The organism is Streptomyces sp. SS1-1 (assembly GCF_008973465.1).
Taxonomy (GTDB): Bacteria; Actinomycetota; Actinomycetes; order Streptomycetales; family Streptomycetaceae; genus Streptomyces.
In genome coordinates this window covers 6,847,245-7,073,126 of the sequence record NZ_WBXN01000004.1, presented here as the reverse complement: position 1 = coordinate 7,073,126, position 225,882 = coordinate 6,847,245, and the positions used below count along the sequence as shown (strand labels likewise).

Genomic DNA, 225,882 nt, shown 5'->3' with positions numbered 1-225,882 from the left:
CGTGGCGACGTCGAGCGCGGGAGGCGGGGGCGCGGGCTCGGTGGACGCGGTGGCCGTGCCCGCCGGCGCCAGCGCCAGGGGCAGGGCGGCCGACGCGCAGAGCGCGGCCCAGCGGCCCTTCGGCCGGTTCGCACGGATCCGGTAAGGCGTCCGGTCGGCCATCGTCACTCCTCGTCTCCGGGCCGGCCCAGCGCCGACGCGAAGATCATCGGGGACCGTCGGGGCGCCGGGCGCCGGGGCCGCCCACGGCACCTCCGATGGAGCAGGCGCTTTTCATCCGGGCGGCCCAGCCGGTGCGGGGGCCGGGGTCAGGCCGCGGCCTTCTTGCGCCGGCGGCCGCCTCCGGCGAGGGCGTCGATCAGTTCCTGCCGGCTCATCCGGGACCGGCCGGGGATCTCCCGCTCGGTGGCCCGTTCGTACAGCTCGGCCTTGCTGAGGTCGCGCAGTTCGCTCTTCTTCGGGGCGTCGGAGGTCCTGCGCGCCGAACCCTTCGGCTTGGCCGCGGACTTGGGCGGGGACTTCCTGGCGCGCCGGGCGCCGCCGCGCGCGCCGTCCCGCTCCCCGCCCTTCTTCTCGCGGCCGGAGCGGGCGCGGTCGATGCTGCCCTGGAGGACCTCCATGAGGTCGACGACGTTGGTGGCGGCCGGCGGTTCCTCGGCCGGGGTGATCTCCTGTCCCTCCGCCTTGGCCCGGACGAGTTCGCGCACCTTCTCCTCGTACGTGTCGTGGTAGCGGGACGGCTCCCACGGGCCGCTCAGGGCGTCGACGAGCTGGAGCGCCATGTCGAGTTCCTTGCCGCTGCCGGCCCGCCGCTCCGGCAGCCGCGGCAGCTCGCGGGTGGGGTCGCGGACCTCGTCCGCCCAGTGCAGGGTCTGGAGCATCAGCACCTTCTCCTCGGCGCGCAGCGCGGTGAGGTACTGCTTGCCCCGCATCACGAAGGTGGCGACCCCGACCCGGTTGGCCTTCTCCAGGGCGGCGCGCAGGAGTTCGTACACCTTGAGGTTCTCCTCGCCGCGCGGGGCGAGGTAGTAGGGGCGGGCGAAGTACACCGGCTCGATCTCGTCCAGGTCGACGAAGTCGGAGATCTCGATGGCGCGGCTGCGGCCCGGCGCGATGGCGTCCAGTTCCTCCGGTTCGACGACGACGTACTCGCCGTCGGCGACCTCGAAGCCCTTGACGATGTCGTCGGGGGACACCTCCTCGCCGGTGCGTTCGTTCACCCGGCGGTTGCGGATGCGGTCGGAGGTGCCGCGCTGGAGCTGGTGGAAGTGGATCGTGTGGTCCTGGGTGGCGGTGTACAGACCGACCGGCACGCTGACCAGTCCGAACGTGATCACGCCTGTCCAGATCGCCCGTGCCATGACCGTTCCGCTCCGTCGTCGTCGGCTGCCGCCCTCCACGCTGGCATCCCGGCGGCGGACGCGCGCGGCGAGCCGCCCCGGCCGGGGGCCGACCGGAGGAACGCGGCGGTCCGCACGCGCCGGGAGGGGTGAACCTCGCGAGCCGGCCGGGCTGGTCGCCGCCCGCCGGGGGCTGTATGTGCGCTGGTCGCCGGGGCCCGGGACGGACATGGCGGCGATGTCGCGCCGGGACGACCTCACCGGTCCGGCGCTGCCCGGGCTGTCCGCGAACCGGCTGGACGTCGAGGAGTGGTGGGAGGGCCGGCCGGTCCGGGTCCGGGTCGCCCGGCGCCTGTACGACTACTCGCGCCTGCCCGGCCTCAGGGACTCCCGCACCCGGCCGTGGGTCCTGGCGGCCCGGGAGGCGGCCCGCGGCCCAGACAACGAGCCGCTCGCCACGGACGTACGGCCGCTGGGCTGGATCGGCGTGAGCGGATCGACCCCGTCGCAGGCCGAAGGCGACCGCGAGCAGGACGGCACGCAGGACACGGCCGAGGAGGTGGCCCGTACGACCCCGTCGCAGGCGGAGGGCGACCGTTCCGACGAGGACGACGACCCGTCGGACGATCCGCGGCGCCGGGCGGAGTGGGAGAGCGGCTGGTCGGGGCCCTGAGCCCCGCTTCCCGCCCGGTCGCCGTCAGCTGTTCCCGGCGCCCTGGCCCGGCCGGTTCTGGTGGAGGTGTTCCAGGGCGTCCAGGACGACGGTGCGGCGGTACCACGAGCGCCAGGCCGCGACGTCCGCCGCCAGGCGCGCGAGTTCCGCGCGCCGGGTGGCGCCCGGCCAGATGCCCGGTTCGTTCCTGTGCAGCGTCAGGGTTCCGGTGCAGTGCCCCTCGGGGGTGATCAGCGGCACGCTGTACACGGCCCTGCTGCCCGCGGCCAGCAGGGCCCGACCGGCCGGGTGGGCCGCGAGGGCGTCGTCGGCGGCGACGTCGGGCACGGCGACGGGCTCGCGGCGTTCCTGGGCGACGGCGCACACCACCGGCGCGCCGGTGACGAGGGCGACCTCGTCCCAGTAGTCGGCGCCGAGTCCGCGATGCCCTTCGAGGAACAGCGCGTGGTCCTGGGCCGCGTCGGTGAGGTGCGCCTCGCCCGCGTCGGCCTCGGACACGGCGATCGCCGTGTCCAGGGCGGCGGAGATGATCTGCCGCCGGTCGGTGACGTCACCGGTGTACGAGCGCAGGAACGCGGTGTCGGGGGGCGGGGGGTGGGTGCCGCGTCCGACGAACCAGCGGGTGTCGGTCTGCGGCGGGGGTGCGGTGACGACGGCGGACGCGAGGACCCGCAGGGGCACGTTGCACTGCTGGGAGCCCTCGCGCAGCAGCGCGAACGCGGCGTCGGGGCCGGGCAGGCCGTAGCGGGCGATGAGCATGCCCTGCGCGATGCCGATGAGGCCGCTGGTGCGGGCCTTGGCGCGGAGCCCGAAGATCTCGCGGCGCAGGTGGTCCGCCTCGGCGGCGGGCGGGTTTCCGCTCCGGGGCGGCCGTACGGGCCCGGCGGGGGCGGGGGGCAGGGAGGTGAGCGCCTCGACGAGCGTGCCGTGGGGGCGGAGGCCGGGGAGGTCGTCCTGCTCCAGTTCCTTGCGGACCTCCGGTGTCGCCACCACGAGGACGGGGGAGCCCGCGAGGTGCGCGGTCTGGTCCCGGAGGGCGCGGCGGGCGGTCTCGTCGACCGTGGGGACGGCTGTCATGTCGAGCACCAGCCGGTGTCCCCGGCGGGCGGCGCTGTCCAGGTGCCGCGTGAGTTCCGGGGCCAGCCGGGCGCAGCCGTCCGCGTCCAGTGTGCCGGTCAGGCACACCACCGTGACACGGTCGGTGGCCGGCACCACCGTGAGGGGGGAACGACTTGTCATCGTGCCTCGCTCTTCCGCTCCTGTCGGCCGGGTGCGTCGGACGGGAGGGGCGCCGGTGTGGCCGCCGCCCGACCGCACCTCCACCCTCACTCGGCTGCGCCATGAGGGCAAGGAGAGAACTCCGGCGGGGGGCCCGCGCCGGGGCCCGGCGCGTCGGAGCGGCCGGTCAGGGGCGGGTGCGGGTGCCGGTCGCCGGTTCCGCCGCGCGGGTCGGGGGCGGGGCGGGCAGCAGGGAGCGGGCCGCGACGACGACCTCGTCGACGGTGGTGCGCAGCAGGCAGGGGTCGGGGGTGTCACCGTGCGGGTCACCGGGCGGTCCCGGCGCGTACAGCGCGATGTGCCGGCGCAGCGGCGGTGGCCCCCACAGATGGGGCGGGACCGGTCCGAACAGGGTCACGGACGGGGTGCCGTGGGCCACCGCCAGGTGGGCGAGGCCGGTGTCGCCGCTGATCAGGAGCGTCGCGTGGGCGACGAGGGCCGAGAGCCGGGCGAAGGGCAGCCCGCCGGGCAGCAGGTCCCACGGCGGCAGCCCGGCGCGTTCGGCGACGTCCGTGACGAGGGCGTCCTCGCGGGGCCCGCCGGTCAGCACGACGCGATGGCCCGCCGCGCACAGATGCCGTACGACGGCGGCGTACCGTCCGGCCGGCCAGCGGCGGGCGGCGGACTCCGCACCGGGGTGGACGACGACGGCGCCGGGCGCCGGCGACGGGGCCGCGGGCGGCGGGAGCCGCAGGTCGTCCGGGTCGGCGGGGACGCCGTGGGCGGCGAGGAGACGGCACCAGCGCCGCCGCTCGTGCTCGTCGGCCCGCCAGTCGGGTGTGCCGTCCGCGTAGGCGAGGAGGGTGCGCGGGCGCAGCGCGGCCAGGGCGTCGCGGCTCGCGGGTCCGTTGCCGTGCAGGTCCACGGCGAGGTCGGGCGGGGGCCCCGTCCAGTGGGTCAGGTCGGGGACGCCGCGGCCGGGTGCCTCGGCGGGCAGGACGGCGTCGACGGCGCCGGTGGCGAGGGCGGCCTCCCGGAGGGCGGGGGGCAGCGCGAGGACGAGGTGGTCCCCGGGGAAGGCGCGCCGCAGCCCCCGCAGTGCCGGGACGCCGGCCAGGAGGTCGCCCAGGCCCAGCGCCCGCAGGACCAGCACGCGACGCCGGTGGCCGGTCATCGCCCGGCCCGGCCCGGGGTGAGGGCCGCCCGCTCGGCGATGCCGGTGGTGGAGCGGCCGTCCAGGTAGGGGAAGAGGACGACCTGGCCGCCCCAGCTCTCCACGAGGGCCGCTTCCGGCAGACGGGTCATGGCGTAGTCGCCGCCCTTGGCCCAGATGTGCGGGCGCAGTGCGGCGAGGAGGCGTTCCGGGGTGTCCTCGTCGAAGACGGCGACGGCGTCGACGCACTCCAGGGCGCGCAGGACGCGGATCCGGTCGGCCTCCGGGACGAGGGGCCGGCCCGAGCCCTTGCGGCGGCGTACCGAGGCGTCGGAGTTGACGCAGACGACGAGGCAGTCGCCGGTGCGCCGGGCGGCCTGCAGCAGGGCCACATGGCCGGCGTGGAGCAGGTCGAAGCAGCCGCCCGCGGCGACGACGGTGCCGCCCGCGGCCCGCACCCGGGCGGCCGTGCGCAGCGCGTCCCCGGTGGGCTCGTGGACGGCGGGCCGGGGTCCGGCGGGGGCGGTGCCGACGGCGTCGGAGCGCACCCCGCCCTCGGCGACGTAGCGGGTGGCGGCGTGCACGGCCTGCCGTACGGCCGTCTCGACGAGGTCGCCGTCGGCGAGGCAGCCGGCGGCGGTGGCCGCGAACCGGTCGCCGGCCCCGCAGGCGTCGCCGTCGGCGGTGACGGGCGAGGGCACCAGCAGCGGGGTGCCGCCGTGCGAGAGCAGGGCGCCGCGGCCGCCGAGCGTGACGGCGACGGACGCGGCACGCCAGGCGTGGACGAGCCGGTCGGCGTCCTGGGCGGCGCTGTGCAGGTCGTGGTCCGGTTCCTGTCCGGCGTCGGCGGGGGCGGCCCGGTGGGCGAGGGCGTGTGCCTCGGCGGCCGAGGGGGTGGCGAGGCGGACGCCGGGTACGGGTGAGCCGCCGCGCGGGTGGGGGTCCCAGGTGAGCGGGACCCTGGCCGCCGCGGCGGCGAGGTCGTCGCGCAGGACGGCGGCGGTGTCGCGGCCGTAGTCGGCGACGAGGACGGCGCCCGCCTCGGCGATCGCCCGCCGGGCCGCCTCGGTGGCCTGCCGCGCGCGGCCGTCGCCGTCGTCGAGGCGCAGCAGGGGCCGGCCGTCCACGAGGACGCGGGTCTTGCTGGACAGCTCGCCGGTGAGCGTGAGTTCGACCAGGCGGGCCCGGCCGTCGAGGAGGGCGCGGAGGGTGTCGCTGGCGGGGTCGTCGCCGAGTGCGGTGACGAGGGTGACCGGGCGGCCGTCGGCGGCGGCGAGGAAGGCGGCGAGCGCGGCGCCGCCCGGCCGGGAGGTGCGCCGGGGCCCGCTGACGACGGGGACGGGGGCGTCGGGCGCGAGACGGTCGACGCGGCCGTGGACGTCGTGGTCGAGGAGGGCGTCGCCGACGACGAGGAGCGGGGCGGGGGCCGTCATGCGCCCTCCTCGGTGAGCAGGGCCCAGCGCTGTTCGGCCTGGCGCCGCCGGGCCGCCGCCCGGCGCTCCACCGCCTCGTCGAACGCCTCGCAGAGCATGTGGACGGCGACGAGGTGCAGTTCCTGGACGGTGGCGGAGGTCGCCGCGTCGATGCACAGGGCGTCGTCGGCGGTGCTCGCGAGCGGGTTGGGCGCCGGGCCGGTGAGCGCCCAGACGGGCATGCCGGTCCGGTGCGCCTGGTCGGCGGCGACGAGCAGGTTGGCGCTGGCGCCGCTGGTGGACAGCAGCATCAGGACGTCTCCGGCCCGGCCGTGGGCGGCGACCTGCCGGGCGAAGATCTCCTGGACGCCGTAGTCGTTGGCGATGGCGGTCGTCGCGGAGGTGTCGGCGTGCAGGGCGACGGCGGAGAACGGGGGGCGGTCGTCCCGGTAGCGGCCGACGAGTTCGGCGCTGAGGTGCTGGGCCTGGGCGGCGCTGCCGCCGTTCCCGGCGACGAGGAGCCGGGCTCCGCCGTCGAGGGTGGTGGCCAGCGAGGTTCCCCAGCGCCTCAGCAGCGGGCCCGCGTAGCCGCGGAATCCGGTGAGCGCCCGCATCAGGTCGTCGCAGTGGGTGACGTCGGAGGCGAGTTTCATCGCAGGGCTCCCGAGAGCGAGGGGACGGAGGAGACCGCGCTGTAGGCGCGGGTGACGCCGTCGGCCACGCGGTCCCAGGTGTACCGGGACAGGACGCGGCGGCGGCCCTGGGCGCCGTACCGGGCGAGCCGGTCGGGGTCGGCGAGCAGGCGGCGGACGGCGGCGCTGATGTCGTAGTCGTCGTCGGCGGGGACGAGTTCACCGGTCATGCCGTCGACGACGGTGTCGAGTTGTCCGCCGACGGCGGTGGCGAGGACGGGGGCGCGGCAGGCCATGGCCTCGACGGGGACGATGCCGAACGGCTCGTAGCGGGGCAGGGAGAGCACGAGGTCGGCGCTGGACAGCAGGGCGGGCATGGCGTCGCGGCCGATCGCGCCGAGCAGGGTGACCCGGCCGGCGACGCCGTGCTCCTCGGCGAGGGCGCGCAGCCGTTCGGCCTCGGGTTCGGCGAGCAGGAGGGCCTGTTCGGGGCCTCCGGCGATGAGGAGTTCGGCACCGGGGACGTCCGCGAGGGCGCGGATCGCGCGGTCGAAGCCCTTGCGGGGCACGAGCCGTCCCACGGCGAGCAGCCGGCGGGGCGCGGAGGCCGGGCGGCGGGCGTCGGCGCGCGGGGTGAACCGGTCGGGGTCAACGCCGCACGGGACGACGGAGATCTTCCGCCGGGGCAGCCCCATGGCCTCCAGTTCGCACACCTCGTCCTCGCAGGTCGCGATGATGCGGGCGCACTCGCGGCCGATGACGGTCTCGATGGCGATCCGGTCGCGGGGGCTGGTGTCGGCGGCGCCCTGGTGGCGCCGCTTGACGGTGCCGAGGGCGTGGTAGGTCTGCACGACGGGCACGCCGAGCCCGTAGGCGCCGGACAGGGCCGCCCAGCCGGACATCCAGAAGTGGGCGTGCACCACGTCGGGCGGGGCCGTCGCCCACTCGCGGGCCAGGAAGGCACCGAACTCCGGTATGTAGGGCGGGAGTTCGTCCTTGGGGACGGGGGCCGCGGGTCCGGCGGGGACGTGGACGACCTGGTATCCGTCGGGTGTGGTGACGCGGTCCGGCGGCCGGGGGTCGTCCCGCCGCGTGTACACGGTGACGTCGTGCCCGCGCCGGACGAGGCGCGCGGCGAGCTGCGCCACGTACACGTTCTGTCCGCCCGCGTCGGGGCCGCCGAGCGCGGCCAGCGGGCTGGCGTGCTCGGAGACCATGGCGACACGGCCGGCCGAGGGGTGCCTCGTAGTCATCGGGTGACCTCCTTGATCAGGCGCTCCCAGTCGTCCAGGAACCGTCGTTCCGAGTAGCGGGCCCGTACCGCGGCCCGGGCCGCCTCCCCCGTCGCGCGGGCGTCGTCGGGGTCCGCGAGGAACCGCCGCAGCGCGTCGTGCAGGACGTCGAGCCGGTTGGAGACCACGCCGGCGCCCTCCGGTACGGCTTCGCGGACCTCGGTGGTGTCCAGGGCGACGACGGGCATGCCGAGGAACATCGCCTCCAGCAGGGACAGTCCGAGCGAGGTCCAGCGCACGGGGTGCAGATAGGCGCGGCACCGCGCCATCGCCGGGTGCAGTTCGCTCTGCGGCAGGTCGCGGCTGCGGAGCAGGGCGGGCGGCAGGCCGAGGTGGCCGGCGAGTCCTTCGGTGCGCATGCCGAACACGTCGAGCGGGGCGGCGTGCGCGAAGCCGGGCAGCAGGTCCGTGCCGGTGGTCCGGCCGCGCCGGACGGGCTCGTTGACGACGACGGCGGCGCGCGGCTCCTCGCCGGTCCACAGCGGGCCGGGGTCGATGATGCCGTGCTCGACGACGGTGGTGGGGGCGCGTCCGTTGTCCCACATCAGCCGGTTGAAGTGGGTGACGTGCACGACGGTGATGTCGGTCCGGTCGGCCAGGGGGTGCCGGGTGCCGACGGGCGTCTCGTGCGGGCTGTTGTGCTCGACGTACACGGCGGGCACGTCGGCGCCGGGGCGCCGGCCGGTCCAGTGTTCGGCGAGGTCGAGCTCGTGCGGCCGTTGCAGCACCATGAGGTCGATGTCGGCGTCGCGCAGCTCCTCGGGGGTGACCTCCCGCACCCGCCGCGGCCACTGCCAGGTCCTCGCGCGGCCGAGGCCGTCGGGTCCGCGGTCGGGGGTGACGGGCACCAGGCAGGTGGCGGGGCCCTGGACGAAGGTGGTCAGCCAGGAGCCGTGCACATGCCACACGAGTACGTTCATGTCGTCTCCGCGAGGAGTTTGTGCACCGCGGCCACCACGTCGTCGGCCGTGACCTCGTCGAGGCACGGGTGACCGGGTACGGGACAGGTCAGGGCCCGGGTGCCGGCGCAGGGCGCCCGCTGGTCGCCGAGGAGCACGCAGGGCACTCCGTACGGCGCCCAGCGGTCGGCCGGGACGACCGGCGCGAACAGCGACACCACGGGGGTGCCGACGGCCGCGGCCAGATGGGCGGGCCCGGTGTTGCCGCACACGACGGCGTCGGCGGTGCGCAGGACGCCGGAGAGGGTGCGCGGGTCGGTCCGGCCGCCGAGGTCGACGGCCGTGCCGCCGGCGACGGCCTGGGTCAGGCCGGTCTCGCCGGGGCCGCCGGTGACGACGACCCGGTGGCCGGCGTCGGCGAGCGCGGCGACGGCCTCGGCGCAGCGGCCGGCGCTCCAGGTGCGGGCGGGGGCGCTGGCGCCGGGGTGCACCACGACGTACGGGCCGTTGCCGGTCAGGGCGATGGTGTCGGGCGGCGGCAGCACGCGGAGCCGTCCGTCGTCCTCGGCGGGCAGGGGGAAGCCCAGGGCGGCGGCGGTGTCCAGGGCGGCCTCGGCCTCGTGCCGGCCGGGGCGCCGCCGGTGCCGGGCGTCGAGCAGCCGGCCGGGGTGGTCGACGCTGTCGGCGCCGATGCGGGGGACGCCGGCGAGGCGCAGCAGCAGGGCGGTGGGCAGGGGGCTCTGGTGGAAGGAGGTGAGGACGAGGGCCGTGTCGAAGGCGGCGTCCCGCAGGCGGCGCAGCAGGCCGTCGATGTCGGCGTCCGCGACGGACGGCGGGTCGAAGCCCTCCCAGGGGGCGTCCCACACGAGGACGTCGTCGACGTGCGGCAGCAGACGGGCGGCGGGTTCGCCGCGGGGGCCGCAGAGCAGGGTGACGTGGGAGGCGCCCGCCGCCACGGCCCGGATCGCGGGTCCGGCCAGTAGCACGTCGCCGAAGCTGTCGAGGCGTACGACCAGGGCTCTCATCGTCGCTCCTCCCCCGGTGCGAGGAGCCGGCGGACCGCGGTGAGCAGGTCGGGCGCGGTGGCGGGGGCCGACGCGATCTCGGCGGGCAGGGTGACGGCGGTGGGTACGAGCACCGCCCGTGCGCCGGCGGCGCGGGCCGCCTCGACGTCGGCGCCGATGTCGCCGATCACCACGCAGCGCTCGGGGGGCACGCCCAGGCGCCGGGCCGCCTCGACGACGAGGCCCGGGCGGGGCTTGCGGCAGGGGCAGCCGGCCTCGGGGGCGTGCGGGCAGTACACCCAGGTGTCCAGGCCGCCGAGGAGGGCGTCCACGCGGTCGTTGACCCGGTGGACGTCGTCCCTGGTGAGCAGTCCGCGGCCGACGCCGGACTGGTTGCTGACCACGCCGGTGGGGATGCCGCGGGCGCGCAGCAGGTCCAGGGCCGGGCGGGCGGCGGGCAGCGGGCGGACCCGGCCCGGGTCGCCGTTGTAGGGGACGTCCTCGATGAGGGTGCCGTCCCGGTCGAAGAGGACGGCGGCGACGGCGGCCGCGGTCATGGGGCGCTCCTCAGGGACAGGGCCCCGCGGTGCCGGACGACGCCGTCGAGCCAGTGCCGGATCGCGAGCGGGGGGATGACGACGCTGGTGACCGCCATGGTGGTGATCTCGCGCGGGGTGCGGGGGCCGGGCAGGATGCGGGCCAGGGCGAACTCGCCGGTGCCGAGCGCCCACAGCGCGGCGGCCGTGGCGGCGGCGCGGCGGCGGCCGGCGAGGGCGAGCACGGGGGCGGTGAGCGCCATCGACGTGACGAAGGCGTGGCGGGGCAGGCGGCCCCGGGGGGCCCGGGCGCGCCGCCACCAGTCGGGGCCGTGCAGCCGGGTCATCAGGGCGTCGTCGGCGTTGCCGCGCTGGGCGCGCACGGAGACCCAGCGGTCGGCGGGGCGGACGGGGTGCCGGGTGACGCGCTGGCCCCGGTGCAGGGACCAGCCGGCCTCCTCGACGCGCAGGGCCAGGTCCGCGTCCTCGCGGAACGCCCGGCCGAACCGCTCGTCGAAGCCCTGGACGTCCATCAGCGCGGCCGTGCGGTACGCCATGTCGGCGGTGGCCCAGGCGGCCCCCTCCAGGCCGGCCGTGCCGCGCTCCCAGTCGGTGGGCCTGCGGTCCTCGGGGAGGGGGACCCGCAGCCGGCCCTGGACGCCGCCGGTGGAGGGCCCGGCGACCGCGAGGTCGTCGGCGAGACGGCGGGACCAGTCGGGCAGCACCTGGACGTCGTCGTCGAGGAAGACGGTCCAGGGGGTGAGGACGGTGCGCCAGCCGGCGTTGCGGGCGGCGGCGGGGCCGCGCCCGCCGGTGCGCAGGGTGCGCAACCGCCCGCGCAGCGGGCCGGCCGCCGCCAGCGGCAGGGGGCCGCCGGCGTCCGGGCGGTCGTCGACCACGACGATCTCCTGGGGCGGGTGCCCGTCGGCGGCGGCCAGCGCCCGCAGGCAGTCGGCGAGGCAGGGCCGGCCGATCGTCGGGACGACGACGCTGTAGGCGGGTGCAGCCGTCATGCGAACACCTTTCCGCGCCGGACCGCGAACGGGCCGAGCGCGAGCAGGTCGACGGGGGCCGAACCGAAGCACTCCAGGGCGTCGCGCGGGTCGTCGACCATGGGCCGCCCGGCGGTGTTCAGGCTGGTGTTGACGACGACGGGCAGCCCGGTGCGGCGCTCGAACCCGTCGATCACGCGGGCCATGAGCGGCTCGTCGGCGCGGTCGACGGTCTGGATGCGGGCGGTGCCGTCCACGTGGACGACGGCCGGGATACGGCCGCGCCACTCCTCGGCGACGTCGTGCACGAACAGCATGTACGGGCTGGGCAGCGGTCCGTCGAAGAGTTCGGCGGCGCGTTCGGCGAGGACCATGGGGGCGACGGGGCGGAACTCCTCGCGGCCCTTCACGGCGTTGAGGCGTTCCAGGTTCTCGGCGCGGCCGGGGTGGGCGAGCAGGGAGCGGTGCCCGAGGGCGCGGGGCCCGTACTCGCTGCGGCCCTGGAACCAGGCGACGACGCCGTCTGCGGCGAGTTCGGCGGCCACGGTCTCGGCGATGTCGCCGGGCTCCTCGTAGGGGACGGCGGCGCGCTCCAGCCAGGCGCGCAGTTCGTCGTCGCTCCAGCCCCGGCCGAGCGCGGCCGTCGGCATGGCCTCGACGGCCTCCTTCTGGTGGGCGACGTGCAGGGCGGCGCCGAGCGCGGTGCCGGCGTCCCCGGCGGCGGGCTGCACCCAGACGTGCCGGAACGGCGTCTCGCGGTACAGCCGGGTGTTGGCGACGCAGTTCAGCGCGACGCCGCCGGCGAGGGTCAGCACGTCCTCGCCCGTACGGTCGTGCAGCCACCGGGCGAGGCCCAGCAGGACCTCCTCCAGGCAGGCCTGGGCGCTGGCGGCGAGGTCGGCGTGGTCCTGGGTCCAGCCGGCGCCGGCGGGGCGCGGCGGGACGAGGGCCGCCCAGGGGACGGGCCGGGCGCGGAAGCCGCCGTCGGCCTCGGCGTGCACGTACGGCCGGAGGCGGTCGAGGAAGCGGGGGGTGCCGTAGGAGGCGAGGGCCATCACCTTGAACTCGTCGCTGCTGCGCAGGAACCCGAGGTGCTGGGTGAGGTCCTCGTAGAACAGGCCCATCGAGTCGGGCAGCGCCTGCGAGCCGAACACGGTGAGTTCACGGTTCGCGTAACGGCCGGCGAGGTGGGAGCCGCACTCGCCGCGTCCGTCGAGGACGAGGACGGCGCTGTCGGGCCAGGGGCCGGCCTGGCCGGCGGAGGCCGCGTGGGCGACGTGGTGGGGAACGAAGCGGACCTTGCCGGGGTCCAGGCCGGGCAGGGCCTCGGCGAGGAAGCCGGGGGCCTGGCGGGCGTATTCCTGGCGCAGTTGGTCCCAGGGGTCGTGCAGTCCCAGTTGGTCGGCGGGGCGGGCCAGCTCGGGGTCGTAGGAGTAGGCGACCGCGTCGAGTTCGGCGGGGGTCAGTCCGGCCTCCTGCAGGCACCACCGGGCGGACAGCTCGGGGAGTTCCCAGGCGGAGAAGGGGACGGGCCGTTTGCCGTGCTTGCGCCGGCTGAAGCGTTCCTCCTCGGCCGCCGCCACGATCCTGCCGTCCATGACCAGGGCGGCGGCGGGGTCGTGGAAGAGGGCGTTGATTCCCAGAACGCGCATGCGTGCCTCCGTACGGCTGACGGGAAGGGCAGGGGGGCGCCTACGCGGCCGGTTCGGGCGCGGGCTGCGCCGCCGCGAAGTAGGCGATGGTCTGCTTGATGCCCTCCGCCCAGGGCACGCGGGGCGTCCAGCCGAGCAGCTCGCGGGCCAGACCGGTGTCGGGGCGGCGCCGCTGCGGGTCGTCGGTGGGACGGTCGACGTACACGATGCGGGAGGACGATCCGGTGAGCTCGACGATGCGCCGGGCGATCTCGCCGACGGTGACCTCGTCGCTGCCGCCGATGTTGACGGGCCGCACGGAGTGGCTTCCCGCGACCAGCAGCACCCCGTCGACGGTGTCGTCGACGTAGCACAGGGACCGGGTCTGCCGGCCGTCGCCGGCGACGGTGAGCGGTTCGCCGGCGAGGGCCTGGCTGACGAAGGTGGGGACGGCCCGGCCGTCGTGCGCGCGCATGCGCGGCCCGTAGGTGTTGAACATCCGGACGATGCCGGCGTCGGCGTCCCGGGTCCGCACATGGGCGGTGACCAGGGCCTCGGCGAACCGCTTGGACTCGTCGTAGACGCTGCGCGGGCCGACCGGGTTCACGTTGCCCCAGTAGTCCTCGCGCTGCGGGTGGGTCAGCGGGTCGCCGTACACCTCGGACGTGGAGGCGAGCAGGAGGCGCGCCCCGTCACGTTCGGCGACGGCCAGCATGTTGCGGGTGCCGAGGCTGCCGACGTCCAGGGTCTCCAGCGGCAGCCGCAGGTAGTCGGCCGGGGACGCCGGGCACGCGAAGTGCAGGACGAGGTCGTAGGGGCCGGGCAGCAGCGCGGGCGCGTCGGGGGAGCTGACGTCGCAGTCGACGAACCGGAAACCGGGGCGTCCGTCCAGGTGGGCGACGTTCTCGCGGGTCCCGGAGCACAGGTTGTCGGCGCAGTCGACTTCGACGCCCGAATCCAGCAGGCGGTCGCAGAGGTGGCTGCCGAGGAAGCCGGCGCCACCGGTCACCAGGGCGCGGTGCCAGGTGCGCGTCGAGACAGCAGGCATAGGGGTTCCCTTCGTCCACACGCGGGTGGGAGGGGACGGACCCGCCTCCGCACACGCGGGCGTGGCTCAAGAAAGGGTTCGGCGGGGTCGGCGGGCTGCCGGAGAGCCTTCGCCGGTCTCTCGTGGGGAGAGTGATCGGTCGTCGCGGGCCGTATGCGCACGGCACCGCCGTGGGGGGTGGGTCGCCTCGTTCCGGACGCCGCACTGGTCCTGGGTTCCCGAGAGGGTAGCTTTCACACCTTGATTCATACTTCTCCCGTTTTGCCCGCTTGAGGGTGGTTGTGAGCAACCCCACTGCCCCGTGAAGTTTCGTCCGGCCGCGCCCAGTTGCGGGGTTCCGCGGGGGCCGGGACGAGCCGGCGTCATCGACCGCGGCGCCCGGTCTGCCACGATGGTCCGCGCCGTGACGACTCGGTGGAACCCTCCGCGCAGCGCAGCCCGGTGACTCTCCGGTTCCCCGGTCCCCCCGTCTCTTGGTCTCCGGGTACGCCTGTGTCCTTCACCCCCGTTCCGGCCTCCTCCGCGCCGGACACTTCCGCCGCCCCGTCCCGCTCCCCGTGGCGGTCCCTGCGCCACCGCGGCATGCGCTGGTGGTCCGTGGCGAACTTCGCGTCGAACGCCGGCACCTGGATGCAGCTCACGGTGCAGAACCTGCTCGTCCTGCAGATCACGGGTTCCGCCGCCGCCACCGGGCTGTCGATGTCGGTGCAGGCCGCTCCGGCCCTCTTCATGAGCCTGCTGGGCGGCACCGCCGTGGACCGCTGGCCGCTGAAGCTGACCGCCGCCGTCAGCCAGGCGCTGCTGGGCGCGATCGCGTTCACCACGGCGACGCTGGTGGCGCTGGACCTGCTCGACATGACGTCCCTGATGGTGCTGGCCGCCGTCACCGGCATCGTCGCCACCGTCGACGGCCCCGCGTGCGCGCTGCTCGGCAACGACCTGGTGCCGGTGGAGGACGTGCCGTCCGCCATCGGCGTGGGCGCCCTGGTGCACAACGCGGGCCGGCTGGCCGGCACCGCCCTCGCCGGGGTGACCGTCGGCTTCCTCGGCACGGCGGCCGCGTACGCCGCCAACGGGCTGTCGTTCCTGTTCGTGACGGCGGTCATCCCGTTCCTGCGTCCGGCGCCCGGCGCGGTCCGGCACTCCGCCCACGCCGAAGCGGCGCGCACGCGCGAGCCGTCCGGCGCGGGTCCCGACCTGAGCGTGCGGGAGGGGCTGCGCTTCTTCGCGCGCCGCCCCCGTCTCGTGGCGCTCGCCGCGGTCACGGGCATCAGCGCGATCTTCGGCCGGAACTACGGCCTCACCCTCGCGGTGCTCGTCACCGGGCCCCTCGCGGGCGGCGCGGGCTCCTTCGGCACCGTCTCCACGGTGCTGGCGGTCGGCGGCATCGTGGGCGCCGTCCTCGGCGCGCGGCTGCGGCGGCCGTCCGTGCGGATCGTGGGCACGCTGGCGGCGGCGGGCGGCCTGCTGCAGGTGGCGGCCGGCCTGTCCCCGTCCCTGGCGGTGCTGCTGGTGCTGGTCCTGCCGATGGCGGTCGTGGAGTCCGTGTCCGACACGGCGGGCACGGCAGTGCTCCAGACGGATCCGCCCCCGCACCTGCGGGGCCGTGTGCTGGGCGTGTGGAGCAGCATCGGCACGGCCTGGGGCCTCGGCGGCCCTCCGGCCCTCGGCCTCCTGATGGAAACGGTCGGCGCCCGGGGCGCCCTCGTGATCGGCGGCCTCCTCATCACGACCACGATCGGCGCGGGCCTCCTGCTCCGCACCCGTCGCACCCCGGCGCCGGTGCCGGTCCCGGCCAAGGACCTGGACACGCCGGCCCACCCGGCCCTGGAGGCGGTGGCCTGACGGTGTGCGCCCGGCGCGACCGCGGGACGCCGGTGTCGGGATCAGGCGTCGGGGGACGGTGTGCCCGCCCTGGACAGCAGCTGGGGCGACAGGGTCTTGATCATCGTGTTCGTCCAGCGCATCTGCCGCAGCGTCTGCGGATGGCAGGCCGTGGCCAGGTCGAGCAGGGGCGTGTCCTTCTCGGCCTGCGCCGCCTGGGCGAGCATCTCCCAGTCCAGGGAGTTGCCGGTCGCGGCCAGGTGGAGTTCGCGCAGGTCGTTCAGGAGGGAGAGGCCGGGGCGCGGGTCGTCCAGGGCGCGGGCCGCGCGTTCGCCGCGGTCGTCCGTCGCGGGCGGGTCCTCGGCGGAGCGGGGCAGGCGCAGGCCGTACGGCTCGGCGGCCTCGGCGAGGCGTTCGGCGTGTTCGTGGGACCAGCGGGCCAGGTCGACCGCCACGTGGTGCACCTCGTGCTCGGCGGCGTCGCGCGCGGCCGTCTCCAGCAGTTTGCGTTCCATCGTGCGTTCGCCCTCGTACAGGGCCCGCAGGACGACCGGTACGGCGCTCACGACCGCTCACCTCCCGGCTCTCCGGTGCTCTGCCGGGCCAGCGCGGCCGGGCCGCCCGTCGTCGGCGGGGCGGCGGCCGGATCGACCGGCGCGGAGGCCGTCGTCGTCGGGGCGGGCGACACCGCGCCGTCGCCGCGTTCGATGAGGGTGAGGCGGGCGGCCGCCGTCTTGAAGAGGGGCTGCTTGGACACCGGGTCCCAGTCCGTGACGGTGGTCTCGTTGGCGGCCCGGCCGCCGTCCTCGCCGGGGCCGGCACCGCCCGGGGTGTCCCAGTAGCCGTAGTGGAACGGCAGGAACACCATGCCGTCACGGATCCCGGTGACGCGCAGCCGGCCGCGCACCGAGCCGCGGGGGCTGGTGACCTCGACCAGATCACCCTCGGCGACCTGGTGCCGCCGCGCCTCGGCGGCGGAGATCTCCACCCAGACGTCGGGAGCGGCGGCCCGCAACTGGGGGCTGCGGCCGGTCTTGGTGCGGGTGTGGAAGTGGTACAGGGTGCGGCCCGTGGTCAGCTGCAAGGGGTACTCGTCATTCGTCGCTTCGTGGAGGGGCAGGTACTCGGCGGCCTTCAGGACGGCCCTGCCGTGCGGGTTGAGCGCCCGGTACTCGGTCTCGGACACCGAGGCGCCGGTGACCAGGTCCCTGCCGTAGGTCTCGCAGGCGTCGGGGGCGGCCCAGCTGACGCCGTCCGTGTAGAGGCGATCCGTGCCCTCGGGCTTCTCGTCGGTGCAGGGCCACTGGATGCCTCCGGTGGCGCGCAGCCGGTCGTAGGTCAGCCCGGTGTAGTCGCAGGGCCGGCCCCGGCTGCACTCCTGCCACGCCTCGAACGCCGACTCCGGGTCGTGCCAGCCGACGAGCGGGCGGCCGTCCTTGTCGCGGAAGTCCATCCAGCGGGCGTACTCCAGCCAGATGTCCAGGTCGGGGCGGGCGTCGCCCGGCGGCTCGACGGCGCGTTCCGAGAGGTGGACGGTCCGGTCGGCGTTGGTGAACGTGCCGGTCTTCTCGGCCCAGGTCGCGGCGGGCAGGACGACGTCCGCGAACCGTGCGGTCTCGGTGAGGTAGAGGTCCTGGACGACGGTGAAGAGCCCGTCGCGGCGCAGGATGCCGCGCACGCGTTCCAGTTCGGGAAGGGAGACGGCCGGGTTGGTGCCGGAGATCCACAGCATCCGGATCGACCCCTGCTCGGCGTAGCGGAAGATCTGCATCGCCGGGGTGGGTGCCGTGTGGCTCGGGATGTCGGTGGGCTCCACGTTCCAGACCCGGGCGAGGTCCGCCACATGGGCGTCGTTCTCCCAGTTCCGGAAGCCGGGCAGGTCGCCGTCGGCGCCGCACTCGCGGGTGTTCTGCGCGCTGGGCTGGCCGTTCATCTGGAGCACCCCGCAGCCGGGGCGGCCCAGCATGCCGCGGATCAGCTGCAGGTTGTTGACCTGGACGGCGGCGGCGGTGGCCTGATGGGACTGGTAGACGCCCTGGAGCACGGTGGACAGCAGCCGCCGCGCGTCCCCGAGCACCTCGGCGGCCTCGGTGACGGCCGCGGCCGGGACGTCGCAGATGCCGGCCGCCCACCGCGGGGTGCAGTCGGCGACGCGTGCGGCGAGTTCGTCGAAGCCGACGGTGTGCGCGTCGACGAAGGCACGGTCGATCCGGTCCATCCGGATGATCTCGTGCAGCAGCGCGTTCAGCAGGGCCACGTTGGTGCCCGCGCGGGGCGCGAGGTGGACGGCGGCGTGCCGGGCGACCCGGGTGGGGCGCGGGTCGACGCAGACCAGGCGGGGCGGTTCGTCGCCGGCCAGCCGGTCGAGGACCCGCATCCACAGCACCGGCTGGGTCTCGGCCATGTTGTGCCCGAACAGCGCGATCACGTCGGCGTGGTCGACGTCCGCGTACGAGGCGGGCTGGCCGTCGCAGCCGAAGGTCTCCTTCAGCGCCTCGGCGGCCGTCGCCGTGCACAGCCGCGTGTTGCCGTCGATGTGGTTCGTGCCGATCCCGGCCCGCGCGATCACGGCGAGCGTGTAGTACTCCTCCAGGAACAGCTGGCCGCTGGTGTAGAAGCCGATCGAGCCGGGCCCGTACGTCTCCACCAGGTCCTTGCTCCGGTCGACGATCGTGCCCAGCGCGGTGTCCCAGTCGCAGGGCTCCAAGCGCCCGTCGCGGCGGACGAGCGGCGTGGTCAGCCGGTCCCGCGACCGGTTGGCCTGCCAGCCGAAGAGGTCCTTCGGCCCCAGCCTGCCGTGGTTCACCCGGTCCCGGGCGCTGCCGCGCACCCCGACGATCCGCCCGCCGGCGACGGCGACGTCCATCGCGTCCCCGTTGGAGTGCAGGACGGACGCCGTCGGCACCCACGCCTCCACGTCGCCGTCCGTGACGCCGGGCTCGAGATACGAGTCCACCCGGACCGGCCACGGTGTGCCGGGGCCGTACGGGGTGCGCTCGCCCCACGGCTCGGCGATCCGGTCCACCTCGGCGCGCATGACCTGTCACCACGCTTCCACGAATCGGGGCCGGTGTCCGCCCGCTCTCTCAGGACGGGGCGGCCGGCCGGCCCGCCGTCGTGCGGGCCGGCCGGGGCGTGCTCCCCCGCGCGTCCGTCAGAGGACGGTGCCCGGGTCCTCCGGCCGGATACGGCCGCGCCAGCCGCCGGTGCTGCCGCCCTTCTCGATGTACTCCTTGAACCGGTGCAGGTCGCCCTTGACCCGCCGGTCGATCATGCCGAGCGCGTCGGCGCCCTTCTCGGCCATGCCGGTCGGCTCGACGTCCATGGTGAGCTCCACGCGCGTGTGCGTGTCGTCCAGCTGCTCGAAGCGGACCGAGCCGCGCTGCTGTGTGTCGCCCCCCACGGACCGCCAGGTGATCCGGTCGTCGGCGAGCTGGTCGACGATCTCGGTGTCGAACTCGCGCTTGACGCCGCCGATGCTCGTGACCCAGTGGTTGTGCCGCTCGTCGAGCTGGCGGACCTCCTCGACGCCCTCCATGAAGCGCGGGAAGTCCTCGAACTGGGTCCACTGGTCGTAGGCCCGGCGCAGCGGCACCTCCACGTCGACCGTCTCCTTGACCGTGCTCATCGATCCTCCTGTGCGCTCGTCTCGCGGGCCGGTCCGCGCGTCACGGACCCGGCCCGCCGTGCGTGTTCGCGGGGCGGGTACCCGGGTCGCGGGAACTGAAAGATCGTGCGGGCGGACGAGTTCGGGGTGTGGTGCCGTCCAGCCGGGAACCCGGCGCCCATGAACGCTGAGAGAGTGCCGCACGAGTCGTACTGGCTGCAGACCGCGCCGCCCGGCGATCCCGCTCCCCCGCCGGACGGTGACCTCGAGGTGGACGTCGCCGTGGTCGGCGGCGGGATCGCGGGCCTCAGCACGGCCTGGGAGCTGGCCCGGCAGGGCCGTGAGGTGGCCGTCCTGGAGGCGGGGCGGCTCGCCGCCTCGGTCACCGGGCACACGACGGCCAAGCTCACCGCGCTGCACACCCTGGTCTACGACCGGCTGCGCCGCACGCGCGGCCCGGAGGCGGCCCGGCTGTACGCGCGTTCGCAGTCCGAGGCGATCCGGCGCGTCGAGGAGTGCGCGCGGGAGCTGGGCGTGGACTGCGAGTGGGAGGAGGCCGCGGCCCACACGTACGCCGAGGACCCGCGGCATGCCGGGGAGCTGCGCGCCGAGGCGGACGCGGCCCGGGAGGCGGGGCTGGACGCGGAGTTCGTCACGGAGACCGACCTGCCCTTCCCGGTGGCCGGAGCGGTCCGGGTGAACGGGCAGGCGCAGTTCCATCCGCGCAAGTACCTGCTGGCGCTCGCGGAGGACCTGCGGCGGCACGGCGGCGCGGTGTACGAGAACACGCGGGTGACCGGCCTGACCGAGGGCGAGCCCTGTGTGCTGACCACGGAGGCGGGCGTGCGGGTGCGCGCCTCGAAGGTCGTCGTCGCCACGCACTACCCGGTGTTCGACCGCGCCCTGCTCTTCTCCCGGCTGTCGTCGCGCAGGGAGCTGGTCGTGGCGGGCCCGATCCCCGAGGAGCGGGCGCCGCGCCACATGTACATCACGCCGGAGCGGTCCACGCGGTCGGTGCGCACGGCGCCCCTCGGCGAGGGACGCAGGCTGCTGATCGTCACGGGCGAGCACTTCACCCCCGGCACCACCGACGCGGAGGAACGCTTCGAGCGGCTGGCCGCCTGGACCGAACGGCACTTCCCGGACGTGACGCTCACGCACCGGTGGGCCACCCAGGACAACGACGCGACGGACACCGTGCCGCTCGTCGGGCCGTTCCACGCCGGCAGCCGGCACACGTACGTGGCGACGGGCTTCGGCGGCTGGGGCATGAGCGGCGGCGTCATGGCGGGCCGGCTGCTCGCGGACCTCATCGGCGGCCGCGAGGTGGCGTGGAGCGGGCTGTACGACCCGCGCCGGCTGGGGCCGGTCGTACGCGAGGGCGGCCGGTTCCTCACCCACCAGGCACAGGTCGCGCGGCACTTCGTCGGCGACCGGATCGCCCCGCTGGCCGGGTCCGGACCGTCGCCGGACGACATCGCGCCCGGTGACGGGGCGGTGGTACGGGTCGGCGCGGGGCTGTGCGCCGTCCACCGGGACGAGGAGGGCCGGTTGCACGCGCTGTCGGCCCGCTGCACCCACCTCGGCTGCATCGTCGCGTTCAACCGGGCCGAACAGGCGTGGGAGTGCCCCTGCCACGGCTCCCGGTTCGCCCCGGACGGCGCGGTCGTCCAGGGACCGGCGGTGCGGCCCCTCCCCCGGCGCGATCTCTGACCGGCGTTTCCCGGCCACGGGTCGGGGGCACCCGGTCGGCGCACTCAGAGGGGCCCGACCGGGTCCTTCCCGGACAAGGAAGAAGTTGAAGCGCCGTGACCGCGCGGACCGCGAAGAAGGAAACCCTGCACGTCCCCCGGACCGGCTGGCTGGAGTCCCGGCACCCGGAACAGAAAGCGATACGCACCTGTGTCGCCGCCGTGGAGGACAGGAGCACACCGTCCTCGGCCCGCACGGGGGCCGAGGGGAACATCGTCCGGGGCGAGGACTGACCCCCTCCCCGGCCGGTGGCCGACCCCGTCTTCGATCCCCGGAGCGAATGTGAAAGCACTTGTCGTCAACTGCACCCTGAAGAGGTCCCCCGAGCCCTCCAACACCGAGGCCCTGGCCTCCGTGGTCGCGAGCCGGCTCACCGAACAGGGCGTGGAGGTGTCCTTCGTACGGGCCGTCGACCTGACGATCGCCCCCGGTGTCGTGACCGACGCGGGCGACGGCGACGAGTGGCCCGGCGTGCACGAGCGGATCCTGGAGTCCGAGATCCTGGTGATGGCCTCGCCGACCTGGCTGGGCCGTCCGTCGTCGGTGGCGCAGCGGGTCCTGGAACGCATGGACGCGATGCTGTCGGAGACCGACGACCAGGGGAGTCCCGTGGCCTACAACCGGGTGGCCGGCGTCGTGGTCACCGGCAACGAGGACGGCGCGCACCACGTCATCAGCGAGATCTCCGGGGCGCTCGCCGACATCGGCTTCACCATCCCGGGCCAGGCCTGGACGTACTGGCATCTGGGCCCAGGGCCCGGACCCGACTATCTGGACGAGCGGAAGGGACGCGACTGGGCGCACAGCACCGGTCGCGCCATGGCCGACAACCTGCACGGTGTCGCCCGGGCCCTGTCGGAGCGGCCGCTGCAGGCCGCGGGCTGAGGAGCGCGTCCATGACCACTGAAGCTCTCGCACCGCACCCTCCCCTGCGCTGCTGGGTCCTGCCGGGCGTGTACCGACCCCAGTTCGACACCCGGCTGCTGACCCGCGCCCTGCACCGCGAAGGGGTCACGGCCGGCACCGCCGTGCTGGACCTCGGCACGGGCAGCGGCATGCTGGCCGTCGAGGCGGCCCGGCTCGGCGGACGCGTCACCGCCGTGGACATCTCCCGGCGGGCGCTGGCCGCCGCCTGGTGGAACGCCCGGCAGAACGGGCAGACCCTGCGGCTGCGCCGCGGCGACCTGATGACGGCGGTCCCGGGCCGGCGGTTCGACCTGGTCGTCTCCAACCCGCCGTACGTCCCCGCCCCCGGCGACGAGACCCCCAGGGGCGCGGCCCGCGCCTGGGACGCCGGGGCCGACGGCCGGCTGCTGATCGACCGGATCTGCGACCACGCGCCCGCGCTGTTGCGCCCCTCGGGACGGCTGCTGATGGTGCACTCGCACCTGTGCGGCGTCGACGCCACGCTGGACCGGCTGACCGCCGCCGGCCTGCGGGCCCAGGTCGTCGAGCGGGCCCAGCTGCCCTACGGCCGGGTGCTGCGCTCCCGGGTGGACTGGCTGCGCGAGCGCGGGATGGCGGACGAGGACCTGACGGAGGAACTGGTGGTGATCCGCGGTGAACGCGTCTGAGCGGCCCCGCCGCATCCGGGTCCAGCGGGACGGCCCGCTGATGGTCGAGGGGCCCGTCGAGGTGGTCGGCGAGGACGGCGAGGTGACCGTCTGCGACCGGTTCAGCGTGGCCGTCTGCACCTGCCGGCGCAGCAAGATCTTCCCCTGGTGCGACACCAGCCACCGCAAGCGCGCGAAGCGGACGACGAAGGACGAGGACGAGACCGCATGACCACGACGACTGCCCCGCCTCTCTCCCGGCGGACGGTGCCCGGGCTGCCCGCGCCGCGCGGCCCGCTGTCCGCCGCCGTCCTGGGCCTGCTGCGCGGCGAGCGGGACGTCGACGTGCCGTCCCCGGCCGGCGCCGAGCCGTACGGCGACGACCTCCAGCTCGCCCTGTACGTCCTGTACGAACTGCACTACCAGGGCTTCGACGGGGTGCCGGACGCCCGGGAGTGGGACAGCCGGCTGCTCGCCGTGCGCGGCGCGCTGGAGGACCGCTTCCTGGGCGCGCTGCGCGCGGACGTCCCGGTCGGCGACGGCGACAGCGCGTGGGCGGCCCTGGACGAGCTGCAGGTCGAGCCGGTGGACGGCACCGGCAGCGTCTCGCACTTCCTGCGGGACGACGGCACCCTCGACCACCTGCGTGAGTACGCGGCGCTGCGCTCGCTGTACCACCTGAAGGAGGCGGACCCGCACGCCTGGGTCATCCCCCGTCTGTACGGGCGGGCCAAGGCGGCGATGGTGGCCATCGAGTTCGACGAGTTCGGCGGGGGCCGCGCGGACGAGATCCACGCGCAGCTGTTCGCCGACCTGATGGCGGACCTGAAGCTGGAGACGGCGTACGGCCACTATCTCGACGCGGCTCCCGCCGAGATGCTGGCGACGGTCAACCTCATGTCCCTGTTCGGTCTGCACCGGGCGCTGCGGGCCGCCCTCGTGGGGCACTTCGCGTCGGTGGAGGTCACCTCGTCCCCGGGGTCGCGGCGGCTCGCCGAGGCACTGGAGCGGGTCGGGGCGGGCCCGGCCGCCGTACGGTTCTACGCCGAGCACGTCGAGGCGGACGCGGTGCACGAGCAGGTCGTACGGCACGACGTCATCGGCGGGCTGCTGGAGGAGGAACCGGCCCTGGAGGCCGACGTGGTGTTCGGCATCCGCGCCACCGGACATCTGGAGGACCGGCTGGCGGCCCGGCTGCTCGCGACGTGGCGGGACGGCGGCTCGGCGCTGCGGGCCCCCGGGCGGGCCGGGACGGCCGCCTGACGTCCGGCGCCGCATCGGGGACGGGACTCGGGGAACCCGGCGCGCATGACCATGAACCACGCTGAAGCCCCGGTCCTCGAGGCGCTCGCCGCCTACCGGAACGCCGACGAGCTGGCCTTCACGCCCCCGGGCCACAAGCGGGCCCGGGGCGCGGACCCCCGGGCCCGTGCCGTGCTCGGCGACGCCGTGTTCTTCGGGGACGTGCTCGCCAACGGCGGTCTCGACGACCGGCTGGCGCGCAACGAGATCCTCGTGCGGGCCGAGCGGCTGATGGCGGACGCGGTCCACGCGGACCACACGTTCTTCTCGACCTGCGGCAGCTCCCTGTCGGTGAAGGCCGCGATGCTGACGGTGGCCTGCCCCGGCCACAGGCTCCTCGTCGGACGCGACGCCCACAAGTCGGTCGTCGCCGGGCTGATCCTGTCCGGCGTGGAGCCGGTGTGGGTCGAGCCCCGCTGGGACGCCGAGCGGAGCATCGCGCACCCGCCGTCGACGGAGGCGTACGAGAAGGCGTTCGAGGAGCATCCGGACGCGGACGGCGCCCTGGTCACCAGCCCGACCCCGTACGGGGCCGCCGCCGACCTCGCCGGGATCGCGGAGGTCTGCCACCGCCGCGGCAAGCCGCTGGTCGTGGACGAGGCCTGGGGCGCGCACCTCCCCTTCCACACCGATCTGCCGGCCTGGGCGATGGACGCGGGCGCCGACATCTGCGTGACCAGCATCCACAAGATGGGCAGCGGCCTGGAGCAGGGCTCCGTCTTCCACCTCCAGGGCGACCTCATCGACCCGGCGGAGCTGGCCTCCCGCGCCGACCTCCTGGACACGACCAGCCCCAACGTGCTGATCTACGCCGGGATCGACGCCTGGCGGCGGCAGATGGTGCAGCACGGCCACGACCTGATCGGCGGGGCGCTGAAGCTGGCCGCGCGCACCCGTGAGGCCGTCGAGGCGATCGACGGCATGCACGTCCACGACGAGGCGGACTTCTGCGGCCCCGGTATGGCCTCCGGCTTCGACCCGCTGCCGGTGGTCATCGACATCAGCGCGCTCGGCACGACCGGCTACCGGGCGGCGGACTGGCTGCGCGAGCACCACCACATCGACGGGCACCTCTTCGACCACCGCAGGATCAGCGCGCAGCTCACCCACGCCGACGACGAGGAGACCACCGAGCGTCTGCTCACGGCGCTGCGCGACCTGGCTGACCACGCCTCGGACCTCCGGGACGCCCCGCGGGTCGCGGTCCCCTCCCCCGCCGAGCTGCGGATGGAGCAGGCGGACCTGCCCCGGGACGCCTACTTCGCCCGCCACGAGAAGGTCGCCCCGCAGGACGCCGTCGGCCGGGTCGCCGCCGAGATGATCACCCCGTACCCGCCCGGCATCCCCGCGGTGCTGCCCGGTGAGCGGCTGACCGAGCCGGTGCTGGAGTACCTGCTGACCGGGGTCGGGGCGGGCATGTTCCTGCCGGACGCGGCCGACCAGCGGCTCGGCACGGTCCGGGTCGTCGCCGAGGACTGACGACCGTCCCGCACGCCTCACCCGTAGGCCCCCGTTACGCCGGCACCGCCACCGGGTACCCGTCTGCGCGTTTCGCCCATAACGACCGTTTCCCCAGGGAGAGACGTGACTGAAGACTCCGGGAGCACCCCCCGCACCGACCCGACGGACACGAGGAAGGTCGCCCTCCTGGTGGTCGACATGATCAACACCTATGACCACGAGGACGCCGAGCTGCTCGTGCCGTCCGTCGAGCCGGTCGTGCCGGTCCTCGCGGAGCTGATCGGGCGGGCCCGCGCGGCGGACGTGCCGGTGATCTACGCGAACGACAACTTCGGGCGCTGGCGCTCCCACCACGGCGAGCTCGTGGAGAGCGCGCTGTCCAAGCCGCGCGCCGATCTGGTCGAGCCGATCCGCCCGGACGACGAGTCGCTGTTCGTGGTGAAGGCCCGGCACTCCGCGTTCTACGAGACGCCCCTGTCGTATCTGCTGTGGCGGCTGGGTGTGGGGCATGTGGTGGTGACCGGGCAGGTCACCGAGCAGTGTGTGCTGTACTCCGCGCTGGACGCGCACATCCGGCACCTGGACGTCACGGTGCCCAGCGACGCCGTCGCCTCGATCCATCCGCATCTGGCGTCCGCCGCGCTGGAGATGATGGAACTCAACATGGGGGCGCGGATCGTCGAGGCGGCGGACGTCGACTTCGACGGGTGAGTCAGCGCCGGGCCCCGGCCGCCGCCTTCGCGGTGTCGTCCGGGACCCGTTCGGCGGGCCGGTCACCGGAAGCGGCACCGCGGCGGACGACGAGCACGGCGGCCAGGGCGACGGCCAGGCCGAGGGCGGTCTGGGCGCCGAAGGGCTCGCCGAACATCAGCGCCCCCCAGACGGCCGTCACGGGTGCCATCAGGAACATCAGGGTGTTCACCTGCGTGACGCCCGAGCGGCTGAGGATGAGCCAGTACAGGCCGTACCCGCCGAAGGTGGCGAGGACGACGAGCCAGGCGGTCGCGATCCAGAAGGAGGGCTCGGCGGGCGGTACGGCCGCCCCGGCGCCGACGGCGAGCGCGGTGAAGACGACGGCGCTGGTCAGGCAGTGCGTGGTCAGCGCGGCCTCGGGCGCCACCTTCGTACGGGAGCGGCCCTCCAGGAAGGTGGCCGCGACCAGCGACAGCATGCCGAGGAACGGGACGGCGTAGGCCCACCAGGCGGCGTGCCCGCCGGAGGCCGCGTCGGCGCCGGTGACGACGGCGACGCCGGCCACGCCGAGTCCGAGCCCGAGCCACTGCCGGCGGGAGACGTACTGGTGGAGGAGCGGTCCGGCCAGCGCCCCGGCGACGAGGGGCTGCACGCCGTCGATGAGGGCCGTGGTGCCGCTGGAGACGCCGAGCTGGATGGCCCCGTACACGGTGAGCAGATAGCCGCTCTGCGAGAGGGCGCCGACGACGACCTGCCGGGCCACGTCCCGGGGGGTGAGCCCGCGCCAGGAGGACCGGGCCAGGGCGACGGCGAGCAGGACGAGGGCCAGCGGCAGGAACCGCCACATGAGGAGGGTGACGGCGGAGGCGCTTCCCGCGCCGAGCTTGGCCCCGATGAACCCGGAGCTCCAGCAGATCACGAAGGCGGCCGACAGCAGCACGTTCATGTCCGGGCCTCCAGTAAACAGATCGGTATAGTCGCTGCCCCATCCAATATACAGATCGGTATACACTGCGGCCATGGAGAGCGTACGGAATCCGCGACGGATCACGATGACGCCGGCCGCCCTGCGGGTGCGGGCGGCCGCGGACCGGCTGTTCTACGAGCGGGGCATCCACGCCGTGGGCGTCGACCTGATCGCCGCCGAGGCCGGGGCCACCAAGAAGACGATCTACGACCGCTTCGGATCGAAGGAGCAGCTGGTCGTGGAGTACCTCGCCGACCGGGACGAGCGCTGGCGGGCCTTCCTCGACGGCTCGCTGGACACCGCCGGGCCGGACGCCCGCGCCTGCGTCCGGGCCGTCTTCGACGCCTCGCGCGCCTGGGCCGGGGACCACAACTCCAAGGGCTGCAGCATGGTCAACGCGCATGCCGAGATCAGCGACCCGGCCCATCCGGCGTACCCGATCATCACCGGCCAGAAGGCGTGGATGCTGGCCCTCTTCACCGACCTGGCGCGGGAGGCCGCCCCCGGCGACGCCGAGCGGCTGGGCCGCTCCCTCATGCTGCTGCACGAGGGGGCGCTCGTCGCGTACGGCCTGGGCGTGTTCCCGGACCCCATCGGTCACGCCCGCGACCAGGCCGAGGCCCTGCTGGACGCGGCCCGCGCTCAGCGGCCCTGACGCCGGCCGCGCACCAGCAGGTACAGGAAGTACGGCGTGCCCACGGCCGCCGTCATCAGGCCCGCCCCGAGCTGGGCCGGCGCGATCACCGTCCGGCCCAGCAGATCCGCCGTGCAGACCAGCACGGCACCCAGCAGCACCGCGGCCGGGACCACCCGGACGTGCCGCCGGCCCACGAGCGCCCGGGCCGCGTGCGGGGCCACGAGTCCCACGAAGCCGATCGTGCCGGCGGCGGCGACCGCGGTGGCGCTGAGCAGGACGGCGAGCACGAGGAAGCCGAACCTCCCCCGTGCCAGGCCCAGTCCGAGCAGCCGCGGGGTGTCGTCGTCCAGCGAGACGAGGTCCAGCTCGGTGCGCCGGGACACGGCGACGGCCAGCCCGACGACGAGGACGGCGGCGAGCGGCACGAGGTCGGGCGGGGTCCGGCCGTAGGTGGAGCCGGACAGCCAGATGAGCGCCTTGGTCGCGTTGAACGGGTCGGTGAGCACGATGAGCAGGCCGATCAGGGCCGTGGACGCGGTGGCCACGCCGATGCCGACGAGGACGAGCCGGTTCTGCCCGAAGCCGCCGCGCGCGGCGAGCCCGAAGACGAGGGCGGAGCTGACGGCGGCGCCCGCGAGGGCCGCGCCGGCCATGCCCCACGATCCGGCCATGGGCACCGTCGTCACCAGCAGGACCGCGCCCAGCGCGGCGCCGCCCGAGACGCCGAGGACGCCGGGCTCCGCGAGGGGGTTCCGCGTCACGGCCTGGACGAGCGTGCCGGACAGGGCGAGCGCCGCGCCCGCGAGGAGGGCGGCGAGGACGCGGGGCGTGCGGGTGTCGAGGACGAAGGAGACGCCGCGGCCCGCCCGGCCCTGCGCCCAGTTGACGACGTCGCCCAGCAGCAGCTTGCTGTCGCCGAGCAGGACGGCCGCGACCGTGACGCCCACGAGCAGGACGGCCAGCACGGCCGTGGTGGTGAGGAACACGGCCCGGCCGCGGATGCGCAGCCGGTCGGGCGGGGCGGCCTCGGCGGTGTCCTTCAGCCGGGCCGCCATGACGACGAGGAACACGGCGCCGACGAGACTGGTGACGACGCCCGTCGGCACGGCGACCGCGACGTCGGAGGGCACGAGGGTCCGCAGCAGCACGTCCGAGCCGAGCACGAGGGCCGCGCCGGTGAGGCCCGCGGCGGGCAGGCGCCCGCGGGTGCGGGTGAGGCCGTGGGCCCTGCGGGCGAGGGCCCGGACCAGGGCCGGGGCGCACAGGCCGACGAAGCCGATGGGCCCGGCCAGGGTGACGGCCGTGGCCGACAGCAGGGAGGCGAGGACCACGGCGGTGACACGGGTGGCCCGTACCGGGACGCCCAGGCCGCGGGCGGCGTCGTCGCCGAGGGCCAGGGCGTCGAGGCGCCGGGCCACCAGCAGCAGCCCCGCGAGGCCGGCCATGGCCAGGGGTGCCATCTGGAGGACGCCGTCGAAGCCGCTCTGCCCGATGCCGCCCTGGTTCCACTGGTAGAGGCCCTGTGTCTCCTGCGGGAAGAGCAGCAGCAGTCCCTCGGTGACGGCGGTGAGGCCGAGGGCGAGGGCGGTGCCGGCGAGCACGAGCCGTACGGTGCCGGCGCCCAGGCCCGACAGGCCGAGGACGACGGCCGCCGCGACGAGGCCGCCGGCGAAGGCGATCCCGGAGGAGGCGATCAGCGGCAGCGAGACACCGGTGACGGCGGCCAGTCCCAGCGCCAGGTAGGAGCCGGCGTTGACGGCGAGGGTGTCGGGCGAGGCGAGCACGTTGCGGCTCACGGCCTGCAGGGCGGTGCCCGCCATGCCGAGGACGGCGCCGACGAGGAGACCGGCGGCCGCCCTCGGCAGCCGGGAGGCGACGACGACGGAGGTGTCGCCGGCGCCCGCCCGGCCGGTGAGCGCCTTCCAGACCTCGCCGGCTCCGACGTCGGCTGTGCCCTGGGTGATGTCGACGACCGCGAGGGCCGCGACCAGCAGGACCAGGCCGGCCGTCACCGCGGCCGTGCCCGTCGGGGAGGCGGCGGCCGTCGGGCGGGCGACGGACGGGGGTGCGGTGACGGCCATCTGCTACTTCGTCAGCTCGCCGACGAGGGCGTCGACGTACCGCTCCATGGAGACCGGCCCGCCGAACATCCAGATGCCGTCGGGCAGCCGGTGCACGTGGTCCTTCTTCACGAACGGCAGCGACGTCCACACCTTGTCCTTCGCGAGGGCGCCGGTGAAGGGGGTGCTGCTCTTGTCGCCGTCGTTGCCGATGTAGGCGAACCGCACGTCGGCGGGCAGCTCGGTGAGGCCCTCGACGTCGGTGGTGCCGAGGCCGTAGTCCTTGTCGCCGTCGACCGTCCAGGCGTTCCTCAGGCCGAGCCTCTCGTTGACGGCGCCGATGAGCGATCCGCTGGTGTAGGGCCGCAGCGAGACCTGGCGGGAGATGGCGTAGCCGTCGGCGAAGGCGAACGCGGCGCCGTCGAGACCGGCGTCGGCGAGCGCCTTCGCGCCCTCCTTCAGCGCGTTGTCGAAGTCCTTCTTGATCTCGCCGGCCCGCTCGGTGGTGCCGGTGGCCTCGGCGATGAGGTCGAGGTTCTTCGTCATCTGCCCGAGCGGGTCGGACGCGTTCGCGGAACGCACCTCGATCACCGGGGCGATCTCGCGCAGCTGCTTGACGGCGGCGGGCGGCAGGTCCGTGCTGGCCACGATGAGGTCCGGGGCGAGCGCGGCGACGGTGTCCATGCTGGGCTCGCCGCGGGTGCCGATGTCCTTGGGCTCGTTCTTCAGCGGGACCGCCTGGTCCCAGGTCTTGTAGCCCTTCACGTCGGCGACGCCGACCGGGTCGACGCCGAGCGACACCAGCAGCTCGACCTCGTGCCACTCGGTGCCGACGACCTTCTCGGCCGGCCCGTCCAGCTTCACCTCGGTGCCGGAGGCGTCGGTGAGAGTGATGGCCTTGTCCTGCTTCTTGGGCGCGGCGGCGTCGGCCGCGGGCTCGGTGGTGCCGCAGGAGGTCAGGGCGAGGGCCGCGGCGGTGGCGACCGCCGCGGTCGTGATCAGGCGTCTCATGAGGGAGTGCCGGGCCTTTCGGTTCGGGTGTGGTGACGGCCGAGGGCGCGGGTGCGCGGCCGGCCGGTGAGCGGGTCGGTGCCGACCTCGATGCGGATGCCGTAGACAGGGGTCAGCCGCTCGGCGGTCAGCACGTCGTCGGGGGTGCCGTCCGCGACGACACGTCCCTCGTGCAGCAGGACGACGCGGTCGGCGAGCGCCGCGGCCTGGTCGAGGTCGTGCAGGACGGCGCCGACGGCGATGCCGTGGTCGTCGGCCAGGTCGCGGACGAGGTCGAGGAGCTGGATCTGGTGGCGCAGGTCGAGGTAGGTGGTCGGCTCGTCGAGCAGGAGCACGCCGGTCTCCTGGGCGAGGCAGCTCGCGAGCCACACCCGCTGCGCCTGGCCTCCGGAGAGGTGCTCCACGCCGCGCGCGGCGAGGTCGCCGACGCCGGTCATGGCCATCGCGCGCTCGACGGCGGCGGTGCCGTCCGGGTCGGCGCCGCCCCAGCGGCCCCGGTGGGGGTACCGGCCGAACGCGACGACGTCCCGTACGGTCAGGCCGCTCGGGGTGGGGCGGCCCTGTGTCAGGAGGGCGACGCGGCGCGAGAACTCACGCGGGGTCAGCGCGAGCCCGTCGGCGCCGTCGACGACGAGGGCGGCGGTGCGCGGCCTCTGCAGGCGCGCCACGGTCCGCAGGAGGGTGGACTTGCCGCTGCCGTTCGGGCCCACCAGCACGGTCACGTCACCGGGCCGGAGCGACAGCGACGCGCCGTGGACGACGTCGACGCCGTCGTACGCCACGGTGACGTCCGTGGCCGACAGTTCATGCCCGCGGGGACGCGCCGCCGCCAGGACCTTTTCCTCTGCTTGCACGTTACGCAGGTTAGCCTAACCTAAGTAGCCATGATCAAGGGGTCCGCCATCCGGACACGGGACGCCGCCGCTTCCCCGACTCGCGGCCCCCGGCGCCTACTGTGGCGGTCCACGGAATCTCGCCGTGAGCGGAGGAGGGACGACCGTGGCCCAGGCGCGGCCGGGGGGTGAACGGCGGAGCTGGGCGCCGCTGCTGGCCGTGTGCGCCGGCTACTTCATGGTGATCCTGGACGTGACCGTCATCAACGTCGCCGTCCCCGTCGTCGGCCGCGACCTCTCCGCCTCGCTCACCGGCGTCCAGTGGGTCACCGACGGCTACACGCTCGTCCTCGCCGGGTTCCTGCTGAGCGGTGGCGCGCTGGGCGACCGGCTGGGCAACCGCCGGGTGTTCTGCGCCGGCGTGGCCGTGTTCACCGCCGCGTCCGCCGCGTGCGCCCTCGCGCCGGACGCCGCGTTCCTCGTCGCCGCCCGCCTCGTCGAGGGACTGGGCGCGGCCCTCATCGTCCCGGGCTCCCTCGCCCTGCTCCAGCAGTCCTATCCGGAACCGGCCGCCCGCTCGCGCGCCTTCGGGCTGTGGGGGTCGATGGCGGGCATCGCCGCCTCGGCCGGACCGCTGCTCGGCGGCGCGCTCGTGTCCACCGTCGGCTGGCGCTGGGTGTTCCTCGTCAACCTCCCGGTCGGCGCGGCCTGCCTGGCCCTGACGCTGCGCCATGTGGCGCCCTCGCCCCGCCGGTCCGACCGGGCCCTCGACTGGCCCGCGCAGTGCGCTGTCGTGGCGGCCGTCGCCCTGCTGACCGCCTCCCTCAACGAGGCCGGGCGGCGCGGCTGGACCGACCCGGCCGTCCTCGCGGGCCTGGGCCTGGCCGTCCTCGCCGCCGTGGCCTTCGCCGTCCGCGAGCGGCTGGCGCGCTCCCCCGCGCTGCCGCCGGCCCTGCTGCGGGCAGGGGCGACGAGCGGCGGCGCCGCGATCGGCCTGCTGTTCAACTTCGCCTTCTACGGCATGGTGTTCACCGCCAGCCTGGAGTTCCAGCGGGGGCGCGGCTACAGCGCCTTCGAGACGGGGCTCGCGCTGTTCCCGGCGGTGGCGACGACCATGTTCGCCTCCGTGCTGTCCGGCCGGCTGGCCCGGCGTACCGGCGACCGGCCCCTGGTGGTCACCGGCATGCTCGTGGCCGCGCTCGGCCTGGCCGGATGGGCGGCGGCGGGCCCCGACCCCGGCTACGCCCTCCTGGTCGCCCCGATGATGGCGGCCGGGTTCGGCACCTCGTTCGCCCTGACCGGCACGACCACCACCGTCATGGGCGCCGTACCCGCCGCGTACGCGGGCACCGCCTCCGCCCTGTTCAACACCGCCCGCCAGATCGGCAGCGCCACCGGGGTCGCCCTCGGCGGCAGCCTGCTCGCCTCCGCCGCCGACCCCTCGGCCGGACTGCGCGTCAGCATGGCCGCGGGTGCCGCCGCCTACGTCACGGCGGCGGCACTGGCCCGGCGGTGCGTGCCGAAGCGGTGACCGGCCGCCGGCCACGGACTCGTGCGCGCTACTGTCCCCGATCATGGACGACACATGGCGCGGAGACAGGATCGGCAGCGCGCTGCGGGGGCGGAACCCCACCGTGCTGCGCCGGCTGGAGGCCGGGTTCGCGGTGATCGGGGACACCCAGTTCCTCCCCGGCTACTGCGTCCTCCTGTCCGACGATCCGGCGGCCCGGCGGCTCTCCGACCTGCCGCGCGACAGACGCCTGGCCTTCCTGTCCGGCATGGACCGGCTCGGCGAGGCCGTCGAACGCGCCTGCGGGCGGCTGGACCCCGGGTTCCGCCGGGTCAACCTGGAGATCCTGGGCAACACCGACCCCTTCCTGCACGCCCACGTGTGGCCCCGCTACGACTGGGAGCCGGACGACCTCGTCGGCCTGCCCGTGTGGCTGTACCCGCGCGGCTCCTGGAGCGCACCGGAGCACGCCCTGGGCCCGCGGCACGACCCCCTGCGCGAGGCCATCGGCGCGGAGCTCGACCGGCTCGCGGGCCACGGATCGCCGCGCTGACCCGGGAGCGCCCGGCGGCGCGTGCCGCCCCGTGGAATGCTGGGAGGCCGGCACGGCCTGGACCCCGAGAGGTGGAGGACGCGATGGACTGGGCCTGGTTCGCGCAGCAGATGGCGTCGATGGCACGCGATCTCCTGGCGCAGGAATCGGTCGACGCGACCCTGGGACGGATCACGCGCTCCGCCACCGAACTGGTGGAGGGCTGCGACGCCGCGGGAATCCTGGTGCTGCACGGCGACAGAGTCCAGACGCTGGCCCCCACCGACGACCTCGTCGTGGCCAGCGACCGGATCCAAGGGGAGCTGCGGGAGGGGCCCTGCTTCGACGCCGCGCACTCCCGCACGGGCGAGCGGGTCTTCCGCATCCCCGACTTCACCTCGGACGCGGCGCGCTGGCCCCGCTATGCGCCCCGGGCCCAGGAACTCGGCGTCGGCAGCATGATGGGCTTCCTGCTCTACACCGAGGACGAGGATCTCGGCGCCCTCAACCTCTACTCCCGCGAGCCGGGCGCCTTCACCGGCGCGAGCGAGCTCGCCGGGTGGCTGCTCGCCTCCCACGCCGCGATCGCCTTCTCCAGCGCCCGCACCCACGCCCAGATGGAGGAGGCCGTCGCCACCCGTCATCTGATCGGCGAGGCCATGGGCATCCTCATGGGCCGTCACGGACTGGACGAGACACAGGCCTTCGACGTCCTGCGCCGCTACTCGCAGGAGAACAACGTCAAGCTCCGCGAGGTCGCCCGGCAGATCTGCGAGAAGGGCGCCCTGACCTGAGGGAAGGCACGCGGGTGCGCGGGCGGGCCGCACTCTAGCCCACCGCCCCCTCGCCACGCCCGGGGGGCCGTGTTCGACCTGGCAGAGCCGGGAGTGGAGAATCAGGGCCATGAGCGAGAACGTCTTTTTCCAGATCTCGGCCGGCGGCGAGAACCTCGGCCGCATCGTCTTCCGGCTCTTCGACGACGTCGTGCCGAAGACCGCGCGCAACTTCCGTGAGCTGGCGACCGGCCAGAACGGCTACGGCTACAAGGGCGCGCCCTTCCACCGGGTCATCCCCGAGTTCATGCTGCAGGGCGGCGACTTCACCAACGGCAACGGCACCGGCGGCAAGAGCATCTACGGCGAGAAGTTCGCCGACGAGAACTTCCAGCTGAAGCACGACCGTCCGTACCTGCTGAGCATGGCGAACGCCGGCCCGAACACCAACGGCTCCCAGTTCTTCATCACCACGGTCGTCACGCCGTGGCTGGACGGCAAGCACGTCGTCTTCGGCGAGGTCGTCGAGGGCGAGGACGTCGTCAAGGCGGTCGAGGCCCTGGGCAGCCGCTCCGGCACGACAGCCAAGAAGATCGTCATCGAGGACTCCGGCATCGTCGCCTGACGTACCGTCGGCACGGCACGGCCCGGCGTGGACTCCACGCCGGGCCGTCCGCGTCACCGGGGTCAGGCGTCGCCCGCGCCCTCCGGGGCGCCGCCCGCGGCCGGGCCCAGCCGCCGGTACGCGGCGCGCGCGTACCGCACCCTCGCCAGGACCGTACCCACGAGCGCGGCGGCGAGCAGGCACGCCAGCCAGCCCGTGTCACGGGACCCGGCCCAGGTCAGCGTGCCCTCGGGCGGCACACCGAAGGCGTTGAGGAAGAGCCAGCACAGGACGGCCGTCCCGGGGGCCGCGCTGAAACGGGCGCCCAGCCCCAGGACCGCGGCCAGCAGCGACAGCGCGGTCAGCGCCAGGGAGGGCCGGTCCGGGCCGACGACGGCGTGGACGAGTGCCACGAGGACCAGTGCCCCGCCGAACGCCCCGGCCCACACCAGACGGGTGGGCACGGGCTGGGGAACGGGCCTGGCGCCATTGCCGAGGGACACCCATTCGATCACTGCGGTGTTTCCTTCCGGTCCGCCCCCGTCGCCCGGCGGAGGGGATCGTCCCGGTCGCCACGGCGCATCACACTGAAGCCTGATTGTCTCACCGGTCCCCGGACGGCCTTCGCGGCCGGTTCCGGGCCCGCTCGTAGGGTGGCACCGGCGACGCACCGGGGAAACAGCCGTTCCGGCCAGTCGTCGCGCCCCCCGGCCGTCTCCCGGCCGGTCCCCGCGGTTCAGCGGGGCGGACGCCCGTCGTGCCGCCCGGTGCGGCCGCGGGTCCGCTGGGGGTCGCAGCGCTCCACGGCGATACCGGCGAGCACCAGGCCCGCCGCGATGACCAGCCCGTCGGCCACGGCGATGCCGGTGCCCAGGGTGGTGAGACCGACCCCGAGCAGCCACCAGGCGCGGGTGCGGCGGTACTCGTGGGGGCGGGCGGGGCGGCCCGCGCGGAACCGCCGGACGAAGCGGGGATCGTCCCGCAGGAGGCGGGTCTCCAGCGCGACCAGGCGGTCGTCGTCGGACGTGGGCATGGCTCCTCCTTCCCGGAGCGCGTCGCCGCGCCTGGAGCCGTTCCATCGAGGGAGGGGTCACCGACAGTCGAACCCGGGCGGCCCGGCCCTTGCCATCGGTCCCCGCACCCATGTTTCCCGGGGCGCGACACCCACAAGCGCGGGACGCGGGACCTGCACGAACCCCTCGCACACACGGCCCGGGCGGCGGGCCCGGCGGGGGTGTTCCCCACCGGAGCCGCCGCCCGGGCCGTTCAGCGGTCGCGCACCTCCCGCGCGCGACGCGGAGGGCTCAGCCCGATCCGGACGGACCGCTCTGGACCGCCTGAGCGGACTCCTCGGGGAGCCGTTCCGCCGACGGGGGCGGCGTGGAGCCGCCGCGCCGGCGGGCGAACCAGGCCGCGGCCGGCTCGGTGTAACGGGCGGTCAGCGGGCCCACCACGACCAGGATGAGGACGTAGGCCGTGGCCAGCGGGCCGAGCGACGGCTCGATGCCGGCGGTCACGGCGAGTCCGGCGATGACGATGGAGAACTCGCCGCGCGCGACGAGCGTGCCGCCCGCGCGCCAGCGGCCCTTGACGCCGACCTCGGCGCGCTTCGCCGCCCAGTAGCCGGTGGCGATCTTCGTCGCGGTCGTGACGACGGCCAGCGCGAGGGCCGGGAGCAGCACGGGCGGGATGCTCGCCGGGTCGGTGTGCAGCCCGAAGAAGACGAAGAACACCGCGGCGAACAGGTCCCGCAGGGGTGCGAGCAGGTTGTGCGCGCCCTCGGCGACCTCACCGGACAGGGCGATGCCGACGAGGAAGGCGCCGACGGCCGCGGAGACCTGGAGCTGCTGGGCGAGCCCGGCGACCAGCAGGGTCAGGCCGAGGACGACCAGGAGCAGCTTCTCCGGGTCGTCGCTGGAGACGAAACGCGAGATGTGCCGGCCGTAGCGCACGGCCACGACGAGGACGAGCCCGGCCACACCGAGCGCGATGGCCAGCGTGAGGCTGCCCGCGGCGATCCCGGCACCGGCCAGCAGGGCCGTGAGGATCGGCAGGTAGACGGCCATGGACAGGTCCTCGAGCACGAGGATGCTCAGGATGACCGGGGTCTCGCGGTTGCCGAGCCGGCCGAGGTCGCCGAGGACCTTGGCGATGACGCCCGACGACGAGATCCAGGTGACGCCGGCCAGGACGACGGCGGCGACCGGGCCCCAGCCCAGCAGCAGCGCCATGGCGGCGCCGGGCAGGGCGTTCAGGGTGGCGTCGACGAGACCCGCCGGGTACTGCGTCTTGAGGTTGGAGACGAGGTCGCTGGCCGTGTACTCGAGGCCGAGCATCAGCAGCAGCAGGATGACGCCGATCTCGGCGCCGATCGCCACGAACTCCTCACTGGTGCCGAGCGGCAGCAGCCCGCCCTCGCCGAAGGCGAGACCGGCCAGCAGGTACAGGGGGATCGGCGAGAACTGCAGGCGCCCGGCCAGCCGGCCGAGCAGGCCCAGGCCGAGGATGATCGCACCGAACTCGATGAGGAAGACTGCGGAGGAGTGCATCGAATCACTCCCGCCCGAGTATCGCGGCGGCCGCCTCCACGCCCTCGCGGGTGCCGATGACGATCAGGATGTCTCCCCCGGCCAGCCGGAAGTCCGGCGTCGGCGAGGGGATCGCCTGGGCGCGCCGCAGTACGGCGACGAGGGAGGCTCCGGTCTCGGTGCGCATCTTCGTGTCGCCGAGGACGCGCCCGTTCCAGTACGAGGTGCTGGACAGCTCGATGCGCTCGGCCACCAGGCCGAGGTCGGTCGTGGACAGCAGGTTCGGACTGTGGTGGGAGGGGGCCAGGGCGTCGATCAGCGAGGCGGTCTCCGGTTCGGTCAGGTGCAGCGACTGGGCGCACGCGTCGGGGTCGTCGGCCCGGTAGACGTTCACCGTCCGGGTGCCGTCCCGGTGGGCGATCACCGACAGATGGCGGTGCTCCCGTGTGGTGAGGTCGTACTGGACACCGATCCCCGGCAAGGGCGTGGTGCTCATCCGCGGAGCAGGCACAACCCCTCCCCTCCATGTTCGTTCGCGACTGTGGTGCTGGCACGGCTCGTCGGCCCGGTGGCCCACCGTGCGCTGTTCATGGTGCCAGGTGCTCGCGAGCTGGGGATATGGGTGTCAGCACGGATGGACGGGGGCCGGCGCCGGCGGTGAGAATGGTGCGGGGCAGTGGGCCTCTTCACAGGCCGGGCCCCGACGTCCGGCGGCCACGGGAGACGGTGGAGGTGAGCATCGGCGGGAAGGGCGGCGATCATGACGTTGTACTGGCGGATCTTCCTCCTCAACGCCGCGGTGCTGCTCGCCGCGGTCCTGCTGCTCCTGGGGCCGGTCACCGTGTCCACCCCGGTGATGTTCGGGGAGGCGCTGGTCCTGCTGACGGGACTCGCCGTGATGCTGGTCGCCAACGCCGTCCTGCTGCGCCTCGGGCTCGCCCCGCTGGCCCGGCTGACCCGCGCCATGGCCACCGCCGACCTGCTGCGCCCCGGCAGCCGTACGACCGTCACCTGGCCCGGTGAGATGGCCGATCTGACCAAGACGTTCAACGCGATGCTCGCCCGTCTGGAGGCGGAGCGGGCCACCAGCACCGGCCGGGTGCTGTCCGCGCAGGAGGCCGAGCGGCAGCGCCTCGCGCAGGAGCTCCACGACGAGGTCGGCCAGACCCTCACCGCGGTCCTGCTCCAGCTGAAGCACGCCGCCGACCGGGCGCCCGGGACGGTCCGCGCCGATCTGCGCCAAGCGCAGGAGACCACCCGCGCGGGCCTCGAGGAGATCCGCCGCATCGCCCGCCGGCTGCGGCCCGGCGTCCTGGAGGAGCTGGGGCTGCACAGCGCCCTGCGGGCCCTGTCGAACGAGTTCACCACCTCCCGGCTGAGCGCCACGACGCACATCGCGCCCGGGATGCCCGCCCTGGACCCGGCGACCGAGCTCGTCCTGTACCGGGTCGCGCAGGAAGGGCTCACCAACACCGCGCGGCACGCCGGGGCCACCCGGGTCGAGGTGTGCCTGCGGCCCGAGCCGGACGGCCGGGTGACCCTGCTGGTCCGCGACGACGGCCGCGGGATCGGGTCGGCGCCGGAGGGCACCGGCCTCAGCGGCATGCGGGAGCGCGCCCTGCTCGTCGGCGCCGAGCTGACCGTCGGCCCCGGGCCGCACGGCGGGACCGAGATCCGCCTGTGCGTCGACGGCAGTCCGTCCGTCCCCCGTCCCCAGGAGAACGCACGATGACCGCACCCGCCCGCATCCTGCTCGCCGACGACCACGCCCTGGTGCGTCGCGGAGTGCGGCTGATCCTCGACGCCGAGCCCGATCTGACGGTCGTGGCCGAGGCCGCCGACGGCGCGGAGGCCATCGAGCGGGCCCGTGAGCTGGGCGAGGACGTCGACCTGGCCATCCTCGACATCGCCATGCCCCGGCAGACCGGGCTCCAGGCGGCGCGCGAGCTGTCCCGCGTCCTGCCCGGCCTGCGCACGCTGATGCTGACGATGTACGACAACGAGCAGTACTTCTTCGAGGCGCTGAAGGCGGGCGCCTCCGGGTACGTCCCGAAGTCCGTGGCCGACCGGGACCTGGTGGAGGCGTGCCGCGCGGCGCTGCGGGACGAGCCGTTCATCTATCCGGGTGCCGAGTCGGCGCTGATCCGCACCTATCTGGACCGCATCCGCTCGGGTGACCGGCTGCCGGCGCGGCCGATCACGGAGCGGGAGGAGGAGATCCTCAAGCTCGTCGCCGAGGGGCACTCCTCCAAGGAGATCGCGCAGCTGCTGGTGATCAGCATCAAGACGGTGGAGCGGCACCGGGCCAACCTGCTGCAGAAGCTGGGCCTGCGGGACCGCCTGGAGCTGACGCGCTACGCCATCCGCGTCGGCCTCATCGAGCCCTAGCCGTCGTCCTGTGCGGGCCGGTACCTCGGTGATACGTGTTCGTACTGTGTACGGCCGTGTACTCTCCCGCGCTCCGGGTACGCCCCTTTGCACTGATGAAGTCCAGGCAGGATGACGGACCATGCCCCGCGAACAGGATTCCCCCCTCCCCTCCGGCACGGTCGGACGTGAGACCGTCGAGGCCGTGGAGGGGCTGGTGACGTTGTGGTTCTCGGCGGTCGCGGATGTGAATCCACGGCTGTCGCCGCGTCAGGTCCGGGCGTTGAGAGCCGTACGGGGGCGCCCGGAGCTCAATGTGACCGCGCTGGCGGGGCATCTGCGGATCGGCCTGCCCACGGCGAGCCGGCTGTGCGACCGGCTGGAGGCCGCGGGGCTGCTGCGGCGCTGTGTGCAGCCGGACAACCGGCGTGAGGTGCGGCTGGAGACCACCGCGCAGGGCGACCGGTTCCTGGCGGAGCTCACCCGGGTGCTCTCCGCGCGTCTGACGGCCGCCTTCGACGGCGTCGCGGCGGCTCAGCGCGTCGGGCTGGAAGGCGTGTTGCGCTCCCTGGCGCACGACGATTTCGACACCGTGTAGGCGGCCGCCGGTTCAGGCGGGGTGCTCGCCGCCGTGCACGTGGCACAGCAGCAGGCAGACGTCGTCGTCGTGCTCGGAGTCGTGCAGCAGCGGGTGCAGCAGCCGGTCGGCGGACCCTTCGAGGTCCTGGCCGAGTTCGTCGGCGCGGAACGTGGCCAGGGCCTCGGTGAGCCGTCGGATGCCGGGGTCGATGCCCTGGGCCCGGCGTTCCACGAGCCCGTCGGTGTAGAGGGCGAGCGTGGAGCCGGGGGGCAGCGGCGCCGTGTGGTCGGCGATGCGCTGCTGCAGGGGGATGCCGAGCATGGCGCCCGGTTTGGCGTCCAGGGTCACCACCTCGCCGTCGGGGCCGCGCAGCACCGGCGGCGGGTGCCCGGCGGCGGCCCAGGTGAGGGTGTCGTCGTCCGGGTGGAAGCGGGCGATGACGGCGGTGGCGTACAGGTCCATGCGCAGCCGGTGCAGGAACTCGTGCAGCCGGGTGAGGAGTTGGCCGGGGCTGCTGCCGTCGACGGCGTACGCGCGCAGGGCGGTGCGCAGCTGGCTCATCATCACGGCGGCGTGCAGTCCGTGCCCGGTGACGTCGCCGACGACGGTGATGAGGCTGCCGTCGGGCTGGCGGAACGCGTCGTACCAGTCGCCGCCGATGTTGAGGCCGCGGGTGGCGGGGAGGTAGCGGGCGGCCAGGGTCAGTCCGGGGGTGCTGGGCAGGTCGGTGAGCAGGGCGCGCTGGAGGGTCTCGGCGATGTCCCGGTTGTGTTCGAACCTGCGGGCGTTCTCCAGGGCGATGCTGGCGCGGCGGGTCAGTTCGATGAGCATGACGGCGTCGTCGGCGTCCCAGCGCTCGTCGGGGGCGGTGAGCGTGAGGACGCCCTGCGGGGCCCTGCGGGTCAGCAGGGGGATGCAGAGCAGCGGCCGGCCGGGGTCGAGGGCGGACGGCGGCTGGTCGTCCACGCCGGGCAGGCCGCCCGGGTGGTCGGCGGCGTACTGGGGGCGTTCACGGCGGGCGGCGACGACCGCGGCGGCGGGGTGGGAGGCGCCGCGGTCGGGGCTGCTGCTCTCCGTGCCGTCGAAGAGCCAGATGTCGACGGCGCGGGCGTAGCGCGGGACCAGCAGGGCGGGCAGCAGCCGCACGATGGCCTCGTGGTTGAGGGACGCGGTCAGGGCGGCGCTGGCGTCGGCGAGGAAGGTCAGCCGGCCGCGGGCCGCCTCGGCCTCCCGGCGTGCCTTCTGCTCGGCGTCGAAGAGGCGGCGCTGGGCCTGGTTGGCGGCGTCGAGTTCGGCGTGCAGGGCGAGGACGCCCTGGTTGGTCTGGTGCAGTTCCTCCCGGTGGAAGACGACGAGGGCCTCCTGCTCGTCGAGCCGTTCCAGCAGCAGGGCGGTGTCCTCGTCGGCGCCGAACAGGGCCTCGGCCAGGGCGGTCGGGTCCTCGCCGTCGTGGTCGCCGTCGGAGAGGTCCAGGCCCCCGGCGCAGGAGATCGCCGTGCGCCAGGGCCGGCGGCGGTCCTGCGGGCGGCGTCCCTCCGCCTCCACCTCGAGGACGAACTCGCCGCCGCCGGGCATCGGGGTGGCGGTGACGCCGACCCGCCAGACCCCGCCCTTGGTGAGGCACTGCCGCAGATGCGCGGTCAACGCCGTGACCAGACGGGTGCGTTCGACCGTGCCGACCCCGCACGCGGCCGCCAGCCGCGCCGCGGCGATACGGACCCGCGCGGCGTCGGTGACGGTGCGGACGGACCAGGTTCGGATCATGAGGAGGGGTCCGGGGGGCTGGGGCTCAGTACGGCGACGGCGGTGTCGTCGCGGACCGGCCGGGCGGAGCTGCTGGCGTCCCGCACGATGGAGGCGGCGACGACGGCGGGGTCGAGCAGGCGCGGCCCGCCGGTGGCGGGGCCGGGGCTCCAGCGGCTCGGCAGGCCGTCGGAGTGCAGGACGAGGAGGCTGTCGGGGGTCCAGGGCTCCTGGTGCTGGTGCAGATGTGTGGGGAGGTGGGCGCCGACGATGCCGGGACGCGACACCAGTCCGTGCCAGGTGTCCTGCCGACGCAGCCGGGCCCCCGCGTTTCCCACCCCGGCAAAATACAACTGACCGCTGGTGACGTCGAGTTGGGCCACGGCGACGGCGGCGCCCCGGGTGTCGCGCAGCGCAGTGTGCATCCGCCGCAGCAGCTCGGACGGCGGGAGGTGGGCCGCCTGGTGCAGGGTGTGCGTGGCCGCGGAGGAGGCGCGGGCGGCCAGGGGGCCGTGACCGAGCCCGTCGGCCAGCATCAGCGTGACGCGGTCGGCGGTGCGCACGCACGTCCAGGCGTCGCCGGAGAACTCGCCGCCGGCCAGCGGGACGTTGACGCCGCCGGCCCGCACCGGGACCCGCGGCGGGTACGGGCCGGTGCCGGGCGGGGCGGAGCCGATCCTGGCCAGGACGACCGTGCCCCGGCCGGGCACGCTGTGCAGGCCGAACCCGTCGGCGGTGCGCCGGCAGGTGCCGAGGCCCGCGCCGAGGGAGTCGGCGGTCGTGAAGCCGTCCCGCAGCGCCGTCTCGACGTCGGCGATGCCGGGGCCGTGGTCGACGGCGAGGATCTGCACGAGCCGGAGGTCGTCGTCGCCGTACGCCGGCGCGGGCGGGGGGACGAGGTCGAGCAGGACGCGTCCGCCGCCCGCGTGCTTGAGGAGGTTGGTCGCCAGTTCGGTGGCCACGAGTTCCGCGGCGGAGACCCGTTCCTCGGGCAGCCGGGCACGCCCGGCCGCGTCCCGGGCCGCGACGCGGACGTCGCGGACCCGGGTCGAGTCGTGCACCGGCACCTCCCAGACGCGGGGCATCAGGAGCCCTCGCGCGGCCGGGGCGGCCCGGCGACCCACGACGTCACCGTGACGGTGGTGCCGTGGCCGCGGGCGCTGTCGACGGAGAACTCGTGGACCAGGCGCCGGGCGCCCGGCAGCCCCATGCCCAGTCCCTCGCCCGAGGTGTAGCCGTCGGAGAGGGCCTGGTCGAGGTCCGCGATGCCGGGGCCGTCGTCGCTGAAGACGAGGCGCAGCCCCCGTACGCCGCCGTCGGTCACCTCCGCGCACTCCATCCGGCCGCCGCCGCCGTGGACGAGGGCGTTGCGTGCCAGCTCGCTGGCCGCGGTGACCAGCTTGGTCTGCTCGACCAGGCTGAACCCGAGCTCGGCCGTCATCTGCCGCACGTGCTGCCGCGCCCGGACCAGGTCGAGGTCCGAGGTCAGGGGCAGCCGGGCGGAGACACTTCCGGTGTGGGTCACGGGCGCTCCCGGCGGGCGCCGGCGGTCCGGGGCAGGTGCGCCACCTCGGCACCGAGCAGGTTCATGGCCTCCTCGGTGCTCAGGGCGGTACGCAGCCCCGGCAGGGTGAGCCCCAGTTCGACCAGGGTGATGGCGACGGCGGGGCGCATGCCTGCGACGACGGTCTGCGCGGCCAGCAGCCGGGTCATCGCCGCGATGTCGCTGAGCACGCGGCCCATGAAGGAGTCGACGATCTCGACGCCCGAGAGGTCGATGACGACACCGGTGACCGCGTCGTCGGAGACGGTCCGGCCGATGTCCTGCCGGAGTCTCTCGGCCGTGCTGTCGTACAGGTCGCCCTGGAGGGTGACCAGCAGGATGCCGCCGAGGCGCAGGACCGGGACGAAGCCGTCGGGTGGCGGGGCGGTCGCGCCGGTCATCGCGGCTCCGCGACGGGGCCGGCGGACGGCACGATGTGCGCGCCCTGCTGCTGGAGGGCGTAGGCCAGGGCGTCCGCGAGGCTGGCGCGGGTCAGGATCGAGCTCAGGTCGATGCCGAGGTGGACGATGGTCTGCGCGATGGCGGGGCGGATGCCGGAGACGATGCACTCGGCGCCCATGAGACGGGCCGCCGCGACGGTCTTCATCAGGTGCTGCGCCACCAGCGAGTCGACGGTGGGCACGCCGGTGATGTCCAGGATCGCGATGCGCGCGTGCTGCTCGACGATGGCGTCCAGCAGGGTCTCCATGACGACCTGGCTGCGCGCGCTGTCGAGGGTGCCGATGAGCGGGACGGCGACGATGCCCTCCCACAGCTTGATCACGGGCGTGGCGATCTCCAGCATCTCCAGCCGCTGCCGGTTGATGAGGTCCTGGCCCGCGACGGTCGTCGTCTCCAGCATGACCAGCCGCAGGGTGCCCATCAGCACCGCGAGGACGGTGGTGCACTCGCGCACGTGGTCGGCGGGCGCGCCGGACAGCTCGTCGAGCAGCAGCTCGGTGACGGGCGGGCGCAGCGCCTCCATCTCCGCGGAGATCTGCCCGGTGGTGGCGCCGGCCCGGGCGCGGGCGTGCGCGGTCCGCGCGAGCTGCTCGCGGACCACGGCGAAGCCGTCGGCCTCCAGGTCCTCGATGCGTCCGGACGCGGCGACCGCGGCCAGGGCCTCGACGACGGCGCGGCCGGCCTCGGCCGCCTCGTCCCGGGAGACGGTGAACACGGTGCGGAACACCGCGGCGTCCGCCCAGCGCTGGGCGATCTGCTCGCGTCGCTCCCGCAGGAAGGCGGCCACCTCCTGCGTGGGATCGGTCCTGTCCTCTGCGGTGTGCTGTTCCGGCACGAAGTTCCCTCCTCGTTGGTTGTGCGCTGCCCCGACCCTACGGGGAAGCCGTGCGGCCCGGTCAGGGCACCTCGGGCGGCCCGAACCAGTCGAGGCACACCACGAGCGCGTCGTCGGCGGGCTCGGTCCCGCCGCGGTGTCCGGCCAGTTCGCGCAGGACGGCCCGGGGCACCTCGGCGGCGGGCAGCAGGCTGGTGGAGACGATGGCGCGGGCCAGGGCGCGCTCCCCGTACTCCTCGCCGCCGGGGGCGCAGACGGCGTAGACGCCGTCGCTGGCGAACAGGAGCCGGTCGCCGGGCGCGAGGTCCACCTCGTGCGCGACGTAGTCCGTCTCCTCGAACATGCCGAGCGGGAGCTGCGCCTCCAGGTCGACGGGGGTCACGGTGCGGCCGCGCAGCCGCATCATCCGCGGGGACCCGGCGTCGACGACCCGAAGCCGTCCGGTGCGCAGTTCCAGGTCGACGAGCAGGACGGAGATGTACGCCTCGCCCCGGTACTGGGCGAAGACGGCCTGGTCGGCGAGGGCGGCCTGGTCCTCGACGGAGAGGCCGGCCCGGCGCGCGTTGCGCAGCGCGTTGATGCCGAGGTTGGTCAGCAGGGACGCCTCGATGCCCTCGCCCATGCCGTTGGTGACGTAGAGCATGAGCCGGTCGGCGTCGGCGGACCAGTCGAAGTTGTCGCCGTAGATGGCGTAGGCGGGCTCCAGCTGGGCACCCAGGGCGTACTCGGGTCCCGCGCAGGACCGTCCGGGGAGGAGCTGCCACTGCATCTCGGCGGCGAGGGTGAGCCGGTCGGCGCGCCGGGCCCGCATATAGAGGTCGGTGTCCCGGTCGGCGACGACGATCTCGTGTCCGAGCACCTGGGCGATGTCGGTGAGTTCGGCGCGGGCCCGCTCGGCCCGGTCGAAGGAGGACATCGTGACGGTGAGCACCCCGAGGCGGTCGCCGCGCACGGTCACCGGCAGGTGCAGCCGGGCCTCGCCCCCGGCGAGTTTCTCGACGAACGGCTCCTGGGCGCCGAAGGCGCGTCCGGCGCCGCCGCCGCGGGCCGGGACGGAGTCGGCCGGGGCGTCCGCGGAGCGGACCCGCTGGAGCGAGACGAGGGCGTAGTCGGCCAGGTAGAGCTCGACGGACGTCGCACCGTACTCGGCGCGCACCACGTCGCGGACCGCGTCCACGAGCCGGTGCGGGGCCGCGGAGCGCAGCGCCCGCTCGGCTGCCATGAATCTGTTCACGATGTCGGATCGGCCATCCTCGTCACGGTGACGGCTGCGGGCCCCCGCGTCACCGCGGGAACCGCCGTCGGTCCCTCTTGTCCGTATCTATCGTTCTGCACGTACGGCCCGAAGCCGCGGGCTGACATCATCCGCCAAGCCTGCGAGAGTGGGGCCGTGACTTCCTCCTACGCCCATCCGCGGCCGGACGAGGTGGCACGCATGACCTCCGAGGCCGCCGAGTTGCTGGAGGTCCTGTGGGGCCGTGCCTCGACGGCTCCGGTGTCCGCCTCCCAGATCCGGGTGCTGTTCATCCTGGAGCACAGCGACGGCATCAACCTGCGCATGCTCGCGGAGGCGCTCGGCTCCACCCCGCCGTCGACGAGCCGGCTGTGCGACCGGCTGCAGGCGGTGGGCTTCGTCGAGCGGGAGACCAGTACCGCCAGCCGCCGGGAGCTGCGGCTGCATCTGAGCCGGCGCGGGCGCACGTTCCTGGCCGAGCTGCGGGACCGGCGCGAGGCCGCCCTGCAGTCCGTCCTGGAGCAGATGCCCGTCGCGAAGCGGCACGCGCTGCTGGAGGGCCTGGAGGCCTTCTGCCTCGCGGCGAGCGCGGAGATCCACGAGGGCGACGAGGCGTCCGACGCGCGGAGCGCCTGACGTCCGGCTCCCGGTCGCGGGGCCGGGGCAGGACGGGGTCCGCGCCACCGGACGGCGGCGCGGACCCGCGTTGCTGAACGGCACGTCCCACACCCCTCCCGCGCTATGACTCGCACACTCTGTTGCCTCACGGCCATAGTTGTCAAACGGCAACTGTTGGGCCTGCGGGTGCCACGGCGCCCGGCCGGACCGGCCCGCCGGAAGGGCGGTGCTCAGTCCTCGGCCGGGGGCTCCGGGGTCGCGGGGCCGCCGGAGTCCGCCACGGCCAGCGCCTCCTCCACGCTCTCCACGATGGGGACGGTGATGCTGACCCCGGTGAGATCCATGATGCGCCGCACCGCGGGAGTCGGGGAGATCACGTACACACCGCCGGGGATCTCCCGCACCTCCTGGTAGGCGCGCAGCACGATGTTCATGCCGGACGAGTCCATGAAGGGCACACCGGCGATGTCGAGCAGGAAGTGACGCCGGCCGTGATGGAGCTGGTTGGCCAGGTGGTGCTGCAGCTCGGTGGCCGTATCCATGTCCAGGTCGCCCTCCACCGTCAGCAGCACGGCATCTTCCCTGGGCACTTCCACCTTGATCGACAAGGGATTCTGGGCAATGGACACAAGTACCTCCCACAGGCATTGGCGGTCGGGACGGGTGCCCCGGCCCACCGATTCGATGCATCACGGAACGGCGAAGACCCGTCGACGCGTTCCGCTCGGCCGTCTACCCCCGGATCCTCCCCGTACACGGACCTCATCCGAGGTGCTCCCCGCCGGCTCACCCGGATGGCCCGACCTGCGCGAACGTGGGCCTGGACCGGTTTGACCCGCGATCGTCTGGTCACGCGAAAAGGGAGGGAACGTCACAGATCGTGGAGGAGGAAGGAACGGTTCCGCCCGTCCGGCCCGGACAGCCCGGCGGCCCCGTTCTCCGCCCTCCCATCAGGGGAGCGACAGGATGAGTCAGGAACAAGGAGCCGGTGGCACCACCGGCCCGGCCGGGGACCACCCGCACCACGGTCCGCTCAACCCGGCCGAGGCGCGGGGAGCCGTACGGCGCGCCCTCGCCCAGCGGCCGGCCGGCCAGGGCGCCCCGTACACCCCCGACACACTGTCGGACGCGCTGCTCGTCGCCTCGGAGCTGACGACCAACGCGATGCTGCACGGCGGCGGGGTCACCGACTTCGACGTGGAGGTCGTCGGCGAGAACCTCTACCTGTCCGTGTGCGACCGGGAGCGGCGGCGGCCGGTGACGCTGGACTCCCTCGACCGCGGGGACCGGCACCGGTGCGGTGGCCGGGGGTGGCCGATCGTGTGCCGGCTGGCCTGCGAGGTGGAGGTGGCGGACCTGCCCGCCGGCGGCAAGCGCGTCACGGCGGTGATCCCGCTGCTGGGGCCCTACCCGCACCCGGCGGGCGGTGCCTGACCCCGCACATACGGGTGGGCCGCCGGCCTCGCGGCCACGGCCCACCCGTGCTGCTCCCTACGACATCCCTCCGCCCGAAGGTCAGGCGACCCCGGGCTCAAGCAGTCCGACCCGCAACTGCTTGATGATGCGGCTGATGAGCCGCGAGACGTGCATCTGCGAGACGCCGATCTGCTCGGCGATCTGCGACTGGGTCAGCTCCTCCACGAAGCGCAGGTGGATGATCTTGCGCTCCCGGTCGTCCAGCCCCGCGATGAGCGGGGCGAGCGAGTGGAAGTCCTCTACCAGCTCCAGCGACGGGTCCTCCTCGCCGAGGAGGTCCGCGAGGACCGACTCGCCGCTTTCGGCGTCACCGTTGACGGCGGCGTCGAGCGAGGCCGACTGGTAGCAGTTGGAGGCCTTGCGGGCCTCGATGACCTCTTCCTCCGACAGCGACATCAGCTCGGACAGCTCACGCGTGGTCGGCGTCCGGCCGAGCCGGGAGCTGAGCTCCTCGGTGGCCTTGGCCAGCTCCACACGCGCCTCCTGCAGACGGCGCGGCACGTGCACCGCCCAGCTCGTGTCGCGGAAGAAACGCTTGATCTCACCGACGATGTACGGCACGGCGAACGTCGTGAACTCGACCTCGCGGGAGATCTCGAATCGGTCGATGGCCTTGATCAGACCGATCGTGCCGACCTGGACGATGTCCTCCAGCGAGTCCCCGCGGGCACGGAAGCGGGAAGCCGCGTACCGCACGAGGGACAGGTTCATCTCGATCAGGGTGTTGCGTACGTACTGGTATTCGTGCGTGCCCTCTTCCAGCATGTCCAGTCGGTCGAAGAACTGACGCGACAGCTCGCGTGCGTCCTGGGGCTTCACCCGCGACGGGTCCTCGATCAGCGGCAGCGCCGCCTCCGTCGCGTCCTTCTCCTGTGCCGTGGCCGTTGCCTGCGCCACCGTCACGGCTGCCATGCCGCCCTCCCGATGCCGGAACCTGTTGTCGTCCCCCCGGATGCCCCCGATTCCGAGGGTCAATCCCACGGAAACCGAAGAACTTCGAGGAACTTTTTCGAACGTACCGACTTCCTGCCGGAAGCCGCGTCCGGATGCATCCACCATACGGTGCGCACGCTCCCGGGGATCCCGCCGGTCCGGCCGGAAGTCCGGGGACCCCGGCGGGCCGGCCCGAAGATTTCCCTCCGCTTCTTCTGCGTGTGCGCTGTTTGCACCCCATGACCCGGGGCATGCGGGGATTCGTGCTTCGGACCAGAGGCGCGCCGGTGCGAACGACGTGAGCCGCTCCGGGGCCACCGTGCCCCGTGCACCGTTTCCACACGCACATCCCTGAGAACGCCGTTCAGGAGCTGTCTTCATGCTGGTTGAAACGTCCGCACATGGTTCCGACCTCCCCACCCGCCCCCGTGTCTCCGGCGGGCGCGTCCACGACGACGCCCCCGACACCGCGAGCGGCTTCGTCCGTCTGGCCGAGCTGCCGGACGGACCCGAGCGGAACGCGCTCCGCGACGAGCTGACCCGGGCCTGGCTGCCCATGGCCCACCGCATCGCCGGCCGCTTCCGCAACCGCGGGGAGTCGCTGGAGGACCTGCGCCAGGTCGCCGCGCTCGGCCTGGTCAAGGCGATCGACCGGTACGAGCCCGGCCGGGGCGCCTTCGAGAGCTACGCCGTCCCCACCATCACCGGGGAGATCAAGCGGCACTTCCGCGACCGGATGTGGGCCCTGCGGGTGCCCCGCCGCGTCCAGGAGCTGCGCAACAAGGTGCGCATCGCGCGCCGTGAGCTGACCGAATCCGGGTCGGGGGCCACCGCGTCCGTCGCGGAGATCGCCGCCCACACCGGGCTCACCGAGGACGAGGTCAACGCCGGCCTGGAGGCCCTGGAGAGCTACAGCACGCTCTCCCTGGACGCCGAGATGTCCGCGAGCGACGACGGCTTCAGCCTCGCCGACACGATCGGCGGCGTCGAGGAGGCGTACGACGTGGTCATCGACCGGGAGGCGGCGAAGGAAGGGCTGCGCCGCCTCCCGGAGCGCGAGCGCACCATCCTCTACATGCGGTTCTTCGAGGACATGACCCAGAGCCGCATAGCCGACCAGCTGGGGATCTCCCAGATGCACGTCTCCCGGCTGATCAGCCGGTGCTGCGCGAAGGTGCGGGCCGAGGTGCTCGACCAGGACGCCCGGCCTGAGCGCCGCGGCGGAGGCCGGGCCGGATGAGGCCCGCTCCCCTCCCCCGTACGACGACGTCCTCCGAGGAGCGCACCCCGATGCTGACGCCCCACCCGACGCTGCTGCGCCGGCTCGTCGACGAGTACGAGGCGCTCGTGGCGCGGAAGGAGCCCGGTGAGGTCCAGGGCCGGCGTGATGTCCGGGCCCAGGACCTGGCGTACACGCTGTGCGTGTCGACCGGGACCCGCGAGGTGGGACAGGCCCTGGAGAGGGCACGCCATCTGCTCGCGGCCTCGCTGGACGAGGTCGCGGCGCGCGGTACGGCGGCAGCCGTGTAGCCCCGTATCGCACGGACGAACACGAACGAAGGGAGCCATGTGGGCACCGACGGAATCTGGTCCTACCCGCCCGGCAGCGGGCACCGGGAAGGGCTCGCGCTCACCGGGTTCAGGGTCGAGGCGACCGACGGGATCATCGGGCATGTCGACCGGCAGGCCGACGACCCCGGCCGGCGCCATCTGATCGTCGACACGGGCGCCTGGGTGTTCGGCCGGAGCCTGCTGGTTCCCGCGGGCACGGTGACCGGCGTCGACGAGCGGGCGCGGACCGTCACGGTGGCGTGCACCCGCGCGGAGGCGAAGGACGCTCCCCGGTTCGAGACGGACCGCGAGACCCGTGATCCCGGCTATCTGGCCGCCGTCGGCGCGTATTACGCGACGCTGTCCCATGCTTCCCGGACTTCGGGGTAGCGGGGTGGTCATGCACGGGAACAGGACGAGGAGCACGCGACGACCCTGTCCGGAGGATGCCCACGTGACCACAGCCGCGCGGCGCCGGGTGCGCGCCCGGAAGGCCCCGCAGGTCAGGGGCGGGGCGCGCACCACGGGCGGGCGATCGTGAGGCCGGCGGAGCACCGGCCGGCCGGGAACGGCGGCACGCTGCGTTTCCGGCCGGCGGAGATCGGCAGCGCGGCCTCGGCACGCGGCTTCGTGAAGTCGGTCGTCGAGGAGCACGCGCGTACGTCCCCCGTGGACGAGCGCGCCGTCATGGACCTGATGCTGGTGGTGTCGGAGCTGGTCACCAACGCGATCCAGCACGGCGACGGCCTCGCCGGGTTCGAGGTCGCCGTGGAACCCGGGGGTCTTCGGATGCGGGTGCACGACTACAGCGACACCGTGCCGTCGGCGGCCTTCGGGCCGGGCACGCTGCCGCAGACGCATGAGGGCAGTGGATACGGCTGGCCGCTGATCATCCGGCTGGCGCGGGAGATCCGGATCGACCGCCGTCGTGAGGGAGGGAAGACGGTCAGCGTCCTGGCACCGCTGACGTGACCGTCCGTCCCGCCGCCCGGCGGCCCTCCTTCGGGACGGTCACGCGGCCCGGCTCACCAGGGCAGGAAGGCGTGGACGTCCTTGCCGTCCTCGCGCACCACCACGCTGACCTGGTCGCACAGCGTGTGGATGAGATACCAGCCGATGCCTCCGCCCTTGCCCGTCCCGGGGTGGAAGGGGCGCGGCGCCGGCGGGGTGGTGCTGGTGTCGCCGAGCGTCACATGGACGCCGTCGAACGCCTTGCGCATGGTCAGTTCTATGGGTCCCGGCGCGTACTGGATGGCGTTGGAGACGAGCTCGCTCACCACCAGCAGGATGTCGTCCCGGTACTCCGGGGTCGCGGGGGGCGAGGCCCGCGCGAGCGTCTTCAGATACTCCTCCGCGCCCAGACGCGCACGCGTCACATCGCCGAACCCCCCGTCGAAGCGGGCCCCCCACTCCTGTGTCTGTTCCATCGACGGCTTCTTGCCGCCGTCCTGCGATTCGGTCGCCATCACACCTTCTTCGGCCCCGTCCGCCGTTTCGGCCGCGGTGACTTGTCCTTGCTGCTTCCTCCGCTGCTGGTTCCCAACGAGAGCGCGGATACGCGTCCCGAACCGGGTGCAGCCTGCCAGGTTCCCCGGCGGCGGGGTGCTCACACAGGACACGGAGTGCCATCACCGGGCAACTCGGGCGCTAGCTCTCCGGCCGGACCGCCTCGCCGACGGTGTAGACGTCCTTGACTTTCACCTCGGTCACCGCGCGCCCCTCCGGGAACACCGCCCGCCAGTCACCGATGACGTGCAGTTCGTCGGTGCCCATGGCACGCACGACCATCAGGCCCTCGTCGTAGGCGCGGTGTGCCTTCCACCACAGGTTCACGAACGCCTGGGAGCGGATCAGGTGCATCCAGTCGGTGCGGTACAGCTCCCGGTTGTAGTTCGACTCCCCCATCGTGGAGACGAACTTCGCGTACATGGCCTTCACGTACTCCAGCGTGACCTCGTCGCCCTCGGCGATCGCCCGGTCGCGGGCGTCCTTCAGCAGGACCCGGAACTTCTCCAGCAGGTTCTCGGTGGCCCCGGAGGTCCACGACTCGTGGATCACGGGCGGGTCGCACAGCCCGTACCGGGGGCCGGAGAGCCGCTGCAGCAGGCGCAGCGTCGGCTCGGTCACCCACAGGGGGCCAGGTTCGTCCCGGTTGCCGAGCGGGTTGGGCAGATAGGCGTCGTGCTCCCAGTCGGGCGGGGTGACGAGGTGCACGCCGGCGCGGCGCCGGTCGTGCTGGTCGCCCGTGGAGTGTTCGAGCCGGCCGATCGGCAGATGGGTCTTGAGGGCGGACAGATAGGCGCCGTTGACGTCGAGGGCGGTCACCTGGTGCTCGCCGGGCGGGAGCGTGGGCCGGGTCCACTTGGGCCGGGCCTCCCAGATCTCGTCGGCGCCGCGGGCCGTGGGCTTGCGCAGGACGTCGGGCAGCCAGGGGTGGGCGACGATGTCGTACCGGCCGCCCTTGCGGGTCCGGTCCAGCAGCGCCATGGCGTCCGGGATGGCCCGTCTGACCAGGGCGGCGGTGGCGGCCTCGACGTCGCCGGAGTGCTGATCGAGGGCGGCCGCGACGGCGGCGGCGATCGGGTCCGGGGCCTCGCCCGTCCGCAGCCGCCGTCCGGCCGGGACGACCTTCTGGGGGCGCGGGGCGACGCTCGGCTCGGGGCGGGACTCCTCACGCGGAGGGGTCCGTTCGGCGTCATCGGTGCCGCATTCGGCGGGGTCGAGGTGCTGGGGGAAGCCCTCCACCTGGTGCCGGGCGGGCCGGCCGCACAGGACGCAGGGCTGAGGGGCGGACAACTCGTCGCCGTCGCCCGGGCCGCTCGTGGTGGCGGGCGCCTCCGGGGCGGGGGCGGCCTCGGTCGGGGAACCGGTGGACGGCTCGTCGGCCGGTGGGGTGGAGTCCGCGGCTAGTTTCGTGCGGGCGCCCTCCAGGAAGTAGGCGTACTTCTCGCGGACCTCGCCGCTCGGGTCCCGGCCGGACTCCCAGCCCGCGATCGTGGACGGTCCGACGCCGAGGGCCTGCGCCAGCTGGGGCCGGGACAGGCCCAGCTCCTCCCGCAGGGCGCGGCGCTCCGGCACCGGCGGCAGCGGGACCTCTTTCCTGGCCCCGGCGAGCAGGGCGTCGATCGCGTCGAAGTCGGTCATCGGGCCACCCCGTCCCCCACGGCGGCACGGGTGGGCCCGGCGGGGCGGGCCTGTCTGCGGCGCCGCTCGGCGGGCAGGGCCTCGGTGGCGCGGGTCGGGCCCGCGAGGAGGTCGAGCACGTCGATGCCGTAGTGCGCGGCGACGACGTCGCAGTCGGCGAGGCTCCAGACGGCCGCCCCGGACTGACGCCGGCTCACCTGGGCCTGGCTGACCCCGAGTACCGCCGCGAGGGCGGTCTGCGACTCACCGGTGGCGTGCAGGAGCGCGGCGACCGCCGCCCGCGCCCGCTCGTCGAGTCCCATACGCATGGGGGCGACTCTAGCGCGGGCCGCTCATGCCTCATGCGTACGGCGCATGCCGGTCGCCGTCCGGCCGGTCCGGGGGCGGCGGGGGCCGGGGGCTGACCTATCTTGGCGCCATGCAGGCATACACGATCGGTCAGGCGGCGCGGCTGCTGGGCGTCAGTCCGGACACGGCCCGGCGCTGGGCGGACGCGGGCAGGGTCGCCACCCATCGCGACGAGAGCGGCAGGCGGCTCATCGACGGCAAGGACCTCGCCGCCTTCTCCGTGGAGCTCGCGCGCTCCGGCGCGGGTGAGGAGGCGCCCTCCTCGACCTCGGTGCGCAACGCCTTCCCCGGGATCGTCACCGCGATCAAGCTGGGGGACGTGGCGGCCCAGGTGGAGATCCAGGCCGGGCCGCACCGGCTGGTGTCCCTCCTGACGCGGGAGGCCGTGGAGGAGCTGGGTCTGGAAGTGGGCATGGAGGCCACCGCGCGCGTGAAGTCGACGAATGTCCATGTCGACAGGGCCTGAGCGGGCCGGGCGTTCCGTGCGAACGCACATGCGAGGCCCGTGCGGCGATGCACCGGCTCGTGCGAAGCGACAGCGGGCCTTCCGCTTGCATCCGCGTCAGTATCATCATCGTCGGCGTACACGGGTGTGAAGCATGAGGGAGTGGAGGAGGGCGACGTGGAGAAGGACGTCCCCGGGCTCCCGGCCGGCGGTCGGCGGCGCCTGCGGGTGAGCCGCGCGGCTCCCCTGCCCCTGCTCGTCCCCGCCCTGATCGGGGTCGCGTTCCTCGTCCTGCCGCTGGTCGCGCTGCTCGTACGGGCGCCCTGGCGGAGCATGCCCGAGCTGCTGACCAGCGCCGAGGTGTGGCAGGCGCTGCGGCTGTCCCTGGTCTGCGCGACGGCGGCGACCGCGGTGAGCCTGGTCGTGGGCGTGCCGCTGGCCTGGCTGCTGGCGCGGGTCGAGTTCCCGGGGCGGCGGCTGGTGCGGGCCCTGGTCACCCTGCCGCTGGTACTGCCGCCCGTGGTCGGCGGTGTGGCGCTGCTGATGGCGCTCGGCCGCAACGGTGTGGCGGGGCGTCTGCTGGACGACTGGTTCGGGGTGACGCTGCCGTTCACCACGGCGGGGGTGGTGGTGGCCGAGGCGTTCGTGGCGATGCCGTTCCTCGTCATCAGCGTCGAGGGCACCCTGCGGGCCGCCGACCCGCGCTACGAGGAGGCCGCCGCCACCCTGGGCGCCTCCCGGTTCACCGCGTTCCGCCGGGTCACGCTGCCGCTGGTCGCGCCCGGCATCGCGGCCGGTGCCGTGCTCGCCTGGGCGCGGGCGCTCGGCGAGTTCGGGGCGACCATCACCTTCGCCGGGAACTTCCCCGGCCGGACCCAGACCATGCCGCTCGCCGTTTACCTGGCCCTGCAGAACGACCCGGAGGCGGCGATCGCGCTGAGTCTCGTCCTGCTCGCGGTGTCGGTCGCGGTGCTCGCGGGGCTGCGGGACCGCTGGACGACCGCCTCATGACCGGGACGGTTCACAGGACCGGGTCCTCACGCGACGGCGAGGGCCTGGACGCGCGACTGGTCGTGCAGCGGGACGCCTTCCGCCTCGACGTGGCGCTGCGCGCCGCGCCCGGAGACGTGGTCGCGCTCCTCGGCCCGAACGGGGCCGGCAAGACGACCGCGCTGCGCGCACTGGCCGGGCTGGTCCCGCTGTCCGCCGGGCATCTGCTGCTGGACGGCGCCGACCTCGGCCGTACGCCGCCCGAGGCCCGCCCGGTCGGCGTGGTCTTCCAGGACTATCTGCTCTTCCCGCATCTGTCCGCGCTGGACAACGTGGCGTTCGGGCCGCGCTGCCGGAAGGTCCCCAAGGCCGCCGCGCGTGCGCAGGCCGCCGCCTGGCTGGAGCGGTTGGGGCTCGCCGAGCACGCCGCGAGCAGACCACGCCGGCTGTCCGGTGGGCAGGCCCAGCGGGTCGCACTCGCCCGCGCCCTGGCGACCCGGCCGCGGCTGCTCCTCCTCGACGAGCCGCTCGCCGCGCTCGACGCCCGGACCCGGCTCGACGTACGGGCCCGACTGCGCCACCACCTCGCGGACTTCGAGGCGGTCGCCGTCCTGGTCACGCATGATCCGCTGGACGCCATGGTGCTGGCCGACCATCTCGTCGTCATCGAGGACGGGCGGGTCGTCCAGGAGGGCGGCCCGGCCGACATCGCGCGGCATCCGCGCAGCGACTACATCGCCCGGCTGGTCGGCCTCAACCTCTACCGGGGTGAGGCGGACGGGCACGCGGTACGGGTCGACGGCGGGCCGGTGGTCACGACCACCGAGGAGCTGACGGGCCCGGTCTTCGTCGCGTTCCCGCCGGGTGCGGTGACCCTGCACCGGGAGCGGCCCACGGGGTCCAGCGCCCGCAACCTCTGGCGCTGCGAGGTGGACGGCCTGGAGACGCACGGCGACCAGATCCGCGCGGCGCTCTCCGGTGAACTCCCGCTGGCCGCCGACCTGACGACGCTCGCCGCCGCCGAACTCGACCTGCGGCCCGGCGCGACGGTGTGGGCCACGGTCAAGGCGGCCCAGACCCACGCCTACCCGGCCTGATCCGGGCGGATCACCAGCCGGCCGGTGCGGCGGCTCTGGCATGCTGGGCGGGTGTTCGAGCCGTCGCCCGTCTCACCGGACGCCCCCTCCCGGGTCCGCAGTCCGCTGCTCACCCAGCAGTGGCTCGATCTCGCCTTTCTGCACTGGGCGGTCGAGCCGGATGCCGTGGCCCGGCTGCTGCCGCGCGGCACCGTCCCCGACACCTACGACGGGGCGACCTACGTCGGTCTCGTCGCCTTCCGGATGCATCGGGTCGGCTGGCTCGGGCTGCCCGGGGTGCCGTATCTGGGGACGTTCCCGGAGACCAACGTGCGGCTCTACTCGGTGGACGCGCACGGGCGGCGCGGGGTGGTGTTCCTCTCCATGGACGCCGCCCGGCTGATCCCGGTCGTCATGGGCCGCGTCGGCTTCCGGCTGCCGTACCTGTGGTCGCGGATGTCCGTGCGGCGGGCCGGCGACACCGTCACGTACGCCGGTCGCCGGAGGTGGCCGGGGCCGCGCGGCGCCTCCAGCCTCGTCACCGTGCGTGTCGGGGAGCCGATCGCCGAGCCGACCGGGCTGGAGCACTTTCTGACGGCCCGTTGGGGCATGCACAACGCGTTCTTCGGCGCGTCCGGGCCGTCGGCCTACCTGCCGAACGACCATCCGCGCTGGCCGCTGCACCGCGCCGAGGTGCTCACCTGCGAGGAGGACCTGATCACGGCGGCCGGTCTGCCGGCGCCCGCCGGAGATCCGGTCAGCGTGCTCTACTCCCCCGGTGTGCCGGTCCGGCTCGGGCGTCCGGCGCGCCCGGCGGGCCTGCCTACGCCCTGACGCGGAGGGGCCCGGACCGGTGATCCCGGTCCGGGCCCTTCGCCGACGCGTCGGTGCCTGCGTCAGCGGGCGTGACGCCTGGTGCGCATGAGCACCACGAACCCGGCGATCAGCAGCACCGCTCCGCCCGCGGCGGGCCAGAGCGAGGTGCCGGTCTCGGCGAGGTCGCCGCCGACCGCCTGCGCGCGCGCACCGCCCGTGAGGGAGTCGGTGTCGCTCGTCGGGGGCTGGGTCTGCGCGGGAGTGCCGATGACCTCCGCCTCGTCGTCGCCGGCGTCGTTCCCGGCGTCCGGCTGGCCGCTGACCTTCGGCGCCACCGTGGCGGACCCGGTCGGCCGGTCGTCCTGCCCGGTGCCGGCGTTGCCGTCGTCACCGTTGCCGGCGCCACCCTTACCGCCGTCGCCGCCCTTACCGCCGTCGTCGTTCTTACCGCCGTCGTCGTTCTTGCCGCCGTCGTCGTTCTTGCCGCCGTCGTTCTTGCCGCCGCCGTTCTTGCCGTCGTCGGGGCTGCCGGTTCCCGGGGCGTCGGTCGTCGGGGCCTGCGTGGCGGGCGGCTTCGTCTGGTCGTCGCCCTTGCCGCCGCCGTTCCCGCCGTTGCCGCCGCCGTTGTCGGCCGGCGGGGTGGTGGGAGCCTGGGTCGGCTCCTCCTGGCCACCGCCGCCGTTGCCACCGCCACCGTTGCCACCGTCACCGTTGCCGCCGTCGCCACCGTCGCCGGCGCCGACACCGCAGGTGCGTCCCGCGTTGATGCAGTCGACCATCTCGCTCATCAGCTTCTCGTCGAAGACGTTGATGAAGTCGCCGTGGTCGGTGACGGGCTTGTGCAGCTGCTCCGGGAAGGAGTCCACCGCGAACAGCGGAGTGGTCTTCCCGCCGTCCTGGAGGCTGGGCGCGTCGACGTCGTACACGATCCGCTGCACGAGCTGCGGGATGGCCTTGAAGCCGTTTCCGCAGCTGCCGTCGGCCGCCGCGAACGCCACGTGGGCGCGGTGGTTGGCGCTGTCGATGTTCTGGCCGTCCCAGCAGCTCTGGAACTTGAAGGTGCGCACCACGTCACTGCCCTTCGGGCACAGCGGGTACTTGTCCTTCAGCTGCCGGTCCTCGAACCCGGTGCAGCTCCACGAGGCGTTGGCGTTGGCCGGGCCGTTGACGAACGCCTTGGCGTCGCCGGTGATGATGCGCAGCAGGCGCGGCATCTCGGTGACCTTGCTCCGCGGGTTGCCCACGAAGTTCAGCGTCACCTCCTTGGCCCGGACGATCTCGCCGGCGTTGCCCTCGATGCCGCCGCCGGGCTTGTCCGCGTCCCGCTCCTGCTTGCCGTTCTGCAGGCGCAGCACCGGCCAGTAGTAGGTGGACTTGTCGCTCTGGTTCACACAGCTGGTCTCGGCGTTGGCCAGGTCCTCGTCGCTCGCGAAGGCGGAGTTGGACTGGTTGCCGATGTAGTCGTGGAAGTGGTGGGCGCCGTTGGAGACGCCGGGGGCCACGATCACGTTGTCCGAGTTGAACAGCCCGTTCTCGTTGACGCCGCAGCTGGTGGCGAAGGTGCCGCGGGAACCGCCCTTGCGTACGGCCGGCTTCGAGACGTTCGGCTGGACGGACTTGATGTCCACGTAGTCCTCGGCGACGGGGCCGTTGCCGGCCTGACCGCCGTTGCCGTTCTGGCCGTTGCCGCCGTTCCCGGCGTTCTGGTCGCCGCCGCCCTGCTGGCCGCCCTGGCCGGCGTCGCCCGTGTTCTGGGCGCCGTCGCCGGCCTGGTCGGCGGGGGCGCTGGTCTCGGGCGCGCGCAGGGTGCAGGCGGCGAGGGCGTCCAGGCCCTCGGGCCGGTCGCCCTGGCGGTCCACGGCGATGGCGATCCGCTCGATCGTGGCGGCGCGCTTCTCCTTCAGCGGATTCATGATCGCGTTGTCGGCGAAGGCCGCGTCCCGCTCGATGGCCTGCCCGGCGTTCATCAGACGCTGGTAGGCGTCGGCGATCTGCTGGTCCAGGAGGGCGAGTTCCTTGGCGACGTCCTCCTTCGCCCCTTCCGGCACGTTCGTCAGCTTGGTGCCGACGTCGGGGCAGTCGATCGTGCCGGCCGGGGTGGACAGCGTCTGGGCGGGGTCGGTCCCGCCCTCCTCGGTGGCCGAGGCATAGACATTGGCCGCGACGAGGCCGCCACCACCCAACATCAGCGCGACCGCTGCAAAGGTCGCGCGCCGTGCGCCCGTGGGGCGTCTCCGCGTGCTGCGTCCCAAGGAATTACTCCATCGCCTCGTGGTCGGTCAGGGCATGAAAATCCCCCTGCTCTCATACGGAGGCGGTCCCAGGTGTGTTCAACCGCATCGGAAATTCTCACAAGTTTCTCAGTGCCCGGCGGTTTGAAACGCTCTGGCCTGCGTCAACGCAGGTGGATGGAGGGTGAGTCGGTCAGGGCATGAGACCCGCGGCGAGCGTTGCGCCCAGCTCCCAGCACGCCTCGATGTCCTTCTTGGCGGGCTCGCCCGTCACCGTCACCGGCTGCGCGGCGGGCTGCCAGCCGAGCCCGGTGGTGATGGCGGTGACGGCCCGCAGGGCGCCGGTGACGTCGCTGCCCCCGTGCACGTAGTGCCCGAACGGGCGGCCCCGGGTGGCGTCGAGGCACGGGTAGTAGATCTGGTCGAAGAAGTGCTTCAGGGCACCGGAGATGTAACCGAGGTTGGCGGGTGTGCCCAGGAGGTAGGCGTCCGCATGGAGCACGTCGGAGGCGGTGGCGGACAGCGCGGGGCGGCGTACGACGTCGACGCCCTCGATCTCGGGCGCGGTGGCACCAGAGACGACGGCCTCCAGCAGGGCCTGGCAGTTGGGCGAGGGGGTGTGATGCACGATCAGCAGGGTGGGCACGACGGCACCCTGCCCCCGGGACGGCGGTCCGCGCAAGCGCCGCGCCCGGTGCCGGGTGGCGCTCAGCCGTCGGCGACGTGCACGCGCGCGATGGCCGAGGACAGCTCCGCCCGCAGCGCGGCGGGCAGCGGCGCGCCGCCCTGGGCGGACCGGACGAGGTCCTCGGCGAGGGCGCCCGGCTCGGTGCCGGCCCCTTCGGCGGCCGAGGCGAGCACCGCCCAGGCGTCCTGGGGGCCCAGGCCGTAGTAGGCCATGAGGACGCCCCGGGCGAGGTCGACGGTGGGCCGGGTGCGCATGGCCTGCCGCAGCTGGGCGAGTTCGGTCCGCAGGTCGTGGTCGGTCACGTCCCGCACCTCCTCGTCCCGGGGCGACGGGCCGGTCGCCTCGGTGCCGGCCGGGGCGGGGCCGGCGAACAGGTCCCGGGTGCCGGTCAGCGCGAGCAGCCGGTCGACCATGGCGCTGGCGGCGTGGAGCGTGACGGTCTTGCCGTCGGCCAGGGCACGCCGGCGTACCGCCAGGAGGTTGTTGAGCGCGGCGCAGTCGCAGAACGTGACGCCCCGCAGATCGACATCGACCCCGCGGACCGAACGGTCCAGGGCGGCCCGGAGGATCCGCTGGAACCGGTCCCCCGCGTCGAGGTCCAGCTCCCCGCGGACGACCACCTTCATGCGGTCGCCCTCCGGACACAGCGCCGCGACCACCGGAATCGGCTCCATCACCGGTGTGCCGGCGACGTCCGCATCCGTGGTGTCGCCTACGGCAGAAATGTGTACCGACGCGAGCTCGGGCATGTCCGCCTCTCCCTCAGGTCTCCCCGTCTCCCGTACAGCTTGAACCCGAACCGCCGTACACGTCAACTGATACATGAAACGCAGTACGTGTTTTTGTATACGTGAATCCGAGGTCGTAAGGTAGGGGCCATGGATGCAGTCCCTGAGCCGCACACCGGGTGGACGTTCCTCACCAATCACGCACGCGTGCTGGCCACGATCGCCGACAATCCGGATGTCCGCATCCGGCACATCGCGGCGCACTGCCGGCTCACCGAACGCGCCGTCCAGAAGATCATCTCGGAGCTGGAACGGGACGGTTACCTGTCCCACAAGCGCGAGGGCCGCACCAACACCTACCGGGTCGAGCCGGGCAAACTGCTGCGACACCCCGCGGAGGCGGGGCTGCCGGTCGCGGCGCTGATCGGTCTGCTCATCCAGGACCACGCGCAGCGGGAGACCGCGTCCGAGCAGTTGCGGGCGACGCGCTCGCCCATCCAGGTGGAGGGCTCGTCCGTCCAGGCCGAGGGCGGCTGACGGACGCCCCGGGAAGCCCGCGGCCGCTCAGCGCAGGACCCGCAGGGCGCCCGGCAGGACCCGGACGGTGACGGGGAGCGTGGCGTCCACCTCGCCGTCCGCGCCGTAGGGCACGTCCCGGTCGGCGGCGATCCTTATCTCCTTGCCCCGCAGGATCTCGACCTCGGGGCGGCGCACGTGCGCGCCGGTCTTGAGCTCGTTCATCAGGGCGAAGAACAGCCGGCGCGGCGCCTGCCGGATCATCACGAGGTCCAGCTGTCCGTCGTCGACGCGGGCGTCCGGCGCGATCCGGCGTCCGGAGCCGTAGTAGCCGGAGTTGGCGGCCACGACCGTGTAGCCGACGTGCAGATGCTCGTGGCCGTCGACGGTGACGCGGTAGCGGGCGGGGCGCCAGGTCGTGACGGCGCGCAGGCCACCGGCGTAGTAGGAGGCGGCGCCGCGCAGCAGGGTGGAGTTGTTCGCGTGCCGGTTGGCCAGGGCGTCGACCCCGGCGTACACGCTGCCGAGGACGACCGTGCGCGGGTGGACGGCCGACTCGACCTCGATGGTGTCGACCGCGCTGGGCTCGTGGTCGAGCAGTACCCGGGCGAGCGCCGCCGGATCGGTGGGCAGGTCGAGGGCGCGCGCGAAGTCGTTGCCGCGGCCGGCGGGGACGAGCCCGAGCAGGGCGTCGGTGCCGCTGAGGGCGCCGCCGACACCCCCGGCCATGCCGTCGCCGCCCACGGCGAGCACCACCCGCCCGCGTTCCCCGGCGTCCCGGGCCAGTTCCTGGGCGTGCGCCAGGCTGCGGCTGTACAGGGTCTCCAGGCCGGCGCCGGCCTCCCGCAGCGGCCGGGCCACGTCCAGCAGCGCGGCAGCCGCGGCGGACCCGCCCGCCGTGGGGTTGACGATGGCGGTGAACTGTCGCATCGGTGTGCCTTTCGGGCCGGCGGCCAGGAGCCGCCAGAGGCGGGAGGTGCAGGGGAATGTACCGGGGTGGTGCGTGGGCGCGTCAGTCGAGGGGCAGCAGGACGCCCGGGTTGAGCAGGCCCGACGGGTCCAGCCGGCGCTTGACGGCGCGCAGCGCCTGAACGCCCAGGGCGCCTGCCTCGCGGACGTACCAGTCGCGGTGGTCCGTGCCCACGCCGTGGTGGTGGGTGATGGTGCCGCCGGCCGCGAGGATCGCGTCGTTGGCGGCGCGCTTGGCCCGGTCCCAGTGGGCCACGGGGTCGTCGCCCTGCGCCGAGACGACGGTGAAGTACAGGGAGGCGCCGTTCTCGTACACGTGGGAGATGTGGCACATCACCAGGGGCGGGGTGCCGGCCTCGGTGAGCGTGCCGGTGAGGGCGTCGCGGACGGCGGCGTGGAGGCCGGGCAGGGACGACCAGAAGGTGGCGGTCTCCAGGGTCTCTGCGAACGCGCCCGCGTCCAGCAGGGAGTCCCGTAGATAGGGGGCGGAGTAGCGGCCGTGCGCCCAGCGCCGGCCCGGCTCCTCGCCGAGGGGGGTGCCGCCGCAGGCGCGCAGGACGGCCGCGGCCTGCTCGCGCCGGTGGGTGGTGTCCTCCTCGGTGCCCTCGTAGCCGGTGATCGCGAGGCAGCCCGCGTCCTGCGGGAGGGAGCCGCCGATGGCGTCGGGCTGGGCGAGGCCGACGAGGGTCTCGGTCTCGTCGGACAGCCGGAGCACGGTGGGGCGCGGGCCGTCCTGGGCGAGGCGGCGCAGCGCGGCGGCGCCCTCCTCGAAGGAGGCGAACCGCCAGCCCTCGTATACGCGGGTCCGCGGGACGGGCCGGACCCGGACGGTCACGGAGGTGATGACGCCGAACGCGCCCTCCGAGCCGAGCAGGAGCTGGCGCAGGTCGGGACCGGCGGCCGAGCGCGGGGCGCGGCCGGTGTCGAGGGTGCCCTCGGGGGTGGCGGCGGTCAGGCCGAGCACCATCTCGTCGAAGCGGCCGTACCCGGCGGACGCCTGGCCGCTGGAGCGGGTGGCGGCGAAACCCCCGATGCTGGCCCACTCGTAGGACTGCGGGAAGTGGCCCAGGGTGAAGCCGTGTGCGGCGAGCAGCGCCTCGGCCTGCGGGGCGCGCAGGCCCGGTTGCAGGGTGGCGGTGCGGGAGACCGGGTCGAGGGCGAGCATCCGGTCCATGCGGCGCAGGTCCAGGGCGACGAAGGGGCGCCGGCCGGTGGGCGCGAGGCCGCCGACGACGGAGGTGCCGCCGCCGAACGGGACGACGGGCAGGCCGTGTTCGCCGCAGGCGCGCAGGACCGCGACGACCTCGTCGTGGTCGGCGGGCAGGACGACGGCGGCCGGGATGTCGGCGGCCACCTCGCCGTCGCGGATGCGCAGCAGGTCGGGGGTGGACTTGCCCCGGGTGTGGCGGACGCGTGCCTCGGCGTCGGTGCGGACGTGCTCCGCGCCGCCGGCCGCGGCCTCGAGGGCCTGGAGCGCGGCGGGTTCGAGACCCGGCTCGGGTACGGCGATGTCCGCGAGGGCGACCGGCGCGGTGGTGCGCGGCTTGACGCCGAGCAGGTCGCGCAGCAGCCCGGTCACGGTCTCGGGCAGGGGGGCCGCCTTGGCGGGGTCGCCCCAGCCACTCCACAGCATGTCCATCGGCTGTCGTCCTCACCGTCGAGTCGGGCGATGCCGTGTCCCGGACGGCCTCGCAGGCGTTACACTGTGACACATGACGCCTATTCGTCACAACCACTCGGACGGTGACGCGGTCCTCGACGCGGTGCGGGACTGTGTCCTCGCCGTCGGAGTCCGCCGTACGACGATGACCGACGTGGCCCGCCGCGCCGGGGTCTCCCGGATGACGCTGTACCGGCGCTGGCCCGATGTGCGCTCCCTGGTCGGGGATCTGATGACCCGTGAGTGGGTCGCGGCCGCCACCGGCGCCATGCCCGAACGGCGGCCCGGGACGCTCACCCGCGACCTGATCGCCGACGGGCTGGTCGCGGGCGTGGCCGCGTTCCGCGCGCACCCGCTCTTCCACAAGATCCTCGACGTCGACCCGGAACTGCTCCTGCCGTACGTCCTCGACCGGCGCGGCGCGAGCCAGGAGGCGCTGCTCGCCCTGCTCGCCGACGTGCTGCGGGAGGGCCACGCCGACGGGTCGGTGCGGCAGGGGCACGTCGAACGGCAGGCGCGGGCCCTGCTGCTGATCGTGCAGTCCTTCGCCCTGTCCCTGCGGACCATGACCGACGCGGACGACACCGAGCTGAACGGCGACGCCTTCCTGGCGGAGCTGCGCGGCATCATCGAGAGGACCCTGACGCCATGAGCACCGCCCCTCCCCCGCCCGGCGGCGCGTCGCTGTCCGCCGCCCGGCGCGCCCGCGAACTCTCCGCGACCGTCGGCGGTCCGGCCGTCGACGTCCTGGTCGTCGGTCTCGGCGCGACCGGCGCGGGCGCCGCCCTGGACGCCGCCTCCCGCGGGCTGACGGTCGCCGCGATCGACGCGCACGACCTCGCCTTCGGCACCTCGCGCTTCAGCAGCAAGCTGATCCACGGCGGTCTGCGCTACCTCGCCTCCGCGCAGTTCGACGTCGCCCACGAGAGCGCCGTCGAGCGCGGGGTGCTGATGGAGCGCACGGCACCGCACCTGGTGCGCGCCCAGCCGTTCGTGCTGCCCCTGACCCCGCTGGTCTCCCGCGCCCAGTCCGCGCTGGCCTGGGCCGGCTTCCGGGCCGGCGACACGCTGCGCCTCGCGGCGCGCACCGCCCGCGCCACGCTGCCCGCCCCGCGCCGCCTCTCCGCCGTCGAGACCCGGCACCTCGCTCCCGCCCTGCGCGCCCAGGGCCTGCGCGGCGGACTGCTGTCCTGGGACGGCCGGCTCACCGACGACGCCCGCCTCGTCACCGCCGTGGCCCGCACCGCCGCCGCGCACGGCGCCCGCGTGCTGACCCGGGTCCGGGCCCTGGAGCTCGGCGCGTCAGGCGCCCGCGTCCGTGACGAACTGACCGGCGAGGAGGGCGAGATCAGGGCCCGCGTCGTCGTCAACGCCACCGGCGTCTGGGCCGACGGACTGGTCGAGGGCATCCGCATCCGCCCCTCGCGCGGCACGCACCTCGTGCTGCGCTCCGACCGGCTGGGCCCGCTGCCCGCCGGACTGCACGTGCCCGTCCCCGGGGAGACCAACCGCTTCGTGCTGGTGCTGCCGCAGGGCGACGGCCGGGTGTACGTGGGCCTCACCGACGAGCCCGTCGAGGGCCCCTTCCCCGACGTCCCCGAGGTGCCGGAGACCGACATCGGCTTCCTGCTCGACGTGCTCGGCTCCGTCCTGGACGCGCCGGTCGGACGCGAGGACGTCGTCGGCGCGTTCGCCGGGCTGCGCCCCCTGCTCGACACCACGGCCGAGGGCGGCTCGGGGGCCGCCCGTACCTCGGACGTCTCCCGCCGGCACGCGGTCCTCACCTCGTCCGAGGGCGTGATCACGGTGGTCGGCGGCAAGCTCACCACGTACCGGCGGATGGCCGAGGACGCCGTCGACGCCGCCGTGGCCACCGGCCGGATCGGCGCCGGGCCCTCCCCCACCGCGTCGCTCCCGCTCGTCGGCGCCGCGTCGCCCGCCGCCCTCGCGGCCGTCCGGGCCCCGCGCCGCCTCGTCCAGCGCTACGGCACCGAGGCCGCGGCCGTCGCGGCACTGGGCGCCCGCGACCCCCGGCTCGCCGAGCCGCTCCTTCCCGGCCACCCCGTCACCGCCGCCGAACTGCTGTGGGCGGTACGGCACGAGGGCGCCCTGGACGAGTCCGACCTCCTCGACCGGCGCACCCGCGTCGGCCTGGTCCCGGCCGACCGGACGGCCGCCCTGGACGCCGCACGCGAGGCCCTGGGCGAGGAGGCTCCGGCGGGGGCCGGCGAGGGGTGACCCCCGGCCGGGCCTCGCGAGGTCAGCGGCGGTGGAACCGCCACACGTGGTTGTCCCGGTGGCCCTCCACGCCGTCGGGGGACGTGTGCGGGCTGCGGACCGTCTCCCGTGTCACCACCGTCCACTCCGCCTCGGCGAGGGCCAGGTCCTCGTCGACGCTGTCCAGGGTCGGGAACTCCGCCTCGAAGGGCGGCTCGGTCTGCCAGGACGGCCAGCCCGCGTGCAGGACGAGCAGCAGGCTGCCGCCGGGCGCCACGGCGTCGGCCGCCCGGCGCAGGACGAGGCGCTGGTCGAGCGGGACGGGCGACTGCAGGAACTGCGCGTTGACCAGGTCGTACGTCCCACCCGGGAACGTCTCCCCGAGGACGTGCCGCTCCCAGGACGTGCGGTCGGCGACCCCGGACTCGGCGGCGTGCCGGGCGGCCCGCTCCAGCGCCGTGCGGGAGATGTCGACACCGGTCACCGTCCAGCCCCGCGAGGCGAGCCACACTACGTCGGCGCCCTCCCCGCAACCGAGGTCGAGTGCGGTGCCCGGGGTCAGCCCCTCGGTCTCGCGCACGAGCAGCGCGTTGGGGCGGCCGCTCCACACGGGGCCGCCGTCGCGGTACCGGGCCTCCCAGAACTCGGCGGCCTCCAGGGCGTTCGTCTCGGTCACGGGTGCCTCCCGGTGCATAGGAAAGGGGCGCGGTCGCGCACCTCAAGCCTGCGCGGGGGGATTCCCCGGCGACAAACACCGTTGCCGGATCGGCAAACCGTCGCGCTACGGGGCCTCCAGCCAGAAGCCGGCCCGGGTCCGCCAGAGGTCCAGCAGTGCCGTGTCGCCGCCGGTCACCACGGCCGGGGCGGGCCGACGGTAGAAGTACAGGAGGAGGTCGGTCACCGGGCCGCGCGCGGTCGCCGCGGGAGCGCCGGAAGCGGCCCTCAGGACCGGGCGTTCGCCGGTGAGGTCGACGTGCCACGTCCCCGCGCCGGGGGCCTCGAAGCGCACCGTGCGGCCGGGGCCGAGCAGGTCGGGCAGGTCCGGGTGGGGCGCGTACGCCTCGGGGAACGTGGAGAACTCCAGCCACTCCTCCACCGCGTCGGCGGCGAGACGGGCGTCGAGCGTGAACGGCGTCCCGGTCGTCAGTGCCGCGTCGGCCCGGTGCACGGCTGTCTCGTACGCCATCCGCCGGGCCCAGAACCGCACGGGCGCCGGCCGGTCCGCGGACGGGTTCCACGCGAGGACGTCGGGTCCCGCGGAACGCAGGGTGGCGCTCAGACGTGCCGCGCCCTCGGTGAGCCACGGCAGCAGGGTGGACGTGTCCGCGCTCGGGTCGGCGCGGGGGGCGTCGACGAGGTCGTTCCCGACGGGGCCTGCGGCCCGGGTCCGGACGATCTCCTCGGCCCAGCGGTGATCACCGCCGACGTGCCGCAGCAACTGCCCGAGGGTCCAGCCGGGGCAGGTGGGCACCGGGGCGGAGAGGCCCGCGCCGCGCACCTGGGCGGTGAGCCGTTCGGTCTGCGTGACGATCGTGTCGCAGTGGTCCTCGAAGGCGGGCGGAGTCATCGCCTCATGATGCCGCAGGGCCGCGTGTCCGAGGGCTCGACTACTGTGAGGCGGCTGATCAGGATCGGGTGGGGAGCGACCATGCGGGTGAGGACGGGACGGATACGGCGCGGGGTGGCCGGCGCGGCCTTGCTGGGCGCGGTGCTGACGGGGTGTTCGGGAGGCTCCGGCGAGGAGCCGGCGGACGGCCGGGCGAGTGCGTCGGCCGAGGTGTCCGGAAGCGGGCCGGGCGCGGCGAGAAGCGGGGGGAGCGTCGGCGCCGCCGGATCGGCCTGCGAGCTCCCCGTGACCTTCGACATCGCCGCGTCCTGGAAGCCGAAGGCCGTCGACCCGAAGCCCGCCGGGAACGACGACGAGCTGGCCGGGGAGCTGGCGGACGCCCTGCTGCACCAGGGCCCGGTCACCATGGCCTGCGAGATCGACGCCAAGCCGGCCGGCGCCATCGGCTTCCTGCGCGTCTGGACGGGCGAGCCCGGCGACGCCGACGCGCGCTCGGTGCTGAAGGAGTTCGTCGCGGCGGAGGAGGGCGCCGGGAAGGCGAAGTACCGCACCTTCGAGGCGGCGGACGGCGTCACGGGCGCCGAGGTGACGTACCAGTACACGAGCAAGGTCCTGGACGAGACGAAGGAGCAGCGGGCCCTGGCCGTGACCACGAAGCGCGGCCCGGTCGTCCTCCACCTCGGCGGACTGGACACGGAGGAGCACCGGGCGATGCTCCCGGCCTACGAGCTGGCCAAGCGGACCCTGCGCGCCGGCTGAGCCGGGCGCCGTCCGTTCAGTCGCCTCGGGTGAGGAACCGGTCGAGGACGGCGGTCAGTTCGGCCGGCTTCTCCACGGGCAGCTCGTGCCCGGCGTCCAGCACCCGGACCTCCGCGTCCGGGTAGGCCGTGGCCAGGCGCAGCATCGGGCCGATCGGCAGCTGGACGTCGTGGTAGCCGTGCACGATCAGGGTCGGCGCCTGGATCGCGCCGAGCCGGTCGGAGACGTCGAAGGCGCGCATGGCGCCGTACAGCGTCATGACGACCTCGCGCGGGGTGCCGGCGGAGGCGCGGATGTGGGCCCGGACCTCCTCGCGGGGGTGGCCGGGCGCGAAGGCGCGCTGGATGTTGGCCGCGACGAACAGCTTGAACGGCACGAGCGTCGAGGCCGCCATCAGCAGGGCCCGGCCACGGCTGTAGGCCATCTTGCCGATGGAGTTGACCAGCACCATGCGCTCGACCCGCTCCGGGTGGGACAGCGCGATGGTCTGGGCGATCATGCCGCCCATCGAGTGGCCGACGATCACGAACCGCTCGATCTTCAGGTGGTCCAGGAGCGCGAGGACGTCGGCGGCGAGGTCGTCGACGCGGCGCACGCCCGCCCCGGTGCTCTCGCCGTGCCCGCGCAGGTCGAGCCGGACGACCCGGCGCGCCTGGGAGAAGTGGGCCGTCTGGTGGTCCCAGCGGTGCCGGTTCGCCGTCCAGCCGTGCACGAACACCAGGGGCGCGCCCTCGCCGTCGCGGGGGCCCTCGTCGTCGTACGTCAGGGTGGCACCGTCGACTTCGAGCTGCGGCATGGAGGGCCTCCTGGGAGCGAGCCGGTTACTGACCGGTACGGTATCCGGCCGTGCGGCCCGCCGTCACCGGCGTTCACCGAGGAAGTCGAGGATGTGCCCGAACACGTCGAGGGCCGCACCCCGGCCGAGGAACGTGTCCAGGTGCCCGTAGCCCGGGATCTCCGTGTAGCGGACGTCGAGTTGGGGCTGCCGACTGGCCAGGACCTCGTGGCACAGCTTCTGCGAGTCGAGCCACAGGCCGTTCTCGCTGCCCGACAGGAGCAGCACCGGGGTGTCGATACGGCCGGCGGCGTCCAGGGCGTTCTCCGGCAGGGCGCGGTAGCGGTGGTCGGTGTCGTGCCAGCGGACGACCGTACGGGCCAGTTCGATCCGGCGCAGATGCGGCAGGATCCACAGCGGGGCGGGACCCAGGAGTTCGGCCAGCCGGTCGTGCGTGGCGGCGGACAGGTGCTCGTGGACGAACAGGGAGGCACCGGTCCCCCACGCCGAGTGGTGCAGGATCTGGCAGGTCGGGTCGGGGCAGTCCGCGCCGCGCGAGGCCAGCGCGAACAGCGGGGTGTACTTCGACCACAGGCCGACCCTGCGGAAGTCGACGGGGATGTGGTCGACGCTGGACCTCAGCAGCTCGCCCGCCAGGGTCATGCGCAGCGAGGTGCGGCCCGCGAGCTTCGGCGTGAGGAAGACGCCCTGGGACACCACGCCGGCCAGCCCCGGCACCAGGCCCGCCGTCATGCTCAGGGACAGGGTGAGGGAGCCGATGCAGTGGGCGACCACGAAGAGCGGCCGGTCGCCGATGCGCGCCCGGACGCGGGAGACGGCGGCCGGGATGTCGTGCAGCGCCACGTCGTCGTACGTGTAGCGCCCGCCGGTCTCGTTGTACGGCAGCCGGCAGCTGCCCCGCCAGTCCAGCAGCCACGGCTCGTAGCCGTCGTCCAGGAGGACGTCGACCAGGTTGCGGGTCTCCGGCAGCAGGAACATGTCGGCGGAGGCGGTGTGCCCGTGCAGCAGCAGCACGGCGGGCCGGCCCTGCTCGCCCGGGTCCACGCGGGTCAGGCCGAGGCGCACCCCGTCGCCCGCCCGCAGCGGGATCTCCTCGACGGTGGCCGGGTCGAGGCGGTGCCGCAGGGGCCGGGGGGTCACGGTGCTCCGGACCCTGCGCAGGGCCGGCCGGGTCGTACGGGGGGCTGGGGTCCGGAAGATCATCGGTGGTTCTCCGTGAGGTTCGGGGTGCGGCGCAGGTCGAGCAGGTCCGCGGCGGCCCGGGCGAAGGGCCCGGCCAGGCCCCGGCCCATCTCCAGCCCGAACCAGGCGAGCCAGGTCAGCTTGGCGGCGCGTTTCTCCCGGCCGGTCAGGCGCGGGTCCATCCGGATGCCGTCGATCTGGTCGCGGACGTAGGTGCCGGCGGGGACGACGACCTCGCCCGCCAGGGTCGCCGGTGCGCCCTCGCGGCCCAGTTCCACCGTGAGGGTCCGGGTCTGCCGCCACAGGTCCCGGCGCGCGCGGGCGTACTTGTGGCCCTCCAGCCACCAGCGGCCCCCGTCGGCGTCGGTCAGCGCCAGGCGGTAGCGCAGCAGCGGGTGGCGCAGGCCGTGGTGGTGCGGGATGCCCTCCTCGGGGCGCACCCAGACGTCGCCGCGGGCCACGGTGAGCGGTGCCGGGTGCACGGCCGGGCAGGTGACCTCGCCGCGGACGTCGACGCGCCGCTCGGTCACCAGTTGGTGCATGCTCGCCACGGACAGGGTCAGGGCCATCGAGCAGGGCCCGTCGGGCGCGGACCCCACCGGGCCGACGCCGCCCTCCGTGGTCTCGGAGAACCACAGGTAGGGCTGGTCGTCCTTGTGCGGCAGCCGGGCCAGGCCGTCACCGGCGAGGCGTTCGAACGTCTTCAGCTGCGCCCGGGCGTCGTAACGGGCGGCGGGCGGCAGACCGAGCGCCTCGACGAGCGCGTCGGTGCGGTCGGCCCTGGCCGCCGGGCCCGTCAGCGTCGCCTCGCACAGCTTCAGCGCGGTCGGGCTGCGCAACACCCTGGTCAGGAAGCCCAGTTCGGGGACGGGCTCGGCCTCCAGGCGGGCGAGTGTGTCGGCGCGCCACTCCTCCCAGTCGTGCACGCGCACGTGCATCCCGCCGAAGGCCATGTCCCGTACGACGTCGTCGAGCGTGTTGGGGACGCCGGTGAGGTGGTAGTCGAAGCCCCAGGCGTCCGGTTCGCAGATCACGGCGACCGCGACCCGGCTCACCCAGTCGACCGGGGCGGCGTTGAGGTGCCGGAAGGCGGGGACCGTGCGGTACCGGGCGAACGCCGACAGCAGGCCGCTGCTGAGGTCCTGGGCGTTGTAGGCGCCGGTCCTCGTGTGCCCGCCGATCCCGCCGGGCCGCAGTGCCGTGACGACCAGACCGTGGTCGCGGGCGCGGCGCAGGGCGACCTCGGCGGCCCACTTGGACTGGTCGTAGCCGGCGACGAGGCGGTCGATGTGCGCGAGCGGGTCGTCCTCGCCCATGGAGGGGATGCCGACCTCGTTGAACACGGCGACGGACGAGATGTGGTGCAGCGGCTTGGGGCGGCCCGTCGCGGCGAGTTCGGCCAGGGTGAGCGCGCCCAGCACGTTGCTCGCGCGCAGCGACGGGTAGCCGCGCAGAAAGTCGACGGCGGCGGCGACCGAGACGACACTGTCCAGTTGCCCGGCGAGGCGGTCCCAGAGCTCGCCGGACAGGCCGAGGCGGGGTTCGCGGATGTCGCCGGGGAGGACGGTGACCCGCCGGCGGACCTCCGACGACCAGGGCAGCGCGTACTTCTTGAGCGCCTCGCCGAGCCGGGCCACGGCCGCCTCCTCGTCGGCTGCGCGGACCAGGCAGTACACATGGGCGTCGCTGTGCCGCAGCAGGTCCAGGAGGATATGGCTGCCGAGGAAGCCGGTGGCGCCGGTCAGCAGGACCCGGCGGGGCGGGGCCGGTTCGGGCGATCCGACGAACGGCAGACGGTCGGCGAGGGAGAGGTCGGCGAGGATCTGCGCGAGGTCCTCGGGGCGGGCCACGGCATCGGAGGGAGCGGCGGGGGCGGCGGGGGACGGTGCGGGGAGGACGGGTGCGGGAGTCCGGGCCTCGGTGGGCGCCTGTGCGGCGGGCTGTTCCACGGCGGCCATGACCCCGTCCGCCCCGATGGCACGCCGGACCAGGCTCGCGGGCCGCGCGTCCGCGAAGACCTCGTCGAGGTCGATCGTCAGGCCGAGGTCCGCCTCCAGCGCGGCGACCAGTTCGACCGCGTGCACGGAGGTGCCGCCCGCGTCGAAGAAGTCCGCGTCGGGCGCCAGATGCCCGGCGGGGACGTACCGACCCGCGAGGGCGGCCACGGCGGAGACGAGGGCCGGCTCGTCTCGGGGGGTGGGGGCGGGCTCGTCGCGGGGGGCGACGGCCGGCTCAGGGGCGGCGGCCGTCACCCCCTGGGGTGGGCCGGCGTCGGGCGTGAGCCCGGCCAGCAGGTCGGTCACCGAGAGACCGATGCCGCCCCGCTCGATCGCCTCGGCGGTCGCCCGTTGGTCGGCGGGCGCCGGCCTGTTCTCGTTCACCTCACGCATGGAAGCCCTTCAAGTCGCTTTGCACGTATGTCGATGGGAGCCGCCGCCGTCACGTCCGCCGCCAGGAGCGGAACGCCCGGAGACCGTCCGGGGTGACGACGGCCTCCAACCGGTCGTCGTCCAGGTCGCCTCCGCCCAGCGCCGCGAGCAGCCGGCGCGCCGGTGTGTTGCGGGGGGTGCGTTCGGCGGTCAGCCGGACCTCGGCGCATCCCGACTCCTCGGCGCGTCCGGCCAGCCAGGTCAGGAGGCGTTCCTCGACGCCCCGCCCGAGGGCGCGGCAGCTGAGCAGCCAGCCGGTGACGTCGAGCCGGTCGCCCTCGGCGCGTAGAGCGAGGAGGCCGATCTGGCCGTAGTCGCCGAAACGGTCGCGGGCGGACGCCGTCCACACCTCGCCGTGCTCGCGCCAGCGGCGGACGTCTCCGCCGTCGGCGGAGCGGGCGCGCAGGGTGAACTGGTTGGTGCGGCGCACGAGTTGCTCGGCGCGACCGACGTCCGCGTCGGTCAGGGCCCGGACATCGACCTCCAGCCGCAACTGCTCGAGGAACTCCTCGAACCCGGTCTCCTCGCGTACGGCGTCCCGTCGCCGTTCCTGTGCGTAGAACCGGGCGCGCAGCGCGTCCTCGGCCGTGGCCGCGACCGGGACCACCGGCCACAACCGGTCCAGGAACGCGGGTAGTTCACCGGTGCCCGGGCAGGTCACCGAGAGCACCTGGGGTGCGGTAGCCCGCATCCGGGCGATCTCCGCCGGGTTGTCGTCGAGGAACAGGAAGCTGTCCAGGCCCAGACCGAGGGTGCGGGCCGCTTCGGCCAGCCGGTCCGGCTTCGGTTCCCACGCGGCGGAGATCACACTGAAGTGCTCCGCCTTCAGCAGGCTGTCCGGGCGGTCCAGCACAGCCCGTACGGTGTCCTCGTCGTTGTTGCTGACCAGCACGAGCAGCGTGCCGGCCGCCCGCCACTGGAGAAGCCGACGGGCCAACAGGGTCCGATCGCCGCCCAGTTCGACGCCCTCGGGGCCCGCCTCGCCGGCCACGCCACCCCACAGGGTCTCGTCTCCGTCGACGGCGATCACCTTGGGTGCCGGTCGGTGCGCGGCGCGCAGGGCCTCGGCCAGGCGCAGCGCCACCGCGGCCTGGAACGGCGCGGTGAACGGCAGATGGGCCAGCCGCTCGGTGCGTTCGTCGAACGGCTGGTCCACGCCGTGGTCCCGGGTCCACGCGTCCGGCCCGAGGACGGCCACACCGGGCACCTCGGCCAGGTCGGCGGCGACCTCCCGCTCCCATCCGGCGAGGCGTTCCCCGGCGTGGGCGGAGGGCAGGACGCCGACGACGAGCGGGGCGCGGCGGCGTTCGGCGGCGGCGCGAACGGCGCCCGTGTAGGCCGCGCGCAGTTCGGCCAGTCCTTCGTCGTCGACGGGGCCGAAGCGCTCGAGGTCGGCGGCCCGCAGCAGGACGGCGCCCGCGGTCGTGTCCGGGGCGGCGAAGACACCCGACGGGTCGCGCAGGGCGGCCGGCACCTGGTGGTACGGGGCTTCGGCGACGGTGACCGGGGTGCCGGGCGCGGCAGCGCCGAGGGCCGCCTCGCACATCCGCGGCAGGTTGCCCAGGGCGAACGTGGCGGCGAGGGCGAGCCGGTGGCCGGGCCGGGCGGCCGGTGCCGGGGCGCGCACCGGGGCGGACGGGTCGTCCACCGTGTCCGCGAGGAGCCGGAGCAGTTCCTCGCCGAGTCCGGTGGCGGCGTCGGCGTCCAGGATGTCGAGGTTGTGGTCGAGCCGGATCCGGCCGGCGTCCGGTGTCATGGTGACCATCAGGTCGAGGTCGGAGTGGCCGGTCCCGGCCGGCAGCACCTCCAGGGCCTTCAGACCGCCGCCGGAGCGGACGTAGTTGAAGTACACCTCGACCAGGGGCGCGTCGGCCCGGTACAGGCCCTCCTCGGCCAGCACCGGGAGCACGTCGGAGAACATCGCGCCCTTCGTCAGCACCTTCTCCAGGCGTCCGTCGGTGCGGCGCAGCACCTCCTCGACCCGCTCCCCCGCCCGCGCCTCGGCGGGGAACGGCACCGGCACCCCGAAGAAGCCCACCGCGTCGTAGGCGTCGGCGTGGACGCGGGTGTCGACGGGCACGGCGAGGACGAAGCGCTCCCGTTCGCGCCTGCGGGCCAGCAGGACGGTGAGGACGCCGAGGCAGAACGCGGCCGGGGTGACGGCGAGGGTGCTCGCGGCGGCCGCTATCCGCTCGGCCAGCCCGTCGGGGATCGGCAGGGTGACGCTCCCGGCCCGGTAGGTGCGGGTCTTCGGGCGGGGCCGGCTCAGGGTGAGGTCGAGGCGGGCGCTGCCCCGGAACATCTCGTGCCACCCGTCCACGACGCCGGGCCCGTCGGCGCGCTGTGCCTCGATGAGCTGGTGGGCCTCGCGGTTGGTGACGGTGCCGCCGAGCGGTCCCGTGGTCAGCTCGGCGTCGATCTCGGCCGCCACCAGCAGCAGTGACTGCAGGTCGCTGACGGCGTGGTGGGCGCCGTAGACGAGGATCTGGCCGTGCTCGCCGCAGTCCAGCAGCTCGAAGCGCCACAGGGGTGCCGTGGCCAGGTCGAAGGGCGGTTCGAGGAGGGCGCGGAGCCGGGCGGCGGCGTCCGGTTCCGTGCCGTCGGGGACGACGGTCCAGCGCAGCGGTGTCGCCGCGAGCTCCCGGCGTACGCGCAGCACGCGCCCGCCGCCGTCCGCGTCCGTCACGGCGGTGCGCAGGGCCGCGTGCCGGGCGACGAGGCGGTCGAGGACGCCGGCCAGGGTCGCCCGGGTGACGGGGGTGGTGAGGCGTACGGCGAGACCGACGGCGTGGGCGGCCTCGGGCATGCCGGGCCGGGCGCTGCGCAGCAGCCGTACGACGTCGCGGGTCGCGGGGAGGCGTTCCTCGTCGGGGACCTCGGCCGTGGCGTCCGGCTCGTCGGGGGCCGTGTGCGTGCGCCCGGGCAGCGCGGTGCGCAGCGCCTCGGCGAGGCCGCGCAGGTCGGAGGCGGAGAAGACGGTGGCGGCGGGGAGTTCGACGCCGAGGTCGCGGGCGAACGCGTTGCGCAGCCGCACCAGCATCAGCGAGTCCAGGCCGAGTTCCTTCAGGGCGGTCGTCGCCGGGACCTGGGCGGGGCCGCCGGAGACCTCGGCGATCCGGGCGCGGACGTACGCCTCGAGCCGGACGGCCCGTTCGGCGTCGTCGGCCGCCGCGAGCACCTTCTCGACGAGGTCGTCGGTGCCGGTGGCCGGGGCGGGCAGGGTCACCAGGCCGGCGAGGATCGGGCGGGTGCGGACGGCGTCCGGGTCGAGGGCGAGCAGTTCCCAGTCCAGGGCGAGCGGGGCGAGCTGCCGTCGGGAGGTGGTCAGCACCCGGTCGAACAGTTCCCCGCCGTTCCCGGCGGACAGGGCGACCAGTCCGGAGCGGGCGGTCTGCGCGGCGCGGGCGTCGGACCCCGCGACCATGCCCACGCCGGCCCACGCTCCCCAGTCGAGGCTGAGGGCCCGGCGTCCGCGCAGGGCGAGGTGGTGGGCCCACGCGTCGAGGAAGGCGTTCGCGGCGGAGTAGGCGCTCTGCCCGGCGGAGCCGAGCAGACCGGCGGCGGACGCGAACAGCACGAAGTCCGCTGCCTCCGGGACGAGTTCGGTCAGCAGGGCGGTGCCCAGGACCTTCGGGGCGAGCACGGCCGTGACGCGGTCGGTGTCGAGGTGGGCGAGGGTGGCGTCGTCGAGGACACCGGCCGTGTGCACGACCCCGGTGATCGGCCCGAGCGCCGCGCGCACGCCGTCCAGCGCGGCCGTGAGGGCGGCGCGGTCGGTGACGTCGGCGCGGGCCACGTGCACGGTGACGCCGTGTGCGCGGAGCCCGTCGATCCAGGTGAGGGCGTCCGCCCCGGGGGCGCTGCGGGCCAGCAGGGCCAGCCGGCGGACGCCCCGCGCGGCCAGCCGTTCGGCGACGACCCGGCCGAGGCCGCCCAGGCCGCCGGTGATCAGGTGGGCGCCGGACGGGGTGGGGCGTCCGGAGTCGTCGGGGCGGGTGCGGGCGAGCGGGGGACGTGGCGTCCGTCGGGGCGCAGGGCGACGAGGCGTTCGTCGTCGGCGTGGCGCAGTTGGGTCCACAGGGCGTCGGTGCCGCCGGTGGGCGGCAGGTCGACCAGGGTGGTGCGCAGCTCGGGGTGCTCCTGCGCGACGGCGAGCCCGAAGCCCCAGGCGAGCGCCTGCTGGGGGTGGGTGACGTGGGTGCTGTCGCCGGCGGCCTGGCTGCCGCGGACGACGATGTGCAGGCGGGGCGCCCAGGCCCGCTCCGCGAGGGCCCGCACCAGGTGCAGGGTGCTCAGGCAGGCCAGCCGGGCGGCTTCCCCGGCCGTGGGGCCGTCCTCGATCGCGGGGGCGTCGAGCGCGGTCGACTGCACGACGTGCCGGGGAGGTTCGTGCGGGAACGCCTCGTCGAGCAGCCGGGCCAGGTGGTCCGGGTCGGCGAGGTCGAGCACGTACAGGCCCGGCCCCTCCTCGGCGAACTCCCGTCCCTCGCGGGCGATGACGTGGGGTGCGGAGCCGTCCAGGCGCCGGGCCAGGTCCGTGGCGACCCCGGACGTGTCGGTGAGGAGGAGCCAGGGGCCCGGTGCCGGGGGTTCGGCGGCGGCCGGGCGGGGCTGCCAGCGCGTCTCGAACAGCGCCCCGTCGAGCGGGGACAGCGCGGCGAGCCTGAACTCACATGCCTCCAGTAGGAGTTGGCCCGCCTCGTCGTACAGGCGGAGGTCCAGGGTGGCGGTGTCTCCGGTGACGGACCGCAGGACGCAGGTCACCCGGGCGGGGGTGGTGCGCAGCCCGGTGTGGCGGAGGTCGGCGACGCCGGCCGGGACGAACGCGCGGCCCTGCGGGGCGTCGGCGGGCAAGGCGGCCGTGTGGAAGGCGGCGTCGAGGACGGCGGGGTGGATCAGGTGCCCGGCGGCGGGCCGGTCGGTGAGGCGGGCGACGGCCGCGGTGCGGGAACGGCGGCCCGACTCCAGGCCCTGGAATGCGGGTCCGTACTCGATGCCGAGGGTGGCCAGGGCGGCGTGCAGGGCGGTGATGTCGGCGGGTTCGTCGCAGCGGGCGCGCAGGGCGGCCGGGTCGTCGTCGGTGGGGGCGGCGGGGGCGGCGGTGACGCGGCCGGTCACGTGCCGTTCCCAGCGGGCGTCCGGGGCGCCGGCCGGGGCGGCGGAGACGGTGAAGTCCCGGACGCCGTCGACGGCGGGCCGCAGGACGAGTTGCAGCCGGATCGGCCGGGACGCGTCCAGGCGCAGCGGCTGGAGGAAGGCGACGTCGGTGAGCCGTACGTCGCCGCCGTCCCGGACGGTGCGGGCGGCTTCCAGCGCCATGGTCAGGAAGGCCGCGCCGGGCAGCCACACCTCGCCGGTCACGCGGTGGTCGGCGAGGTAGGCGAAGCGGCTGTCGCGCAGGTCCACCTCGGTCTGGAAGAGGTGCCGGCCCGGTTCGTCGCTGGCCTCGACGTGCGCGCCGAGCAGTGGCGAGGTGCCGGACGCGGTCGCCGGGGCCGGGGCGAGCCAGTGGCGTTCGCGGGCGAAGGCGTAGGTCGGCAGGTCGGCGCGGCGGTCCCCGGGGAACAGCGCCGTCCAGTCGGGGGTGTGGCCGGCCGTGTGGAGGGCGCCCAGGGAGCGCAGCAGCGTGTCGCGCCGGCCCGCGCCGCGGCGCAGGGTGCCGACCGTGACCGCGTCGACGCCGGCCTCGGCCGCCACCGCTTCGACGGCGGCGCCGAGCGACGGGTGCGGGCTGAGTTCGACGAAGTAGCGGTGCCCGTCGTCGAGGAGGCGCCGGACCGTGTCGGCGAACCGGACGGGTTCGCTGAGATTGGCGTACCAGTACCCGGCGTCGAGGCGCTCGCCGGGTACGGGTTCGGCCAGGACCGTCGAGTACAGCGGGGTCGCCGCGGGTGTGCCCCGGACGTCGGAGAGCCGGGCGAGCAGGTCCTCGCGGACCGGGGCCATCAGCGGGGTGTGCGAGGCGAACGGCGTGGACAGCGGCCGTGCCCGCACGCCCCGCTCGTCCAGGCTCCGGCGCAGGTCGGCCAGGGCGCCGGCGTCGCCGGACACGGCCGTGGCGTGCGGTCCGTTGACGGCGGCGACGAACAGCAGCCCGGCGTAGGGGGCGAGCAGTTCCTCGGCGTGCTCGCGCGGCACGTCGAGGGAGAGCATGCCGCCGCGTCCGGCGAGGAGGACGACGGCCCGGGCGCGGCCGGTGACGACGGCGACGGCGTCGTCCAGGGAGAGGGCGCCCGCGCTGTGGGCGGCGGCGATCTCACCGAGGCTGTGCCCGGCCACGGCGTCCGGGGTGACGCCGACCGCGCGCCAGGCGGCGGTGAGCGCCGCGTTGACGGCGAAGAGGACCGGCTGGAGGTACTCGGTGCGTTCCAACGGGGAGCACTCCTCGGGTGCCCGCAGCGCGGTGAGCACGGACCAGCCGGCGTGCCGCCGCACCGCCTCGTCGATCCGGGTCAGTTCGGCGGCGAACTCCGGGGTGTCGGTCATCAGGTCCAGGGCCATGCCGGGCCACTGGCCGCCGTGTCCGGCGTAGAGGAAGGCGACCTTGCCGGTGGGGTCCTCGCGGGGGCCGGGCGGGGTCAGCCGGCCGGCCGCGAGGTCGGTCAGGGCGGTCCTCAGCTCGTCGCGGTCGCCGGCCACGAGGGCGGCGCGGTGCTCGAAGTGGCTGCGGTGGCGGGCCAGGGTGTGGGCGACGTCGTGCAGGTCGGTGGAGCTGTCGGCCAGGTGCCGGGCGAGGGCGGCGGCCTGTCCGCGCAGCGCGGTCTCGCCGCGGCCGGACAGCACGAACAGCCGGGTGCCGGTGGAGGGTTCGGGCGTGGGGGTGGACGCGGGCGGGGCCTCCTCCACGATGACGTGCGCGTTGGTGCCGCTGATCCCGAAGGCGCTGACGCCCGCGCGCCGCACCCGGTCGGCCGAGGAGGGCCAGGCGGTCTCCTCGTGCAGCAGGCGCAGCCCGCTGTGCTCCCAGTCGACGTGCCGGCTGGGCGGGTCGGCGTGCAGGGTGCGCGGCAGGGTGCCGTGGCGCAGGGACTGCACGACCTTGATCAGGCCGAGGACGCCCGAGGCGGCCTGGGCGTGCCCGACGTTGGACTTCAGCGAACCGACGTACAGCGGACGCCCGTCGGGGCGGCAGGCGCCGAAGACCTCCGCGAGCGCGCCCGCCTCGATCGGGTCGCCGAGGGTGGTGCCGGTGCCGTGCGCCTCGACGTGGTCGATGTCGGCGGGCCGCAGCCCGGACTGCTCCAACGCACGCCGGATCACCCGTTCCTGGGCGGGGCCGTTGGGTGCGGACAGGCCCTGGCTGCGGCCGTCCTGGTTGACGGCGGTGCCGCGCAGCACGGCCAGCACCCGGTCGCCGTCGCGCCGCGCGTCGCCGAGGCGTTTGAGGACGAGCATGCCGGCGCCCTCCGCCCAGACGGCGCCGTCGGCGGCGTCGGAGAACGAGCGGCAGCGGCCCGTCGGGGACAGCCCGCGCAGCCGGCTGAACTCGACGAAGGTCCCCGGGGTGACCATCAGGGTGACACCGCCGGCGAGCGCGAGGTCGCACTCGCCGGACCGCAGGGCCTGCGCCGCCAGGTGGACGGCCACCAGGGAGGACGAGCACGCGGTGTCGACGGTGAGGGCGGGGCCGTTCAGCCCGAGCGTGTACGCGAGCCGCCCGGAGGCGACGCTGAGGGCGGAGCCGGTGCCGACGTAGCCGTCGAGCTGGTCGAGCCGGGTGCCGGAGAGGTAGTCGCTGCCGAACATGCCGACGTAGACGCCGGTGCTGCTGCCCGCGAGGTCGGCGGGGACGATGCCGGCGCGTTCCAGCGACTCCCAGGCGGTCTCCAGGAGCAGACGCTGCTGGGGGTCCATGGCCGCCGCCTCCTTCGGGGTGATGCCGAAGAACGCGGCGTCGAAGGAGTCGATGTCGTCGAGGAACCCGCCCTCGCGGGCGTAGGACTTGCCGGGCGCGTCCGGGTCGGGGTCGTACAGCGCCTCGACGTCCCACCGCGCGTCCGGGAACGGGCCGACGGCGTCCCGGCCCTCGGCGAGGAGCCGCCACAGGCCCTCGGGGTCGCGGGCGCCGCCGGGCAGCCGGCAGGCCATGGCGACGAGGGCCACCGGCTCCTGCGCGGAGGGCGTGGGCGCGGGCCGGGTGGCCTTCGCGGGGGCCGGGCGGCCGAGGACGGCGGCCAGCAGGTGGCCGGTGAGGCGGGCCGGGGTGGGGTGGTCGAAGAGGAGGGTGGCGGGGAGCCGGGCGCCGATGCGGGTGCCGACGCGGTTGCGCAGGTCGACGGCGGTCACCGAGTCCATGCCGAGGTCGCGCAGCGGCTGGTCGGGGCGGACCGCGTCGGCCGAGCGCAGGCCGAGGGCCTGGGCGGCCTCCTCGCGGACCAGGGCGAGGACACGGGCGGCGCGTTCGTTCTCGGGCAGCCGGGACAGCCGCTCCGCGAGTGTGGGTCCGCCCGCCGGGGCGGCCGGCCGGGCGGGCAGCAGGGACCGCCACAGGGCGCCGGCGGGCGCGGCGGCGCGCAGCCGGGGCAGGTCGAGGGACCAGGCGACCAGGTGCGCGGTGTCGTACCGCAGGGCGAGTGCGGTCAGGGCGGCGCCCTGCTCGGGGGTGAGGGCGCGGTGCCCGAGGCGGGCCATGCGCTCCAGGTCGGCGTGTTCGGCGGCCAGCCCCTCCCCCGCCCAGACGCCGTAGGAGACGGAGTGGGCGGGCAGGCCGCAGGCACGCCGGTGGTGGGCGAGCTGGTCGAGGAAGGCGTTGGCGGCGGCGTAGTTGGCCTGTCCGGGGGTGCCGACGACGCCCGCGGCGGAGGAGACGAGGAGGAACAGGCCGAGGTCGAGGCCCGCGGTGAGGCGGTGCAGATGGGCGGCGCCGTCGGCCTTCGGGCGCAGGACCTCGGCCAGCCGCTCCGGGGTCGTCTCGGCGAGTACGCCGTCGGCCAGGACGCCGGCGCAGTGGACGACCCCGCGCAGGGGTGCCTCGTCGCCGACGCGGTTGAGGACTTCGGCGAGGGCGGCCTCGTCGGCCACGTCGCAGGCGGCGATCTCCACCTGGGCGCCGAGCGCGGTCAGTTCGGCCGTCGCGTCGCCGGCACGCGGGTCCTCAGCGCCCTGACGTGACGTCAGCAGCAGGCGCGAAACGCCGAGTTCGGCGAGGAGGCGGGCGATGCGGCGGCCCACGGCACCGAGGCCACCGGTGATCAGAACGGTGCCGTCGGTGGGGATCGCGGGCCCGGCGCCGGGCCGGGCGGGACGGGCGCGGACGAGACGGGGGGCGAGGAACTGATCCCCGCGCAGCGCGAGTTCGGGTTCGCCGGTGTCCAGGACGGCGGAGAGCGGCGGTTCCCGGTCGTCCGTGTCGACGTCGACCAGGGTCAGTCCCAGGTCGGGGTGCTCGGCGCGCGCCCCGCGGACCATCCCCCACAGCACGGCGTGCGCGTACCCGGCGGCGGTGTCCGTGTCCGTGGCCGCGACGGCGCTCGTGGTGACCCAGACGGTACATGCGGGGGCCTCGTCCGGCGGGAGGGCGATCAGCGCCCGCAGTTCGTCCAGCGCGGCCACCGCCGTCGCGTGGGCCGTGGCGGCCGGGTCGGCGCCGGGCTCCGGGGCGGGCCAGCGGCGTACGACGGTACCGGCGGGCGTCTCCTCGGGTGCGGGTCCGGCGGGGCCGACCGGGGACCAGGCCACCTCGTACAGATGGCGGCCGTGCTCCGGGCCGCCGGTCGGCTCGGCCGGGTGCGCGGCCCGCAGGCGTACGCCCTCCAGCCGGCCGGCCGGGAAGCCGTCGGTGTCCCACAGGGTGACGTCCAGGACGACGTCCTCGCCGGGCTCCGGGGTCCTGCGGACGACGGCGAGCAGGTCGGTCGCCCCGCCGGGCGGCAGGACGCACCGGGTCATCGCCACCGGCAGCAGCACCCGTCCGCCGTCGAGCGGTTCGAGGACGGCGGCCACCTGGAGGGCGGCGTCGAGCAGGGCGGGGTGGACCGGGTACGGGTCGGCGGTGTCCCGGGCGGCGGCCGGGAGGGAGAGCCGGGCGAGGACGGTCCCGGCGCCGGTCGTGGTGGCCTCCCGTACGCCCTGGAAGGCGGGCCCGTAGCCGAGGCCGAGGGCGGCGAGGCGGGCGTAGGTGTCCCCGTCCCAGGCGGGTACGGGCTCCTCGGGCCAGGCGGGCGGTTCGCCGGCGGGCGGTTCGGCCGGTTCGGCGGCGGACGCCGTGGCGTGCGGGGTCCAGTCGCCGCCCTGCGGGCCGCGCGGCCGGCTGTGGACGGTGACCTCGGCCGTGGGCCCGGCCGTGCTCACCTCGACGGACACCTCGATGGTGCCGTGCGCGGGCAGGGTGAGCGGGGTGAGGAGCAGCAGCCCGGCGACGTCGGCGGGCCGGTCCGGGCGGGCCACGGCGAGGGCGGCGCGGCACAGTTCGAGCAGGGTGGTGCCGGAGACGACCGTACGGCCGTGGACGGTGTGGTCGGCGAGCCAGTCGGCGGTCAACGCCGACCACTCGTCGCGGAAGGTCCAGCGGGTCTCGTCGGCGGAGCGGAGCTGGATGCCGAGCAACGGGTGCGCGGCCCGGTCGAACAGGCCCGGCGCGTCCGCCGGGGAGGCGTCGATCCAGTGGCGCTGCTCGTCCCAGGCGTAGGTGGGCAGGTCGACGGGGGCGGTGGGCGGCACGAGCCGGCGCCAGTCGACGTCGTGGCCGTGGACGTGAAGCGTGGCGGCGGCGCGGTCCAGGCAGGCGGGGCCGTCCTCGTCGCGGCGCAGCGAGCCGACCGTCACCAGGTCCTCGTCGATGGTGGCGAGGGCGGTCAGCAGGGAGGGGTGCGGGGCGAGTTCGACGAAGCAGCGGTGGCCGTCCGCGATCATGCGCTCGACGGTGGGCGCGAAGCGGACGGGTTCGCGCAGGTTGCGGTACCAGTACGCGGCTTCTTGCTCGGCGGTGACGGGCGCGGTGGTGACCGTGGAGTACCAGGTGACGGCGGTGGGCTGGGTGAGCACGCCGTCGAGTTCGTCGAGGACGGTGTCGCGCACCGGCTCGACGCGGTCGCTGTGGGAGGCGTAGTCGACGTCGAGGACGCGGGCGAAGACCTGCTCCCGTTCCAGGCTCTCGACGAGGGCGCGGACGGCGTCGACGGCTCCCGAAACGACCGTCGAGCGGCCGCTGTTGACGGCCGCGACGGTGATCGGGCCGTCGCCGGTCCGGCGTTCCACCTCGGTGTGCGGCAGCGCGACGACGGCCATCGTGCCGGTGCCGGACAGGCCGGTCAGGGCCTGGCTGCGCAGGGCGACGACGGCGGCGGCGTCGTTGAGGCTGAGCGCTCCGGCGACGCAGGCCGCGGCGACCTCGCCCTGGCTGTGCCCGACGACGGCGTCCGGGCGGACGCCGCGGGCCCGCCACACGGCGGCCAGCGACACCATCACGGCGAACAGGACCGGCTGGACGACGTCGACGCGGTCCAGGTCGGGGGCCGCGGGGTCGCCGCGCAGGACGGAGGTCACCGACCAGCCGGTGAAGGGACGCAGGGCGGCGTCGCAGCGGTCGAGTTCGTCGGCGAACACCGGGTCGTCGGCGAGGAGGTCGCGTGCCATGCCGGGCCACTGGGAGCCCTGGCCGGGGAAGACGAACGCCACCTTGCCGGGGCGGGCCGTCCGGGGCGGGCCGGTGACGAGGCCGTCGTCGGCCGTGCCCTCGGCGAGCGCGCGCAGGGCGCGCAGCAGGCCGTCCCGGTCGGCCGCCCTGATGACGGCCCGGTGCTCGAAGTGGGTGCGGTGGTGGGCGAGGGTGGCGGCGACGGCGGGCAGCGGCAGGCCGGGCCGCGTGTCGAGGTGGTCGAGCAGTCGGGCGGCCTGGGCGGCGAGCGCCGGGAGGCCGCGCGCGGAGAGCGGGAGAAGGACGGTCCCGGGCCGGCCGGCGGGCCGGGGCTCCGGCGCGTCGGGGGCCTCCTCCAGCACGACGTGGGCGTTGGTGCCGCTGATGCCGAACGCGCTCACTCCGGCGCGCCGCACCCGTCCGGCCTCCCGCGGCCAGGGGTGCGCCGCGTCGAGGACGCGCAGTCCGCCGTGCTCCCAGTCGATGTGCCCGGTGGGCGTCCCGGCGTGCAGGGACGCCGGTATCCGCTCGTGGCGGAGGGCCAGGACGGTCTTGATGACGCCGGCGATGCCCGCGGCGGCCTGGGTGTGCCCGATGTTGGACTTCAGGGAGCCGATGCCGAGGGGCCGGCCGGCGGGGCGGTCCGGCCCGAACACGGCGGCCAGGGCGCGCCCTTCGATGGGGTCGCCGAGCGGGGTGCCGGTGCCGTGGGCCTCGATGTGGTCGATGTCGTGCGGGCGCAGCCCGGCCGCGTCGAGCGCGGCCCGCACCACGCGTTCCTGGGCGGATCCGCTGGGGGCGCTGAGGCCCTGGCTGCGGCCGTCCTGGTTGATCGCGGAGCCCTTGACGACGGCGAGGACCCGGTCGCCGTCCCGGCGGGCGTCCGCGAGCCGTTTGAGGAGGACGACACCGCAGCCCTCCGCCCAGACGACGCCGTCGGCGTCGGCGGAGAAGGGGCTGCACCGCCCGGACGGCGACAGGCCGCGCAACCGGCTGAACTCGACGTGCCCGCGCGGGGTGAGCAGCAGGGTGGCGCCGCCGGCCAGGGCGAGGTCGCACTCGCCGCCCGCCAGCGCCCGTGCCGCCAGGTGCAGGGCGACCAGGGAGGAGGAGCAGGCGGTGTCGACGGTGACCGCCGGTCCGCGCAGGCCGAGCGTGTAGGCGATGCGGCCGGAGGCGACGCTGGGCGCGGTGCCGGTGCCGACGTGCCCGTCGAGTTGGCCGAGTCCGGCCGCGGCCAGGTAGCCGGTGTCGTAGAGGCCGACGTAGACGCCGGTGTGGCTGCCGTTCAGGGAGGCGGGGACGATGCCGGCGCGTTCGACGGCCTCCCAGGAGGTCCGCAGCAGGAGCCGCTGCTGGGGGTCCATGGCCGCCGCCTCGCGGGGGGAGATGCCGAAGAACGCGGCGTCGAAGCGGTCGATGTCGCGGAGGTAGCCGCCGCGCAGGGAGTACGCCTTGCCGGTCGCCTCCGGGTCGGGGTCGTACAGGCCGCCGGTGTCCCAGCGGCCCGCGGGCGCGTCGCCGACGGCTTCCCGGCCCGTGTCGAGGAGCCGCCACAGCGCGTCGGGGCCGTCGGCGCCGGGCAGCCGGCAGGCCATGGAGATGATCGCGATGTCGTCGGGGCGGTGCGGGGCCGTGCCGTCGCGCTGCGGGGGTGCGGCCGGGGTGACGGGCCGGTCGCCGAGGACGGCTTCGGAGAGCGCCGCGATCGTGGGGTGGTCGAAGACCAGGGAGGGGTCGAGGGTCCGGCCGGTGAGGGCGGACAGGTCGGCGGCCAGGGTCACCAACTGGCGTGACCCCAGGCCGAGTTCGGCGAGAGGATGGTCGGGGTCGACGGTGTCCGGGTCGAGTCCGGTCGCCCGGGCGACGGCCGACTCCAGCCAGGCCCGGACGTCCTGCGGGGTGCGCAGGGGCGGATCGGGGAACTGCTTCGGGGACGCGTGCGCAGGCATGGAGAGAGATGTCCTCGTGGGTCGCGGAGAAAGGCCGCGGCGTACGGGGGGGTGCTCTGGTCCGCGTACGCCGCGGGGTGCGTCGTACGGCGCGCGCGGCGGCGTACGACGGGACGGGGCGGCGTCAGCCGAGGGCCGGTTCCTCGATGCGGGCGAGGGTGCCGGCCAGGTGGGCCGCCCGGGAGGCGTGGCGCTGGATCTTGCCGCTGGACGTCTTGGGGATGGTGCCGGGCCGCACGAGGACCACCTCGCGCAGCGCGATGCCGTGGGCCTCCGCGACGGCGCTGCGGACCACGTCGGTGATCTTCTCCGCCTCGCCCGCCATGTCGGGGGCGATCTCGGCGACGAGGACGGCCTGTTCGGTGCCGGCCGGGGTGTCCGGGGTGTCCACGCCGAAGGCGGCGGTGCAGCCGGGGCGCAGGGCCGGGTGGGCGGTCTCCGCGGTCAGTTCGAGGTCCTGCGGGTAGTGGTTGCGGCCGTCGACGACGATGAGGTCCTTGAGGCGTCCGGTGACGAACAGCTCGCCGTCCCGCAGGAATCCGAGGTCGCCGGTGCGCAGGAAGCGGCCCTCGTGCCCGGCGAGGCGGGCCCGGAAGGTCTCGCGGGTGGCGAGGGCGTTGCGCCAGTACCCCTTGGCGACGCTCGCGCCGGACACCCAGATCTCGCCGACCTCGCCGTCGGGGAGTTCCTCGCCGCGCTCGGGGTCGGCGACGGCGACGGTGAGTCCGGGTCCGGGACGGCCGCAGCCGACGGCGCCGGTGTCGGGCCGTCCGTCGGCGGGCGGGAGCTGGGTGGGCGCGGCGCCCGGGGTGCTGCCGCTGACCATGAGGGTGGCCTCGGCCAGGCCGTAGCAGGGGTACAGGGCCTCCCGGCGGAAGCCGGCCGGGGCGAAGGTGTCGGCGAAGCGCCGCAGGGTGGCGGCCCGCACGGGTTCGGCGCCGTTGAAGGCGACCTTCCACGCGCTCAGGTCGAGGCCGTCGAGGAGCTCGGGTGTGGCGTGCCGCAGGGCGAGTTCGTAGGCGAAGTTGGGGCCGCCGCTGGTGTGCGGGCGGTAGCGGCCGACGGCGGTGAGCCATCGCTGCGGCCGCTGCAGGAAGTGCAGGGGGGAGAACAGGGTGGCGGTGACGCCGAGGTGGACGGTGTTGAGGACGGGGCCTATGAGCCCCATGTCGTGGTAGACGGGCAGCCAGCTGACGAACATCTCGTGTCCGTGCTCGGCGATGGCGTCCGGGGTGTGGCCCATGCGCTCGGTGATGATCCGCTCGTTGTCGAGCAGATTGCCGTGGGTGACCATCACGCCGCGGGGCGCGGAGGTGGAGCCCGACGTGTACTGGAGGAAGGCGACCGAGTCGGCGTCCAGGCCGGGGTCGCGCCAGGCGGCGGCCGCGTCGTCCGGGATGTCCTCGGTGGCCACGCGGGTCGGGCCGGCGAGTTCGGGCAGGTGCTCGGTCAGGCCGGTCAGCGCCTCGATCGCCTCGCGGCCGCCCAGGATCACCTGGGCGTCGGCGTCGGCGATCAGCCGCCGCATCCGGGTCAGGGCGCGGTGGTTCTGGGACCGGCCGCGCGGGGGGACGCCGGGGACGGCGACGACACCGGCGGCGAGGCAGCCGAGGTAGCCGCAGACGAACTCGAGGCCGGGCGGGTACAGGAGCATGGCCCGGCTGCCCGCGAGGCCGCGCTCCTGGAGCCAGGCCGCGATCGCGCGGGAGCGCCGGGCGAGGCGGCCGTAGGAGATCTCCTGGATCTCGCCGTCGCAGTCGCCGGTGACGAGGTATCGGTAGGCGGTGCGCTCGGGGTGGCGCACCGAGTGCTCGGTCAGAAGGTCGACCAGGGATCGCACCATGTCGCGAGTCTCACCTGTCTGGATCGGTGGGCGAAGGAGGGAGTTCGAGGGTCACGTGCTGGACACGTGCAGACGCCTCGGTCGCCCGGGCCCCCTTGCCCGGCCGTCCGTCTCGACGACCCGCCGAGGGGTCACGGCGCTGGTCCGCCGTCCCCTCGTGTCCCCCCGCATCAACTGGCTACCGGTGAGTAGACCGTAGCAAGCCTGTCGTGTCCGATGGGTCGAACACAGGTAAACCCTACGTGTCGCACAGGAATTGGCGAAGCGGGGGGCTGTTCGGCGCGTCACGGGGCCCGCCAACTCCTCTGCCGTGGACCGCAATTGCGACAGTCCGCGACAGATCCGAGCAAGCTCCCGGCACATTCGGACCCAAGTATTCGCCGACCGTGCGAGATCGATCGATGACGGTGTGTACTGTGCTCCGAGCGCCGCGCGTCTCGGTCGCGCGACGAGGCCTGCCCGACTGCCCCCGACCCGACCTTCTGGGAAACCGACTCGATGATCGAATTACCGGACCTGGTGACCGGCGGGCTCGCCGTCGGCATGCTGTCCGCGCTCGCCCTGGGCGGCCTGCTGCTGCGCGCGCAACGCCAACAGGCGCGCCAGCGCGCCGAGATCGGCCGGTTGCACGCCCGACTCGACGAGGTCGCGCGGGCGTTGACGGACGAGGTCGAGCACCTCGCGGCGCGGCGCCTGCCCGCCGCCGCCCGGCGGCAGACCCACGCGAACGTCGCCGTGCCCGGCCCGCTGCACCCCCAGACCTCCGGCACTCCCCTGGGCCTCGCGCTGGACCACGTCCTGGACACCCTGCGCGGCGAACTCACCGCCCAGCGCACCCGGATCGACGCGGCCGCGCAGGCCGGTATGCGTGGCGCGACCCGCGAGATCCAGGCGGCCCTCTACCGTCTGCAGGACGCGCTGCGCGGACTCCAGCAGAAGTACGACGACCCCGAGCTGACGCAGACGCTGTTCCAGCTCGACCACGAGAACGAGCAGTCGCTGCGGCGCGCGCAGGTCGCCGCCGTGGTGTGCGGGGCGTGGGTCGGGCTCGCGCGCGAGGAGTCGCACGTGGTGGACGCGGTGACCGGCGGCCAGGCACGGCTCGCCGGCTACCACCGGGTCCGGGTCCACAACCATCTGGAGGCGGGCACCGCGCTGGTGTCCCACGCCGTGGAGCCGGTCGCGATCATCGTCGCCGAACTCCTCGACAACGCGCTGCGGCACTCCGCGCCCGACACCGACGTCGTCGTCAACCTGGAACACGTCCACCACGGCGTGTGCGTCACGGTCGACGACGCCGGCCTGGGCATGACGCAGGACGAACGCGCGCGTGCGCAGCGGCTGGTGGCGGGGTCCGAGCCGATCCTCCTCACCGACCTCGGCGATCCGCCGCGGATGGGGCTGGCGGCGATCGGGCAGCTGACGCGGCAGTTCGACCTGGGCGTGGACCTGTCGTCGCCGTCGCCGTACGGCGGGGTGCGCGCGGTGCTGCGGGTGGACAGCCGGCTGCTCGGGCACATCGACCCCGAGGAACGGCCCCCGGCGGCGAGCGCCCCGCGCTCCACCCGCCCGTCGCCCCGTCCCGGGCCGGCCACCGTGCCGGGCACCGCTCCGGCCACCGTCCCCGGCCCCCGCTCCACCGGCCCGTCCGCCGAGGGCGACCCCTCGGACTCCGCGCACGGCTACGGCAGCGACCGTCCCGAGGGCGACACGGGCTCCGGGCACCGGGACAACCCCGACACCGGCGGGCTGCCGCGGCGCCGGCGCCGTACGCGGGCGACCGCCGCGCCGGAGGAGCCCGCCGCGCCCCGCTCCGAGGCCCCCGGCCCGGAGCAGGCGGCGGCCGCACTCGGCGCGCTCCAGGCGGGCACGGCGGCGGCACGGTCCGCCACCGGCGGCACCACGGACGAGGCGGAGCCCGCCGCGGCGAAGCGCGCGGAACCGGCCGTGGACGACCCGGCCTCCGGGCCCGGCGCGGCCCATGCGACGGACTCGACCACCCGGACCGCCCGGACCGCCTCGAACGACACGACAGCCACGACCGACACGTCGGACGCCTCCGACCAGGCGGACATCTCCGACCCGACCGACCACGAACTGACCGACCACGAAGGGGGAACGGCTCGATGAGCAGCCGCGACGCGGGAGACACGGCCTGGGTGCTGGATCCGATCCTGGAGGTGCCGCACGTCGTGGCCGCCGTGCTGCTCACCCGGGACGGACTCGTGACCGGCTACACCGACGCGCTGACGCAGCCCTCGGCCGAGCGGGTCGCCGCGATCACGAGCACCGTGCAGGGCGCCTGCCGTACCGCGGCCGCCGCGTTCGCCGACCGGGAGCGGGCCGAGGTGCGCCAGGTCGTCATCGAGTCCGACCACGGCTATGTGCTGATCGTGCCGACGGACCACGGCACCTGTGTGGCCGCCTACGGCGACCAGGAGGTGCGCCTCGACCTCCTCGCGCACCGCGTGCACTCGCAGGTCGCGCGGCTCGGCGAGAAGGCGATGGCGGCCGCGCCCCGGGGCGGCGACGGCGGCGCTCCGGCATGACCGGCCGCCGTGGTGGCCGCCCCCTGGTCCCCGCGTACCTGTCGACCGGCGGGGTGGCCCGGCCCAGCCGGCCGCACCTGGAGCGGCTGTCGGTGCTCAGCCGCGCCGGCACGCCCGCTCCCGCCGGTCTGCCCGCCGCCCAGCTCGCCCTGCTGGACGCGCTGGAGGACGGCTCGCTGACGGTGGTGGAGGCGGCGGCGCTGCTGCGGCTCCCGGTCTCGGCGGTGCGCGTCCTCGCGGGCGACCTCATCGACCGGGAGCTGGCGTCGGCCCGCGCGCCGATCCCGCCCGCCGCACGCTTCGACCCCGACCTGCTGAAGAGAGTGGCCGATGGCCTTCGCGCCCTCAAGCACGCCTAGCGACGTCCGCGCCCGCGCCACCGCGGGCCCCTCCGACGACGTCCATCTCCCCGACACCGCGCGGGACCTGGTCAAGATCCTGGTGACCGGGCCGTTCGGGGTGGGCAAGACGACCCTGATCGGTTCCGTCTCCGAGATCCGGCCCCTGCACACCGAGGAGCCGCTCAGCGAGGCGTCCGCGCCCGTCGACGACCTCGCCGGGGTGCGGGACAAGTCGACGACGACCGTGGCGGTCGACTTCGGCCGGATCAGCCTGCCGGGCGGGGTCGTGCTGTATCTGTTCGGCACGCCGGGGCAGGAGCGGTTCCGGCCCCTGTGGGACGACATCGCCTACGGCGCCCTGGGCGCCCTCGTCCTCGTCGACAGCCGCCGTATCGACGCCTCGTTCGACGTGCTGGGACTCGTCGAGGAGTCGGGGCTGCCGTACGCGGTCGCCTTCAACACCTTCCCGGACGCGCCCCGGCACCACACGGAGGCCGAACTGCGCGCCGCCCTCGACCTGGAGGACGGCACCCCGATGGTCACCTGCGACGCGCGGGACGCCGACTCGTCCGTCGACGCGCTCCTCGCCCTCGTCCAGCACCTCATCGACCGCGACACCCCGGAGGGCCGGTGACCGTCCACTCCCCCGACCTGGACAGCTTCTCCCGCACGACGCCCGTACGCCTGTGGGAGGACGGCTTCGCTCGCGACCCGTACCGCTACTACGAGGCGCTGCGCGCCCAGGGCCCGGTCGGCTGGGGCGAGTTGGCGCCGGGCGTCCCGGCGTACGTCGTCACCGGCCGGCGCGCGGCACTGGACCTGCTGCACGACACGGACGCCTTCTCGCACGACCCCCGGCCCTGGGAGTCGACGGTCGCCGACGACTCGCCGATCCTCGGCATGATGCGCTGGCGGCCCAACACGCTGTTCGCCGACGGCGCCGCCCATGTGCGGTACCGCACCTCGCTGATCGACACGTTCGACGGGATCGAGCCGCACGACCTGCGGGCCCGGGTGCACCGGGCGGTGCGCGTGCTGGTCGGCCGGTTCGGCCCGAAGGGCGAGGCCGATCTGGTGGGCGAGTTCGCGCGGCCGCTGATGGCGCTGGTCTTCAACAGCCTCTTCGGGCTCCCGGACAGCCAGAGCGACCGGCTCGACGTGGCGCTCGGCAAGATGATGGAGGGCGGCGCCGAGGCCGCCGAGGGCGAGGCGGAGTACGGCGGCTATGTGCTGGAGCTGATCGCCGCGAAGGCCGCGGCCCCGGGCGACGACCTGCCGAGCCGGCTGCTGGCCCACCCGGCCGGGCTCACCCCGGAGGAGGTCACCTGGCAGGTGTTCCTCACCCTGGGCGCCGGGCACGAGCCGACCGCCAACCTGGTGTCCAACGCCCTCTCCCGCATCCTCGGCAACCCGAGCTTCTACTCCACGCTCACCAGTGGCGCCCGCCCGGTGACCGACGCGGTCGTGGAGGTGCTGCACCACGAGACGCCGCTGGCCAACTACGGCATCCACTACGCCCGCAGGCCCCTGTCGTTCCACGGCGCCTGGATCCGGGCGGCGGTCCCGGTGGTGATCTCGTACGGGGCGCTCGCCCACTTCGCCGAGCGGGACGCCCCCGGTGCGCGGCACCCCCGCGACGCCTCCCATCTGTCCTGGTCGGCGGGGCCGCACGCCTGCCCGGTGCGCCAGCACACGCTGCTGATCGCCACCGAGGCCATCGAACGGCTCACCCAGTGGCTGCCCGACCTGGAGCCGGTCCTGCCGCGGGAGCGCCTGACCTGGCGGCCCGGGCCGTTCCACCGCTCGCTGACCTCGCTGCCCGTCCGGTTCAGCCCCCGCTCCCCCGACCAGCCTGGAGGCCCGTCGTGACCGTGACCGACCGCATCGCCATCGACCCGTTCGGAGCCGACATCCCCGGGGAGAGCGCCCGGCTGCGCGCCCGCGGCCCGATCGTGCCCGTCGAGCTGCCCGGCAGCATCCCGGCCTGGGCGCCCACGACGTACGACACGCTGCGGGAGCTGATCCTGGATCCCCGGGTCAGCAGGGACCCCCGGCAGCACTGGCGGCTCTGGCCCGAGGTGGGCGAACACCCCTCCTGGGGCTGGATCCTGGGCTGGGTCGGCGTGGTCAACATGCTGTCGACGTACGGCGGCGACCACGCGCGGCTGCGCAAGCTGGTCGCGCCGAGCTTCACCCAGCGGCGTACGGAGGTGATGCGGCCCCGCGTCGAGGCGATCACCGCGGAGCTGCTGGACGCGCTCGACACGGGCGGCGACGCGGTCGACCTGAAGGCGGCGTTCGCCCACCCGCTGCCGATGCGCATGATCTGCGAGCTGTTCGGCGTGCCGGACAAGCTGCGCGAGGACACCGCCATCCTCATCGCGGCGATCATGGACACCTCCGACCCGACGCCGGAGCACGCGGCGTTCGTGCAGGAGCGGATCGGCTCGGTGCTGGGCGCGCTGATCGCCCACCGGCGGCAACATCCCGGCGACGACCTGACGAGCGAGCTGATCCGGGTCCGCGACGAGGACGGCGACCGGCTCAGCGACGAGGAACTGCTCTACACGCTGCTGCTGGTGATCGGCGCCGGCTTCGAGACGACGGTCAACCTGATCGGCAACGCCGTCGTCGCCCTGCTGACCCACCCCGAGCAGCTGGCGGCCGTACGGTCCGGGGAGATCGGCTGGGACGCGGTGATCGACGAGACGCTGCGCGTGCACCCGTCGATCGCGTCGCTGCCGCTGCGGTTCGCCGTGACCGACCTCGAGGTGGGGGACGTGACGGTCCCGGCCGGGGACGCCATCATCACGACGTACGCCGCCGCCAACCTGGACCCCGCGCACTACGGGCCGGACGCGGGCGGCTTCGACGCCGCGCGCGGCGCCGACGACCATCTGTCGTTCGGGATCGGCGTGCACCGGTGCATCGGCGCCCCGCTGGCCCGGATGGAGGCCCTGACCGCGCTGCCCGCGCTCTTCGACCGGTTCCCCGGGCTGCGGCTGACTTCGGCCGAGGAGGAGCTGCGTCAGGTGCCGTCGTTCATCGCGTTCGGCTGGCAGGAGATACCCGTGCGGCTGCGGGGCTGACGGCGGATCCGCGCGGGGACGCGACCGGTCCCCCGTTCCGGTCGTGTCCCCGCGGTGCGTAGACCGTACGGCTCCCCCGGCGGTCGTGTGTATCGCGTCGGTGCCCGCTGAGCTGCCGCCAGGACTCACCTGTGCACAGCCGCGCCCTAAACGCCCGTTTTCGTCGCGTGCAGGGCGGGCGGTTCCAGGTCACCGAGCGCCAGGTGGGCCAGGACGACCTCGTACAGATCGCTGCCACCGGCGAGCAGCCCGCGCTCCAGGACGGGCTCGGCGCTGCGGACGTGCTCGCGCACGGTCTGCGCGTGGACGCCGAGGCGCTGCGCGGCCCGTTCGGCGTTGCCGCCCTCGGCGAGCCAGGCACGCAGCGTGCGGCGCAGGTCCCGGGTGTCGTGGTCGAGACGGGACAGCAAATCCTGCGCCCAGGTGACCATGGCGGGCCCGGACAGCAGGTCGCGCAGCGAGACGGGGTCGTCGTGCGGGGCGATCTGGTCGGCGGGCGCTCCGGCCAGTCCCTCCCGGGTGTTGAGGGCGACGTGCACGACGGCCCGGGCGGTGAGGTCGGAGAAGCGGGTGCTCAGCAGTGCCTCGACCCGCTCCATGCGGGCGCGCACGGTGTTCCGGCTGACGCCGAGCACCTTGGCGGCGTTCACCGCGGTGAACTCCAGGCCGAGCCGGGTGGTGGCGAGCAGTTCGGCGCGGGTGTGGTGCGGCAGGGCGTCGAGGGGGCGCAGCACCCGGGCCGTCCAGCAGCGCAGGGCCGCCGGGTCGACGAGACGTTCGGGGTGGGTGCGTTCGGCGTAGACGGCGGCCTTGTCGGACCGGAAGTGGGCGACGGCGAGCGCGCTGACGGCCTGCCCGTAGGCGGTGGCGGTGCGTACCAGGGCCTGCCGGGCGCTGCCCCCGAGGAAGGTGCGCGGGCGGGGCCCGACCAGCGACCGCAGTTCGCGGGCCTCGGTGTCGCCGGGGGTGACGACGATGACGTGCTCGTCGACGGCCGGGCACAGCACGACCAGGGCCTGCTCCCCGGTGGCGTCGATGCACTCCTCGGCGAGCCGGTCGCGTTCCTCGGCGCTGCCCTCGACGACGTACACGCAGGCCGTGTCGGTGTCGAGGAGCCCGGGCCACAGCCCGGCCGCGACCCGGCGCGCCGAGACGGTGTCCTCGACCATGAGCAGCTGGAGGATCGCGAGCCGCAGATCGGAGGTGGCCCGTTCCAGGCGGTGGCCCGCGGCGGTGGTCTCGCCTGCCTTGAGCAGGATCTCCAGGACGTGCGCGCTGTGGCCGACGATGTCGGCGGCCCGCCGGTCGAAGGGCTCCGCGCGGGACACGGCGAGGACGCCCGCCGCCGCCGGGTTCGGTCCGGCGACCCGGACCAGCCGCTGGTGGCAGCCCCCGCCCTCCCAGGCGGCCGACGCGATCCGGCCGGCGGCCACGGCGTCGGCCAGCTGTTCGTCCAGGGCCGGCCGGGTGCCGGCGACGAGGGTGCCGGAGGCGTCGAGGAGGCACGCGGTGCCCCGCACGGTGTCCGCGAGCCAGGCCACGACGCGGCCGACGTCCCTGCCCTGCGGCCGCAGATGCTCCAGCAGCTCCTGCGCCCACGCCGAGGGCGCGGCGTCGTCCACCCCTGCCTGCCCGGCCCCGTCCTCTCCGCCAGCCATGTCGGCCTTCACCTCGTCCTGCGGTCCTGCGTCTCGTTCACGTACCGGTCGGGGACGTTACCTCACGCCCGCGCGGCGAGCCGGTGCCCACCGGGGGTGGGGGCCGCCCCGGGGATAGGCTCGGCCAATGGCGAAGTACTACGACGTGCACCCCGACAATCCGCAGCCGCGCACCATCGCGCAGATCGCCGAGAGCGTCCGTTCCGGCGCGCTCATCGCGTATCCGACGGACTCCTGCTACGCGCTGGGCTGCCGGCTGGGCAGCCGTGACGGCATCGACCGCATCCGGTCCATCCGCCACCTGGACGACCGGCACCACTTCACCCTCGTCTGCCAGGACTTCGCGCAGCTCGGCCAGTTCGTGCGGATCGACAACGACGTGTTCCGCACGATCAAGGCGTCGACGCCCGGCAGTTACACGTTCATCCTCCCGGCGACCCGGGAGGTGCCGCGCATGCTGCAGCACCCGAAGAAGAAGACGGTCGGCGTGCGCATCCCCGACCACGTCGTCACCCAGGCGCTGCTCGCCGAGCTGGGGGAGCCGCTGCTGTCCAGCACGCTGCTGCTGCCGGACGAGGAGGAGCCGATGACGCAGGGCTGGGAGATCAAGGACCGGCTCGACCATGTGCTGGACGGGGTCGTGGACTCCGGGGAGTGCGGCACCGAGCCGACGACGGTGATCGACTTCTCGTCCGGTGAGCTGGAGATCGTGCGCCACGGCGCGGGGGACACGTCCCGGTTCGAGTAAAGGCGTCCCCAAACGGCCGGGGGTGCCCGAGGGGGCGGGACCGTGCGGTGAAACGATGCACGCGGTCCGGTCCCGCCGGGGGCCGATGACCTGTTCCGCCGCGCGATCGCAGAGAGGGCGCCCCCACCATGACCTCCGTCCAGGGCACCGTTGTCGACATCCCCACCGAGGACGGCGTCGCCGACGCCTACCTGACGCATCCCGCCGAGGGCGGCCCCCACCCCGCGGTCCTGCTCTACATGGACGCGTTCGGTCTGCGGCCCCGCCTCGAGGCGATGGCCGACCGGCTCGCCGCCGCCGGGTACACGGTGGTGGTGCCGAACGTGTTCTACCGGGCCCGCCGCGCCCCCGTGCTCGACCTGCCGGAGTTCATCGACGCCGCGGCCCGGCCGGCCGTCTTCGAGGCCCTCGGCCCGATCATGGCGCAGCTGACCCCGGAGGCGGCGATGCGGGACGCCGGTGCCTATCTGCGGTGGCTGGAGTCGTGCCCGGCCGCGGCGGACGGTCCCGTCGCGGTCACCGGCTACTGCATGGGGGCGGGACTGTCCCTGCGGACCGCCGGCACCTACCCGGACCGGGTCGCCGCCGCGGCCGGCTTCCACGGCGGCCGGCTCGCCACCGAGGCGCCGGACAGCCCCCACCTGGTGGCCGGACAGGTCACCGCGGAGCTGTACTTCGGGCACGCGGACGACGACCCGTCGCTGCCGCCCGAGCAGATCGAGCGCCTGGAGAAAGCCCTGACGGAGGCGGGTGTACGGCACCGCTGCGAGGTGTACCCGGGCGCCGGCCACGGCTTCACCCAGTCCGACACCGACGCCTACGACCGCGCCGGGGACGAGCGGCACTGGGAGGCGCTGCTCGACCTGCTCAACCGCACGTTCTGAGCGGCCTGTTCGGGAGACGGGGGCGGGCCGCTCCCGTCACCCGGTCATTGTTACGGTGCACCGGTGTCTGTCTCCTCACGTGATACCGCGGAAGGCGCCGGCTGGGGCGCGGCCGAACCCGGCACCTACAAAGGGCTGATGCCGCCCGCGGTGCGGAAGATCTCCTGGCTCGACCCCCGGATGCTGTGGGCGGCCCGCAACGGCGTCCTGGCCTCCCTGTTCGGGGATCCCACGGGCCGTACCCGGAGCCGGTGGGTGGCGCAGCGGGAGGCCGCCGGGGCACCGGCCGACAAGGTGATCCGGCGCGACGACCCCGACCGGTTCTCCTTCCTCGTCATCGGGGACACCGGCGAGGGCGACGACTCCCAGTACGCGGTCGTGCCGGGCCTCCTGAAGGAGGGTCAGGACACCCGCTTCGCCGTTCTCGCGAGCGACGTGATCTACCCGGTGGGCGCCGCCGACGACTACGGCCCCAAGTTCTTCCGGCCGTACCGGGACTACAAGGCGCCCATCTACGCGATACCCGGCAACCACGACTGGTACGAGGACCTGACCGCGTTCATGCGGGTGTTCTGCGACGACGCCCCGCCGCTCCCGCCGGAGCCCGCGCCGCGCCCGCTCAGCCGGGCGCGGCTGCGGTCCCTGCTGTGGCACCGTCCGCGCGAGGGTGACGGACAACGGCTCGACGAGGCACGCACGTTGCGGTCGGACCCGTCCCAACTGGCCGTCCAGCCCGGCCCGTACTGGGCGATCGACGCCGGGCCGATCCGGATCGTCGGCCTCGACACGGGACTGCTCGGGACGATCGACGCCGAACAGGGCGCGTGGCTGCGGGAGGTGTCGAGGGACCCCCGCCCGAAGATCCTCGTCACCGGCTCGCCGCTGTACGTGGACGGTGAGCACCACCCGTGCGCCATCGAGGGCAGCGGCACCGTGGACGACATCGTCCGCGACCCGGCGCACCGCTACGTGGCGGCGATCGGCGGCGACATCCACAACTACCAGCGCTACCCGGTGCGGGTCGGCGACCGCACGATCCAGTACGTGGTCGCGGGCGGCGGCGGTGCCTTCATGCACGCCACGCACACCATCAAGAAGGTCGACGTGGCGGGCGTCGGCGAGGACGACTTCCGCTGCTATCCGCTGCGCGGCGACTCCCTGGCGTTCTACAGCGCGCTGTACGGCCGGCGGCTGCGGCTGCGCCGCTTCTTCACCCTGACCGAGGCGGAGGCGGCGGCCGTCGTCGCCGAGCGTCTGGGCATGCGGCTGACCCGCGCGCAGCAGGCCACAGCACGCGTGACCTGGCGGGTCCGGCTGGTGGCCGCCCTGCTCGGCGCGGGCCGCCGCCCCGACCGCCGGGCACGGCTGCGGCTGCCGGTGCGCAAGCTCTACACGCAGCTGTTCTCGCCGAGCTCGACGACGTACAGCCCGCCGTTCTTCAAGTGCTTCCTGCGACTGGACGTCGGCCCGGAGGCGATCCGGCTGCGCTGCCACGCCGCGACCGGGAACCTCGCCCAGGAACTCGACCCGCCGGTGGAGGACGAGGTGACGATCCCGCTGGTCTGAGGCGCGGGGGCGGGAACATCACCGTCCGGGAGCGCGTTGCCCGAGCCGTACGGTTTCGATCACCCGGTCATCGGACGACGGAGGGCCTGTGGCACCCATCTCCCGCCCCTTGCGCAAGCTGGGCTTCCTCACCATCGGACTGTTCGACGGGGCGGACCCGGCCCGCGGCCACGAGTCGACGCTGGAGCTCATCGAGCTGGGCGAGCGCCTCGGCTTCGACAGCGCGTGGGTCCGCCACCGGCATCTGCAGTACGGCATCTCCTCCCCCGTCGCCGTCCTGGCCGCCGCCTCGCAGCGCACCCGCCGGATCGAGCTGGGCACCGCGGTGATCCCGCTCGGCTGGGAGAACCCGCTGCGCCTCGCCGAGGACCTCGCGACCGTCGACGTGCTGTCCGGAGGGCGGCTCAACCCCGGGGTGAGCGTGGGCCCGCCGATGCACTACGACCGGGTGAAGGAGGCCCTGTACCCGGACACCGCCGACGCCGAGGACTTCGGGTACGAGCGGGTCCGGCGGCTGCTGGACTGCGTACGCGGCGAGCGTGTCACGGACTTCAGCGGCACGGAGGGCTTCGAGGTGTTCTCGGACCGGGTGCAGCCGCACACCCCTGGCCTGGGCGGCCGCATGTGGTACGGCGGCGGCAGTCTGCGGTCGGCGCGCTGGGCGGGCGAGCACGGGATGAACCTGCTGACCAGCAGTGTCGTCAAGGTGGAGGACGAGCAGGAGGGCACCCCCGACTTCGCGCGCGTCCAGCTGTCCCACATCCGCGCCTTCCGGGAACGCCACCCCGACGGGGAGGCCGCCCGCGTCTCCCAGGGTCTCGTCGTCATCCCGACCGACTCGGCGACACCCGGGCAGATCGCCCGGTACGAGAAGTACGTCGCCGAGCGCACGCCCCGCACGACCTCCCCGCAGGGCCCGGCGCGACTGCTGTTCGCGCCGGACCTGCTCGGCACCTCCGAGGAGATCGCCGAACGCCTCCACGCCCACGCGGCGTTCCGCGAGGTGGACGAGGTGGCGTTCGCGCTGCCGTTCACGTTCGGGCACGACGACTACGTCCAGATCCTCACGGACATCGCGACCCGGCTCGGTCCGGCGCTGGGGCGTCCGGCGCCCTGAACGGGGCGGTGACCTCCTGGTCGAGGAGGTGCAGCGGGGCGGCCGCCACCCCGGCCGCCTCGACGGCGTCCCAGTGGGCGAGGGCGCGGGACAGGTCGACCAGGCCGTGCGTCAGGGGCAGATCGCCGGACGCCCGGCCGGGTCCCGCCGTGCGGTGGGCGTGCAGCAGGGACTCCAGCCGGCAGGAGGCCAGCGTGCCCGGGACACCGGAACGCCCGGCGAAGCCGGTGGCGGCCACCTCCGGCAGGTCCTCGGCGAGCCGGGGCCGGGCGGCGCCCACGTCCAGCAGGCCACCGCCGACGATCAGCACATCGCCCCGCACGCTCATGCGCTCCAGCGCCCGCGCGGTGTCGAAGCAGTGCGGGAAGGAGTCGTCGACCAGGACCGTGCCGGGGCGCAGCCGGCCGACGTCCACGAGGGCCGACTCGCCGCTGACGGCGGTCACGATCACCTCGCTCGCGTAGACCTCGTCGGGCAGTCGAGGGCCCGACTGGACGATCCGCACGGGCAGGCCGGGGTGCGTGTCCGTCAGTTCCGCCGCCAGCCGTTCGAGTCGCGGCCCGCTGCCGGGCAGGTCGCAGAGCACGAGGCCGGCCGGCGGGCGGGGTGACCGGGCGAGCAGCAGCCGCAGGGCGGCGGTGCCGATCGAACCGCAGCCGACGACGGCGAGGGACAGCCCGTCGAGCGGGCGCCCGGTGGCGTCGAGGGCGGCGTGCACGGTCTTCACGACGGCGACGGTCGTCGTGGCGTGCCCCGTGGTGAGCGCCGCGTCCGTCCGGGCCTCCCGCAGCACGTCGAAGCCGTAGCCGGTGAGGGACGGGATCGCCCCGGCGAGCGAGACACAGCGGGCGCCGAGCCCGGCCGCGTGCTCGACGGCCCGAGCGGTACGGGCCGCGAGGCCGTCGGCGGTGGCGAGTTCGTCGGCGAACAGCGGCAGGGCGACGAAGCCGGACAGGCCCAGCGGGGTGCCGGTGCGCTCCAGCAGCCGGGCGCGGCCGTCCGGGAACAGCAGCGCGCGGATCTCCTCACGGCCGGGGCGCCGGGTGCCGGGCGGCAGTCCGGCGAGGGCGGCGAGGTGCCCGGGCGCGGGGAGATAGCCGACGAGTGCCGCGTCCAGCGCCGGGGCGCGGCGGGTCCGGTGGGGGTCGGCCCGCAGCTCCTGGTGGATCCGTTCGGCCAGCTCGGCGGCCCGGGCGGCGGTGAGCGCCGCCGCGGGGGCGCGGACGGTGACCCGCAGCCCCTGTGCGTCGGGCAGCGGGCGGACGGCCAGGAACACGTCGGTGCCGGGCGGGGGCGGGGCGAGGAGGGTGTCGGACGCGTCGGCGCTCAGCGACAGTGTGCCGCCGGGCGGCGCGCCCAGCGAGGTGAAGTCGAGGAAGGTGAAGAAGAACTGGGCGTGCCGGGGCAGCCCGGTGGCGGTGTCGGGGCCGGTGTGGCCCTCGGCGCGGGCGAGTTCCGTCTCGGCGGCGATCCGGCGCAGGTCGTCGGCGAAGGCGGGCCGCCGGCCGGGGTCGGCGGGCGGCTGCGGACGCACGGCGACGGCCTGCGCGAAGGGCCCGAACACGCGGTGCGCGTCCGCGGTGGAGTCCTCGCGTCCGGTGATCGCGAGGCCGATCACCAGGTCGGACTGTCCGGTGAGGTCGGCGAGCGCGCGGTGGTAGGCGGTGAGCAGCGGGGCGTGGAGGGTGCTGCGCGCCGAACGGGCCAGCCGGCGCAGCCGCCGGGTGGTGGCGGCGTCGACCGTGAACGAGGCGGTGTGGAACCCGTCGGCCCGCTCGCTGTCGGAGGTGCGCAACACCGGTGCGGTGTACGGGGCGTTCAGCCGGACCCGGTACGCCTCGGCCGGGGGGCCGGAGGGGCGGGGCCGCTCGGCGGACCGGACGACGTGGTCGCGGAAGGTGCTCTCCACCGGGGGCAGGCCGGGGGGCAGGCCACGGTCCAGGCGGTCGTACACGGTGAGGAGTTCCCCGGCGAGCAGGGCGGCGCTGTAGCCGTCGCCGATGAGGTGGTGGGCGTGAACGAGGAGGACGTGCTCGTCCGGTGCCGTGGTGAACAGGGCCGCCCGCAGCAACGGCCAGGCCCAGGGCTCGAGCCGGCGCCGCCCCTCCTCGGCGATCCGTTCCTCCAGGAGGTCGGGGTGGACGGTCTCCTGCGGCACGGGCAGCCGTAGGGTGTCCGGGAGTTCCTGCTGCACGGGCGGCCGGGCTCCGGCCGGGAACACCGTGCGCAGCATGGGGTGCCGGGCCACCAGCACGTCGACGGCCCGCTGGAACAGGTCGGGGCGCAAGCGGCCGGTGAGCCGGAAGCGGGCGAGCCAGGCGGAGCCGGCGGCGGGGTCGAGGGTGTCGGCGAGGAGGAAGCCCCGCTGGGACGGGGTGAGGGGGTACGGGCCGGTCGCGGCGGCGGGCGGGGCGGCCTGCGGGGCCGGTTCGGCGGCGTCGACGGCCTGCGCGAGCGCGCGCAGGGTGCGGTGGGTGTAGAGGACCGTAGGCCGGGGCACGGCGGGGAGTTCGGCGCGCATCCGGGCGAACAGCTCCAGCACCATGATGGAGTCGCCGCCCAGCTCGAAGAAGTCGTCGTCGGCCGTGACGTCGGGTGCGTCCAGCAGCTCGGCCCAGATCCGGGCGAGGGTGCGTTCGGTCGGGGTGGCGGGCTCCCCTGCGGCCGGCGGCGCGGGACGCGGCACCGGCACGGCGGCCGGGCGCGGGGTGCCCGCCTCGCGGGCCAGCCGCTCGCGGTCGATCTTCCCGGTGCCGGTGAGGGGCATCGCGGTGACGCCGTGGACCCGCGCGGGCAGCATGTACGAGGGCAGGGTGCGGGACAGGAACGCCCGCACGGCACGGGTGTCCGGGACCGGGGCGCCGGGCCGGGGTTCGAGGTGGGCGACCAGGCGTCCTCCGTCGGGCAGGACGGCGGCGCGGGCGATGTCGGGGTGGGACAGCAGGACGGCCTCGATCTCACCGGGTTCGACCCGGTGCCCATGGACCTTGACCTGGTCGTCCAGCCGCCCGAGGAACGCGAGAACACCGTCCGGGGCGCGCCGGACCCGGTCGCCGCTGCGGTACCAGCGCCGGCCGTCGCGCTCGACGAACGCCGCCGCCGTGAGCTCGGGTTCACCCAGGTAACCGGGCGTCAGGCCCGCGCCGGCGATGAGGAGTTCGCCCGCCTCGCCGGGTGCGCAGGGGCGCAGGCCGGGCGTGACGACGTCCACGAGGGTGCCGGCGACCGGCCGGCCGATGGGCACGTGGCGCAGGTCGTCGGCCGGGCGGGCGTCGAGGATGTGGCAGGTGGCGTTGATGGTGGCCTCGGTGGGCCCGTACAGGTTGGCGACCCGGTGCCCCGGTGCGCCGCCGCACGCGTCGAGCAGGTCGAACCAGCGGCGCACCTGTGCGGCGGGCAGGGCCTCGCCGCCGACGTGCACCCAGCGCAGCGCGGACAGGTCGGGGGCCTTCCCGTCCCGCGCGGCCCGGCCCTCGGCGGTGGTGAGCAGCCGTTCCCACAGGGTCGGCACCGAACTCCACACCGTGATCCCGTCGTTCACGACCCGGTCCAGGAGGGCGTCGGGGTCGCGGAGCACGTCACGGGTGAGGGTGTGGACGGTCGCCCCGGCCAGCAGCGGTGCCAGCACCTGCCGTACGGAGGCGTCGAAGCAGACGGACGCCGTCTGCAGCAGGCGGTCCCCGGGCCCGTAGCCGAAGGTGCGCAGCGCCCAGTCGAGGTAGGTGAGCATCGACCCGTGGGTGATCGGGACGGCCTTGGGGCGGCCGGTGGAGCCCGAGGTGAGGATCACGTAGGCGACGGCATCGGGGCCGGGGTGCCGGTCGGGGCCGGGGTCGGGCGGGGCGCCGGTACCGGGCCCGTCGGCGAACACCGCGTCCACGCCGTCGAGTTCGGCGGCGGCCTCGCGGGTCGCGGCGTGGCAGACCACGGTGGTGACGCCGGTGCGCAGCAGGTGCTCGCGTCGGCGTGCCGCCGGGTGCCCGGGGTCCAGCGGCACCCAGCCGGCGCCCGCGCGGAGGATGCCCACGACGCCGGTGACGACGTCCGGGCCCTGTTCGACGAGGAGTCCGACCAGGTCGCCGGGGCCCACGCCCCGCGCCCGAAGGCGGGCGGCGAGGGCGGCGGAGGCCGCGTCGAGGTCGGCGTAGGTGAGCGTGGTCCCACCGGTGTCGACCGCCACGGCGTCCGGCGTCGCACGGAAACGGGCGAGGAGCCGGGCGGTGACGCCCTCGGCGGCCGGGGCGGGGGCGTGACCGGCGGCGGCCCGCAGTTCCGCCAGATACTCCTCGGCGAGGCGCGCGACGGTCTCGCCGCGGAACAACTGCACGGGGTGGTTCCAGGAGAAGTGCAGGGTCGCGTCGGCCTCCCAGCACAGCAGGCCGAGCCGGGTCGCGGCGGAGGCGGTGGCGGCCGCCGTGGGCGTCACGGTCACGGGCCGGCCGTGTCCGTGGCGTACGGGGAAGCGGGCGAAGCTGAACCCGGCGGGCGCCACCGTGCGGGGAGCCGGCCCGGCGGTGGGCAGGGACGCGGCGAGGTCGGGGCTGCCCGGCGTGCCGTGCGCCTCCGCCTCCCGCCAGATCTGCCGCAGCCGCACGGCCAGTTCGGGCACGCTCTCGGCGGGGTCGACCGTCACGAACACGGGGAGGGTGTCGGCGAGCGGACCCACCAGCCGTTCGATGCCGGGCAGGGCGGCCTCCCGGCGCGAGCGCGCCACGTTCACCGCGACCCCCGGCCGCCCGCTCCAGCGTGCCAGGCAGCGGACGTGGACGGCGAGGAGCACATGAAAGAGGGAGATCTCGTGCCGGGCCGCCAGGTCGCGCAGCGCGGAGCTGAGGGCCGCGTCGGCGGTCGCCCGGTGGTGCGCGTACGGCGGTTCCGGCACGGCCCGCGGATCGCCGTCGTACGGCAACGCCGTGGCGGGGTCGGCCGGTTCGTGCGCGGCGATCCGCTCCCGCCAATAGCGCAGGTCGCGGTCGAAGGCGGGCGTGTCGCGGTCGGCGGCGAGCAGGCCGGCGTAGGCACCGAACTCCGCCCGCGCCGGCGCCGGTTCATCGGTGGATCCGGCGCCGGTGAGGGCGGTGTAGAGCTCCCACAGGTCCTCGCACAGCACCTTGAGGCTGTAGCCGTCGGCGGCGGCGTGGTGGACGGCGAGGAGCAGATGCGCGAGCCGGGAGTCGCGGCGGTCGCGGACGAGGACGGCACGCACCGGGTCCTCGGCGGTCAGGTCGAACGGCCGGTCGCACAGGGCCTGTTCGAGGTCCGGCAGGTCGCGGTCGGCGTCGTCGGTGTCGTGCACCTCGTACCAGCGGGGCGGGCGGTCGCCGGGGCCGGCGGGCGCCGTGTACTGCGACGGAGGCACGGCCGCGGTGACGCGCAGACGGAGCATGGGGTGCCGGGCGGCGAGCCGGGACAGGGCCCGGCCGAGCACGTCGGCGTCGAGGGGGCCGCGCACGGTCTGGCGTACGTAGCCGTAGGCGGTGACGCCCTCGAACAGGGCCTCGGTGGTCAGGAAGCCGCGTTGCAGCGGGGTCAGCGGGATCGGCCCGCCGTCGCCGGGGTGCCGCCGGGCGGGGACGGGTGCGGGCGCGGGGTCCTCGGCGGGCACGGTCCGCAGATGGGCCGTCAATTCGCCGACGGTCCGGTGCTCGAAGAGGAGGGTGGCGGGCAGCGTCCGGCCGAGTTCGCTCTCCAGCCGGCGCGCGAGGTCCACGGCGGTGAGCGAGTCCAGCCCGAGGCGGAGGAAGGGGTCGTCGTCACCGATGTCACGGGGGTCGCGGTGCAGGGCTTCTGCCAGGAGACGGCGGACCAGGCCGGAGGTGTCGTCCGGGGCCGGGGCGGAGGGGGGCGTCGATGGTGCATCGAGTGCGGGCGGGGCGGAGGCAGACGTCGAAGACCCCTCACGTGCGGCTCGGGCGGAGACAGACGTCGAAGACGCCTCAACCGCGGCCGACGCGGAGACAGGCGTCGAACGCACCAACCTTGCGGCCGGTGCGACCGGTTCGGGTGCCACCAGCAGATGTGGGGCGCCGGTCCCGACGGCGGTCCGCAGTGCGGCGATCGCCTGCCGCGCGGTCATCGGCGTCAGCCCCGACTCCCGCAGCCGCGTCACGGACGCGGTCCCGGCGGCCGTCCCCGCGTCGCCCACGGGGCCGAGCCCGACGGCCTGCCAGGGGCGTCCCGCCGCGTGTTCGGCGGCGGCGAACGCGTCGAGGAAGGCGTTGGCCGCCGCGTAGTCCCCGAGGGCGCCCGCGAGGCCCGGCAGCACCGAGGCGACCGAGGAGAACAGGACCCGGACGGCGGGGTCCTGGCCGTGGCGGCGCAGCGCGTCGGCGAGCAGGACCGTGCCGCGCACCTTGGCGGCGAGCGCCTGCCGGATCTCGCCGTCCGGCTTGGAGCGCAGGGTGCCGGGGCGGACCGTACCGGCGGCGTGGAACACCCCGTCCAGCGGCGGCAGCGCGGCGACCAGGGCGTCCACGGAGGCCGGCTCGCCCATGTCGGTGACGTGGTGGACGGCCCGGGTGCCGAGGGCCCGCAGTTCCGCTAGCAGCGCCCCGGGGGCCGTCGAGCGTCCGGCGAGGACGAGTTCACGGGCGCCCCCGGCCGCCAGGTCGCGGGCCAGCGCGGAGCCGAGTCCGCCCGCTCCCCCGGTGATCAGATAGGTGCCGCCGGGCGGGAGGGCCCGGACCGGCACCCGAGTGTCCGGAAGGGCGGTCCGTGTACGGCCGAGGCGGCGCCCCGAGCGCCACGCGACCGTCGGCTCGGCGCCGGGCCCGTGGGCCGAGCCCAGCTCCCGTTCCAGGGCCTCGACCCGGACGGCCAGGGAGTCGGCGCCTGACAGGTCCACGCCCCGTGCCGACAGGCCCCGGTGCTCCTGCGGGAGGGCCAGCGCCAGCCCGTGCGCGAGCGCCCGCGCCGGGACCGGGGTCTCCCCCGGGGCGCCGGTGGCGTAGGCGTCCTCGGTGACGACGAGCAGGTGTGACGGGCCGGTGGACAGCAGGTCCAGGACGCGGCGCAGCGCCGCCAGGGTCTCCTCGACGGCCGGGCCGGCGTCCCGCGCGTCGCCCGTCAGCCACACCACGGTGTCCGGAGCCGGGCCGTCGTCCGCCACGATCCCCCCGGCGTCCTCGAGCCGCCCGGCGAGGGCCCGGCCCAGCTCCCGGTCCGCCCCGACGAGCCGGACGGCACGGGGCCGCTCCCCCGGGACGAGCGGGGCGTCGGCCCAGTCGAGGCGCCGGACCACGGCGTCGGTGGCCGGCTCGCCCGGCCAGTGCCGGCGGCGCCGGTACGGGTACGTCGGCACCTGGACCCGGGCCCGCCCGGTCGCGCGGTGCGAGAGCGGACGACGCAGGGTCCCTCCCCGTGCCCACACCCGGCCGACGGACTCCAGCAGCGCCCGGGCATCGACCTGAGTGGGCGTCAGAACCATCGCCTGGGAGGCTCTTTGGGCGGCGGTGGCACGTACGGCACCGCCCAGCGTGTCGCCGGGCCCGAGTTCGAGGAACGCGTCGTATCCGTCCCGCAGCAGCCGTTCCACGGCCGCGCCGAACCGTACGGGAGCGACGGCGTGCCGCTCCCAGTACGCGGGCGTGAGGTCGGGTCCCCAGTCGGCGGTGACGGTGCTCAGCATCGGCACCTCCGCCGGTGCGGCGGTCAGCGCGCCCGCCGCGTCCCGGAGCGGGGCGAGGACCGGTTCCAGCAGCGGGGAGTGGAAGGCGTGCGAGACACGGAGCCGGCGTGCGGCGACCCCGCGTCCGGCCAGCTCCGCCAGTGCCCGGTCGACGGCGGTGGCGCTTCCGGAGATCACCACCTGGCCGGGGCCGTTGACGGCGGCGACGGCCAGCGAGCCGCCGGACGCGGCGACGAGAGCGCCGACGGTGTCCTCGTCGCCCCGGACGGCCGCCATGGCGCCGGGGCGGGCCCGTTCCGCCATGAGCCGTCCGCGTGCGGCGGCGAAGCCGACGGCCTCGGCGAGGGTGAGGGAACCGGCGGCACAGGCCGCGGCGATCTCCCCGACGCTGTGCCCGGCGACCGCGTCCGGCCGCAGCCCCCACCGCCCCAACTGCCGGACCAGACCCACTCCGTAGGCGACGAGGAGCGGCTGGGCGACCTCGGTCCCGGCCAGGTCGCCGGGGTCCGCGTCCGGGTCCAGGCACCAGTCGGCGAGCGAGCGCCCCCGCACGGGCCCGACGAGCGCGGACGCCTCGTCCAGGGTCTCCCGGAACGCGGGTGCCGCCTCGTACAGGGCGCGTCCGGCGCCGGGGTGCTGGGCGCCCTGACCGGGCAGCAGGAAGACCGTCCGGGGGCGCGAGGGCCGGGCGAGGGCGAAGTCCTTGACTTCGGCTGCCTCCAGATGGGCCGTCAGGTCGCCGTCGACGGCGAGCGCGAGACGGTGGGGGCCGTCGTCGCGGGCCGTCCCGACGGCCGCGCACACGTCGGCCTCGGACAGCTCGGGGTGGGCGCGCAGATGGGCGGCGAGCTCGCGGGCGGCGGCCCGCAGGGCGTCGGCGCCGCGGGCCGAGAGCGTGAGCAGGTGCGGGCCTCGCGCGGCCGACGGTGTCTCGTCCGGCTGTGCGGGTGCCTCCTCCAGGATCGCGTGGGCGTTGGTGCCGCCGAACCCGAACGCGTTGATGCCCGCGACCAGCGGTCCGGGCGCCCGCCAGGGCCGTACGGCGTCGACGAGCTGGAATCCGGGGGCCAGGCGTTCCAGGGAGGGCGCGGGCGGTGTGCCGTGCGGGGAGGGCGGGAGCGTGCGGTGCCGGAGCGCCAGGACCGTCTTCACCAGGCTCGGCATGCCGGCGGCGTTGAGGAGGTGCCCGACGGTCGCCTTCGCCGAGCCGAGCAGGCGCGGAAGCCCGTCGGCGCGCGGCGGGAAGGCCTGCCCGAGCGACTGCGCCTCGACCGGGTCGCCGATCGGGGTGCCGGTGCCGTGGGCCTCGACGTACGACACGGCGCCGGGGTCGACGCCGCAGTCGGCGTAGGCGCGGGTGACAACCTCGCGCTGGGTGCGCGGGTTGGGCGCGAGCAGGCTCAGGGACCGTCCGTCGTTGTTGACGGCGGTCCCGCGCACCAGGGCGAGGACGGGATCACCGTCGCGTACGGCGTCGTCGTGCCGGGCGAGCACGAGGGCCGCGCCGCCCTCGCCGGGCACGAGGCCGTCGGCCGCGGCGCCGAAGGGCCGGCTGACGCCCGTCGGGGACAGCGCGCCCGCGTCGGCGAGCAGCCGGTGGCCGGTGCCGGTGAGGGCGAGGTGCACTCCGCCGACCACGGCGACGTCGCATTCGCCGGTGAGCAGGCTGCGGCGGGCCAGGTGGAGCGCCACCAGCGCCGAGGAGCAGGCGGTGTCCACGGCCAGGGCGGGCCCGTCGAGGTCGAGGGCCTGGGAGAGGCGGGCCGCGATCAGGTTGGGCAGGTTGCCGGTGAGTGCGCCGGGGTGCCCGGCGAGGTCCCCGCCGGCCGCCTCAGCCAGCACCTCGCGGTAGCCGCTGTCGCCGACGGCGGCGAACACACCGACCCTGCGCCCCGCACGGCGCGGCCCCGCGTATCCGGCGCGTTCCAGGGCCTCGTGGGCGAGTTCGAGGAAAATACGGGCCTGCGGGTCGGTGGCGCGGGCCTCGGCGTCGTCCATGCCGAAGAAGTCCGCGTCGAAGTACGCCGGTTCGCGCAGGAAGGACCCGAACCGGCGGGTAAGCGGCGTCCGTTCGCCCCAGCGCCCGGCCGGTACGGGGGTGACGGTGTCCCGGCCGGAGACCAGCAGCTCCCAGAACTCCTCGGGCGTCTGGGCGCCGGGGAACCGGCAGGCCATGCCGAGCACCGCGACCGGCCCACCGCCCGGCGCCGGGGACGGGCGGTCCTCGGAGCGATCGGGCACGGCACCCCCCGTCAGGGACAGGAGGTGACCGGCCAGCGCGGCCACCGTGTCGTGGTCGCGCACGATCCGGGGTTCCAGCGGCACGCCGAACGCCTCCTCGAGCGCCCCGAGCACCTCCATCGCCTTCACCGAGGAACCGCCGAGTGCGAAGAACTCGTCGTGCGGCCCGATGTGTCCGGGCGCGAGGCCCAGCACCCGCGCCCAGATCCCCCGGACCGTCTCCTCGGCCTCCCGCCGCGACGGCGGCACCGCTCCCGGCCGTCCGCCGCTCACCCCGCGCGGGGCGCGCGGGGGCGTGAACCGCTTCTCGACCTCCGTGTACGCCCCGGCCTCGAACCGTTCGCGTATGAGGGCCCGCCGCAGCTTGCCGCTGGTCGTCCGGGGGAACGCCCCGGGAGGCAGCGGCAGGACCCGCACGTCGTCGTGGCCGAGTGCCCGGCGTACGCGGGCCGCCACCGCGTCCAGCACCGGCAGGGAGGTGTCCGGCACGGCCCGCGCCCACTGCACGCACACGACGACCCGGTCGTGCCCGGTGCCGGGGTCGGTGGAGCCGACGACGGCGACCGTGCCGTCCGGCAGCCCCGGTGTGGCGGCGGCGGTCTCCTCCACGTCGGCCGCGTGGAAGGTGCGCCCGCCGGCGAAGACGACGTCCTTGTGCCGCCCGGTGACGCACAGCCGCCCCTCGTGGAGGAAGCCGAGGTCACCGGTGCGCAGCCAGCCGCCGGCGAACGCGGCCGCGCTCGCCTCGGGGTCGCGGTGGTAGCCGCGTGCCACCTGCGGGCCGCGCACCTCGATGTGCCCGACCCGGCCCGCGTCCAGCACCTCGCCGGCGCCGTCCGTGACGCGGACCTCGCAGCCGGGGACGGGCCCGCCCACGTCCATCAGTTCGACGGCGTCGTCCTCGCCGGGGACGGCCCGCCCCGCGCTCAGCTCCCGCCGGTCCAGCCGCAGCGGTACGGCGGTCTCGCCGAGCGGGGGCACGGTCACGGCGAGGGTGGCCTCGGCCAGTCCGTACACGGGCAGCAGGGCCGTGGCGTCCAGGCCCGCCCGGCCGGCCCGCGCGGCGAACTCCCGCCATACGCGCGGCGCGATCGGTTCGGCGCCGACGAGCAGGAGCCGTACGGGGCTGAGGTCCAGCCCGGCCCAGGCGGTGTCCGGGACGCGGCGCAGGCACAGCGCGAGCGCGAAGTTCGCGGCGGACAGCAGGGTCGCCCGGTGCCGGGCGGCCGTCTCCAGCCAGCGCACCGGGTGTTTGGCGAAGGCGAGGGGCTCCAGCCGCACCTGCTTCAGACCGGCCGACAGCGGGACGAGGTGGGTGCCGATCAGGCCCATGTCATGGAAGTACGGCATCCAGGTGAGCAGCACGTCGTCCCGCGTGATGGCCATGGACGCCCGGATCTGCCGCAGGTTGGCCAGGACCGCCGCGTGGGTCAGCTCGACGCCCTTGGGGGCGCCGGTGCTTCCCGAGGAGAACTGGAGGAACGCCAGGTCACCGGGGGCGCGGTGCACGGGTTCGCGGAGCGGGCCGGCCGCGCGCAGGTCCACGAGCCGCAAGGGGCGTACGGGACCGGGCAGTTCGGTGAGCAGCCCTTCGGTGCGGTCGTCCACCATGACCGGGGGCCTGCCCATGAGGTCCCACACGGGGCCCACCCTGCGGGCCTCGGGGGCGAGCGGCACGGGGACGAGTCCGGCGGCGAGCGCGCCCCAGAACAGGGACTGGAAGGCGTCGCCGGAGTCCGCGAGGAGCGGCACCGGGGTGCCGGGCGCCAGGCCGGCCGCGCGCAGGCCCCCGGCGACCCGCAGGGCGTCGTCGCGCAGGGCCGCGTAGGTGACGACGTGTTCCGATCCGTCGCCCCGGACGTGCACGATCTCCTGCCCGGGGGCGTCCTCGGCGGTGTGCAGCAGCACGTCGAGGAGCGTGTCGGGGGTACGGCGTCCGGCAGCCGGCATGTGCGTCCTTCCTCGTCCCCGGGCCCCGGGGAGTGCTGCGCGCGTACCCGCGGCGGCGTCGTCGATCACTGCCCTGTACGACGGCCGGTCGCGTCGAACGGTTCATCGACCGGATGCGGTCGGCCCGGATGCGGTCGGCCCGGATGCGGTCGGCCCGGATCGGTCGGAGCTAGAGAATGTCCCGAACGGGGCCAGGGTAAGCAGGCCGCTGCCCGCTCCGGCGAGTTCGTCCGCGGCCGGGGCGAGGGCCTGGGCCCCCGATCTGCGCCACACGACGGTGACCTGCGGTCACTTCATGGCCGAGGAGGCGCCCGGGGAGGTGGTGATGGCGCTGCGGGACCTGCTCGGGCGCTGAGCGGTCACCAGCGGCCCGGTGCGGTGCCGGTGAGGGGCCGCGAGGGTGTGCCGTCCACGCCCACCGGCACGTCGCCGGCGAGCATCACGCGGTGCATGACGCGGGGCGCGTCGAGGTGGGCGGTGTCGCCGGGCGCGAGGTGGATGGTGGCCCGGTTGTCCCAGAGGGCGACGCTGCCGGGCTCCCAGCGGAAGCGGACCGTGTACTCGGGCCGTACGGCCTGCTCCAGCAGCATCCGGAGGACGGCGCCGCTCTCGGCGCGCGAGAGGCCGTCGATCTGCTCCACGTAGTAGCCGTTGACGTACAGCACCCGCTCCCCCGTCTCCGGGTGCACCCGCACCAGGGGGTGCAGGGAGGCGACCTGGTGCTCCAGGAGGTGCCGGACGTAGGCGTCGTCGCCGGGCCGCGGCTGGTAGCCGACGCCGAGCCGGTGCTCGGCCCGCAGGCCGTCCACGAACCGCCGGACGGGTTCGGAGAGCCCGGCGTAGGCGGCGGCCAGGTTGGCCCAGGTGGTGTCGCCGCCGTACGGGGGCACGGTCTCGGCGCGCAGGATGGTCGCGGCGGGCGGGTCGACGCGGGCCCCGTGGTCGCAGTGCCAGCCGCGCAGCAGATGGTGGCGGCGGCGCCGCAGCCATTCGTCGTGCTCCATGCCGAAGCGGCCGCCGAGTTCCAGCCGGTCGGCGGTCGTCTCGATCTCCGGGAACCCCTCGGGTGAGGCGCTGCCGCGCCGCCGCAGGACGACGGGCTCCCCGAAGCGGCGTGCGAGCGCCACGTGGGCGGCGTGGTCGAGCCGCTGGTCCCGGAAGAAGACGACCTTCCAGCGCAGCATCGCGTCCCGGATCGCTGCGACCTGGCCGTCGTCCAGCGCACCGGCGAGGTCGACGCCGGTGATCTCCGCGCCGATGTGCCCGGCGACCGGCTTCACCTCGATCGCCGTGGCGCGCGTCCCGTCCTCGGCGGTGGCCTGCTCCCTGGTCATCAGCACACTCCGTCGGTCGTCCGTCGTCCCTGCCCTGCCCGGCCCGGTGGCGGCGGGCCGTCGGGACGATCGTGGCAGCGTCCGGCGGTCCTGGCGACAGGGCCTCGGCGCGTCGCGGGCGGCGTTACGGGGTACCCGGGCGGATCGGGAAGGAGGCCGGCGTGACCGAGAGGGACCGGCTGCGGGAGTACCGCGGCAAGCGCGACTTCGAGCGGACCCGGGAACCGCGCGGACGCGGGGCGTCCGAGGGGTCGGCACCGCGGTTCGTGGTGCAGATCCACGACGCCCGTTCGCTGCACTTCGACTTCCGGCTGCAGGTGGGGGACGTGCTGCGGTCGTGGTCGGTGCCCAAGGGACCGTCCGCCGACCCCAGGGACAAGCGGCTCGCCCTGCCGACGGAGGACCATCCGCTGGAGTACGAGGACTTCGAGGGCGTGATCCCGAAGGGCGAGTACGGCGGCGGCACGGTGATCGTCTGGGACAGCGGGACGTACGAGCCGCTCAGCCACGACCGCGCCGGACGGCCCGTCGACTTCGCCGAGTCGCTGGAGCGCGGTCACGCCAGGTTCCGGCTGCACGGCTCCAAGCTGCGCGGCGAGTTCGCGCTCACCCGGCTCCGCCGCGGGCCGGACGACCGGGAGGCGTGGCTGCTGGTCAGGGCGGGCCGGGGCGCGCACGGGCACGGCACACCGGATCCGTACCGGGCACGGTCGGTCCGCAGCGGGCGCACCCTCGCCCAGGTCGCCGCGGACGGCGGCCCGGGCTGACGGCGCCGGATCCGGGCGTCAGGCGCGGCGCAGTGCGGCGAGGGCCTTGTCGGCGTGGGTGTTCATCCGCAGTTCGCTGCGGACGACCTCCAGGACCGTGCGGTCCTGCCCGATGACGAAGGTGACCCGCTTGGTCGGGGCGAGCGAGAAGCCCCGGGTCACACCGAACCGCTCCCGGATCGCGCCGTCGGCGTCGGACAGCAGCGGCATGCCGAGGGTGTGGCGGGTGGCGAACTCCTGCTGCCGTTCGACGGCGTCGCCGCTGACGCCGACGGGCCGGGCGCCGACGGCGGCGAACTCGGCGGCCAGGTCACGGAAGTGGCAGGCCTCGGCGGTGCAGCCGGCGGTGAGGGCGCCGGGGTAGAAGAACAGCACGACCGGACCGTCGGCGAGCAGCTCGGTGAGGTGCCGTACGGTGCCGGTCTCGTCCGGCAGCGCGAAATCCTCGACCGTGTCCCCGACCTCGACGCGCGCGCTCATGCGGTTCCTCCTCGGCTGGCCTGCCGCCGGATGCTACCGGACGGTAGTCCGGGCGGATCCGGCGCCTCCGCGCTTACGGCGCCGAGGGGTTGGGCGTGCGCGGGCGTCCGCCGGCCCGTGCGGCCGCCGGGGACCGGGCCGGCCTGGTCGGCGTCCGCGAGGCCGGGGCGACCCGCACGCCGCGCGCCCCGGCCTCCCGCGTGCTCAGGTGGCGTCACCGGCCGCGCGGTGGGCCCGGTGGTGGCGGCCACCCCCTCCGATCAGGGGAAAAGGGCGGCGAGGGGGCGTGAGCGCGGGCGGCACCGTCGAGTAGTGACCCGTGAGCCTGCCCCTGATCCCGCCGATGCTCGCGACGCCCGGCAAGCTGCCGCCGGCCGCGCAGGACGCGCGCTGGGCGTACGAGACGAAGCAGGACGGCCAGCGGGCGGTGGTCTACGCCGAGGGCGACGGCGGTCTGCTGCTGCGGGCCCGTTCCGGTGACGACATCACGGCCGCCTACCCCGAACTGCGGCCGCTGGGCGAGGCGCTGGCCGGGCGGCCAGCCGTGCTCGACGGGGAGATCCTGGCGCTGAATGACGAGGGGCGCGCCGACTTCCAGCTGCTGCAGTCCCGGATGGGGCTGGCGCACGCCCCGGCGAAGGCGGCCCGGATGGCCGCCCGCACCCCCGTCCACCTGGTGCTGTTCGACGTGATGCACCTGGGAGGCCGCTCGCTGCTGGACCTGCCGTACTCCCGGCGGCGCGGGCGGCTGGAGGAGCTGGGGCTCGACGGGCCGTCCTGGTCGACGCCGGCGGCACTGGTGGGGCACGGCGCCGAGGCGCTGGAGGCCACGCGCGCGCACGGCCTGGAGGGGCTGGTGTGCAAGCGGCTGGACTCGCCGTACGAACCCGGCGTGCGGTCCCGCTCCTGGATCAAGATCCGCAACATGCTCAGCGAGGACGTCGTGGTCGGCGGCTGGCTGCCCGGCAAGGGGCGGCTCACCGGGCTGCCAGGCGCCCTGCTCGTCGGCCAGTACACGTCCGCGCGGACCCTGCGCTACGTCGGCGGTGTGGGCACCGGCTGGAGCGAGGCCGAACGCGCCGAGCTGGCCGCGCTGCTGCGGGCCGCCGCCACGGACGAGTGCCCCTTCGACCCGGTGCCGCGGGTGGCGGACGCCCGCTGGGTGGTGCCCCGGCTGGTCGGCGAGGTCCGCTACAGCGTCCGTACGAGGTCGGGGATGCTGCGCCAGCCGTCCTGGCTGCGGCTGCGGCCGGACCTGACTCCGGAGGAGTCGTCGGCGTACCTGCCGAACGCCCGCTGACGCCAATGCGGTTCGCCCCAGCCGTCCGTGGCGTACGGGACCCTTGGCGCGCGCGGGAAAACCGGGGATGCTGAACTGCCTTTCCCCCCACAGCCGTTGGGCTGCGCCGGACCCCGAGGAGACGCAGTGTCGCCACAGACGTTCCGTACGCACCGCAGGAGATGGCTCACCGGTCTGGCCGGTGCCGTCGCGCTCGTCGTCGCCTTCCCCGCGGTGGCCTGGGCCGCCCCTCCCCCGGCGCTGCCCGGCAACGCGGAGGCGGCCGAGCGGGCGTACCAGCCCGCCTTCGACTACGACACCGACGGCTGCTACTCGTCCGCCGCGATCGGCCCGGACGGCACCGTCAACGGCGGCCTCAACCCGACGGGCGCGCTCAACGGCAACTGCCGGGACGCCTCGGACCTGGACAACACCAACGCCTACAGCCGCTACAAGTGCAACAACGGCTGGTGCGCCTATCTGTACGGCCTGTACTTCGAGAAGGACCAGGCGCTGCCGGGTGTCAGCCTCGGCGGGCACCGGCACGACTGGGAGCACGTCGTGGTCTGGGTGCAGGACGACACCGTGAAGTACGTCTCGACGTCCAACCACGGCTCGTTCACCGTCCACGCGGCGTCCTCGGTGCGCTTCGAGGGCACGCACGCCAAGGTCGTCTACCACAAGGACGGCATCAGCACGCACTGCTTCCGTCTGGCGAACGCGAACGACGAGCCGCCGGAGAACCACAAGGGGACCTGGCAGTACCCGCCGTTGGTCGGCTGGAACGGCTACCCGCCGGGCGTGCGCGACAAGCTGGTCGCGCACGACTTCGGCAGCGCCCACTTCGGGCTGAAGGACGGGAGCTTCACGAGCCATCTGGCGACCGCGAAGCCGTCGGGCATCCCCTTCGACCCGAACGCCTGACGCGTCCGGCCGAACCGCGCCACCGCGTCCTGCCGGTGGCGCGGAAGGGTCTATGGTGGCGGCATGTCCGTGCCTGAACTGATCCGTGTCGTCTCCCGTGACTCGCCCATGGCGCTGGCCCAAGTGGAGCGTGTCCGCGCCGAGTTGGCGTCCCTGCACCCGGGTGTGCGCACCGAGGTGGTGCCCGTGCGGACGACCGGCGACAAGTGGCTGGGCGACCTGTCCCAGGTGGAGGGCAAGGGCGCGTTCACGAAGGAGGTGGACGCCGCCCTGCTGGCCGGCGAGGCGGACCTCGCCGTGCACTGCCTGAAGGACATCCCGGCCGACCGGCCGCTGCCCGCGGGGACCACGTTCGCCGCGTTCCTCCGGCGGGACGACATCCGTGACGCGCTGATCCACCCCGGCGGGCTCACGCTGGACGAGCTGCCGGCCGGCACCCGGATCGGCACGTCCTCGGTGCGCCGCGTCGCCCAGCTGGCGGCCACGCACCCGCATCTGGAGTGCGTGCCGTTCCGCGGCAACGCCAACCGGCGGCTGGAGAAGCTGGCGGCCGGCGACGCGGACGCCCTGCTGCTGGCGGTGGCCGGTCTGGAGCGCATCGGCCGGACCGGTGTGATCAGCGAGGTCCTCTCCCCCGAGACGATGATGCCGCCCATCGGTGCGGGCATCCTCGCCCTGCAGTGCCGCGAGGGCGACAGCGATCTGATCGACGCGGTCAGCGGTCTCGGCGACCCGGACACGTACCGGGAGGCGACCGCGGAGCGCATGCTGCTGCACGTCCTGCAGGGCCACTGCAACAGCCCGATCGCGGGCTACGCGCGCGTGGACCGGGGCGGCGAGCTGTCCCTGCGGGCCTGTGTCTTCACCCCCGACGGCAAGACCCGGCTGAACGCCCACGAGTGGGCCGGCCGGCTGGACCCGGCGACGCTGGGCACGTCGGTGGCGGTGGCGCTGCTGCGGCAGGGCGCCCGCGAGATCATCGACGGCATCCCGCACTGACCTCGCGGAAGGGGGCGCCGCGTCAGGCGGTGCCCTCCTCGGCCTGCTCCCGCAGGAAGTCGCTGATCTGGAGCGCGAGGCCGTCCCGCAGGGTGCCGGCGTGCGGGCCCGTGGGCTCCTGCAGGCCCAGGCCGCCGGTCCACAGCCGGCGGTCCGCCCACTCCTCCTCGACGCGCAGCTGGATCTGCACGTCGACCTGGCTCAGGCTGTCCTCGGTGCCCGCGGCGTACAGGACGGCGGTGACGCGGCGCAGCGGGTAGACGTCGAAGCCCTCGATGAACTGCGAGTTGCGCCAGTCGATGAAGGCGGCCTCGCCGTCGCGGCCGATCCGGACGTCGATCTGGCCGTCCTCCAGGTGGATGCCGAGATGCCGCTCACCGCGGTTCTCGACGGTGACGCGCAGCCGGAAGTACGTCAGGCCCTCGGCGGCGTCGTCGCGTCCGCGCGGGGGCTCGGCGGCTTCCAGACCGTGGACGCGGACACGCAGACCGGCATGCTCGTCGTACTCGTGCCAGTCCCCGACCACGTTCGGCTCGTACACAATCCACCTCTCGTCCTGGGCCTGCTTCCTATCTTTGTGCTCAGTGCACTGTCAAATGAGCGGAATGCGCTGTGGCCAGCCCATTCGCCCCCTTGATCACCGATCATGCCGTGGGCAGGAAGAATCGGTACGGGCCCCGGCCGGGCCCGTCGACCACCGTGCCGCACATCACGTTCCCAGCCAAGATCATCGGGCTGGCCGGCCGCACGGGACACTCCGTCACCCGATAGCGACATGTCGTGCTATTCACGAAACACGTTTCGCATCCGGTTTGAGCGGGAAGTAGCTGTTATGTGCTTCGGACAGGAGGCACGTCCGTGGGAGCCGGCCAGCCCCCTGGGTGTTTCTCCTCAGGTCCGAGTTCGCGCTTCCCACGGTGTCTGTCCCGTCAGCACCTGCTGAGGAGGTGCGCTCGGATGAGTGCCCCCACCAGAACGAAGCAGCATCCCCATGACGACGCCCCGGACACCGCCCGCGCCTTCGAGCGCCTGGCGACGCTGTCCGACGGGCCGGAGCGCAAGGCCCTCAAGGACGAGCTGATCCGTTCGTGGCTGCCCATGGCCGAGCGGATCGCGGTCCGGTTCAAGGGCCGTGGGGAGTCGCTGGAGGACCTGTACCAGGTGGCCGCCCTGGGCCTGGTCAAGGCCGTCGAGCACTACGATCCCGCCCGCGGGCACGCCTTCGAGGCGTACGCGGTGCCCACCATCACCGGTGAGATCAAGCGGCACTTCCGCGACCACATGTGGACCCTGCACGTGCCCCGCCGGGTCCAGGACCTGCGCAACCGGGTCCGCAACGCCATCAAGGAACTCGCGCAGACCACGCCGGGCCGTGAGCCCACGCTCGCCGAGATCGCCGCGCACGCCCATCTGACCGAGCAGGAGGTGCGCACGGGGATGGAGGCCCTGGAGTGCTTCTCCGCGCTGTCCCTGGAAGCGGAGATGCCCGGCACGGACGGGTATGCGCTGGGGGACGCCATCGGCGGCCCCGACCCGGGCTTCGAGGTGGTCGTGGACCGCGTGTCCGTCGAGCCGTGTCTGCGGCGGCTGCCGGAGCGCGAGCGGACCATCCTGTATCTGCGCTTCTTCGGCGGCATGACGCAGAGCCGGATAGCGCAGCAGCTGGGCATCTCGCAGATGCACGTCTCACGGCTGCTCAGCGGCTGCTTCGCGCAGCTGCGGGAGGAGCTGCTGACCGAGGCGCAGGCGTCCGCGGCCGCGTCGTAGCTCAGTCCTGACCGGACTCCGGGATCTGCGTCGGGCCGTGGCGCTCCAGCGCCTCCTGCAGCTCGACGCGGATCTCGGCGGGCATCTCGCCCTCCCTGCCCCACACGATGATCAGCTCCGCGACCTCGCGGAGCTTGATGTTGGTGTGCTGCGAGACGTCCTTCAGCACCGCCCACCCCTGGTCGGGGGCCACCCTGCCGAGCGCGACGACCATGCCGATCGCCTGGTCGACGACGGCGTGCGCGCCCACGGCGTGCCGGAGCTGGTCGACCTCCTCCTCCAGCTCGGTGATCCGGGCGCTGTCGTCGGGGGGCTCGTTCGGGTGGGGCGTCACGGCTCCATCCTCTCCCCTCGCCCCACGCCCGCGCCAGTGAGCGCGGCGGGTTCCCGGCACCCGTTTCGGCGCCACGCCGGGGGTACTCGACAGGCTGCGGAGCGGTTCGGGTTGGACACTGTGACGAGGACCGGTTGCCGTCGGCCGAGCGAGATCCAGGACGCGACACATGAACGAAGCGAGAACCCCCCGGAGCACGGCCGAGGTCGTGTCCACACACTCCGTGTTCGGCGCACCCTGCTGGGTGAGCCTGACCAGTCGTGGTCTGGAGGCGGCGCAGGACTTCTACTCGGCGGTGCTCGGATGGCGCTGGCGGCCGGCCACGCTCGGGGACCGCTTCCGGGTGGCGCTGGCCGACGACGTGCCGGTGGCGGGCATCGCCGCGGTCGCGTCGATGTGGCAGATGGCCGTCGCCTGGACGCCGTACTTCGCGGTCCGCAGCGCGGACGAGGCCGTGGCACGGGTGGCCGAGCGCGGCGGCACGGCGGCCGTCGGGCCGCTCTCCCTGCCGCCGGGGCGTGCCGCCCTGCTCGCCGACCGCGACGGCGCGACCTTCGGGGTGTGGGAGGGCGAGCTGATCTCCAACTGGGAGACGTGGCGGCGCGCGGCGCCGACCTTCATCCGGCTGCACACCCGCGACGCCTTCGACGCCGCCATGTTCTACGGCGAGGTGCTCGACTGGGCGAACCAGCGGCCGGGCTGCTGCGAGGTCCACTACGAGGGCGGCGAGGTCGTGCTGCGCAGCGGCGGTGACGTGGTCGCCCGGATCGAGTCGGGGGCCTTGGAGGCCGCGCCCGACCCGACGATCCGGCCGCACTGGCAGGTGCACTTCGCGGTGTCCGACGCCGCGCGCTGCGCGCGGGCCGCCGAGATGAACGGCGGCAGTGTGCTGTCCCTGGGCCCCGAGGAGGCCGTGCTGCGGGACCCCGACGGCGCCCAGTTCACCGTGACCTCGCGCCGCGCCCGGTAGGTCCGGGCGCGGCGCGAGGCGCTGTCGGTCAGCCCTCGGCGGGGGCCGGGGTGCGGGACGGGCGGGACAGGAGCACCAGGCTGCGGCGCTCGACCAGCAGGGCCGTGCCGGCCTTGTGCTCGGTCTCGTCCGGCGGGCCCTGCGGCTCGGCCGTGTCGATCAGCGTCGTCCAGCGTTCGCCGTAGCCGGCGGACGGGAGCTGGAACTCGACCGGCTCCCAGTAGCTGTTGAGCAGCAGCAGGAACGAGTCGTCGACGACGGGCCGGCCGCACCAGTCGGGTTCGGCGATCGCGTCACCGTTGAGGAAGGCCGCGACGGCGCGGGCGTCGGGGCTCTGCCAGTCGTCTTCGTCCATCTCGCGGCCGTCCGGTGAGAACCACACCAGGTCGGGCAGCGGCTGGTCGGGACGGGTGGCCGTCTCCCCCTTGAAGAAGCGGCGCCGGCGCAGGACGGGGTGAGCAGCGCGCAGCCCGATGACGTATCGGGTGAAGTCGGCGAGCGCGCGCTGCTCGTCGGTGAGACGCCAGTCGATCCAGGAGATCTCGTTGTCCTGGCAGTAGGCGTTGTTGTTGCCCCGCTGGGTGCGGCCGAGTTCGTCGCCGTGGCAGAGCATGGGGATGCCCTGCGACAGCAGCAGTGTGGCGAGGAAGTTGCGCTGCTGACGGGCCCGCAGCCGCAGCACGGCCGGGTCGTCGGTGTCCCCCTCGGCACCGCAGTTCCAGGAGCGGTTGTGGCTCTCGCCGTCGCCGTTGTCCTCGCCGTTGGCCTCGTTGTGCTTGTCGTTGTAGGAGACGAGGTCGCGCAGCGTGAAACCGTCGTGCGCGGTCACGAAGTTGACGCTGGCGCGCGGGCGGCGCCGGCTGTGCGCGTACAGGTCGGAGCTGCCGGTCAGCCGGGAGGCGAACTCGCCGAGCGTGCCGGGCTCGCCGCGCCAGAAGTCCCGTACGGCGTCCCGGTACTTGCCGTTCCACTCGGACCAAAGCGGCGGGAAGTTGCCGACCTGGTAGCCGCCCTCGCCGACGTCCCACGGCTCGGCGATGAGCTTGACCCTGCTGATCACGGGGTCCTGCTGGATCAGGTCGAAGAACGCCGACAGCCGGTCCACCTCGTGGAACTGCCGGGCCAGGGTGGCCGCGAGGTCGAAGCGGAAGCCGTCGACGTGCATCTCGGTCACCCAGTAGCGCAGCGAGTCCATGATGAGCTGCAGCACGTACGGGTGGCGCATCAGCAGGCTGTTGCCGGTGCCGGTGGTGTCGTAGTAGTGCGCCCAGTCGCCGTCGACCAGGCGGTAGTACGAGGCGTTGTCGATGCCGCGGAACGACAGGGTGGGGCCGCGCTCGTTGCCCTCGGCGGTGTGGTTGTAGACCACGTCGAGGATGACCTCGAGCCCGGCCTCGTGCAGCGCCTTCACCATCGCCTTGAACTCGGTGACCTGTTCGCCGCGGGTGCCGCGGGCGGCGTAGGCGTTGTGCGGGGCGAAGAAGCCGATGGTGTTGTAGCCCCAGTAGTTGGACAGGCCGCGGTCGAGGAGGACGCCGTCCTGGACGTACTGGTGGACGGGCATCAGCTCGACGGCGGTGACCCCGAGGGACGTCAGGTGCTCGACGACCGCGGGGTGCGCGAGTCCGGCGTAGGTGCCGCGCAGTTCGGGCGGCACGTCGGGGTGGGTGCGGGTGAGTCCGCGGACGTGCGCCTCGTAGATCACGGTGTCCGCGTACGGCCGTCTGGGGGGCCGGTCCTCGCCCCAGTCGAAGTGCGGGTCGGTCACCACGCCGAGCATGGTGTGCCCGGCGCTGTCCGCCGGGGAGGGGCCGCCCGCGGTGCGTTCGAAGAGGGAGGCGTGGTTGTCGACCTGCCCGTCGACGGCCCGGCTGTACGGGTCGAGCAGCAGCTTCGACGCGTTGCAGCGGTGGCCGAGGCCGGGGTCCCAGGGGCCGTGCACCCGGTAGCCGTAGCGCTGCCCGGGGCCGACGCCGGGCACGTAGCCGTGCCAGACGAACCCGTCGACCTCGGTCAGCGGGACGACGGTGTGCCGGTCCTCGTCGTCGACGAGGACCAGTTCGACGCGTTCGGCGACCTCGCTGAACAGGGCGAAGTTGGTGCCCTGTCCGTCGTGGAAGGCGCCCAGCGGGTAGGGGTGCCCGCTCCAGGCGGACACCCCTGTGCTCAGGTCCTGGCGGCGCTTGCGTGCCGTCACCGGGCCTCCTCCAGGACGCCGTCCCGGACCCCCGCGGCATCGGCCAGGGCCGTGACGGGCGTCGCCCGGGGCACGCGCAGCGCCTCGCGCAGGCTGGGCGCGGGTGCGGTCGGCACGAGGGGGGCGCGTTCGCCGGCGCGGGCCCGCTGGGAGAACCAGATGACCTTGCTGCCGGTCTCGGTGGCGCAGCAGCCCCAGCCGTCGCTCATCGCGGCGAGGTGGCGCAGGCAGGCGCGCAGTTCGTGGTCCGGGCGCAGGGCCCGGTCGTTGTCACCGATGGCGGTGATGAGGTGCTGCCCGTTCCACCACATCTCGATCGAGGTGTTCTTGTCCTTCGCGTGCTCGTCGATGGCCCGCAGCAGCATCTCGGTGCCGTGGCGGACGGGTTCGACGAGTGTCTCCAGGTCCCAGTACCTGAGGTGAGCGGCCAGAATTCGGCTGACCTGACCGACCCGTTCAGGGCTGACTTCCACATCGAGGTGGTAGTAGCAGGGCACTGCGGTCTTCACCGTCGTTACCTCCTCACCGCGAAAGCTCCCGCTCTCCTCGTCCCCGCGGGACGGGCCCCGATCGCGGAGCGTGAGCGCTGATCGCCTCTGAGTCACTACAGCGTGCGGGCTGTACGCCATTCGTGCAACACGAGCGAACGGGTGAGGCGGTAGTTGAAGATCCAACAGGACGCTGCGTCGCCGACCGTGCACCATGTGTGAAGACCTCGATGCCCGCAACGGAACCCGTGTGTGCCCCCGCACGCACGGGTTCCGCCCGACGGTCGGGAGACGCGCCATCGAGCCCGGAAGTGGAAGGTGAGCGGGGCCATGCTGCTACCGGCCAAAGCCGAAGTCGCCCGCCTGCTGCGGCGGTACCGGGCCTGGGAGCGCGCCATGCTGGCCGCCCCGGCCGACCTGACGGTGCGTGCCACCTTCGAGGACACCGGCTACACCCTCTGCGTCCTGATGGGGAAGCGTTGCGCTCGCGAAGCCGCGGACGCGGCCGAGCAGTATCTGCGCGCCACCCCGTCGGCCTACGGGTCGGCGCAGGAAGAGCGGCCCAAGACGGTGAGCGTCGCGGCCGGTCAGGGCCGGCCGAGTACGCGTCGGCGTTTCCACGCGGGAAGGTAGCCACCTTCCGGCAGAGTTCGGATTCCCCGGCCGGGCCACGTGCCCGGCCTCGAGCACGGTGGAGGTGAACCATGGGCAGGACCAAGGGCAGGACCGGTGCCGGCGCCGGGGCCGTGGGCCGCATCCCGGTACGGGACGTGCGGCCGGCCGTGGAGCGCGGCAGGCATCCGGCGAAGGCGGTCGTCGGGGAGACCTTCGAGGTCACCGCCACCGTGTTCCGGGAGGGCCATGACGCGGTGGCCGCCAACGTCGTGCTGACCGATCCGAAGGGCCGGCCCGGTCCCTGGACGCCGATGCACGAACTCGCGCCGGGCAGCGACCGCTGGGGCGCCAAGGTGACCCCGTCGGCGGAGGGGACCTGGACGTTCCACGTGGAGGCCTGGAGCGACCCGGTGGCCACCTGGCGGCACACCGCCCGCATCAAGGTCCCGGCCGGCATCGACGTCGGGCTGGTGCTGGAGGAGGGCGGCGAGCTGTTCGAGCGCGCGGCCGCCGGGGTGCCCGACGCGTCGGAGCGGTCGGCGCTGCTCGCCGCCGCCGAGGCCCTGCGCGACGACTCGCTGCCCCCGGTGTCCCGGCTGTCGGCGGCGTTCGCGGCCAACGTGGACGCGGTGCTCGGGCGCTATCCGGTGCGGGATCTGGTGACGGCGTCGGAGCCGCTGCCGCTGCTGGTCGAGCGTGAACGGGCCCTGTACGGGGCCTGGTACGAGTTCTTCCCACGGTCGGAGGGCACTCCCGAGCGGCCGCACGGCACGTTCGAGACGGCGGCGCGCCGCCTGCCGGCGATCGCCGCGATGGGGTTCGACGTGGTGTATCTGCCGCCGATCCACCCGATCGGCACGACGTTCCGCAAGGGCCCCAACAACACCCTCTCGGCCGGGCCGGACGATGTGGGGGTGCCGTGGGCGATCGGCTCCCCGGAGGGCGGGCACGACGCCGTGCACCCGGACCTGGGCACGATCGAGGACTTCGACCGGTTCGTGACGCGGGCGAAGGAGCTGGGGCTGGAGATCGCGCTGGACTTCGCCCTGCAGTGCTCGCCGGACCATCCGTGGGTGTCCAAGCACCCGGAGTGGTTCCACCACCGCCCCGACGGCACCATCGCCTACGCCGAGAACCCACCGAAGAAGTACCAGGACATCTACCCGATCGCGTTCGACGCCGACATGGACGGCCTGGTCACCGAAACCCTGCGGATCCTGCGGCACTGGATGGGCCACGGCGTCCGGATCTTCCGCGTCGACAACCCCCACACCAAGCCGGTGGTGTTCTGGCAGCGGGTCATCGCCGACATCAACCGCACCGACCCCGACGTCATCTTCCTGGCCGAGGCGTTCACCCGGCCCGCGATGATGCACACGCTGGCCCAGATCGGCTTCCAGCAGTCCTACACGTACTTCACCTGGCGTACGGAGAAGCAGGAACTCACCGAGTACCTGACCGAGCTGTCGGGGGAGGCGGCCGCCTACATGCGGCCCAACTTCTTCGTCAACACCCCCGACATCCTGCACGCCTACCTCCAGCACGGACACCGTCCCGCCTTCGAGGTCCGCGCGGTCCTCGCCGCGACCCTCTCCCCCACCTGGGGCGTCTACAGCGGCTACGAACTGTGCGAGAACACCCCCCTGCGCGACGGCAGCGAGGAATACCTCAACAGCGAGAAGTACCAGCTGCGCCAGCGGGACTGGGAGACCGCCGAACGCGAGGGACGCACCATCACCCCCCTCATCACCCGGCTCAACACCATCCGAAGGTGCCACCCGGCTCTCCACCGGCTGCGCAACCTGCGCTTCCACCACACCGACAACGAGGCCCTCATCGCGTACAGCAAGCGCACGGGCCCGGACACGGTGCTGGTGGTCGCCAACCTCGATCCACAGAACGCCCAGGAGGCCACGGTCTCGTTGGACATGCCGCAACTCGGCCTGGACTGGGACGCGTCCCTGTCCGTGCTCGACGAACTGACGGGTGAGACCTACCGCTGGGGCAGGACCAACTACGTACGGCTGGAGCCCGGAAGGGCCCCCGCGCACGTGTTCCACGTCCAGGCATCGCCACCGCAGATCGGAGGGTCCCCCACGTCATGACCGTCAACGAGCCCGTCCTGGACACTTTCGAGGACACCCCCGTCAAGGACCGTGACCCCGACTGGTTCAAACGTGCCGTCTTCTACGAGGTCCTGGTCCGCTCCTTCCAGGACAGCAACGGCGACGGCGTCGGCGACCTCAAGGGCCTGACCACCAAGCTCGACTACCTGCAATGGCTGGGTGTCGACTGCCTGTGGCTGCCGCCCTTCTTCAAGTCGCCGCTGCGCGACGGCGGTTACGACGTCTCCGACTACACCTCCGTGCTCCCCGAGTTCGGGAACCTCGCCGATTTCGTGGAGTTCGTGGACGCGGCCCACCAGCGCGGCATGCGGGTCATCATCGACTTCGTCATGAACCACACGAGTGATCAGCACCCGTGGTTCCAGGAGTCCCGCAAGGACCCCGAAGGCCCCTACGGCGACTACTACATGTGGGCCGACGACGACACGGCCTACCCCGACGCCCGGATCATCTTCGTCGACACCGAGGCGTCCAACTGGACCTTCGACCCGGTCCGCAAGCAGTACTACTTCCACCGCTTCTTCTCCCACCAGCCCGACCTCAACTACGAGAACCCGGCCGTGCAGGAGGAGATCCTCTCCGCCCTGAAGTTCTGGCTCGACCTCGGCATCGACGGCTTCCGCCTCGACGCCGTCCCCTACCTCTACGCCGAGGAAGGGACGAACTGCGAGAACCTCCCGGCCACGCACGCCTTCCTCAAGCGGGTGCGCCGCGAGATCGACGCCATGTACCCCGACACGGTGCTGCTGGCGGAGGCGAACCAGTGGCCGGAGGACGTCGTCGACTACTTCGGCGACTACTCCTCGGGCGGCGACGAGTGCCACATGGCATTCCACTTCCCGGTCATGCCCCGCATCTTCATGGCGGTGCGCCGCGAGTCCCGTTACCCCGTCTCCGAGATCCTGGCGAAGACCCCGGCGATCCCGTCCGGCTGCCAGTGGGGCATCTTCCTGCGCAACCACGACGAGCTGACCCTGGAGATGGTCACCGACGAGGAACGCGACTACATGTGGGCCGAGTACGCCAAGGACCCGCGTATGCGCGCCAACATCGGCATCCGCCGGCGCCTCGCCCCGCTCCTCGACAACGACCGTCACTCCATCGAGCTGTTCACCGCGCTGCTGCTCTCCCTGCCCGGCTCGCCGATCCTGTACTACGGCGACGAGATCGGCATGGGCGACAACATCTGGCTCGGCGACCGCGACGCCGTACGCACCCCGATGCAGTGGACGCCCGACCGCAACGCCGGCTTCTCCACCTGCGACCCCGGACGGCTCTGCCTGCCGACGATCATGGACCCGGTCTACGGCTACCAGGTCACCAACGTCGAGGCCTCCATGTCCTCGCCGTCCTCGCTGCTGCACTGGACCCGGCGCATGATCGAGATCCGCAAGCAGAACCCCGCCTTCGGACTCGGCTCCTACACCGAGCTGCACTCCTCCAACCCGGCCGTCCTCGCCTTCCTGCGCGAGTACGAGGACGACCTGGTGCTGTGCGTGCACAACTTCGCCCGCTTCTCGCAGCCCACCGAACTCGACCTGCGCGAGTTCAGCGGACGCATCCCCGTCGAGCTGTTCGGCGGCGTGCGCTTCCCCGCCATCGGCGAGCTGCCGTATCTGCTGACCCTCGGGGGCCACGGCTTCTACTGGTTCCGGCTCACCCGAGTCGCATCCCGCATCGGCAGACGATCTTGAGCCTGAGCTTCGAGCGACTGCCGAGGAAAGGACGCGTCACCATGCAGAAGACCGCAATTGCCCGACCGGGCCGTACGGCCGACGCCGGCCCCATGGCGTCGCTCTCCGGCCTGCTGCGCGAATGGCTGCCACGGCAGCGCTGGTTCGCCGGCAAGGACCGGCCCGTCACGGACCTCGTCCTGCTGTCCATGACCGAGCTCTTCCCGGGCTGTCTGCACCTGCTGGTGCACGCCGGCCACTCCGCCGTCCCCTCACCCGGCGGCGCCCCGCCGGCCGGCGACTGCTACCAGCTACTGCTCGGCGTACGGCAGCACCCGTCGCCGCGGCTCGGGCGGGCGCTGATCGGCCGGGCGGAGGAGGGCCCGCTGGCCGGGATGACGGTCTTCGACGCGCTCCAGGACCCCCGCTCGGCCCAGCTGCTCCTCGAACGGCTGCGGCACCCCGGGGAGGCGGGACCGCTGCGCTTCGAGGGCGACCCGTCCGTGCCGGTGCCGGCCGGTCTCGTGCCCCGGCTGCTGGACGCGGAGCAGTCCAACTCCTCGCTGGTGTACGGCGACGCGTTCATCCTGAAGCTGTTCCGGCGCATCCAGCCCGGGGTCAACCCCGATCTGGAGCTGTCCGGGGCGCTGGCCGGGCAGGGCTGCCGGCGGGTGCCGGCCCCGGTGGCCTGGTTCCGTACGACGAGCCCCTGGGAGGCCACGCTCGGGGTGCTCCAGCCCTTCCTGCGGGACGCCTCCGACGGCTGGACTCTGGCGCTGGCCGCGCTCGCCTCCGGTGACGACTTCACCGCCGAGGCACGTCAACTGGGCCGGGCGACGGCCGAGGTGCATCTGGCGCTGGCGTCGGCGTTCCCGTCCCGCGCGCACGGCGAGAACGGCCGGATGGCGGCGGCCATGACCGAACGCCTGGAGCTGGCCGCGCACTTCGTGCCCGCGCTGCAGCCCCATGTCCCCGGGCTGCGCACGGCCTTCGGCGCGCTCGCCGGCTGCGACCCGGGTCCGCCGGACCAGCGCATCCACGGTGACCTGCATCTGGGGCAGGTGCTGCGGGCCGGGCGCGAGTGGTTCGTCATCGACTTCGAGGGCGAGCCGTCCCGCCCGCTCGCCGAGCGGCGGGGCGTGCACTCCCCGGTGCGCGACATCGCCGGGATGCTGCGCTCCTTCGACTACGCCGCCCGGCAGCGCCGGCCGTGGCGCCCCGAGTGGGCGCGCCGCTGCCGCGAGGCCTACTGCGCGGGCTACGCCTCGCTCGCCGGGTGGGACCCGCGCAAGAAGCACGGACTGCTCCGTGCCTACGAGACCGACCGCGCCGTGTACGAGGTGCTGTACGAGGCCCGGCACCGACCCGACTGGTTGCCCGTACCTATGGCGGCGATCGAACGCCTCGCCGTGAGAGGAGCCTGACCGATGGCCCTGCACGAGACCTCGCGCCCCGAGTCGGCCGGAGCGGGCCGGAGCAAGACCGCTCCGGCCCTGGACCCCGGCGACCGTGACCGCCTGCTGGCGGGCACCCACCACGATCCGCACGCCCTGCTGGGCGCGCATCCCGTCCCCGGCGGGATCGCGGTGCGGGCGCTGCGCCCGTTCGCGCGGGCGGTGAGCGTCCTGGTGGACGGCGAGCGCACCGCGCTGGTCTCGGAGGGCGGCGGCCTGTTCTCCACGCTGCTGCCGCTGCCGGCGATCCCCGAGTACACGCTGCTGGTGTCGTACGAGGAGGACGGCGGCGACGAGCAGGAGACGCACGACCCGTACCGCTTCCTGCCGGCCCTGGGCGAGCTCGATCTGCATCTCGTCCGGGAGGGCCGGCACGAGGAGCTGTGGAAGGCGCTCGGCGCGGAGCCCATGGAGCACCAGGGCGTGCGCGGCACCCGCTTCACCGTCTGGGCGCCGAACGCGCGGGGCGTGCGGGTCGCCGGGGACTTCTGCCACTGGGACGGGACGGCGTTCCCGATGCGGTCCCTCGGCGCGTCCGGGGTGTGGGAGCTGTTCCTGCCCGGCATCGGCGAGGGCACCCGGTACAAGTTCGAGATCACCTCCCGGTACGGGCACCGCTTCCTGCGGGCCGACCCGATGGCGCGGTGCGCGGAGGTGCCCCCGGACACGGCGTCGGTCGTGCACGCCTCGCACTACGAGTGGGGTGACGCGCGGTGGATGGCGCACCGCGGTGACGTCCCGGTGCACGAGGCCCCGTTCTCCGTGTACGAGGTGCATCTGCCGTCCTGGCGGCCGGGGCTGACGTACCGTCAGCTGGCCGAGGAGCTGCCCGCGTACGTCGCCGATCTCGGGTTCACGCACGTCGAGTTCATGCCGGTGGCGCAGCACCCGTTCGCCGGGTCCTGGGGCTATCAGGTCACCGGGTTCTACGCCCCCATGTCCCGGCTGGGCAGCCCCGACGACTTCAAGTACCTGGTCGACTCGCTGCACCGGGCCGGCATCGGCGTGATCATGGACTGGGTCCCGGCGCACTTCCCGAAGGACGACTGGGCGCTGGCCCGGTTCGACGGGGACCCGCTGTACGAGCCCGGGGACGCCCGGCGGGCCGAGCACCCGGACTGGGGCACGCTGGAGTTCGACTTCGGGCGGACCGAGGTGCGCAACTTCCTGGTCGCGAACGCCACGTACTGGTGCGAGGAGTTCCACATCGACGGGCTGCGCGTCGACGCGGTCGCCTCGATGCTGTACCTGGACTACTCGCGCGAGGACGGGCAGTGGGCGCCGAACGCCTTCGGCGGGCGCGAGGACCTGGCCGCGATGGCGTTCCTGCAGGAGATGAACGCGACGGTGTACCGGCGCAATCCGGGGGTCGTCACGATCGCCGAGGAGTCGACGGCCTGGGAGGGCGTGACCCGGCCGACGGACAGCGGCGGGCTGGGCTTCGGGCTCAAGTGGAACATGGGCTGGATGCACGACTCGCTGGAGTACATCGCCAAGGAGCCCGTGCACCGCAAGTACCACCACAACGAGATGACGTTCTCGATGGTGTACGCGTACAGCGAGAACTACGTCCTGCCGATCTCGCACGACGAGGTCGTGCACGGCAAGCAGGCGCTGGTGTCGAAGATGCCGGGCGACTGGTGGCAGCGCCGGGCGAACCATCGCGCGTACCTGGGTTTCATGTGGGCGCACCCCGGCAAGCAGCTGCTGTTCATGGGGCAGGAGTTCGCGCAGGGCGCGGAGTGGTCGGAGGCGCACGGCCCGGAGTGGTGGCTGCTCGACCCGGGGTACGCCTCGGCCGGCGACCACCGGGGCGTGCGCGATCTGGTGCGCGATCTGAACACCGCGTACCAGGCGACGCCGGCGCTGTGGCAGCGCGACACCGATCCCGGCGGCTTCCAGTGGTCGCTGGGTGACGCCGCCGACGACAACGTCTTCGCGTTCCTGCGGTACGACGCCGAGGGTGTGCCGCTGTTCTGCGTCTCGAACTTCTCCCCGGTGGTCCGGCACGACTACGGTCTGTGGGTCCCGGACCACGTCACGGCGTGGCAGGAGACGCTGAACACCGACGCCGCGCGGTACGGCGGCGGCGATGTCACCAACCCCGGCCCGCTCAAGCCGGAGGACGGGCGGCTGCGGCTGACGCTGCCTCCGCTGGCCACGGTGTGGCTCACGCCGGGTCTGTGACCGGGTGCCGGTCCGGGTCAGAAGATCAGGATCAGGGCGTAGACGAGGAAGAACGCGGCGATCAGCGCCGTGACGACGAGGATGAGGGTCAGCGGGGCCTTCGCCCAGCCGGTGGTCGGGTTGTGGGTCTCGCGGGGGCCCGCGCCGGGCATGCTGCTCTCGGCGGGCGGGGTCTCGCCGGGCGGCACGGAACCGCCCGGTTCGAGGCCCGTGGTGCGCTCGGGCTCCGGGTCGGGGTTCGGGGGCCGGCTCGGTTCTGAGCTCGGTTGGGGGGTCGCGTGTGTCATGCGCTCCGGGTTCCCCCATCCCGCCGAGATCACCGAACGACGTCAATTGTCAGATCAGGGCACCACGCGCTCCCGGCTGGGCTAGATTCGGGCGACGCCGATAACAGAACTCATCGGTGATGTCACACCCGGTACATATCAGGAGCAGCGCATGCGCGACCTCGGCCTCGCTCCCCCGCCCGTTCGGCCTCTGACAGGAGGGCTCGCCGACAGCCTCTTCGAGACGGCCGCCGCCGACCCCACGCTCCCGCTGCTCGCGCGCCGTCCCCACCCCTCCGCTCCCGGCTGGGAGGAGGTGACCGCCGTCGAGGTCCGCGACGAGGTCACCGCCCTCGCCAAGGGCCTGATCGCGTCCAACATCTCCCCGGGCCACCGCGTCGCGGTGATGGCGCGCACCCGCTACGAGTGGACGGTGTTCAGCTACGCGCTGTGGGCGGTGGGCGCCGAGGTGGTGCCGATCTACCCGACGTCGTCGCGCGACCAGGTCGAGTACATCCTGCGGGACGCCGAGTGCGTGGCCGTCGTCGTCGAGGACGAGCAGGCGATCATGACGGTCGGGTCGGTGTGCGGGACGCTGCCCCGGCTGAGGCACGTGTGGCAGCTGGACGCCGGCGGGCTCCAGCAGCTCGTCGAGGCGGGCGAGTTCGTGCCGTTCGCGACCGTCGAGTCGCTGCGCCGCATCGTGCTGCCGGACTCCACCGCGGCGGTCATGTACACCTCGGGGACGACGGGCCGCCCGCTGGGCTGCGCGCTCAGCCACCGGGGTCTGGCGAGCGCCTGCGACACGCTTCTGGCGGGCTGGGGCCACACGGTCGTCCCGCCCGGCGAGCGGCAGGGCTCGGTCCTCGCCTTCCTGCCGTTCTCCCATGTGTACGGGCTGCTCGTGCAGGGCCTGTGCATCCGCGGCGGGCTGCTGATGGGGCACGAGCCCGATCTCAGCGGGGAGGCGCTCGCCTCGGCGCTGCGGTCGTTCCGGCCGACGTACTTCACGGCCGTCCCGTCGATCTTCGAGAAGATCTACAAGAACTTCCTGCGCGCGGCCCAGCAGTCCGGCCGCGGGGCCCTGTTCGAGCGGGCCGCGGACACCGCGCGGGACTTCGCGGCGGCGCTGGAGCGGCACCGCCTGGGCGCCGGGCCCGGCCCCGGCTTCGACCTGCGGCTGCAGCACGCCCTGTACGAGCGCACGGTGTACCGCAGGCTGCGGGAGGCGCTGGGCGGCCGGGTGTGCCGGGCGACCTCCGGCGGTTCGTCCCTCAACCGTGAACTGTCGCTGTTCTTCGAGGGCATCGGCATCTACGTGAACGACGGCTACGGCCTGACCGAGACCTGCGGCGGGGTGACCGCGCAGCCGTTGGGCCGGGAGATGTCGGGGACGGTGGGCCAGGCGCTGCCGGGCGTGGACATCAGGGTCGCGGACGACGGGGAGATCCTGGTGCGCGGGCCCTCGGTGTTCCAGGGCTACGTCAACAACGAGGCGGCGACGCGGGCGGCGCTGCGCGGCGGCTGGCTGGCGACCGGGGACCTCGGGCGGCTGGACTCCGACGGCTATCTGACGATCACCGGCCGCAAGAAGGACGTCATCATCACGAGCAGCGGCAAGAGCGTCTCCCCGGCGCTCCTGGAGCAGCGGCTGCGGCAGCACCCGCTGGTCCACCAGGCCGTGGTGGTGGGCGACAACCGGCCCTGTGTCGGGGCGCTGATCACCCTGGACCCCGAGTTCCTGGCGTTCTGGCGGGACTCGCTCGCGGCCCGCAGCGACGCGCGGGCCCGCGAGGCACGGGAGGAGAACGCGCTGCGCGAGGAGATCGGTCGGGCGGTGGCCGCCGCGAACAGCGCGGTGTCCCGCCCGGAGTCGATCCGGGTGTTCCGGGTGCTGCCGGAGCCGTTCGACGTGGCCAGCGGTCTGCTGACGCCGTCGATGAAGCTGCGCCGGGACGCGATCGTGCGGCACTACGAGGCGCAGATCGACGCGATGTACCAGGCGCGGTCGCGGGTGCCGCGCGAGCAGATGGCGGACGACGTGGCGCACTGGGACGACGGCGACAGCGTGTTCGGCTGAGCGTCCGCGTTCATCTGCCTGCTCCTCCCGGCTGGCGGAACACCCCGGGGCGCGATGGGATCGAGGCGTGCGAAGCGGCGATTCAGGGGCAGGCGAACGACATCGAGGCAGACCGCCTGGAGCCGCAGAAGGGATGATCAGCGTGACACGACCCAGGATCCTGGTGGTTGGCGCGGGCTTCGCGGGAGTCGGCTGTGTACGCCGGCTCGAACGCAGGCTCTCTCCCGACGAGGCCGAGATCACCCTGGTGACCCCGTCCTCCTACCAGCTCTATCTGCCGTTGCTGCCCCAGGTGGCCTCCGGTGTGCTCACCCCGCAGTCCATCGCCCTGTCGCTGCGCCGCAGTCGCAGGTACCGCACCCGGATCATCCCGGGCGGCGCGATCGGCGTGGACCTCGCGTCCAAGGTGTGCGTCGTGCGCACCATCACCGACCGCATCGTCAACGAGCCGTACGACTACATCGTGCTGGCGCCCGGCAGTGTCACGCGCACCTTCGACATCCCGGGGCTCGTCGACCACGCGTTCGGGATGAAGACGCTGGCGGAGGCGGCCTATCTGCGCGACCACGTCATCTCGCAGCTCGACCTCGCCGACGCCTGCCAGGACCCCGCCGAGCGGGCGGCCCGGCTGCAGTTCGTCGTGGTCGGCGGCGGGTACGCCGGCACCGAGACGGCGGCGTGCCTGCAGATGCTGACCCACAACGCGGTCAAGCGCTATCCGCGGCTCGACCCGCGGCTCATCAAGTGGCATCTGATCGACATCGCGCCGAAGCTGATGCCCGAACTCGGCGACAAGCTGGGCCGCGACGCGCAGGAGATCCTGCGCCGGCGCGGCATCGAGATCTCCCTCGGCGTGTCCATCGCGAAGGCCGGCCCGGACGAGGTCACCTTCACCGACGGCCGGGTGGTGCCGACGCACACGCTGATCTGGACGGCCGGTGTCGCCGCCAGTCCGCTGATCGGCACGCTCGGCTCGGAGACGGTCCGCGGCCGGCTCGCGGTGACGTCGGAGATGCGGCTGCCGGGGCACGACGGTGTCTTCGCGCTCGGCGACGCGGCCGCGGTGCCGGACGTGGCCAAGGACGAGGAGGGCGCGGTGTGCCCGCCCACCGCGCAGCACGCCATGCGCCAGGGCAAGGTCGCCGCCGACAACGTCATCGCCTCGATGCGCAGTCAGCCGCTGCGGCCGTACGAGCACAAGGACCTCGGTCTGGTCGTCGACCTCGGCGGCTTCGACGGGGTGTCCAAGCCGCTCGGGGTGGAGCTGAAGGGCCTGCCCGCGGTGGCGGTGGCCCGTGGCTACCACTGGTCGGCGCTGCGCACCAACGTCGCCAAGGCCCGCGTCATGACGAACTGGGTCCTGAACGCCGTCGCCGGGGACGATTTCGTGCGCACCGGGTTCCAGGCGCGCCGGCCCGCCAAGCTGAAGGACTTCGAGTTCACCCACGCGTATCTGACGCCGGAGCAGCTCAAGAAGCAGGTCGCCGCGCAGGACGGGGGCGCGGGCGCCTGCTGACCGAGGAAGCGGGGAGTGAGCGGGACGGCGTGAGGGCGGCACAGCAGACGGTCCGGGCGCGGCTGAGGGACCGTGTCGCGGCCTCGGACCCCGGTCTGCTGAGGCTGGCGGCGGCCGTGCGGACGGTGGGGTCGATCGCCCTGACGGTCACCGTGCTGGCCGTCCTCGGCACCGATCTGCCGCATCTGGTGACCGGGGCGCTGGTGGCGATGGTCTCGACCTTCGCCATCCGCGAGAAGCAGCGCGCCAAGCAGGCGGTCACCCTGGCCCTCGGCCTGCCGGTGGCGCTGGCGTCGATGTCGCTCGCGTCGGTGCTGCACCACCGGGTCGTGGGAGGCGACCTCGTCTTCGTAGCGCTCATCTTCTGTGCCGTCTATCTGCGCAGATTCGGGGACCGGGGCACCGCGCTCGGCCTGATCGGCTTCCAGATGTACTTCGTGGCCCTCTTCGTCGGGGCCACTCCCGAGGCGCTGCCCGAGCTGTACTCGGCGGCCGTGGTGGCCTTCGGATGCAGTGCGCTGATGCGGTTCGCGCTGGTCCCGGAGACGCCGGTCGGTGTGCTGGAGCGGCTGCGGAGCGCCTTCCGGGCCCGGATGGCGCAGTTGCTGTCGGCGCAGCTCGACCTGCTCGACGCCGGACCCGAGGACGCGGACCGGGCGCTGCGGCGGGTGCGGGAGGGCACCGCCCGGCTGCACGAGACGGCACTGCTGATCCAGGGACGGCTGGCGGACGGGACGGCCGACGAGGCCGTGGCCCGGCTCGTCCAGCGGCGCATCGCGGACGCCGAGATCGCCGCCGAGCGGCTGGGTCTGGCGCTGCTGCGGGCGCGCGGCGCGGAGCGCGTGGACACGCTGGCCCTGCATCTGCCGGGGGCGCCGGTGCCGTCGGGTGGCCGGCAGCCGGTGCGGGAGGAGGCGACGACGGCGCTGCGCCGGGACCTGGAGGCCCTGCGGGTGCTGGTGCTGCGCCCGGCGGAGGCGACCGGCGGGACCGGCGTGGCCCAGCTGCGCAACCGACTCCTCGGCTACCGCGACGAGGAGAACGTGCCCGTCGCGTCCCCGGCCGTGCAGGACGCCTTCCGGGCCGTCGGCGAGACGGCGCGGGCGGTGCTCGGGCTGCGGATCGCGCTGGGCGGGGCCCAGGACGAGTCGGACGACTCCCCGGCGACGGCACGCTCCCGTGAGGAGCTGGACGCGGAGGACGCGGTTCTCGACGCGGAGGACGAGGAGGAGGCCAAGGAGGAGGCCACGGGCCTGGAGCGGCGCACCACGCGGGCGGCCGTGCAGGTCGCGGTGGGATCGCTGCTGGCCATCGTGGGCGGGGAGCTGCTGTCGCGGGACCGCTGGTACTGGGCGGTGCTGACGTGCTGGATCGTGTTCCTGAACACGGCGTCCACCGGCGAGATCCTGATCAAGGGCTCGCGCCGGCTGCTCGGCACGGTGCTGGGGGTCCTGGCGGGCATCGTGCTGGCGGGTGCGGTCGGGCACCACACGTGGACGGCGTTCGCGCTGGTGCTGCTGTTCGTGTTCGCGATGTTCTACTCGGCGCCGCTGTCGTACACGCTGTCGTCGTTCTTCGTGACGGCGGCGCTCGGGCTGCTCTACACGCTGCTGCACACCTACAGCCTGTCGGTGCTGCTGCTGAGGATCGGGGAGACGGCGCTCGGCGCGGTCTGCGGGGTGATCGCGGCGGCGTTCGTGCTGCCGGTGCGGACCGACCGGCGGACCAACGACCTGCTCGCCGCGGTGCTGCGGCGGCTCGGGGAGGTCACGAACAGCGCCGTGGACCAGCTCAGCGGCGGGCCGCCCGGGGACCTGATGGACCAGGCCCGTGACCTGGACCAGGCGCTGGCCGATCTGCGGTCCGCCGTCCAGCCGCTGACACATCCGGCGACCCCGCTGCGGGCCCGCCGGGAGACCGCCCGCTATGTCGTGGCGCTGCTGGAGACGTGCGCGTACCACGCGCGCACCCTGGCCGCGACGGCCGAGCTGCTGCTCAGCCGTCCCTCGGTCACGCCCGATCCCCGGCTGCGCGAGGCGACGGGCCGGATCGGGCGGAACCTGGAGGCGATCACCGCGCACGTCACCGACGAGCACGCCGACGCCGCGGTCGAGACCGGTCCGAGCATCGCGTCCCTGCTGGGGCCGAGCCCGCCGGCCGTACCGGGGAAGAGCCGGGTCACCGAGCACGTGCTGCGGCATCTGCAGCGGCTGGACGAGGCCGTGACCGGTCTGGCCCGTCCGCTGGACGTGCCCGTGAAGGCGTCGGAGGGATGAGCGCATCGGGCCCGGGCGGGGTAGGCGGTGTGCATGACCGATGTGGTGGACTCAGACGAACTGTTGCGACGGATGCAGCGCGCGCGGGCGTGGGCCCGGCAGGAGGAGCGGACGTGGCGGGGGCGGAGCGAGGAGTTGCGCGCCACCGATCCCGAGGGGGCGCGGGACGCCGCCGTACGGACCCTGACGTACGAGGCGGTGCTCACCGTGCTGGACGAGATCCTGACCCCGGGGCGGCACACCGATCACCCGTGAGACGGCGGGTGGAGTGAAACGGGTCACGTACCCCGGTCTCGATTTCCGACACGCCGAAGAAATGGTTTACGGTTCATCCATACGTGGTCACGGGGTCGACCGTATCCGTCCCCCGTGAACCACCTCTGACAGCCCTGGCTGGCTTCCCCCGTCCAGCCAGGGCTTTTTCATGCCCGCTGCGACCCGGCCCGCACGGACCGCCGGCCGAGCCCGCCCGCCGCCGAGGTGCCCCCGGCCGCCGCAGCCGCTCCAATGGACGCAGGGAAACACCGGAATGCCTGTCGTCGGTGAGGAGCCCCGTGTCATGACCAAAGCGATCAAACTGCTGACCGCCCTTCCGCCGCACCAGCGCCACCGGCTCATGGCGCTCGCCCGGGAGACCTCTTTCCCGGAGGACACCCGCATCTTCGAGTCCGGCGGTACGGCCGACCGCTTCTGGGTCATCCGCTCCGGGGCCGTCACCCTGGACCAGCAGGTGACGCCCACCCAGCGGATCACCGTGGCCAGCCTCGGCGCCGGCGATCTGCTCGGCTGGTCGTGGCTGTTCCCGCCGTACCGGTGGGACTTCGGCGCGGAGGCCTTCAGCCCGGTGCGGGCGTACGAGTTCGAGGCGGCCGCCGTGCTGCGGCTGTGCGACGAGGACACCGCGCTCGGGCTCACGCTGGTGCGCTACATCGCCGAGATCCTCGCGCACCGCCTCGAGATGACCCGGGGGCAGCTCATGGAGCGGCACGCGCTGGCGCGGCGCACCGTGTACTGAGCGCCGTCAGACGCGGTAGCGGCGCAGGGCCGGCACGGCCGCGGCCAGGCCCAGCATCAGGACGACGACCAGCAGGCCGCCGCCCGTCGTCGCGGTGCGCGCGCCGAACGCCGAGCCCGCCGTGCCGTGCAGGACGTCGGCCAGGCGGGGGCCGCCCGCGACGACGACCGTGAACACGCCCTGCATCCGGCCGCGCATCTCGTCGCTGGCGGCGGACAGCAGGATCGCCCCGCGGAAGACCATGGACACCATGTCGGCGACCCCGGCCAGGAGGGGTCCGACGACCTGCCCGGTCTGCATGACGGTCGAGCCGAGCGCGTTGGCGGCGGCCAGCTCGTCCTCCGGCACGAGACGGGCGATCGAGGCGTTGCGGGCCGGCGCGTTCAGGCCCCAGAAGGCCTGCTGGAGCGCGAGGAGGACCATGAGCACGGCGACCGACGCGAGCCCGGCGGCGGCCTGGAGCCAGAACAGCACCGACGTCACGGCTATCCCGCTGTTGGTGATCAGCAGCAGCCGGCGCCGGTCCATGCTGTCGGCGATCGCGCCGCCCCACAACGCGAACACCGTGAGCGGCACCAGACCGGCGAGGCTCGCGACGCCCACCCACGCCGAGGAGCCGGTGATGTCGTAGACCTGCTTGGGGACGGCGACCGCGGTGAGCTGGCTGCCGACGGCCGTGACGATCGTCGACGACCACAGCCGCCGGTAGGCGGGGCGGCGCAGCGGCCGGGTGTCCATGGCCCAGCGGCGCCAGCCGCGGGGGGTGGCGGGTACCGCGGAGGGCTCCTTCTCCTGCGGTGGGGTGCTGCTCTCGCTGGTGTCCACGGTCTTCCTGGATGCTCGCTACATCTTTTTGTCCGGGGATCACTATCGCAGCACCGGCCAAGGGCCCGGACGGGCGTCTCAGGTTCCGGCGATCAGGGAGGCGCCGAGGGCGATCATCGTGACGGCGATCGCCCCGTCCAGCACCCGCCAGGCTCCCGGCTTGGCGAGGTGGCGGCTCAGCAGCCGCGCCCCGAAGCCGAGCGCGGCGAACCAGCAGAGGCTGGCGATGGCGGCGCCGAGCCCGAACGTCCAGCGCAGCGGGCCCCGGTCGGCGGCGATGGTGCCGAGCAGGAAGACGGTGTCGAGGTAGACGTGCGGGTTGAGCCAGGTCATGGCGAGGCAGGTCAGGACCGCCCGCCGTCGTGAGCCGGCCGCGTCGCCGTCGGTGACCAGGGCGCCGGCCGGCCGCAGTACCCGCCGGGCGGCGAGGACGCCGTAGCCGAGCAGGAACAGGCCGCCCACCCAGGCGACCGCCGTCAGCACGCCCGGCCACGCGACGACGACCGCGCCGACCCCGGCCACCCCGAGGGTGATCAGGACCGCGTCGGACAGGGCGCAGATGCCGACGACGGCGAGGACGGCGTCGCGGCGGATGCCCTGGCGCAGGACGAAGGCGTTCTGCGCGCCGATGGCGACGATCAGGGAGAGGCCGGTGCCGAATCCGGCGACGGCGGTGGTCAAGGCGCTGGTCATGGGAGTGACGCTAGACAAGCGGTCTCCCGGAGTACAGCTAAGGATTCTTACATATCCTTAGCTCACATGAAGACCGAGCTGACCGAGCTGCCCCTGGACCAGGTGCGGACCCTGCTGGCGGTGGTGGACGAGGGGACGTTCGACGCGGCCGCCGCCGTCCTGCATGTGACGCCGTCGGCGGTGAGTCAGCGGGTCAAGGCTCTGGAGCAGCGCACCGGGCGGGTGCTGCTCGTGCGGACCAAGCCGGTGCGGCCGACCGAGTCCGGCCAGGTCGTCGTCCGGTTCGCCCGCCAGTTGGCCCGGCTGGAGCGCGACGCGCGGGCCGAGCTGGGCATGAACGGGACCGCCGAGGCGACGCGGGTGTCCATCGCGGTCAACGCCGACTCGCTGGCCACCTGGTTCCTGCCCGCCCTGACCCGGGTCCGCGAGGAGCCGCCGCTCTGCTACGAGCTGAGCCGGGAGGACGAGAGCCGGACGGCGACTCTGCTGCGGGAGGGCCTGGTGATGGCCGCGGTGACGTCCTCGGCCGAACCCGTCGCGGGCTGCTCGGTGCGGACGCTGGGCCGGATGCGCTATCTGGCGGCCGCGAGCCCGGAGTTCGCCGACCGCCATCTGACCGGTCCGCTCGCCGACGCCCTGGTGACGGCTCCGGTGATGACGTTCGACCGCAGCGACGACCTCCAGGACGCCTTCGTGCGGGGACTGCGGGGCGGCGCCGTGCACGCCGGTCCCGCGCGGCACCGGATGCCGACCTCGGAGGGGTTCCTGTCCGCCGTGCTCGCCGGGCTCGGCTGGGGCATGATCCCCGAGGTCCAGGCGGGGCCGCTCGTGGCGGAGGGGCGTCTGGTCCCGCTGGCCCCGGACCGGCCGGTCGACGTGCCGCTGTACTGGCAGCAGTGGAAGCTGCACTCGCCGGCGCTGGTCACCGTGACGGAGGCGGTGGTGGCCGCCGCCCGTGAGGCGCTGCGCCCCTGAGGGGCCGCGGAGTCAGGCGCGGCAGGCGGCCAGCTGGGCCTGCGCCGCGTCCAGCAGCATCTCCAGGGCCGTCGGATAGGCGCTGGTCACCATGCGCCGGGCCAGCAGCGGCGCCGCCTCGGCGATCCGGGGGTGCGTGCTGTGCGGCAGCCGGGCGTACGTCGAGCGCCACTTCTCCTCGTCGGCCCGCAGCGACGCGCTCGGCAGCGTCAGCGAGGCCGCGTCCAGCGCGGCGAAGGCCAGCGTCTGGTCGATGAAGGCGTGGTAGAGGCGCACGGTGTAGGGCAGCGGGAAGCCGGCCGTGCGCAGTATGTCCAGCACGGTCTCGTCGGCGGCGAGCTCGTTGGCCCGGCCGGTGACGCGGCTCGTGGTCAGGACGGCGGCGTGCGGGTGGGCGACATAGGCGGCGTGGATGCGGGTGCCGACGGTCCGCAGGTCGGCGCGCCACTCCCCCGTGGGCTCCCAGCCCTCCAGGGCCCGGCCGATCAGGGCGTCACCGATGGCCAGGGTCAGCTCGTCCATGCCCCGGAAGTAGCGGTACAGCGTGCTCGGGTCGGCGTCCAGGGCGAGGCCGAGCCGGCGGGCGGTCAGGCCGGCGCTGCCGTGCTCGGCGAGCATGCGCAGCGCCGTGTCGACTATGAGGCGCTCGGACAGCACGGTGCCGCTCTTGGTGGGGCGACGCCTGCGCCGCTTCTCCTCCGGTACGACCGCTTTCGGCATCGCGTCCTCCATCCTTATGCCAACGGCATTGACCTTACGTGGCGGGGCGGCGTTGTATCCCACCCGGGGCCCCACCACGTCGTCCACCTTCAGCCGAGGGAGTCTTGTCATGCGTGTACTGCTCGTGGGAGCCGGCGGAGTGGGTACCGCCATCACCCGGATCGCCGCCCGGCGTCCGTTCTTCGAGGCGATGGTCGTCGCCGACTACGACCTCGCGCGGGCCGAGGCCGCCGTCGCCGCGCTCGACGGTGACGCCCGCTTCCGCGCCGAGCGCGTCGACGCGAGCGACGAGCCGGCCGTGGCCGCGCTGCTGGAGCGGCACGCCTGCGACGTGCTGCTGAACGCGACCGACCCGCGTTTCGTGATGCCGCTGTTCCAGGCCGCGCGCACCGCCGGGGCCACCTATGTCGACATGGCGATGTCCCTGTCGAAGCCGCACCCCGACCGTCCGTACGAGGAGACCGGCGTCAAGCTCGGGGACGCCCAGTTCGAACAGGCCGCCGACTGGGAGAAGGCGGGCGCGCTCGCCCTGGTCGGCATGGGCGTGGAGCCCGGCCTGTCGGACGTGTTCGCCCGGTACTCGGCCGACGAACTCTTCGACGAGATCGACGAGATCGGGGTGCGCGACGGCGCGAACCTCACCGTCGACGGCTACGACTTCGCCCCCTCCTTCAGCATCTGGACCACCATCGAGGAGTGCCTCAACCCGCCGGTCGTCTACGAGAAGGACCGCGGCTGGTTCACCACCGAGCCGTTCAGCGAGCCCGAGGTGTTCGACTTCCCGGAGGGCATCGGCCCGGTCGAGTGCGTGAACGTGGAGCACGAGGAGGTGCTGCTCGTGCCGCGCTGGGTGGACGCGCGCCGGGTCACCTTCAAGTACGGCCTCGGCCAGGAGTTCATCGACACCTTGAAGACCCTGCATCTGCTGGGGCTCGACAGCACCGAGCCGGTGACCGTGCCGAGCGCCGAGGGGCCGGTGCGGGTCTCGCCGCGGGACGTCGTCGCCGCCTGTCTGCCGGACCCGGCGACGCTGGGCGAGCGGATGCACGGGAAGACCTGCGCGGGCACCTGGGTACGGGGCGTGAAGGACGGCAAGCCCCGCGAGGTGTACCTGTACCACGTCGTCGACAACCAGTGGTCGATGGCGGAGTACGGCTCCCAGGCCGTGGTCTGGCAGACCGCCCTGAACCCGGTCGTCGCCCTCGAACTCCTGGCCACCGGCGCCTGGTCGGGGGCGGGTGTGCTGGGGCCGGAGGCGTTCCCGGCCCGGCCGTTCCTGGACCTGCTCACCGCCTACGGCTCCCCGTGGGGCATGCGCGAGCAGTGACCTGGTTCCGCGGCGCCCGGCGGGGTTTCACCATGGGTCGACAGGCGACTCGAGACCGAGTAATTCCTCCACCGAGGGCACGTCGACGATCGCAGGTGACTTTGATGGACGACTGGCGAGACCACGCCGCCTGCCGCCATGAGGACCCCGACCTCTTCCATCCGATCGGCACCTCCGGGCCGACCCTGATGCAGACCGAGGAGGCGAAGGCCGTGTGCCGGCGCTGCCCGGTACGCGAGCCGTGTCTGCGTTTCGCGCTGGACATGGACCAGTCCACCGGGATCTGGGGCGGCACGAGCGAGACGGAACGGCGGGCGCTGCGCCAGCGGGCCGGCTGAGTGGGGGGACCGCCCGGTCCCCTCACCCGGGCGGTTCCCCGGCGGGCAGCCGCAGCGTGAACACCGCGCCGGTGCCCGGCGCCCCGCCGGCCTCGGCGGTCCCGCCGTGCGCGGCGGTCAGCTGACGGACGATCGGCAGGCCGAGCCCGCTGCCCCCGGTACGGCGGCTGCGGGACTTCTCCGCGCGCCAGAACCGCTCGAAGACATGCGGCAGATCCTCGGGCGCGATCCCGGTCCCGGTGTCGGCGACCTCCAGCACGACGTCGTCGCCGTCGGACCGGGCGGAGAGCGTGACCGTGCCGCCGGACGGGGTGTGCCGCAGCGCGTTGGAGACCAGGTTGCCCAGCGCCTGCCGCATCCGGACGGGGTCGGCGTCCAGCCAGGGCGTGCCCTCGGCGGTGGTGCGCACGGTGACGCCCGCGGTGTCGGCGGCGACCTGGTGGGCGGCGGCGACCTGGCCGAGCAGTTCGTCGGCGCGGACGGGCTCGCGGTGCAGGCGCAGGGTGCCCGCGTCGGCGGCGGCGAGGTCCTGCAGGTCGTCGATGACCCGCTGCAGGACCAGGGCCTCCTCGTGCAGCGAGGCCAGCAGCGCGGGGTCCGGGTCGACGACGCCGTCGCGGGTGACCTCCAGCCAGCCCCGGATGTTGGTGAGCGGGCTGCGCAGCTCGTGAGCGATGTCGCTGACCATCGCCTTGCGCTGGGCCTCCAGCCGTTCGCGGCGCTCGGTGAGTTCGTTGAAGGCGGCGGCGAGGACGCCGGTCTCGTCGCGGGTGGTGACCGGGACCCGCACATGCCGTTCGGGCGGCTGCTGGGCCGCCGCGGTGAGCGCGCGCAGCGGCCGGACCAGCCGGGTGGCGACGACGGCGGAGACCACCACGGTGACGGCGAGCACCAGACCTGCGGCGCCGGCCACCTTGGCCTTGTTGGCCGGTGACATGTCGAAGCGGACGGCGGTCGTGGCGCCGCCGCCCAGGAACAGTTCCGCCACCGGGGCGACGTACGGGTCGAGTTGGGCCCGGCGTGCTTCGGCGGTGCAGCGCCGGGCGGCGGCCGTCCCCTCCGGCTCGTCGTGGGCGGCCGGCTTGCCGGCGAAGAAGCGGGGGACGATGCCGAGGCCGGTGACGTCCACGCCGAGGGCCCGCGGCGTGTGCGTGACGCCCCGCTTCCCGAGGCAGGAGGCGATGCGGGCGGAGAGGTCGTCGAGGGCCTTGTCCTCGGTCGGGGTGGGGGTGTTGAGCTGTCCGTCGGCGCACTCCTCGGGGACGGCGCCGCCCGCGACGGGACCGTCGACGTCGGTGACCACGGGCCGGCCGCTCGGCGCGTGCACGACGGAGGTGTCGTAGCCGTTGCGGGCGAAGCAGTTCCGCCGGACCACCGCGAGCTTGTCGAGCTTGGCCCGCTCGGCGGCGGTGATCCGGTACGGCCCCACGGCCCTCGGGTCCACACCGGCGCGCTGCGCCCCGCGTTCGGTGTAGGTGTCGACGCGCAGCGGGTCGACGGTGGCGGCGGCGCGTGGCGGCAGCGGGGTGCCGGGCGCGGCCGAGTCGGCGACGACGGTCCGGTCGGTGGTGGTGAGGGCGATGCGCCGGCCGGTGCGTTCGGCCAGGTTTCGTACGGTCCGGTCGACGCCCCGCCAGTCGGCGTGGGTGGCGGCGTACCCGCTGAGCCGGGCGAGGACGTCCATGTCCTCGGCGAGGACCTGCCCCTGTTCCTCGCGCAGCGCCCGGGTGGTGGTCGCCACCGCGAGCCAGGCGGTCGCCGCCACCGAGCAGACGGCGATCAGCACGGAGGCGACCAGCAGCCGGACCAGCAGGCGCTTGCGCAACGGGATGCGCCGGTTCATCCCCGGCCCCCGCTCAGCTTGTAGCCGACGCCGAACACGGTCAGCAGGCGGGTGGGCCGGCGCGGGTCGGCCTCGATCTTCCTGCGCAGGTTCATGATGTGCACGTCGACGGCCCGTTCGGTGGAGGCCCGGTCGGTGCCGCGCGTGCACTCCAGCAACTGCCGCCGGGAGAAGACCCGTTCGGGTTCGGCGGTCATGGCGAGCAGGATCTGGAACTCGGCCGGGGTGCACTCCACCGGCTCCCCGTCGCACCGCACCTCGTGCCGTGCCGGGTCGACGCTGATCCCGGCGGCCCGGACGACCGGGTCCTCCCGGCGGCCGTCGGCGCGGCCGCTGCGCCGCAGCACGGTGCGGATGCGGGCCATCAGCTCGCGGGGGCTGTACGGCTTGGTCATGTAGTCGTCGGCGCCGAGTTCCAGGCCGAGCAGGACGTCGTCCTCGGCGGACCGGGCCGTCAGCATCAGCACCGGGATGTCCGGGTTCCCGTCGTTGCGGCGCAGTGCCCGGCAGACGCCGAAGCCGTCGATGACGGGCAGCATCAGGTCCAGGACGACGAGGTCGGGCCTCAGCCTGCGGGCGGCGTCGAGGGCGGCCGGCCCGTCGTGGACCACGGTCGCGGTGTGGCCCTCCGCGAGCAGGGAGCGGCGTATCAGCTCGGCCTGCATCCCGTCGTCCTCGGCCACCAGTACATGTGCGCACACGCGGCGGATCCTAAGCGGTCGGCGGGCGGGGTCAGCGGGCGAGGGAGGCGGCGTCCCCCATGACCACGACGGGGTGCCTGGCGGGGTCGAGGGTGCGCAGCAGGGTGCGCATGTGCTCCAGGGAGAGGCTGACGCAGCCCTGGGTGGGGCCGCCGTGGTCGACGTGGAACCAGATGCCGCCGCCGCGCCCCGCGCCGAGGGGCCGGGTCCAGTCGAGCGGTGTGGTGCCGGGCCGCCGGTTGTAGTCGATGGCGACCACGTAGTCGAAGGAGCCGGCGAGGGGTTCGCCCTCGAAGCCGGTGCCGGTGGCGGTGAAGCCCCGGCCGTGGTCGTAGGGCAGCCGGGTGCCGGGGTCGGGCCGCAGACCGCCGGCGTCGCCGAGGGTGAAGACGCCGACGGGTGAGCGCAGGTCGCCGGCGGTGTGGTGGTCGGTCCAGCCGCGCAGCGCGTTGTGGGCGGGCCAGCGCTCGCCGGCCTTCCAACCCGCGCCGGTGCGTTCGTAGAGGACGACGTCGGAGCGGGCGGAGTCCTTGCCGTGTCCGGTGACGACGACGGCCTGCCAGGTGTGGGCCGGGACCTCGGCCAGGGTCCGGGGGCCCAGTCCGGGCAGCTGCCGCGGGAGGGAGGGAGCCGTGGCCGTGGGGCGGGGCGGGGCGGCCGTCGTCCGGACGGGTGCCGCGGGCTTGTCGCCGGGGGTCGCGAGGGCGCCGGTGCCGCAGCCGGTGAGCAGGAGGGTGGTCGCCAGCAGGACGACGCGGGGCTTGTGCGGGATCATGTGACGACCTTGACGGACAGGTGTCAGGAATTCGTCAGGTCCGGCGCGGCGTGTCCGGCGCCGCCCGTCCGAGAGGAAGGCCGGTCATGAGCGTGCGCGTCCGCCGCGTCTACGAGCCGCCCGAGCCGGGGGACGGTGTGCGGGTCCTGGTCGACCGGCTGTGGCCGCGCGGTCTGTCCAAGGACGCGGCCCGGATCGACGAGTGGCCCAAGGGCCTCACCCCGTCGACGGAGTTGCGGCGCTGGTACCACGCGGGCGAGGGCTCCTACGAGGAGTTCGCCCGCCGGTACGAGGCGGAGCTGGACGCCCCGGAGGCGGCCGCGCTCCTGGACCGCCTCCGGGAGACGGCGGGCAAGGGTGCCGTGACGCTGCTGACCGCGTCCAAGACCCCGGAGACGAGCCACGCCGCGGTGCTGGCCCGCCTCCTGGGGTCGTGACGCCCCAGGAGGCGGGCGGCACTCAGCCGAGCTGCCGGGCCGCCGCGCGGCCTGCGGCGCGGCCGGAGAAGAGGCAGCCGCCGAGGAAGGTGCCCTCCAGGGCGTTGTAGCCGTGGACACCGCCGCCGCCGAAGCCGGCGACCTCGCCGGCCGCGTAGAGGCCGTCGACGGGGGTGCCGTCGGCTGCCAGGGCGCGGGAGTCCAGGTCGGTCTGGATGCCGCCGAGGGTCTTGCGGGTCAGGATGTGCAGCTTGACGCCGATGAGCGGGCCCGCCGCCGGGTCGAGGATGCGGTGCGGGGTGGCGACGCGGCCCAGGCGGTCGCCGATGTAGCGGCGGGCGTTGCGGATGCCCTGGACCTGGGCGTCCTTGCTGTAGGCGTTGGCGATCTGCAGGTCGCGGGCCTCGATCTGACGCCGGACGGTGTCCGCGTCGAGCAGCGGCTTGTCCGTCAGTTGGTTCATCCGCTCGACCAGTTGCTCCAGGGTCGGCGCGGTGACGAAGTCCGCTCCCTCGCGCAGGAAGGCGGCCACCGGGCCCGGTGCGCCCTTGCCGAGGACCCGCTCCTTGAGGAACCCGGCGCGGTCCTTGGCGGTGATGTCCGGGTTCTGCTCGGAGCCGGAGAGGGCGAACTCCTTCTCGACGATCTTCTGGGTGAGGATGAACCAGGAGTGGTCGTGCCCGGCGATGTCCGCGTCGGTGCGCAGGTGCCGGAGGGTGCCGAGGGTGTCGTAGCCGGGCAGGCAGGGGTCGGGCAGGCGGCGGCCGAGGGCGTCGAACCACATGGAGGACGGGCCGGGCAGGATGCGGATGCCGTGGCCGGGCCAAATCGGGTCCCAGTTCTGGATGCCCTCGGTGTAGTGCCACATGCGGTCGCGGTTGACGAGGCGGACGCCGGCCTCGGCGCTGATGTCGAGCATGCGCCCGTCGACGTAGGCGGGGACGCCGGTGACCATCTCGGTGGGCGGGGTGCCCAGGCGCTCGGGCCAGTGGCGGCGGACGATGTCGTGGTTCGCGCCGATGCCGCCGGTGGTCACGACGACCGCCTGGGCGGTCAGCTCGAAGTCGCCGACGGCGTCCCGGTTGGAGGCGACACCGCGCGGTGAGGTGTCGTCGGCGAGGACGGTGCCCCGCACGCCGCGCGCCGAGCCGTCCTCGACGACCAGCTCGTCCACCCGGTGCCGGTGGTGGAAGGTGAGCAGCCCGTCGCGGGCGGCCTGCTTCGCGTACCGCACGAACGGCTCGACGACGCCGGTTCCGGTGCCCCAGGCGATGTGGAAGCGGGGCACCGAGTTGCCGTGGCCGTCGGCGCGCAGGTCGCCGCGCTCGGCCCAGCCGACGGTGGGCAGGAAGGTGATGCCGTGCCCGTCGAGCCAGGAGCGCTTCTCGCCGGCCGCCCACTCGACGTAGGCGCGCGCCCAGCGCACCCCCCAGGAGTCCTCGTCCTCGATCCGGTCGAACTGGGCGCTGCCCTGCCAGTCGTTCCAGGCCAGGTCGAAGGAGTCCTTGATGCCCAGGCGCCGCTGTTCGGGCGAGTCGACGAGGAAGAGCCCGCCGAAGGACCAGAAGGCCTGCCCGCCGAGGTTGGCGGCGTTCTCCTGGTCGACCAGGGCGACGCGGCGGCCCCTGCTGGTCAGTTCGTGCGCGGCGACGAGGCCGGCGAGTCCCGCTCCGACGACGATGACGTCGGCGTCCATGGCGACCGTCCCTTCCTAGGCGGTGGTGCGCTGTCCGGTGGTGTCGCTGCCGTCGGTCAGCAGCGCGGTGAGCAGCCGGCCCAGCCAGGCGCGGGCGTGCCCGGTGTCGCGGTCCAGCAGCAGCTGGGCCGTGACGCCGTCGTACGCGGCGACGACGGCGTGGGCGGCGCCGTCGGTGCCGCCGAGCACGGCGGGCAGTGCGGTGTGGCCGCGGGCGCGGGCGAGCCGGTCGGCGATCGCGGCGCGCAGGCGGGCGCGGTGTTCGAGCAGGGTGGCGGCGACATCGGGGTCCCGGGCGGCGTGCACCAGGAAGTCCGTCTTGACGAGCAGCCAGTCGCGGTCCAGGAGGAGCACGTCGGTGACCCGGTCCACGGCGGCCGGGACGTCCAGGCCGGGGCCGTCGACGGCGAGCGCCCCGGCGACCTGCTCGGCGATGAGGTCGGCGCGCTGCCGGTACAGGGCGAAGAACAGCTCGTCCAGGCTGTCGAAGTTGGAGTAGAAGGCGCCCCGGCTGTAGCCGGCGGCCTCGCAGACCTCCTCGATGGAGACGCGGCCGAACCCCTTGGCGGCGAACACGGTGAACGCGGCGTCGAGCAGGTTGGCCCGGGTGCGGACGCGGCGCCTGGTGACACGCCCCGTCGTCTCCCCCACCGCCATGTCGGACCTCCGTTCGATACGGGAATGTATCCGATACACCAACGTATCCAACAGGGGTGCGGAGCGGCCGGGGAGAATCAGCCCACATATAGGAACAGATTTTCGATTCAGGGGTTACGCTGGATCCATGGCCACGCACCTCCAGGGCTCCCTGTTCGACCAGACCGACGAGCTGCGGCTCGGCTCCCTGAGCGGGATCCGCCGCACCCGGCTCAGCCACGGCGCCTGGATCGACGTTCTGCCCGGCTGGCTGAGCGGGGCCGACGCCCTCTTCGAGCGGCTGGCCGCCGAGGTCCCCTGGCGCGCCGAGCGGCGCACCATGTACGACCAGGTCGTCGACGTGCCGAGGCTGCTCTCCTTCTACGGCGCCGGCGACGCCCTCCCCCACCCCGTGCTCGACGAGGCGCGCGACGCGCTGTCCGCGCACTACGCCGGGGAACTGGGCGAACCGTTCACCACGGCCGGGCTCTGCTACTACCGCGACGGACGCGACAGCGTCGCCTGGCACGGCGACCGGATCGGACGCGGCGCGCGCCAGGACACCATGGTCGCCATCCTGTCCGTCGGCGCGCCCCGGGACCTGCTGCTGCGGCCCGCGCGCGGCGGCGGCGAGACGATCCGCCGGCCGCTCGGGCACGGCGACCTGATCGTGATGGGCGGCTCCTGCCAGCGGACCTGGGAGCACGCCGTGCCCAAGACGACCCGGGCCGCGGGACCACGCATCAGCGTGCAGTTCCGGCCGAACGGCGTGCGCTGAGCCGGTGGAAGCGGCCGGCTGACGCGTACGCGGGGGCTGCCTCCGGCGGACGGTGCCGGAGGCAGCCCTTCCTCTGGGCGAGGGACACCCGCGCCGCCACACTGGCCGGGTGAGCGCCCCGCCGCCCGTCCCGGACACCGCCTCCCGGCGCACCGAGCTCGACACGCTCCGGGTGTGCGTCGTGCTCGGCCTGGTCTTCTTCCACGCCGCGCTCGTGTTCTCCCCGGACGACGACTTCTACGTCAAGAACGCGGAGACCACCGGTGTCGTGACCGTGCTCGCCGGGTTCGGGGTCGTGTGGGCCATGCCCATGCTGTTCCTCGTGGCCGGGCTCGGCTCCCGGCACTCGATCCGCCGGCGCGGCCCGGCCCGGTTCACCCGGGAGCGGCTGCTGCGCCTCGGCGTCCCTCTCGTCCTCGGCACGCTCGTGCTGTGCCCGCTCCCCCAGTGGCTGCGGCTGCGGGCCGCCGACGCCGGCTACGACGAGCCGTACTGGCGGTTCTGGCCGCGCTTCCTGACCGTCCGCCCCGACCCGGCCGACTTCCCGTTCGTGCTCGACGGGGAGCACTTCGAGACCGGCCATCTGTGGTTCGTCGTGCTGCTGCTCACGTTCAGCCTGCTCCTCGCCCCGGTGGCCGCGCCCCTGGCGGCCTGGGCGGAGCGCGCGGCCCCCGCGCTGGAGCGGCGTCCGGCGCTGCTCCTGCTGCCCGCCCTTCCGCCCACCGCGATCAACGCCTTCCTCGGTATGGAGGAGGGGTTCGCGGGCTGGAACCGCTGGGCGTACCTGGTCTTCTTCGTCGCCGGGTACACGTTCGCGGACGACCCGCGGGTCCGGGCCGCGCTGCGTCGGCTCGCGGTGCCCGCCGGGATCTGCGGGCTCGTGCTGTTCGGGGGGACCGCGCCCGGATTCCTCGGCCTGGACGACCCGTTCACCGACCGGAGCGCCTTCGCGTGGGCGACCCGGGGCCTGTTCGGGCTCGCGGGCTGGTGCTGGGTGGTGGCCCTCCTCGGCCTGCTGGACCGGCCCCGCCCGGCCCGCAGGCCGTCGCGCGCGCTGGTGTACCTGGGCGTGGCAGCCCTGCCGGTGTACGTGCTGCACCAGCCCGTCGTGGTCGCCCTCGCCTACGGCGTAGTGGGCCTGCCGGGGCCGATCGCCGTCAAGTACGCGCTGATCGTGGCCGGTTCACTGGTGGTGATCCTCGCGCTGTACGAAGGCCTGGTGCGCCACACCCGGCCGACGCGGTTCCTCTTCGGGATGCGCGCCGCCCCACCCGCCGGGACGGCGCCCTGATCTGCTTTGCTGTGCACGTCGGTCACGGACCTCACCACGCGGGACGATCATGCGCATGGATGTGCGGCACATCGCGGACGGCACCTATCTGGTGCACGGCAGCAACACCAACTGGATCATCCTCACCGAGGGTGACGCCGTCACCCTCGTGGACACCGGGTACCCCGGGGACCGCGCGGCGCTCCTCGCCTCCCTCGCCGAGGTGGGCAGCGCGCCGGAGGCCGTCCAGGCCGTCCTGATCACCCACGCGCACAACGACCACCTGGGAAGCGCCGAGCACCTGCGCGCGACGTTCGGCACGCCGGTGTACCTGCACGAGGCCGAAGTACCGCACGCGAGGCGGGAGTTCCTGCACCAGGTGAACGTGGGCACGGTGCTGCGCAACGGCTGGCGGCCGGGCGTGCTGCCCTGGGCCGTGCACGCCCTGCGCTCCGGCGGCACCGAGCACGTCCCCGTCGCCTCCCCGCAGGCGTTCCCGGGGTCCGGCGCGCTGGACCTGCCCGGCCGGCCCGTCCCCGTGCACACCCCCGGCCACACCGACGGCCACTGCGCCTACCACCTGCCCGAGGCGGGCGTGGTGATCTCGGGCGACGCGCTCGTCACCGGGCACCCGACCTCGCGGATCGAGGGGCCGCAGCTGCTGCCGGACATGTTCCACCGCGAACGTGCCCGGACGCTGGCCTCGCTGGCCGTGTTCGAGAAGCTCGACGGCGACGTGCTGCTGCCCGGACACGGCCCGGCCCTCACCGGGTCCGTGCGGGACGCGGCCCTTCAGGCACGGGAACGGGCGCAATAGGCTGAGGCGACGATCACCCCGACCGACGATCACCCCGATTGACGATCACCGCGACCGAGGACGGCCCATGGCACTCCAGATCAGCGCGACGAATCCGGAGCACCCGGCCCTGCTGCTGGAGCTGCCGTGGCAGACGCCGCTGGAGGAGTGGTCCGAGGACCTCCTGGTCCCGCTGCCGCGCGGCATCTCCCGGCACATCGTGCGCTACGCGCGCGCCGGCGACGAGGTGATCGCCGTCAAGGAACTCGCCCAGCGCCCCGCCCTGCGCGAGTACGAACTCCTGCGCGATCTGGACCGGTTGGGCATCCCGGCGGTCGATCCGCTGGCCGTGGTCACGGGCCGCACCGACGCCGCGGGCGGCCCCCTGGAGTCCGTGCTGGTCACCCGGCACCTGGGCGGCTCCCAGCCGTACCGGTCGATGTTCGAGACGACGCTGCGCCCGGCCACCATGCACCGGCTGATGGACGCGCTGGCCGTCCTGCTGGTCCGGCTCCACCTGGCCGGCTTCGCCTGGGGCGACTGCTCGCTGTCCAACACGCTGTTCCGGCGGGACGCGGGCGCCTACGCGGCGTACCTGGTGGACGCCGAGACCGGCGAGCTGCACGCACGGCTCAGCGACGGGCAAAGGGACTACGACCTGGACCTGGCCCGCGTCAACATCAGCGGCGAGCTGCTGGACCTGGAGGCGTCCGGCGCGCTGCACCCCTCCGTGGACCCCATCGAGTTTGGCGCCGAGATCTGCGCCCGCTACCGGTCCCTGTGGGAGGAGCTGACCCGCACCTCGGTGTACCCGGCGGGCAAGTACCACTACATCGAGCGCCGGATACGCCGGCTGAACGACCTCGGGTTCGACGTGGCCGAGATGCAGATCGGGGAGACCGGCGACGGCGCCTCGGTCACCTTCGTGCCCAAGGTCGTCGACGCCGGTCACCACCAGCGGCAGCTGCTGCGGCTGACGGGCCTGGACGCCGAGGAGAACCAGGCCCGCCGGCTGCTGAACGACCTGGAGTCCTGGATGGCCACCCAGGACGACCACGCCGCGGGCGCCCGGCCCGAGGTCCTCGCCCACCGCTGGGTGCGCGACGTCTTCCGGCCCACCGTGCGGTCCGTGCCGCCTCAGTTGCGCGGTGCCATGGACCCGGCCGAGATCTACCACGAGCTGCTGGAGCACCGCTGGTACCTGTCCGAGCGGGCGCGGAGCGACCTGGACTGGGACACCGTCGTCCAGGACTACATCGCGACGATCCTGCCCAGGGCCCGCGAGACGCTCCAGCCGACCAGCGCCGACTGACCCGGCCGGCTCAGACGTGCGGCACCACGGCCACCGGGCACGGCGCGTGGTGCAGGACGCCGGACGCCACCGAGCCGATCCGGGCGCCCACGGCCGTACGCCGGGCCCGTCGGCCCACCACGACGAGCTGCGCGCGGGACGCCACGGAGAGCAGCACCTGCCCGGCGCTGCCCATCTCCACGTGCTCGACGACGTGCACGTCCGGGAACCGCTCCCGCCACGGCAGCAGCGCCTCGGCCAGCGCCTTCTTCTCGTACGGCTCCAGGCCCCCGGCGTCGTCGAGGAGCTTCAGGGAGGCCGGGCTGTAGGCGAACAGCGGCGGCAGGGTCCAGGCCCGTACGGCGCGGACGGCCGCTCCGCGCGCCGCCGCCGTCTCGAAGGCGAACCGCAGCGCCTCGGCGTCGTCGTCGGCGTCGCCCTGCTGACCCACGACGATGTCGTGCCCGGCGACCTCCGCCGACGCCCGGTCGCCGGCCCGCACCAGGACGACGGGCCGCTCCGCCCCGGCGACGACCTGCTGCCCGACCGAGCCCAGCAGGAAGCCTACGACGGCGGCGTGCCCGCGCGAGCCCAGCACCAGCATCTCGGACTCCGCGGTGGCCGCGAGCAGCGTCTCGACGGGCCCGCCGTCCACGACCTCGGTGGAGACCTCCAGCGCCGGATGCCGTTCGGTCACCGACTCCACGGCCCGCGCCAGCCCGTCGCGGACCCATCCGGCCTGCGTGTCCGCGTCGACGGCGGCCATCGCCTCGTGCTCCTGGAACCGCCACGCGTGCACCACGCGCAGGGCGAGCCCCCGGCGGACGGCCTCGCGGGCGGCCCAGGCCAGCCCCGCGAGACTCTCCTCCGATCCGTCCACCCCTGCCGTGATCGGGCGCGTCATTGCAGCTGCCTCCTTGTGTCGCGGTGACGTCCGTCGGGCCCAGTCTTCCCCACCCCTCCCCCTCCGCGGCCCGGCGGGGCGTCCTCCGCGTACCTGAGCGAAGCGCGCGGATCGAACATACGATGGCCGGGAGTCGACTCGGTGGCGGTGCCTCGCGGCCGCTCGCCGCCTCGTCGAGAACGACGCCCGGGGTGGGAGACGTATGACTCAGGCTGCCGAAGCGGCGCGGACCGTCATCCTGACCGTGGACGACGACCCGGGGGTCTCCCGGGCCGTCGCCCGCGATCTGCGACGGCGCTACGGCGCGTCCCACCGGATCGTGCGCGCGGAGTCCGGCGCGTCGGCGCTGGAGGCGCTGCGCGAGCTGAAGCTGCGCGGCGACCTGGTGGCCGTGATCCTCGCCGACTACCGGATGCCGCAGATGAACGGCATCGAGTTCCTCGAACAGGCCCTGGACGTGTACCCGGGGGCGCGGCGGGTGCTGCTGACCGCCTACGCGGACACCAGCGCGGCGATCGACGCGATCAACGTCGTGGACCTCGACCACTATCTGCTCAAGCCGTGGGACCCGCCCGAGGAGAAGCTCTACCCGGTCCTCGACGACCTGCTGGAGGCGTGGCGGCGCAGCGACTACCGGCCGGTGCCCAGCACCAAGGTGGTCGGGCACCGCTGGTCGGCGCGGTCCTCGGAGGTGCGGGAGTTCCTGGCCCGCAACCAGGTGCCGTACCGCTGGTACACGGCGGACGGACCGGAGGGGCAGCGGCTGCTCGCGGCGGCGGAGGCGGACGGGCAGCGGCTGCCGCTGGTGGTGACCCCGGACGGCACCCCGCTGGTGGCACCGGAGGCGCCCGAGCTGGCGGCGAAGGTCGGGCTCGCGACCACACCGACCGCCGACTTCTACGACCTGGTCGTCATCGGCGGCGGGCCGGCCGGGCTGGGCGCCGCCGTGTACGGGGCGTCGGAGGGGCTGCGGACGGTGCTGGTGGAACGGTCCGCGACGGGCGGGCAGGCCGGACAGAGCTCCCGTATCGAGAACTACCTGGGCTTCCCGGACGGGGTGTCCGGCGCGCAGCTCACCGACCGGGCCCGGCGGCAGGCGGCGCGGTTCGGCGCGGAGATCCTCACCGCGCGCGAGGTGACGGGCCTGGAGGTGTGCGGCGCGGCGCGGGTGGTGCGCTTCTCGGACGGGTCGGCGGTGTCCGCGCACAGCGTGATCCTGGCGACCGGCGTCTCCTACCGGCAGCTGATGGCGCCGGGCTGCGACGACCTGACCGGGTGCGGGGTGTACTACGGGTCGGCGCTGACGGAGGCCCCGGCCTGCCAGGGCCAGGACGTGTACATCGTGGGCGGCGCCAACTCGGCCGGGCAGGCGGCGATGTACCTGGCGCGGGGCGCGAAGTCGGTGACGCTGCTGGTGCGCGGGGAGTCGCTGACGGCGTCCATGTCGTACTACCTGATCCAGCAGATCGAGGAGGCGCCGAACATCTCGGTGCGGACCCGGACGGTCGTCGACGAGGCGCACGGCTCCGACCATCTGGAGCAGCTGACGCTGCGGGACCTCGACAGCGGGCGGACCGACCGGGTGGACGCGCAGTGGATGTTCGTGTTCATCGGCGCCGCCCCGCTGACGGACTGGCTGGACGGGACGGTGCTGCGCGACGGGCGCGGGTTCATCCTGGCCGGGCCGGACCTGACGTCCGACGGACGGCCCCCCGAGGGCTGGGAGCTGGACCGGCCGCCGTACCACCTGGAGACCAACGTGCCCGGGGTGTTCGTGGCGGGCGACGCCCGTTCGGAGTCCGCGAAACGGGTCGCGTCCGCCGTCGGAGAGGGAGCCATGGCCGTGATGCTCGTCCACCGGTACCTGGAGCAGTCATGAGCGAGGCGTGCCTGCCGTGCGAGCCCGCGGAGATCGGCTCCCTGTTCCTCTTCGAGAAGCTGACGCCTGAGCAGCTGGGCCGGCTGTGCGAGGCGGGACATGTGGCGCGGTACGAGCCGGGGCCCGTCTACACCGAGGGCGACCCGGCCACCTGCTTCTACGTGATGATCGAGGGCACGGTGGTGCTGTCCCGCCGGGTCGGCGGGGACGACGTGGAGGTCACCCGCACCTCGCAGCGCGGGGTGTACGCCGGGTCCATGCAGGCGTACCTCGGCGACCGGGTGCGGCAGGTCTACAACAACTCGCTGCGCGTCACCGAGCCGACGCGGTTCTTCGTGCTGCCCGCCGACACGTTCGCGGCCATCATGCAGGAGTGGTTCCCGATGGCCGTGCATCTGCTGGAGGGGCTGTTCTTCGGCTCGAAGAGCACCCAGCAGGCCATCGGGCAGCGGGAACGCCTGCTGGCGCTGGGTTCGTTGTCGGCGGGGCTCACCCACGAACTCAACAACCCGGCCGCGGCGGCCGTCCGGGCGACGGAGACGCTGCGGGAGCGGGTGGGCAAGATGCGGCGCAAGCTCGGCATCATCGCCCAGGGCACGTACTCCCCCGAGGTGATGGCGAACCTGATCGAGATGCAGGAGCGCACCGCCGAGCGGGTCGCCAAGGCCCCCGCGCTCAGCCCGCTGGAGGCCGCGGACCGGGAGGACGCGCTCACCGACTGGCTGGACGACCACGGCATCCAGGAGGGCTGGCGGATCGCCCCGACCTTCGTGCAGGCCGGGGTCGACGCGGACTGGCTGGACCAGGTCGCGGCGGCGGTGGACGAGGACATCCTGCCGAACGCCATCGGCTGGCTGAACTACACCGCCGAGACCGAGCTGCTGATGGACGAGATCAAGGACTCCACCGCCCGGATCTCGCACCTCGTGGACGCCGCCAAGCAGTACTCGCAGCTGGACCGGGCGCCCTTCCAGAACGCCGACGTGCACGAACTCCTCGACAGCACGCTGCTGATGCTGTCCGGGAAGCTCGGCTCGCGGATCGAGGTCGTGAAGGAGTACGACCGGACGCTGCCGAAGATCCCGGCGTACCCGGCGGAGCTCAACCAGGTGTGGACGAACCTCGTCGACAACGCGGTCTCCGCGATCAACAGCGCGGGCGGCGAGGGGAGGCTGACCGTGCGGACGGCACGGGACAACGACTGCCTGCTCGTGGAGTTCCGGGACACGGGGATCGGTATCCCGGCGGACATCCGCGAGCGGATCTTCGATCCGTTCTTCACGACGAAACCCGTGGGCGAGGGCACCGGGCTCGGCCTGGACATCTCCTGGCGGATCGTGGTCGACAAGCACCACGGCAGCATCCAGGTGACGTCGGAGCCGGGCGACACACGCTTCCAGGTGCTGCTGCCGCTCACCACCGAGGAGGTCTCATGACCGGCGTCAACGGCATCGATCCGAGCGTGCCGCCGAGCGGCAGCGGGTGCACGGAGTGCGACGCGGCGGGCGGCTGGTGGTTCCATCTGCGCCGATGCGCGCAGTGCGGGCACGTGGGCTGCTGCGACAGCTCGCCCGCGCAGCACGCCACCGCGCACTTCCGGGAGACCGGGCACCCGCTGGTGCAGAGCTTCGAGCCGGGCGAGAGCTGGTACTGGAACTACGCGACGGACGAGCTGTTCGAGGCGGGGCCGGATCTGGCGCCCCCGGCGAGCCACCCGGACGCACAGCCCGCGCCGGGCCCGGAGGGACGGGTGCCGGCGGACTGGACGAAGACGCTGCACGGCTGAGCCCCCCGCGAAAAGGGAGGCGGTCCCGGCCCGGGCGAGTGGCAGGATGTGAGCGTGTCGCAGCCCTCGTTCAGCACGCCGTTGATCGGCCGGAACCCCGAACTCGCCCGGCTCTCCGCAGTCCTGGAACGCGCCCGCGCCGGGGACGCCCGCGCCGTCCTGGTCGCCGGTGACGCCGGCGTCGGCAAGAGCCGGGTGCTGGGCGAAGCCGCGGGGCTGGCCGCCGGGGCCGGGATGACGGTGCTCACCGGGCACTGCGTGGACCTCGGTGACGTAGGGCTGCCGTATCTGCCGTTCACGGAGGTGGTGGGGACGCTCGCCGCCGACGAGCGGTTCGCGGACGTCCTCGCCGCCCATCCCGTGGTGGGCGGGCTGCTGGGCGGCGGCTCGGACGCCGTGCGGGACCGGCTGCGGCTGTTCGAGGGCTTCGCGGGACTGCTCACCGGCCTGGCGGACCGGGCGCCGGTGCTGCTGGTCCTGGAGGACCTGCACTGGGCGGACCAGTCGTCGAGGGACCTGCTGCGGTTCCTGCTGAGCCGGGGCACACTCCAGCGGGCCGCGGGCGGCGCGCCCGGGCACCGGCTCGCCGTGCTGGCGTCGTACCGGGCGGACGACCTGCACCGCCGCCACCCGCTGCGGCCGCTGCTGGCGGAACTCGTACGGCTGCCCGCCGTGGAGCGGCTCGAACTGCGGCCGCTGGCCGACGCCGAGGTGACCGAGCTGGTCCGCCATGTGCAGGACCGGCCGCTGCCGGACAGCACCGTGCGGCGGATCGTGGAGCGCGCCGAGGGCAACGCCTTCTACGCGGAGGAGCTGGTCGCCGCCACCGACACCGGGGGCGACGGGGTGCCGAGCGGCCTCGCCGACGTCCTGCTGATCCGGTTCGAGCAGCTGTCCGACACCGCCCAGCAGGTGCTGCGCACGGCGGCCGTCGCGGGGCGCCGCGTCGAGCACGACCTGCTGCGCGGGGCCGTGGGCCTGCCGGAGGACGAGCTGGAGGCGGCGCTGCGCGAGGCCGTCGGACGGCAGCTGCTGCTGCCCGGCGACGGCGACACGTACGCGTTCCGGCACGCGCTCGCCCGCGAGGCGGTCTACGCGGACCTCCTCCCCGGTGAACGCGCCCGCCTGCACGGCGCGTTCGCCCGGCTCCTCGCGGCGCGCGGCCGGTCCCGGGAGACGGCCGCCGAGCGCGCCCACCACTCGCGGGAGAGCCACGACCTGGCCGAGGCGCTGGCCGCCTCGCTGGAGGCCGCCGGGCACGCGCACCAGGTGGGCGCGCCCGCCGAGGAGCTGCGGCACCTGGAGACCGCCCTGGACCTGTGGGCGTCGGTGGAGCCGTCGGCGCGGCCCTCGGGCGAGGGTGTGGACCGGGTGACGCTGACGCTGCGCGCGTCGGCGGCGGCCGCGCACGCCGGGGCGGCGCACCGGGCCGTCGCGCTGACCCGTTCCGCGCTCGCCGGTGTGCGGGACTCCGACCACGAGCTCGCCGCCCGGGTCCGGTACACGCTCGCCGGCAATCTGCTGGGCGTCGACAGCCTGACGGCGGCGTTCTCCTACAGCAGTGAGGCGCTGGCCCTGATCCCGGCCGATCCTCCGTCGCGGACCTGGGTGTGGGCGGCGGCCACCCATGTGCTGGCGGCCCGTCAGGTCGGGGAGAACGAGACGGCGTTGCGGGTGGCCCACGAGGCGCTGGCCGTCGCCGAGCGGCTCCAGGTGCCGGACGCCCGCGCGGACCTGCTGATCTCCCTGGCCGTGCTGGAGAGCGGCGGGCGCGGTACGCCCGAGGGGCGGGCCCGGCTGCGGGAGGCCCGCGAGGTGGCGCGCGGCGCCGGGAACGCGCCGGTGGAGCTGCGGGCGCTGTTCAACCTGGCCATCGGCTGCTTCGAGTCCGGTGAGCTGGAGGAGAGCGTGTCCTGGCTGAAGGAGGGCCTGGAGCGGGCCCGGCGGGCCGGGCTGTCGTCGTCGCCATATCCGCTGGAGATGCGGTATCTGCATCTGCTGGTGCTGTACACGCTGGGCCGCTGGGACGAGTGCGTGGCCTGCGCGGCCGAGGACGCGGCGGTGCTGCCGGCGGCGGGCGCGTTCGCGGCGGGCCCGGCGCTGTACGTCGGACTCGCGCGCGGCGACGCGGACATCGTGGAGCGGACCCGTCCGCTCGCGGAGGGCCCGTTCGACTGGATGGGCCGGCTGGTGGCGAGCATCGTGCTGACCGACGAGGCGGCGCTGCGCGGCGACCCGGAGGCGGCGGTGGAGCGGATGCGCTCCGGGGTGGCCGCCCTCACCGACGACGCGGGCACGCTGCCCGACGCCACGGTCCGGCTGGCCGCGCTCGCCCTCGCGGCCGTCGCCGACCGGGCCGCCGCGCTGCGCGCGGCCGGTGACACGGAGGAGCTGCGCCGCTGGACGGACACGGCGGGCGAACTGGTGGAGCTGGCGCGGGTGACGGCCGGGAGCGGCGCCGACGGCGCCTCGCAGGGTCCGGAGGGCAGGGCGTGGCTGGCCCGCGCGGAGGCGGAGTGGACGCGGGTGGTCTCCGGGCCCGACGCCGGGGCGTGGGCGGCGGCGGTCGAGGCGTTCGCGTCCGGCGACGGGTACGAGCGGGCGCGGTGCCGGCTGCGGTACGCGGAGGCGCTGCTGGTGGCGGACGACCGGGAGGGCGCCGCCGCCGAGGCCGCGGCCGCCCGCCGGACGGCCGCGAAGCTCGGGGCGGGCCCGCTGCTGGAGCGGGTGGACGCCCTGATCCGCCGGGGCCGGCTCGCCGAGCAGCGCGCGCCGGGCTCGTCGCCGCTGACGGCCCGGGAGCAGGACGTGCTGCGGCTCCTCGCCGCCGGCCGCAGCAACCGGCAGATCGGCGAGGAGCTGTACATCACCGGCAAGACGGCGAGCGTCCACGTCTCCAACATCCTCGCCAAGCTGGGCGCGGCGAGCCGTACGGAGGCGGTGGCGATCGCCTACCGGGAGGGGCTGATCGGCCGTGCGGAGGCCGTGGGCTGACCGTCCCGGTCAGGGTGTGCGGTCGCAGTCGAGCGCCGTCGGGTCGACGGCGTCGGCCATGGCCTGCATGCCCTTGTCGTTGGGGTGGAGGTGGTCGCCGCCGTCGAGGGCGGGCAGCATCCGCTCGGGGTCGTAGGGGCTGCGCAGGACGCGGTCGAAGTCGGTGACGGCGTCGAACAGCCCGCCGTCGCGCACGAACGCGTTGACCTCCTGGCGGACGGCCTCGGCGGCCGGGTCCCATTCGCCCCAGCCCTTGAAGGGGCCGACGGTCGCGCCGACGACGCACTTCCCGGCGGCGTGCGCCCGCGCGACGATCGTGCGATAGCCGTCGATCATGTCGGCGGCGGTGACGCCGGTGTGGGCCTTGATGTCGTTGACGCCCTCGAAGAGGAACACGGTCCGCACCCCGGGCAGGGACAGGACGTCCCGGTCCAGCCGGTTCAGCGCGCTCTGCCCGGCGCCGTCGGCGAGGACCTTGTTGCCGGAGATCCCCTCGTTGGCGACGCCCTGGACGGGCGTGTCCGTGCGGTGCAGGCGGCGGGCGAGGTAGTCGGGCCAGCGGCGGTTCAGGTCGGAGCTGGACTGCCAGCCGTCGGTGATGGAGTCGCCGAGCGCCGCGACCGCGCCGGTGCCGGACCGGGGGCGCACGGAGACGGCGTCGAGGTAGAGCCAGGAGCCGGTGGGCGTCGTCCAGGCGGCGCCGCTCTCCTCGGCGGTGTGGTCGCCGTCGGCGGCGTACGAGGTCTGCATCGCCATGCCGTGGCCGGTGGCGGGTCCGGCGGCGTCCGGGCTGTGCAGGCTGACGACCAGGTCGGTGGCGGCGGGCAGCGAGCCGGGCAGCGGGTCGCTCCACACGGTGGCGCCCGCCGGTACGGCGACGGTGCGCGCGCCGCCGAAGGTGAGCCGCCGGTTGCTGCCCCGGCGCAGTTCGGCGCCCTGCGCGCGGACGCCCGCCCAGACGCTGTCGAAGGTGATCGGCCGGTCCCCGAAGGCGTTGGACAGGCGGACGCGGACACCGGTGCCGCCGGCGCTGGTGCGCACGACGAGCCGGTGGCTGCGGCCCGCCACCCCGGTGCCGAGGGCGTCGGCGCTCGCCGCCCAGGTGACGACGTCGTGCGGGGCGCTGCTCGCCCCGGCGGGCGGGGCCGCGCAGACGAGCACGGTCAGCAGCGCGGCGGCCGCCGCCGGGACCGCGGCCCTCATCGGCCGAACCCCTTCAGCGTGACGGAGGCGCCGGGCCGCAGGGTGATCTGGCGGGTCGTGGGGCCGTGGGCGACCGTGGTGGTGCGTCCGCCGACGCTGCGGACGGTGACATGGGTCGGTTCCCCGTCCCGCCAGCGCAGGTCCACCTCGAAGCCGCCGCGTGCGGGGACGCCCTCGAGGTGGCCGGAGGCCGCCCAGGCGTCCGGGAGCGCGGGCAGCAGTTCGATGTGCCCGGGCCGGGAGTACAGCAGCATCTCGACCATGGCGGCGGGGGTGCCGAAGTTGGCGTCGATCTGGAAGATGCCCCGGCCGCGTTCGGCCTCGTAGATGTCGAAGAGGTTGGACGCCGTGCCGTTGCGGCCGTCGGTCGAGGGACGCAGGTTGTTCACGATCGACCGGTAGGCGTTCTCGGCGTTCTTCAAACGCGCCCAGCACGCGGCGCGCCAGGCGTTGGCCCAGCCGAAGTTCTCCGTGCCGCGCGCGGTGAGCAGGGCGGTGGCGCCGGCGACCACGTCCTTCGGGGTGGAGCCGTCGGGGCGGATGCGGTCGCCGGGGAACAGGTTGATCAGCGGGGAGAGATGGCGGTGCTCGGTCTCGCCGAGGTTGTCGGGGGACATCCACTCCTGGAGCCAGCCGGTGGTGGGGCTGACCTCGGGCAGATACAGCTTGCGGCGCAGGGCGGCGACGGTGTCCGCGTAGCGGGTGTCGCGGCCGAGTGCGGCGGCGGCCGTGCAGTAGGCGCCGAACAGCGTCCACACGACCTCCTGGGCGTAGGTGATGCCGCGGGCGTCCTGCGGGCCGTGCTCAGGGGACCAGTCGTGGTCGTCGACCAGCACCTCCTTCGAGGTGCCGGGGAGGGTCACGGGGAGCAGCCGGGCCTCCCAGAACTCGCAGGCCCCCTTGAGCAGCGGGTAGATCTTTTCCAGGTACTCCCGGGAGCCGGTGTACTCGTAGTGCTCCCAGAGGGTGGCGCACAGCCAGGCGTTGCCGGCCGGGTGCCACCACCAGCCGCTGCCGCCGTAGGGGTTGGTGGAGAAGGCGACGGCCCAGCCGGCGGTCCTCCCGCTGGTGTTGCGGAAGCGGTTGCGCGGGTCGTCGAACCGGCGCCGGGTGACGTCGGTCCAGGCGGGCAGTTGGGCGAGGCAGTAGTCGGCGAGGGCGTCGAAGCAGGCGGACAGGCCTGTGCGGTCGGCCATCCAGTAGGTCATCTGGATGTTGATGTCGGTGTGGTAGTCGCCCATCCAGTCCGGGTCGTTGCCGTCCAGCCACAGCCCTTGCAGGCCGAGGGGCAGGCTGTCGCGCGAGCCGCTGATCATCAGGTAGCGGCCGAACTGGAGGTAGGCGGCCTCCAGTTCGGGGTCGGGTTCCCCGTCGCGGGCGCGGGCGTGCAGCCGCTCCCAGGTGTCGAGGGCGCGCTGTTCCGCCGTGGAGGTGCCGAGGGAGAGTCCCAGCCGGCCGTACAGGGCGCGGTGGTCGGCGACATGGGTGCGCCGCAGGGCGTCGGCCGGTACGGCCGCGGCGGCGCGGGCCTTGGCGCGGGCGAGGCGCTCGGGGTCCAGGGAGGTGTCGCGGAAGCCGGTGGAGGCGTCGGGGGCGTAGTCGGTCCCGGCGCAGACGACGACGGTCAGGTCCGTGCAGCCGGTGAAGTCGATCCGGGTGCCGTGGACGGTGACCTTGCCGCCGGTGCCGCGGGCCTGGACGGCGGCGCCGTAGCGCAGCCCGTTGGGCAGGGCCGCCCCGAACGACTCGGCGGTGTCCGGTTTCTCGCCGTGGGTGCCGGTGAGGGTGATGCTGCCGGTGTAACGGCCGCCGCCGGACTGCGTGAAGCGCAGGACGATCACGTCGTCGGGGTGGCTGGCGTACAGCTCTCGCCGGTAGGTGACGCCGGAGCGGACGTAGGAGCAGCCGGCCACGCCCTGCGCGAGGTCGAGGGTGCGGCGGTAGTCGTGGACGGAGCCGAGGTCGTGGTCGGGGATGTCGACGGTGAGCCGGGCGAGCAGGGTGAAGGAGCCAAAGTCGGCGCGCCCGTAGGGGAACTGGCCGTCCTGGTCGAGGGTGTCGTTGAGGCCGCCGGTCCACATGGTGGCGTCGGTGACGAGCAGCAGTTCGCGGCCGGGGTCGTTGCTCGCGAGGGCGCCGATCCGGCCGTTCCCGACGGGCAGTCCCTGTTCGATCAGGGAGCCCTCGTCGCCGGGAGCCCGCCACCACAGTCGGTCGCGGGCCGCGTCGGCGGGGAGGGGTGTGTCGGCGGGCCGGTCCGCGGGGGCGGCGGAGGCGGTGAAGGCCGGGAGGGCGCCGAGGGCGGCGGTGAGGCCCGCGGTGGTGGCCAGGGAGAGGACGCCGCGTCTGCTCGGGTCGTGCGGGCTGGGGTTCATGGGGGCTCCGGGGTACGTCCGGGCCGGGGCCCGGCGCACGGCCGGGCCCCGGCGGGGGGTCAGAGGGAGGTCGGTACGTCGATCCGGTCGATGTCCGGCGCGTAGCCGGTCCCGCTGTCGAACGTGATCGTGTTGGTGCCGGCCTTCAGCCTCACCGGCACGTACACGCTGTCGACGGTCCCCCAGTCGCCGGTGGAGGCGAACCGGTGGGAGGTGCCGCCGCCCCCGTTCGCGGAGACGAGGACGGACCTCGGGTCGCCGCTGACGTACGCGACCCTGACCTGGTAGGTGCCGCTCTTCGGGACGACCACGTCCTCGACGGTGACCTTGCCTCCGGTGTAGAGGTTGCCGACCTTGTGGCCGTCGGAGCAGGCCGAGCAGCCGGCCACCACGGCGTTCCCGGCGAGGGTGCCCGCCTCGGCCTCATGGGCGGTCCAGGCGAGCCGGGTGCCGTGCGGGGTGACGGTGAACAGGCGGGAGCCGTGCGCCGGCAGGGCCTCGGTGATCCCGCCGGTTCGGTTGCCGAGGTTCTCCTTGTTCCACACGTCACGCACCGAGGCGCGGCCCTTGAAGCCGAGGGTGGCCCAGTCGGCGGTGACGGCGGCGGGCGCGTCGGCGAGGTTGAACAGGGCGACGGTGTAGGTGCCGTCGGGGTTCTTCGCCGCCCACACCTGCTGGGCGTCGGAGGCGGTGACGGGCTCGGCGGGCGGGGCGTCGCTCTGGTTGATCGCGATGACCTCGCGGTCGGTGAGCAGCTTCAGCCCGTAGGAGTCGAGCCGGGTGAGGTCGTCTCCGGTGAACAGGGGGGACTTGGCGATGGCCCACAGGGTGGCGTAGCTCTGGCGTTCGGCCTTGGTGAGGCCGTCCATCTCGCCGTTGCCGACGTTGAGGGAGTCGAGGTCGTTCCAGCCGCCGGGTCCGGCGTGCGCGGTCCAGGCGGGGGCGTCGTCCCAGCGGTCGTCGACCGAGTTCTCCCACGAGACCAGGGTGTTGCAGTAGCACTCGACGTCGGTGTCGATGCGCCAGCCGTTGGAGTACTTCTTCCAGTCGGCTATGTGCCCGTGGTCCAGGGACCAGGACAGTTCCAGGTGGATGGGGCGGCCGGTGGCCTCGATGGCCTTGTGCCAGGCGGCGACGTCGGGGACGTTGTCGTAGTTGTCGCCGCTCTTGAAGGAGCCGGGGCCGACGCCGTCGAGCTTGAGGAAGTCGTAGCCCCAGTCGGCGAACATCCGTGCCTGCGAGTCGATGTACTTCTGCGCGCAGGGGTCCGAGAAGTCGATCTTGTAGGCGCTGTCCCAGCCGTTGGTGGTGCGCAGGTCGTCGTACACGATGTCGCCGGTGGTGCAGCCCTCGGCGTTCCAGACCGGGTTCTTCCCGTCGCCGTAGGCGCCCTTCTCCAGGCCGACGGGGAGATAGATGCCGGCCTTGAGGCCCTTGGCGTGGATGTGGTCGGCGACGGCCTTCATGCCGCTGGGGAAGCGCACCGGGTCGGCCTGCTGCCGGCCGTACCGGTCGAAGTGCGACGTCCAGGACCAGTCCATCCACCAGCCGGCGTCGATGTTGACGTACTCGTAGCCGTACTTCTTCAGCTTCGCGGCCATCGCGTCGGTCTGTTTGAGGACGTTCGCCTCGGAGAGGTAGCTGTAGTCGCCCTTGGGGTTGAGACCCGGGTACTTCGACGACTGCATGGTCCAACTCGTCCAGCCCATATAGGGCTTGGCGGCGACGGGGGGTGCGGCCGGGGCGGCGGGGGCCGCCGGGGGCGTGGCGGCGTTCTCGGCGCGGGCGGCGGGGACGGCGGCGGTGACACCGGCGGTGAGCGCGAGCACCACCAGGGCTCTCAGGGCGCGTGCGGGCAGGGCGGAGTACGAGGATGACCGCATGGGTCGTACCTCCAGGGGGTCGGTTCAGCGGCTCGGGGGCTTGTCGTCGGCTCGGATGAAGGACTGGATGGCGGTGGCGGCGGCCCCGCGTGCCCATTCCTCGAAGGGCAGCGGGCGGGTTTTGACGTCGCACCGGGCGGCGGAGCCGAACGCGGCCGCGGCGAAGGCGTCGCGGATCTGCTCGGCGAACAGGTCGTAGGCGGCGAGGCCCTCGCCGGAGATGATCACGCGTTCGGGGCCGAGGAGGTTGGCGACGGTGGCGATGCCGCGGCCGATGGCCTCGCCGGCCCGGGCGTAGGCGTCGCGTGCCGCGGGGTCCCCGGCGTGGGCCAGGGCGACGGCCCCGGCGATGTCGGCGACGTCGGTGCCGGCGGTCTCGCGGATACGGCGCAGGATCGCCGCGTCGCCCGCGATGGCCTCCACGCAGCCGCGGTTGCCGCAGTGGCATGGCGGGCCGGCCGGGTCGACGGTCACATGGCCGATCTCTCCGGCGACCCCGTGGGCCCCGGCGACGACCCGGCCGTGCACGACGAGGCCGCAGCCGATGCCGGCGCCGACCGTGACCACGGCGAAGTCGGACAGCCCGACGCCGGCGCCGAACCACTGCTCGGCGACGGTGAGCGCCCGGACATCGTTGTCCACGGTGACGGGCAGCCCGGTGCCGGTGGTGACGAGGCCGGCGAGGGGCACGTCCCGCCACTCCAGGAACGGCGAGTAGCGGACGACGCCCGCGGCGCGGTCCACGTCACCGGAGACAGCGACACCGAGGCCGAGGACGGGGGTGCCCGACGCCTCGGCCTCCGTGCGCAGTCCGGCCACCAGGTCGGCGATGCGGGCCAGGACGTCCCCGGGTTCCCGTCCGGGCAGCGGGGCGTGCCGGGCGGCCCGGATACGGCAGCACAGGTCGGTGAGGACGGCGATGATCTCGTCGCCGGTCACCTTGACCCCGATGAACAGGGCCCGGTTGCCGTCCACCCGCACGGGGTTGGCGGGCCGGCCGAGGGCGGGGCGGGCGGCCTCCTCGGTGTCCTCGACGAGGTAGCCGGCCTCGATGAGCGGCCGGACCGCCTTGGTGACGGCGGCCGGGGACAGCCCGGCCCGGCGGGCCACCTCCAGACGGGTGACCGGGCCGTGGCAGAGGACCGTGGTGAAGATCTGCGAGGCGGCCGGCGTGTGCGCCGGGAACGTCTCGGCGCCGCGGTTCGAGGACATGCGGGGAACCTAGAGCCCTTATTTTCCGCCGTCAATAAATGTCACAGGATTCGTCCGCGGCGGCCGGCCGCGGGCGGGGACCCTGCCGGGGACCCGGCCGGGGACTCCGCGCGGGACTCCCTCCCGGTGACGGAACATCTGTCCAACTGTGCGTCGTGCGCGGCGATCTGACGGCATACGGGAAAGTTGTGCCGCACACACGGGATGATCGACGTCCGCCGCCCCGGCGCGGCGACGGGAGGAGCACGGATGGTCTCAGCGATGGCGGCGAGGGCGACGGCGGCAGCGGCGGCCCTGGCGACGCTCATGGCCGTACCCGCCCACGCGGCGGTGCCCGGCGCACGGGCGGACACCCTGCCCGCGCCGGACAACGAGGGCGTGTGGAACGCGCTGCGCGCGGCGCAGCGGCAGGGGGCGCCCGGCGCGATCGCCCGGCTCGACGACGGGAGCACGGCCCGCTGGGCGGCGGTCGGGGTGGCCGACCGGGGCACCGGGCGGGCGATCGGCAACGCCGACCGGTTCCGCATCGGCAGTGTCACCAAGACCTTCTCGGCGGTCGTCCTGCTCCAGCTGGCCGACGAGGGGAAGCTGTCGCTCGACGCGCCGGTCACCCGCTATCTGCCGGGGCTGCTGCCCGACGACCGCATCACGGTGCGGCATGTGCTCGGCCACCGCAGCGGCCTGTACGACTACACGAACGACATGTTCGCGAAGACGGTGCCCGGCTTCGAGGCGGTCCGCACCAAGGTCTTCACCTACCGCCAGTTGGTGAAGCGCTCGCTCGACAAGCCGCGCACGACCGCGCCGGGCGGCGCGTACTCCTACTCGAACACCAACTTCGTGGTCGCGGGACTGCTCATCGAGAAGCTGACGGGGCACTCCGTGCGGACCGCGTACCAGGACCGGATCATCGGGCCGCTGGGGCTGAAGGACACCCTCTACGTGCATCCGGGCACGAAGATCCCCGGCCGGCACACCCGTGGCTACCTCACGCCGGACACGGCGGGGGCGCCGCTCGTGGACGCCACCGAGCAGACGGTGTCCTGGGCGCAGAGCGCGGGCGCGGTCATCTCCACCACCAAGGACCTGCACGTCTTCCTGTCGGCCCTGCTGGGCGGCCGGCTGATGTCCGGGGCCGGGCTGGCCGAGATGCGGCGCTGGGTGCCGGCGGGCACCGGCCAGGCGTACGGGCTGGGGCTGCGGCGCCGCGATCTGTCGTGCGGGGTGTCGGTGTACGGGCACACGGGCGCCGTCCAGGGCTACTACACGGTCGCGTTCGCGTCGAAGGACGGCAGGCGCAGCCTCACCGCGCTCGCCAACACCTCCAACAACGGCACGGTCCTCACCACCATGCTGGGCGCGCTGGAGTCGGCGTTCTGCGGCAAGAGGACCAAGGCGCGGCAGCGCGCCCTCCCCGTGGAGCGCTACGAGGACGTGGCGCCCTCGGTACCCGTGAACCGCCCGGCGGGGCGGGCCCGGTGAGGTGACACCGCCGCTGAACTGACCACGCGCCCAGGTGACTTGCGCCTCACGAGCAACCCCGCCCGACCCATCGACGTCTTGATCGACGACAAGTGAAGCCCTGGCCACCCCTTCCGGCCAGGGCTGGTTCCTCACGCTCTATACACGCCCTGTATACGCTCCGTGTATACGCTCTGCGTATACACGGAGCGTATACAGGGTGCGTATGCCGATCGAAAGGCATCGATGTACGGCAAGGCTTTCGCCCCGGAATACCAGGGCGCTCTGACCACCCTGTCCGTGAACGCGTCCCTCACGGACGTCCTGGCCGCCGGCACCGAGCAGTTGAGAGCCGCCGAGCGGGCCGGCGAGCACGGCGAGGCGGCCCGCTCGGGCCTCGCGGTCGCCGAGGCGCACCGCAGGCTCGGGCAGGTCGCGGAGGCCGAGCGGGCCTGGAAGGCCAGTTACCGCTCCGCCCGCGCGGCCGGTGACGGGGCGGCGATGGCCTGGGCGCTGTGGAGCGGCGGCACCCTGGCCCGCCAGCGCGGCGCGTTCCGGCTCGCGTTCCGGCTGCTCCAGCTCGCGGCGGACCTCGGCGAACGCTCCGGTGACGTCGTCGTGCGCGGCTACTCGCTGGCCGGGCTCGCCGAGACCGGGCGCATCCAGGGCGACTACGACGCCGTCCACCGGCTGCACGAGCAGCTGCTGGCCGAGGCGCGGCGGCGCGGGGAGGCCCGGCACACGGTGTGGGCGCTGGAGGGCATCGCGCAGATCCACCGCAACACCGGGTCGTACGACACGGCGTACGCCCTGTTCGAGGAGGCCGCCGGGATCGCCGCGCGGGCCGAGGACCGCCGTGGGCACGCCTGGGCGCTGCGCGGCCTCGCCGACGTCGTGTCCGTGCGCGACGGCGACACCGAGCGGGCCCTCGCGCTGCTGTCCGAGGCCGAGGCGACCTGCCGGGAGATGCGGCTGACCAGCGCGCTCGCCTACAACCACAAGATGCGCGGGAACGTCCTGTACCGCGCGGGCCGGTACGCGGAGGCCCGGGACCGGTACGAGGAGGCGCTCGCTGAGTTCCGCGCGATGGCCGAGCCGCGGGGCGAGGCCCTGTCACGGCTGGGCCGCGCCAAGGCGCTGGCCCGGCTGGGACGCGACCGTGCCGAGACGGCGGCCGAACTCGCCGAACTGGCCGACGTGATGGACCGGATAGGGCTGCGGCACGCCCGCGCGATGGTCGCCGAGGCGCAGCGGGAGTTCTGCTCGGGCGAGGCCGCCATGGCGAGCGCGGAGACGGCGGGTGCCGTCCTGTGAGCGCCCTCCCCACGCCCGTCCGGGCGCCCGAGGACACCCGGCCGGCCGCCGGCGTCCAGCAGACCCTCGCCCGGTGCCGGGCCCTGGTGACGCCCGCGCTGCGGGAGACCGTGGCGGGCGCGCACCCGTGGATCGGCGAGATGGCCGCCTACTCCTTCGGCTGGTGCGAGGTGGGCGGGGCGCCGTCCGGCTCCTCCGGCGGGAAGGGCGTACGGCAGGCCCTGGCCGTGCTCGGCGCGGAGGCGGCCGGGGCGCCCGGACGGGCCGCGGTCCCGGGCGCCGTCGCGGTGGAACTGGTGCACGCCTTCTCGCTCCTGCACGACGACATCATGGACGGCGACGAGGCACGCCGCCGCCGGCCCACCGTGTGGAAGGCGTACGGCACCGGGCCCGCCGTGCTCGCCGGGGACGCGCTGTTCGGGCTGGCCGTCGAGGCGCTCGCCGACGCCGGGGCACCGGCCGTGCGGCTGCTGTCCCGGGCGCTCGGGGACCTGGTGCGCGGCCAGGCGGACGACCTGCTGTTCGCGTCGCGCCCCTGGACCGGCCCGGACCGGGTGCGCCCGCGCGAGTACCGGGCGATGGCCGAGCACAAGACGGGGGCGCTGCTGGGCTGTGCGGTCGCGCTGGGCGCCGTCCTCGGCGGGGCGCCGCCCGCGGCCGTGGCCGCCCTCGACCGGGCCGGACGGCATCTGGGCGTCGCGTTCCAGGCCGTGGACGACGTGCTCGGGATCTGGGGCGACCCGGCCGTCACCGGCAAGCCCGTGCACGGCGATCTGCGCGAGCGCAAGAAGACCTTCCCGGTGCTGGCGGCCCTGGACTCCCCCGCCGCCGGGGAGCTGTCCGCGCTGCTGGAGTCTGCCGCCGCCCCGGCGACGCTCGCGGACCTGATCGACCGGGCCGGCGGGCGGACGGCCGCGCTCGCGGAGGCCCGGCAGCACGTGACGGCCGCCCGCGCCACCCTGGAGAGCGTGCCCCTGGCCGCCGGACCCGCCGCCGAACTGCGGTCGCTGCTGGACTTCGTGGTGCGGCGGGAGGTGTGAGCGCGGTGCCGTCGGTCCCGGCTTGACCGGCGGCGTTCCGCGAGCGAGGGTGCAGACGGCGTGGGAGACGCCCCGCGCCGGAAAGGTGAGTGTCTTGATCGGGATCTCCGAGGTCGAAGCCGCGGCCGGACTCGTCGCCGGGCATGTCGTCCGTACGCCGACCGTGTCCAGTCCCGGGCTCTCGGCCCTGCTCGGCGTGCCGGTGACGGCGAAGCTCGAACTCCTGCAGCGCACCGGCTCGTTCAAGGCGCGCGGCGCCACGGCGAAACTGCTCTCGCTCGACGAGGCGCAGCGCGCGGCCGGGGTGGTGGCCGTCAGCGGCGGCAACCACGGGATCGCCCTCGCGATGACGGCGGCCGTCCTCGATGTGAAGGCGACCGTGGTCATGCCGCGGACGGCGCCGGCGCGTGCCGTCGACATCGCCCGGGACGCCGGGGCGTCGGTGCGGCAGACGGACGACATGGCCGGGGCCTTCGCGCTCGTCACCCGGCTGCGGGACGAGGGCCTGACCCTGGTGCACCCCTTCGACGATCCCTTGGTCGTCGCCGGCCAGGGCACGGTCGGACTCGAACTCGCCGAGGACGCCGACGCCTTGACGGACGTGGTGGTGAGCGTCGGAGGCGGCGGCCTGATCGCCGGGGTCGCGGTGGCATTGCGGGCCCGGCGCCCGGACGTACGGATCTGGGGCGTGGAGACGGAGGGCGCCGAGGCGATGTCGGCGGCGCTGGCGGCGGGCGGGCCGGTGCCGGTGCCGCTGTCGTCGATCGTGTCCACGCTGAGCGCGCCGAGCGTCTCGCAGCTGACGTACGACCATGTGTCGGCGCTCGTGGACGACGTGCTGGTGGTGCCGGACCGGGAGGCGGTGCGCGGGGTGCTCGATCTCGCCGAGCACGCCAAGGTGTGGACCGAGCCGGCGGCCGGTGCCCTGCTGCCGGCCGCGCGGCGCGTGCTGGAGCGGGTCGGGGACGGCGCCCGGCTCGGTCTGGTGGTGTGCGGGGGCAACGCGACGACCGCGGATGTCGGGCGCTGGGCGGCGGATTTCGGCCTTCACTGAGCATTCCCGGCGGAATTCCCCCGCCCTTTTCGGTTGCTTACTCCAGCGTCAGGAAGAAAGGAGGAAGAACGCCCTTTCTTGGCGGCTTTCGTTGAACGGACCGGGTGACGGCTCCCGTACTTCCTGTGAGATATGGGAGTCAGGTGTTCAGCGAGGGATGGCCATGGTCAAGGCACACGTCTCCACTTCCGAGGTGGTCGCCGGGCGGTACCGCCTCGTCGATGTCGTGCATCGCGAGACGAACCGGGTGAGCTATTCCGGCGAGGATCTGGAAACCGAACACCCGTGCCTTCTGACCCAGATCGGTCTGCCTCTCGGCCAGGACCCGGACACCGCGCGGCGGGCCACCTCCCGTATTCGACGGACGTCGGAACGCATGGCGCTGCTGCGGCCCGGCCGGGTGGCCACCGTCCTGAACGCCGTCGAGGAGGCCGGGAGCCTGTGGATCGTGACCGAGTGGATCGACGGGGCGCCCCTGGGTGAACTCCTCACCCGGCAGGGCACGTTCGACTACACCCGCACCGCGCGGATCGGCCTGGAGCTGCTGGACGTGCTGGAGGCCGCGCATGTCGCGGGCATCACCCACGGCGAGCTGAGCCCTGGTCAGGTGTTCGTGGGCGAGGAGGACGCCGTGGTGGTCACCGGCTTCGGCCTGGCCGGCGCCACCCTCTCGCCCCGCCTCGCGGCACCCTCGTACGCCTCGCCCGAGCAGGCCCGCGACGAGCGCGTCGGGCCGGCGTCCGACCTGTGGGCGCTCGGCGCGATCCTCTACTCGATGTCCGAGGGCCGCCCGCCGTACCGGGAACGGGACCGGCCCGAGGCCACCCTGAAGGGCGTGGACCGGCTGCCGCTGCGCGCGCCCGTCCGCTCGGGACCGCTCACCCAGGTGGTGCAGGGGCTGCTGCGCAAGGAGTCCCGGGAACGGCTGGGCAGGTCCGCGGTCCGTGACGCCCTCGTCCGCGTCCTGCGCGACGATCACGGCACGGCCGGCGAGGAGGCGCCGCACCCCGGGCTGCTCGACCGGTTCGGTGCCGGTCCCGTCCGGGGCAGACGGGCCCTGCTGTTCGGCACGGCCCTCGCCGTGGTCACCGTCACCGCCGCCGTCCTCGTCGCGACGGGCGGCCGGGACGCCGGCCCCCCGGAGGCCACGGGCCGCCTGACCCCGCCCGCCGGGACGGGCGGCGGCGCCTCCTCCATCGCGCCCAGCGCCCCGGCGTCGGACGCGGGGACGCCGGGCACGGGTCTCCCCGACGGCTACCGGACGTACACCTCGCCGGACGGCTTCTCCGTCGCCCTGCCCCGCGGCTGGAAGCCGGTGTCCACGACCCGGGCCGCGGATCTCGCGTACCGGGTGTTCCTGGGCACCGAGGGCGATCCGCGCCGGCTGGCCATCACCTACAGCGAGCGGCTCGACCCCGACCCGGTGGCCGTCTGGCGCGACGACGTGCAGCCCGAACTGGCCCGGTCGGGCGGCTTCCAGCGGATCGGCGAGATCGAGGCCACCACCTATCAGGGGTACGAGGCCGCCGACATGGAGTGGCTGTCGCGCAGCGGCGGCACCCAGGTGCACACCTTCGGCCGGGGCTTCCTGCTGGACGACCATCGCGGCTTCTCGCTGCGCTGGTCGACCCCGGCCGCGGACTGGGAGGCCCCGGGCAACCGGGAGGCCCTGGACGTGTTCCTGCGGACCTTCCGGGTGCCCGGGGACTGACGGCCGGGTCAGGAGGCCGGGGCGGCCATCCTGCGCAGGCGCATGCCGTGCAGCGGCTCGGTGCGCCAGCGCGCGGCGAAGGTGCGCTCCTTCAGGGAGCACGTCAGCTCCAGATGGTGCGGGGTCTCCAGGAACGCGACGTCCAGGGCCAGGGTGCCGGCGTCGGTCCAGCCGCCGCTCACCGCGGTGGGCACCGGGCCCTCGGTGACGGTCCAGCCGGGGCCGCCGAGCCGCACGCGCAGCGGTTCGCCGTCCTCGGTGAACGTCAGGTCCCAGCCGCCGTCCCGCTCGGCGAGGTCGACGGCGCTCACCTTGGGCAGGGCGGCGTGGACCTCGTCGTCGGGGGTGAAGGCGCCGTGCCAGGACTCGGCCTCCCCGGCGGGTACCGGTTCCCCGGGGGCGGGCGGCAGGGCGAGGCCGGCCAGGCGGCGGGCCAGGGCCGCGTCGGCCTCCTCCGCGCCCGTCCCCGGGGCGCCACTGAACGCGGGCAGCAGGTGCTCCCAGACGAGGTTCAGCAGGCCCGGCATGTCCCAGGTGTCGGCGGTGGTCACCACCACCGCGTCGTGCTCGGGCAGCACCACGCAGAACTGGCCGAGGGCCCCGTCGCCGCGGTAGCCGTGCCGGGACATCCAGAACGAGAAGCCGTAGCCCCGCTGCCAGTCGTCGCCCGGCATCCCGCCGGACGACGGGATCTGGGCGCGCGTGGCCTCGGCGACCCACTCCTCGGGCAGCAGCCGCTCGCCCTCCCAGACGCCGCCGCGCAGATACAGCAGGCCGAGCCGGGCCATGGCGTCCGTGGTGGCGTGCAGTCCGCTGAAGCCGAGCTCACGGCCGTCGCGGTGGCGCAGCCAGGCCACGTCGCCGATGCCGAGCGGGTCCAGCAGCCGCGGCCGGAGGTACTCGGTCAGCGACTGTCCGCTCACCCGCTGGACGACGGCGGCCAGCGTGAAGGTGGCGGGCTGGTTGTACGCGAACACGGTGCCGGGTTCGTGCGGCGGGGGTTCGAGCAGGAACCCTCGGACCAGGTCGTCGCGGTCGCGTTCCCGCGCGGCGAAGATCATGTCGGTGTCGTGCCCGGTGGCCATGGACGCCACGTGCCGCACCAGGACGGCCCGGCTGCGCGGGTCGGTGATCTGCGCGTCGAGCTCGGGGAAGTACGAGATCACCGGGTCGTCGAGCCGGAGCAGCCCCTCGCGGGCGGCGATCGCGGCCGCCGTGGCGGTGAAGCTCTTGCTGATCGAGTAGAGCAGGTGCCGGCGCTCGGCGGTGTACGGCGCCCACCATCCGGCGGCCACGACATGGTCGTGCCGCAGGATCATGAGGCTGTGCGGTTCGATGCCGGGGGCGGCGTCGACGGCGTCGAGGAAGGCGAGGACACCGGAGGCGTCGACGCCCTGGGCGGAGGGCGGGCTCGAGGGCAGCGGGCGAACAGACATACGTGCATCCTGCACCGGCACCCCGGCGGGAGCGAGGGGTTCGCGCCTGTCTTCCGTGGTCTCCGTGGCCCGTTGTCCGTTTTCGTGCGCGGTGTCCGGGGACTCGGGGCCCATGGTGCAGATCGGATACACGATGATGACCGAGCAGGCCGGCCCCCGTGAGCTGGTCGACCACGTGGTCCGCGCCGAGGAGGCGGGCTTCGACTTCTCCGTCACCTCGGACCACTACTTCCCCTGGCTGCGCTCGCAGGGGCACTCGCCGTACGCGTGGAGCGTGCTGGGTGCCGCCGCGCAGGCCACGTCCCGGATCCCGCTGATGACGTTCGTGACGTGCCCGACGACCCGCTACCACCCGGCCGTCGTGGCGCAGAAGGCCGCGACCCTCGGGTTGCTGTCGGAGGGCCGGTTCCGGCTGGGGCTCGGCTCGGGCGAGAACCTCAACGAGCATGTCGTGGGCGGCGGCTGGCCGTCGGTGGACGTGCGGCACGAGATGCTCGAGGAGGCCGTGGAGATCATCCGCGCGCTCTTCGAGGGCGGACACGTCAACCACCGGGGCACGCACTTCGACGTGGAGTCGGCCAAGCTGTGGGACCTGCCCGACCAGCCCGTGCCCATCGGCCTCGCGGTCTCGGGTGAGCGGTCCTGCCGGCTCGCGGGCCGGCTCGCCGACCTGGTGATCGCCACCGAGCCCAAGCCGGACCTGCTGGCCTCCTTCGACCGGCACGGCGGCTCCGGAAAGCCGCGGGTGGGCCAGCTGCCGGTCTGCTACGACCGTGACCGGGACGCCGCGGTCAAGCGCGCCCACGACCAGTTCCGCTGGTTCGGCAGCGGCTGGAAGGTCAACTCCGAGCTGCCGCACCCGGACTCCTTCGAGGGGGCCACCCAGTTCGTCACCCCGGAGGACGTGGCCGCGTCGATCCCGTGCGGCGACGACCCGGACGCCTTCGTCGAGGCGGTCCGCCCGTACGCCGAGGCCGGGTTCACCGAGATCGCGCTGATCCAGATCGGCGGCGACGCGCAGCTGCCCTATCTCGACTGGGCGCGCGACACTCTGCTGCCGGCGCTGCGGAACGCCTTCGGCTGACCGGCCGCCCCCCGTCCGCCGCCGCTCACTCGGAGTCGGTGTAGCGGCGGCGGGTCCACAGCGGCAGCACGAACCAGCACACGACGTACCAGACGACGATGCCGGTCACCAGCCAGGGGACGTAGTCGTCATGCGTGGCGACCCGCAGGATCAGCAGCAGCGAGGACGCCATGGTGACGAGGAGCAGCACCAGGCCGACCAGGGTGAGCCGGGAGGCCCACGCGACCGCCTGGGGTTTGATCCGGCGGCCGGAGACCAGCCGGTGCAGCGACACCGGGCCGATCAGGGCGCCGGTGGCGGCCGCGCCCACGACCACCGTGAAGATGTAGATCGACTGGTCGGTGGAGCGCAGGTCGTCGTATTTCGACGTGAACACGACGGTCAGCAGGAAACCGAAGAGGATCTGCACGCCCATCTGGGCCACGCGTACCTCTTGGAGGAGTTCGACCCACATGCGGTCGGCCCGCTCGTCCTCGGTCTCGTTGCGTCCTCGGCGCCGCTTCGTGCGGTCCTCGTCGTCCGTCACCGTGTCCTCCCGCCTGCCGCGGGGACGCGTCCTGGAGAGACGCGCCCTCAGCAGTGCGGGTACCCGCTGGGCGGGGTCCTGTCCCCGTCACCCCGCCCGGCGGTTCACCAGCGGCTCTCGACCTGGTCCTTGATCCGGCGGTCGTAGAGGTCCCGGATCGCGGCGAGGGTGTCCTCGGAGAGGTCCGGGAGCGCGGCGGCGGCCGCGTTGGCGCGGGCCTGCTCGGGCGAGCGGGCGCCCGGGATGACGGTGGTCACGCCGGGCTGCTGGACGATCCAGCGCAGTGCCAGCTGGGCCGGGGTCCAGCCCTCCGGGGCGAGCGCGGAGAACTCGGCCGCGGCCTCCACCCCGGTGGCGTAGTCGACGCCGGAGAAGGTCTCGCCCTGGTCGAAGGCCTCGCCGTGCCGGTTGTAGGTGCGGTGGTCGTTCTCGGGGAAGACGGTGTCCTTGGTGTACCGGCCGGACAGCAGGCCGGAAGCCAGAGGCACGCGGACGATGATGCCGACGCCGGCCTCGCGGGCCGCCGGCAGGACCTCCAGGAGGGGCTTCATCCGGAAGGCGTTGAGGATGATCTGGACGCTGGCCACGTTCGGGCGGGCGATCGCGGTGAGGGCCTCGGCGCAGGTCTCGACGCTGACGCCGTAGTGGGCGATGCGCTCCTCGGCCACCAGGGTGTCGAGGGCGTCGAACACCTCGTCGGTGGAGTAGACGGGGGTCGGCGGGCAGTGCAGCTGGACCAGGTCGATGCGGTCCGTGCCGAGGTTGCGCCGCGACCGGTCGTTCCAGGCGCGGAAGTTGTCGAGGACGTAGTTCCCGGGGATCTGGTCGACGCGGCGGCCCATCTTGGTCGCGACGAGGATGTCCAGGCCGGGCCGGTCGCGCAGGAACCGGGCGATGGTCTGTTCGCTGCGTCCGTCGCCGTACACGTCGGCCGTGTCGAAGAAGGTCACGCCGGACTCGGCCGCCGCCTCCAGGACACCCTCGGCCTGCCGGTCGTCGACGTCTCCCCAGTCCGCGCCGAGCTGCCAGGTCCCGAGGCCGATGACGGACGCCCGCAGGCCCGCCCTGTCGAATGCACGCTGTTCCATGGCGCCAGTGTGTCATTCAGGATTCAAGTACGCGGAACGGACCCCTCCGAGTACGGCCGGACGGCCCTGGCCTGGACGGTGCGCGCGACCCTCGGGCCGAGCCAGCGCTTGAGCCGCCGCAGGGTCTCGACCTGCCCGGCGGCCCGGTCGATCCGGTAGTACAGCTGCGGCGGGACGTGCGGCAGCAGGGGTGAGTGGCGCTGGCCGAGCAGGGCGAACATCTGCTGCGGGGGCAGCTGCATGTACCGGGGCAGGTTCTCGTACCACAGGGCGCTGTAGCGGGCGGCGCTCTGCACGGACAGCAGGGCCCGCCGGCGCTCGTCCTCGTAGCGGGTGAGGGCGCGCGGGAGCGAGGGCTCCTCGTGCAGGGCGGCGGCCAGGGCCATGGCGTCCTCCAGGGCGAGGGTGGTGCCGGCGCCGATGGAGTAGTGGGTGGTGTGGGCGGCGTCGCCGATCAGGACGAGGTTGCCGCGGTGCCAGGTGCGGTTGGTGAGGGTGCGGAAGTGCAGCCACTGGGCGCCGCCGACGGCGCCGGACGGGCGGCCGTACAGGGGGTGCCCGTCGAGGACGTCGGCGAAGAGCTTCTCCAGCAGAGCGAGTCCGTCGGCCTCGTTCGCGCGGTGCAGGCCGAGGCCGGTGAAGGTCTCGGGGGAGCACTCGACGACGCAGGTGCTCGCCTCGGGCCCGAAGCCGTAGCCGTAGCACCAGATCCAGCCGTGGTCCGTCTCCACGAAGGCGAAGGTGAAGGCGTCGAAGACCTTGCTGGTGCCGAGCCAGATGTAACGGTTGCGGCCCATGGTGATCCGGGTGCCGAAGTGGCCGGCGTGGTGGGCGCGCAGCGTGCTGCGGACACCGTCGCCCGCCACGACCAGGTCGGCGGCGGGCAGGGCGTCCGGGGTGATCTCGTGCTCGAAGTCCAGGTGGACGCCGAGCGAACGGGCCCGGTCGGCGAGGATCTCGAGGAGGCGGTGGCGGCCGATGCCGTGGCCCTCGTCGCCGGGCTGGCGGGCCGTCAGGTCGCGTACGTGGGCGACGCCCTGGTTCCAGCGGACGGAGCTCGCCTCGACGGCGCGGGCGGTCACGGGGTCGTGCGCGTGGAGCCGGTCGAGCAGGGCGCGCCAGTAGGTGACGCCCCAGCCGTAGGTGGTGCCCAACGGGTTGCGTTCGTGGACGGTGACGTCGTGGGACGGGTCCCGCAGCTTGAGCAGGATCGACAGGTACAGCCCGGCGGGTCCGCCGCCGACGCACGCGACCTTCACACGCACCCCTAAAAATCAACTAATCGGTCATTTCGGACCGCAGAGTAGCAGGCGGCGCGCCCGATTCCGCGCTGCCCGCGGATCGCGCCAGCTTCCCGGCGTGAGGCAGCCCACCACCACCGGCACCCCGCGCGAGAGATCACCGCCAAAGGGCGCCGACGGAGAAGGAATTGCCCGTTCCGCCCGCCGGGAGCTTCGCCGCGAGCAAGATCATCTTGGTTCAACTCTGCATGACATGTGCGCACTTGTCCGGATCGGACCCAACCGCCTTCGCGCGGTTTCTCCCGGTCGCGTCCGGCCCGATAGGCATACGGAGTCACCACCCGAACGCACCATCGAACGCACCCGGGAGATCCGTATGCCCGCACTCAGCAGACGGCAGGCGCTCACCACCGCCGCCGCCCTCGCCACCGCGGCGGCCGGTGTCGCCGCCGCCCCCGCCACCGCCACGCCGGCGCGCGCACACCACGACCCGCACTCCCCCGCCTCCTTCGACGAGGTCTACCGGGGCCGCCGGATACAGGGCCGCCCGGCGACGGGCGCCCACGCGCACCACGGCACCGGCTACACCGTGCTCATCGACGGCGTGGAGCTGCACCTGATGCGCAACGCCGACGGCACCTGGATCAGCGTCGTCAGCCACTACGACCCGGTGCCCACCCCGCGCGCCGCCGCCCGCGCGGCCGTGGACGAGCTCCAGGGCGCTGCCCTGCTGCCCTTCCCCGCCAACTGACCAGCCGGACCCGCACCGTGGAGCACCAGCCGACATGACCGTCCGCAAGAACCAGGCCGCCCTGACCTCCGACGAGAAGCGCCGTTTCACCGACGCCCTCCTGGAGCTGAAGCGCACCGGACGCTACGACGCGTTCGTCACCACCCACAACGCCTTCATCCTCGGCGACACCGACCACGGCGAGCGCACCGGGCACCGCTCACCGTCGTTCCTGCCCTGGCACCGCAGATTCCTGCTCGCGTTCGAACGCGCGCTGCAGGAGGTGGACCCCTCGGTCGCGCTGCCGTACTGGGACTGGACCGCCGACCGCTCCCCGCGTTCCTCGCTGTGGGCGCCCGACTTCCTCGGCGGCACCGGGCGCGCCCTCGACGGCCGGGTCATGGACGGGCCGTTCGCCACCGGCACGGGCAAGTGGCAGATCACCGTCCGCGTGGACGGCCGTACGTTCCTGCGCCGTTCGCTGGGGACCGCCGTACGGGAGCTGCCCACACGGGCCGAGGTCGAGTCGGTGCTGGCCATGCCGACGTACGACATGGCGCCGTGGAACAGCGCGTCCGACGGGTTCCGCAACCACCTGGAGGGCTGGCGCGGCCCGAATCTGCACAACCGGGTCCACGTCTGGGTCGGCGGGCACATGGCGACCGGGGCGTCCCCCAACGACCCGGTGTTCTGGCTGCACCACGCCTACGTCGACAAGCTGTGGGCGCAGTGGCAGCGGCGGCACCCCGGCTCCGGCTACCTCCCGGTGGCGGGCACCCCGGACGTGGTCGATCTGCACGAGACGATGAAGCCGTGGAACGACACGCGCCCGGCCGATCTGCTCGACCACACCCCGCACTACACCTTCGACACGGACTGAGCGGCCCGGGCCCGCCCGGTCAGGCGTCGGCGGTACGGCACTCCGGGTGGCCCCAGCCCTGCGCGTTCTTGGCGATCTGCTCCCCCGCCGCGTAACCGCGCCCGCAGACGCAGCGGCCGGGGAACTTGGCCTTGATGGTGCGCGCGGCCGAGCCGTTCTTCCGGGCGGGCGCGGCCTTGCGGCGCGGCGCCTTCTGCGGAACGTCCGGGGAGGGCGGCGGCTCGGGTGAGCCGAGCGCGCTGCCCGCGGGCTCCTGCACGGTGGCGGCCTGGCTGGCGGCCCGGTCGGCGAAGTCGTTGAGCGGGTCGCCGTCGACCTGGTGGGCGGGGACGTGACGGAACTCCACGTCCCGGCCGGTGAGCAGGTCGTCGATGCGGACCACGAGGTCCTGGTTGGCGACCGGCTTGCCCGCGGACGTCTTCCAGCCGTTGCGCTTCCAGCCGGGCAGCCAGGTGGTGACGGCCTTCATGGCGTACTGCGAGTCCATGCGGATCTCCAGCGGCACGTCCGGGTCGGTCGCGCCGAGCAGCCGCTCCAGGGCGGTGAGTTCCGCGACGTTGTTGGTGGCGCGGCCCAGCGGGCCCGCCTCCCAGCGCTCCGGTGCCTGCGCGGGGCCGGCGACGACCCACGCCCAGGCCGCCGGCCCGGGGTTGCCCTTCGAAGCCCCGTCGCACGCGGCCACCACACGTTCACGCATGCGTCCGATCATGCCATGGGCCGGCGGCCCGTCCGGGCCGGGTGCCGGTACGGGCCGCCGGCCGCGCGCACGAGGTGTTCAGGACACCTCGGTCGTCTCCGGCATCTCCCCCTCGGTGGTGGTGACGTCCATCACCGTGAAGTTGGCGCCCTGCGGGTCGGTCAGCGCCGCGAGCCGGCCGAACGGCGACGTCATCGGGCCGAACCGCAGCACGGCACCCTGCTTGGTGGCGCGGGCGACCGCGTCGTCGCAGTCGTCGACCGTGAAGTAGACGTTGATGTAGGAGGGGATCTCCGGCGGGAACTCCTCCGTCATCCGCATCCGGCCGAGCACCGGGGCGTCACCGGTCGAGAAGACGCGGAAGTCCATCGCGTCGTCCTCCATCTGCCGGGCGCCGTAGCCGAACACGGCCGGGAAGAAGGCGTCGGTCCTCTCCGGTTCGCGGGTGAAGACCTCGGCCCAGCAGTACGCGCCCGGCTCCTCCGCCGACGCCTCGAAGCCCTTGTGGGTGCCGGGCTGCCACAGGCCGAAGACGGCCCCGCCGGGCTCGCGGGCCAGGCACATGGTGCCGAAGTCGCCGACCGCCATCGGCTCCATCAGGATCTCCCCGCCGTTCTCCCGGATCCGCCCCGCGGTCGCGGCGGCGTCCGCGGTGGCGAAGTACAGGCACCACTGCGACTGCCCCTCCTGGCCGGGCATCGGCGGCACCACCGCGGCGGCGGCCTTGCCCTGGGCGTAGGCCTGGGTGTAGTTCCCGTACTCCGACGTCGACTCGCCGAACGTCCAGCCGAGGACGTCGCCGTAGAAGGTCTTGGCCCCTTCGAGGTCGGTGAACATCGCGTCGGCCCAGATGGGGGTTCCCTCAGGTTTCACGGCCATGACTGCGCTCCCGCTGGGTGGGTGGTCCGGGTTTTCCACGCTAGCCAGGCTGCCGTCGGGCCGCGCGCCGAACGCGCCGTTCCGTTCCAGACTGGAAGGGGTACGGCGACGGGCCGAAGGACGGGGTCCACCATGGCGGACGGGACGATGCGGGCGTGGTCGGTGACCGAGCCGGGGCCGATCGACGGCGGCCCCCTGCGGGAGGTGCGCCGACCGGTGCCGGTACCGGCCGACGACGAGCTGCTGGTCCGGGTCCGCGCCTGCGGGGTGTGCCGGACGGACCTGCATGTCGCCGAGGGCGACCTCCCGGTGCACCGGCCGGGCGTCACCCCCGGCCACGAGGTCGTCGGCGAGGTCGCCGGAACCGGTGCGGCCGTGCACGGCTTCGCGCCCGGCGAGCGGGTCGGGGTGGCCTGGCTGCGGCGGACCGACGGGACGTGCCCGTACTGCCTGCGGGGCGCGGAGAACCTGTGCCCGGCCTCCACGTACACGGGCTGGGACGCCGACGGCGGGTACGCGGAGTACACGACCGTGCCGGCGGCGTTCGCCCACCGGCTCCCGGAGGGCCTGGACGACGAGGCGCTCGCCCCGCTGCTGTGCGCCGGGATCATCGGGTACCGCGCGCTGCGGCGGTCGGCGCTGCCGCCCGGCGGCCGGCTCGGCCTGTACGGCTTCGGGGGCAGCGCCCATCTGTGCGCGCAGCTGGCCCTGGCGGAGGGCGCCACCGTGCACGTCCTCACCCGCGGGGCGGCGGCGCGACGGCTGGCCCTGGAGCTGGGGGCCGCGTCGGCCGGGGACGCGTACGCGATGCCGCCCGAGCCGCTGGACAGCGCGATCCTGTTCGCGCCGGTCGGGGACCTCGTCCCGGTGGCACTGCGGGCCCTGGACCGGGGCGGCACCCTGGCGATCGCGGGCATCCACCTCACGGACATCCCGTCGCTGACCTACGAGCGGGACCTGTTCTACGAGCGGCAGGTGCGGAGCGTCACCGCCAACACCCGGGAGGACGCGCGTGAGTTCCTGGAGTCGGCCGCGCGGCACGGGGTGCGCGCGACCACCCACCCGTATCCGATGTCACGGGCGGACGAGGCGCTGCGGGATCTGAAGGCGGGGCGGTTCGACGGGGCGGCGGTGCTGGTGAACGACTTCTGACCCGTCCTGCTTCCGGCCCGTACGGCGGGGTCACTCGCCGGCGTAGGCGCGCTCCAGGGCGGCGAGGTCGAACTTGCCCATCGCCATGAACGCCTTGGTGACCCGGGCGGCCTTCTCGGGGTCCGGGTCGGCGACCATGTCCTGCAGCCGGGCCGGGACGACCTGCCAGGAGACCCCGAACCGGTCCTTGAGCCAGCCGCAGGGTCCCGGCCGGCCGCCGTCGCCGGTGAGCCGGTCCCAGTAGTAGTCGATCTCCTCCTGCCTCTCGCAGGGGATCATGAACGAGGTCGCCTCCGTGAAGGTGAACTGCGGTCCGCCGTTGAGGCCGACGAACTTCTGGCCGTCGAGGGTGAACTCGACCGTCATCACGCTCCCGGCGGGCTGCATCGCCCCCTCCGGGTAGGGCGTGACACGGCCGACGCTGGAGTTCTCGAAGACGGAGGTGTAGAAGCGGGCCGCCTCCTCGGCCTGGCCGTCGAACCAGAGACATGTGGTGAAACCGTCGCCTGCCATGGGGTACCTCCCGGAGCGGTCCGTTGTCAGGAGTGTCGACCGCCGGCGGGCGCGAAACTCATCGCTCGCCCGCGCGGGTCCTTCGGACGGCTCCGCGGAAGGGCCGGGAAAAGCACTCAGTTCCCTCCGCCCTGTGCACTGAGTGCCATGTGAGCCGGGTGCGAATGCTACGTTCGCGTCCATGAGCTCCACGAGCGCCGCGCCCGGCCGCGGCGAGAAGCCCCCGATGCGGGACGCCCTGGTCGCGGCGGCCTTCCGGCTGTTCCTGGAGCGGGGGTACGAGCAGACGACCGTCGACGACATCGTGGCGCTGGCCGGCGTCGGACGGCGGTCGTTCTTCCGGTACTTCCCGTCCAAGGAGGACGTGGTCTTCCCGGACCACGAGCGGTGCCTGGCCGACATGGAGGCGTTCCTCGCCGCGAGCGACGACGGCCACGAGCCGGTGCGCCGGGTCTGCGACGCGGCCCGGCTGGTGCTGGGCCTCTACGCGGAGAACCCGACCTTCTCCGTGCAGCGCTACCGCCTCACCAAGCGGGTGCCGGGGCTGCGGGCCTACGAGTTGTCGGTGGTGTGGCGGTACGAGCGGGCGCTGGCCGAGTATCTGCGGGCGCGGTTCGCCGGCCGGCGCGAGGGGACCCTGCGGGCGGACGTGATCGCCGCCGCCGTGGTCGCCGCGCACAACAACGCGCTGCGCTCCTGGCTGCGGTCGGACGGGAAGGGCGACGCGGGCGCCGAGGTGGACCGGGCCCTCGGGTACGTCCTGTCGACGTACGCGGAGACTCCCGGGCCCGCGCCGGCCGCCGCGGAGGCGGACGGGGACGTCGTCGTGGTCGTCTCCCGCCGCGACGCGCCCCTGTGGCGGGTCGTGCAGGAGCTCGAGGGCGTGCTCGGCCGCGGCTGACGCGGCCCCGTCCACACGATCCCCGCGACCTTCCCGAAATCCAGGGAACGCAGTGCCTTTACGCATGGCACTCAGTGCCATACATTGATGCCGTGCACGGACGCACCGCGGACCGCGCACGGGCGTGCTCGGGTCTCCGCGCACGCGGGATTCCGGTCGAGCGCAGGGAGTTGAGCAGCGTGTACCACCACTCAGGCAGCGTGGCCGGCCGGATCACCGGCTCCGGGACCGGCGTGCTCGACGTCAAGGAGACGGACGGGGACGCCCTCCGCTACCAGCGGTGCACCTGGTGCGGCACCGCGATGTACCACCGGCTGCTGTGCCCGGTGTGCCAGGGCAGCGAGTTGCGCACCGAGCGCAGCGAGGGCGTGGGCACGGTCCGCCACTCGACCGTGGTGCACCGCAACACCCCCGCCGCGCGCAATGTCTCCCTCGTCGAGATGGCCGAGGGGTTCGTCGTGCGCGGCCGGGTCATGGGCCCGCCCATCGGCATCCACAGCGGGGACCGGGTCCGCCTGTCCACCGCGAAGGACCCCGTGCGCGGCGAGCCGGTGTTCCAGCTGGTCGACGAGCCCTACCGCGCCTGGACCTGATCGGCCTCCGGCGCCGGGCCCAGCGTGATCCGGACGCCGACCGTGCCCTTCGGCCCTCTGCGGAGCCGGCTGCCGAGCAGGGTGAGCCGGCCCATGATCCCGTACTTGCGGGCGATGAGCCGGCGGTAGCGGGCGGTCGTCTCCTCGTCGGCGATCCCGGCGGTCGCCGGGACCTGGTCGCCGGTGGGCCGCCCGCGCAGGTCGCAGGGCCCGACCAGGACGTCGGCGCGGGCCCGGATGCGCTTGACCTTCCAGGAGTCGGCGGCCGTCCACACGCCGAGGGCGTCGCCGTCGCGGACCACCCAGACCGGGGTGGGCACCCCGGTGCCGTTCCTGCGATAGCTGGTGATGAGCAGGTACTTGCCCGCTGCGAGCCGGTCGAGCGACGTGTCGTCCATGGCCGCAGTGTAGGCAGCGGATCTCCGTGACGAGATCACCGGCGCGGTGAACGCGGCGGGGTCCGGGTGCGTATGAACCGGCGGGTGCTCAACTCCGGGAGGGCCCCGCGGCGTTGTCGCCGCGCTGTACCTGGTTCGGGAGCCATGCATGAGGCACGCACGACGACGTCTCGTCCGGCGGGTGACACGGCTGGCGGCCGTCGGCGGACTCCTCCTCGGGGGGACGATGGTCACACGCGCCGTGGCGAGCGAGCCCCCCGGCCCGTCCGCCGTCCCGCGGACCTTCGCCGAGTCCGCGACCCCGGGCCCCGGCGGTGAACTGGTCGCCCGTCTGGGCACGTCCCGTACGGCGGGCAGCTGGATCGGCGCCGACGGCAAGCCGGTCGTCGCGGTCACCGATCAGGAGGCGGCCGCCGCCGTCAGCGGGGCGGGCATGAAGCCCAAGATGGTCGAGCACAGCATGGACGAACTGAAGTCGGCCACGGCGAGGCTGCGTTCGGCGCCCCGTGTGCCCGGCACCGCCTGGGTGGTGGACTACCGCACCAACCAGGTCGTCGTCCGCGGCGACAGCACCGTCTCCGCCGGCGACTGGTCGCGGATGACGGGCGTCGCCGAGGACATCGGCGCCTTCGTCCGCATGGAGCGCAGCGAGGGCACGTTCACCACCCGGATCAACGGCGCCCAGCCGCTGCTGTCGACGGCCGGCCGCTGCTCGGCCGGGTTCAACGTCACCGACGGGCGGCGCTTCTTCATCCTGACCGCCGGGCACTGCGGGCCGGACGGGTCGGTGTGGTTCGCCGACAGCTCCGGCACCGACCAGATCGGGCGGACCGAGCGGCAGAACTTCCCCGGCGCCGACTACTCGCTGATCCAGTACTCGGCCGGCGACCCCGGCGCCACGCCCGACGTGGTGTCGATCGGCGGCGGCAAGGGCGTGCGCATCACGAGCGCCGCCGATCCGGCCGTCGGGCAGCGCGTGTTCCGCAGCGGCAGCACCAGCGGGCTGCGGGAGGGCGAGGTGACGGGGCTCAACGCCACCGTCAACTACCCGGAGGGGACGGTGACCGGCCTCATCGAGACGAACGTGTGCGCGGAGCCCGGGGACAGCGGCGGCCCGATGTTCTCCGAGGGGGTGGCGCTCGGGGTGACGTCGGGCGGCAGCGGCGACTGTCAGGCCGGCGGGACGACGTACTTCCAGCCGGTGACGAAGGCGCTGGCCGCGCTGGACGTGCAGCTGCTGGTGTCGGACCAGGGCGGGAAGAAGGGCGCGGCGCCCGCGCCGTCACCGTCGCAGGGGGCGGGCGCGCCGGGCGACGCGTCGCCGGGGTCGTCGGTGTCGGTCAGCGGGGATCAGGCCGTCACGCTGCTGGCGCGGCTGGCGGACCCGAACAACGTGGGTCCGGGGCTGCTGCTCGTCGCGGGGAGCATCGTCGCGCTGGTGGCGACCCGGTTCATCCGGGCCGAGCAGGACCGCCGGGAGTACCGGCGCCACTACTCGGCGACCTGGGGCTGACGAGGAGCGGCGGGGCCGCCACGGGGGCGGGGGGGGGGCGGGTCGCGAGGAGACGCGGGGCCCGCCGGGGCCGGACGGTCAGGCCGCCTTGGCCGGCTGGGGAGCCACGGAGGCCCACTCCAGGACGAGGCGCTGGTACTCCTCGCGCTGCTCGACGCTCAGTGTCCCGCCCGCCCGGCGCCACAGCGCCCGGATCTCCTCGTTGACCTCGTCAGCCGATCTATCGGAGGCGAATTCAACAGTGGTGGACATGCTGTGAAGCATACGATCCCGCAGGTGAAGGCGCTGTGAGTAAGCGCACCCAAGGCGGGCATATCGGACCGTGGCGCTGATCACGTCATCTCCCGCCCCGGCGGCGGGTTCAGCGGTCGGCGGTCCCCAACACCAGTACCTGGATGGCGAGAACGGCCGCTCCGCGCGCCCAGTCGTGGAAGTCGGACACCTTGGTCTCCAGTGCGACCGGGGCCGCCAGCGGGTGCCGTTGGCCACGCATGGTCCTCGTCACAGTGTCGCCGGCCACGTCCATCAGGCCCACCCCCTCGCCCGCGAGCAGGATCTTCTGGGGCAGGACGAAGTTGGCGATCTGCGCGACCAGGGTGCCCAGCGCACGGGCCGCCTCCTCGATCACCCGGGCGGGCATCGGCTCGCCCGCGGCGGCGGCGTCCAGGATCTCCTCCCAGCCGTGGTCCCGGCCGGTGGCCGCCCGCACCTGGTAGCGGATGTTCGGGATGGTCAGCAGGGAGACCGCGCTGCCCCGCGCCCCGTCGGGGGTGAGCGGACCGTACGGGTCGAGGATCCAGTGCCGTCCGAAGCCGCGGTCCTCCTCGGCGTACGGGACCCGCCGGCCGCCCAGCACCAGGCCGTAGCCGATCCCGGCGCCGATGGTCAGGACCACGAACCGGTCGAGGCCGCGCCCGGCGCCGAACCAGGTCTCGGCCTCGACCAGGGCGGCGACGTCGTTCTCCACGACGACCGGCAACCCGGTGCGCCGGGCGACGAGTTCGGCGAGCGGTACGTCGCGCCAGCCGAGGAACGGCGACTCGCCGACGACGGAGCGGTTCTCCACGAGGCCGCCCACGCCGATGCCGACCCCGGCGAGCCGGGGATGCCGGGCGGCTAGCTCCTCGGTCATCTCGCCGAGGAGTTCGACCACCTCGGCGGGATCGTGGGTGGTGAGGGGGCGGTCGTGGCGGGCGACGATGTCGCTGCGCAGGCTGGTGACGACGCCGTAGACCATGTCCTCGGTGATCTTGAACCCGAGGAAGGAGCGGGACTCGGCGACGACGTCCAGCGGCTGGGAGGGGCGGCCCTGGCGGGTCTCCAGCACCTCGCCGGCCTCGGGCACCTCGACGAGCAGGCCGGTCTCGATCAGCGGCTTGGTCAGCCGGGTGACGCTCCCCGCCGACAGGTCGAGCCGGCGGGCCAGCTCGGTGCGGGACAGGGGCCCGGCGAGGAGCACCTCGATCGCCACCGCCCGTTCACCGGGGCTGAGGGGACGCCAGCTGTCGACTGCTGCGGTCATGGTCGTCAGACTCCCACATCCATAATTTTTTTCTCCACAAAACCAACGAGGTCAGTCTATGGCCATAGCTGTGGCGGAAAGAAGATGGTCACCGACCTCTTGACGCCCTGATTCTTCCGCCACAAAAGTAAGTGGCCGAGGACGAGCCGCGTAGACGAGGGAGTCTCCCGATGACCATCGCCTCCAGCAGTCCCCCGTCGCGTCTGCCCCTGGGCGACGCGACCGGGGCCGGGACGGACCGGAGAACGGCACGGCGGGCGGCGGCCCGCGAGGAGCGCGGGGACGGGCGGCTCGCCGCCGTCTTCATCGCCCCGGCCCTGCTGGGGTTCGTGGTCTTCCTGCTCTGGCCCACGCTGCGGGGCGTCTATCTGAGCTTCACCCGCTTCAACCTGCTGACCCCGGCGGAGTGGGTGGGCCTCGACAACTACGTGCGGATGGTCCACGACCCGATCTTCTGGGACTCGATGGGGGTGACCGTCGAGTACGTGCTCGTCAACATCGGCGTGCAGACGGTCTCCGCGCTCGCCATCGCCGTCCTGCTGCAGCGGCTGACGCAGTCGGCGGTGCTGCGCGGGATCGTGCTCACGCCGTATCTGATGTCCAACGTCGTCGCGGGCATCGTCTGGCTCTGGATCCTCGACACGCAGCTCGGCATCGGCAACGAGATCCTCGCGGGCCTCGGCCTCGACCGGATCCCCTTCCTCGCCGACGAGACCTGGGCGGTCCCCACGATCGCCCTGATCAACGTGTGGCGGCACGTCGGCTACACCGCGCTGCTGCTCTTCGCCGGCCTCATGGCCATCCCGAACGACATGTACGAGGCCGCGAAGGTGGACGGCGCGAGCGAGTGGCGGATGTTCCGGCGGATCACGATGCCGCTGCTGCGCCCGGTCCTCGCGGTCGTCCTGATCATGACGGTGATCGGCTCCTTCCAGGTGTTCGACACCGTCGCGGTGACGACCGCGGGCGGACCCGCCAACGCCACCAACGTCCTGCAGTTCTACATCTACGGCGCCGCCTTCGGCCGCTTCCAGTTCGGGTACGCCTCGGCGATGTCGGTGGCCCTGCTGGTCGTGCTGAGCGCCATCACCGTCCTCCAGTACCGGCTCACCCGCGCCGGTCAGAGCGACCTCGGCTGAGGAAGGGAGACACCGACATGGCCGCCGTGGCAGACACCACGACCGTCCGGCGCGTACGCCGCCGGATCACTCCCGGACGGGCCGTCGCCTGGGCCGTGATGGCCGCGATCGTGCTCATCACGATGCTGCCGTTCTACTGGATCCTGCGCACCGCGCTGTCCTCGAACGACGCGCTCGCCGCCCACCCCGGCGACCTCCTCCCCGTCGGCACGACGACCGGTGGCTTCGAACGGGCCCTCGGCCTGCAGTCCGCCGAGGAGGCGATCGCCCAGGGCGGCTCGGGCGGGGGCCTCAGGTTCTGGCGCTATCTGGTGAACTCGGTGGTCGTCTCGACCCTGATCACCGTCTGCCAGATCTTCTTCTCCGCCATGGCCGCCTACGCCTTCGCCCGGCTGCGCTGGCGCGGCCGGGAGGCGGTGTTCGGACTGTTCCTGGCCGGGCTGATGGTGCCGGCGATCTTCACGCTCCTGCCGAACTTCGTCCTCGTCAAGCAACTCGGCCTGGTGGACAACCTGCTGGGGGTGGCCCTGCCCACGATGTTCATGACGCCGTTCGCGGTGTTCTTCCTGCGCCAGTTCTTCATGAACGTGCCCCGGGAGGTGGAGGAGGCGGCCCTGCTGGACGGCGCGGGCAAGGTGCGGATCTTCTTCCGGCTGATGCTGCCGATGGCGTCCACCCCGCTGCTCACCCTGGGGCTGCTGACGTACATCACCGCCTGGAACGACTACTTCTGGCCGCTGATGGTGTCCTACAGCGACAGTTCGCGCGTGCTGACCGTGGCGCTGGCCATCTTCCGGGCGCAGACCCCGCAGACCGGCTACGACTGGTCCGGCCTGATGGCGGCCACACTGATCGCCGCGCTCCCGATGCTCGTGCTGTTCGGCTGCTTCGCACGCCGCATCGTCGGTTCCATCAGCTTCACCGGCATCAAGTAAGGGGACGGGCATGCGAGTTCACATGCGGACGGCCGCGGCACTGGCCGGGGCACTCGTCCTGTCCCTGGCCACCGGCTGCGGCCAGGGCGACACGGCCGGGGCCAGCGGGAACACGGTGACGTACTGGCTCTGGGACGCCAACCAGCTCCCGGCCTACCAGGCGTGCGCCAAGGACTTCGAGAAGCGGAACCCGGGCCTGAAGGTGAAGATCACCCAGATGGGCTGGGGCGACTACTGGACCAAGCTCACCGCGAGCTTCATCGCCGGCACCGAACCGGACGTCTTCACCGACCACATCCAGAAGTTCGGCCAGTTCGCCGATCTGAAGGTCCTCGAACCGCTGGACGACCTGGGCCTGGACGACGCCGCCTACCAGCCGGGCCTCGCCGCCAACTGGCGCGGCCAGGACGGCCGTCGCTACGGCGCGCCCAAGGACTGGGACACCGTCGCCCTCTTCTACAACCGGAAGATGGCCAAGGAGGCCGGGCTCTCCGAGGACCAGCTCAACAGCCTGGACTGGAACCCGCGGGACGGCGGCGGCTTCGAGAAGGCCATCGCCCATCTGACCGTCGACCGCAACGGCGTGCGCGGCGACGAGAAGGGCTTCGACAAGCACCATGTGAAGGTGTACGGCATGGCGACCGGCGGCGCCGGTGACGCCGACGGGCAGACCACCTGGAGCCCGTTCACCGCCTCCGCGGGCTGGCACTACACGGACAAGGCCCGCTGGGGCACCGAGTACCGGTACGGCGACAGGACGTTCCAGTCGGTGATCGACTGGTACTTCGGGCTCGCGAGGAAGGGGTATCTCGCGCCCTTCACCGACTACACCGACGGCGCCAACCCGGCCACCGCCCAGGTCGCCTCCGGCAGGGCGGCGACCGCGTTCGACGGCGCCTGGATGATCTCCAGCTACTACGGCGCCGAGGGCCTGGACGTCGGCACCGCGCCCACGCCGACCGGCCCGACCGGCAAGCGCGCCACCATGATGAACGGCCTCGCCGACTCCATCACGAAGAACGCCCGCAACAAGGAGGGCGCCCGGAAGTGGGTGCGGTACCTGGCCTCCGACGAGTGCCAGCGGACCGTCGGCCGCTACGGCATCGTCTTCCCCGCCACCCCGGACGGCACGGCCGCGGCGGTGGCCGCGTACCGGAAGAAGGGCGTCGACGTGACCGCCTTCACCGCACCGGTCACCGACAAGAAGCACTCCGCGACCTTCTCCTTCCCGATCACCGACTACGCGGCGGACGTGTACGCCCTGATCCGTCCCGCCATGCAGGACGTCTACGCGAACGACGCCCCGGTGAGCGGTCTGAGCAGGACCAACGACCAGATCAACCTCGTCCTCGGCCAGTGAAAGGCACACACTCCATGACGTTCTCCCTCGGCATCGTCGGCGCCGGCCAGTTCTCCGGCCAGTTCGCCACGCTGTTCCAGGCCCACCCCGGTGTCAGCGACGTGTACGTCACCGATCTGCTGCCCGAGCGGGCCGAGCGGCTCGCCGCCGCGCAGGGGCTGGCCGGGACCTTCCCCTCGTACGAGGCGATGCTGGAGTCGAAGGCCGTGGACGCGGTCGCGATCTTCACCCAGCGCTGGACCCACGGCCCGCTGGTCCTGAAGGGCCTGAACGCCGGCAAGCACGTCTACTCGGCCGTCCCCATGGCGATCACCACGGAGGAGATCGCCGCGATCATCGACGCGGTGAAGACGACCGGGCTGACGTACATGATGGGCGAGACCAGCGAGTACAACCCGGCGACCGTGCACGCCCGCAACCAGATCGCCGAGGGCGCCTTCGGGCGGCTGTTCTACGCCGAGGGCGACTACGTCCACGACATGGACCTCGGCTTCTACGAGGCGTACCAGTACAGCGGCGGCGAGAACTGGAAGGCGACCGCCTCCTATCCCCCGCTGCTGTACCCGACGCACGCGGTCGGCGGGGTGCTGGGCGCCTGGCGGACGCACGCGGTGAGCGTGTCGGCGATCGGGGTGCGGGACGACCGGGGCGACGGCGTCTTCGACCGGTCGGTCAGCCAGTTCGACAACGACGTCTCGAACGCGACCGCGCTGTTCGAGGTCGCGGGCGGCGGTTCGTTCCGTACGAACGAGTTCCGGCGGGTCGGCTACCCGTCGCACATCAGGGAGTCCCGCTTCCGGTTCTTCGGGACCGAGGCGAGCTTGGAGCAACTGGCCACGGTCGCCCTGTGGCAGGACAAGAAGGGCGTCAAGGACATCAGCGAACTCCTGGAGCCCAAGCAGACGCTGGCGCCGGACGACCCCTCGCTCCAGCACATCGCGCCGGAGCTGCGGGCCGCCTTCACCTCGGGGTCGGCGCCGGTGCACGACCGGTCCCGGCTGCCGAGGGAGTTCGACCATCTGCACAACGGGCACGAGGGCAGCCACCACTTCCTCGTCGACGACTTCGTGACCGCCGTGAACGCGCGCGCCCTGCCGTCGGTGAACGCGTGGGTGGCCGCCCGCTACACCCTGCCGGGCATCGTCGCGCACGAGTCGGCGCGGCAGGGCGGGGTACGGCTGGACATCCCGGACTTCGGGGACGCGCCCGAGGTGTGACGCCTCGGGCGCTCAGCGGTCCGCGAGCCGGGTGCCCGTCCCGAGGGACTCAGGTGCCCGGCTTGCGGCCGTACACGTAGACGTCGTCGCCGTTCTTCAGCAGCGACCAGTACTTCTTCGCGTCGGTCTTCGTCATGTTGACGCAGCCGTGCGAGCCCGGCGGGTTCCACATGCTGACGCCGACCGAGTGGAAGGCCTGGCCGCCGTCGAAGAACTGGGAGTACGGCATCGGCACGTTGTAGATGCTCGACACGTGGTCGATGTGCCGCCAGTAGATCTTCTTCAGGCCGGTGCGGGTCTCGTAGCCGTTCCGGCCGGTGCGGACCGGCACCGGGCCGTACACGAGCTTCTTGCCGTCCTGGATCCAGCTGAGCTGGAGCGTGAGGTTCACACAGGCGATACGGCCCTTGTTGACGGGGCACTTGCCCGCCTTGTTCGGGTTCTTCCCGACGGCCTTCTGCTTGTTCATCAGGTCCATCACGCCCCAGGTGACGGGCCCGGCGTAGCCGGCGTTGGGGCTGATGCCGTGCTTGGTCTGGAAGGCCTTGATGGCCTTGCAGTCGGCGGAGGACTGCTTCCCGTCGACCGGCCGGCCGAGGAACTTCTCCACCTTCTTCTGGTACGGGCCGGTCCCCGCGGTGCAGCTCGCGGCCTGCGCCGGAGCGGCGCCCAGCGCGAGCGAGAGCGGTGCGACCAGTCCGCCGGTGATGCCGAGTGCGACGGCGCGCCGTCTGCGTGTGTCCCCCATGGCCGGGCCCTTCCCTGACGTGTGTGTCCGTGGACTTCTGCTGCATAGACACACCAGGGGCGGGTTCGGTTGTGGCGCGGACCGGGCTGTGACCGAACGGTGAGGTTACGGTCGGTGTCCGGCCGCTCTCAGGTGTCCTCGCGCCGGTCCCGCGCCGCCCGGAATCCGGTGTTCACCGCGGTCAGACCGCCGTCCACGACGAGGGTGGTGCCGGTGACCCAGGCGGCGTCGCGGGACGCCAGGAAGGCGACGGCCGCGGCGATGTCCTCGGGCTCGCCGATCCGGCCGAGGGGGTAGAGCGGGCGGATCGCCTCCAGGTCGGCGTCCCGTCCCTCCCAGGCCGAGGTGCGCACCGTGCCGGGCATCACCAGGTTGACGCGCACGCCCCGGGCCGCGGCGTGACCGGCGAGGGTGCGGGTGAGCGAGCCGAGGCCCGCCTTGGCGGCGCTGTAGGCGTGGTTGCCGAAGTCCTGGAGTCCGTTGACCGAGCCGATGCTCACGATGGCGCCCCGTCCGGAGGCGGCCAGGTGCGGCAGGGCGGCCCGGCAGCAGCGGTAGGCGCCGGTGAGGGTGATGTCGAGGTCGCGCGCCCAGCCGTCGTCCGAGTCGTCCTCGAACAGCGGGGTGTCCGGGGTGCAGGAGGCGGCGCAGTTCACGAGGACGTCGAGGGCGCCGAAGGCGGCCACGGCCTCGGCGACGGCCGCCTCGACGGCGGAGCGGTCGGCGACGTCGCAGGCCAGCGCCCGGACGGTGTGCCCGAGACCGCGCAGACGCGCCGCGGTCTCCTCGACCTCGGGCCCGTCCCGGTCGGTCAGCAGAACCCGGGCGCCCTCCTCGGCGAGCCGGCGCGCGACCGCGGCTCCGATGCCCCGTGCGGCCCCGGTGACCAGGACCGCGTGCCCGTCGAAACGCGTGGTGTCCGTCATGGAGGCACACGGTAGCGCCGCGACGATCAACGCGGCAGATGGCGTACGCGCATGTCCGCGTTCCTCCAGCGACTCCCCCGCGCTCCTGGGCGTCGTGATCGGCGCGCTCGGCTCCCACGTGGTCGTCGTCCGGGGCGACCGGACGAGCTTCCGCCGGGACCAGGCGGCGGTGCGCGACGGCCTGGGGCTGCCGCCGGGGCGCTCCGCGCGTCGGCCGCTCGCGGCGCCCGGTCCGGTGCCCGGTCAGCGGTAGCCCGTGGTGTCCGCCGGTTTGCCGGCGTCCTGGATCTCGGGGAGGTAGCGCCAGGCGTCGGGGCGGCTGCCGTCGAGGTCCGTGAAGTCGTAGACGCGCGCGAGCTGCCCGCTCGACAGGGACTGGCCGTTGAAGCGGGCGACCTCGGGGTCGGCGGCGAGGGCGGCGACGGCGCGGCCGACGTAACGCGGGGTCTCGGAGATGGCGAAGTGCGGTTCGCGGTCGAGGGCGTCGCGCCAGTCGTCCTCCCGCACCCCGAACGCGTCCAGCATCATCTCCGAGCGCATCCAGCCGGGGGTGAGGGCGACGGCGGTGGCGCCGCGCGGGCCGAGTTCATGGCCGAGCGAGAAGGCCATGCGGAGCACGGCTGTCTTGGCGAGGTCGTAGAAGAAGGAGTTCCGGTAGTGGTCGCGGTTGTAGTCGGCGGTGCCGTCGGTCATCTCGACGACCAGCCCGCCGGGCCGTCGCAGCAGCAGGGGCAGCGCGTGGTGGCTGGTGATCGCGTGGGTGTCGACGGCGAGGCGGAGCAGCCGCAGACCGTCGTCGAGGTCGTGCTCCCAGACGGGGCTGTCCCAGGCGAAGAGGTTCTCGCCGCCCCAGATGTCGTTGACGAGGACGTCGAGCCTGCCCTGCTCACCGGCGATCCGGTCCACGAGGGCGCGGACCTGGGCCGGGTCGAGGTGGTCGGTGGGGACGGCGATGCCGTGGCCGCCGGCCTCGGTGACCAGGTCGGCGGTGTCCTCGATCGTCTCGGGGCGGTCGTACTCGGAGCGCCGGGCGCGGGTGCTGCGTCCGGTCACGTAGACGGTGGCTCCGGCGGCGCCGAGTTCCATGGCGATGCCGCGTCCGGCTCCCCGGGTCGCCCCGGCGACCAGCGCGACCTTGCTTTCGAGCGGGTGTGACATGTCCGGCCTCCCATGGCCCGTGAGGTGCTGTGGGTACCGAGGGTGCCGGGGAAGCCGGACATCTTCTGTCGTGTTTCTCCGGGGCTTTCGACGGCTCACCCGGTCGGGCGGGTCAGTGGCCCCGGTCGATCCACTCCTGGAGGTGCGGTGCCTCGGCGCCGATGGTCGTCGGGTCGCCGTGGCCGGTGAGGACCTTCGTCTCGGGTGGCAGGGCGAGCAGCCGGTCGCGGATCGAGTCGATGATCGTCGGGAAGTGGGAGTAGGACCGGCCGGTGGCGCCGGGGCCGCCCTGGAAGAGGGTGTCGCCGGTGAACACGGCGCCGAGCCCCGGGTCGTACAGGCAGACGGCGCCCGGTGCGTGGCCGGGGGTGTGCAGGACCGTGAGGTCGGCGCCGGCCACCTCGATGACCTGCCCGTCCTGGAGGTGGGCGTCGGGGTCGCGGTCCGGATGGGTCAGCTTCCACAGCGGCATGTCGTCGGGGTGCAGCCAGATCGTGGCGCCGGTGCGGTCCGCCAGGGGGGGCGCGGCGTCGATGTGGTCGTTGTGGGCGTGCGTGCAGACGATCCCGGCGAGGCGCCGGTCGCCGACGGCCTCGGCGATGGCGTCGGCGTCGTGCGCGGCGTCGATGACGAGCACCTCGTGGTCGTCGCCGACGAGCCAGACGTTGTTGTCGACGTCCCAGGTGCCGCCGTCGAGGGTGAACTGGCCGGAGGTGACGAGGCGTTCGATCCGGGCGGTCATCAGAACACCACCACCGAGCGCAGCACGTCGCCGTGGTGCATCCGCTCGAACGCCTTCTCCACGTCGGTGAGCGCGATGGTCTCGGTGACGAACCCGCCGAGGTCCAGGCGGCCCTGGAGATGCAGGTCGATCAGCATCGGGAAGTCACGGGAGGGCAGACAGTCGCCGTACCAGGACGACTTGAGCGCGCCGCCGCGCCCGAAGACGTCCAGCAGAGGCAGTTCGAGCTTCATCTCGGGCGTCGGCACGCCGACGAGGACGACCGTGCCGGCGAGGTCGCGGGCGTAGAAGGCCTGCTGGTAGGTCTCGGGGCGGCCGACGGCCTCGATGACGACGTCGGCGCCGAACCCTCCGGTGAGGTCGCGGATCGCCTCGACCGGGTCGGTCTCACGGGAGTTGACCGTGTGGGTGGCGCCCATCTCGCGGGCCTTGGCGAGCTTGCGGTCGTCGATGTCGACGGCGATGATCTTCGACGCGCCGGCGAGCCGCGATCCGGCGATCGCCGCGTCCCCGACGCCGCCGCACCCGATGACGGCGACGCTGTCGCCCCGGCCGACGTTCCCGGTGTTGATGGCGGCGCCGATGCCCGCCATCACGCCGCAGCCCAGCAGCCCGGCGACCTGGGGGCTGACGGCCGGGTCCACCTTGGTGCACTGCCCGGCCGCCACCAGGGTCTTCTCCGCGAAGGCGCCGATGCCGAGGGCCGGGGAGAGTTCCTGCCCGGTGGCGGCGAGGGTCATCTTCTGCGTCGCGTTGTGCGTGTCGAAGCAGTACCAGGGGCGTCCGCGCAGACAGGCCCGGCAGTGGCCGCACACCGCACGCCAGTTGAGGATCACGAAGTCGCCGGGCGCGACGTCGGTGACGCCGTCGCCGACCGACTCGACGATCCCGGCGGCCTCGTGGCCGAGCAGGAAGGGGAAGTCGTTGCTGATGCCGCCCTGCTTGTAGTGGAGGTCGGTATGACAGACACCGCAGGCCTGGACCTGGACGACGGCCTCGCCCGGCCCCGGGTCGGGCACGACGATCGTCTCCACCCGCACCGGTTCGTCCTTGCCCGCTGCGATCACGCCGCGTACTTCCTGCGCCATGTGCTCCACCCTCTCCTCTGCGGCTGTGCGTCCTGTCCCGACCCTAGTTGTGACTGATCGGTATCGGCACGGAGGCGGGCGCGTTCCCTCGCGTTCCGGCTGCTGAAAATACCCCTGGGGGTACCTCTGCTACCGTGGTCATATACCCCCCGGGGTAATGAGCGCAGACTCGGAAGCGGATCCGGACGCAGATCCGGACGCAGGTTCGGAAGGAGAGGAGTGCCGTCGTGTACTTCGTCGACACCATCGACACACCGGGACTCGGCAACCGCGGCTATCTGGTGGGCGGCCCGGACGCCGCGGCCGTCGTCGATCCACCGCGGGACGTCGACCGGGTGATCGCCGCCGCCGCGCGGCGCGGGGTGCGCGTCACGCACGTCGTGGAGACCCACCTGCACAACGACTACGTCTCCGGGGGCCTGGAGCTGGCCCGCCTCACCGGCGCCCGCTACCTCGTCCCGGCCGCCGCCGACGTCGCGTTCGCGCGGACCCCGGTCGCCGACGGGGACCGCGTCCGGCTCGACGCCACTCTCGCCCTGCGGGCGCTGGCCACCCCCGGTCACACCCCGCACCACACCTCGTACGTCCTGGAGGAGTCCGGGCGCGCGGTCGCCGTGTTCACCGGCGGTTCGCTGCTCATCGGGACGGTGGGCCGGCCCGACCTGGTCGAGCCCGCGCTCACCGCCCGGCTCGCGCGGGCCCAGTACGACTCCGCGCACCGGCTCGCCGCCGAACTGCCCGACGAGACGGCGGTCCTGCCCACCCACGGCTTCGGCAGCCTGTGCGCCGCCACGCAGACGGACGGCGGGACGGACACCACGATCGGGCACGAGCGGACCGTCAACGACGCCCTGGTGAAGGACGTCGACACCTTCGTCGCCGAGCTGATCGCCGGCCTGGACGACATCCCCGCGTACTACGCGCACATGTCCCCGGCGAACGCGCGCGGCCCGGCCCCGGTCGACCTGACGCCCCCGCGGCTCGCGGACGCGGACGAGATCGCGGCGCGGCTGGCCGCCGGCGAGTGGGTGGTGGACCTGCGCAACCGGGTCGCGTTCGCCGAGGGCCATGTGCCGGGCTCCCTCAACTTCGCCGCCGAGGGGCAGTTCGCGGCCCTGCTGGCCTGGCTGCTGCCGTGGGGCAGGCCCGTCACCCTCCTCGCGGAGACGCCGGAGCGGGTCGCCGAGGCGCAGCGCGAACTGGTCCGGGTCGGCGTCGACCGGCCGGCCGCCGCGGCCACCGGCTCCCCGGCCGACTGGACGGCGGGCGGCGCCCCACCGCGCTCCTTCCGCCGGGCCCGTTTCGCGGACCTGGCCGCCCAGGAGGACGCCGTGATCGTCGATGTCCGGCGGGACACCGAGCGGGCCTCCGGGTACATCAAGGGGTCGCTGCACATCCCGCTGCACCTGCTGCGCGAGCGGCTGGCCGGGATACCGGACGGCACCGTGTGGGTGCACTGCGCCGCCGGGGCGCGGGCCGCGATCGCCGCCTCCCTGCTGGACGCGGCGGGCCGTGAGGTCGTCGCCGTCGACGACCCGTTCGACGCCGCGCGGGACGCGGGCCTGCCCATGGGCCGGCTCACCCCGGCCGAGGCCCTGGCGCGCACGGACGCCGTGCTGCTGGACGTGCGGGACCCCGAGGCGTTCGCGGCGGGGCACGCGCCGGGCGCGCTGTCCGTCCCGCTGACCGCGCTGGAGGCGGGCGCTGCGCTGCCGGCCGCCGCCGAGGGCCGTCCCGTCGTCGCCATCTGCCGCTCGGGACGGCGTTCCCGGGACGCGGCGGCGCTGCTCACGGCACGCGGCGTGGACGCCGTGGACGTGCTCGGCGGCACGCTGGCCTGGGCGGAGGCGGGGCTGCCCCTCGTGGCGGAGTCCGGAGCCGGCCGTGCCGTGTAGGTCCCCGCGCCGCTCCCCCGTCCCGCCCGGGACACCGGACGCGCTCCGGTGAGCGCGCTCGTCCTGGGGCTGCTCTCGGGCGGTGTGACCGGGCTCGCGCTCGGGGCGCTGGGCGGCGGCGGCAGCATGCTGGCGGTGCCCGCGCTGATGTACCTGCTGGGGCTCGCACCGGCCGAGGCCGCCACCGCCAGCCTGGTCGTCGTGGCGGTCACCTCGGCGTCGGCCCTCGCGGCGCACGCCCGCCGGGGCGCGGTGCGCTGGCGGGCCGGGGCGCTGTTCGCGGCGGCGGGCCTGGTGCCGGCCGCGCTCGGCGGCGCCCTGTCCGGGCGGCTGCCGGCCGCGCTGCTGACCGGCGCCTTCGCGGTGCTCGCCGCGCTCGCGGCGCTGCGCATGCTGCGGCCGTCGGCGACCGTACGGCACCCGGACGTGCCGGTGCGGCCCTCGCGGGTCGTCCGGGCCGGCGCCGGGCTCGGCGCGGTGACCGGGGTGCTCGGGGTCGGCGGCGGCTTCCTCGCCGTACCGGCGCTGGTGGGCGTGGTGGGGCTGCGCATGCGGGCCGCCGTCGGCACCAGTCTGCTGGTCATCACCGTCAACGCGCTGGTGGCGCTGGGCGGGCGGGCCGGCGCCGCCGCGACGGTCGACTGGCCGGCCGTGGGGCCGTTCGCGGCGGCCGCGGTGCTCGGCGCGTGGGACGGCAGGCGGCTGGCCGAGAAGGTCTCCGGCGGCACGCTCCAGCGGATCTTCGCCTGCGCCCTGCTGGTGGTGGCCGCCGTGATGCTGGCCGACGCCGTCCTGTGACGGGCCGGCCCGTGGTGCCGCGCCCACGCGAGCGAGAACGGCTGTTTCCGGTGGCCTACGCCAGCGAGAGGAACAGCTTCTCCAGCCGCCCCTTCATCTGCTCCGCCGTCTCACCGTCCGCGCGGCCCTTCTCGACGTCGGTCAGGCACTGCTGGAGGCCCGTCGCGATGATCGCGAAACCGGCCCGGTCGAGGGCGCGGGACGCGGCGGCGAGCTGGGTGACCACGTCCTCGCAGTCGCGGCCCTCCTCGATCATCTTGATCACGCCGGAGATCTGGCCCTGCGCCCGGCGCAGGCGGTTCAGCACCGACTTGAGGTCGTCGCCCTCGAACTGAAGCTCCACGCTCACTCCTCCTCATACCCGTAGGGGTATATTACCCCCTTGTCTGAAAGGATCCCCTCTTCCATGAACGCGCCCCTGACCCCCACCGCCCTCGCCGTCGACGAGGCCCGCTCGCGGCTGTCCGGCCTGACCGTCGTCGACGTCCGCACGCCGGGCGAGTACGCGGCCGGGCATCTGCCCGGCGCCCTGAACGTGCCGCTGGACCGGCTCACCTCCGCCCTGCCGGCCCTGCGGCGGCTGCCCGCCGGGCGGCTGCTGGTGGTGTGCGCCTCGGGCGCCCGCTCGGAGAACGCCTGCCGGGTCCTCGCCGAGCACGGGGTCACCGCCATGACACTGACCGGCGGCACCCAGGGCTGGGCGGCGGACGGACACGACCTGCGCCGCCCCGACCCGGGCGCGCGGGCCGGCTGGTCGATGGAGCGCCAGGTCCGCTTCACGGCCGGCACGGTCGTCCTCGCCGGTGTCGCCCTGTCCCTGCTGCACCCCGCCTGGCTGCTGCTGTCGGCCGGGATCGCGGGGGGCCTGGTCTTCTCGGCGCTCACCGACACCTGCGGTATGGCCGCCGTCCTCGCGCGGCTCCCGCACAACCGCCCCCGCGCCGCCGATCTCGACGCCACCCTGGCCGAGTTGGAGGCCCGCGCGGCGGCGCCACAGGACTGAGCCGCCGGACACGCACGAAGGGCCGCCCCCGTGGGGGCGGCCCTTCGGCGCTGGTGCGGTCCGGTCTACAGAGCGGGCAGTGCCCTGGTGACCGGGGTGTCGACCGGGCGGAAGCCCTGCGGCCGGTTCGCCCGGCTCAGGTCCTTGAGCTCGTCGAGGCGGGTCAGCTGCTCGGACGGGCGGGGCATCCGGCCCTGGCGGTCCGCGGGGACACCGCTCACCGCGAGGGAGTCGAGCGTGGTCACCGCGCTGGGCAGGCCCGCGTCCGGGCCGGGCATCGGGGCCGCGTCCGCCAGCGGCGCGGCGAGACCGGTGAGACCGGCGGCCAGGCCGACGGCGGCTGCGATACGTCGTGTCGACTTCATGCCCGGCGCAACGCGGGCGCGCCGCCGCCGGACACGGCCCGCGCACCCCGCTCACCCGTCAGGCGGAGCGCGCGTGAGCGGGCTTGCCCCGTCCCGCCGGGCGGAGGACGCTCGAAGCAGAGGCCCCCGCGGCCGCTCTCCCCGTCGTGCCGCGGGCCTCGTTGGAGGTCATCATGGGCACCAGCACCACCCCCTCGTTCGACACGGACACCCTGCGCCGGGCCGTGGAGGGGAACACCCCGGACACCCTTCTGTCGCTGTACACCGACGACGCGGAGATCCGCGTGGTCAACCGCAACGCGCAGCCCAGCAGCCCCAAGGTGCTGCACGGCCGCGACGAGATCGGCGACATGCTCACCGACGTCTACAGCCGGGACATGACGCACAAGCTGGAGGGATGCGTCGTCCAGGGCGACAACGCCGCCTACAGCGAGTCCTGCGAGTACGCGGACGGCGTCCGCGTGATGTCCGAGTCGATGATCACCCTGCGCGACGGGAAGATCTCCCGGCAGATCATCATCGAGGCCTGGGACGAGTAGCCGTACACCCCGGGGCCCGGGACCGCCGTCCCGGGCCCCGCCCGTCAGCCGGCTCGCAGGCTCGTGACGAGGTCACGGGGCAGGCCGTACGTGTCGTGCAGGCGGCGGTAGTCGTCGTCGCTCAGCGGGCCCGAGAACTCGCGCCGGTCCAGGACGCGGCGGCCGCGCCGCACCAGATCGCGGAACCGGCGTTCCTCCTCGCGCAGCACCCCGCGCACCTCCTGTGTGCCGGTGGGCAGCCGGAAGTGGTCCAGGGTGTGCTCCAGCGGTTCCTCCGGCAGGTCGGCGAGGGTGCGGGAGGGGTCGTCGCGCCACAGGGTGGTGAGGGTGCGGCGGACCAGGCGGCGCAGGACGTAGCCGCGGGTGGAGGCCGACGGCCGTACGCCGTCGCCGATGACGACGGCGGCGGACCGCAGGTGGTCGGTGACCAGCCGGGCTCCCCGCTCGTCCAGGTGCCACAGCGGCGGCAGGGACCGGGTCCACGGTTCGAACAGGTCGGTGTCGTACACCGAGTCCCGGCCCTGGAGGAGCATCACGAGCCGTTCCAGGCCCATGCCCGTGTCGACGTTGCGCTGCCGCAGCGGTTCCAGGGTGCCGTCCTCGGTGCGGTGGTGGCGCATCCCCACGTGGTTCCAGACCTCGACCCAGCGGGAGTCGGTCGTGGGGGTGCCCTGCGGCGGGGTGTCCGGCCCGCCGGTCCACACGAAGATCTCCGAGTCGGGGCCGCACAGCCCGGCCGGGCCGTGGGACCACCAGTTGTCGTCGCTCGTCGTCTCGACGGGTACCCCCAGCTCCCGCCAGGTGTCGAGGGACTCGTCGTCGGGGCCGGTCTCGTCGTCGCCGCCGAAGACGGTGACGTGCATCCGCTCCGGCGGGACGCCGAAGCCGTCCCGCAGCAGCTCGTGGCCCCAGCGCAGGCTCCGCGGGAGGCCGTAGTCGCCGAGCGACCACGAGCCCAGCATCTCGAACACGGTGAGATGGGTGCGGTCGCCCACCTCGCCGAGGTCGGTGGTGCGCAGACAGCGCTGGAGCCCGCTGAGCCGCCGCCCGAGCGGATGCGGGCGGCCCTCCAGATACGGGGTCAGGGGGTGCATGCCGGAGGTGGTGAACAGGACGGGGTCGCCGGGCGGGGTCACGAGGCTGCCGCCGGTGATCCGTCGGTGGCCGCGCTCCTGGAAGAAGTCGGTGAAGGTGCGCACGATCTGGTCGGTGTCCATCGCGGAAGGTCCTTCGGTCGGGGGGACCGGAAAGAGCCGCGAGGAGCGCCGCGACCGGGAAAGGGGCGGCACACACCGGCGGCCGTTTCCGGCCGCCGGTAAAGAGTGGGATCAGGCGCGGGCAGCCGGGGAGCCGGTCGCTCGCGCGGCTGCGGTGTGTCGGTGCCCGATGCCCTTCATGGGCCCGACGCTAACAGTCGCCGACCCGCTGGTCACCGGGTTTTCGGCGACCGGGCGAACCGGGTGATTCCGATTGCCGGGCGCGCGTGATCCGGACCGGGCCGGATACCCGGAGCGCATGACGCGACTACTGAAATCCAGGCATGAGGACCCCGAGGACCGGCCCGGCGCACGGGCGGACTCGGGTGAGGGCGGGCGGGCACGGGGACCGGAGACCGGCGCGGAGACGACGCAGGAGCGGTTCGGCCCGGACCCTCAGGTGGAGGGGCGCGCCCCGGACTCGCCGACCGACCTGCCGAAGCGGTCGTGGTTCGCGGCGCTGAAGGGCACCCTGCGGGAGTTCAAGGACGACGAGCTGACCGACCGCGCGGCGGCGCTGACGTACTACGGCGTGCTGTCGCTCTTCCCGGCCCTGCTGGTGCTGGTGTCCCTGCTCGGACTGGTCGGCAGGTCGGCCACCGACAAGGTCATGGAGAACATCGAGAAGATGGCCCCCGGGTCGGCCCGGGACATCCTCACCCGTGCCGTGGAGCAGTTGCAGGGCAACGGCGGCCTCGGCTCGATCATGGCCGTCGTCGGCATCCTGCTGGCCGTGTGGTCGGCGTCCGGCTATGTCGCCGCGTTCATCCGCACGGCCAACGCCGTCTACGACATGCCGGAGGGCCGTCCCGTCTGGAAGGTGCTGCCGGTACGGCTCGGGGTGACGGTGGCGCTGATGGTGCTGGCCGTGATCAGCGCCCTGATCGTCGTCTTCACCGGGTCGCTGGCCAAGGAGGTCGGCAGCACGCTGGGCATCGGGGACACCGCGCTGACGGTGTGGGCCATCGCCAAGTGGCCGGTCCTGGCCGTCCTCGTCACAACCATGATCGCCCTGCTGTACTGGGCCTCCCCGAACGCCAAGGTGCGCGGTTTCCGCTGGATCACGCCGGGCAGCGCGCTGGCCCTGGTGATCTGGCTGATCGCCTCGGGCGGTTTCGCGGTGTACGTCGCCAACTTCGCCTCGTACAACAAGACCTACGGCACGATGGCCGGCGTGATCGTCTTCCTGGTGTGGCTGTGGATCGGGAACCTGGCGATCCTCCTCGGCCTGGAGTTCGACGCGGAGGCGGTGCGGCAGCGCGCGATCGCCGGCGGGCATCCTCCGGAGGAGGAGCCGTACGCGACGCCGCGCGACACCACCACGTGGGACGAGCAGGACAAGCGCCGGCTGCGCAGCCCGTGACGGCCGGCCACGGTCAGCGCATCCAGGCGCTGTACGCCATGACGTCCCCGGCCCGCACCCCGTACGTGGGGTCGGCCCGGGTGAACGTCGTCTCGCGGCCGAGGACCGCGCCGGTGCGCGGGTCCATGATCAGCAGGTGGGCGAGGCCGCGTTCCTCGTACGTGTACGCCAGCCCCGGCCGGCCGAGCCGGTCGGTGACCCGGCCGGCCGGGCGCAGGCCCTCCGTCCCGGCGAGCAGCTCGGCGAGCGCGGCGGACTCGCGGGCGCCCAGCGTCCAGTTGTCGAGCATCAGTTCCACGGCATCGAGGATCTGGCCGGTGCCGAGCCCGTCGGGTTCGGAGGCGGCCTCCTGGAGCCAGGCCCGCAGCCGGGTCGCGTCACGCGGCGGCGGGGACTGGGGCGGGGCGTCGCTCCAGCTGCGGGGGTAGGTGCGGCGGCTGACGACATGGCCGTCCTCGACGAGCCGGGGGCCCTCGGCGTCGTCGCGCAGCACGGGCCGGCCCGGATGGGTGGGGTCGGTCGCCACCACGAGTTCGGTGTGGCTGCCGTCGGGCTTCCAGCGCACGATCCGCTCCTCGGGGAGCGTGATCGGCGCCTTGTCCTCGCTCATGGCGAGGCTCCACGACTGCACATGGGTGCCCTTGCGCAGGGCCTCGCCTCCGGCGGCGGCGTCCGCGCGGGCCCGCCGCGCCAGCTCCGTCAGCGTCACCGGGGTGGTGTCGGCCCGGACGACGAGCGGGCGGGGCGCGGCCAGGGCGGGCGTGGTGGCGGTGCCGCCGACGACGAGGCTGAGGGTGACGGCGGTGACGACGGCGGCCAGCAGCGCCCAGGCCGGCCGGGGACGGATACCGGGGCCGAGCCGGGGCCACCGGACGCGGCGACGGGCGGACGGCTCGCGGCGCAGGTCGGCGAGGAGGCGTTCGGCCCGCTGGTCGAGGGGCCCGTCGCCGAGGCGGGGGTGGTCGGCGGGGACCGGATCGGCGGCGCGCAGGAGGTCGAGTTCGTCAGCCATGCTGCTGCTCCTTCGTGGCTGTCGTACCGGTCGTGAGGGCGGGGCACAGCTGGTCGATCTCGGCCTTCAGCCGGCGGCGGGCGCGGTGCAGCCGCATCGACGCGGCGCGCGTGCCGCAGCCGAGGACGACGGCGATCTCCTCGACGCCGAGCTCCTCCCAGGCCGCGAGGCGCAGCACCTCCTGGTCGGCCGGGGACAGCCGGGCCAGCACGTCGTGCACCCAGGCGCCGGGCGGCTCGGCGTCGGGGCCCGCCTCGATGTGCCGGCCGTGCGCCGCGTCGTCGTTGCCGAGGCGGTCGACCAGCCGGCGCCGGCGCCCGTAGCCGCGTACCGCGTTGGCGAGGCAGTTGCGTGCCACGCCGTACAGCCAGGGCAGCGGGGCGGCCGGGAGGTCGTCCCGGCGCCGCCAGGCGACGGTGAACACCTCCGCCACCACTTCCTCGACCTCACTCGTCCGGCCGTCCAGTCGCCGCGCGACGTAGCGGCTGACCGCCCAGTAGTGCTCGCGATAGGCAGCGGCGAAGATCTCGTCGTTGCTCATGCTCCGTACGTGTCCGGCACCCGCCGGATCGTCACACCCCTCCTCGGTGATTCTCGTCGCCCCCGCCGAGTGTGACGGGCGGGCCGCCCGCGGACACAGGCGGGGTGTGAAAAGGATCAGAGACATCAGGGGCGTCCGGGCCGTGCGGTGGCTGACGACGACCGACCACAAGACGATCGGGACGCTGTACCTCGTCACGTCGTTCGCGTTCTTCGTGATCGGTGGCGTGATGGCGCTGCTCATGCGCGCCGAGCTGGCTCGACCTGGTCTGCAGATCATGTCGAACGAGCAGTTCAACCAGGCGTTCACGATGCACGGCACGATCATGCTGCTGATGTTCGCGACGCCGCTGTTCGCGGGCTTCGCGAACTGGATCATGCCGCTGCAGATCGGCGCGCCGGACGTGGCGTTCCCGCGGCTGAACATGTTCGCCTACTGGCTGTACCTGTTCGGCTCGCTCATCGCGGTGGGCGGCTTCCTGACCCCGCAGGGCGCGGCCGACTTCGGCTGGTTCGCCTACAGCCCGCTGTCGGACGCGGTGCGCTCGCCGGGTGTCGGCGCCGACATGTGGATCATGGGTCTGGCCTTCTCCGGCTTCGGCACGATCCTCGGTTCGGTCAACTTCATCACCACGATCATCTGCATGCGCGCGCCGGGCATGACCATGTTCCGCATGCCGATCTTCGTGTGGAACGTGCTGCTGACCGCGGTGCTGGTCCTGCTGGCCTTCCCGGTGCTGGCGGCGGCGCTGTTCGCACTGGAGGCGGACCGCAAGTTCGGCGCCCACGTGTTCGACTCGGCCAACGGCGGGGCGTTGCTGTGGCAACACCTGTTCTGGTTCTTCGGGCATCCGGAGGTGTACATCATCGCGCTGCCGTTCTTCGGCATCATCAGTGAGGTCATCCCGGTCTTCTCCCGCAAGCCGATGTTCGGCTACATGGGCCTGATCGCGGCGACCATCGCCATCGCGGGCCTGTCCGTGACCGTGTGGGCGCACCACATGTACGTCACCGGCGGTGTGCTCCTGCCGTTCTTCTCCTTCATGACGTTCCTCATCGCCGTCCCCACCGGCGTGAAGTTCTTCAACTGGATCGGAACGATGTGGAACGGGTCCCTGAGTTTCGAGACGCCCATGCTGTGGTCCTTCGGGTTCCTCCTGACGTTCGTCTTCGGCGGCCTCACGGGCGTCATGCTGGCCTCTCCCCCGCTGGACTTCCCGACCTCGGACACCTACTTCGTCGTGGCGCACTTCCACTACGTCATCTTCGGGACCGTGGTCTTCGCGATGTTCGCCGGATTCCACTTCTGGTGGCCGAAGTTCACCGGCAGGATGCTCGACGAGCGCCTGGGCAAGGTCACCTTCTGGACGCTGTTCATCGGCTTCCACGGCACGTTCCTGGTCCAGCACTGGCTGGGGGTGAACGGCATGCAGCGGCGCATCCCGGACTACCTGGCGGTGGAGGGCCTGACCGCGCTGAACACCCTCTCGACCATCTTCTCCTTCGTCCTGGGCCTGTCGTTCCTGCCGTTCTTCTACAACGTCTGGAAGACCGCCAAGTACGGCAAGCCGGTCGGCGTCGACGACCCGTGGGGCTACGGCCGTTCGCTGGAGTGGGCGACGTCCTGCCCGCCGCCGCGCCACAACTTCGTCACCCTGCCGCGCATCCGCTCCGAGTCCCCGGCGTTCGACCTGCACCACGCGGCGGTGCCGGAGCGGGAGGTGGCCGCGCTGTGAGCGTCACGGACGAGTTCCTCAACGACATCGAGGGGCACCTGCTGCTCGCCGCGACCCGCGCGGAGGGCCGCACGGCCGCCGAGCGCGTCTGCGCGCCCCTGGACTGGCTGACACGGGCGCAGCGCGAGGAGGTGGAGCGCCGGTTCGAGGAGGAGTACCTGACGCTCGCCCGCGCCTCCTGGCAGCGCACGGCGGTGCGGGCCGGCGAGCTGCGCGAGGAGTACGAGGCGGCCTACCGCGCGCTGCGGCGCCGGCTGGTCCTGGCGTGGCTGCTGGCCTGCGCCGCGGGGATCGCGGCCCTGGCCCTGTGTCTCGCTCCGGGCACGGTCGCCGGGTAGGGGTTCCCTCGGGGACGCGTCCTGGCCATGATCCGGTGCATGGCTGACAACGAAGCGCCGGTGTATGAGGCACGCTACGGGTGGGACCGGCGGACGGTGGGGATCCTCGCGCTGTGCGCGGTGTTCACCGCCGCCCTCCTCCTGCCGGACATCCCGCTGTTCGCGCGGATCCTGGGGCTGCCACTGTTCGGCGGGGGCGGGCTCTTCATGGCGTTCGGGGCGCTGAGCCGCAAGGTGGCGTTCCGGGTCGACGGCACCGGGGTGCTGCTCGGCGGGAGTCCCGTCCGGTACGGGGCGACGACGGTCCATGTGCCGTGGAGCGACATCACGGGGTTCGTGTTCTGGCGGCAGCAGACGGGCGGCGGGTCCTCCCTGCGCTATGTCGGCGTCACCCGGCGCGAGGGCGCCCCGCCGCTGGCCGGTGACGGTCCTGCGGCCCATGCCGTGCTGCGGCAGCTGGTGCCGGTGCCGCCCGGCGTGGCGGTGTCGTCCCGCGCGGTGAACGGGTGGCGCCTCGACCGCGACCGGTTCGCCGCCGTCGTCGCGCACCACGCGCCCGGCCTTCCGGTGTACGACCAGTCCTGAGGCGGGGTTTCCCGCCGCTCAGGGTCCGGCGGGGCGGGGGCCGGCCGGCTGGAGGATGCCGAGCAGGAGGCGGACCAGTTCGTCGACGACCTCGTCGAGGGTCGCCTCCACCCAGCCCGCGCTCCAGTCGTGCAGCAGCCCGTTGACGCTGCCGATGAACGCCGTGACCGCGAGGCGGTAGTCGCGGGGCGCGGCCTCGCCACGGGCGACGGCGGACGCCACCTCGGCGCACACCAGGTCCACCCAGCGGGCGCGGCGCGCCAGGCGCTGCTCCTCCAGCCGGGGGCTGACACCGATGATCTCCACGAAGGTGATGCGGATACGGCGGGGGTCCGCGGTCACGTTGGCCGCGTAGGCGCGGAAGATCGCGGTGGCGCGCTCGGCGAGCGGCATCGGTCCCGCCTCGGCGGCCGCGGTGAGCACCGCCTCCTCCGCCCAGCCGTTGACCTGGAGGTGCAGCGCGGCCAGCACGTCCTCCAACGTGCGGAACTCCTCGTAGAACTGACGGGTCGACAGTCCGGCCGCCATGCTGAGCGCGGCGACGGTCGTGCCCCGGTAGCCGGGGCTGTCGCCGAACAGCTGGAGCGCCGCGTCCAGGAAGCGCCGTCGGCGCTCGGCCTGTCGTTCCGCGGCCGACCTGCCGCCGTAGCGGCCGGTGGGCGCCTTGAGCCTGCCCGCCACGCTGTCCTCCCGCCGCCGCGCCGGTCCGGGGACCAATTTTGTCGTGTACGCAGTCTTGTGGAGAAGGGTGCCCCCTCCTTACTTTTCAGTAAGTTGATTCTGAAAGCAAAGGTGTTCAGATTCACGCCCGCTCTTGGCATGCCCCACTCATGACGTTCCACCTCAAGAGGAAGAGAGCAGTCATGCCTGCCATCAGATCCAGGCACCTGTGCTCCGTGGCCGCCGCCCTCGCCCTGACGGCCGCCGCTCCCGCGACCGCCGCCACCGCCGCCGAGCCCTCCCCCGCCGCACTGCGGGAGGTGCTGTTCGTCGGCAACAACTGGGACGGCACCGCCGACGTCATCAAGTCCTCCGGCGACTTCGCGAAGATCGGCCGGATCGACGTCGTCCCCGACAAGGACGCTCGGATGGCGGAGATCAACGCCAACCCCATCAAGTGGATCTACTTCATGGTGATCCGCAACAGCGTCGGCGAGGGACACGACCAGTTCGTGGACGACATGTACTCCACGCCGGACGGCCGGTCCGTCGTCGTCTCCCGCCCGAGCTTCGCCGACGTGGTCTCCCTCGACCTCGCCACGGGTGCCGTCAACTGGCGCTTCCCCGTGTCCGGTTACCGGGCCGACCACATGGCCGTCTCCCCCGACGGCAAGCGGGTCGCCGTCTCCGCGTCCACCTCGAACACCGTGCACGTGCTGGACATCGAGACGGGCAGGGAGCTGGGGAAGTTCGCCACCGGCGACAAGCCGCACGAGAACATCTTCACCAAGGACGGCAAGTACATCTACAACATGGCGATCGGCGACGTGAACACGCAGACCGACGCCCCCTGGCTGGACTGGACGAAGGGCGACCGGCGCATCACCGTCGTCGACGCCACCACGTTCAAGCAGGTCAAGGTCATCGACATGCGGCCCCGGCTGGACGCGCTCGGCCTGCGGGACTACTCGGACGCGGTGCGGCCCGCCGTGTTCTCACCGGACGAGTCGAAACTGTACTTCCAGGTGTCGTTCTTCAACGGCTTCTTCGAGTACGACCTCGCCACGGACCGGATCACCCGCACGAAGACCCTCCCGAAGAACCCGGCGACCAGCGACGACCGCACCACCTTCGTCAACGACTCACGCCACCACGGCCTCTCGATGAGCCCCGACGGCTCGAAGCTGTGCGTGGCGGGCACGATGGACGACTACGCCACCGTCGTCGACCGGGCCACGCTCACCGAGGGCCCCCTCGTCACCGCGTCCAAGCCGTACTGGGCCACGGTCAGCGGCGACGGGAAGTCCTGCGTGGTCTCCGAGAGCGGCACCGACCAGGTCACCGCCATCGACTTCGCCACCGGCAGGAAGCAGGTCTCCGTGCCCGTCGGCGACCACCCCCAGCGGGTCCGGCTGGGCCATGTGGAGTCCGGCTGGACGAGTCCGTCGGCCCGCTGATCAGCCCAGGGCCTTCAGCACCGCGCCCACCCCGTCCTCGGTCGCCATGTGCCGCGCGGCGACCGAGGCGGCACGGGCGTACGCCTGCTGCCGCACGACCCTGCCCAGCGCGCCGGCCAGCCGCTCCTCCGTGAGCCCGGCGAAGGGGATCGGCTCGGTGGCGGCGCCGATCGAGGCGAGCCGCGCCGCCCAGAACGGCTGGTCGGCCGTCACCGGCACCGGCACCGAGGGCGCCCCCGCCCGCAGCGCGGCCGCGGAGGTGCCCGCCCCCGCGTGATGGACGACGGCCGCCACCCGCGGGAACAGCATGGGCGAGAGCAGTCCCGTCCGGTCGTAGTGGTGCAGCGTGCGCACGGTCACCCCGGCGAACGCGGCGACCTGCCCCACGGAGTAGCTCATCCACCTGCCCTTTCCCTCGGGTACAGCCTGCGGCCTGACGTAAGGGCAGGGTCAACCGGCCCGCCGGAGGTCAGGTTCCGGTCCGGCGGGTCAGGTTCAGCAGGTACTCCCTGCGGTGCAGCGGGTCGAGGTCCGTGCGCGGGCGGCGGGGCACCGTGCCGGGCGGGGCGGGCGCGTAGTGGTCGAAGGCGGTCTCCAGTTCGCCCTCGCCGCGGGTCAGGCCGGGCAGCCGCTGCTCCAGCGCGTGCACCTGGGCGGCCGGCACCGTGCCCTCCAGCACGCACACCGGGCCGTGGGCCCGCGTGGTGTGCGGGACCGCGCGCTGCCCGGACAGGGCGGGCAGCAGCGTGGCCAGGGTGTCGGCCGGGGTCTCCAGACGGAACCGGTGCACCGGCTCGTGCACCCGGGTGCCCGCGCGGCGCAGCGCCTCCATCAGCACGAGCGGGGTCAGGCCCCGGAAGTCGTACCCGGTGCTGGACATGCTCTTGTCGAAGCCCTGGTGGGCGTGGCTCTGCCGCGACGAGTAACCGGAGTGCGTCATGGTGACCACGCAGTCGGGGACCCGCCAGCCGTACAGGCCCTGCCCGAGGGTCGCGCGGACGGTGTCCTCGACGGCCTTGAAGAAGGCGTACGGCATGGAGCCCAGCTCGACCTCCAGGCGGAAGTCCACGCCGGAGCCGGGCGGCGCCGGGTCCACGCGCAGGCCGACCGTGGCGAGGAAGGGGTTGCCGTCCCTCCTGTTGAACTCCACGGCCGCGCCCCGGCCCAGGGGCCGTTCGACGCAGAGCGGTGTCGTCTCGCGGAAGGCGACCTTCAGGCCGGACTCCTCGGCGAGGGTGGCCTCGATGACCTCCTTCTGCACCTCGCCGTACAGGGACACATGGGTCTCCTGGCGGACCTCGTCGTGCCGCAGGCCGATGAGCGGGTCCTGTTCGGCCAGGCGCGTGAGCACGCGGTGCAGGGCCCGGCGGTCCGTGCCGTCGGCCGGGTCGACGATCGTCTCCAGGGTGGGCGGCGCGAACAGGTGCCCGTGCGCCGTGCGGGGCGCACCGAGGGAGTCGCCGATGCGGACGTCGTTCAGCCCCCACAGCCGGGCGATCCGGCCCGCCCTCACCTCGTCGGCGCGGGTGTCGGTGCCCCCGTCGAAGACGCTGACGGCGGTGACGCGGCCCTCGGCGCGGGTGCCGTCGCCGCGGGCCGGGCCGAAGGGGATCCGGTCGCGGACGCGGAGGGTCCCGGAGAACAGGCGCGCGTAGGCGATCTTCTCGCCCGCCGGGCCCCGTTCGACCTTGAAGACGCTGCCCGAGAGCCGTCCGCCGGGGTCGCCGTCCGCGGGCGGCAGGACGTCCCGGATACCGGTGATCAGGGCGTCCACGCCGGCGCCGGTGTGGGCGGAGCCGAAGTACACCGGGTGGGCGAGGGACCGCCGGGTGCCGTCCACGAGGGCGGCGCGGACGTCGTCCGGTGTCACGCGGCCCTCGACGTACGCGGTGAGCAGCGCGTCGTCGAGGTCGGCGAGGACGTCCAGGGCGTCCAGGGCGTCCGGGCCGGGTCCCGCGGGGTCGAAACGGGCGGCGCGGGTGCCGAGGCCGTGGGTCGTGCCCATCGGGACGACGGCCGGGGTCAGCCGCTCGCGGACGGCCCGCAGCACGCCGTCGCGGTCGGCGCCCCGCCGGTCGATCTTGTTGACGAACAGAAGGGTGGGGATGCGCACCCGGCGCAGCGTCCGCATCAGCACACGGGTCTGCGGCTGGACGCCCTCGACGGCGGAGACGACGAGGACGGCGCCGTCGAGCACGCCGAGGACCCGCTCCACCTCGGCGATGAAGTCCGGGTGGCCGGGGGTGTCGATGAGGTTGACGGTCGTGTCGCCGAGGGCGAAGGAGACGACGGCCGACTTGATGGTGATGCCGCGTCGGCGCTCCAGCGCGAGGGTGTCGGTCCGGGTGTTCCCGGCGTCGACGCTGCCGAGTTCGTCGGTCACGCCGGCCGAGTGCAGCAGGCGCTCGGTCAGGCTGGTCTTACCGGCGTCGACATGGGCGAGGATCCCGAGGTTCAGTACGTGCACGAAGCGTCATGTCCTTGAGCGAGGGGAGGGTGCCTTCCTGGGGGGACATGGACGCTCGGCGCATGGTGGCTCCTGGTTCCTCTCCGTCGGTCGTTCGTGCCGGGCCAGTGCAGCAGAGCGGCGCTCGGAGCGGCAACGGGTTTTACGCCCGGCGGGACGGGACGCGCGGTGCGATCGTGGGGGTGCCAGGGGTTCCGTCCACGGTGGCGGCGGTGAGAGGAGCGGGCGATGCGGGACATCCTCCCGGTGGTCGCGGGCTGGTACGCGGCGGGGCGGCCGTTCGGGCTGGCCACGGTGGTCGCCACCAGCCGCAGCGCCCCGCGCGACCCTGGTGCGGCGATGGCCGTGGGCCCCGGCGACGAGGTCGTGGGCAGTGTGTCCGGCGGCTGTGTCGAGGGGGCCGTCTTCGAACTCGCCCAGGAGGTCGTGGCGAGCGGCGAGGCCCGCCTGGAAACCTTCGGGTACAGCGACGCGGACGCGTTCGCGGTCGGGCTGACCTGCGGCGGCGAGATCACGCTGCTGGTGCGGCCGGTGACGGCCGGGAGCGATCCGGTGTTCGGCGAGGCGGCGGAGTCGGTGGCGGCGGGCCGTCCGGTCACCGTCGCGACGGTGGCCGACGGACCCGCCCCGCGTGGCGCGGCGCTCGCCGTGTGGCCGGACCGGGTGGCGGGCACGCTGGGGACGCCCGGTCTGGACGCGGCGGTCACCGCCGACGCGCGCGGCGAACTCGCCCTCGGGGCGACGGGGATGCGGCACTACGGCCCGCACGGCGAGCGGCGCGAGGACGCGGTCGCCGTGTTCCTGCACTCGTTCGCGCCGCCGCCGCGCATGCTGGTCTTCGGCGCGACCGACTACGCGGCCGCGGTGGCGCGGATCGGCGTCTTCCTCGGTTACCGGGTCACGGTGTGCGACGCGCGTCCGGTCTTCGCCACGCCGCAACGGTTCCCGCCGGAGGCGGAGGTCGTCGTCGACTGGCCGCACCGCTACCTCGCCCGTACGGACACCGACACGCGCACGGTGCTCTGCGTCCTCACCCACGACCCGAAGTTCGACGTGCCCCTGCTCGAGGTGGCGCTGCGCCGCCCGGCCGCGTACATCGGGGCGATGGGCAGCCGCCGCACGCACGACGACCGGATGCGGCGGCTGGCCGAAGCCGGGCTCGGCGAGGCCGAGTCGGGGCGGCTGCGCTCCCCGGTCGGCCTCGACCTGGGCGCCCGGACGCCCGAGGAGGTCGCCGTCTCCGTGGCCGCCGAGATCGTCGCGCTGCGCTGGGGAGGCACCGGGGTGCCGCTGACCGCGACGGACGGGGCGGTGCATCCGCGCCGGGACGGCTCCGACGCCGGGTGACGCGGGAGGTCAGCGCCGCGGCAGCCGGTGCAGTTCCACGTCCGTGAGCGCGCCCGCGTCGACGGTCGCCGTCATGTACGTGCAGTACGGCTGGCGGCGCCGGTCCGTGGGGGAACCGGGGTTGAGCAGGCGCAGACCCGTGGCGGCCGTCGTGTCCCAGGGGATGTGGCTGTGCCCGAAGACGAGGACGTCGAGGTCGGGGAAGCGGGCCGCGCACCGGGCCTCGCGTCCCTGGGCGGAGCCCGTCTCGTGCACGACACCGAAGCGCAGTCCGCCGAGTTCGGCCCGCGCCACCTCGGGGAGCCGGGCGCGCAGCTCGGGTCCGTCGTTGTTGCCGTACACGGCGACGAGCCGTGCGCTGCGGCTCTCCAGCAGGTCCAGGGTGGCGGTGTCGACCCAGTCCCCGGCGTGGAACACCACGTCGGCGCGCGGGAGTTCGGCGAGCAGCGGGTCGGGCAGCACCTTGGCGCGCTTGGGCAGATGGGTGTCGGACATCAGGAGCAGACGCACCGCGCCAGGCTACCGGCGCACGTCACAGGCCCCCGGACTCCCGTGTGTCCCTCGGGTGTCGTGGTGTCCCGCACGCGTCGCGTCGCCGCTTCGGGCAGTCCCTTCCCCCGGACGCGTTCGGGGGACCGATGACCTTCGCCGCCGGCGCGGCGCCGCGCCGGCCCCGGTGACCAGCCGTCTCATCCGTGCTCCTCCCGTACGCGCCGGATCCGCGGCTCCCACCAGGGCCGGTTCTCGCGGTACCAGGCGACGGTGGCGGCGAGTCCGGTGGCGAGGTCCCTGCGGGGCCGGTAGCCGAGTTCGTCGCGGGCCTTGGTCCAGTCGACGCTGTAGCGCAGGTCGTGGCCCTTGCGGTCCTCGACGTGCTCGACGCGGTCGCCGCCGGCGCCGCAGGCCTCCAGCAGCAGGGCGGTCAGCTCCTTGTTGCTCAGTTCGATGCCGCCGCCGAGGTTGTAGACCTCGCCGGGGCGGCCCTCGGTGCGGACGAGTTCGACGCCGTCGCAGTGGTCGTCGACGTGCAGCCAGTCGCGGACGTTGCGGCCGTCGCCGTACAGGGGCACGGTGTGCCCGTCGAGGAGGCGGGTGACGAAGAGCGGGATCACCTTCTCGGGGAACTGGCGCGGGCCGTAGTTGTTGGAGCAGCGGGTGACGCGCACGTCGAGGCCGTGGGTGCGGTGGTAGGACAGGGCGAGCAGGTCGGCGGAGGCCTTGGACGCGGAGTACGGCGAGCTGGGCCGCGGCGGGTCGTCCTCGCGGGCCGAGCCGGTGGCGAGGGAGCCGTAGACCTCGTCGGTGGAGATGTGCACGAAGGGGCCCACGCCGTGGCGCAGGGCGGCGTCGAGCAGGACCTGGGTGCCGACGACGTTGGTGAGGACGAAGTCGCCGGCGCCGGTGATGGACCTGTCGACGTGGGACTCGGCGGCGAAGTGCACCACCTGGTCGGCGCCGGCCATCAGTTCGTCGACGAGCGCGGCGTCGCGGATGTCGCCGCGCACGAACGTCAGCCGGGGATGGTCCAGGGGCAGGTTGTCCGTGCCGCCGGCGTAGGTGAGCTTGTCCAGCACGGTGACGTGGGGCGCGTCGGCGGACTCCCGGGCGAGCAGGGCGCGGACGTACGCGGAGCCGATGAAGCCGGCGGCGCCGGTGACGAGGAGGTTCATGTGTGGATCCGCACCTTGCTGTGGTTGTCATCCGGAGAGCGCGATCTCGCACCACACCTGTTTCCCGCCGCTGACGGGCACGGTGCCCCAGGTCGTCGTCATCGCCTCGACCAGCAGGATGCCGCGTCCGCCGGTGGCCTCCCAGCTGATGCTCGTCGGCCGGACCGGGGTGCGGGGCGAGGAGTCGGCGACGGCGATCCGCAGCCGCCCGCCGATCAGGGTGAGGTCGAGCCGGACCTGCCCGTCGGTGTGCACGAGGGCGTTGGTGACGAGTTCGGACACGACGAGCAGGGCGGCGTCGCGGTCCTGCGGCGGCACCTGCCAGGCGCGCAGGGTGCGCCGGGTGAACCGGCGGGCGTGGCCGACGGCCTCCGGCACCCGCCACACGGCCCAGGTCTCCCGCAGCGGCCGTACCGCCATGCCGTCGTAGCGCAGCAGGAGCAGCGCGATGTCGTCGTCGCGGTGCGCGCCGACGAGCAGCCCGTCGGCGACGAGTCCGAGGTGGGCGGGGTCGGACACGGCGAGCGCCGAGGCGAGCCGGGCGATGCCGGTGTCGATGTCGGCGTCGGCGGACTCCACGAGGCCGTCGGTGGTCAGGGCGAGGACGGTGCCGGGCCGCAGCCGCAGCGGGCTCATCGGGAAGACGGCCTCGCGCACCACCCCGAGCGGGGGGCCGCCGTCGGCCTCGGCGACCTCCGTGCCGCCGTCCGGATGGCGCAGCACGGGCGGCGGGTGCCCGGCCCGTACGCACCACGCGGAGCCCTCTTCCAGGTCGACCTCGACGTAGCAGCAGGTGGCGAAGAGGTCGGTCTCCATGTCCATCAGCAGCCGGTTGGCGTGGTGGACGACGACGTCGGGCGGGTGCCCCTCGGCGGCGTAGGCGCGCAGCGCGGTGCGCATCTGGCCCATGAGGGTGGCGGCGGCGGCGCTGTGCCCCTGCACGTCGCCGATGACGAGGGCGACCCGGTGGTCGGGCAGCGGGATGACGTCGTACCAGTCGCCGCCGACCTCCAGTCCGGCGGTGGTCGGCAGATAGCGGGCGACGGCCTCGGCGCCGGGCAGCCGGGGCAGCCGGCGGGGCAGCAGCTGCCGTTGGAGCATGCCGACGAGTTCGTGCTCGGCGTCGAAGGCGCGGGCGCGGACGAGTGCCTGCCCGGCGAGGCCCGCGGAGGCGGTGAGCAGGGCGCGTTCGTCGGGGCCGAACTGGTGCGGGGTGTCCCAGCCGATCAGGCAGGCGCCGGCCATGGCTCCGCCCGCGGGCAGCGGCAGGACGGCCAGGCCGCCGGGCCCGACCTCGGCGAGGGCGGGTTCCAGCGGGGCTCCGGCCGGCCAGATCTGGGCGCGTCCCTCGCGCAGGGCGGTGGCGAGGGTCGGCATGGCGCGCACGGGCGCGTCGGGCCATTCGGTGCGCCACTCCAGGCGCCACAGCGCGGGCCAGGACTCCGGGTCGGGCGGGTCGAGGACGGTGACGACGAGCCGGTCGTGCTCCAGTTCGGCGAGCGCGATGCGGTCGGCGCGCAGCGGCTCGCGTAGGGCGGTGACGACGGCCTGGCTGACGTCGCGGACCGTGCCGGCGGTGGCGAGGGCGGCGGCGAGACGCTGGACGCGGGCGACGTCGGTGACCTCGGGGCGCAGCGTGGAGGCGTCGGCGACGGTGCCGACGAGCCGGGCGGGGCGGCCCTCGCCGCCGGGCAGGAGGCGGCCGCGCAGCCGCAGCCAGCGGGGCGGGCCGGCGGGGCGGACGACCCGGAACTCCAGTTCCCGTTCGCCGAGGGACATGTGGTCGGCCTCGACGACGGACATCAGCGCGGGCAGGTCCTCGGGGACGGTCAGGCCCAGCAGGGTCTCCACCTTGCCGTCGAAGGCGGCCGGGGTCAGTCCGAACAGCGCCAGGAGGTCGGCGCCGACCTCGACGTGGCCGCTGTCCACGGCGAGGCTGAACGCGTCGGCGGGCAGGTCGCCGCCGGTCTCGGCGGTGGGCCGGGCGGGCAGGGTGACGGCGCCGGCGATCAGTTCCAGACAGTCCCGCGCGTCCGCGTCGAAGCCGCCGGGCCGCTCGGTGACGGCCAGCAGGCACCCTGCGGCGCCCTCGCCTCGGACGGGCAGCGCGGCCAGGGAGAAGTCGCCCTCCGGGGTGCGCCGGGCCTCCGCGAAACCGGCGAGTTCCCGGGGGCCGAGATGGACGGGGCGGCCGGTGCGGTGGGCGTCGGCGGCCGGTGAGGGCCCGTTCAGGGCGTAGCCGTCCCGCAGGCCGTACAGGGACCGGGGCACGCCCGCCGACTCGTGGAGGCAGAGGAGTTCGCCGTCGTCGTCCGGCGTGTACAGGGCGGCCAGGGAGGCACCGCAGAAGACGAGCGCCTGTTCGAGGACCCGGCGCAGCCGTCCGCTCGCGCCGGGTTCCTCGGCGAGCGCCTTCAGGACGTCCTCGGCACGCCGGTTCCTCGTCCCGCGCCCCGTAGCGTCCTTTCCGACCACGTTCGCCATTACAGCGCTGATACGCCCCGTACGCAGCCCCTGTGACGGTTCCGTGCGGCCGGGGAGCGGGACGGCGGCGACGCGACGGCGGTCCGGTCCTCCCGCCGGAGGACCGGACCGCCGTCGTGCCCGGGGTGGGTCAGCCGTGTCGGTGGGCCGGTGGCGCCGTGTCAGTTCCCGGCGCCGTTGCCGACGATCTGGCCGAGGCCGTGGCCGCGTCCATGACCCCGGCCGTTCCCGGCGTTCTGGCCGGCACCGGCCTGGTCACCGGCGCCCGCCTCCTGGCCCGCGCCCGCCTGGTCACCGGCTCCGGCCTGGTCTCCGGCGCCCGCGTCCTGGCCGGCCCCGGCGTCGTCGCCGCCCGCCGCTCCGCCGTCGCCGAGGGTCGCGCCGACCGCGGCCAGCGCGGTCGTCACCGGCTGGAAGAACGTCTCGCCGCCGACGGTGCAGTCGCCGCTGCCGCCGGAGGTCAGGCCGATCGCCTGCCCGTCCTGGGTGAACAGGGAGCCGCCGCTGTCGCCCGGCTCGGCGCACACGTTGGTCTGGATGAGCCCGGTGACCGTGCCCTCCGGGTAGTTCACGGTGGCGTCGAGACCGGTGACCTGACCGTTGTTCAGCCCGGTCGTGCTGCCCATCCGGAAGACCTGGAGGCCGACCGTGGCGTCGGCGGCCCCGCTGATCGCGAGGGTCTGCTGACCGAGGTTCACCTCGCTGGGCGCCTGGGTGGCCGGGTCGTCGTACTTCACCAGTGCGAAGTCGCCGGCGCCGGGGAACGTGGCCTGGTCGACGGTGGCGATGGGCTGCCCGCCCTGGGCGTCGGACCACTGCGCGGCCGCGACCCCGCAGTGACCGGCCGTCAGGAAGGCCGGGGTGCCGTCGCCCGCGGTGACGTTGAAGCCCGCGGAGCAGCGCGCGCCGCCCGCGAAGATGGCGTCGCCGCCGGAGAGGAAGGTCTTGAAGGTGCCGGCCGACTTCTTGACGCTCGCCATGCCGGGGCCGAGCCGGTCGACGGTGGACTCCAGCCGGTCCCAGTTCCTTCCGGTGACCGTGCTGTCGGCGGTGACGACGATCTTGTTCGTTCTGGGGTCGACGGCCCACGCCGTGCCGGGGATGGTGGCCTCGGACTTCAGCGTCCGCGCGCCCGACTTGAGCGCGTCCAGGCTGTTCGCGACCTCGCGGACCTTGGCGCCGGCCTTCCGCGCCTCCACGACCACGTCGTTGTCGTCGCCGTCGACGACGTTCACCACGAGCTGCTTGCTGCCGGCGTCGTAGTACGAGCCGGCGAAGGCGTCGCCGAGCAGTCCCGCGAGGCGCGAGGCGAGATCCGAGGCGTCGGCCGCCTTCAGGGTCTTGGGGGCGGCCGTGGCGTCCGGGGCCGCGTCCTGGGACGCGTTGGCGTTCGGCAGCAGGATCGCCGCCGCTCCGAGCGCCGCCACGCCGCCCGCCGCTATCGCGGCCTTGCGCTTCGGCATTCGCTTGTGACTCAACTTCTCGACCTCCTGGGGGACGGGGTCTGCTGCCGCCGTTCGTCTCGTGCGGCGGCTGTTTCTCGGGCGCCTGGTCGGCAGTTGGTACGCGCGGGGCGGCCGGAGTGTTCAACTCCGTTCGCAGAAGCGTCGTTCGAGGGGCCGGATGCGGTCGCGCGCCGGGCGCGGAAGGGGTCCGGGCCGCCAGGAGACGGACACGATCCGAACAAGCACCGTGTGCAGTCGGTCGATCGCGGTCAGTGGCGGATCAGGAGCGGAATCCCGGCTTCAGTGAATCTGCACATTCAATACTCAACGAAGTCACCGTGCGCCGTGGTCCCCCACCGGCCGCTACCACCGGTCACCCCCTTGGGGCCGGAGTGTCGCTTTCGCCGTACCGTCCGCCACCGCCTCGCCGGCCGGCGCGACGGCTGGTCCGGGCCGATGCCGTGACGCATGTGAAGAAGTCGCCGACGAGACGTGCCCACTTCTGCACCGATTCCCACTCAGGGCCCTCAAGTGCCCTGACAAGGCATTCGTTTGATTGGAAGCCCGCCCCCGCCCCGTGCTTTGATCCATCGCACCGCGGGGGCCGCCAACGGCTTTCCCGGAAACGGGCGCCGGGCACCCGCGGTCGCGGCCGTCATCTGTCCCCAGAGGGGGCCGCTCCCCCTTGTGAGATATCCATTAGGAAGGGAAGTTCCACCATGAACTCCACCCCCCAGGTTGCGACCGTCGAGATCTCCGACGCCGAGCTCGACAACGTCTCCGGCGGCCTGCAGGTCAACGCCGTGAACGGTGCCCTCGACGCCATCAACGGCATCGCCCCGGTCTCCGGCCTGCTCAACACGGTCGTCGGCACCGTGGAGGGTGTCACCGGCCTGAACACCGCCCCGGTCACGGGCCTGGTCGCCGGTCTCTGATCGCGCCTTTCGTACCACCGAGTCCCGGAGCCGTCACCCGGCTCCGGGACTCTTGGGTGCCACAAAACCGGAAATCCCCCGAACGAAAAGCGGGAACGAAACACCGTGAGGGGATTTCGGCCCCGCCCCGCAGCACGACCGGCATTCGTGTGCCGGTCTCCACTCATCCGCAGGTGAGGGAAATTCCGTGCAGTTCCGCCAACAGGCCCTCGCCAAGCTCCAGTCACCGGAGGAGCTCGACCTGCCGGTGCGTTTCGCCCGCCCGCAGGGCTGGCTCGTCCTCGGGGTGACGCTGGTCGTGATGGCCGCCGCGTCCGTGTGGGCGGTGACCGGCTCGGTCGCCTCCACCGTCTCCGCGCCCGCCATCCTCACCCACGGGCAGGGCAGTTACCTCCTCCAGAGCCCGGTCGCCGGACAGGTCACCGCCGTCGTCGCCGAGCAGGGCGAGCGGCTCCCGGCCGACGCCCCCGTCCTGAAGGTCCGCACCGCGCGGGGCGAGACCGTCGTGCGCACGGTCGCCCCGGGCCGCGTCACCGCGCTCGCCGCGACCATCGGGCAGATCGTCCAGACCGGCGCGAACGTCGCCGCCGTCGAGAAGGTCGCCCGCGGCCGGGACCCGCTGTACGCCACGGTGTACGTGCCCGCCGAGAACGCCGCCGCCATCCCCGGCAACGCCGCGGTGGACCTCACCGTGCAGTCGGTGCCGACCCAGGAGTACGGCGTGCTGCGCGGGCACGTGAAGTCCGTGGACCGCGCGGTGCAGTCGCCGCAGCAGATCGCCGCGTTCCTCGGCGACACCCAGCTCGGCGAGCAGTTCACCAAGGACGGCAGGCCGGTCGCCGTCCTCGTGAAGCTGGACCGCGACGAGGACACCGAGAGCGGCTACGCCTGGTCGTCCGCGGACGGACCGCCCTTCCCCCTGACCTCCATGACGCTGGCCGAGGCGTCCATCCGGCTCGCCGACCAGCGTCCCGTCGACTGGCTGCTGCCATGAGCACCGCACAGCAGACGCGGAGCAGACGCCGCGCCGCTCCCCCCAAGCGTCCCGTGCCGAAGGGCCGGGCGAAGACCGTCCGCACCCCCACCGTGCTCCAGATGGAGGCCGTCGAGTGCGGCGCCGCCTCCCTGGCGATGGTGCTCGGCCACTACGGCCGGCACGTCCCGCTGGAGGAACTGCGCATCGCGTGCGGCGTCTCCCGGGACGGCTCGCGCGCCAGCAACCTGCTGAAGGCCGCCCGCAGTTACGGCCTGACCGCCAAGGGCATGCAGATGGACACGGCCGCCCTCGCCGAGGTGAAGGCGCCGGCCATCCTGTTCTGGGAGTTCAACCACTACGTCGTCTTCGACGGCATGGGCCGCCGCTTCGGCCGCCGGGGCGTGTACGTCAACGACCCCGCCAAGGGCCGCCGTTTCGTGCCCATGGAGGACTTCGACGGCAGCTTCACCGGGGTCGTCCTGGTCATGGAGCCCGGGGAGGGCTTCAGCAGGGGCGGACGCCGGCCCGGGGTGCTCGGCGCGATGCCGGCCCGGCTGCGCGGCACCGCGGGCACCATGCCCGCTGCCGTCCTCGCCAGCCTGCTGCTGGTCGCGGTCGGCGCGGCGGTGCCCGCGCTGAGCCGCACCTATATCGACATGTTCCTGATCGGCGGCCAGACGTCCCTGCTGGGCACGCTGTTCGCGTCGATGGGGACCTGTGTGGCGCTGACCGTCGTGCTGACCTGGCTGCAGCAGGCGAACCTGCTGCGCGGCCGGATCATCTCCTCCACCCTGTCCAGCGCCCGCTTCCTGCGTCATCTGCTGCGGCTGCCGGTGACGTTCTTCTCCCAGCGCAGCCCGGCCGACCTGGTGCAGCGGCTCCAGTCCAACGACGCGGTCGCCGAGACGCTGGCCCGGGACCTCGCCGCGGCCGGCGTGGACGCGGTCGTCGTCGTCCTCTACGCGGTCCTGCTCTACACGTACGACCCGCAGCTGACGTTCGTCGGCATCGGCGTCGCCCTGCTGAACATCGTCGCCATGCGGGTCGTCATCCGGCTGCGGGCGACCCGTACGGCGAAGCTGCGCGCGGACAGCGCCCGGCTGACCAACACCGCCTACACGGGTCTGCAGCTGATCGAGACGATGAAGGCGACCGGCGGCGAGGACGGCTACTTCCGCAAGTGGGCCGGGCAGCATGCCACCACGCTGGAGGAGCAGCAGCGCCTCGGGGTGCCGAGCGCCTGGCTCGGCGTGGTCGCCCCCACTCTCGCCACGCTCAACAGCGCGCTGATCCTGTGGATCGGCGGCATGCGCGCGGTCGAGGGCGGTATCTCCGTCGGTCTGCTGGTGGCCTTCCAGGCC

At 74.0% G+C, this 225,882-nt stretch carries 197 protein-coding genes and 2 pseudogenes (2 of these 199 running past the window's edge); 101 read left to right on the top strand and 98 right to left on the bottom strand.

Annotated features, from left to right (window positions below):
* Nucleotides 1-162, bottom strand: the beginning of a protein-coding gene (locus F8R89_RS33720; protein ID WP_151787559.1) for an esterase/lipase family protein. 834 nt of this gene lie to the left of the window's left edge; 162 of the gene's 996 nt are visible here — the first part of the coding sequence; the start codon lies at nt 160-162; the stop codon falls past the left edge of the window.
* 146 nt (nt 163-308) lie between these two features.
* Nucleotides 309-1,361 carry a Ku protein gene (locus F8R89_RS33715; protein ID WP_151787558.1) on the bottom strand — a complete coding sequence of 351 codons (1,053 nt, stop codon included), beginning with the start codon at nt 1,359-1,361 and terminating at the stop codon, nt 309-311.
* On the opposite strand from F8R89_RS33715, the gene F8R89_RS37390 reads away from it, so the two are divergent.
* On the top strand, nt 1,360-2,013 hold the full coding sequence (locus tag F8R89_RS37390; RefSeq protein WP_225994571.1) for a DUF6098 family protein: 654 nt from the start codon (nt 1,360-1,362) through the stop codon (nt 2,011-2,013). The two genes, F8R89_RS33715 and F8R89_RS37390, sit on opposite strands and share 2 nt — an antisense overlap.
* Nucleotides 2,014-2,037: 24 nt before the next feature.
* Here F8R89_RS37390 and F8R89_RS33705 read toward each other — a convergent pair whose 3' ends face one another.
* From F8R89_RS33705 to F8R89_RS33655, 11 genes are all read right to left on the bottom strand, one after another.
* Nucleotides 2,038-3,252, bottom strand: coding sequence for an ANTAR domain-containing protein (locus tag F8R89_RS33705; RefSeq protein WP_151787557.1), 1,215 nt, complete (start codon nt 3,250-3,252; stop codon nt 2,038-2,040).
* A gap of 166 nt (nt 3,253-3,418) precedes the next feature.
* Nucleotides 3,419-4,405 (bottom strand): glycosyltransferase family 9 protein, encoded by a 987-nt coding sequence (locus tag F8R89_RS33700; RefSeq protein WP_151787556.1) that lies wholly within the window; start codon nt 4,403-4,405, stop codon nt 3,419-3,421.
* Nucleotides 4,402-5,817 carry a D-glycero-beta-D-manno-heptose 1-phosphate adenylyltransferase gene (gene rfaE2 / locus F8R89_RS33695; protein ID WP_151787555.1) on the bottom strand — a complete coding sequence of 472 codons (1,416 nt, stop codon included), beginning with the start codon at nt 5,815-5,817 and terminating at the stop codon, nt 4,402-4,404. The genes F8R89_RS33700 and rfaE2 overlap by 4 nt, the downstream gene beginning before the upstream one ends.
* Nucleotides 5,814-6,449, bottom strand: a complete 636-nt coding sequence (locus F8R89_RS33690; protein ID WP_151787554.1) for an SIS domain-containing protein — start codon at nt 6,447-6,449, stop codon at nt 5,814-5,816. The genes rfaE2 and F8R89_RS33690 overlap by 4 nt, the downstream gene beginning before the upstream one ends.
* The gene (locus F8R89_RS33685; protein WP_151787553.1) at nt 6,446-7,681 is read right to left on the bottom strand and encodes a glycosyltransferase; all 1,236 of its coding nucleotides are present in this window, start codon (nt 7,679-7,681) and stop codon (nt 6,446-6,448) included. Before F8R89_RS33685 ends, F8R89_RS33690 begins: the two co-directional genes overlap by 4 nt.
* Complete coding sequence (locus tag F8R89_RS33680) at nt 7,678-8,640, bottom strand: glycosyltransferase (protein WP_151787552.1); 963 nt, start codon at nt 8,638-8,640, stop codon at nt 7,678-7,680. The genes F8R89_RS33685 and F8R89_RS33680 overlap by 4 nt, the downstream gene beginning before the upstream one ends.
* Nucleotides 8,637-9,644, bottom strand: a complete 1,008-nt coding sequence (locus F8R89_RS33675; RefSeq protein WP_151787551.1) for a glycosyltransferase family 9 protein — start codon at nt 9,642-9,644, stop codon at nt 8,637-8,639. Before F8R89_RS33675 ends, F8R89_RS33680 begins: the two co-directional genes overlap by 4 nt.
* Nucleotides 9,641-10,180 carry a D-glycero-alpha-D-manno-heptose-1,7-bisphosphate 7-phosphatase gene (locus F8R89_RS33670; RefSeq protein WP_151787550.1) on the bottom strand — a complete coding sequence of 180 codons (540 nt, stop codon included), beginning with the start codon at nt 10,178-10,180 and terminating at the stop codon, nt 9,641-9,643. Before F8R89_RS33670 ends, F8R89_RS33675 begins: the two co-directional genes overlap by 4 nt.
* Entirely contained in the window at nt 10,177-11,172 is a 996-nt protein-coding gene (locus tag F8R89_RS33665; protein ID WP_151787549.1) for a glycosyltransferase family 2 protein, read from the bottom strand. The genes F8R89_RS33670 and F8R89_RS33665 overlap by 4 nt, the downstream gene beginning before the upstream one ends.
* Nucleotides 11,169-12,803: a carbamoyltransferase gene (locus F8R89_RS33660; RefSeq protein ID WP_151787548.1), complete on the bottom strand. Its 1,635-nt coding sequence runs from the start codon at nt 12,801-12,803 to the stop codon at nt 11,169-11,171. Before F8R89_RS33660 ends, F8R89_RS33665 begins: the two co-directional genes overlap by 4 nt.
* A gap of 40 nt (nt 12,804-12,843) precedes the next feature.
* A complete protein-coding gene (locus tag F8R89_RS33655; RefSeq protein ID WP_151787547.1) occupies nt 12,844-13,830 on the bottom strand; it encodes an NAD-dependent epimerase/dehydratase family protein in 987 nt (328 codons plus the stop codon).
* A gap of 582 nt (nt 13,831-14,412) precedes the next feature.
* Between F8R89_RS33655 and F8R89_RS33650 the strand changes: the two genes are divergently transcribed.
* Complete coding sequence (locus tag F8R89_RS33650; protein WP_413251301.1) at nt 14,413-15,675, top strand: MFS transporter; 1,263 nt, start codon at nt 14,413-14,415, stop codon at nt 15,673-15,675.
* A 41-nt stretch (nt 15,676-15,716) separates the two neighbouring features.
* On the opposite strand, the gene F8R89_RS33645 is transcribed toward F8R89_RS33650, so the two are convergent.
* The 3 genes from F8R89_RS33645 to F8R89_RS33635 all read right to left on the bottom strand — a co-directional run bounded on the left by F8R89_RS33645 (nt 15,717) and on the right by F8R89_RS33635 (nt 19,282).
* Nucleotides 15,717-16,220, bottom strand: coding sequence for a hypothetical protein (locus tag F8R89_RS33645; RefSeq protein WP_151787545.1), 504 nt, complete (start codon nt 16,218-16,220; stop codon nt 15,717-15,719).
* A complete protein-coding gene (locus F8R89_RS33640) occupies nt 16,217-18,691 on the bottom strand; it encodes a molybdopterin oxidoreductase family protein (protein WP_151787544.1) in 2,475 nt (824 codons plus the stop codon). Before F8R89_RS33640 ends, F8R89_RS33645 begins: the two co-directional genes overlap by 4 nt.
* A gap of 117 nt (nt 18,692-18,808) precedes the next feature.
* Entirely contained in the window at nt 18,809-19,282 is a 474-nt protein-coding gene (locus tag F8R89_RS33635; RefSeq protein WP_062664764.1) for an SRPBCC family protein, read from the bottom strand.
* Nucleotides 19,283-19,441: 159 nt separating this feature from the next.
* Here F8R89_RS33635 and F8R89_RS33630 point away from each other — a divergent pair, with 159 nt between their 5' ends.
* The 8 genes from F8R89_RS33630 (at nt 19,442) to F8R89_RS33600 (ending at nt 26,040) form a co-directional block, all read left to right on the top strand.
* Nucleotides 19,442-20,974 (top strand): FAD-dependent oxidoreductase, encoded by a 1,533-nt coding sequence (locus tag F8R89_RS33630; protein ID WP_151787543.1) that lies wholly within the window; start codon nt 19,442-19,444, stop codon nt 20,972-20,974.
* A 95-nt stretch (nt 20,975-21,069) separates the two neighbouring features.
* Nucleotides 21,070-21,246, top strand: a complete 177-nt coding sequence (locus F8R89_RS36400; protein WP_192806303.1) for a hypothetical protein — start codon at nt 21,070-21,072, stop codon at nt 21,244-21,246.
* 49 nt (nt 21,247-21,295) lie between these two features.
* Complete coding sequence (locus tag F8R89_RS33625; RefSeq protein ID WP_151787542.1) at nt 21,296-21,898, top strand: flavodoxin family protein; 603 nt, start codon at nt 21,296-21,298, stop codon at nt 21,896-21,898.
* Between the two features lie 11 nt (nt 21,899-21,909).
* A complete protein-coding gene (locus F8R89_RS33620; protein ID WP_151787541.1) occupies nt 21,910-22,587 on the top strand; it encodes a HemK2/MTQ2 family protein methyltransferase in 678 nt (225 codons plus the stop codon).
* A gap of 40 nt (nt 22,588-22,627) precedes the next feature.
* Nucleotides 22,628-22,798 carry a CDGSH iron-sulfur domain-containing protein gene (locus tag F8R89_RS33615; RefSeq protein ID WP_151788386.1) on the top strand — a complete coding sequence of 57 codons (171 nt, stop codon included), beginning with the start codon at nt 22,628-22,630 and terminating at the stop codon, nt 22,796-22,798.
* Nucleotides 22,795-23,829 (top strand): iron-containing redox enzyme family protein, encoded by a 1,035-nt coding sequence (locus F8R89_RS33610; protein WP_151787540.1) that lies wholly within the window; start codon nt 22,795-22,797, stop codon nt 23,827-23,829. The genes F8R89_RS33615 and F8R89_RS33610 overlap by 4 nt, the downstream gene beginning before the upstream one ends.
* 45 nt (nt 23,830-23,874) lie before the next feature.
* On the top strand, nt 23,875-25,347 hold the full coding sequence (locus tag F8R89_RS33605) for an aminotransferase class I/II-fold pyridoxal phosphate-dependent enzyme (RefSeq protein ID WP_151787539.1): 1,473 nt from the start codon (nt 23,875-23,877) through the stop codon (nt 25,345-25,347).
* A gap of 105 nt (nt 25,348-25,452) precedes the next feature.
* A complete protein-coding gene (locus F8R89_RS33600) occupies nt 25,453-26,040 on the top strand; it encodes a cysteine hydrolase family protein (protein WP_264158898.1) in 588 nt (195 codons plus the stop codon).
* Nucleotide 26,041: 1 nt separating this feature from the next.
* On the opposite strand, the gene F8R89_RS33595 is transcribed toward F8R89_RS33600, so the two are convergent.
* Nucleotides 26,042-26,968 (bottom strand): DMT family transporter, encoded by a 927-nt coding sequence (locus F8R89_RS33595; protein ID WP_151787538.1) that lies wholly within the window; start codon nt 26,966-26,968, stop codon nt 26,042-26,044.
* A gap of 73 nt (nt 26,969-27,041) precedes the next feature.
* Between F8R89_RS33595 and F8R89_RS33590 the strand changes: the two genes are divergently transcribed.
* Nucleotides 27,042-27,644 (top strand): TetR/AcrR family transcriptional regulator, encoded by a 603-nt coding sequence (locus F8R89_RS33590; protein ID WP_225994570.1) that lies wholly within the window; start codon nt 27,042-27,044, stop codon nt 27,642-27,644.
* On the opposite strand, the gene F8R89_RS33585 is transcribed toward F8R89_RS33590, so the two are convergent.
* Genes F8R89_RS33585 through F8R89_RS33575 form a run of 3 tightly spaced genes read right to left on the bottom strand, consistent with a single transcriptional unit; the run spans nt 27,632 to nt 31,551 of the window.
* Nucleotides 27,632-29,707 carry an iron ABC transporter permease gene (locus F8R89_RS33585; RefSeq protein WP_151787537.1) on the bottom strand — a complete coding sequence of 692 codons (2,076 nt, stop codon included), beginning with the start codon at nt 29,705-29,707 and terminating at the stop codon, nt 27,632-27,634. The genes F8R89_RS33590 and F8R89_RS33585 overlap by 13 nt on opposite strands.
* Nucleotides 29,708-29,710: 3 nt before the next feature.
* Nucleotides 29,711-30,697 carry an iron-siderophore ABC transporter substrate-binding protein gene (locus F8R89_RS33580; RefSeq protein ID WP_151787536.1) on the bottom strand — a complete coding sequence of 329 codons (987 nt, stop codon included), beginning with the start codon at nt 30,695-30,697 and terminating at the stop codon, nt 29,711-29,713.
* Nucleotides 30,694-31,551 carry an ABC transporter ATP-binding protein gene (locus F8R89_RS33575; RefSeq protein WP_151787535.1) on the bottom strand — a complete coding sequence of 286 codons (858 nt, stop codon included), beginning with the start codon at nt 31,549-31,551 and terminating at the stop codon, nt 30,694-30,696. The genes F8R89_RS33580 and F8R89_RS33575 overlap by 4 nt, the downstream gene beginning before the upstream one ends.
* 145 nt (nt 31,552-31,696) lie before the next feature.
* Here F8R89_RS33575 and F8R89_RS33570 point away from each other — a divergent pair, with 145 nt between their 5' ends.
* The 4 genes from F8R89_RS33570 (at nt 31,697) to F8R89_RS33555 (ending at nt 34,970) form a co-directional block, all read left to right on the top strand.
* Nucleotides 31,697-33,061, top strand: coding sequence for an MFS transporter (locus tag F8R89_RS33570; RefSeq protein ID WP_225994569.1), 1,365 nt, complete (start codon nt 31,697-31,699; stop codon nt 33,059-33,061).
* A gap of 43 nt (nt 33,062-33,104) precedes the next feature.
* Nucleotides 33,105-33,593, top strand: coding sequence for an HIT family protein (locus F8R89_RS33565; protein WP_151787533.1), 489 nt, complete (start codon nt 33,105-33,107; stop codon nt 33,591-33,593).
* A gap of 83 nt (nt 33,594-33,676) precedes the next feature.
* On the top strand, nt 33,677-34,366 hold the full coding sequence (locus F8R89_RS33560) for a GAF and ANTAR domain-containing protein (RefSeq protein ID WP_151787532.1): 690 nt from the start codon (nt 33,677-33,679) through the stop codon (nt 34,364-34,366).
* Nucleotides 34,367-34,475: 109 nt separating this feature from the next.
* Nucleotides 34,476-34,970, top strand: coding sequence for a peptidylprolyl isomerase (locus F8R89_RS33555; protein ID WP_151787531.1), 495 nt, complete (start codon nt 34,476-34,478; stop codon nt 34,968-34,970).
* 62 nt (nt 34,971-35,032) lie between these two features.
* Here F8R89_RS33555 and F8R89_RS33550 read toward each other — a convergent pair whose 3' ends face one another.
* The 4 genes from F8R89_RS33550 to F8R89_RS33535 all read right to left on the bottom strand — a co-directional run bounded on the left by F8R89_RS33550 (nt 35,033) and on the right by F8R89_RS33535 (nt 37,988).
* Nucleotides 35,033-35,464, bottom strand: a complete 432-nt coding sequence (locus tag F8R89_RS33550) for a hypothetical protein (RefSeq protein WP_151787530.1) — start codon at nt 35,462-35,464, stop codon at nt 35,033-35,035.
* Nucleotides 35,465-35,685: 221 nt separating this feature from the next.
* Complete coding sequence (locus F8R89_RS33545; RefSeq protein ID WP_151787529.1) at nt 35,686-35,982, bottom strand: DUF3040 domain-containing protein; 297 nt, start codon at nt 35,980-35,982, stop codon at nt 35,686-35,688.
* Nucleotides 35,983-36,253: 271 nt separating this feature from the next.
* Nucleotides 36,254-37,498 (bottom strand): cation:proton antiporter, encoded by a 1,245-nt coding sequence (locus F8R89_RS33540; protein ID WP_151787528.1) that lies wholly within the window; start codon nt 37,496-37,498, stop codon nt 36,254-36,256.
* Nucleotides 37,499-37,502: 4 nt separating this feature from the next.
* On the bottom strand, nt 37,503-37,988 hold the full coding sequence (locus tag F8R89_RS33535) for a cation:proton antiporter regulatory subunit (RefSeq protein ID WP_179199536.1): 486 nt from the start codon (nt 37,986-37,988) through the stop codon (nt 37,503-37,505).
* Between the two features lie 249 nt (nt 37,989-38,237).
* Between F8R89_RS33535 and F8R89_RS33530 the strand changes: the two genes are divergently transcribed.
* The 3 genes from F8R89_RS33530 (at nt 38,238) to F8R89_RS33520 (ending at nt 40,442) form a co-directional block, all read left to right on the top strand.
* Nucleotides 38,238-39,209: a HAMP domain-containing sensor histidine kinase gene (locus F8R89_RS33530; RefSeq protein ID WP_151787527.1), complete on the top strand. Its 972-nt coding sequence runs from the start codon at nt 38,238-38,240 to the stop codon at nt 39,207-39,209.
* Nucleotides 39,206-39,865 (top strand): response regulator, encoded by a 660-nt coding sequence (locus F8R89_RS33525; protein WP_151787526.1) that lies wholly within the window; start codon nt 39,206-39,208, stop codon nt 39,863-39,865. The genes F8R89_RS33530 and F8R89_RS33525 overlap by 4 nt, the downstream gene beginning before the upstream one ends.
* A 121-nt stretch (nt 39,866-39,986) precedes the next feature.
* Nucleotides 39,987-40,442 carry a MarR family winged helix-turn-helix transcriptional regulator gene (locus F8R89_RS33520; protein ID WP_151787525.1) on the top strand — a complete coding sequence of 152 codons (456 nt, stop codon included), beginning with the start codon at nt 39,987-39,989 and terminating at the stop codon, nt 40,440-40,442.
* Nucleotides 40,443-40,454: 12 nt separating this feature from the next.
* On the opposite strand, the gene F8R89_RS33515 is transcribed toward F8R89_RS33520, so the two are convergent.
* The 6 genes from F8R89_RS33515 to F8R89_RS33490 form a co-directional block, all read right to left on the bottom strand.
* On the bottom strand, nt 40,455-42,188 hold the full coding sequence (locus tag F8R89_RS33515) for a PP2C family protein-serine/threonine phosphatase (protein ID WP_151787524.1): 1,734 nt from the start codon (nt 42,186-42,188) through the stop codon (nt 40,455-40,457).
* A complete protein-coding gene (locus F8R89_RS33510) occupies nt 42,185-43,252 on the bottom strand; it encodes an ATP-binding SpoIIE family protein phosphatase (protein ID WP_151787523.1) in 1,068 nt (355 codons plus the stop codon). Before F8R89_RS33510 ends, F8R89_RS33515 begins: the two co-directional genes overlap by 4 nt.
* Nucleotides 43,252-43,692 carry an anti-sigma regulatory factor gene (locus F8R89_RS33505; protein WP_151787522.1) on the bottom strand — a complete coding sequence of 147 codons (441 nt, stop codon included), beginning with the start codon at nt 43,690-43,692 and terminating at the stop codon, nt 43,252-43,254. Before F8R89_RS33505 ends, F8R89_RS33510 begins: the two co-directional genes overlap by 1 nt.
* Nucleotides 43,689-44,111, bottom strand: coding sequence for an STAS domain-containing protein (locus F8R89_RS33500; RefSeq protein ID WP_151787521.1), 423 nt, complete (start codon nt 44,109-44,111; stop codon nt 43,689-43,691). The genes F8R89_RS33505 and F8R89_RS33500 overlap by 4 nt, the downstream gene beginning before the upstream one ends.
* Nucleotides 44,108-45,007: an STAS domain-containing protein gene (locus F8R89_RS33495; protein WP_151787520.1), complete on the bottom strand. Its 900-nt coding sequence runs from the start codon at nt 45,005-45,007 to the stop codon at nt 44,108-44,110. Before F8R89_RS33495 ends, F8R89_RS33500 begins: the two co-directional genes overlap by 4 nt.
* A 61-nt stretch (nt 45,008-45,068) precedes the next feature.
* The gene (locus F8R89_RS33490) at nt 45,069-46,229 is read right to left on the bottom strand and encodes a PP2C family protein-serine/threonine phosphatase (RefSeq protein ID WP_192806302.1); all 1,161 of its coding nucleotides are present in this window, start codon (nt 46,227-46,229) and stop codon (nt 45,069-45,071) included.
* A gap of 213 nt (nt 46,230-46,442) precedes the next feature.
* Between F8R89_RS33490 and F8R89_RS33485 the strand changes: the two genes are divergently transcribed.
* On the top strand, nt 46,443-46,877 hold the full coding sequence (locus tag F8R89_RS33485; RefSeq protein WP_151787518.1) for a MarR family winged helix-turn-helix transcriptional regulator: 435 nt from the start codon (nt 46,443-46,445) through the stop codon (nt 46,875-46,877).
* Between the two features lie 212 nt (nt 46,878-47,089).
* On the opposite strand, the gene F8R89_RS33480 is transcribed toward F8R89_RS33485, so the two are convergent.
* Nucleotides 47,090-47,488 carry an STAS domain-containing protein gene (locus tag F8R89_RS33480; RefSeq protein WP_151787517.1) on the bottom strand — a complete coding sequence of 133 codons (399 nt, stop codon included), beginning with the start codon at nt 47,486-47,488 and terminating at the stop codon, nt 47,090-47,092.
* Nucleotides 47,489-47,825: 337 nt separating this feature from the next.
* Between F8R89_RS33480 and F8R89_RS33475 the strand changes: the two genes are divergently transcribed.
* Nucleotides 47,826-48,293, top strand: a complete 468-nt coding sequence (locus F8R89_RS33475) for an ATP-binding protein (RefSeq protein WP_225994568.1) — start codon at nt 47,826-47,828, stop codon at nt 48,291-48,293.
* 81 nt (nt 48,294-48,374) lie between these two features.
* Here F8R89_RS33475 and F8R89_RS33470 read toward each other — a convergent pair whose 3' ends face one another.
* The gene (locus F8R89_RS33470) at nt 48,375-49,247 is read right to left on the bottom strand and encodes an RNA polymerase sigma factor SigF (protein ID WP_192806301.1); all 873 of its coding nucleotides are present in this window, start codon (nt 49,245-49,247) and stop codon (nt 48,375-48,377) included.
* 400 nt (nt 49,248-49,647) lie between these two features.
* Here F8R89_RS33470 and F8R89_RS33465 point away from each other — a divergent pair, with 400 nt between their 5' ends.
* The 4 genes from F8R89_RS33465 (at nt 49,648) to F8R89_RS33450 (ending at nt 51,791) form a co-directional block, all read left to right on the top strand.
* Nucleotides 49,648-50,508 carry a SigB/SigF/SigG family RNA polymerase sigma factor gene (locus F8R89_RS33465; protein WP_151787516.1) on the top strand — a complete coding sequence of 287 codons (861 nt, stop codon included), beginning with the start codon at nt 49,648-49,650 and terminating at the stop codon, nt 50,506-50,508.
* Complete coding sequence (locus tag F8R89_RS33460) at nt 50,505-50,798, top strand: DUF5133 domain-containing protein (RefSeq protein WP_383658591.1); 294 nt, start codon at nt 50,505-50,507, stop codon at nt 50,796-50,798. Before F8R89_RS33465 ends, F8R89_RS33460 begins: the two co-directional genes overlap by 4 nt.
* Before the next feature lie 39 nt (nt 50,799-50,837).
* A complete protein-coding gene (locus F8R89_RS33455; protein WP_151787515.1) occupies nt 50,838-51,209 on the top strand; it encodes a PRC-barrel domain containing protein in 372 nt (123 codons plus the stop codon).
* A gap of 147 nt (nt 51,210-51,356) precedes the next feature.
* Entirely contained in the window at nt 51,357-51,791 is a 435-nt protein-coding gene (locus F8R89_RS33450) for an ATP-binding protein (RefSeq protein ID WP_151787514.1), read from the top strand.
* A gap of 53 nt (nt 51,792-51,844) precedes the next feature.
* Here F8R89_RS33450 and F8R89_RS33445 read toward each other — a convergent pair whose 3' ends face one another.
* The 3 genes from F8R89_RS33445 to F8R89_RS33435 form a co-directional block, all read right to left on the bottom strand.
* Nucleotides 51,845-52,285: an ATP-binding protein gene (locus F8R89_RS33445; protein WP_151787513.1), complete on the bottom strand. Its 441-nt coding sequence runs from the start codon at nt 52,283-52,285 to the stop codon at nt 51,845-51,847.
* A 181-nt stretch (nt 52,286-52,466) separates the two neighbouring features.
* Nucleotides 52,467-53,963 carry a helix-turn-helix domain-containing protein gene (locus F8R89_RS33440; protein ID WP_151787512.1) on the bottom strand — a complete coding sequence of 499 codons (1,497 nt, stop codon included), beginning with the start codon at nt 53,961-53,963 and terminating at the stop codon, nt 52,467-52,469.
* A complete protein-coding gene (locus tag F8R89_RS33435; RefSeq protein WP_151787511.1) occupies nt 53,960-54,271 on the bottom strand; it encodes a helix-turn-helix domain-containing protein in 312 nt (103 codons plus the stop codon). Before F8R89_RS33435 ends, F8R89_RS33440 begins: the two co-directional genes overlap by 4 nt.
* Nucleotides 54,272-54,381: 110 nt before the next feature.
* On the opposite strand from F8R89_RS33435, the gene F8R89_RS33430 reads away from it, so the two are divergent.
* From F8R89_RS33430 to F8R89_RS33415, 4 genes are all read left to right on the top strand, one after another.
* Nucleotides 54,382-54,777, top strand: a complete 396-nt coding sequence (locus F8R89_RS33430) for a TOBE domain-containing protein (protein ID WP_151787510.1) — start codon at nt 54,382-54,384, stop codon at nt 54,775-54,777.
* A gap of 156 nt (nt 54,778-54,933) precedes the next feature.
* Nucleotides 54,934-55,767, top strand: a complete 834-nt coding sequence (modB, locus tag F8R89_RS33425; protein ID WP_413251281.1) for a molybdate ABC transporter permease subunit — start codon at nt 54,934-54,936, stop codon at nt 55,765-55,767.
* Entirely contained in the window at nt 55,764-56,843 is a 1,080-nt protein-coding gene (locus F8R89_RS33420) for an ABC transporter ATP-binding protein (protein ID WP_151787508.1), read from the top strand. The genes modB and F8R89_RS33420 overlap by 4 nt, the downstream gene beginning before the upstream one ends.
* A gap of 51 nt (nt 56,844-56,894) precedes the next feature.
* Nucleotides 56,895-57,656: a YqjF family protein gene (locus F8R89_RS33415; protein WP_151787507.1), complete on the top strand. Its 762-nt coding sequence runs from the start codon at nt 56,895-56,897 to the stop codon at nt 57,654-57,656.
* A 62-nt stretch (nt 57,657-57,718) separates the two neighbouring features.
* Here F8R89_RS33415 and F8R89_RS33410 read toward each other — a convergent pair whose 3' ends face one another.
* The 3 genes from F8R89_RS33410 to F8R89_RS33400 form a co-directional block, all read right to left on the bottom strand.
* The gene (locus F8R89_RS33410; protein WP_151788380.1) at nt 57,719-59,824 is read right to left on the bottom strand and encodes a DUF1996 domain-containing protein; all 2,106 of its coding nucleotides are present in this window, start codon (nt 59,822-59,824) and stop codon (nt 57,719-57,721) included.
* A 238-nt stretch (nt 59,825-60,062) separates the two neighbouring features.
* A complete protein-coding gene (locus F8R89_RS33405; protein ID WP_151787506.1) occupies nt 60,063-60,515 on the bottom strand; it encodes a flavodoxin family protein in 453 nt (150 codons plus the stop codon).
* 62 nt (nt 60,516-60,577) lie between these two features.
* Nucleotides 60,578-61,183 carry an STAS domain-containing protein gene (locus F8R89_RS33400; protein ID WP_225994567.1) on the bottom strand — a complete coding sequence of 202 codons (606 nt, stop codon included), beginning with the start codon at nt 61,181-61,183 and terminating at the stop codon, nt 60,578-60,580.
* Between the two features lie 252 nt (nt 61,184-61,435).
* Here F8R89_RS33400 and F8R89_RS33395 point away from each other — a divergent pair, with 252 nt between their 5' ends.
* Nucleotides 61,436-61,822 (top strand): helix-turn-helix transcriptional regulator, encoded by a 387-nt coding sequence (locus F8R89_RS33395; RefSeq protein WP_151787504.1) that lies wholly within the window; start codon nt 61,436-61,438, stop codon nt 61,820-61,822.
* 27 nt (nt 61,823-61,849) lie between these two features.
* Here the strand turns inward: F8R89_RS33395 and F8R89_RS33390 are convergent, their stop codons facing one another.
* Together F8R89_RS33390 and F8R89_RS33385 are read right to left on the bottom strand one after the other, a co-directional pair.
* Complete coding sequence (locus F8R89_RS33390) at nt 61,850-62,731, bottom strand: YegS/Rv2252/BmrU family lipid kinase (protein WP_151787503.1); 882 nt, start codon at nt 62,729-62,731, stop codon at nt 61,850-61,852.
* Between the two features lie 82 nt (nt 62,732-62,813).
* Nucleotides 62,814-64,409 (bottom strand): FAD-binding oxidoreductase, encoded by a 1,596-nt coding sequence (locus F8R89_RS33385; RefSeq protein ID WP_151787502.1) that lies wholly within the window; start codon nt 64,407-64,409, stop codon nt 62,814-62,816.
* A 73-nt stretch (nt 64,410-64,482) separates the two neighbouring features.
* Between F8R89_RS33385 and F8R89_RS33380 the strand changes: the two genes are divergently transcribed.
* Together F8R89_RS33380 and F8R89_RS33375 are read left to right on the top strand one after the other, a co-directional pair.
* Nucleotides 64,483-65,082 carry a TetR/AcrR family transcriptional regulator gene (locus F8R89_RS33380; RefSeq protein ID WP_151787501.1) on the top strand — a complete coding sequence of 200 codons (600 nt, stop codon included), beginning with the start codon at nt 64,483-64,485 and terminating at the stop codon, nt 65,080-65,082.
* A complete protein-coding gene (locus tag F8R89_RS33375) occupies nt 65,079-66,668 on the top strand; it encodes a glycerol-3-phosphate dehydrogenase/oxidase (protein ID WP_151787500.1) in 1,590 nt (529 codons plus the stop codon). Before F8R89_RS33380 ends, F8R89_RS33375 begins: the two co-directional genes overlap by 4 nt.
* A 22-nt stretch (nt 66,669-66,690) precedes the next feature.
* On the opposite strand, the gene F8R89_RS33370 is transcribed toward F8R89_RS33375, so the two are convergent.
* The 3 genes from F8R89_RS33370 to F8R89_RS37255 form a co-directional block, all read right to left on the bottom strand.
* Nucleotides 66,691-67,323: a class I SAM-dependent methyltransferase gene (locus F8R89_RS33370; RefSeq protein ID WP_225994566.1), complete on the bottom strand. Its 633-nt coding sequence runs from the start codon at nt 67,321-67,323 to the stop codon at nt 66,691-66,693.
* Between the two features lie 105 nt (nt 67,324-67,428).
* On the bottom strand, nt 67,429-68,214 hold the full coding sequence (locus tag F8R89_RS33365; protein WP_151787498.1) for a maleylpyruvate isomerase family mycothiol-dependent enzyme: 786 nt from the start codon (nt 68,212-68,214) through the stop codon (nt 67,429-67,431).
* Entirely contained in the window at nt 68,211-68,513 is a 303-nt protein-coding gene (locus tag F8R89_RS37255) for a hypothetical protein (protein WP_318841319.1), read from the bottom strand. Before F8R89_RS37255 ends, F8R89_RS33365 begins: the two co-directional genes overlap by 4 nt.
* Here F8R89_RS37255 and F8R89_RS33360 point away from each other — a divergent pair.
* On the top strand, nt 68,425-68,973 hold the full coding sequence (locus F8R89_RS33360) for a lipoprotein (RefSeq protein ID WP_318841318.1): 549 nt from the start codon (nt 68,425-68,427) through the stop codon (nt 68,971-68,973). The genes F8R89_RS37255 and F8R89_RS33360 overlap by 89 nt on opposite strands.
* A gap of 16 nt (nt 68,974-68,989) precedes the next feature.
* On the opposite strand, the gene F8R89_RS33355 is transcribed toward F8R89_RS33360, so the two are convergent.
* From F8R89_RS33355 to F8R89_RS33335, 6 genes are all read right to left on the bottom strand, one after another.
* A complete protein-coding gene (locus F8R89_RS33355; protein WP_151787496.1) occupies nt 68,990-69,769 on the bottom strand; it encodes an alpha/beta fold hydrolase in 780 nt (259 codons plus the stop codon).
* Between the two features lie 63 nt (nt 69,770-69,832).
* The gene (locus F8R89_RS33350) at nt 69,833-70,909 is read right to left on the bottom strand and encodes an alpha/beta hydrolase (protein ID WP_225994565.1); all 1,077 of its coding nucleotides are present in this window, start codon (nt 70,907-70,909) and stop codon (nt 69,833-69,835) included.
* Between the two features lie 59 nt (nt 70,910-70,968).
* Nucleotides 70,969-73,341 carry a thioester reductase domain-containing protein gene (locus F8R89_RS33345; protein WP_151787494.1) on the bottom strand — a complete coding sequence of 791 codons (2,373 nt, stop codon included), beginning with the start codon at nt 73,339-73,341 and terminating at the stop codon, nt 70,969-70,971.
* 49 nt (nt 73,342-73,390) lie between these two features.
* Nucleotides 73,391-77,284 carry an HAD-IIIC family phosphatase gene (locus tag F8R89_RS36980; protein ID WP_264158912.1) on the bottom strand — a complete coding sequence of 1,298 codons (3,894 nt, stop codon included), beginning with the start codon at nt 77,282-77,284 and terminating at the stop codon, nt 73,391-73,393.
* A gap of 44 nt (nt 77,285-77,328) precedes the next feature.
* Nucleotides 77,329-86,907 (bottom strand): type I polyketide synthase, encoded by a 9,579-nt coding sequence (locus F8R89_RS33340; RefSeq protein WP_225994564.1) that lies wholly within the window; start codon nt 86,905-86,907, stop codon nt 77,329-77,331.
* A 124-nt stretch (nt 86,908-87,031) separates the two neighbouring features.
* Nucleotides 87,032-88,750, bottom strand: coding sequence for a fatty acyl-AMP ligase (locus F8R89_RS33335; RefSeq protein WP_151787493.1), 1,719 nt, complete (start codon nt 88,748-88,750; stop codon nt 87,032-87,034).
* Nucleotides 88,751-89,248: 498 nt separating this feature from the next.
* Between F8R89_RS33335 and F8R89_RS33330 the strand changes: the two genes are divergently transcribed.
* Genes F8R89_RS33330 through F8R89_RS33305 form a run of 6 tightly spaced genes read left to right on the top strand, consistent with a single transcriptional unit; the run spans nt 89,249 to nt 94,729 of the window.
* Nucleotides 89,249-90,880: an ATP-binding protein gene (locus F8R89_RS33330; RefSeq protein WP_151787492.1), complete on the top strand. Its 1,632-nt coding sequence runs from the start codon at nt 89,249-89,251 to the stop codon at nt 90,878-90,880.
* Entirely contained in the window at nt 90,877-91,299 is a 423-nt protein-coding gene (locus F8R89_RS33325) for a roadblock/LC7 domain-containing protein (RefSeq protein WP_151787491.1), read from the top strand. The genes F8R89_RS33330 and F8R89_RS33325 overlap by 4 nt, the downstream gene beginning before the upstream one ends.
* Complete coding sequence (locus F8R89_RS33320; RefSeq protein ID WP_151787490.1) at nt 91,296-91,658, top strand: DUF742 domain-containing protein; 363 nt, start codon at nt 91,296-91,298, stop codon at nt 91,656-91,658. Before F8R89_RS33325 ends, F8R89_RS33320 begins: the two co-directional genes overlap by 4 nt.
* A complete protein-coding gene (locus F8R89_RS33315; RefSeq protein WP_151787489.1) occupies nt 91,630-92,274 on the top strand; it encodes a GTP-binding protein in 645 nt (214 codons plus the stop codon). The genes F8R89_RS33320 and F8R89_RS33315 overlap by 29 nt, the downstream gene beginning before the upstream one ends.
* Nucleotides 92,271-93,509, top strand: a complete 1,239-nt coding sequence (locus tag F8R89_RS33310) for a cytochrome P450 (RefSeq protein ID WP_151787488.1) — start codon at nt 92,271-92,273, stop codon at nt 93,507-93,509. Before F8R89_RS33315 ends, F8R89_RS33310 begins: the two co-directional genes overlap by 4 nt.
* Nucleotides 93,506-94,729 (top strand): cytochrome P450 family protein, encoded by a 1,224-nt coding sequence (locus tag F8R89_RS33305; RefSeq protein ID WP_151787487.1) that lies wholly within the window; start codon nt 93,506-93,508, stop codon nt 94,727-94,729. The genes F8R89_RS33310 and F8R89_RS33305 overlap by 4 nt, the downstream gene beginning before the upstream one ends.
* A gap of 146 nt (nt 94,730-94,875) precedes the next feature.
* On the opposite strand, the gene F8R89_RS33300 is transcribed toward F8R89_RS33305, so the two are convergent.
* The gene (locus F8R89_RS33300) at nt 94,876-96,387 is read right to left on the bottom strand and encodes a helix-turn-helix domain-containing protein (protein WP_151787486.1); all 1,512 of its coding nucleotides are present in this window, start codon (nt 96,385-96,387) and stop codon (nt 94,876-94,878) included.
* 127 nt (nt 96,388-96,514) lie between these two features.
* On the opposite strand from F8R89_RS33300, the gene F8R89_RS33295 reads away from it, so the two are divergent.
* The 4 genes from F8R89_RS33295 (at nt 96,515) to F8R89_RS33280 (ending at nt 100,702) form a co-directional block, all read left to right on the top strand.
* Nucleotides 96,515-97,135, top strand: coding sequence for an L-threonylcarbamoyladenylate synthase (locus F8R89_RS33295; RefSeq protein ID WP_192806300.1), 621 nt, complete (start codon nt 96,515-96,517; stop codon nt 97,133-97,135).
* Between the two features lie 128 nt (nt 97,136-97,263).
* Nucleotides 97,264-98,019 carry a dienelactone hydrolase family protein gene (locus F8R89_RS33290; RefSeq protein ID WP_151787485.1) on the top strand — a complete coding sequence of 252 codons (756 nt, stop codon included), beginning with the start codon at nt 97,264-97,266 and terminating at the stop codon, nt 98,017-98,019.
* Nucleotides 98,020-98,082: 63 nt separating this feature from the next.
* A complete protein-coding gene (locus F8R89_RS33285; RefSeq protein ID WP_151787484.1) occupies nt 98,083-99,585 on the top strand; it encodes a metallophosphoesterase family protein in 1,503 nt (500 codons plus the stop codon).
* Nucleotides 99,586-99,673: 88 nt separating this feature from the next.
* Nucleotides 99,674-100,702, top strand: coding sequence for an LLM class flavin-dependent oxidoreductase (locus F8R89_RS33280; RefSeq protein WP_151787483.1), 1,029 nt, complete (start codon nt 99,674-99,676; stop codon nt 100,700-100,702).
* On the opposite strand, the gene F8R89_RS33275 is transcribed toward F8R89_RS33280, so the two are convergent.
* A complete protein-coding gene (locus F8R89_RS33275) occupies nt 100,650-112,520 on the bottom strand; it encodes a non-ribosomal peptide synthetase/type I polyketide synthase (RefSeq protein ID WP_151787482.1) in 11,871 nt (3,956 codons plus the stop codon). The genes F8R89_RS33280 and F8R89_RS33275 overlap by 53 nt on opposite strands.
* Before the next feature lie 229 nt (nt 112,521-112,749).
* Here F8R89_RS33275 and F8R89_RS36975 point away from each other — a divergent pair.
* A pseudogene (locus F8R89_RS36975) lies at nt 112,750-112,875 on the top strand (alpha/beta hydrolase); the annotation flags it as partial.
* A gap of 4 nt (nt 112,876-112,879) precedes the next feature.
* Here the strand turns inward: F8R89_RS36975 and F8R89_RS33265 are convergent.
* Nucleotides 112,880-113,854 carry a TauD/TfdA dioxygenase family protein gene (locus F8R89_RS33265; RefSeq protein ID WP_151787481.1) on the bottom strand — a complete coding sequence of 325 codons (975 nt, stop codon included), beginning with the start codon at nt 113,852-113,854 and terminating at the stop codon, nt 112,880-112,882.
* 161 nt (nt 113,855-114,015) lie between these two features.
* Here F8R89_RS33265 and F8R89_RS33260 point away from each other — a divergent pair, with 161 nt between their 5' ends.
* A complete protein-coding gene (locus tag F8R89_RS33260) occupies nt 114,016-114,621 on the top strand; it encodes a DNA polymerase ligase N-terminal domain-containing protein (RefSeq protein ID WP_151787480.1) in 606 nt (201 codons plus the stop codon).
* A gap of 18 nt (nt 114,622-114,639) precedes the next feature.
* On the opposite strand, the gene F8R89_RS33255 is transcribed toward F8R89_RS33260, so the two are convergent.
* Nucleotides 114,640-115,101, bottom strand: a complete 462-nt coding sequence (locus F8R89_RS33255; RefSeq protein WP_151787479.1) for a peroxiredoxin — start codon at nt 115,099-115,101, stop codon at nt 114,640-114,642.
* A gap of 319 nt (nt 115,102-115,420) precedes the next feature.
* Between F8R89_RS33255 and ligD the strand changes: the two genes are divergently transcribed.
* The 3 genes from ligD to hemC all read left to right on the top strand — a co-directional run bounded on the left by ligD (nt 115,421) and on the right by hemC (nt 118,303).
* Nucleotides 115,421-116,401, top strand: coding sequence for a non-homologous end-joining DNA ligase (gene ligD, locus F8R89_RS33250; RefSeq protein ID WP_151787478.1), 981 nt, complete (start codon nt 115,421-115,423; stop codon nt 116,399-116,401).
* A gap of 126 nt (nt 116,402-116,527) precedes the next feature.
* A complete protein-coding gene (locus F8R89_RS33245) occupies nt 116,528-117,304 on the top strand; it encodes an NPP1 family protein (protein ID WP_151787477.1) in 777 nt (258 codons plus the stop codon).
* A gap of 63 nt (nt 117,305-117,367) precedes the next feature.
* Nucleotides 117,368-118,303 (top strand): hydroxymethylbilane synthase, encoded by a 936-nt coding sequence (gene hemC / locus F8R89_RS33240; protein ID WP_151787476.1) that lies wholly within the window; start codon nt 117,368-117,370, stop codon nt 118,301-118,303.
* Nucleotides 118,304-118,325: 22 nt separating this feature from the next.
* On the opposite strand, the gene F8R89_RS33235 is transcribed toward hemC, so the two are convergent.
* Nucleotides 118,326-118,844 (bottom strand): hypothetical protein, encoded by a 519-nt coding sequence (locus tag F8R89_RS33235; RefSeq protein ID WP_151787475.1) that lies wholly within the window; start codon nt 118,842-118,844, stop codon nt 118,326-118,328.
* A 416-nt stretch (nt 118,845-119,260) separates the two neighbouring features.
* On the opposite strand from F8R89_RS33235, the gene F8R89_RS33230 reads away from it, so the two are divergent.
* A complete protein-coding gene (locus tag F8R89_RS33230; RefSeq protein WP_151787474.1) occupies nt 119,261-120,070 on the top strand; it encodes a SigB/SigF/SigG family RNA polymerase sigma factor in 810 nt (269 codons plus the stop codon).
* A 1-nt stretch (nt 120,071) separates the two neighbouring features.
* On the opposite strand, the gene F8R89_RS33225 is transcribed toward F8R89_RS33230, so the two are convergent.
* On the bottom strand, nt 120,072-120,404 hold the full coding sequence (locus F8R89_RS33225; RefSeq protein WP_225994563.1) for an ANTAR domain-containing protein: 333 nt from the start codon (nt 120,402-120,404) through the stop codon (nt 120,072-120,074).
* Between the two features lie 169 nt (nt 120,405-120,573).
* On the opposite strand from F8R89_RS33225, the gene F8R89_RS33220 reads away from it, so the two are divergent.
* On the top strand, nt 120,574-121,374 hold the full coding sequence (locus F8R89_RS33220; protein WP_151787472.1) for a VOC family protein: 801 nt from the start codon (nt 120,574-120,576) through the stop codon (nt 121,372-121,374).
* A gap of 28 nt (nt 121,375-121,402) precedes the next feature.
* On the opposite strand, the gene glgX is transcribed toward F8R89_RS33220, so the two are convergent.
* Both glgX and F8R89_RS33210 read right to left on the bottom strand, forming a co-directional pair.
* Complete coding sequence (glgX, locus tag F8R89_RS33215; protein WP_192806299.1) at nt 121,403-123,571, bottom strand: glycogen debranching protein GlgX; 2,169 nt, start codon at nt 123,569-123,571, stop codon at nt 121,403-121,405.
* Nucleotides 123,568-124,080, bottom strand: coding sequence for a pep a2 (locus F8R89_RS33210; RefSeq protein ID WP_151787471.1), 513 nt, complete (start codon nt 124,078-124,080; stop codon nt 123,568-123,570). Before F8R89_RS33210 ends, glgX begins: the two co-directional genes overlap by 4 nt.
* Before the next feature lie 309 nt (nt 124,081-124,389).
* Between F8R89_RS33210 and F8R89_RS33205 the strand changes: the two genes are divergently transcribed.
* From F8R89_RS33205 to glgB, 5 genes are all read left to right on the top strand, one after another.
* A complete protein-coding gene (locus F8R89_RS33205) occupies nt 124,390-124,692 on the top strand; it encodes a DUF5133 domain-containing protein (protein WP_151787470.1) in 303 nt (100 codons plus the stop codon).
* A 71-nt stretch (nt 124,693-124,763) separates the two neighbouring features.
* Entirely contained in the window at nt 124,764-126,779 is a 2,016-nt protein-coding gene (locus F8R89_RS33200) for an alpha-1,4-glucan--maltose-1-phosphate maltosyltransferase (RefSeq protein ID WP_151787469.1), read from the top strand.
* Nucleotides 126,776-128,494, top strand: coding sequence for a maltose alpha-D-glucosyltransferase (gene treS, locus F8R89_RS33195; protein ID WP_151787468.1), 1,719 nt, complete (start codon nt 126,776-126,778; stop codon nt 128,492-128,494). The genes F8R89_RS33200 and treS overlap by 4 nt, the downstream gene beginning before the upstream one ends.
* A 41-nt stretch (nt 128,495-128,535) precedes the next feature.
* Nucleotides 128,536-129,897 (top strand): maltokinase N-terminal cap-like domain-containing protein, encoded by a 1,362-nt coding sequence (locus F8R89_RS33190; protein WP_151787467.1) that lies wholly within the window; start codon nt 128,536-128,538, stop codon nt 129,895-129,897.
* A gap of 3 nt (nt 129,898-129,900) precedes the next feature.
* Entirely contained in the window at nt 129,901-132,114 is a 2,214-nt protein-coding gene (gene glgB, locus F8R89_RS33185) for a 1,4-alpha-glucan branching enzyme (protein WP_151787466.1), read from the top strand.
* A gap of 17 nt (nt 132,115-132,131) precedes the next feature.
* Here the strand turns inward: glgB and F8R89_RS33180 are convergent, their stop codons facing one another.
* Complete coding sequence (locus tag F8R89_RS33180; protein ID WP_151787465.1) at nt 132,132-132,401, bottom strand: DUF6480 family protein; 270 nt, start codon at nt 132,399-132,401, stop codon at nt 132,132-132,134.
* Between the two features lie 151 nt (nt 132,402-132,552).
* Here F8R89_RS33180 and F8R89_RS33175 point away from each other — a divergent pair, with 151 nt between their 5' ends.
* The 5 genes from F8R89_RS33175 to F8R89_RS33155 all read left to right on the top strand — a co-directional run bounded on the left by F8R89_RS33175 (nt 132,553) and on the right by F8R89_RS33155 (nt 139,267).
* Nucleotides 132,553-134,460, top strand: a complete 1,908-nt coding sequence (locus F8R89_RS33175; RefSeq protein WP_151787464.1) for an AMP-dependent synthetase/ligase — start codon at nt 132,553-132,555, stop codon at nt 134,458-134,460.
* 133 nt (nt 134,461-134,593) lie between these two features.
* Complete coding sequence (locus F8R89_RS33170; protein ID WP_192806298.1) at nt 134,594-135,976, top strand: NAD(P)/FAD-dependent oxidoreductase; 1,383 nt, start codon at nt 134,594-134,596, stop codon at nt 135,974-135,976.
* A 29-nt stretch (nt 135,977-136,005) separates the two neighbouring features.
* A complete protein-coding gene (locus F8R89_RS33165; protein WP_151787462.1) occupies nt 136,006-138,252 on the top strand; it encodes an FUSC family protein in 2,247 nt (748 codons plus the stop codon).
* A 33-nt stretch (nt 138,253-138,285) separates the two neighbouring features.
* The gene (locus F8R89_RS33160; RefSeq protein WP_151787461.1) at nt 138,286-138,507 is read left to right on the top strand and encodes a hypothetical protein; all 222 of its coding nucleotides are present in this window, start codon (nt 138,286-138,288) and stop codon (nt 138,505-138,507) included.
* 304 nt (nt 138,508-138,811) lie between these two features.
* Entirely contained in the window at nt 138,812-139,267 is a 456-nt protein-coding gene (locus F8R89_RS33155; protein ID WP_151787460.1) for a cyclic nucleotide-binding domain-containing protein, read from the top strand.
* A 6-nt stretch (nt 139,268-139,273) separates the two neighbouring features.
* On the opposite strand, the gene F8R89_RS33150 is transcribed toward F8R89_RS33155, so the two are convergent.
* Together F8R89_RS33150 and F8R89_RS33145 are read right to left on the bottom strand one after the other, a co-directional pair.
* Nucleotides 139,274-140,092 carry an MFS transporter gene (locus F8R89_RS33150; protein ID WP_151787459.1) on the bottom strand — a complete coding sequence of 273 codons (819 nt, stop codon included), beginning with the start codon at nt 140,090-140,092 and terminating at the stop codon, nt 139,274-139,276.
* Nucleotides 140,093-140,170: 78 nt separating this feature from the next.
* Nucleotides 140,171-140,785: a LysE/ArgO family amino acid transporter gene (locus F8R89_RS33145; RefSeq protein WP_151787458.1), complete on the bottom strand. Its 615-nt coding sequence runs from the start codon at nt 140,783-140,785 to the stop codon at nt 140,171-140,173.
* Between the two features lie 66 nt (nt 140,786-140,851).
* Here F8R89_RS33145 and F8R89_RS33140 point away from each other — a divergent pair, with 66 nt between their 5' ends.
* Complete coding sequence (locus F8R89_RS33140; RefSeq protein WP_151787457.1) at nt 140,852-141,760, top strand: LysR family transcriptional regulator ArgP; 909 nt, start codon at nt 140,852-140,854, stop codon at nt 141,758-141,760.
* 12 nt (nt 141,761-141,772) lie between these two features.
* Here the strand turns inward: F8R89_RS33140 and F8R89_RS33135 are convergent, their stop codons facing one another.
* Nucleotides 141,773-142,480, bottom strand: coding sequence for a TetR/AcrR family transcriptional regulator (locus tag F8R89_RS33135; protein WP_151787456.1), 708 nt, complete (start codon nt 142,478-142,480; stop codon nt 141,773-141,775).
* 109 nt (nt 142,481-142,589) lie between these two features.
* Between F8R89_RS33135 and F8R89_RS33130 the strand changes: the two genes are divergently transcribed.
* Both F8R89_RS33130 and F8R89_RS33125 read left to right on the top strand, forming a co-directional pair.
* Nucleotides 142,590-143,807, top strand: a complete 1,218-nt coding sequence (locus F8R89_RS33130; protein ID WP_151787455.1) for a saccharopine dehydrogenase family protein — start codon at nt 142,590-142,592, stop codon at nt 143,805-143,807.
* 104 nt (nt 143,808-143,911) lie between these two features.
* A complete protein-coding gene (locus F8R89_RS33125; RefSeq protein WP_151787454.1) occupies nt 143,912-144,145 on the top strand; it encodes a WhiB family transcriptional regulator in 234 nt (77 codons plus the stop codon).
* Between the two features lie 22 nt (nt 144,146-144,167).
* Here the strand turns inward: F8R89_RS33125 and F8R89_RS33120 are convergent, their stop codons facing one another.
* From F8R89_RS33120 to F8R89_RS33110, 3 genes are read right to left on the bottom strand one after another with little or no spacing between them, the layout of a single operon-like run.
* On the bottom strand, nt 144,168-145,988 hold the full coding sequence (locus tag F8R89_RS33120; protein ID WP_151787453.1) for a sensor histidine kinase: 1,821 nt from the start codon (nt 145,986-145,988) through the stop codon (nt 144,168-144,170).
* Entirely contained in the window at nt 145,985-146,689 is a 705-nt protein-coding gene (locus F8R89_RS33115) for a response regulator transcription factor (RefSeq protein ID WP_151787452.1), read from the bottom strand. The genes F8R89_RS33120 and F8R89_RS33115 overlap by 4 nt, the downstream gene beginning before the upstream one ends.
* A gap of 31 nt (nt 146,690-146,720) precedes the next feature.
* Nucleotides 146,721-147,464: a L,D-transpeptidase family protein gene (locus F8R89_RS33110; RefSeq protein ID WP_151787451.1), complete on the bottom strand. Its 744-nt coding sequence runs from the start codon at nt 147,462-147,464 to the stop codon at nt 146,721-146,723.
* Nucleotides 147,465-147,550: 86 nt separating this feature from the next.
* Between F8R89_RS33110 and F8R89_RS33105 the strand changes: the two genes are divergently transcribed.
* On the top strand, nt 147,551-147,901 hold the full coding sequence (locus F8R89_RS33105; protein ID WP_151787450.1) for a DUF488 domain-containing protein: 351 nt from the start codon (nt 147,551-147,553) through the stop codon (nt 147,899-147,901).
* 22 nt (nt 147,902-147,923) lie between these two features.
* On the opposite strand, the gene F8R89_RS33100 is transcribed toward F8R89_RS33105, so the two are convergent.
* Together F8R89_RS33100 and F8R89_RS33095 are read right to left on the bottom strand one after the other, a co-directional pair.
* Nucleotides 147,924-149,597, bottom strand: a complete 1,674-nt coding sequence (locus F8R89_RS33100; protein WP_151787449.1) for an FAD-binding dehydrogenase — start codon at nt 149,595-149,597, stop codon at nt 147,924-147,926.
* Between the two features lie 15 nt (nt 149,598-149,612).
* Nucleotides 149,613-150,254, bottom strand: coding sequence for a TetR/AcrR family transcriptional regulator (locus tag F8R89_RS33095; protein ID WP_151787448.1), 642 nt, complete (start codon nt 150,252-150,254; stop codon nt 149,613-149,615).
* Between the two features lie 127 nt (nt 150,255-150,381).
* On the opposite strand from F8R89_RS33095, the gene F8R89_RS33090 reads away from it, so the two are divergent.
* From F8R89_RS33090 to F8R89_RS33075, 4 genes are all read left to right on the top strand, one after another.
* Nucleotides 150,382-151,011: an alpha-ketoglutarate-dependent dioxygenase AlkB gene (locus F8R89_RS33090; RefSeq protein WP_151787447.1), complete on the top strand. Its 630-nt coding sequence runs from the start codon at nt 150,382-150,384 to the stop codon at nt 151,009-151,011.
* Nucleotides 151,012-151,120: 109 nt separating this feature from the next.
* Entirely contained in the window at nt 151,121-152,302 is a 1,182-nt protein-coding gene (locus tag F8R89_RS33085; protein ID WP_151787446.1) for an acyltransferase family protein, read from the top strand.
* Nucleotides 152,303-152,351: 49 nt separating this feature from the next.
* Nucleotides 152,352-153,098 (top strand): MBL fold metallo-hydrolase, encoded by a 747-nt coding sequence (locus tag F8R89_RS33080; RefSeq protein WP_151787445.1) that lies wholly within the window; start codon nt 152,352-152,354, stop codon nt 153,096-153,098.
* A gap of 67 nt (nt 153,099-153,165) precedes the next feature.
* On the top strand, nt 153,166-154,389 hold the full coding sequence (locus F8R89_RS33075) for a DUF4032 domain-containing protein (protein WP_151787444.1): 1,224 nt from the start codon (nt 153,166-153,168) through the stop codon (nt 154,387-154,389).
* A 10-nt stretch (nt 154,390-154,399) separates the two neighbouring features.
* On the opposite strand, the gene F8R89_RS33070 is transcribed toward F8R89_RS33075, so the two are convergent.
* Entirely contained in the window at nt 154,400-155,272 is an 873-nt protein-coding gene (locus F8R89_RS33070) for a universal stress protein (RefSeq protein WP_151787443.1), read from the bottom strand.
* A gap of 202 nt (nt 155,273-155,474) precedes the next feature.
* On the opposite strand from F8R89_RS33070, the gene F8R89_RS33065 reads away from it, so the two are divergent.
* The 4 genes from F8R89_RS33065 to F8R89_RS33050 are packed head-to-tail and all read left to right on the top strand — an operon-like array spanning nt 155,475 to nt 161,931.
* Nucleotides 155,475-157,151 carry an FAD-dependent oxidoreductase gene (locus F8R89_RS33065; RefSeq protein WP_151787442.1) on the top strand — a complete coding sequence of 559 codons (1,677 nt, stop codon included), beginning with the start codon at nt 155,475-155,477 and terminating at the stop codon, nt 157,149-157,151.
* Complete coding sequence (locus tag F8R89_RS33060; RefSeq protein WP_151787441.1) at nt 157,148-158,587, top strand: ATP-binding protein; 1,440 nt, start codon at nt 157,148-157,150, stop codon at nt 158,585-158,587. The genes F8R89_RS33065 and F8R89_RS33060 overlap by 4 nt, the downstream gene beginning before the upstream one ends.
* Nucleotides 158,584-158,937 (top strand): UBP-type zinc finger domain-containing protein, encoded by a 354-nt coding sequence (locus F8R89_RS33055; RefSeq protein WP_151787440.1) that lies wholly within the window; start codon nt 158,584-158,586, stop codon nt 158,935-158,937. Before F8R89_RS33060 ends, F8R89_RS33055 begins: the two co-directional genes overlap by 4 nt.
* A gap of 54 nt (nt 158,938-158,991) precedes the next feature.
* Nucleotides 158,992-161,931: an ATP-binding protein gene (locus F8R89_RS33050; RefSeq protein WP_151787439.1), complete on the top strand. Its 2,940-nt coding sequence runs from the start codon at nt 158,992-158,994 to the stop codon at nt 161,929-161,931.
* A 9-nt stretch (nt 161,932-161,940) separates the two neighbouring features.
* On the opposite strand, the gene F8R89_RS33045 is transcribed toward F8R89_RS33050, so the two are convergent.
* The 4 genes from F8R89_RS33045 to F8R89_RS33030 are packed head-to-tail and all read right to left on the bottom strand — an operon-like array spanning nt 161,941 to nt 168,604.
* Nucleotides 161,941-163,134 carry an SGNH/GDSL hydrolase family protein gene (locus F8R89_RS33045; RefSeq protein WP_151787438.1) on the bottom strand — a complete coding sequence of 398 codons (1,194 nt, stop codon included), beginning with the start codon at nt 163,132-163,134 and terminating at the stop codon, nt 161,941-161,943.
* Complete coding sequence (locus tag F8R89_RS33040; RefSeq protein ID WP_151787437.1) at nt 163,131-165,509, bottom strand: glycosyl hydrolase family 95 catalytic domain-containing protein; 2,379 nt, start codon at nt 165,507-165,509, stop codon at nt 163,131-163,133. Before F8R89_RS33040 ends, F8R89_RS33045 begins: the two co-directional genes overlap by 4 nt.
* A 59-nt stretch (nt 165,510-165,568) precedes the next feature.
* Entirely contained in the window at nt 165,569-167,392 is a 1,824-nt protein-coding gene (locus F8R89_RS33035; protein ID WP_151787436.1) for an alpha-galactosidase D, read from the bottom strand.
* 24 nt (nt 167,393-167,416) lie between these two features.
* Nucleotides 167,417-168,604: an ROK family transcriptional regulator gene (locus F8R89_RS33030; RefSeq protein ID WP_151787435.1), complete on the bottom strand. Its 1,188-nt coding sequence runs from the start codon at nt 168,602-168,604 to the stop codon at nt 167,417-167,419.
* A gap of 249 nt (nt 168,605-168,853) precedes the next feature.
* On the opposite strand from F8R89_RS33030, the gene F8R89_RS33025 reads away from it, so the two are divergent.
* The 5 genes from F8R89_RS33025 to F8R89_RS33005 all read left to right on the top strand — a co-directional run bounded on the left by F8R89_RS33025 (nt 168,854) and on the right by F8R89_RS33005 (nt 175,184).
* Nucleotides 168,854-170,086, top strand: coding sequence for a serine hydrolase domain-containing protein (locus tag F8R89_RS33025; RefSeq protein WP_151787434.1), 1,233 nt, complete (start codon nt 168,854-168,856; stop codon nt 170,084-170,086).
* A 225-nt stretch (nt 170,087-170,311) separates the two neighbouring features.
* Entirely contained in the window at nt 170,312-171,379 is a 1,068-nt protein-coding gene (locus F8R89_RS33020; protein ID WP_151787433.1) for a tetratricopeptide repeat protein, read from the top strand.
* Nucleotides 171,376-172,419: a polyprenyl synthetase family protein gene (locus F8R89_RS33015; RefSeq protein WP_151787432.1), complete on the top strand. Its 1,044-nt coding sequence runs from the start codon at nt 171,376-171,378 to the stop codon at nt 172,417-172,419. The genes F8R89_RS33020 and F8R89_RS33015 overlap by 4 nt, the downstream gene beginning before the upstream one ends.
* Before the next feature lie 94 nt (nt 172,420-172,513).
* A complete protein-coding gene (locus F8R89_RS33010; RefSeq protein WP_151787431.1) occupies nt 172,514-173,473 on the top strand; it encodes a pyridoxal-phosphate dependent enzyme in 960 nt (319 codons plus the stop codon).
* Between the two features lie 163 nt (nt 173,474-173,636).
* On the top strand, nt 173,637-175,184 hold the full coding sequence (locus F8R89_RS33005; RefSeq protein WP_192806297.1) for a serine/threonine protein kinase: 1,548 nt from the start codon (nt 173,637-173,639) through the stop codon (nt 175,182-175,184).
* An 8-nt stretch (nt 175,185-175,192) separates the two neighbouring features.
* On the opposite strand, the gene F8R89_RS33000 is transcribed toward F8R89_RS33005, so the two are convergent.
* Nucleotides 175,193-176,620: a serine hydrolase domain-containing protein gene (locus F8R89_RS33000; protein ID WP_151787429.1), complete on the bottom strand. Its 1,428-nt coding sequence runs from the start codon at nt 176,618-176,620 to the stop codon at nt 175,193-175,195.
* Nucleotides 176,621-176,732: 112 nt separating this feature from the next.
* Between F8R89_RS33000 and F8R89_RS32995 the strand changes: the two genes are divergently transcribed.
* Complete coding sequence (locus tag F8R89_RS32995; RefSeq protein ID WP_151787428.1) at nt 176,733-177,704, top strand: LLM class F420-dependent oxidoreductase; 972 nt, start codon at nt 176,733-176,735, stop codon at nt 177,702-177,704.
* Nucleotides 177,705-177,729: 25 nt separating this feature from the next.
* Here the strand turns inward: F8R89_RS32995 and F8R89_RS32990 are convergent, their stop codons facing one another.
* From F8R89_RS32990 to F8R89_RS32980, 3 genes are all read right to left on the bottom strand, one after another.
* A complete protein-coding gene (locus F8R89_RS32990) occupies nt 177,730-178,230 on the bottom strand; it encodes a DUF6328 family protein (protein ID WP_151787427.1) in 501 nt (166 codons plus the stop codon).
* A 104-nt stretch (nt 178,231-178,334) separates the two neighbouring features.
* On the bottom strand, nt 178,335-179,318 hold the full coding sequence (locus F8R89_RS32985) for an aldo/keto reductase (RefSeq protein WP_151787426.1): 984 nt from the start codon (nt 179,316-179,318) through the stop codon (nt 178,335-178,337).
* A gap of 23 nt (nt 179,319-179,341) precedes the next feature.
* Entirely contained in the window at nt 179,342-180,577 is a 1,236-nt protein-coding gene (locus F8R89_RS32980) for an FAD-dependent monooxygenase (RefSeq protein WP_192806296.1), read from the bottom strand.
* 358 nt (nt 180,578-180,935) lie between these two features.
* On the opposite strand from F8R89_RS32980, the gene melC1 reads away from it, so the two are divergent.
* The gene (gene melC1, locus F8R89_RS32975) at nt 180,936-181,310 is read left to right on the top strand and encodes an apotyrosinase chaperone MelC1 (protein ID WP_151787424.1); all 375 of its coding nucleotides are present in this window, start codon (nt 180,936-180,938) and stop codon (nt 181,308-181,310) included.
* A gap of 34 nt (nt 181,311-181,344) precedes the next feature.
* Nucleotides 181,345-182,169 carry a tyrosinase MelC2 gene (melC2, locus tag F8R89_RS32970; RefSeq protein ID WP_151787423.1) on the top strand — a complete coding sequence of 275 codons (825 nt, stop codon included), beginning with the start codon at nt 181,345-181,347 and terminating at the stop codon, nt 182,167-182,169.
* Between the two features lie 19 nt (nt 182,170-182,188).
* Here melC2 and F8R89_RS32965 read toward each other — a convergent pair whose 3' ends face one another.
* Complete coding sequence (locus F8R89_RS32965) at nt 182,189-182,878, bottom strand: ribonuclease H family protein (protein WP_151787422.1); 690 nt, start codon at nt 182,876-182,878, stop codon at nt 182,189-182,191.
* Nucleotides 182,879-182,944: 66 nt separating this feature from the next.
* On the bottom strand, nt 182,945-183,745 hold the full coding sequence (locus F8R89_RS32960; RefSeq protein WP_151787421.1) for a VOC family protein: 801 nt from the start codon (nt 183,743-183,745) through the stop codon (nt 182,945-182,947).
* 147 nt (nt 183,746-183,892) lie between these two features.
* On the opposite strand from F8R89_RS32960, the gene F8R89_RS32955 reads away from it, so the two are divergent.
* Nucleotides 183,893-184,897 carry a zinc-binding alcohol dehydrogenase family protein gene (locus F8R89_RS32955; protein WP_192806409.1) on the top strand — a complete coding sequence of 335 codons (1,005 nt, stop codon included), beginning with the start codon at nt 183,893-183,895 and terminating at the stop codon, nt 184,895-184,897.
* A 30-nt stretch (nt 184,898-184,927) separates the two neighbouring features.
* Here the strand turns inward: F8R89_RS32955 and F8R89_RS32950 are convergent, their stop codons facing one another.
* Nucleotides 184,928-185,410, bottom strand: a complete 483-nt coding sequence (locus F8R89_RS32950) for a VOC family protein (protein ID WP_151787419.1) — start codon at nt 185,408-185,410, stop codon at nt 184,928-184,930.
* 181 nt (nt 185,411-185,591) lie between these two features.
* On the opposite strand from F8R89_RS32950, the gene F8R89_RS32945 reads away from it, so the two are divergent.
* A complete protein-coding gene (locus F8R89_RS32945) occupies nt 185,592-186,311 on the top strand; it encodes a TetR family transcriptional regulator (protein ID WP_151787418.1) in 720 nt (239 codons plus the stop codon).
* A gap of 179 nt (nt 186,312-186,490) precedes the next feature.
* Complete coding sequence (locus F8R89_RS32940) at nt 186,491-186,904, top strand: Zn-ribbon domain-containing OB-fold protein (protein WP_151787417.1); 414 nt, start codon at nt 186,491-186,493, stop codon at nt 186,902-186,904.
* Here F8R89_RS32940 and F8R89_RS32935 read toward each other — a convergent pair.
* Nucleotides 186,886-187,302, bottom strand: coding sequence for a PPOX class F420-dependent oxidoreductase (locus tag F8R89_RS32935; protein ID WP_151787416.1), 417 nt, complete (start codon nt 187,300-187,302; stop codon nt 186,886-186,888). The genes F8R89_RS32940 and F8R89_RS32935 overlap by 19 nt on opposite strands.
* A 148-nt stretch (nt 187,303-187,450) precedes the next feature.
* Here F8R89_RS32935 and F8R89_RS32930 point away from each other — a divergent pair, with 148 nt between their 5' ends.
* Nucleotides 187,451-188,815, top strand: coding sequence for a S1 family peptidase (locus tag F8R89_RS32930; protein WP_151787415.1), 1,365 nt, complete (start codon nt 187,451-187,453; stop codon nt 188,813-188,815).
* Between the two features lie 78 nt (nt 188,816-188,893).
* On the opposite strand, the gene F8R89_RS32925 is transcribed toward F8R89_RS32930, so the two are convergent.
* Nucleotides 188,894-189,079 (bottom strand): hypothetical protein, encoded by a 186-nt coding sequence (locus F8R89_RS32925; protein ID WP_151787414.1) that lies wholly within the window; start codon nt 189,077-189,079, stop codon nt 188,894-188,896.
* Nucleotides 189,080-189,176: 97 nt separating this feature from the next.
* Complete coding sequence (locus tag F8R89_RS32920; RefSeq protein WP_151787413.1) at nt 189,177-190,337, bottom strand: ROK family transcriptional regulator; 1,161 nt, start codon at nt 190,335-190,337, stop codon at nt 189,177-189,179.
* A gap of 170 nt (nt 190,338-190,507) precedes the next feature.
* On the opposite strand from F8R89_RS32920, the gene F8R89_RS32915 reads away from it, so the two are divergent.
* The 4 genes from F8R89_RS32915 to F8R89_RS32900 are packed head-to-tail and all read left to right on the top strand — an operon-like array spanning nt 190,508 to nt 194,988.
* Nucleotides 190,508-191,476, top strand: coding sequence for a carbohydrate ABC transporter permease (locus tag F8R89_RS32915; RefSeq protein ID WP_151787412.1), 969 nt, complete (start codon nt 190,508-190,510; stop codon nt 191,474-191,476).
* Nucleotides 191,477-191,493: 17 nt separating this feature from the next.
* Nucleotides 191,494-192,411 carry a carbohydrate ABC transporter permease gene (locus tag F8R89_RS32910; RefSeq protein ID WP_151787411.1) on the top strand — a complete coding sequence of 306 codons (918 nt, stop codon included), beginning with the start codon at nt 191,494-191,496 and terminating at the stop codon, nt 192,409-192,411.
* A 10-nt stretch (nt 192,412-192,421) separates the two neighbouring features.
* Entirely contained in the window at nt 192,422-193,771 is a 1,350-nt protein-coding gene (locus F8R89_RS32905) for an ABC transporter substrate-binding protein (protein WP_151787410.1), read from the top strand.
* 14 nt (nt 193,772-193,785) lie between these two features.
* On the top strand, nt 193,786-194,988 hold the full coding sequence (locus F8R89_RS32900) for a Gfo/Idh/MocA family protein (protein ID WP_151787409.1): 1,203 nt from the start codon (nt 193,786-193,788) through the stop codon (nt 194,986-194,988).
* Between the two features lie 49 nt (nt 194,989-195,037).
* Here the strand turns inward: F8R89_RS32900 and F8R89_RS32895 are convergent, their stop codons facing one another.
* Together F8R89_RS32895 and F8R89_RS32890 are read right to left on the bottom strand one after the other, a co-directional pair.
* Nucleotides 195,038-195,736 (bottom strand): L,D-transpeptidase family protein, encoded by a 699-nt coding sequence (locus F8R89_RS32895; protein ID WP_151787408.1) that lies wholly within the window; start codon nt 195,734-195,736, stop codon nt 195,038-195,040.
* Nucleotides 195,737-195,864: 128 nt separating this feature from the next.
* Nucleotides 195,865-196,662: an SDR family NAD(P)-dependent oxidoreductase gene (locus F8R89_RS32890; RefSeq protein ID WP_151787407.1), complete on the bottom strand. Its 798-nt coding sequence runs from the start codon at nt 196,660-196,662 to the stop codon at nt 195,865-195,867.
* Here F8R89_RS32890 and F8R89_RS36395 point away from each other — a divergent pair.
* Nucleotides 196,661-196,915, top strand: a complete 255-nt coding sequence (locus tag F8R89_RS36395; protein WP_192806420.1) for a hypothetical protein — start codon at nt 196,661-196,663, stop codon at nt 196,913-196,915. The genes F8R89_RS32890 and F8R89_RS36395 overlap by 2 nt on opposite strands.
* Here F8R89_RS36395 and F8R89_RS32885 read toward each other — a convergent pair.
* The 3 genes from F8R89_RS32885 to F8R89_RS32875 all read right to left on the bottom strand — a co-directional run bounded on the left by F8R89_RS32885 (nt 196,906) and on the right by F8R89_RS32875 (nt 199,650).
* Entirely contained in the window at nt 196,906-197,820 is a 915-nt protein-coding gene (locus F8R89_RS32885; RefSeq protein ID WP_151787406.1) for an SDR family oxidoreductase, read from the bottom strand. The genes F8R89_RS36395 and F8R89_RS32885 overlap by 10 nt on opposite strands.
* Before the next feature lie 112 nt (nt 197,821-197,932).
* The gene (locus F8R89_RS32880) at nt 197,933-198,562 is read right to left on the bottom strand and encodes an MBL fold metallo-hydrolase (protein WP_151787405.1); all 630 of its coding nucleotides are present in this window, start codon (nt 198,560-198,562) and stop codon (nt 197,933-197,935) included.
* On the bottom strand, nt 198,562-199,650 hold the full coding sequence (locus F8R89_RS32875) for an S-(hydroxymethyl)mycothiol dehydrogenase (RefSeq protein ID WP_151787404.1): 1,089 nt from the start codon (nt 199,648-199,650) through the stop codon (nt 198,562-198,564). Before F8R89_RS32875 ends, F8R89_RS32880 begins: the two co-directional genes overlap by 1 nt.
* Nucleotides 199,651-199,877: 227 nt before the next feature.
* Between F8R89_RS32875 and F8R89_RS32870 the strand changes: the two genes are divergently transcribed.
* Nucleotides 199,878-201,545 carry an MBL fold metallo-hydrolase gene (locus F8R89_RS32870; RefSeq protein WP_151787403.1) on the top strand — a complete coding sequence of 556 codons (1,668 nt, stop codon included), beginning with the start codon at nt 199,878-199,880 and terminating at the stop codon, nt 201,543-201,545.
* Between the two features lie 48 nt (nt 201,546-201,593).
* Complete coding sequence (locus tag F8R89_RS32865; protein ID WP_151787402.1) at nt 201,594-202,343, top strand: sulfite exporter TauE/SafE family protein; 750 nt, start codon at nt 201,594-201,596, stop codon at nt 202,341-202,343.
* Nucleotides 202,344-202,398: 55 nt separating this feature from the next.
* Here F8R89_RS32865 and F8R89_RS32860 read toward each other — a convergent pair whose 3' ends face one another.
* Entirely contained in the window at nt 202,399-202,686 is a 288-nt protein-coding gene (locus tag F8R89_RS32860; RefSeq protein ID WP_151787401.1) for a metal-sensitive transcriptional regulator, read from the bottom strand.
* A 63-nt stretch (nt 202,687-202,749) separates the two neighbouring features.
* Between F8R89_RS32860 and F8R89_RS32855 the strand changes: the two genes are divergently transcribed.
* Nucleotides 202,750-203,346 (top strand): rhodanese-like domain-containing protein, encoded by a 597-nt coding sequence (locus F8R89_RS32855; protein WP_151787400.1) that lies wholly within the window; start codon nt 202,750-202,752, stop codon nt 203,344-203,346.
* Nucleotides 203,347-203,411: 65 nt separating this feature from the next.
* Here F8R89_RS32855 and F8R89_RS32850 read toward each other — a convergent pair whose 3' ends face one another.
* Entirely contained in the window at nt 203,412-203,711 is a 300-nt protein-coding gene (locus F8R89_RS32850; protein ID WP_151787399.1) for a hypothetical protein, read from the bottom strand.
* 173 nt (nt 203,712-203,884) lie between these two features.
* On the opposite strand from F8R89_RS32850, the gene F8R89_RS32845 reads away from it, so the two are divergent.
* A complete protein-coding gene (locus F8R89_RS32845; RefSeq protein ID WP_062669995.1) occupies nt 203,885-204,250 on the top strand; it encodes a nuclear transport factor 2 family protein in 366 nt (121 codons plus the stop codon).
* Between the two features lie 44 nt (nt 204,251-204,294).
* Here the strand turns inward: F8R89_RS32845 and F8R89_RS32840 are convergent, their stop codons facing one another.
* On the bottom strand, nt 204,295-205,467 hold the full coding sequence (locus tag F8R89_RS32840; RefSeq protein ID WP_151787398.1) for an alanine--tRNA ligase-related protein: 1,173 nt from the start codon (nt 205,465-205,467) through the stop codon (nt 204,295-204,297).
* A gap of 298 nt (nt 205,468-205,765) precedes the next feature.
* On the opposite strand from F8R89_RS32840, the gene F8R89_RS32835 reads away from it, so the two are divergent.
* Nucleotides 205,766-206,869, top strand: a complete 1,104-nt coding sequence (locus tag F8R89_RS32835) for a YihY/virulence factor BrkB family protein (protein ID WP_151787397.1) — start codon at nt 205,766-205,768, stop codon at nt 206,867-206,869.
* A 13-nt stretch (nt 206,870-206,882) separates the two neighbouring features.
* Here the strand turns inward: F8R89_RS32835 and F8R89_RS32830 are convergent, their stop codons facing one another.
* Both F8R89_RS32830 and F8R89_RS32825 read right to left on the bottom strand, forming a co-directional pair.
* Entirely contained in the window at nt 206,883-207,881 is a 999-nt protein-coding gene (locus F8R89_RS32830) for a CU044_5270 family protein (RefSeq protein ID WP_151787396.1), read from the bottom strand.
* Nucleotides 207,874-208,422 carry an RNA polymerase sigma factor gene (locus F8R89_RS32825; protein ID WP_151787395.1) on the bottom strand — a complete coding sequence of 183 codons (549 nt, stop codon included), beginning with the start codon at nt 208,420-208,422 and terminating at the stop codon, nt 207,874-207,876. Before F8R89_RS32825 ends, F8R89_RS32830 begins: the two co-directional genes overlap by 8 nt.
* A gap of 106 nt (nt 208,423-208,528) precedes the next feature.
* On the opposite strand from F8R89_RS32825, the gene ctaD reads away from it, so the two are divergent.
* From ctaD to F8R89_RS32810, 3 genes are read left to right on the top strand one after another with little or no spacing between them, the layout of a single operon-like run.
* A complete protein-coding gene (gene ctaD / locus F8R89_RS32820) occupies nt 208,529-210,157 on the top strand; it encodes a cytochrome c oxidase subunit I (RefSeq protein WP_151787394.1) in 1,629 nt (542 codons plus the stop codon).
* Entirely contained in the window at nt 210,154-210,495 is a 342-nt protein-coding gene (locus F8R89_RS32815) for a hypothetical protein (RefSeq protein WP_151787393.1), read from the top strand. The genes ctaD and F8R89_RS32815 overlap by 4 nt, the downstream gene beginning before the upstream one ends.
* A 39-nt stretch (nt 210,496-210,534) precedes the next feature.
* Nucleotides 210,535-211,080, top strand: a complete 546-nt coding sequence (locus F8R89_RS32810; protein ID WP_151787392.1) for a hypothetical protein — start codon at nt 210,535-210,537, stop codon at nt 211,078-211,080.
* An 18-nt stretch (nt 211,081-211,098) separates the two neighbouring features.
* Here F8R89_RS32810 and F8R89_RS32805 read toward each other — a convergent pair whose 3' ends face one another.
* Nucleotides 211,099-211,761 (bottom strand): TetR/AcrR family transcriptional regulator, encoded by a 663-nt coding sequence (locus tag F8R89_RS32805; protein WP_151787391.1) that lies wholly within the window; start codon nt 211,759-211,761, stop codon nt 211,099-211,101.
* Between the two features lie 182 nt (nt 211,762-211,943).
* Between F8R89_RS32805 and F8R89_RS32800 the strand changes: the two genes are divergently transcribed.
* Nucleotides 211,944-213,197 (top strand): YncE family protein, encoded by a 1,254-nt coding sequence (locus F8R89_RS32800; protein ID WP_151787390.1) that lies wholly within the window; start codon nt 211,944-211,946, stop codon nt 213,195-213,197.
* Here F8R89_RS32800 and F8R89_RS32795 read toward each other — a convergent pair.
* Nucleotides 213,198-213,608 (bottom strand): annotated as a pseudogene (locus F8R89_RS32795) (nucleotide disphospho-sugar-binding domain-containing protein); the annotation flags it as partial. It abuts the gene before it with no gap.
* A 58-nt stretch (nt 213,609-213,666) separates the two neighbouring features.
* The gene (locus tag F8R89_RS32790; protein WP_151787388.1) at nt 213,667-215,664 is read right to left on the bottom strand and encodes an elongation factor G; all 1,998 of its coding nucleotides are present in this window, start codon (nt 215,662-215,664) and stop codon (nt 213,667-213,669) included.
* Nucleotides 215,665-215,892: 228 nt separating this feature from the next.
* Here F8R89_RS32790 and F8R89_RS32785 point away from each other — a divergent pair, with 228 nt between their 5' ends.
* Nucleotides 215,893-217,011, top strand: coding sequence for an XdhC family protein (locus tag F8R89_RS32785; protein ID WP_151787387.1), 1,119 nt, complete (start codon nt 215,893-215,895; stop codon nt 217,009-217,011).
* A gap of 9 nt (nt 217,012-217,020) precedes the next feature.
* On the opposite strand, the gene F8R89_RS32780 is transcribed toward F8R89_RS32785, so the two are convergent.
* From F8R89_RS32780 to F8R89_RS32765, 4 genes are all read right to left on the bottom strand, one after another.
* Complete coding sequence (locus F8R89_RS32780; RefSeq protein ID WP_151787386.1) at nt 217,021-217,521, bottom strand: metallophosphoesterase family protein; 501 nt, start codon at nt 217,519-217,521, stop codon at nt 217,021-217,023.
* Nucleotides 217,522-217,700: 179 nt separating this feature from the next.
* On the bottom strand, nt 217,701-218,681 hold the full coding sequence (gene rfbB, locus F8R89_RS32775) for a dTDP-glucose 4,6-dehydratase (RefSeq protein ID WP_151787385.1): 981 nt from the start codon (nt 218,679-218,681) through the stop codon (nt 217,701-217,703).
* Nucleotides 218,682-218,708: 27 nt separating this feature from the next.
* The gene (locus F8R89_RS32770; protein WP_151787384.1) at nt 218,709-221,165 is read right to left on the bottom strand and encodes a SpoIIE family protein phosphatase; all 2,457 of its coding nucleotides are present in this window, start codon (nt 221,163-221,165) and stop codon (nt 218,709-218,711) included.
* A 161-nt stretch (nt 221,166-221,326) separates the two neighbouring features.
* Entirely contained in the window at nt 221,327-222,643 is a 1,317-nt protein-coding gene (locus tag F8R89_RS32765) for a S1 family peptidase (RefSeq protein WP_151787383.1), read from the bottom strand.
* A gap of 686 nt (nt 222,644-223,329) precedes the next feature.
* Between F8R89_RS32765 and F8R89_RS32760 the strand changes: the two genes are divergently transcribed.
* The 3 genes from F8R89_RS32760 to F8R89_RS32750 form a co-directional block, all read left to right on the top strand.
* Nucleotides 223,330-223,545, top strand: coding sequence for a type A2 lantipeptide (locus F8R89_RS32760; RefSeq protein WP_151787382.1), 216 nt, complete (start codon nt 223,330-223,332; stop codon nt 223,543-223,545).
* 187 nt (nt 223,546-223,732) lie between these two features.
* The gene (locus tag F8R89_RS32755) at nt 223,733-224,539 is read left to right on the top strand and encodes an HlyD family efflux transporter periplasmic adaptor subunit (protein WP_151787381.1); all 807 of its coding nucleotides are present in this window, start codon (nt 223,733-223,735) and stop codon (nt 224,537-224,539) included.
* Nucleotides 224,536-225,882: the 5' portion of an NHLP family bacteriocin export ABC transporter peptidase/permease/ATPase subunit gene (locus F8R89_RS32750; RefSeq protein ID WP_151787380.1), read on the top strand. 876 nt of this gene lie beyond the right edge of the window; 1,347 of the gene's 2,223 nt are visible here — the first part of the coding sequence; the start codon lies at nt 224,536-224,538; its stop codon lies beyond the right edge, outside the window. Before F8R89_RS32755 ends, F8R89_RS32750 begins: the two co-directional genes overlap by 4 nt.

Bases quoted from the DNA above. Each gene is read 5' to 3' on its own strand.
- F8R89_RS37390 (WP_225994571.1), top strand. From the start codon at position 1,360: ATGACCGTTCCGCTCCGTCGTCGTCGGCTGCCGCCCTCCACGCTGGCA.
- F8R89_RS33715 (WP_151787558.1), bottom strand. From the start codon at position 1,361: ATGGCACGGGCGATCTGGACAGGCGTGATCACGTTCGGACTGGTCAGC.
- F8R89_RS33705 (WP_151787557.1), bottom strand. From the start codon at position 3,252: ATGACAAGTCGTTCCCCCCTCACGGTGGTGCCGGCCACCGACCGTGTC.
- F8R89_RS33700 (WP_151787556.1), bottom strand. From the start codon at position 4,405: ATGACCGGCCACCGGCGTCGCGTGCTGGTCCTGCGGGCGCTGGGCCTG.
- rfaE2 (WP_151787555.1), bottom strand. From the start codon at position 5,817: ATGACGGCCCCCGCCCCGCTCCTCGTCGTCGGCGACGCCCTCCTCGAC.
- F8R89_RS33690 (WP_151787554.1), bottom strand. From the start codon at position 6,449: ATGAAACTCGCCTCCGACGTCACCCACTGCGACGACCTGATGCGGGCG.
- F8R89_RS33685 (WP_151787553.1), bottom strand. From the start codon at position 7,681: ATGACTACGAGGCACCCCTCGGCCGGCCGTGTCGCCATGGTCTCCGAG.
- F8R89_RS33680 (WP_151787552.1), bottom strand. From the start codon at position 8,640: ATGAACGTACTCGTGTGGCATGTGCACGGCTCCTGGCTGACCACCTTC.
- F8R89_RS33675 (WP_151787551.1), bottom strand. From the start codon at position 9,644: ATGAGAGCCCTGGTCGTACGCCTCGACAGCTTCGGCGACGTGCTACTG.
- F8R89_RS33670 (WP_151787550.1), bottom strand. From the start codon at position 10,180: ATGACCGCGGCCGCCGTCGCCGCCGTCCTCTTCGACCGGGACGGCACC.
- F8R89_RS33665 (WP_151787549.1), bottom strand. From the start codon at position 11,172: ATGACGGCTGCACCCGCCTACAGCGTCGTCGTCCCGACGATCGGCCGG.
- F8R89_RS33660 (WP_151787548.1), bottom strand. From the start codon at position 12,803: ATGCGCGTTCTGGGAATCAACGCCCTCTTCCACGACCCCGCCGCCGCC.
- F8R89_RS33655 (WP_151787547.1), bottom strand. From the start codon at position 13,830: ATGCCTGCTGTCTCGACGCGCACCTGGCACCGCGCCCTGGTGACCGGT.
- F8R89_RS33650 (WP_413251301.1), top strand. From the start codon at position 14,413: ATGCGCTGGTGGTCCGTGGCGAACTTCGCGTCGAACGCCGGCACCTGG.
- F8R89_RS33640 (WP_151787544.1), bottom strand. From the start codon at position 18,691: ATGCGCGCCGAGGTGGACCGGATCGCCGAGCCGTGGGGCGAGCGCACC.
- F8R89_RS33635 (WP_062664764.1), bottom strand. From the start codon at position 19,282: ATGAGCACGGTCAAGGAGACGGTCGACGTGGAGGTGCCGCTGCGCCGG.
- F8R89_RS33630 (WP_151787543.1), top strand. From the start codon at position 19,442: ATGAACGCTGAGAGAGTGCCGCACGAGTCGTACTGGCTGCAGACCGCG.
- F8R89_RS33620 (WP_151787541.1), top strand. From the start codon at position 21,910: ATGACCACTGAAGCTCTCGCACCGCACCCTCCCCTGCGCTGCTGGGTC.
- F8R89_RS33615 (WP_151788386.1), top strand. From the start codon at position 22,628: ATGGTCGAGGGGCCCGTCGAGGTGGTCGGCGAGGACGGCGAGGTGACC.
- F8R89_RS33610 (WP_151787540.1), top strand. From the start codon at position 22,795: ATGACCACGACGACTGCCCCGCCTCTCTCCCGGCGGACGGTGCCCGGG.
- F8R89_RS33605 (WP_151787539.1), top strand. From the start codon at position 23,875: ATGACCATGAACCACGCTGAAGCCCCGGTCCTCGAGGCGCTCGCCGCC.
- F8R89_RS33595 (WP_151787538.1), bottom strand. From the start codon at position 26,968: ATGAACGTGCTGCTGTCGGCCGCCTTCGTGATCTGCTGGAGCTCCGGG.
- F8R89_RS33590 (WP_225994570.1), top strand. From the start codon at position 27,042: ATGGAGAGCGTACGGAATCCGCGACGGATCACGATGACGCCGGCCGCC.
- F8R89_RS33585 (WP_151787537.1), bottom strand. From the start codon at position 29,707: ATGGCCGTCACCGCACCCCCGTCCGTCGCCCGCCCGACGGCCGCCGCC.
- F8R89_RS33580 (WP_151787536.1), bottom strand. From the start codon at position 30,697: ATGAGACGCCTGATCACGACCGCGGCGGTCGCCACCGCCGCGGCCCTC.
- F8R89_RS33565 (WP_151787533.1), top strand. From the start codon at position 33,105: ATGGACGACACATGGCGCGGAGACAGGATCGGCAGCGCGCTGCGGGGG.
- F8R89_RS33560 (WP_151787532.1), top strand. From the start codon at position 33,677: ATGGACTGGGCCTGGTTCGCGCAGCAGATGGCGTCGATGGCACGCGAT.
- F8R89_RS33555 (WP_151787531.1), top strand. From the start codon at position 34,476: ATGAGCGAGAACGTCTTTTTCCAGATCTCGGCCGGCGGCGAGAACCTC.
- F8R89_RS33545 (WP_151787529.1), bottom strand. From the start codon at position 35,982: ATGCCCACGTCCGACGACGACCGCCTGGTCGCGCTGGAGACCCGCCTC.
- F8R89_RS33540 (WP_151787528.1), bottom strand. From the start codon at position 37,498: ATGCACTCCTCCGCAGTCTTCCTCATCGAGTTCGGTGCGATCATCCTC.
- F8R89_RS33530 (WP_151787527.1), top strand. From the start codon at position 38,238: ATGACGTTGTACTGGCGGATCTTCCTCCTCAACGCCGCGGTGCTGCTC.
- F8R89_RS33525 (WP_151787526.1), top strand. From the start codon at position 39,206: ATGACCGCACCCGCCCGCATCCTGCTCGCCGACGACCACGCCCTGGTG.
- F8R89_RS33520 (WP_151787525.1), top strand. From the start codon at position 39,987: ATGCCCCGCGAACAGGATTCCCCCCTCCCCTCCGGCACGGTCGGACGT.
- F8R89_RS33515 (WP_151787524.1), bottom strand. From the start codon at position 42,188: ATGATCCGAACCTGGTCCGTCCGCACCGTCACCGACGCCGCGCGGGTC.
- F8R89_RS33510 (WP_151787523.1), bottom strand. From the start codon at position 43,252: ATGCCCCGCGTCTGGGAGGTGCCGGTGCACGACTCGACCCGGGTCCGC.
- F8R89_RS33500 (WP_151787521.1), bottom strand. From the start codon at position 44,111: ATGACCGGCGCGACCGCCCCGCCACCCGACGGCTTCGTCCCGGTCCTG.
- F8R89_RS33490 (WP_192806302.1), bottom strand. From the start codon at position 46,229: ATGGCAGCCGAGCGGGCGCTGCGCTCCGCGGCCCCGCACCGGCTCGTG.
- F8R89_RS33485 (WP_151787518.1), top strand. From the start codon at position 46,443: ATGACCTCCGAGGCCGCCGAGTTGCTGGAGGTCCTGTGGGGCCGTGCC.
- F8R89_RS33475 (WP_225994568.1), top strand. From the start codon at position 47,826: ATGAGTCAGGAACAAGGAGCCGGTGGCACCACCGGCCCGGCCGGGGAC.
- F8R89_RS33470 (WP_192806301.1), bottom strand. From the start codon at position 49,247: ATGGCAGCCGTGACGGTGGCGCAGGCAACGGCCACGGCACAGGAGAAG.
- F8R89_RS33465 (WP_151787516.1), top strand. From the start codon at position 49,648: ATGCTGGTTGAAACGTCCGCACATGGTTCCGACCTCCCCACCCGCCCC.
- F8R89_RS33460 (WP_383658591.1), top strand. From the start codon at position 50,505: ATGAGGCCCGCTCCCCTCCCCCGTACGACGACGTCCTCCGAGGAGCGC.
- F8R89_RS33445 (WP_151787513.1), bottom strand. From the start codon at position 52,285: ATGGCGACCGAATCGCAGGACGGCGGCAAGAAGCCGTCGATGGAACAG.
- F8R89_RS33440 (WP_151787512.1), bottom strand. From the start codon at position 53,963: ATGACCGACTTCGACGCGATCGACGCCCTGCTCGCCGGGGCCAGGAAA.
- F8R89_RS33435 (WP_151787511.1), bottom strand. From the start codon at position 54,271: ATGCGTATGGGACTCGACGAGCGGGCGCGGGCGGCGGTCGCCGCGCTC.
- F8R89_RS33430 (WP_151787510.1), top strand. From the start codon at position 54,382: ATGCAGGCATACACGATCGGTCAGGCGGCGCGGCTGCTGGGCGTCAGT.
- F8R89_RS33420 (WP_151787508.1), top strand. From the start codon at position 55,764: ATGACCGGGACGGTTCACAGGACCGGGTCCTCACGCGACGGCGAGGGC.
- F8R89_RS33410 (WP_151788380.1), bottom strand. From the start codon at position 59,824: ATGTTGGGTGGTGGCGGCCTCGTCGCGGCCAATGTCTATGCCTCGGCC.
- F8R89_RS33400 (WP_225994567.1), bottom strand. From the start codon at position 61,183: ATGAAGGTGGTCGTCCGCGGGGAGCTGGACCTCGACGCGGGGGACCGG.
- F8R89_RS33395 (WP_151787504.1), top strand. From the start codon at position 61,436: ATGGATGCAGTCCCTGAGCCGCACACCGGGTGGACGTTCCTCACCAAT.
- F8R89_RS33390 (WP_151787503.1), bottom strand. From the start codon at position 62,731: ATGCGACAGTTCACCGCCATCGTCAACCCCACGGCGGGCGGGTCCGCC.
- F8R89_RS33385 (WP_151787502.1), bottom strand. From the start codon at position 64,409: ATGGACATGCTGTGGAGTGGCTGGGGCGACCCCGCCAAGGCGGCCCCC.
- F8R89_RS33380 (WP_151787501.1), top strand. From the start codon at position 64,483: ATGACGCCTATTCGTCACAACCACTCGGACGGTGACGCGGTCCTCGAC.
- F8R89_RS33375 (WP_151787500.1), top strand. From the start codon at position 65,079: ATGAGCACCGCCCCTCCCCCGCCCGGCGGCGCGTCGCTGTCCGCCGCC.
- F8R89_RS33365 (WP_151787498.1), bottom strand. From the start codon at position 68,214: ATGACTCCGCCCGCCTTCGAGGACCACTGCGACACGATCGTCACGCAG.
- F8R89_RS37255 (WP_318841319.1), bottom strand. From the start codon at position 68,513: ATGTCGAAGGTCACGGGGAGCTCGCAGGCCGATCCGGCGGCGCCGACG.
- F8R89_RS33355 (WP_151787496.1), bottom strand. From the start codon at position 69,769: ATGCCGCAGCTCGAAGTCGACGGTGCCACCCTGACGTACGACGACGAG.
- F8R89_RS33345 (WP_151787494.1), bottom strand. From the start codon at position 73,341: ATGCGTGAGGTGAACGAGAACAGGCCGGCGCCCGCCGACCAACGGGCG.
- F8R89_RS33340 (WP_225994564.1), bottom strand. From the start codon at position 86,907: ATGCCTGCGCACGCGTCCCCGAAGCAGTTCCCCGATCCGCCCCTGCGC.
- F8R89_RS33335 (WP_151787493.1), bottom strand. From the start codon at position 88,750: ATGGTGCGATCCCTGGTCGACCTTCTGACCGAGCACTCGGTGCGCCAC.
- F8R89_RS33330 (WP_151787492.1), top strand. From the start codon at position 89,249: ATGATCGAATTACCGGACCTGGTGACCGGCGGGCTCGCCGTCGGCATG.
- F8R89_RS33325 (WP_151787491.1), top strand. From the start codon at position 90,877: ATGAGCAGCCGCGACGCGGGAGACACGGCCTGGGTGCTGGATCCGATC.
- F8R89_RS33320 (WP_151787490.1), top strand. From the start codon at position 91,296: ATGACCGGCCGCCGTGGTGGCCGCCCCCTGGTCCCCGCGTACCTGTCG.
- F8R89_RS33315 (WP_151787489.1), top strand. From the start codon at position 91,630: ATGGCCTTCGCGCCCTCAAGCACGCCTAGCGACGTCCGCGCCCGCGCC.
- F8R89_RS33300 (WP_151787486.1), bottom strand. From the start codon at position 96,387: ATGGCTGGCGGAGAGGACGGGGCCGGGCAGGCAGGGGTGGACGACGCC.
- F8R89_RS33295 (WP_192806300.1), top strand. From the start codon at position 96,515: ATGGCGAAGTACTACGACGTGCACCCCGACAATCCGCAGCCGCGCACC.
- F8R89_RS33290 (WP_151787485.1), top strand. From the start codon at position 97,264: ATGACCTCCGTCCAGGGCACCGTTGTCGACATCCCCACCGAGGACGGC.
- F8R89_RS33275 (WP_151787482.1), bottom strand. From the start codon at position 112,520: ATGCCGGCTGCCGGACGCCGTACCCCCGACACGCTCCTCGACGTGCTG.
- F8R89_RS33265 (WP_151787481.1), bottom strand. From the start codon at position 113,854: ATGACCAGGGAGCAGGCCACCGCCGAGGACGGGACGCGCGCCACGGCG.
- F8R89_RS33255 (WP_151787479.1), bottom strand. From the start codon at position 115,101: ATGAGCGCGCGCGTCGAGGTCGGGGACACGGTCGAGGATTTCGCGCTG.
- hemC (WP_151787476.1), top strand. From the start codon at position 117,368: ATGTCCGTGCCTGAACTGATCCGTGTCGTCTCCCGTGACTCGCCCATG.
- F8R89_RS33230 (WP_151787474.1), top strand. From the start codon at position 119,261: ATGAGTGCCCCCACCAGAACGAAGCAGCATCCCCATGACGACGCCCCG.
- F8R89_RS33220 (WP_151787472.1), top strand. From the start codon at position 120,574: ATGAACGAAGCGAGAACCCCCCGGAGCACGGCCGAGGTCGTGTCCACA.
- F8R89_RS33205 (WP_151787470.1), top strand. From the start codon at position 124,390: ATGCTGCTACCGGCCAAAGCCGAAGTCGCCCGCCTGCTGCGGCGGTAC.
- F8R89_RS33200 (WP_151787469.1), top strand. From the start codon at position 124,764: ATGGGCAGGACCAAGGGCAGGACCGGTGCCGGCGCCGGGGCCGTGGGC.
- treS (WP_151787468.1), top strand. From the start codon at position 126,776: ATGACCGTCAACGAGCCCGTCCTGGACACTTTCGAGGACACCCCCGTC.
- F8R89_RS33190 (WP_151787467.1), top strand. From the start codon at position 128,536: ATGCAGAAGACCGCAATTGCCCGACCGGGCCGTACGGCCGACGCCGGC.
- glgB (WP_151787466.1), top strand. From the start codon at position 129,901: ATGGCCCTGCACGAGACCTCGCGCCCCGAGTCGGCCGGAGCGGGCCGG.
- F8R89_RS33180 (WP_151787465.1), bottom strand. From the start codon at position 132,401: ATGACACACGCGACCCCCCAACCGAGCTCAGAACCGAGCCGGCCCCCG.
- F8R89_RS33175 (WP_151787464.1), top strand. From the start codon at position 132,553: ATGCGCGACCTCGGCCTCGCTCCCCCGCCCGTTCGGCCTCTGACAGGA.
- F8R89_RS33170 (WP_192806298.1), top strand. From the start codon at position 134,594: ATGATCAGCGTGACACGACCCAGGATCCTGGTGGTTGGCGCGGGCTTC.
- F8R89_RS33160 (WP_151787461.1), top strand. From the start codon at position 138,286: ATGACCGATGTGGTGGACTCAGACGAACTGTTGCGACGGATGCAGCGC.
- F8R89_RS33155 (WP_151787460.1), top strand. From the start codon at position 138,812: ATGACCAAAGCGATCAAACTGCTGACCGCCCTTCCGCCGCACCAGCGC.
- F8R89_RS33145 (WP_151787458.1), bottom strand. From the start codon at position 140,785: ATGACCAGCGCCTTGACCACCGCCGTCGCCGGATTCGGCACCGGCCTC.
- F8R89_RS33140 (WP_151787457.1), top strand. From the start codon at position 140,852: ATGAAGACCGAGCTGACCGAGCTGCCCCTGGACCAGGTGCGGACCCTG.
- F8R89_RS33135 (WP_151787456.1), bottom strand. From the start codon at position 142,480: ATGCCGAAAGCGGTCGTACCGGAGGAGAAGCGGCGCAGGCGTCGCCCC.
- F8R89_RS33130 (WP_151787455.1), top strand. From the start codon at position 142,590: ATGCGTGTACTGCTCGTGGGAGCCGGCGGAGTGGGTACCGCCATCACC.
- F8R89_RS33125 (WP_151787454.1), top strand. From the start codon at position 143,912: ATGGACGACTGGCGAGACCACGCCGCCTGCCGCCATGAGGACCCCGAC.
- F8R89_RS33120 (WP_151787453.1), bottom strand. From the start codon at position 145,988: ATGAACCGGCGCATCCCGTTGCGCAAGCGCCTGCTGGTCCGGCTGCTG.
- F8R89_RS33110 (WP_151787451.1), bottom strand. From the start codon at position 147,464: ATGATCCCGCACAAGCCCCGCGTCGTCCTGCTGGCGACCACCCTCCTG.
- F8R89_RS33105 (WP_151787450.1), top strand. From the start codon at position 147,551: ATGAGCGTGCGCGTCCGCCGCGTCTACGAGCCGCCCGAGCCGGGGGAC.
- F8R89_RS33100 (WP_151787449.1), bottom strand. From the start codon at position 149,597: ATGGACGCCGACGTCATCGTCGTCGGAGCGGGACTCGCCGGCCTCGTC.
- F8R89_RS33095 (WP_151787448.1), bottom strand. From the start codon at position 150,254: ATGGCGGTGGGGGAGACGACGGGGCGTGTCACCAGGCGCCGCGTCCGC.
- F8R89_RS33090 (WP_151787447.1), top strand. From the start codon at position 150,382: ATGGCCACGCACCTCCAGGGCTCCCTGTTCGACCAGACCGACGAGCTG.
- F8R89_RS33080 (WP_151787445.1), top strand. From the start codon at position 152,352: ATGCGCATGGATGTGCGGCACATCGCGGACGGCACCTATCTGGTGCAC.
- F8R89_RS33075 (WP_151787444.1), top strand. From the start codon at position 153,166: ATGGCACTCCAGATCAGCGCGACGAATCCGGAGCACCCGGCCCTGCTG.
- F8R89_RS33070 (WP_151787443.1), bottom strand. From the start codon at position 155,272: ATGACGCGCCCGATCACGGCAGGGGTGGACGGATCGGAGGAGAGTCTC.
- F8R89_RS33065 (WP_151787442.1), top strand. From the start codon at position 155,475: ATGACTCAGGCTGCCGAAGCGGCGCGGACCGTCATCCTGACCGTGGAC.
- F8R89_RS33060 (WP_151787441.1), top strand. From the start codon at position 157,148: ATGAGCGAGGCGTGCCTGCCGTGCGAGCCCGCGGAGATCGGCTCCCTG.
- F8R89_RS33055 (WP_151787440.1), top strand. From the start codon at position 158,584: ATGACCGGCGTCAACGGCATCGATCCGAGCGTGCCGCCGAGCGGCAGC.
- F8R89_RS33045 (WP_151787438.1), bottom strand. From the start codon at position 163,134: ATGAGGGCCGCGGTCCCGGCGGCGGCCGCCGCGCTGCTGACCGTGCTC.
- F8R89_RS33040 (WP_151787437.1), bottom strand. From the start codon at position 165,509: ATGAACCCCAGCCCGCACGACCCGAGCAGACGCGGCGTCCTCTCCCTG.
- F8R89_RS33035 (WP_151787436.1), bottom strand. From the start codon at position 167,392: ATGCGGTCATCCTCGTACTCCGCCCTGCCCGCACGCGCCCTGAGAGCC.
- F8R89_RS33030 (WP_151787435.1), bottom strand. From the start codon at position 168,604: ATGTCCTCGAACCGCGGCGCCGAGACGTTCCCGGCGCACACGCCGGCC.
- F8R89_RS33025 (WP_151787434.1), top strand. From the start codon at position 168,854: ATGGTCTCAGCGATGGCGGCGAGGGCGACGGCGGCAGCGGCGGCCCTG.
- F8R89_RS33020 (WP_151787433.1), top strand. From the start codon at position 170,312: ATGTACGGCAAGGCTTTCGCCCCGGAATACCAGGGCGCTCTGACCACC.
- F8R89_RS33005 (WP_192806297.1), top strand. From the start codon at position 173,637: ATGGTCAAGGCACACGTCTCCACTTCCGAGGTGGTCGCCGGGCGGTAC.
- F8R89_RS33000 (WP_151787429.1), bottom strand. From the start codon at position 176,620: ATGTCTGTTCGCCCGCTGCCCTCGAGCCCGCCCTCCGCCCAGGGCGTC.
- F8R89_RS32995 (WP_151787428.1), top strand. From the start codon at position 176,733: ATGGTGCAGATCGGATACACGATGATGACCGAGCAGGCCGGCCCCCGT.
- F8R89_RS32985 (WP_151787426.1), bottom strand. From the start codon at position 179,318: ATGGAACAGCGTGCATTCGACAGGGCGGGCCTGCGGGCGTCCGTCATC.
- melC1 (WP_151787424.1), top strand. From the start codon at position 180,936: ATGCCCGCACTCAGCAGACGGCAGGCGCTCACCACCGCCGCCGCCCTC.
- melC2 (WP_151787423.1), top strand. From the start codon at position 181,345: ATGACCGTCCGCAAGAACCAGGCCGCCCTGACCTCCGACGAGAAGCGC.
- F8R89_RS32965 (WP_151787422.1), bottom strand. From the start codon at position 182,878: ATGATCGGACGCATGCGTGAACGTGTGGTGGCCGCGTGCGACGGGGCT.
- F8R89_RS32960 (WP_151787421.1), bottom strand. From the start codon at position 183,745: ATGGCCGTGAAACCTGAGGGAACCCCCATCTGGGCCGACGCGATGTTC.
- F8R89_RS32955 (WP_192806409.1), top strand. From the start codon at position 183,893: ATGCGGGCGTGGTCGGTGACCGAGCCGGGGCCGATCGACGGCGGCCCC.
- F8R89_RS32950 (WP_151787419.1), bottom strand. From the start codon at position 185,410: ATGGCAGGCGACGGTTTCACCACATGTCTCTGGTTCGACGGCCAGGCC.
- F8R89_RS32945 (WP_151787418.1), top strand. From the start codon at position 185,592: ATGAGCTCCACGAGCGCCGCGCCCGGCCGCGGCGAGAAGCCCCCGATG.
- F8R89_RS32935 (WP_151787416.1), bottom strand. From the start codon at position 187,302: ATGGACGACACGTCGCTCGACCGGCTCGCAGCGGGCAAGTACCTGCTC.
- F8R89_RS32930 (WP_151787415.1), top strand. From the start codon at position 187,451: ATGAGGCACGCACGACGACGTCTCGTCCGGCGGGTGACACGGCTGGCG.
- F8R89_RS32925 (WP_151787414.1), bottom strand. From the start codon at position 189,079: ATGCTTCACAGCATGTCCACCACTGTTGAATTCGCCTCCGATAGATCG.
- F8R89_RS32920 (WP_151787413.1), bottom strand. From the start codon at position 190,337: ATGACCGCAGCAGTCGACAGCTGGCGTCCCCTCAGCCCCGGTGAACGG.
- F8R89_RS32915 (WP_151787412.1), top strand. From the start codon at position 190,508: ATGACCATCGCCTCCAGCAGTCCCCCGTCGCGTCTGCCCCTGGGCGAC.
- F8R89_RS32910 (WP_151787411.1), top strand. From the start codon at position 191,494: ATGGCCGCCGTGGCAGACACCACGACCGTCCGGCGCGTACGCCGCCGG.
- F8R89_RS32905 (WP_151787410.1), top strand. From the start codon at position 192,422: ATGCGAGTTCACATGCGGACGGCCGCGGCACTGGCCGGGGCACTCGTC.
- F8R89_RS32900 (WP_151787409.1), top strand. From the start codon at position 193,786: ATGACGTTCTCCCTCGGCATCGTCGGCGCCGGCCAGTTCTCCGGCCAG.
- F8R89_RS32895 (WP_151787408.1), bottom strand. From the start codon at position 195,736: ATGGGGGACACACGCAGACGGCGCGCCGTCGCACTCGGCATCACCGGC.
- F8R89_RS36395 (WP_192806420.1), top strand. From the start codon at position 196,661: ATGGAGGCACACGGTAGCGCCGCGACGATCAACGCGGCAGATGGCGTA.
- F8R89_RS32890 (WP_151787407.1), bottom strand. From the start codon at position 196,662: ATGACGGACACCACGCGTTTCGACGGGCACGCGGTCCTGGTCACCGGG.
- F8R89_RS32885 (WP_151787406.1), bottom strand. From the start codon at position 197,820: ATGTCACACCCGCTCGAAAGCAAGGTCGCGCTGGTCGCCGGGGCGACC.
- F8R89_RS32880 (WP_151787405.1), bottom strand. From the start codon at position 198,562: ATGACCGCCCGGATCGAACGCCTCGTCACCTCCGGCCAGTTCACCCTC.
- F8R89_RS32875 (WP_151787404.1), bottom strand. From the start codon at position 199,650: ATGGCGCAGGAAGTACGCGGCGTGATCGCAGCGGGCAAGGACGAACCG.
- F8R89_RS32855 (WP_151787400.1), top strand. From the start codon at position 202,750: ATGAACGCGCCCCTGACCCCCACCGCCCTCGCCGTCGACGAGGCCCGC.
- F8R89_RS32850 (WP_151787399.1), bottom strand. From the start codon at position 203,711: ATGAAGTCGACACGACGTATCGCAGCCGCCGTCGGCCTGGCCGCCGGT.
- F8R89_RS32845 (WP_062669995.1), top strand. From the start codon at position 203,885: ATGGGCACCAGCACCACCCCCTCGTTCGACACGGACACCCTGCGCCGG.
- F8R89_RS32840 (WP_151787398.1), bottom strand. From the start codon at position 205,467: ATGGACACCGACCAGATCGTGCGCACCTTCACCGACTTCTTCCAGGAG.
- F8R89_RS32835 (WP_151787397.1), top strand. From the start codon at position 205,766: ATGACGCGACTACTGAAATCCAGGCATGAGGACCCCGAGGACCGGCCC.
- F8R89_RS32830 (WP_151787396.1), bottom strand. From the start codon at position 207,881: ATGGCTGACGAACTCGACCTCCTGCGCGCCGCCGATCCGGTCCCCGCC.
- F8R89_RS32825 (WP_151787395.1), bottom strand. From the start codon at position 208,422: ATGAGCAACGACGAGATCTTCGCCGCTGCCTATCGCGAGCACTACTGG.
- F8R89_RS32810 (WP_151787392.1), top strand. From the start codon at position 210,535: ATGGCTGACAACGAAGCGCCGGTGTATGAGGCACGCTACGGGTGGGAC.
- F8R89_RS32800 (WP_151787390.1), top strand. From the start codon at position 211,944: ATGCCTGCCATCAGATCCAGGCACCTGTGCTCCGTGGCCGCCGCCCTC.
- F8R89_RS32785 (WP_151787387.1), top strand. From the start codon at position 215,893: ATGCGGGACATCCTCCCGGTGGTCGCGGGCTGGTACGCGGCGGGGCGG.
- rfbB (WP_151787385.1), bottom strand. From the start codon at position 218,681: ATGAACCTCCTCGTCACCGGCGCCGCCGGCTTCATCGGCTCCGCGTAC.
- F8R89_RS32770 (WP_151787384.1), bottom strand. From the start codon at position 221,165: ATGGCGAACGTGGTCGGAAAGGACGCTACGGGGCGCGGGACGAGGAAC.
- F8R89_RS32760 (WP_151787382.1), top strand. From the start codon at position 223,330: ATGAACTCCACCCCCCAGGTTGCGACCGTCGAGATCTCCGACGCCGAG.